At 64.5% G+C, this 230,686-nt stretch carries 198 protein-coding genes, 2 tRNA genes, 2 pseudogenes and 3 riboswitches (2 of these 205 only partly in view); of the genes and pseudogenes, 90 read left to right on the forward strand and 112 right to left on the reverse strand.

Features of this window, described 5'->3' with window-relative positions:
• The 5 genes in view from H3H39_RS16575 to H3H39_RS16595 are tightly spaced (at most 27 nt apart) and all read right to left on the reverse strand, a layout consistent with a single transcriptional unit that may run on beyond the window.
• Positions 1-1,047 carry the 5' portion of a tannase/feruloyl esterase family alpha/beta hydrolase gene (locus H3H39_RS16575; RefSeq protein ID WP_220461576.1) on the reverse strand. The gene continues 738 nt to the left of window position 1, outside the view, so the window shows 1,047 of its 1,785 coding nt (coding positions 1-1,047); it begins with the start codon at positions 1,045-1,047; the stop codon falls past the left edge of the window.
• 27 nt (positions 1,048-1,074) lie between these two features.
• Positions 1,075-2,136, reverse strand: a complete 1,062-nt coding sequence (locus H3H39_RS16580) for an alpha/beta hydrolase fold domain-containing protein (RefSeq protein ID WP_182154533.1) — start codon at positions 2,134-2,136, stop codon at positions 1,075-1,077.
• Positions 2,129-3,040 (reverse strand): GDSL-type esterase/lipase family protein, encoded by a 912-nt coding sequence (locus H3H39_RS16585; RefSeq protein ID WP_182154535.1) that lies wholly within the window; start codon positions 3,038-3,040, stop codon positions 2,129-2,131. The genes H3H39_RS16580 and H3H39_RS16585 overlap by 8 nt, the downstream gene beginning before the upstream one ends.
• A complete protein-coding gene (locus H3H39_RS16590; protein ID WP_182154537.1) occupies positions 3,009-4,124 on the reverse strand; it encodes an alpha/beta hydrolase-fold protein in 1,116 nt (371 codons plus the stop codon). Before H3H39_RS16590 ends, H3H39_RS16585 begins: the two co-directional genes overlap by 32 nt.
• Position 4,125: 1 nt before the next feature.
• A complete protein-coding gene (locus H3H39_RS16595; protein WP_182154539.1) occupies positions 4,126-6,474 on the reverse strand; it encodes a TonB-dependent receptor in 2,349 nt (782 codons plus the stop codon).
• Positions 6,475-6,796: 322 nt separating this feature from the next.
• Here H3H39_RS16595 and H3H39_RS16600 point away from each other — a divergent pair, with 322 nt between their 5' ends.
• Both H3H39_RS16600 and H3H39_RS16605 read left to right on the forward strand, forming a co-directional pair.
• The gene (locus tag H3H39_RS16600; RefSeq protein ID WP_229218102.1) at positions 6,797-7,873 is read left to right on the forward strand and encodes a LacI family DNA-binding transcriptional regulator; all 1,077 of its coding nucleotides are present in this window, start codon (positions 6,797-6,799) and stop codon (positions 7,871-7,873) included.
• A 63-nt stretch (positions 7,874-7,936) separates the two neighbouring features.
• Positions 7,937-8,038, forward strand: a pseudogene (locus H3H39_RS16605) (sigma 54-interacting transcriptional regulator); the annotation flags it as partial.
• Positions 8,039-8,093: 55 nt separating this feature from the next.
• Here H3H39_RS16605 and mmsB read toward each other — a convergent pair.
• From mmsB to H3H39_RS16630, 5 genes are read right to left on the reverse strand one after another with little or no spacing between them, the layout of a single operon-like run.
• Positions 8,094-8,987: a 3-hydroxyisobutyrate dehydrogenase gene (gene mmsB, locus H3H39_RS16610; RefSeq protein ID WP_182155028.1), complete on the reverse strand. Its 894-nt coding sequence runs from the start codon at positions 8,985-8,987 to the stop codon at positions 8,094-8,096.
• A gap of 23 nt (positions 8,988-9,010) precedes the next feature.
• Positions 9,011-10,165, reverse strand: a complete 1,155-nt coding sequence (locus H3H39_RS16615) for an enoyl-CoA hydratase/isomerase family protein (RefSeq protein ID WP_220461578.1) — start codon at positions 10,163-10,165, stop codon at positions 9,011-9,013.
• Complete coding sequence (locus H3H39_RS16620) at positions 10,165-10,947, reverse strand: enoyl-CoA hydratase (protein WP_182154541.1); 783 nt, start codon at positions 10,945-10,947, stop codon at positions 10,165-10,167. Before H3H39_RS16620 ends, H3H39_RS16615 begins: the two co-directional genes overlap by 1 nt.
• Positions 10,944-12,104 carry an acyl-CoA dehydrogenase family protein gene (locus H3H39_RS16625; protein WP_182154544.1) on the reverse strand — a complete coding sequence of 387 codons (1,161 nt, stop codon included), beginning with the start codon at positions 12,102-12,104 and terminating at the stop codon, positions 10,944-10,946. Before H3H39_RS16625 ends, H3H39_RS16620 begins: the two co-directional genes overlap by 4 nt.
• A gap of 17 nt (positions 12,105-12,121) precedes the next feature.
• Positions 12,122-13,627: a CoA-acylating methylmalonate-semialdehyde dehydrogenase gene (locus H3H39_RS16630; protein ID WP_182154546.1), complete on the reverse strand. Its 1,506-nt coding sequence runs from the start codon at positions 13,625-13,627 to the stop codon at positions 12,122-12,124.
• A 62-nt stretch (positions 13,628-13,689) separates the two neighbouring features.
• Here H3H39_RS16630 and H3H39_RS16635 point away from each other — a divergent pair, with 62 nt between their 5' ends.
• Positions 13,690-14,832: an AraC family transcriptional regulator gene (locus H3H39_RS16635; RefSeq protein WP_311196935.1), complete on the forward strand. Its 1,143-nt coding sequence runs from the start codon at positions 13,690-13,692 to the stop codon at positions 14,830-14,832.
• A 328-nt stretch (positions 14,833-15,160) separates the two neighbouring features.
• Positions 15,161-16,255 (forward strand): cell division protein FtsZ, encoded by a 1,095-nt coding sequence (ftsZ, locus tag H3H39_RS16640; RefSeq protein WP_182154548.1) that lies wholly within the window; start codon positions 15,161-15,163, stop codon positions 16,253-16,255.
• 36 nt (positions 16,256-16,291) lie between these two features.
• On the opposite strand, the gene H3H39_RS16645 is transcribed toward ftsZ, so the two are convergent.
• On the reverse strand, positions 16,292-18,244 hold the full coding sequence (locus H3H39_RS16645; protein ID WP_182154550.1) for a propionate--CoA ligase: 1,953 nt from the start codon (positions 18,242-18,244) through the stop codon (positions 16,292-16,294).
• Between the two features lie 288 nt (positions 18,245-18,532).
• Between H3H39_RS16645 and H3H39_RS16650 the strand changes: the two genes are divergently transcribed.
• Positions 18,533-19,156: an FmdE family protein gene (locus H3H39_RS16650; RefSeq protein ID WP_182154552.1), complete on the forward strand. Its 624-nt coding sequence runs from the start codon at positions 18,533-18,535 to the stop codon at positions 19,154-19,156.
• A 62-nt stretch (positions 19,157-19,218) separates the two neighbouring features.
• Here H3H39_RS16650 and H3H39_RS16655 read toward each other — a convergent pair whose 3' ends face one another.
• The 3 genes from H3H39_RS16655 to H3H39_RS16665 form a co-directional block, all read right to left on the reverse strand.
• A complete protein-coding gene (locus H3H39_RS16655) occupies positions 19,219-19,422 on the reverse strand; it encodes a hypothetical protein (RefSeq protein WP_182154554.1) in 204 nt (67 codons plus the stop codon).
• Positions 19,423-19,470: 48 nt separating this feature from the next.
• The gene (locus H3H39_RS16660) at positions 19,471-20,544 is read right to left on the reverse strand and encodes a GGDEF domain-containing protein (RefSeq protein WP_182154556.1); all 1,074 of its coding nucleotides are present in this window, start codon (positions 20,542-20,544) and stop codon (positions 19,471-19,473) included.
• 283 nt (positions 20,545-20,827) lie between these two features.
• Entirely contained in the window at positions 20,828-21,145 is a 318-nt protein-coding gene (locus tag H3H39_RS16665; RefSeq protein ID WP_182154558.1) for a hypothetical protein, read from the reverse strand.
• 491 nt (positions 21,146-21,636) lie between these two features.
• On the opposite strand from H3H39_RS16665, the gene H3H39_RS16670 reads away from it, so the two are divergent.
• Together H3H39_RS16670 and H3H39_RS16675 are read left to right on the forward strand one after the other, a co-directional pair.
• On the forward strand, positions 21,637-22,302 hold the full coding sequence (locus tag H3H39_RS16670) for a VOC family protein (protein WP_220461580.1): 666 nt from the start codon (positions 21,637-21,639) through the stop codon (positions 22,300-22,302).
• A 10-nt stretch (positions 22,303-22,312) separates the two neighbouring features.
• Positions 22,313-23,623 carry a HupE/UreJ family protein gene (locus H3H39_RS16675; RefSeq protein ID WP_182154560.1) on the forward strand — a complete coding sequence of 437 codons (1,311 nt, stop codon included), beginning with the start codon at positions 22,313-22,315 and terminating at the stop codon, positions 23,621-23,623.
• A gap of 136 nt (positions 23,624-23,759) precedes the next feature.
• Here H3H39_RS16675 and H3H39_RS16680 read toward each other — a convergent pair whose 3' ends face one another.
• The 9 genes and pseudogenes from H3H39_RS16680 to H3H39_RS16720 form a co-directional block, all read right to left on the reverse strand.
• Positions 23,760-25,757 carry a sigma-54-dependent Fis family transcriptional regulator gene (locus tag H3H39_RS16680; RefSeq protein ID WP_182154562.1) on the reverse strand — a complete coding sequence of 666 codons (1,998 nt, stop codon included), beginning with the start codon at positions 25,755-25,757 and terminating at the stop codon, positions 23,760-23,762.
• Between the two features lie 308 nt (positions 25,758-26,065).
• Positions 26,066-27,019 (reverse strand): annotated as a pseudogene (lipA, locus tag H3H39_RS16685) (lipoyl synthase); the annotation flags it as partial.
• Positions 27,020-27,125: 106 nt separating this feature from the next.
• Positions 27,126-28,703 (reverse strand): GMC family oxidoreductase, encoded by a 1,578-nt coding sequence (locus H3H39_RS16690; RefSeq protein WP_182154564.1) that lies wholly within the window; start codon positions 28,701-28,703, stop codon positions 27,126-27,128.
• Between the two features lie 39 nt (positions 28,704-28,742).
• A complete protein-coding gene (locus H3H39_RS16695; protein ID WP_220461583.1) occupies positions 28,743-29,321 on the reverse strand; it encodes a gluconate 2-dehydrogenase subunit 3 family protein in 579 nt (192 codons plus the stop codon).
• A gap of 23 nt (positions 29,322-29,344) precedes the next feature.
• On the reverse strand, positions 29,345-30,127 hold the full coding sequence (locus tag H3H39_RS16700) for a lipoate--protein ligase family protein (protein WP_182154566.1): 783 nt from the start codon (positions 30,125-30,127) through the stop codon (positions 29,345-29,347).
• On the reverse strand, positions 30,127-30,834 hold the full coding sequence (locus H3H39_RS16705) for a 2-oxo acid dehydrogenase subunit E2 (protein ID WP_182154568.1): 708 nt from the start codon (positions 30,832-30,834) through the stop codon (positions 30,127-30,129). The genes H3H39_RS16700 and H3H39_RS16705 overlap by 1 nt, the downstream gene beginning before the upstream one ends.
• Positions 30,835-30,840: 6 nt before the next feature.
• Positions 30,841-31,086 carry a lipoyl domain-containing protein gene (locus H3H39_RS16710; RefSeq protein ID WP_182154570.1) on the reverse strand — a complete coding sequence of 82 codons (246 nt, stop codon included), beginning with the start codon at positions 31,084-31,086 and terminating at the stop codon, positions 30,841-30,843.
• Positions 31,083-32,132 (reverse strand): alpha-ketoacid dehydrogenase subunit beta, encoded by a 1,050-nt coding sequence (locus H3H39_RS16715; RefSeq protein WP_182154572.1) that lies wholly within the window; start codon positions 32,130-32,132, stop codon positions 31,083-31,085. The genes H3H39_RS16710 and H3H39_RS16715 overlap by 4 nt, the downstream gene beginning before the upstream one ends.
• Positions 32,133-32,156: 24 nt before the next feature.
• Positions 32,157-33,167 (reverse strand): thiamine pyrophosphate-dependent dehydrogenase E1 component subunit alpha, encoded by a 1,011-nt coding sequence (locus H3H39_RS16720; protein ID WP_182154574.1) that lies wholly within the window; start codon positions 33,165-33,167, stop codon positions 32,157-32,159.
• A 497-nt stretch (positions 33,168-33,664) separates the two neighbouring features.
• Between H3H39_RS16720 and H3H39_RS16725 the strand changes: the two genes are divergently transcribed.
• The 4 genes from H3H39_RS16725 to H3H39_RS16740 all read left to right on the forward strand — a co-directional run bounded on the left by H3H39_RS16725 (position 33,665) and on the right by H3H39_RS16740 (position 38,060).
• Positions 33,665-34,885, forward strand: coding sequence for a porin family protein (locus tag H3H39_RS16725; protein WP_182154575.1), 1,221 nt, complete (start codon positions 33,665-33,667; stop codon positions 34,883-34,885).
• Between the two features lie 65 nt (positions 34,886-34,950).
• Positions 34,951-36,660 carry a pyrroloquinoline quinone-dependent dehydrogenase gene (locus H3H39_RS16730; protein ID WP_182154577.1) on the forward strand — a complete coding sequence of 570 codons (1,710 nt, stop codon included), beginning with the start codon at positions 34,951-34,953 and terminating at the stop codon, positions 36,658-36,660.
• Positions 36,661-36,741: 81 nt separating this feature from the next.
• The gene (locus tag H3H39_RS16735) at positions 36,742-37,116 is read left to right on the forward strand and encodes a c-type cytochrome (RefSeq protein WP_182154579.1); all 375 of its coding nucleotides are present in this window, start codon (positions 36,742-36,744) and stop codon (positions 37,114-37,116) included.
• Positions 37,113-38,060, forward strand: a complete 948-nt coding sequence (locus H3H39_RS16740; protein ID WP_182154581.1) for a substrate-binding periplasmic protein — start codon at positions 37,113-37,115, stop codon at positions 38,058-38,060. The genes H3H39_RS16735 and H3H39_RS16740 overlap by 4 nt, the downstream gene beginning before the upstream one ends.
• Here the strand turns inward: H3H39_RS16740 and H3H39_RS28525 are convergent.
• The 7 genes from H3H39_RS28525 to guaB form a co-directional block, all read right to left on the reverse strand.
• Positions 37,954-38,220 (reverse strand): ribonuclease HepT family protein, encoded by a 267-nt coding sequence (locus H3H39_RS28525; protein WP_375540440.1) that lies wholly within the window; start codon positions 38,218-38,220, stop codon positions 37,954-37,956. The two genes, H3H39_RS16740 and H3H39_RS28525, sit on opposite strands and share 107 nt — an antisense overlap.
• A 99-nt stretch (positions 38,221-38,319) precedes the next feature.
• Positions 38,320-38,610: a nucleotidyltransferase family protein gene (locus H3H39_RS16745; RefSeq protein ID WP_182154583.1), complete on the reverse strand. Its 291-nt coding sequence runs from the start codon at positions 38,608-38,610 to the stop codon at positions 38,320-38,322.
• Positions 38,611-38,816: 206 nt separating this feature from the next.
• Entirely contained in the window at positions 38,817-39,032 is a 216-nt protein-coding gene (locus tag H3H39_RS16750; RefSeq protein ID WP_182154585.1) for a hypothetical protein, read from the reverse strand.
• A gap of 497 nt (positions 39,033-39,529) precedes the next feature.
• Entirely contained in the window at positions 39,530-41,701 is a 2,172-nt protein-coding gene (locus H3H39_RS16755) for an AAA family ATPase (RefSeq protein WP_182154587.1), read from the reverse strand.
• A gap of 174 nt (positions 41,702-41,875) precedes the next feature.
• Entirely contained in the window at positions 41,876-42,268 is a 393-nt protein-coding gene (locus H3H39_RS16760) for a recombinase family protein (RefSeq protein WP_182154589.1), read from the reverse strand.
• Positions 42,269-42,467: 199 nt separating this feature from the next.
• Positions 42,468-44,078, reverse strand: a complete 1,611-nt coding sequence (gene guaA / locus H3H39_RS16765; protein ID WP_182154591.1) for a glutamine-hydrolyzing GMP synthase — start codon at positions 44,076-44,078, stop codon at positions 42,468-42,470.
• A gap of 111 nt (positions 44,079-44,189) precedes the next feature.
• The gene (gene guaB / locus H3H39_RS16770) at positions 44,190-45,653 is read right to left on the reverse strand and encodes an IMP dehydrogenase (protein WP_182154593.1); all 1,464 of its coding nucleotides are present in this window, start codon (positions 45,651-45,653) and stop codon (positions 44,190-44,192) included.
• A 167-nt stretch (positions 45,654-45,820) separates the two neighbouring features.
• Here guaB and H3H39_RS16775 point away from each other — a divergent pair, with 167 nt between their 5' ends.
• From H3H39_RS16775 to H3H39_RS16800, 6 genes are all read left to right on the forward strand, one after another.
• Positions 45,821-46,330 carry a DUF4124 domain-containing protein gene (locus H3H39_RS16775; RefSeq protein ID WP_182154595.1) on the forward strand — a complete coding sequence of 170 codons (510 nt, stop codon included), beginning with the start codon at positions 45,821-45,823 and terminating at the stop codon, positions 46,328-46,330.
• Positions 46,331-46,414: 84 nt separating this feature from the next.
• A complete protein-coding gene (gntR, locus tag H3H39_RS16780; protein WP_182154597.1) occupies positions 46,415-47,443 on the forward strand; it encodes an HTH-type transcriptional regulator GntR in 1,029 nt (342 codons plus the stop codon).
• Between the two features lie 302 nt (positions 47,444-47,745).
• The gene (locus tag H3H39_RS16785) at positions 47,746-48,267 is read left to right on the forward strand and encodes a gluconokinase (protein ID WP_229218104.1); all 522 of its coding nucleotides are present in this window, start codon (positions 47,746-47,748) and stop codon (positions 48,265-48,267) included.
• Between the two features lie 31 nt (positions 48,268-48,298).
• Complete coding sequence (locus tag H3H39_RS16790) at positions 48,299-49,627, forward strand: MFS transporter (RefSeq protein ID WP_182154599.1); 1,329 nt, start codon at positions 48,299-48,301, stop codon at positions 49,625-49,627.
• A 123-nt stretch (positions 49,628-49,750) separates the two neighbouring features.
• Positions 49,751-50,812 (forward strand): porin, encoded by a 1,062-nt coding sequence (locus tag H3H39_RS16795; protein ID WP_182154600.1) that lies wholly within the window; start codon positions 49,751-49,753, stop codon positions 50,810-50,812.
• Between the two features lie 105 nt (positions 50,813-50,917).
• On the forward strand, positions 50,918-53,245 hold the full coding sequence (locus H3H39_RS16800; RefSeq protein WP_182154602.1) for a beta-glucosidase: 2,328 nt from the start codon (positions 50,918-50,920) through the stop codon (positions 53,243-53,245).
• 9 nt (positions 53,246-53,254) lie between these two features.
• On the opposite strand, the gene H3H39_RS16805 is transcribed toward H3H39_RS16800, so the two are convergent.
• Positions 53,255-53,542 (reverse strand): RnfH family protein, encoded by a 288-nt coding sequence (locus tag H3H39_RS16805; RefSeq protein WP_182154604.1) that lies wholly within the window; start codon positions 53,540-53,542, stop codon positions 53,255-53,257.
• On the reverse strand, positions 53,535-53,966 hold the full coding sequence (locus tag H3H39_RS16810) for a type II toxin-antitoxin system RatA family toxin (protein WP_182154606.1): 432 nt from the start codon (positions 53,964-53,966) through the stop codon (positions 53,535-53,537). The genes H3H39_RS16805 and H3H39_RS16810 overlap by 8 nt, the downstream gene beginning before the upstream one ends.
• A gap of 95 nt (positions 53,967-54,061) precedes the next feature.
• Here H3H39_RS16810 and smpB point away from each other — a divergent pair, with 95 nt between their 5' ends.
• Positions 54,062-54,511: an SsrA-binding protein SmpB gene (gene smpB, locus H3H39_RS16815; RefSeq protein WP_182154608.1), complete on the forward strand. Its 450-nt coding sequence runs from the start codon at positions 54,062-54,064 to the stop codon at positions 54,509-54,511.
• A gap of 176 nt (positions 54,512-54,687) precedes the next feature.
• Positions 54,688-54,774: riboswitch (cyclic di-GMP riboswitch) on the forward strand.
• A gap of 76 nt (positions 54,775-54,850) precedes the next feature.
• Complete coding sequence (locus H3H39_RS16820; RefSeq protein WP_182154610.1) at positions 54,851-57,238, forward strand: S53 family peptidase; 2,388 nt, start codon at positions 54,851-54,853, stop codon at positions 57,236-57,238.
• Between the two features lie 71 nt (positions 57,239-57,309).
• On the opposite strand, the gene H3H39_RS16825 is transcribed toward H3H39_RS16820, so the two are convergent.
• On the reverse strand, positions 57,310-58,491 hold the full coding sequence (locus H3H39_RS16825) for an acyltransferase family protein (RefSeq protein ID WP_182154612.1): 1,182 nt from the start codon (positions 58,489-58,491) through the stop codon (positions 57,310-57,312).
• A 313-nt stretch (positions 58,492-58,804) separates the two neighbouring features.
• Between H3H39_RS16825 and H3H39_RS16830 the strand changes: the two genes are divergently transcribed.
• The 8 genes from H3H39_RS16830 (at position 58,805) to H3H39_RS16865 (ending at position 69,203) form a co-directional block, all read left to right on the forward strand.
• Entirely contained in the window at positions 58,805-59,509 is a 705-nt protein-coding gene (locus tag H3H39_RS16830; RefSeq protein ID WP_182154614.1) for a hypothetical protein, read from the forward strand.
• Positions 59,510-60,061, forward strand: coding sequence for a FlgO family outer membrane protein (locus H3H39_RS16835; RefSeq protein WP_182154616.1), 552 nt, complete (start codon positions 59,510-59,512; stop codon positions 60,059-60,061). It abuts the gene before it with no gap.
• A gap of 247 nt (positions 60,062-60,308) precedes the next feature.
• Positions 60,309-60,608, forward strand: a complete 300-nt coding sequence (locus H3H39_RS16840; protein WP_182154618.1) for a GPW/gp25 family protein — start codon at positions 60,309-60,311, stop codon at positions 60,606-60,608.
• A gap of 105 nt (positions 60,609-60,713) precedes the next feature.
• Positions 60,714-63,518: a type VI secretion system Vgr family protein gene (locus H3H39_RS16845; protein ID WP_182154620.1), complete on the forward strand. Its 2,805-nt coding sequence runs from the start codon at positions 60,714-60,716 to the stop codon at positions 63,516-63,518.
• A 36-nt stretch (positions 63,519-63,554) separates the two neighbouring features.
• Positions 63,555-65,801 carry a T6SS effector phospholipase Tle3 domain-containing protein gene (locus H3H39_RS16850; protein WP_182154622.1) on the forward strand — a complete coding sequence of 749 codons (2,247 nt, stop codon included), beginning with the start codon at positions 63,555-63,557 and terminating at the stop codon, positions 65,799-65,801.
• Positions 65,798-67,276 (forward strand): virulence factor, encoded by a 1,479-nt coding sequence (locus tag H3H39_RS16855; RefSeq protein ID WP_182154624.1) that lies wholly within the window; start codon positions 65,798-65,800, stop codon positions 67,274-67,276. Before H3H39_RS16850 ends, H3H39_RS16855 begins: the two co-directional genes overlap by 4 nt.
• Positions 67,277-67,430: 154 nt before the next feature.
• On the forward strand, positions 67,431-68,909 hold the full coding sequence (locus H3H39_RS16860) for a virulence factor (protein WP_182154626.1): 1,479 nt from the start codon (positions 67,431-67,433) through the stop codon (positions 68,907-68,909).
• 30 nt (positions 68,910-68,939) lie between these two features.
• Entirely contained in the window at positions 68,940-69,203 is a 264-nt protein-coding gene (locus H3H39_RS16865; RefSeq protein WP_182154628.1) for a PAAR domain-containing protein, read from the forward strand.
• Between the two features lie 100 nt (positions 69,204-69,303).
• Here the strand turns inward: H3H39_RS16865 and H3H39_RS16870 are convergent, their stop codons facing one another.
• From H3H39_RS16870 to ppsA, 6 genes are all read right to left on the reverse strand, one after another.
• On the reverse strand, positions 69,304-70,167 hold the full coding sequence (locus H3H39_RS16870; RefSeq protein ID WP_182154630.1) for an NAD-dependent protein deacetylase: 864 nt from the start codon (positions 70,165-70,167) through the stop codon (positions 69,304-69,306).
• Positions 70,168-70,211: 44 nt separating this feature from the next.
• The gene (locus tag H3H39_RS16875; protein WP_182154632.1) at positions 70,212-71,090 is read right to left on the reverse strand and encodes a DMT family transporter; all 879 of its coding nucleotides are present in this window, start codon (positions 71,088-71,090) and stop codon (positions 70,212-70,214) included.
• Positions 71,091-71,148: 58 nt separating this feature from the next.
• Entirely contained in the window at positions 71,149-71,559 is a 411-nt protein-coding gene (locus tag H3H39_RS16880) for a DUF4259 domain-containing protein (protein ID WP_182154634.1), read from the reverse strand.
• Positions 71,560-71,580: 21 nt separating this feature from the next.
• Positions 71,581-72,501, reverse strand: coding sequence for an SPFH domain-containing protein (locus tag H3H39_RS16885; protein WP_182154636.1), 921 nt, complete (start codon positions 72,499-72,501; stop codon positions 71,581-71,583).
• 37 nt (positions 72,502-72,538) lie between these two features.
• On the reverse strand, positions 72,539-72,964 hold the full coding sequence (locus tag H3H39_RS16890) for an NfeD family protein (RefSeq protein WP_182154638.1): 426 nt from the start codon (positions 72,962-72,964) through the stop codon (positions 72,539-72,541).
• A 190-nt stretch (positions 72,965-73,154) separates the two neighbouring features.
• Positions 73,155-75,593 (reverse strand): phosphoenolpyruvate synthase, encoded by a 2,439-nt coding sequence (gene ppsA, locus H3H39_RS16895; protein WP_182155040.1) that lies wholly within the window; start codon positions 75,591-75,593, stop codon positions 73,155-73,157.
• Between the two features lie 163 nt (positions 75,594-75,756).
• Here ppsA and ppsR point away from each other — a divergent pair, with 163 nt between their 5' ends.
• Positions 75,757-76,608 carry a posphoenolpyruvate synthetase regulatory kinase/phosphorylase PpsR gene (ppsR, locus tag H3H39_RS16900; protein ID WP_182154640.1) on the forward strand — a complete coding sequence of 284 codons (852 nt, stop codon included), beginning with the start codon at positions 75,757-75,759 and terminating at the stop codon, positions 76,606-76,608.
• 22 nt (positions 76,609-76,630) lie between these two features.
• On the opposite strand, the gene H3H39_RS16905 is transcribed toward ppsR, so the two are convergent.
• The 17 genes from H3H39_RS16905 to rpsB form a co-directional block, all read right to left on the reverse strand.
• Positions 76,631-77,830: an EAL domain-containing protein gene (locus H3H39_RS16905; RefSeq protein WP_182154642.1), complete on the reverse strand. Its 1,200-nt coding sequence runs from the start codon at positions 77,828-77,830 to the stop codon at positions 76,631-76,633.
• A gap of 21 nt (positions 77,831-77,851) precedes the next feature.
• Complete coding sequence (locus H3H39_RS16910) at positions 77,852-78,640, reverse strand: TrmH family RNA methyltransferase (protein ID WP_182154644.1); 789 nt, start codon at positions 78,638-78,640, stop codon at positions 77,852-77,854.
• A gap of 4 nt (positions 78,641-78,644) precedes the next feature.
• Positions 78,645-79,283 carry a ribonuclease HII gene (gene rnhB / locus H3H39_RS16915; protein ID WP_182154646.1) on the reverse strand — a complete coding sequence of 213 codons (639 nt, stop codon included), beginning with the start codon at positions 79,281-79,283 and terminating at the stop codon, positions 78,645-78,647.
• Between the two features lie 9 nt (positions 79,284-79,292).
• The gene (gene lpxB, locus H3H39_RS16920) at positions 79,293-80,420 is read right to left on the reverse strand and encodes a lipid-A-disaccharide synthase (protein WP_182155042.1); all 1,128 of its coding nucleotides are present in this window, start codon (positions 80,418-80,420) and stop codon (positions 79,293-79,295) included.
• A gap of 13 nt (positions 80,421-80,433) precedes the next feature.
• Entirely contained in the window at positions 80,434-81,222 is a 789-nt protein-coding gene (gene lpxA / locus H3H39_RS16925; RefSeq protein WP_182154648.1) for an acyl-ACP--UDP-N-acetylglucosamine O-acyltransferase, read from the reverse strand.
• A gap of 2 nt (positions 81,223-81,224) precedes the next feature.
• Positions 81,225-81,737, reverse strand: a complete 513-nt coding sequence (gene fabZ, locus H3H39_RS16930; RefSeq protein ID WP_182154650.1) for a 3-hydroxyacyl-ACP dehydratase FabZ — start codon at positions 81,735-81,737, stop codon at positions 81,225-81,227.
• Positions 81,734-82,789 carry a UDP-3-O-(3-hydroxymyristoyl)glucosamine N-acyltransferase gene (gene lpxD / locus H3H39_RS16935; protein ID WP_182154652.1) on the reverse strand — a complete coding sequence of 352 codons (1,056 nt, stop codon included), beginning with the start codon at positions 82,787-82,789 and terminating at the stop codon, positions 81,734-81,736. Before lpxD ends, fabZ begins: the two co-directional genes overlap by 4 nt.
• Positions 82,790-82,866: 77 nt before the next feature.
• The gene (locus H3H39_RS16940; RefSeq protein WP_182154654.1) at positions 82,867-83,415 is read right to left on the reverse strand and encodes an OmpH/Skp family outer membrane protein; all 549 of its coding nucleotides are present in this window, start codon (positions 83,413-83,415) and stop codon (positions 82,867-82,869) included.
• A 37-nt stretch (positions 83,416-83,452) separates the two neighbouring features.
• Positions 83,453-85,789 (reverse strand): outer membrane protein assembly factor BamA, encoded by a 2,337-nt coding sequence (bamA, locus tag H3H39_RS16945; protein ID WP_182154656.1) that lies wholly within the window; start codon positions 85,787-85,789, stop codon positions 83,453-83,455.
• 98 nt (positions 85,790-85,887) lie between these two features.
• On the reverse strand, positions 85,888-87,240 hold the full coding sequence (rseP, locus tag H3H39_RS16950) for an RIP metalloprotease RseP (protein ID WP_182154659.1): 1,353 nt from the start codon (positions 87,238-87,240) through the stop codon (positions 85,888-85,890).
• Positions 87,237-88,418, reverse strand: a complete 1,182-nt coding sequence (ispC, locus tag H3H39_RS16955; RefSeq protein WP_182154661.1) for a 1-deoxy-D-xylulose-5-phosphate reductoisomerase — start codon at positions 88,416-88,418, stop codon at positions 87,237-87,239. The genes rseP and ispC overlap by 4 nt, the downstream gene beginning before the upstream one ends.
• An 11-nt stretch (positions 88,419-88,429) precedes the next feature.
• Complete coding sequence (locus H3H39_RS16960) at positions 88,430-89,260, reverse strand: phosphatidate cytidylyltransferase (protein WP_182154663.1); 831 nt, start codon at positions 89,258-89,260, stop codon at positions 88,430-88,432.
• Positions 89,260-90,012, reverse strand: a complete 753-nt coding sequence (gene uppS / locus H3H39_RS16965; RefSeq protein ID WP_182154665.1) for a polyprenyl diphosphate synthase — start codon at positions 90,010-90,012, stop codon at positions 89,260-89,262. Before uppS ends, H3H39_RS16960 begins: the two co-directional genes overlap by 1 nt.
• Before the next feature lie 135 nt (positions 90,013-90,147).
• The gene (gene frr, locus H3H39_RS16970; protein WP_182154667.1) at positions 90,148-90,708 is read right to left on the reverse strand and encodes a ribosome recycling factor; all 561 of its coding nucleotides are present in this window, start codon (positions 90,706-90,708) and stop codon (positions 90,148-90,150) included.
• 54 nt (positions 90,709-90,762) lie between these two features.
• The gene (gene pyrH / locus H3H39_RS16975) at positions 90,763-91,479 is read right to left on the reverse strand and encodes a UMP kinase (RefSeq protein WP_182154669.1); all 717 of its coding nucleotides are present in this window, start codon (positions 91,477-91,479) and stop codon (positions 90,763-90,765) included.
• Positions 91,480-91,646: 167 nt separating this feature from the next.
• Positions 91,647-92,561: a translation elongation factor Ts gene (gene tsf / locus H3H39_RS16980; protein WP_182154670.1), complete on the reverse strand. Its 915-nt coding sequence runs from the start codon at positions 92,559-92,561 to the stop codon at positions 91,647-91,649.
• 134 nt (positions 92,562-92,695) lie between these two features.
• Entirely contained in the window at positions 92,696-93,448 is a 753-nt protein-coding gene (rpsB, locus tag H3H39_RS16985) for a 30S ribosomal protein S2 (RefSeq protein ID WP_182154672.1), read from the reverse strand.
• 397 nt (positions 93,449-93,845) lie between these two features.
• Here rpsB and H3H39_RS16990 point away from each other — a divergent pair, with 397 nt between their 5' ends.
• The 9 genes from H3H39_RS16990 to H3H39_RS17030 all read left to right on the forward strand — a co-directional run bounded on the left by H3H39_RS16990 (position 93,846) and on the right by H3H39_RS17030 (position 104,044).
• Positions 93,846-94,577, forward strand: coding sequence for an MHFG family PEP-CTERM protein (locus H3H39_RS16990; RefSeq protein ID WP_182154674.1), 732 nt, complete (start codon positions 93,846-93,848; stop codon positions 94,575-94,577).
• A 219-nt stretch (positions 94,578-94,796) separates the two neighbouring features.
• Positions 94,797-95,615, forward strand: a complete 819-nt coding sequence (gene map / locus H3H39_RS16995) for a type I methionyl aminopeptidase (RefSeq protein ID WP_182154676.1) — start codon at positions 94,797-94,799, stop codon at positions 95,613-95,615.
• Positions 95,616-95,635: 20 nt separating this feature from the next.
• Positions 95,636-98,203, forward strand: coding sequence for a [protein-PII] uridylyltransferase (locus H3H39_RS17000; protein ID WP_182154678.1), 2,568 nt, complete (start codon positions 95,636-95,638; stop codon positions 98,201-98,203).
• Between the two features lie 35 nt (positions 98,204-98,238).
• The gene (locus H3H39_RS17005) at positions 98,239-98,988 is read left to right on the forward strand and encodes a pseudouridine synthase (protein ID WP_182154680.1); all 750 of its coding nucleotides are present in this window, start codon (positions 98,239-98,241) and stop codon (positions 98,986-98,988) included.
• 245 nt (positions 98,989-99,233) lie between these two features.
• Positions 99,234-99,905 (forward strand): flagellar brake protein, encoded by a 672-nt coding sequence (locus H3H39_RS17010; protein ID WP_182155044.1) that lies wholly within the window; start codon positions 99,234-99,236, stop codon positions 99,903-99,905.
• A gap of 246 nt (positions 99,906-100,151) precedes the next feature.
• Positions 100,152-100,733, forward strand: a complete 582-nt coding sequence (locus H3H39_RS27965; protein ID WP_229218105.1) for a PEP-CTERM sorting domain-containing protein — start codon at positions 100,152-100,154, stop codon at positions 100,731-100,733.
• A 129-nt stretch (positions 100,734-100,862) separates the two neighbouring features.
• Complete coding sequence (locus H3H39_RS17020; RefSeq protein WP_182154682.1) at positions 100,863-101,291, forward strand: hypothetical protein; 429 nt, start codon at positions 100,863-100,865, stop codon at positions 101,289-101,291.
• Positions 101,292-101,403: 112 nt separating this feature from the next.
• Entirely contained in the window at positions 101,404-101,766 is a 363-nt protein-coding gene (locus H3H39_RS17025) for a phasin family protein (protein ID WP_182154684.1), read from the forward strand.
• A gap of 64 nt (positions 101,767-101,830) precedes the next feature.
• Positions 101,831-104,044, forward strand: coding sequence for a DUF3141 domain-containing protein (locus H3H39_RS17030; RefSeq protein ID WP_182154686.1), 2,214 nt, complete (start codon positions 101,831-101,833; stop codon positions 104,042-104,044).
• Positions 104,045-104,063: 19 nt separating this feature from the next.
• Here the strand turns inward: H3H39_RS17030 and H3H39_RS17035 are convergent, their stop codons facing one another.
• The 7 genes from H3H39_RS17035 to H3H39_RS17065 form a co-directional block, all read right to left on the reverse strand.
• Entirely contained in the window at positions 104,064-105,017 is a 954-nt protein-coding gene (locus H3H39_RS17035) for an ion channel (protein WP_182154688.1), read from the reverse strand.
• A gap of 10 nt (positions 105,018-105,027) precedes the next feature.
• A complete protein-coding gene (def, locus tag H3H39_RS17040) occupies positions 105,028-105,564 on the reverse strand; it encodes a peptide deformylase (RefSeq protein ID WP_182154690.1) in 537 nt (178 codons plus the stop codon).
• Positions 105,561-106,475 carry a UTP--glucose-1-phosphate uridylyltransferase GalU gene (gene galU / locus H3H39_RS17045; RefSeq protein ID WP_182154692.1) on the reverse strand — a complete coding sequence of 305 codons (915 nt, stop codon included), beginning with the start codon at positions 106,473-106,475 and terminating at the stop codon, positions 105,561-105,563. The genes def and galU overlap by 4 nt, the downstream gene beginning before the upstream one ends.
• Positions 106,472-108,856, reverse strand: coding sequence for an NAD-dependent DNA ligase LigA (gene ligA / locus H3H39_RS17050; protein WP_182154694.1), 2,385 nt, complete (start codon positions 108,854-108,856; stop codon positions 106,472-106,474). Before ligA ends, galU begins: the two co-directional genes overlap by 4 nt.
• Positions 108,857-108,866: 10 nt before the next feature.
• Positions 108,867-110,006 carry a cell division protein ZipA C-terminal FtsZ-binding domain-containing protein gene (locus tag H3H39_RS17055; protein WP_182154696.1) on the reverse strand — a complete coding sequence of 380 codons (1,140 nt, stop codon included), beginning with the start codon at positions 110,004-110,006 and terminating at the stop codon, positions 108,867-108,869.
• Entirely contained in the window at positions 110,003-113,530 is a 3,528-nt protein-coding gene (gene smc / locus H3H39_RS17060) for a chromosome segregation protein SMC (RefSeq protein WP_182154698.1), read from the reverse strand. Before smc ends, H3H39_RS17055 begins: the two co-directional genes overlap by 4 nt.
• 180 nt (positions 113,531-113,710) lie before the next feature.
• Positions 113,711-114,343 carry a phosphatase PAP2 family protein gene (locus H3H39_RS17065; protein ID WP_182154700.1) on the reverse strand — a complete coding sequence of 211 codons (633 nt, stop codon included), beginning with the start codon at positions 114,341-114,343 and terminating at the stop codon, positions 113,711-113,713.
• A gap of 189 nt (positions 114,344-114,532) precedes the next feature.
• Here H3H39_RS17065 and hmpA point away from each other — a divergent pair, with 189 nt between their 5' ends.
• Positions 114,533-115,714 (forward strand): NO-inducible flavohemoprotein, encoded by a 1,182-nt coding sequence (gene hmpA, locus H3H39_RS17070; RefSeq protein ID WP_182154702.1) that lies wholly within the window; start codon positions 114,533-114,535, stop codon positions 115,712-115,714.
• A gap of 94 nt (positions 115,715-115,808) precedes the next feature.
• On the opposite strand, the gene H3H39_RS17075 is transcribed toward hmpA, so the two are convergent.
• The 3 genes from H3H39_RS17075 to H3H39_RS17085 all read right to left on the reverse strand — a co-directional run bounded on the left by H3H39_RS17075 (position 115,809) and on the right by H3H39_RS17085 (position 119,066).
• Entirely contained in the window at positions 115,809-118,085 is a 2,277-nt protein-coding gene (locus tag H3H39_RS17075; protein ID WP_229218106.1) for a DUF1631 family protein, read from the reverse strand.
• Between the two features lie 59 nt (positions 118,086-118,144).
• Complete coding sequence (locus H3H39_RS17080) at positions 118,145-118,432, reverse strand: hypothetical protein (RefSeq protein WP_182154706.1); 288 nt, start codon at positions 118,430-118,432, stop codon at positions 118,145-118,147.
• Positions 118,433-118,505: 73 nt separating this feature from the next.
• Entirely contained in the window at positions 118,506-119,066 is a 561-nt protein-coding gene (locus H3H39_RS17085) for an ATP-dependent Clp protease proteolytic subunit (RefSeq protein WP_182154708.1), read from the reverse strand.
• Positions 119,067-119,218: 152 nt separating this feature from the next.
• A riboswitch (glycine riboswitch) is annotated at positions 119,219-119,305 on the forward strand.
• A 17-nt stretch (positions 119,306-119,322) separates the two neighbouring features.
• Positions 119,323-119,427, forward strand: a riboswitch (glycine riboswitch).
• Between the two features lie 78 nt (positions 119,428-119,505).
• Here H3H39_RS17085 and gcvT point away from each other — a divergent pair.
• The 3 genes from gcvT (at position 119,506) to gcvP (ending at position 124,072) form a co-directional block, all read left to right on the forward strand.
• The gene (gcvT, locus tag H3H39_RS17090) at positions 119,506-120,627 is read left to right on the forward strand and encodes a glycine cleavage system aminomethyltransferase GcvT (protein WP_182154710.1); all 1,122 of its coding nucleotides are present in this window, start codon (positions 119,506-119,508) and stop codon (positions 120,625-120,627) included.
• An 80-nt stretch (positions 120,628-120,707) separates the two neighbouring features.
• Positions 120,708-121,085: a glycine cleavage system protein GcvH gene (gcvH, locus tag H3H39_RS17095; protein ID WP_182154712.1), complete on the forward strand. Its 378-nt coding sequence runs from the start codon at positions 120,708-120,710 to the stop codon at positions 121,083-121,085.
• Between the two features lie 98 nt (positions 121,086-121,183).
• Entirely contained in the window at positions 121,184-124,072 is a 2,889-nt protein-coding gene (gene gcvP / locus H3H39_RS17100; protein ID WP_182154714.1) for an aminomethyl-transferring glycine dehydrogenase, read from the forward strand.
• Between the two features lie 44 nt (positions 124,073-124,116).
• Here gcvP and H3H39_RS17105 read toward each other — a convergent pair whose 3' ends face one another.
• Together H3H39_RS17105 and H3H39_RS17110 are read right to left on the reverse strand one after the other, a co-directional pair.
• The gene (locus H3H39_RS17105; RefSeq protein ID WP_182154716.1) at positions 124,117-125,766 is read right to left on the reverse strand and encodes a methyl-accepting chemotaxis protein; all 1,650 of its coding nucleotides are present in this window, start codon (positions 125,764-125,766) and stop codon (positions 124,117-124,119) included.
• A 54-nt stretch (positions 125,767-125,820) separates the two neighbouring features.
• Positions 125,821-126,258 carry a cache domain-containing protein gene (locus H3H39_RS17110; RefSeq protein WP_182154718.1) on the reverse strand — a complete coding sequence of 146 codons (438 nt, stop codon included), beginning with the start codon at positions 126,256-126,258 and terminating at the stop codon, positions 125,821-125,823.
• A gap of 195 nt (positions 126,259-126,453) precedes the next feature.
• Between H3H39_RS17110 and H3H39_RS17115 the strand changes: the two genes are divergently transcribed.
• The 4 genes from H3H39_RS17115 to H3H39_RS17130 all read left to right on the forward strand — a co-directional run bounded on the left by H3H39_RS17115 (position 126,454) and on the right by H3H39_RS17130 (position 131,490).
• The gene (locus H3H39_RS17115; RefSeq protein WP_182154720.1) at positions 126,454-126,792 is read left to right on the forward strand and encodes a hypothetical protein; all 339 of its coding nucleotides are present in this window, start codon (positions 126,454-126,456) and stop codon (positions 126,790-126,792) included.
• 186 nt (positions 126,793-126,978) lie between these two features.
• Positions 126,979-129,000: a TonB-dependent receptor plug domain-containing protein gene (locus H3H39_RS17120; RefSeq protein ID WP_182154722.1), complete on the forward strand. Its 2,022-nt coding sequence runs from the start codon at positions 126,979-126,981 to the stop codon at positions 128,998-129,000.
• A 4-nt stretch (positions 129,001-129,004) separates the two neighbouring features.
• Complete coding sequence (locus tag H3H39_RS17125) at positions 129,005-129,601, forward strand: YfiR family protein (RefSeq protein WP_182154724.1); 597 nt, start codon at positions 129,005-129,007, stop codon at positions 129,599-129,601.
• Positions 129,598-131,490, forward strand: a complete 1,893-nt coding sequence (locus H3H39_RS17130) for a putative bifunctional diguanylate cyclase/phosphodiesterase (protein ID WP_182154726.1) — start codon at positions 129,598-129,600, stop codon at positions 131,488-131,490. The genes H3H39_RS17125 and H3H39_RS17130 overlap by 4 nt, the downstream gene beginning before the upstream one ends.
• Before the next feature lie 73 nt (positions 131,491-131,563).
• On the opposite strand, the gene H3H39_RS17135 is transcribed toward H3H39_RS17130, so the two are convergent.
• The 9 genes from H3H39_RS17135 to H3H39_RS17175 all read right to left on the reverse strand — a co-directional run bounded on the left by H3H39_RS17135 (position 131,564) and on the right by H3H39_RS17175 (position 143,548).
• Positions 131,564-133,231, reverse strand: coding sequence for a peptide chain release factor 3 (locus H3H39_RS17135; protein ID WP_182154728.1), 1,668 nt, complete (start codon positions 133,229-133,231; stop codon positions 131,564-131,566).
• Positions 133,232-133,412: 181 nt separating this feature from the next.
• Positions 133,413-138,035: a PilC/PilY family type IV pilus protein gene (locus tag H3H39_RS17140; RefSeq protein WP_182154730.1), complete on the reverse strand. Its 4,623-nt coding sequence runs from the start codon at positions 138,033-138,035 to the stop codon at positions 133,413-133,415.
• Between the two features lie 26 nt (positions 138,036-138,061).
• Positions 138,062-138,655, reverse strand: a complete 594-nt coding sequence (locus tag H3H39_RS17145; RefSeq protein WP_229218107.1) for a pilus assembly PilX family protein — start codon at positions 138,653-138,655, stop codon at positions 138,062-138,064.
• Positions 138,652-139,839, reverse strand: coding sequence for a PilW family protein (locus H3H39_RS17150; RefSeq protein ID WP_182154734.1), 1,188 nt, complete (start codon positions 139,837-139,839; stop codon positions 138,652-138,654). The genes H3H39_RS17145 and H3H39_RS17150 overlap by 4 nt, the downstream gene beginning before the upstream one ends.
• 1 nt (position 139,840) lies before the next feature.
• Positions 139,841-140,263: a type IV pilus modification protein PilV gene (pilV, locus tag H3H39_RS17155; RefSeq protein ID WP_182154736.1), complete on the reverse strand. Its 423-nt coding sequence runs from the start codon at positions 140,261-140,263 to the stop codon at positions 139,841-139,843.
• A complete protein-coding gene (locus H3H39_RS17160; protein ID WP_182154738.1) occupies positions 140,260-140,880 on the reverse strand; it encodes a pilus assembly FimT family protein in 621 nt (206 codons plus the stop codon). Before H3H39_RS17160 ends, pilV begins: the two co-directional genes overlap by 4 nt.
• The gene (locus H3H39_RS17165; protein ID WP_182154740.1) at positions 140,868-141,293 is read right to left on the reverse strand and encodes a type IV pilin protein; all 426 of its coding nucleotides are present in this window, start codon (positions 141,291-141,293) and stop codon (positions 140,868-140,870) included. The genes H3H39_RS17160 and H3H39_RS17165 overlap by 13 nt, the downstream gene beginning before the upstream one ends.
• A gap of 202 nt (positions 141,294-141,495) precedes the next feature.
• Positions 141,496-142,875 carry a sensor histidine kinase gene (locus tag H3H39_RS17170; protein WP_182154742.1) on the reverse strand — a complete coding sequence of 460 codons (1,380 nt, stop codon included), beginning with the start codon at positions 142,873-142,875 and terminating at the stop codon, positions 141,496-141,498.
• Positions 142,868-143,548 carry a response regulator transcription factor gene (locus H3H39_RS17175; protein WP_182154744.1) on the reverse strand — a complete coding sequence of 227 codons (681 nt, stop codon included), beginning with the start codon at positions 143,546-143,548 and terminating at the stop codon, positions 142,868-142,870. Before H3H39_RS17175 ends, H3H39_RS17170 begins: the two co-directional genes overlap by 8 nt.
• A gap of 215 nt (positions 143,549-143,763) precedes the next feature.
• Here H3H39_RS17175 and H3H39_RS17180 point away from each other — a divergent pair, with 215 nt between their 5' ends.
• Both H3H39_RS17180 and H3H39_RS17185 read left to right on the forward strand, forming a co-directional pair.
• Positions 143,764-145,854, forward strand: a complete 2,091-nt coding sequence (locus H3H39_RS17180) for a methyl-accepting chemotaxis protein (protein WP_182154746.1) — start codon at positions 143,764-143,766, stop codon at positions 145,852-145,854.
• Positions 145,855-146,047: 193 nt separating this feature from the next.
• Positions 146,048-146,857 carry a Crp/Fnr family transcriptional regulator gene (locus H3H39_RS17185; RefSeq protein ID WP_182154748.1) on the forward strand — a complete coding sequence of 270 codons (810 nt, stop codon included), beginning with the start codon at positions 146,048-146,050 and terminating at the stop codon, positions 146,855-146,857.
• Here H3H39_RS17185 and H3H39_RS17190 read toward each other — a convergent pair.
• From H3H39_RS17190 to H3H39_RS17260, 15 genes are all read right to left on the reverse strand, one after another.
• Positions 146,754-148,481: a CHASE3 domain-containing protein gene (locus H3H39_RS17190; protein ID WP_182154750.1), complete on the reverse strand. Its 1,728-nt coding sequence runs from the start codon at positions 148,479-148,481 to the stop codon at positions 146,754-146,756. The two genes, H3H39_RS17185 and H3H39_RS17190, sit on opposite strands and share 104 nt — an antisense overlap.
• 123 nt (positions 148,482-148,604) lie before the next feature.
• A complete protein-coding gene (locus H3H39_RS17195; RefSeq protein WP_182154752.1) occupies positions 148,605-149,237 on the reverse strand; it encodes a response regulator in 633 nt (210 codons plus the stop codon).
• 209 nt (positions 149,238-149,446) lie between these two features.
• Positions 149,447-149,857 carry a MerR family transcriptional regulator gene (locus H3H39_RS17200; RefSeq protein WP_182154754.1) on the reverse strand — a complete coding sequence of 137 codons (411 nt, stop codon included), beginning with the start codon at positions 149,855-149,857 and terminating at the stop codon, positions 149,447-149,449.
• Between the two features lie 16 nt (positions 149,858-149,873).
• Positions 149,874-150,224, reverse strand: a complete 351-nt coding sequence (locus H3H39_RS17205; protein ID WP_182154756.1) for an integration host factor subunit alpha — start codon at positions 150,222-150,224, stop codon at positions 149,874-149,876.
• Positions 150,225-150,387: 163 nt separating this feature from the next.
• On the reverse strand, positions 150,388-152,814 hold the full coding sequence (pheT, locus tag H3H39_RS17210; protein WP_182154758.1) for a phenylalanine--tRNA ligase subunit beta: 2,427 nt from the start codon (positions 152,812-152,814) through the stop codon (positions 150,388-150,390).
• Between the two features lie 85 nt (positions 152,815-152,899).
• Positions 152,900-153,919 carry a phenylalanine--tRNA ligase subunit alpha gene (pheS, locus tag H3H39_RS17215; RefSeq protein ID WP_182154760.1) on the reverse strand — a complete coding sequence of 340 codons (1,020 nt, stop codon included), beginning with the start codon at positions 153,917-153,919 and terminating at the stop codon, positions 152,900-152,902.
• 97 nt (positions 153,920-154,016) lie between these two features.
• Positions 154,017-154,376: a 50S ribosomal protein L20 gene (gene rplT / locus H3H39_RS17220; protein WP_182154762.1), complete on the reverse strand. Its 360-nt coding sequence runs from the start codon at positions 154,374-154,376 to the stop codon at positions 154,017-154,019.
• Between the two features lie 25 nt (positions 154,377-154,401).
• Entirely contained in the window at positions 154,402-154,599 is a 198-nt protein-coding gene (gene rpmI / locus H3H39_RS17225) for a 50S ribosomal protein L35 (RefSeq protein ID WP_057262756.1), read from the reverse strand.
• A 210-nt stretch (positions 154,600-154,809) separates the two neighbouring features.
• On the reverse strand, positions 154,810-155,331 hold the full coding sequence (gene infC / locus H3H39_RS17230) for a translation initiation factor IF-3 (RefSeq protein ID WP_182155046.1): 522 nt from the start codon (positions 155,329-155,331) through the stop codon (positions 154,810-154,812).
• Between the two features lie 50 nt (positions 155,332-155,381).
• Complete coding sequence (gene thrS, locus H3H39_RS17235) at positions 155,382-157,289, reverse strand: threonine--tRNA ligase (RefSeq protein WP_182154764.1); 1,908 nt, start codon at positions 157,287-157,289, stop codon at positions 155,382-155,384.
• Positions 157,290-157,486: 197 nt separating this feature from the next.
• A tRNA-Val gene (locus H3H39_RS17240) sits at positions 157,487-157,563 on the reverse strand.
• Positions 157,564-157,620: 57 nt separating this feature from the next.
• Positions 157,621-157,697, reverse strand: a tRNA-Val gene (locus H3H39_RS17245).
• Between the two features lie 93 nt (positions 157,698-157,790).
• Positions 157,791-160,037, reverse strand: a complete 2,247-nt coding sequence (locus H3H39_RS17250) for a RelA/SpoT family protein (RefSeq protein ID WP_182154766.1) — start codon at positions 160,035-160,037, stop codon at positions 157,791-157,793.
• A gap of 7 nt (positions 160,038-160,044) precedes the next feature.
• Entirely contained in the window at positions 160,045-160,395 is a 351-nt protein-coding gene (locus H3H39_RS17255) for a RidA family protein (protein WP_182154767.1), read from the reverse strand.
• Between the two features lie 32 nt (positions 160,396-160,427).
• Positions 160,428-161,309, reverse strand: coding sequence for an alpha/beta fold hydrolase (locus H3H39_RS17260; RefSeq protein WP_182154769.1), 882 nt, complete (start codon positions 161,307-161,309; stop codon positions 160,428-160,430).
• 169 nt (positions 161,310-161,478) lie between these two features.
• On the opposite strand from H3H39_RS17260, the gene H3H39_RS17265 reads away from it, so the two are divergent.
• Together H3H39_RS17265 and H3H39_RS17270 are read left to right on the forward strand one after the other, a co-directional pair.
• On the forward strand, positions 161,479-162,273 hold the full coding sequence (locus H3H39_RS17265) for a 3-hydroxybutyrate dehydrogenase (RefSeq protein WP_220461586.1): 795 nt from the start codon (positions 161,479-161,481) through the stop codon (positions 162,271-162,273).
• Positions 162,274-162,649: 376 nt separating this feature from the next.
• The gene (locus H3H39_RS17270; RefSeq protein ID WP_182154771.1) at positions 162,650-163,957 is read left to right on the forward strand and encodes a dicarboxylate/amino acid:cation symporter; all 1,308 of its coding nucleotides are present in this window, start codon (positions 162,650-162,652) and stop codon (positions 163,955-163,957) included.
• Between the two features lie 345 nt (positions 163,958-164,302).
• Here H3H39_RS17270 and H3H39_RS17275 read toward each other — a convergent pair whose 3' ends face one another.
• Complete coding sequence (locus tag H3H39_RS17275; RefSeq protein WP_182154773.1) at positions 164,303-164,953, reverse strand: CoA transferase subunit B; 651 nt, start codon at positions 164,951-164,953, stop codon at positions 164,303-164,305.
• A 33-nt stretch (positions 164,954-164,986) separates the two neighbouring features.
• Positions 164,987-165,682: a CoA transferase subunit A gene (locus tag H3H39_RS17280; RefSeq protein ID WP_182154775.1), complete on the reverse strand. Its 696-nt coding sequence runs from the start codon at positions 165,680-165,682 to the stop codon at positions 164,987-164,989.
• 161 nt (positions 165,683-165,843) lie between these two features.
• On the opposite strand from H3H39_RS17280, the gene H3H39_RS17285 reads away from it, so the two are divergent.
• Positions 165,844-166,407, forward strand: coding sequence for a PAS and helix-turn-helix domain-containing protein (locus tag H3H39_RS17285; protein WP_182154777.1), 564 nt, complete (start codon positions 165,844-165,846; stop codon positions 166,405-166,407).
• A gap of 2 nt (positions 166,408-166,409) precedes the next feature.
• Here H3H39_RS17285 and H3H39_RS17290 read toward each other — a convergent pair whose 3' ends face one another.
• Positions 166,410-167,186, reverse strand: coding sequence for an SDR family oxidoreductase (locus H3H39_RS17290; RefSeq protein ID WP_182154779.1), 777 nt, complete (start codon positions 167,184-167,186; stop codon positions 166,410-166,412).
• Positions 167,187-167,418: 232 nt separating this feature from the next.
• On the opposite strand from H3H39_RS17290, the gene H3H39_RS17295 reads away from it, so the two are divergent.
• The 3 genes from H3H39_RS17295 (at position 167,419) to H3H39_RS17305 (ending at position 171,227) form a co-directional block, all read left to right on the forward strand.
• Positions 167,419-169,047: an electron transfer flavoprotein-ubiquinone oxidoreductase gene (locus H3H39_RS17295; RefSeq protein ID WP_375540442.1), complete on the forward strand. Its 1,629-nt coding sequence runs from the start codon at positions 167,419-167,421 to the stop codon at positions 169,045-169,047.
• Between the two features lie 252 nt (positions 169,048-169,299).
• Complete coding sequence (locus H3H39_RS17300) at positions 169,300-170,196, forward strand: flagellin N-terminal helical domain-containing protein (protein WP_182154783.1); 897 nt, start codon at positions 169,300-169,302, stop codon at positions 170,194-170,196.
• A 98-nt stretch (positions 170,197-170,294) separates the two neighbouring features.
• The gene (locus tag H3H39_RS17305; RefSeq protein WP_182154785.1) at positions 170,295-171,227 is read left to right on the forward strand and encodes a hypothetical protein; all 933 of its coding nucleotides are present in this window, start codon (positions 170,295-170,297) and stop codon (positions 171,225-171,227) included.
• Between the two features lie 100 nt (positions 171,228-171,327).
• On the opposite strand, the gene H3H39_RS17310 is transcribed toward H3H39_RS17305, so the two are convergent.
• Genes H3H39_RS17310 through H3H39_RS17340 form a run of 7 tightly spaced genes read right to left on the reverse strand, consistent with a single transcriptional unit; the run spans position 171,328 to position 177,633 of the window.
• On the reverse strand, positions 171,328-173,415 hold the full coding sequence (locus H3H39_RS17310) for a flagellar biosynthesis protein FlhA (protein ID WP_182154787.1): 2,088 nt from the start codon (positions 173,413-173,415) through the stop codon (positions 171,328-171,330).
• Positions 173,412-174,551, reverse strand: a complete 1,140-nt coding sequence (locus tag H3H39_RS17315; RefSeq protein ID WP_182154789.1) for an EscU/YscU/HrcU family type III secretion system export apparatus switch protein — start codon at positions 174,549-174,551, stop codon at positions 173,412-173,414. Before H3H39_RS17315 ends, H3H39_RS17310 begins: the two co-directional genes overlap by 4 nt.
• Positions 174,544-175,326 (reverse strand): flagellar biosynthetic protein FliR, encoded by a 783-nt coding sequence (locus H3H39_RS17320; protein ID WP_182154791.1) that lies wholly within the window; start codon positions 175,324-175,326, stop codon positions 174,544-174,546. Before H3H39_RS17320 ends, H3H39_RS17315 begins: the two co-directional genes overlap by 8 nt.
• A gap of 24 nt (positions 175,327-175,350) precedes the next feature.
• The gene (gene fliQ, locus H3H39_RS17325) at positions 175,351-175,623 is read right to left on the reverse strand and encodes a flagellar biosynthesis protein FliQ (RefSeq protein WP_182154793.1); all 273 of its coding nucleotides are present in this window, start codon (positions 175,621-175,623) and stop codon (positions 175,351-175,353) included.
• A 12-nt stretch (positions 175,624-175,635) separates the two neighbouring features.
• Positions 175,636-176,406: a flagellar type III secretion system pore protein FliP gene (fliP, locus tag H3H39_RS17330; RefSeq protein ID WP_182154795.1), complete on the reverse strand. Its 771-nt coding sequence runs from the start codon at positions 176,404-176,406 to the stop codon at positions 175,636-175,638.
• Positions 176,403-176,774 (reverse strand): FliM/FliN family flagellar motor switch protein, encoded by a 372-nt coding sequence (locus tag H3H39_RS17335; protein WP_220461596.1) that lies wholly within the window; start codon positions 176,772-176,774, stop codon positions 176,403-176,405. The genes fliP and H3H39_RS17335 overlap by 4 nt, the downstream gene beginning before the upstream one ends.
• Before the next feature lie 4 nt (positions 176,775-176,778).
• The gene (locus tag H3H39_RS17340; RefSeq protein ID WP_220461588.1) at positions 176,779-177,633 is read right to left on the reverse strand and encodes a FliM/FliN family flagellar motor switch protein; all 855 of its coding nucleotides are present in this window, start codon (positions 177,631-177,633) and stop codon (positions 176,779-176,781) included.
• A 602-nt stretch (positions 177,634-178,235) separates the two neighbouring features.
• Here H3H39_RS17340 and fliE point away from each other — a divergent pair.
• The 17 genes from fliE to H3H39_RS17425 all read left to right on the forward strand — a co-directional run bounded on the left by fliE (position 178,236) and on the right by H3H39_RS17425 (position 192,178).
• The gene (fliE, locus tag H3H39_RS17345; RefSeq protein WP_182154799.1) at positions 178,236-178,580 is read left to right on the forward strand and encodes a flagellar hook-basal body complex protein FliE; all 345 of its coding nucleotides are present in this window, start codon (positions 178,236-178,238) and stop codon (positions 178,578-178,580) included.
• An 18-nt stretch (positions 178,581-178,598) separates the two neighbouring features.
• The gene (fliF, locus tag H3H39_RS17350) at positions 178,599-180,350 is read left to right on the forward strand and encodes a flagellar basal-body MS-ring/collar protein FliF (protein WP_182154801.1); all 1,752 of its coding nucleotides are present in this window, start codon (positions 178,599-178,601) and stop codon (positions 180,348-180,350) included.
• Complete coding sequence (locus tag H3H39_RS17355; protein WP_182154803.1) at positions 180,334-181,368, forward strand: flagellar motor switch protein FliG; 1,035 nt, start codon at positions 180,334-180,336, stop codon at positions 181,366-181,368. The genes fliF and H3H39_RS17355 overlap by 17 nt, the downstream gene beginning before the upstream one ends.
• Entirely contained in the window at positions 181,365-182,060 is a 696-nt protein-coding gene (gene fliH, locus H3H39_RS17360) for a flagellar assembly protein FliH (protein ID WP_182154805.1), read from the forward strand. Before H3H39_RS17355 ends, fliH begins: the two co-directional genes overlap by 4 nt.
• Positions 182,057-183,367 carry a flagellar protein export ATPase FliI gene (gene fliI, locus H3H39_RS17365; RefSeq protein ID WP_182154808.1) on the forward strand — a complete coding sequence of 437 codons (1,311 nt, stop codon included), beginning with the start codon at positions 182,057-182,059 and terminating at the stop codon, positions 183,365-183,367. The genes fliH and fliI overlap by 4 nt, the downstream gene beginning before the upstream one ends.
• Positions 183,364-183,795, forward strand: a complete 432-nt coding sequence (fliJ, locus tag H3H39_RS17370; protein WP_182154810.1) for a flagellar export protein FliJ — start codon at positions 183,364-183,366, stop codon at positions 183,793-183,795. Before fliI ends, fliJ begins: the two co-directional genes overlap by 4 nt.
• 104 nt (positions 183,796-183,899) lie before the next feature.
• Positions 183,900-185,300, forward strand: a complete 1,401-nt coding sequence (gene fliD, locus H3H39_RS17375) for a flagellar filament capping protein FliD (protein ID WP_182154812.1) — start codon at positions 183,900-183,902, stop codon at positions 185,298-185,300.
• 52 nt (positions 185,301-185,352) lie between these two features.
• Complete coding sequence (gene fliS / locus H3H39_RS17380) at positions 185,353-185,742, forward strand: flagellar export chaperone FliS (protein WP_182154814.1); 390 nt, start codon at positions 185,353-185,355, stop codon at positions 185,740-185,742.
• Positions 185,735-186,052, forward strand: a complete 318-nt coding sequence (locus H3H39_RS17385; protein ID WP_182154816.1) for a hypothetical protein — start codon at positions 185,735-185,737, stop codon at positions 186,050-186,052. Before fliS ends, H3H39_RS17385 begins: the two co-directional genes overlap by 8 nt.
• Complete coding sequence (locus H3H39_RS17390; RefSeq protein ID WP_182154818.1) at positions 186,049-187,443, forward strand: flagellar hook-length control protein FliK; 1,395 nt, start codon at positions 186,049-186,051, stop codon at positions 187,441-187,443. Before H3H39_RS17385 ends, H3H39_RS17390 begins: the two co-directional genes overlap by 4 nt.
• A gap of 7 nt (positions 187,444-187,450) precedes the next feature.
• A complete protein-coding gene (locus H3H39_RS17395; RefSeq protein ID WP_182154820.1) occupies positions 187,451-187,915 on the forward strand; it encodes a flagellar basal body-associated FliL family protein in 465 nt (154 codons plus the stop codon).
• A gap of 27 nt (positions 187,916-187,942) precedes the next feature.
• Positions 187,943-188,671, forward strand: coding sequence for a FliA/WhiG family RNA polymerase sigma factor (locus H3H39_RS17400; protein ID WP_182155051.1), 729 nt, complete (start codon positions 187,943-187,945; stop codon positions 188,669-188,671).
• A gap of 53 nt (positions 188,672-188,724) precedes the next feature.
• Positions 188,725-189,642 carry a flagellar motor stator protein MotA gene (gene motA / locus H3H39_RS17405; RefSeq protein WP_182154822.1) on the forward strand — a complete coding sequence of 306 codons (918 nt, stop codon included), beginning with the start codon at positions 188,725-188,727 and terminating at the stop codon, positions 189,640-189,642.
• On the forward strand, positions 189,626-190,618 hold the full coding sequence (locus tag H3H39_RS17410) for a flagellar motor protein MotB (protein WP_182154824.1): 993 nt from the start codon (positions 189,626-189,628) through the stop codon (positions 190,616-190,618). The genes motA and H3H39_RS17410 overlap by 17 nt, the downstream gene beginning before the upstream one ends.
• An 84-nt stretch (positions 190,619-190,702) precedes the next feature.
• Entirely contained in the window at positions 190,703-190,981 is a 279-nt protein-coding gene (locus H3H39_RS17415) for a flagellar biosynthesis anti-sigma factor FlgM (RefSeq protein ID WP_182154826.1), read from the forward strand.
• Positions 190,978-191,406 (forward strand): flagellar export chaperone FlgN, encoded by a 429-nt coding sequence (flgN, locus tag H3H39_RS17420; protein WP_311196937.1) that lies wholly within the window; start codon positions 190,978-190,980, stop codon positions 191,404-191,406. The genes H3H39_RS17415 and flgN overlap by 4 nt, the downstream gene beginning before the upstream one ends.
• The gene (locus tag H3H39_RS17425) at positions 191,393-192,178 is read left to right on the forward strand and encodes a glycoside hydrolase family 73 protein (protein ID WP_182154827.1); all 786 of its coding nucleotides are present in this window, start codon (positions 191,393-191,395) and stop codon (positions 192,176-192,178) included. The genes flgN and H3H39_RS17425 overlap by 14 nt, the downstream gene beginning before the upstream one ends.
• On the opposite strand, the gene flgA is transcribed toward H3H39_RS17425, so the two are convergent.
• A complete protein-coding gene (flgA, locus tag H3H39_RS17430) occupies positions 192,163-192,807 on the reverse strand; it encodes a flagellar basal body P-ring formation chaperone FlgA (protein WP_229218108.1) in 645 nt (214 codons plus the stop codon). The genes H3H39_RS17425 and flgA overlap by 16 nt on opposite strands.
• A 218-nt stretch (positions 192,808-193,025) precedes the next feature.
• Here flgA and flgB point away from each other — a divergent pair, with 218 nt between their 5' ends.
• From flgB to H3H39_RS17490, 12 genes are all read left to right on the forward strand, one after another.
• Complete coding sequence (gene flgB / locus H3H39_RS17435) at positions 193,026-193,388, forward strand: flagellar basal body rod protein FlgB (protein ID WP_182154831.1); 363 nt, start codon at positions 193,026-193,028, stop codon at positions 193,386-193,388.
• Positions 193,389-193,447: 59 nt separating this feature from the next.
• The gene (gene flgC / locus H3H39_RS17440; RefSeq protein ID WP_182154833.1) at positions 193,448-193,870 is read left to right on the forward strand and encodes a flagellar basal body rod protein FlgC; all 423 of its coding nucleotides are present in this window, start codon (positions 193,448-193,450) and stop codon (positions 193,868-193,870) included.
• A 3-nt stretch (positions 193,871-193,873) separates the two neighbouring features.
• The gene (locus H3H39_RS17445; RefSeq protein ID WP_182154835.1) at positions 193,874-194,560 is read left to right on the forward strand and encodes a flagellar hook capping FlgD N-terminal domain-containing protein; all 687 of its coding nucleotides are present in this window, start codon (positions 193,874-193,876) and stop codon (positions 194,558-194,560) included.
• 14 nt (positions 194,561-194,574) lie between these two features.
• Positions 194,575-195,903 (forward strand): flagellar hook protein FlgE, encoded by a 1,329-nt coding sequence (locus H3H39_RS17450; RefSeq protein WP_182154837.1) that lies wholly within the window; start codon positions 194,575-194,577, stop codon positions 195,901-195,903.
• A 10-nt stretch (positions 195,904-195,913) separates the two neighbouring features.
• Positions 195,914-196,639 (forward strand): flagellar basal-body rod protein FlgF, encoded by a 726-nt coding sequence (gene flgF, locus H3H39_RS17455; RefSeq protein WP_182154839.1) that lies wholly within the window; start codon positions 195,914-195,916, stop codon positions 196,637-196,639.
• A gap of 38 nt (positions 196,640-196,677) precedes the next feature.
• The gene (flgG, locus tag H3H39_RS17460; RefSeq protein WP_182154841.1) at positions 196,678-197,469 is read left to right on the forward strand and encodes a flagellar basal-body rod protein FlgG; all 792 of its coding nucleotides are present in this window, start codon (positions 196,678-196,680) and stop codon (positions 197,467-197,469) included.
• On the forward strand, positions 197,469-198,152 hold the full coding sequence (flgH, locus tag H3H39_RS17465) for a flagellar basal body L-ring protein FlgH (RefSeq protein ID WP_182154843.1): 684 nt from the start codon (positions 197,469-197,471) through the stop codon (positions 198,150-198,152). The genes flgG and flgH overlap by 1 nt, the downstream gene beginning before the upstream one ends.
• A 52-nt stretch (positions 198,153-198,204) precedes the next feature.
• Positions 198,205-199,281, forward strand: a complete 1,077-nt coding sequence (locus tag H3H39_RS17470; RefSeq protein WP_311196939.1) for a flagellar basal body P-ring protein FlgI — start codon at positions 198,205-198,207, stop codon at positions 199,279-199,281.
• Between the two features lie 18 nt (positions 199,282-199,299).
• Positions 199,300-199,737: a hypothetical protein gene (locus tag H3H39_RS17475; protein WP_182154847.1), complete on the forward strand. Its 438-nt coding sequence runs from the start codon at positions 199,300-199,302 to the stop codon at positions 199,735-199,737.
• Positions 199,738-199,827: 90 nt separating this feature from the next.
• Entirely contained in the window at positions 199,828-201,198 is a 1,371-nt protein-coding gene (gene flgK / locus H3H39_RS17480; protein ID WP_182154849.1) for a flagellar hook-associated protein FlgK, read from the forward strand.
• 10 nt (positions 201,199-201,208) lie between these two features.
• Positions 201,209-202,120 (forward strand): flagellar hook-associated protein FlgL, encoded by a 912-nt coding sequence (gene flgL, locus H3H39_RS17485; protein ID WP_182154851.1) that lies wholly within the window; start codon positions 201,209-201,211, stop codon positions 202,118-202,120.
• A gap of 5 nt (positions 202,121-202,125) precedes the next feature.
• Positions 202,126-203,169 (forward strand): hypothetical protein, encoded by a 1,044-nt coding sequence (locus tag H3H39_RS17490; RefSeq protein ID WP_182154853.1) that lies wholly within the window; start codon positions 202,126-202,128, stop codon positions 203,167-203,169.
• On the opposite strand, the gene H3H39_RS17495 is transcribed toward H3H39_RS17490, so the two are convergent.
• Positions 203,170-205,389 carry a putative bifunctional diguanylate cyclase/phosphodiesterase gene (locus H3H39_RS17495; RefSeq protein WP_229218109.1) on the reverse strand — a complete coding sequence of 740 codons (2,220 nt, stop codon included), beginning with the start codon at positions 205,387-205,389 and terminating at the stop codon, positions 203,170-203,172.
• Between the two features lie 162 nt (positions 205,390-205,551).
• On the reverse strand, positions 205,552-205,971 hold the full coding sequence (locus H3H39_RS17500; RefSeq protein ID WP_182154855.1) for a hypothetical protein: 420 nt from the start codon (positions 205,969-205,971) through the stop codon (positions 205,552-205,554).
• Between the two features lie 108 nt (positions 205,972-206,079).
• Between H3H39_RS17500 and H3H39_RS17505 the strand changes: the two genes are divergently transcribed.
• Entirely contained in the window at positions 206,080-206,295 is a 216-nt protein-coding gene (locus H3H39_RS17505) for a DUF3460 family protein (protein ID WP_182154857.1), read from the forward strand.
• A gap of 19 nt (positions 206,296-206,314) precedes the next feature.
• On the opposite strand, the gene H3H39_RS17510 is transcribed toward H3H39_RS17505, so the two are convergent.
• Complete coding sequence (locus tag H3H39_RS17510; RefSeq protein ID WP_375540441.1) at positions 206,315-207,052, reverse strand: YcbK family protein; 738 nt, start codon at positions 207,050-207,052, stop codon at positions 206,315-206,317.
• A 198-nt stretch (positions 207,053-207,250) separates the two neighbouring features.
• Between H3H39_RS17510 and H3H39_RS17515 the strand changes: the two genes are divergently transcribed.
• Both H3H39_RS17515 and H3H39_RS17520 read left to right on the forward strand, forming a co-directional pair.
• Entirely contained in the window at positions 207,251-207,907 is a 657-nt protein-coding gene (locus H3H39_RS17515) for a response regulator (RefSeq protein WP_182154859.1), read from the forward strand.
• The gene (locus H3H39_RS17520) at positions 207,907-209,520 is read left to right on the forward strand and encodes a cache domain-containing sensor histidine kinase (RefSeq protein WP_182154861.1); all 1,614 of its coding nucleotides are present in this window, start codon (positions 207,907-207,909) and stop codon (positions 209,518-209,520) included. Before H3H39_RS17515 ends, H3H39_RS17520 begins: the two co-directional genes overlap by 1 nt.
• Before the next feature lie 37 nt (positions 209,521-209,557).
• Here the strand turns inward: H3H39_RS17520 and H3H39_RS17525 are convergent, their stop codons facing one another.
• Entirely contained in the window at positions 209,558-210,079 is a 522-nt protein-coding gene (locus H3H39_RS17525) for a GNAT family N-acetyltransferase (protein ID WP_182154863.1), read from the reverse strand.
• Positions 210,080-210,454: 375 nt separating this feature from the next.
• Here H3H39_RS17525 and H3H39_RS17530 point away from each other — a divergent pair, with 375 nt between their 5' ends.
• The gene (locus H3H39_RS17530; RefSeq protein WP_182154865.1) at positions 210,455-211,324 is read left to right on the forward strand and encodes a serine hydrolase; all 870 of its coding nucleotides are present in this window, start codon (positions 210,455-210,457) and stop codon (positions 211,322-211,324) included.
• 367 nt (positions 211,325-211,691) lie between these two features.
• On the opposite strand, the gene recD is transcribed toward H3H39_RS17530, so the two are convergent.
• The 4 genes from recD to H3H39_RS17550 all read right to left on the reverse strand — a co-directional run bounded on the left by recD (position 211,692) and on the right by H3H39_RS17550 (position 221,652).
• Entirely contained in the window at positions 211,692-213,659 is a 1,968-nt protein-coding gene (recD, locus tag H3H39_RS17535; RefSeq protein WP_229218110.1) for an exodeoxyribonuclease V subunit alpha, read from the reverse strand.
• Entirely contained in the window at positions 213,631-217,296 is a 3,666-nt protein-coding gene (recB, locus tag H3H39_RS17540; RefSeq protein ID WP_182154867.1) for an exodeoxyribonuclease V subunit beta, read from the reverse strand. The genes recD and recB overlap by 29 nt, the downstream gene beginning before the upstream one ends.
• On the reverse strand, positions 217,293-220,715 hold the full coding sequence (recC, locus tag H3H39_RS17545; RefSeq protein WP_182154868.1) for an exodeoxyribonuclease V subunit gamma: 3,423 nt from the start codon (positions 220,713-220,715) through the stop codon (positions 217,293-217,295). The genes recB and recC overlap by 4 nt, the downstream gene beginning before the upstream one ends.
• Before the next feature lie 292 nt (positions 220,716-221,007).
• The gene (locus H3H39_RS17550; protein ID WP_182155062.1) at positions 221,008-221,652 is read right to left on the reverse strand and encodes a dihydrofolate reductase family protein; all 645 of its coding nucleotides are present in this window, start codon (positions 221,650-221,652) and stop codon (positions 221,008-221,010) included.
• Between the two features lie 213 nt (positions 221,653-221,865).
• Between H3H39_RS17550 and H3H39_RS17555 the strand changes: the two genes are divergently transcribed.
• Positions 221,866-222,231, forward strand: coding sequence for a hypothetical protein (locus H3H39_RS17555; RefSeq protein WP_182154870.1), 366 nt, complete (start codon positions 221,866-221,868; stop codon positions 222,229-222,231).
• A 33-nt stretch (positions 222,232-222,264) separates the two neighbouring features.
• Here the strand turns inward: H3H39_RS17555 and H3H39_RS17565 are convergent, their stop codons facing one another.
• A complete protein-coding gene (locus H3H39_RS17565; protein WP_229218111.1) occupies positions 222,265-225,759 on the reverse strand; it encodes a CHASE domain-containing protein in 3,495 nt (1,164 codons plus the stop codon).
• Between the two features lie 633 nt (positions 225,760-226,392).
• Here H3H39_RS17565 and H3H39_RS17570 point away from each other — a divergent pair.
• The 3 genes from H3H39_RS17570 to H3H39_RS17580 all read left to right on the forward strand — a co-directional run.
• Positions 226,393-226,866 (forward strand): CehA/McbA family metallohydrolase domain-containing protein, encoded by a 474-nt coding sequence (locus H3H39_RS17570; RefSeq protein WP_182154872.1) that lies wholly within the window; start codon positions 226,393-226,395, stop codon positions 226,864-226,866.
• Positions 226,867-227,025: 159 nt separating this feature from the next.
• A complete protein-coding gene (locus H3H39_RS17575) occupies positions 227,026-228,909 on the forward strand; it encodes a two-component system response regulator (protein ID WP_182154874.1) in 1,884 nt (627 codons plus the stop codon).
• Positions 228,906-230,686 carry the 5' end (the start) of a HAMP domain-containing protein gene (locus H3H39_RS17580; RefSeq protein WP_182154876.1) on the forward strand. The gene runs 3,178 nt beyond the window's last position, so only the first 1,781 of its 4,959 coding nucleotides appear in the window; the start codon lies at positions 228,906-228,908; the stop codon falls past the right edge of the window. The genes H3H39_RS17575 and H3H39_RS17580 overlap by 4 nt, the downstream gene beginning before the upstream one ends.

The raw sequence follows: 230,686 nt of genomic DNA on the forward strand, positions 1-230,686 counted from the left end.
GCTCAGGCAATCGGGCGCCGCGCCGCCGGCCCGACAGCGCTTGTCCTGCAACCGCGCCAGCACCTCCTGGTCCGTGCAATGGGCAATATCGGCCACGATGCCATCACGCAGGCCATCCTTGGCGTCGCAGGCTGCCAGGATGGCCTCGCGCAATTGCGTCAGTTGCGTGCCGTTGAAGGCCGTATGCAGGCGCGCCACATCAAAGCCGGGGGCGCCGGGGGCCTGCACCAGGCGGCCGAAGGCGCGGGTATCCCACGCCTCGGCCAGCGCCGCCTTCGGCAGTGCGAAGCCTGGGGCGGTGGCAACGATGCCGTCGAACACTTCCGGATAGCGCTGGGCGAAAGCCATGCCCTCCTGCCCGCCCTTGGAACAGCCGACGAAATAGGTGTACCGGGGTTGACGCTTATAGTATTGGCGCAGCAGCCACAGTCCGGCATCCGCACTCTTTTTCAGCGAAGCGTGGCCATAGTCGCTGCGCGCATGGGGATCGAAACCAAACACCATGGCGCCGCCGCGCTGCGGATCGTTGTTGCGGACATTGTCATGCCCGGAATCCTGGCTCAACACCGCGTAGCGGCGCTCGATGGCGGTGTCGTCCGCGCCGTACAGCTTGCCGGTGGCATCGCCGATGTCACCATTGCTGCCGCCACCGCCCTGGAACACGAAGCGCTCGTTCCAGTCCGACGGCAGGCGCAGCCGGAAACGGATGGCGTAGCGCTGCCCGTTGGCCAGCCGCGCCGGCGTCTCGGCCTGCAACTCGCAGTGCGCCGGCAGCGTGGTGCGGCGTGTACTGCCGGGGGCCAGGTTGATTTCGTATGGCTCATCCGCTGCATGGTAAGTCGCTTGCAGCACCCGGAACGAGGTGGCGGGATGGATCCGTCCCTGCAGCGCGTGGCAGCGTTGTTCCGGGCTGGCGGCGGACGCAGGCGGCGCAGTATCGGCGGCATGTGCCGTAGCGGCGGCATGTGCCGTAGCGGCGGCATGTGCCGTGCCGCCACCAACGGCTGTGCACAGCAGCATGGCCGCGCAAAATAAGGTTTTGGTCATCACTCTGCTCTCATGGTCGGTAATAGGTCAGGCATCCGTGTGGCTCAGCAAGAAGCGCACGGTCTTGGCGATCGCCCGCTGCGCTTCCGGGCTTTGGTCCGCCATGGTCTGATGCACATGCGGCATCCCTTCGTAGGCGTCCAGTTGCACCCGGGCGCCGCCCGCATCCATGGCCTGGTACAGCCGCACCGCGTCCGACAGCAGCACTTCGCGCGACCCGCATTGGATCAGCGTGGGCGTAAAGTCGGCGCCATAACTGCCATACACCGGCGAGACGTAGGGATGGCGGCGGCAGGCTTCGGCCACGTAGGCATCGCGGCTCGGGCGCAGTGATTCCAGCGAAACGATGGGATCGGCGCCGGCCAAGGTCCGCATGGTGTCGCCCTGGAAATCGAGATCGGTCCAGGGCGACCACAGCGCAGCGGCGGCTGGCAGGCGGACACGGTGGTCGCGCATGCGCAGCAAGGCGCCGGCCAGCAGGCCGCCGCCGGCGGAGTCGCCAAAGCACGCCACCCTGCGCGGCTGGTAGCCGGCGCCGTATATCGCCACAAACACCTTCTCCACTTGCGCCGTGGTGTTGTCCCACTGCGACCTGGGCGCCGTGGTGTAGTCGATCGACACCACCCGACGGCCAGTGGCCAGCGCCATCTGCGCCGCCGGCAGCAGCGTGGACGCGGCCGAGCCCAGCGTGTAAGCGCCACCGTGGATGTACACCACCAGGCTGTCGCGGCGGCGCAGGCGCGGCGGCTCGACCCACAACACCGGTACGCCGCCCAGCGTGTCCGCGCGGACCTTGACGCCGGTGGCGGCCACGCGCTCCCGGTTCATGGCGGTGAACATGTCCAGCAAGCGCAGGCGCAACGCCTCCCAGCCGGCGATATCGTCCGGGGCGGGCAATACCGGCTTGGGGAAACTGGCCAGTTCCCCGAACAGCTTGGGCCAGCCAGCCGATATGGTAGGTGGCAGCGGCAGCGCCGGTGGCGCGCACGCTTCCAGCGCACGTGCCGGCAACGCCACGGCAGCGGCGGCCAGACCAGCCTGGCCAGCCAAAAAGGCGCGGCGCCGGGCGCCATGCGAAGTCTCAGTCATGCTCAGGTCCTCCTGCGGTCGGGATGTTGGTGGGAAGCTGGCCCAGCGCGGCGTCGAGCACGGCCCGCATGCGCAGGTAGCCATTGTTGTTGGGATGCACGCCATCGTTCGACAGGTCCGGACGGAAGGCGCCATCGGCAGTGCTGAGCGCCGCATGGTAATCGATATAGGTCAAGCCCTCGCGGCGGGCCAGCGCCCGCAGCCACTGGTTCAGCTGCCCGATACGTTCCGGTGTGGCCGGCGTTGGGCGCCAGGGCATGCTGGCCGCCGGCGGGATGCTGGCCAGCAGGACCTGGATGTGATGCTGCCGGGCGATGGCCACCATGGCGCTGATGTTGTCCATGTAGCGCTGCGCCGAAGTCGGGCCGGTATTGCCGGCGATGTCGTTGGTGCCCGCCATGATGTGGACAAAGCGCGGATGCAGCGCCACCACGTCGGCATAAAATCGCAGCAGGATCTGCGGCGTGGTCTGGCCGGCGATGCCGCGGTTGATCAGTTGATCACCGAATACCGTGGCGCCGGCCTCGGACCAGAGTTCGGTGATCGAGTCGCCCAGGAATACCCCGCGCACTGGCCTGGCTTGCGCCATGAGCGCCGCATTGGCGGTGGCGTAGCGGCACAGCCCGGGCCAGTCGCGCTGACGCTGCGATTGTTCCAGGCGGGCCCGTTCCACCATGGGCGCCGTCGCGAGCAGGCGCTGCACTTCGACCGGGTTGAATGCGCCCGGCTGCATGAACTGATCCACCAGCGCGCGTGGCGCGGCGGGCAACGCTGGCACACTGGCGCACGGCTGCTCGACCATGCCGATGGCCTCCGCCGCCTGCGCCAGGCAGGCGACCGGCGCCAGCGCGACCAGCGCGGCCGCCAGGCCCTTACGTAGCGGCCGTGCGAAATTGATTTGCATGATTATCCTCGATAAAAAGGGTAGTAACGAATTCGATGAAATTGCGCCGCCATACCGGCCACGTATGCCCGCCGTCCGTCACCTGGTAGGCATGCGGGACGCCCTGCTGCCGCAGCCAATCGATAAACCCGCCCAGGTCGTCCAGCAGGAAATCGTCGCGTCCGCAACGGATCCAGGTGGCGGGCGCCCCGTTGCAGCGCGGCGCCTGCCGCAGACAGGCCGGGTAATCCTGTTCCAGCATGAAGGTGGCGGGACTGAACGCCCCGATGTGGGCGAATAGCTGGGGCGAATTCAAGCCGATGTACAGTGCCTGCGCCCCACCCATCGACAGGCCTGCGACCGCCCTGCCCCCGCGTCCGGGATCGACAGCATACGCCTGTTCCACCATCGGCAATACCTCCTGCAGCAATGCGGCCCGCATCAGCGCCAGACTGCGCAGCGCCACGCCAGCGGCCGGGACGGGCCGGTCGCTGGCCACGTCCGGATGGCAATGCCCCGTGGGGCAGACCACCAGCATCGGGGCGCAGCGCTTGCTGTGGATCAGATGGTCCAGCATGACGGCGGCACGTCCCGCCCTGAACCAGCCACTGGCATCGTCGCCCAAACCGTGCAGCAGGTACAGCACCGGATAGACGCGCGTCGAACGCCGGTCGTATCCGGCCGGCGTGTAGACGTAGAAATCGCGGTCGTCGCCGATTTCTGCGGAACGATAGCTGTGCTGCACCACGTGCCCGCGCGGCAGCTCGCCACGCTGCCAGGGCAGCGCGCCGCCGCGCGGGTCGCCGCTCACCAGTACCAGGCTCTCGCCCAGTCCATCGTGGGCCGGCTTGATGTGCGGATTGCCGGCATCGAGCTGGCCGACGCCATCGACCACCACCCGATAGCAATACAGGTCGGGCGGCAGGATGGGGCTGCGGCCCGACCAGATGCCGTCGGCGCCGCGCGCCAGCTGGACGGGATGCGCGAGCGCATCCAGCTCCACCCGTACTTGCCGCGCCGACGGCGCCCGCACCCGGAACGTGAGTGAACCATCGCCGCCGATCTCAGGCGAACGCAGGGCCGGCTGAAAGACTTTCTCCAGCATGTCAGTAGAAGCTGTAGCCTGCACGCAGGCCGAAGGTGCGGCGCGGCATATAGGTGGCGATACTGAGGGCGGCGATCTGCGTGCTGGTGGCATAGACCTGACGGTCCTCCAGGTTGTAGACGTGGGCATTGACGGTCCAGCGCTTGTCGGCGCTTTGCCAATCAAGGTTCAGGTCGGTCTTGCTGTACGCCTTGCGATAGCCTAGCAGCGGATTGGGGTCGCTCAGGTTGTCGATCACGGCAAAGCTGCCGCTCTGCCAGAACGACTGTATCGATGGCGTCAGCTGGCCGCCCGCACCCAGCTGATAGGTATGGGCATAGCGGGCCCGCGCGCTGAACTTCGGCGCGTTGGGCAAGCGTCGGTCGCTGTTATCGAGCGGGCTGGCATTGATGGGTGTCGGCGCGTAGTTGTTGTACAGGGAGTCGATCGCATGGGCGTTGTCGATGCCCGGCGCGACCTTGCCGAACCGGGCGTCCAGATAGGTGAAAAATCCTTGCAGCTGGTCGCTGCGCGTGATGCGCCAGTCGACTTCGGTCTCGATACCACGCACGCGGGCGGTGGCGGCGTTGCCCGTCACGGCAGCGTTGTTGCCCGAGAGGTTTTTGCCGATGGTGCTGACTTGCAAATCCTTGTAATCCATGCTGAAGGCGGTGAGGTTGACACCGAGCGTGTCGCGCAGCAGGCGGCCGCGCCAGCCCGCCTCGAAGCTGGTCAGGGTTTCCGGCTTATAAGTCAGGTATTCGCTCGCCACGTTGGGCGTCACGCCGCCGCCACGGTAGCCGGTGGCGACCGTCGCATACAGCAAGGAGCTGCGGCCCAGGTCGAACTCGGAAGTGACCTTATAGCTGGTGTTGCGCGAGCTGGTGGCGCCGTAGGCGTTGACCGGCGCACCGAAGGGAACGCTGCACGGCAGATTGTTCGCCTGCGACAGCAGCGTGCCGTACAGGCAAGCCTGGGTGTCGGTGTTGGTCAGCGCGGTATCGCGGGTGCTGCGCAGGCCCAGCGTCATACGCATCGCCGCCGTCAGGCTGTAGGTGGCCTGGCCGAACACGGCCTTGGAGGTGTTGCGCAGTTCATTGTTGCGCACGGCGATATCGACATCGCCATAGCCGGACGGCAGATTGCCGGCGCCGGGGGCGTACGCCAGGCCGGCCGGCAATACGCTCGCCAGGGGCGCCGGCAAGGCGTTGCCGACCCGCACCGCGTACAGGCCGGATTGCTTGTCACGATAGGCGTACAGGCCGCCAACCAGCTTGAGCCGGTCGCCCTCGTAATTGAGGTTCAGCTCGTGGCTCTGGGTGCGGGTCTGGTTGTCGTGGTTGGTGTAACTGAAAATGCCGGAATTGAAATCGACGCCGTCGTTGACCAGCCTGGTCAGCCCGGCAAGATACGTCAGGGCCCAGTCGTCGTTGAGGTTCCAGACCAGCGAGGAACGCAGACCGGACTGGGTCAGCGCCTTGCGGATATCGGTGCCGGCACCGCCACTGCCGATACCGCCGACGTTGCGATCGACCGGCAGCGTGACGCGCGCACCGAGTGTGCCGGCCGCGATGTTCGCGTCCGGGTAATAATTGTAGGCCACGCTGTGGATGGCCGAAATCGTCCCCTGGTCTTCCAGTCGGCTCAGCGAGACGTTCCATTTCAGCTCATCGGTCAATTGCCAGGCCGCGGCAAGGCGCGCGCTCGACAGGTTGATCTTACCGTAGCGCGCAGACACGGCGCCGCCAGCCTCATCGCCGTCGCTGGTGCGGCGCAGCAGCGCGGCGCGCAACTGCAAGGTGTCGGACACGGGCACATTGAGCACGCCACGCACCGTCACGTCATTGTGCTCGCCGTACGCGGCATCGCCCGACAGTTCGTGGCGTGCGCTCGGACGCGCGGTGATCACGTTGACCACGCCAACCGTGGCATTGCGCCCGTAGACCGTGCCTTGCGGCCCGCGCAATGCCTCGATCCGGCTGACATCGTACTGGCCCAGGCTCATGATCTGATAGTTGGGCTCGTAGATGCCATCGACGTGAACCGCCACTGTCGAATAGCCACCGAAGCTGGCGTTGCTGCCGATGCCGCGCATGGAGAAGCCGTTGCTGGCGACGGCCATGTTGGGAATCGACGAGGCAATATCGACCAGCGCGGTGATGCCCTGGGCGTCCAGCGCTTTCTGGCTCACCACGCTGACCGAAAGCGGCGCCTTGGAGAGTACTTCCGAGCGCCGCTGGGCGGTAATGGTGACGGCCTCCAGCGTGCCCTGGTCGGCTTGCTTGTCAGCGGCGCTGTCCTGCGCGTGCAGGCTGCCCGCCTGGACCAGCGCGGCGCAGGCAAGGGCCAGCGGTTTCAATTTGCATTTCATGTGTTCTCCGTAGTTATTATCAGGTGCCGCCGCGGTAGACGCCCGGGCGCGATACCGATGGCGCAGGATGCTGCTCTTTTTACTTGTTGCACGCCGATTTGCGCAATCGATTGCTCACTGTGTCATTTTTTAAAGAAAAATGCAACTACTCATCGAGATTTTTTGCGGAATTTCTGTGACGGACAGAATTATTGAGCCGGGATAAACCGGCACTGCGCAATCGATTGAATTCGGTCGCATGCGCAAAATGCTGGCGTTGTCCAAGGCTGCGTGTAAGATGCAGCCTCACCTATCGTGACGCTGAATAATTATTGGAAGCAAAATGAGCAACAAGAAGGAAATGGAGCCCGCTTCGACGGTGCCTTTTGCCCGGCCATCGAGAACCCAAATGGAGGACATCGCGCGCATGGCAGGTGTTTCGCGCTCGACCGTATCGCGGGCATTGTCCGGCACCGGCCGCCTCAGCGAGGAAACCCGCAACCGCATCATCGAACTGGCCAAGACCAGCAATTACAGCGTCGACGCCAGCGCCAGGAATCTCCGCCTGAACCAGAATCGCACCGTTTCAGTCGTGGTCCCATACGACCCGGTCGAGCACTTGCCGTTATCCGAGCCCTTCTTCCTGACGCTGGTCGGCAGCATTGCCGATGCGCTCACCGCATGCGGAATGGACATGCTGTTATCGCGCGTGTCGGCCGACCGGCTCGACCTGGCGGCCGAACCGTACAAAGGTGGCCGCTGTCTCGGCTTCATCCTGATCGGTCAATGGGGGCACCATGACCAGTTGACGAAGATGGCGGTCCAGGGGTTGCCCTTTGTCGTGTGGGGCGCGCGCATGCCAGACCAGCTGTATGGCTCCGTGGGAGGCGATAACGTGCAAGGCGGTTTGCTCGCCACCGCTCACCTGCTGGACCAGGGCGCCAGACGCATTGCATTCCTCGGCGATCCGGCCATGCCGGAGATCGGCCAGCGTCACGCCGGCTACCTGCAGGCGCACCATATGCGTGGCTTGGTGCCCGCGGCCGACCTGACGCTGCCGGTGGGCGAATCGCGTCAGGCCGTGGATGCCGCGATCGCCGCCAGCATGGCGCGCGACGGCGGCTTTGATGCCGTGTTCGCTTCCAACGACCCGATGGCGATGAACGCGATCGGCGCGCTGGTGGCGTTGGGGAAAAAAGTGCCGGATGACGTGTTGGTGGTGGGCTATGACGACATCAGCACCGCATCACAGTTCCAGCCCCCGCTGAGCTCGGTACGCACGCCGATGATCGAAGCTGGCAAGGCGCTGGTCGCCAGCCTGCTGGCGCAATTATCCGGCACACCGCCGGCGCAGGTGCAACTGCCGGCGCAATTGATGCCGCGCCGGAGCAGCACCCGTGGCGAAGGCAGGCAAAGCTAGCTGTCATGCCAGCCTGCTCCGAATCGCTCCTGGGCGAGAGCACAAGTCGTTAAATGAACGGCCACCGGTACCGGCAAGGAGCTGATCGCACGCCACATCCACAATCAAAGCGAGCGGCACGGGCCGTTCGTGGCGGTCAACTGTGGTGCGCGCCGCACCAGCTTGGCCCTGCCCCAAAAATGAGCAACCTTTTGGTTGCCCATTTTTATTCCGGCAAAGATTATTTGCCCTTCTTTTTCAACCAATCGTAAATACTGGAAAAGTCCAGTGCGCCGGCACCGTTCAAACTATGCAAGGCGTACAGATTGCGGGCCAGTTCGCCCAGCGGAACGGCGGATTTCGCGTTGATCGCCGATTCCGCCGCCAGGCCCATATCCTTGAGCATCAGGTCCACGCCAAAACCGCCGCTGTAGCCACGCGAAGCCGGCACGTTATCCATGATGCCAGGTACCGGGTTGTACAATTCCAGGGCCCAGTTGCGCCCTGAGCTCTTGACCATGATGTCGGACAACACCTGCGGGTCGAGGCCATTGGCCACGCCCAGCGCCAACGCTTCAGCGGTGCCCGCCATCAATACCCCCAGCAGCATGTTGTTGCAAATTTTGGCGGTCTGTCCCGCACCAGGTCCGCCAGCGTGGAAAATATTGCGCCCCATGCCCAGCAATACCGGCCGGGCACGCTCCAGCGCCTCGGCCGGACCGCCCACCATGAACGTCAGGCTGCCGGCCTGGGCGCCGCCAGTGCCACCGGAGACGGGCGCGTCGATCATGTCCACCCCGGCCGCCTTGGCCGCTTGCGCCACCGCGATGGCTGACTGCGCGGAGATGGTGCTGCAATCGATGATCAGGGTCCCGGGGCGCAAGCCATTGATGATGCCCTCCTCGCCCAGGTACAGCCCTTCCACGTGACGGCTGGCCGGCAGCATCGATACCACGATGTCGGCGCCGTCCGCTGCGGCGCGCGCCGAGGCGGCGATCCGCGCACCGGCGTCGCCCAGCGTCTTCAGCGCGGCTTGGGACAGGTCGAATACGGCCAGCGCGTGGCCCGCCTTCAGCAGGTTCAGCGCCATCGGGCCGCCCATATTGCCCAATCCGATGAATGCGATCTTGTACACGTTCGTGCTCATGCAGTATCTCCTTAGTGAATATCGGCCAGCGGGTGCGGCGTGTTGGTCCAGGGATTGTCGAGGAAGGTGTCGGTGCTGCTGGCCGGCAGCCAACGCGGTGCCATGTCCTTATCGATCAGGAGCGCACGTATGCCTTCCGCAAAATCGCCCTGCGCCGCGCAATGCAGCGCCACACCGTATTCGAGGCGGAACACGTCCGCCAACGACATATCCTTGGCCGTTTCAAGCATGCGCCACGCCAGCCGCATGGCGCCCGGTGAGGCGTCCTTGGGTGCGCCGGCCGCCTTGGCCAGCCACGGGTGGTCGGTTACCAGGGCGGCCAGCGCGGCTAGCGCTTGCTCGACCGTATCGCCGCCACACAGCGCATCGATCAATTGCTGGTGCTGACGCAAAGGGCCGGTCTGCGGACAACCCGGCTCCCGGCCGCGTGCTTCCGTCCGGCGCAGCACATGGCCGACCAACGCGTGGTTGGCGTCGCTGTCGTCGCTCCACGGCTGCGTCAGCAGCGCGTCCAGCACATCGTGCCTGGCCCCATGGGGCAGCACATGATTGGCCAGTCCCACGTAGCGCGCGTCAGCCGCCTCGATCGCGATGCCGGTCAGCGCCAGGAAGCGGCCCGCGCGACCGGGCATGCGGTTCAGGAACCACGACCCGCCGACATCGGGGAACAGGCCGATCCGCACTTCCGGCATGGATAGCCGGGTGCGCTCCGTCGCTACCCGATGGCTGGCGCCCGCCATCAAGCCTATCCCGCCGCCCATGACGATGCCATGACCCCAGCATAGAACCGGCTTCTTATAGGTATGGATCTGGTAATCGAGCCGGTATTCGCGGCTGAAGAAATCATTGGCGTACGGGTTGCCGTCAACTGCCCCGGAGTGGGGGGTATCGCGCTGCGCCCGCATGGTACGGTACAGGTTGTGCAAATCCCCCCCGGCGCAAAACGCCTTATCGCCGGCGCCCTGCAAAACCACCATGGCGATCCGGTCGTCGTCGGCCCAGGCCGACAAATGTTGTGCCAGCAATTCGATCATCGGCAGCGATACCGCATTGAGCGTCTTTTCCGCGTTCAAGGTCAGCAGGCCGATCAGGCGGCCATTGGCAGCCAGCCGGGTTTCGGCCAGCACTGGCGCGGGCGCCACGCCATGCATCTGGGAACCGTCCATCAGCCATTCCTCCATTGCGCCGGACGCTTGGCCAGGAACGCCGCCACACCTTCCTTCTGGTCCTCCGTATCGAACAGGTCGACGAACAGTTCGCGCTCCACCGGCAGCCAGTTGGCCGGCGATTCATGGCGCGCGCCCTGGATCAGCTTCTTGCAAGCGGCCACGCTCGTCGGGCTCTGCTTTTCCACCAACTTCGCCAGCGCCAGTGCCGCCGTCAGCGCTTCGCCCTTGGCCACCACTTGCTCCACCAGTCCAATACGCTGCGCCGTCTCGGCATCGAGGCGCTCGCCGCACAGTATCATGCGTTTGGCCCAGCCCTCGCCCACCAGCCACGCCAGCGATTGCGTGCCGCCGCCGCATGGCAGCAGGCCGACCGTCGCTTCCGGCAAGGCCATTTGCGCATGGCTTTCCGCGATACGGATGTCGCAAGCGAGCGCGCACTCCAGTCCGCCGCCCATCGCATAGCCATTGATGGCGGCGATCGACACGCCGCGGAAGCGCGACAGGACCTCGAACGCTTCGCCGAAGCGGCGCGCCATGGTGCGCGCCATCGCCTTGTCACCGTCGGCGAACAGCTTCAGGTCGGCGCCGGCAGAGAAGAATTTGTCGCCCTGCCCCGTCACCACCAGGCTGTAAATTTCGCGGTTGGCGTTCAAGTCCGTTACCAGTGTGGCCAGCGAGGACAAGCTGTCCGCCGTCCACGTGTGGGCAGGCGGGTTGTTCAGGGTGACGATGGCGGTATGACCGCGCAATTCAAGCTGTAGATTGATGTAGTGGTTCATCGCAATTCCTCCGCGTTAGGTTGTTCAAGCAGGTGACGCGCCACGATGACGCGCATGATTTCATTGGTGCCTTCCAGGATCTGGTGGACCCGCACATCGCGCAGGTAGCGTTCGAGCGGATATTCCCGGATATAGCCGTTGCCGCCATGGATCTGCAGCGCCTGGTTGCAGACCTTGAAGCCGATATCGGTCGCCAGGCGCTTGGCCATGGCGCAATACACGCTGGCGTTGGGCGCCCCCGCATCGAGCTTGGCCGCCGCCAGCCGCACCATCTGCCGCGCCGCCACGAGTTCTGTCTGCATGTCGGCCAGCTCGAATTGCAGATGCTGGAATGACGCCAGGCGGCTGCCGAACTGGCGGCGTTCGGTCATATAGGTGCGCGCGGCGTCCAGCGCCGCCTGGGCCGCACCGACCGAACAGGTGGCGATGTTGATACGGCCGCCGTCCAGGCCTTTCATGGCGATGCGGAAGCCTTCTCCTTCCTGCCCCAGCAAGTGATTGGCCGGGATACGCACACCATCAAAGCTCACCACGCGCGTGGGCTGGCTGTTCCAGCCCATCTTGACTTCCTTGCGGCCGTAACTGATACCCGGGGTATCGGCTGGCACGGCGAAGGCGCTGATGCCTTTCGGTCCGGCGTCGCCGGTGCGGGCCATCACCACCAGCAAGTCGGTGGCGCCGGCGCCGGAAATAAAGGCCTTGTTGCCGTCGAGCTGGTAATAGCCATCTTTCAGCACCGCACGCATGGCCAGCGAACCGGCATCCGATCCCGCGCCCGGCTCGGTGAGGCAATACGAACCCAGTTGTTCGCCGCTGGCCAGGCGCGGCGCCCACCGCTCATGCACTTCCGGACCGCCCCAGGTGGCCACCATCCAGCTGACCATGTTGTGGATCGTGATATAGGCCGTGGTGGATGGGCAGGCCGCCGCCAGTTCTTCAAACACCAGCGCCGCATCGAGCCGGGACAGCCCCAGGCCGCCCAATTCCTGCGGCGTGTACATGCCGCAAAAGCCCAGCTGGCCCGCCCGGTGGATGGTCTCCAGCGGGAATTCGCAATCGGCGTCCCAGCGCGCGGCATGCGGAGCCATTTCGCCGGCGGCGAAATCACGGGCGCTTTGTTGGAACGCGCCCTGCACTTCGGACAGTTCAAATTCCATATTGCCTCCGATACGGCCTATTTCAGCGAAATGGTGGTGTTGACGCCGCCGGCCACGCTGCCGTCGTCAAACCAGCGCGCCGTGATGGTCTTGGTCTGGGTGTAGAACAGGATCACCTGCTTGCCATACGGGCCCAGGTCGCCCAGCTTGGAGGCGCCGGAACCGGTGAACGAGAACAGGGGAACGGGCACCGGGATTGGCACGTTGATGCCAACCTGGCCCGCGTCCACCTCCTCCTGGAATTTGCGGGCCGCCGCGCCGGACTGCGTGAAAATGGCGGTGCCATTGCCGTTCGGGTTGCTGTTGATAAACGCCAACGCCTCATCGAGATCGGCGGCGAACACCAGCGACAGCACCGGGCCAAAGATCTCCTCGTCGTAGATGGCCATGCCGGGCTTGACGCCGGAGAAGATGGTGGGGCCGACGAAGTTGCCGTTGGCGTAGCCCCGCACGTCAGGCTGGCGGCCGTCGAGTTCCAGGCGCGCGCCCTGCTCGATGCCCAGCCCGATCAAGCGTTCCACGCGGGACTTCGCCGCGCACGAAATCAGCGGCCCGATATCGGTGCCCTGCTCGGCGCCGCCACTCACCTTCATGGACCGGGCCTTTTCCACCAGTTCCGGAATCCAGCCATTGGCCTCTCCCACCAGCACCACCACCGGCAACGCCATGCAACGCTGGCCGGCCGCGCCGAAGGCCGCGCCCAGGATATTGTTGAGCGCCTGGTCCTTATTCGCATCGGGCAGCACGATAGCGTGGTTCTTCGCGCCCATCATGCACTGCACGCGCTTACCGGCCAGCGACGCGCGCTGGTACACATGGGTGCCGACCCTGGTGGAGCCGACAAACGACACCGCCTTGATGTCCGGATGGTCACAGATGGCGTTGACGGCCGTCTCGCCGCCATGCACCACGTTCAGCACGCCGGCTGGAATACCGGCGGCCAGCGCCAGTTCCACCAGGCGCATGGTCACCATCGGGTCCTGCTCGGACGGCTTGAGCACGAAGGTATTGCCGCAAGCAATGGCCATGGGAAACATCCACAGCGGGATCATGGCCGGGAAATTAAATGGCGTGATGCCGGCGCACACCCCTATCGGCTGCTGCAAGGTATAGGTGTCGACGCCGCTCGCCACGTTGTTGGCCATCTCGCCCATCTGCAGCGAGCCGATATTGGCCGCGTGTTCCACCACCTCCAGGCCGCGGAAGATGTCGCCTTCAGCATCGGCCAGCGTCTTGCCCTGCTCGGCCGTCAACAAGGCGGCCAGCTCCTTGATGTTCTCGCGGATCAGTTGCTGGTACTTGAGGAAGATGCGGGCGCGGGTGCCGATCGGCGTCTTGCGCCAGGTTGTATACGCGTTCTTCGCGGCGGCCACGGCGGCGGCGATTTCCGCCGTGGTGGCCAGCGGTACGCGCGCCAGCACTTCCTGCGTGGCCGGGTTGACGACGTCGCGCCATTCGGTGGTGCTCGATTCGACGAATTCGCCGTTGATCAGCAGCTTGACGGTTGGTACGGATACGCTCATGTTGGCTCCTCGACGTGGTGGTTGAATAGCCCCCAGAATACGCAGCCAACCCCGTTCCGCCCATGCCGAAAAAGCGCAATCTTGCTGCAAGAATTTGCCACTCGCGCGGCCAGCACGGATCCCGTGCAAATTGTTTATACTTGCAAAAATGGCCATTACAGCAGCCGGCTTTCCTCAATCGAAATTGGTTCCCACCCATGAACAAAGGCAGTGTCTCCGTCTATTTTGTGCAATCGGCCCTGGAGGCTTTGCGTGCGCGCGGTATCGCAGCCGATACCGTATTGTTGGATGCCGGCATCGCGCCGGCCGTGGTGCAAGCCCAGCACGGCCGAGTGACGCCCGAGAGTTTCAGCACCTTATGGCTAGGCGTCGCGGCGGCGCTGGACGATGAATTGTTCGGCCAGGACCGGCGGCGCATGAAGGTGGGCAGCTTCGCCATGATGACTTATGGACTGACAGCCTGTGCCAGGCTCGACGATGCGTTGAAGCGCATGGTTCGCAGTTTCAATTTGATCCTGGACGATTATCACTGCGAGCTGAAGACATGCGGCGATGAAGCCGCGCTGACGATACGTCCCGCCACGGCCGATGCCGAGACCAGTGTGTTTGGCTTCGAGACACTATTGATGCTGCAACACGGGCTGGCGTGCTGGCTGGTGGGGCGCCGCATTCCCGTACTGTCGGCCGCGTTCTGCTATGCGGAACCTCCGCGCAGCGCGGAATACCATCACATGTATTCGGAAAACCTGCGGTTTGGCCAGGAGGCGACGGCGCTGCATTTTTCACGCGCGCTGCTCGACCTGCCCGTGATCCGCGATGAACAGGACGCCCGTGTTTTCCTGCGCAAGGCACCCGGTAACATCGTCGTGAAGTACAAGAATGCGGACGGGCTGGCGGCCCGGATCCGGCGCCACCTGCGCGCCGCCGCCGATGCCTGGCCTGGCTTTGACGTGGTCGCCGCGCAACTGAATATGACCCCGGTCACGCTGCGTCGGCGTCTGGACGACGAGGGCCAGAGTTTCCAGCTGATCAAAGACCAATTACGGCGCGATATGGCCATTGAATTACTGTGCCATTCATCGCACAGCGTATCCAGTATCGCCACCAAACTGGGCTTTGCCGAAGCCAGCGCCTTCCACCGCGCGTTCAAGAAGTGGACCGGCACCAATCCGGGACAATACCGGATCCGCGCCAGCCAGGCCTAGGGCGTCACGTCAGCGCCAAGTGCGCCAGGTCGGACTGGCCTCGACGCTGCCGGCGATCGCGCAGGGCGACGAGTCCGGCTGCAGCCAGCCTTTCGCCGCAATTGCACGCAGTCTTACAAATGCTTTCCATTGAAACCATAAAAGACTGTATCGTGCGCGCCTCAGCAAGTAGGCTAAGCGACTCGGCATTGGCCAGTACTACTTACGGTCGCCAGGGGACCGTTGCATCCCCTGCAGTTCCGTGCCGTCCGCGCATGCCTATAGGCAACTTGGCGCATCGCCGGGCGGGCCCGCTGGCCGGGCGCAATTCCATCGAAAGGAGTCTTTCTTGCTAGACCTTAAGAACACCCAAACTGCGACTGTCATCAAAGTGATCGGCATTGGCGGCGCCGGCGGCAACGCTGTCAACCATATGGCCGCCTCCGGACTGTCGGCCTTCGAATTTATCTGCGCCAATACGGACGCACAGGCGCTGTCGCATACGCGCGTCGAAAAGCGCATCCAGCTCGGCGAGAGCGGCCTTGGCGCTGGCAGCGACCCGATTGTCGGGCGCGAAAAGGCCCTGCGCGAACGCACGATGATCGCCGACGCGATCAAGGGCGCGCATATGGTGTTTCTCACTGCCGGCATGGGCGGCGGCACCGGCACCGGCGCGGCGCCCGTGGTCGCCGAAGTGGCCCGCGAGATGGGCATCCTGACTGTTGGCGTCGTATCGAAGCCCTTCGACTTCGAAGGCCCGCGGCGCATGCGGGTCGCCGAAGAAGGCATCGCCTTGCTGGCGAAATGTGTCGACGCGCTCGTCATCGTCCTCAATAGCCGCCTCGAAGAAGTCTTGGGTGGCGACATCACACAAAAGCAGGCGTTCGCCGCCGCCGACGATGTGTTGAGCAAAGCCGTTGCCGGTATCGCGGAAATCATCACCGTGCCTGGCATGATCAACGTCGACTTCGAAGATGTCCGCACGGTCATGCGCCTGTCCGGCATAGCGATGATGGGTTCGGCCCAACACGCCGGTGACGACCGTGCCGTCAAGGCCGCCGAAGAGGCGATCTCCTGCCCGCTGCTCGATGGCTCCAACCTGCACGCCGCACGCGGCTTGCTGGTCAACATCACCGCCTCCGAAGAGACATTGAAGCTGCGCGAAACCAAGCAGGTGATGAATGTGATCTGCGCGCAAGTCAGCGACGACGCCATGATCAAATTCGGCGCGGTCTTCGACGATGCGCTGGGTGACGCCATGCGCGTGACGGTAGTCGCCACCGGATTGAACCGGCCCGGCGACCTGGCTGGCGGCGCCAGGCGATTATCGATGTCGCGGCTGACGCCGGGAGGTGGCTCAGGGCCGGGCTCGGCTAACCAGCTTCGCGGTGCCGGGCTGAGAGAGCCGCCATCACCGGCGGTCCTGCGCCAGACCGCCTCCTAGGCAGCCGCCCACTTGGCGGCGCCCTCCCCCGCGTGCTTATTCTCCAGTAGATAATGCAGCTTTGATCTGGGCCAGCGAGCTGGGATCTTCGATGGTGGTCAGGTCGCCCGGGTCGCGCCCTTCGCAGAGCGCCTGTATCGAACGGCGCAACAGCTTGCCGGAGCGGGTTTTGGGCAAGGCGTGGATGAACACCACGCGTGACGGCCGGGCGACGGCGCCGAGCTGCTGGTCGACCACGCCCATGATTTCCTTTTCCAGCGCCGCGCTGGCATCGGTCCCCGCGGCCGCGTCGGGATGCTTGAGCACCACAAAAGCCACCGCCACCTGGCCCTTGAGCTGATTTTCGACCCCGACCACCGCCACCTCGGACACATTGGGGTGGGACGAAATGCTCTCTTCGATCTCGCGCGTGCCCAGGCGGTGGCCGGCGACGTTGATCACGTCGTCGGTGCGCCCGAGAATGAAGTAATAACCTTGCGCATCGCGGATACCCCAGTCAAAGGTGGAGTAGACCTGCTTGCCGTTGATCTTGTTCCAGTAGGTGGACAGGAAGCGCTGGTCGTCGCCATACACGGTCTGCAGGCAGCCCGGCGGCAACGGCCCTTCGATGACGACCACACCTTTCTCGTTGGCGCCGCAGTCTTCGCCCGTGGCCTCGTTCTGGATCTTGACCTTGTAGCCGAACACGGGCAGACCGGGACTACCCAGCTTGGTCGGCTGGTCTTCAATGCCCTTGGCAATCGACAGGATGGGCCAGCCCGTTTCGGTCTGCCAGTAATTGTCGATAATCGGCACGCCCAGCGCGTTCGCGATCCAGTTCGAGGTGGTTTCGTCGAGTGGCTCGCCGGCCAGGTACAAGGCCTTGAGCGAGGACAGATCGTATTTCGTCATCATTTCCGCAGGCTGCTTCTTCAGCACGCGCACCGCAGTGGGGGCCGAGAACATGCGGGTGACCTGGTATTTCTCGACGATGCTCCACCAGATGCCGCCGTCGGGCGAAGTCGGCAAGCCCTCGTACATGATGGTGGCCATGCCCGCGATCAGGGGGCCATACACGATATAGGAATGCCCGACCACCCAGCCGATGTCGGAGGTGGAGAAGAAAGCTTCGCCCGGCTTGGCGCAGAAAATATGCTTCATCGACGCAGCCAATGCCACCGCATAACCGCCAACGTCGCGCTGTACCCCCTTCGGCTTGCCGGTCGTGCCGGAGGTGTACAGAATGTAGGACGGCTGGTTCGATTCGAGCCAGGTGACGGGCACGTCGGCGTCGAGATTGTGTTCGCGCCGGCTGGCGTAGTCCACGTCGCGTTCCGGCACCAGCGTCATCGGTACCAGGCCGCGGTCGACCAGCAGCACGTTGGACGGCTTGAAACTGGCCAGCGCGATGGCCGCATCGAGCAGGGGCTTGTATGGCACCGGCTTGCCGCCGCGCGAACCGGCGTCGGCGGAAATGACCAGTTTTGGCTGCGCGTCGTTGATCCGCGTGGCCAGGCTGTGGGAAGCAAAGCCGCCGAACACGACCGAATGGACCGCGCCGATGCGGGCACAGGCCAGCATCGCAAACGTCGCCTCGGCGATCATCGGCATGTAGATCAGCACGCGGTCGCCCTGCCCCACGCCCAGCCCGATCAGGATGGCCGCCATGCGGCACACTTCCGCGTGCAATTGCCTGAAGCTATACACTTTCTCCTGGTGGGTCTCGGTCGAAATGGCGATCAGCGCCGGTTGTTCGCCCTGTTTTTCCAGCCAGCGGTCGACTGCGTTGTGGCACAGATTGGTACGCCCATCGACAAACCACTGCGCGAACGGCGCCTTGCTGTAGTCGAGCACCTGCGTGTACGGCGTTTGCCAATCGATCGCTTGTGCTTCACGGCCCCAGAAGTTAGCCGGTTCATCGATCGATTCTTGGTAGAAGTCTGCGAAGGTCATGTCGTCTCCAGTTTTTGTCGTTGCCGTTTCATGCGGATAGCTGCGCCGTACTTTCATGGTCGCTATTGCAATCGCCGTGCCAAGCGATGCGCCGGGGCGGCGCAGACCAGCGGACTGGTAAAAGAATCCTTTGCTTTCAATTATTTGGCAATGGCACAGACGCAAAACATTGTCATTTTCAGCATCCTGACTGCGCATTTTTCTATGTTGAATTTGTTTCACACCATGTTGCACGCAATTGCAGCACAGCCAAGGCGAAACGAAATGAAACACCACTGAAACAAACAGACCATGCGACCAGCAAGGACAAGCCCCCGCCCCCCACTCCAGAAAGGCAGAGATACCATGCGCTTCCCTGATTTTTTCGACCAGGCCCCCACTATCACCGTGCATGACGGCCTGGCCGAGTTTCTTGGTGCTTGCACCGACGGCATGATCACCTACCGCTATATCGACGCCGTCAAGCTAGCCGGGCACTCGTGCCCGACGGTCGCCGGCGCCTACCTCATGACGCGGCGCGCCTTGAGCGCCTTGTACCCCGACGGCACGCCGGAACGGGGCGCGCTGCGGGTGCGGTTTGCGGCGGCGCAGGATGAAGGCGTGAGCGGCGTCATTGCCAGCGTCGTCGGCCTGATCACGGGCGCGGCAGGCAGCGGCGGCTTCAAGGGCATCGGCGGCAATTTCCAGCGCCAGCATCTGCTGCAGTTTGACGCCGGCGATGCTGGCGAGGTGGTGTTCGAACGTGCCGACAACGGTGCGGCTGTCCGGCTCAGCATGCAAATGCACCGGGTCGCGGCTGACCCAGGCATGAGCGTCCTGTTGAGAAAGATCCTCGACGGCCTCGCCACGCCGGACGACAAACGCGCATTCGCCACCTTGTGGCAGGGGCGCGTCAAGCGCATCCTGATCGATCATGCGGACGACCCTGATCTCTTCACCGTCACGCCCGTCGCGCCAGCGGCAACGTAGGTAAAAAAAAAAGAAGCCACTGCAAACGCAGCAGCCTCTTCAACAAAGCTGGCGTATGGGAATTACTGTGCGCCTTTGGTCTTGTTGTCGGTATTCGGATGCCCCGCTGCAAATGCAAGCGCATCGCGCAATTGGCCGTAGCGATAGCCAGCGTAGTGACAGTGGCCGCCGGCGCAGACGATGGCGTGCAATCGCATTGTATTTTCGTCTTCTTCAGTTGGGTGAAATTCAGCCCGCCAGTCAGGCCGGAATGCTTCATCGCGCATGAAGCCCGGCGTGGCGTGCTCCCCGATATCTGGTGTGGAGCCCTTGGCTCAATGCAAGCGGCTCCGCTTTTGCGCATACATTTGTTCGTCTGCCAGGAGCACGTAATGCGACAGCATCAGGTCCGCGCTGGCATCGACCGGCACGACGCCGGCACTGATCGAAACACGGTACGGCCGTTCCTGCATCAGGTTGAACGCGCGCAGATTGGTCTCCATCCGCGCCAGGATGACGTCTGGCTGCTCGTCGTCAAGGGTATAGGCGACAAATTCGTCGCCCCCCAGGCGTGCCACCACATCGGAATGGCGAAACGACTGGCGAAACACAAGCGCGGCGTCCTGGATCATGGCGTCTCCGGCTTCGTGACCCAATTCATCGTTCACGCGCTTCAGGCCGTCAATGTCGGCGAAGATAACGGCGCTTTTCGTGCGCTTGCGCTTCGCAAGCTTGTAGATCTGTTCGGCCTGCAGGAAAAAGCCGCGCCGGTTATACAAACCCGTCAGGACGTCGGTCAACGACAGCATCCGCATTTCGTTCACCGCCTCGTCCCGTAGCTTCAATTCTTCGCCATGGGATACTGACGTGTCCGCAGCTTCCTGGCGCTGTTCGCGCAAGAGCCGCTCCAGTGAATGATGTGACTCGATTTTACCCAGCGCTGCCGCCGCCAACTGCAGAATGTACGAGAGAGTGCGTTTGTAGCCATCCTGCGTCGCGCTATCCAAGTCATGGTTCCAGCTGACGGCGAGGACTGCCACTGCGGCTTGCGCCGGCACGGCCAGCACCAGCATACGTGCCCCGCCAAATTCGGGCTGCCGTTCGCCGTTGGGCTGCTCATCCGCAGCCACTCCCGCGTCGGCAATCAGGCGCGCTGCGGCACAGTACAGCGGATGGCCCGTGCCGGCCATATGCACGATACCGTGGCTGTCGAACTCGACGAGATCCATCTGATCGTTGCGCAGGAGCAGCAGGGCCGAATCGAGCCGGACCATTTCCACCAGGGCGCGGCCTACCAGTGCCAACGAGCCTTGCGCCTCGTCGGTCTGCAGCAAGTCGCGCGCCAGTGTCAACATGATGCGCAACTGAACGGGGCCGAGCTGCCGGGTCTGCACCCGATGCTTGCTCATGGTGTGCCGCCCTCCATTTTCAGTCCTCCCTCTGGACTGGCGTCAGCGGCGGGGAGGAAGGCGTGATTGCTTCCGAGACCAGCTGGTCGGTACTGGGTGGCCGGCGCAACAAAGGCTGGTCGAGGACGCGCGTAATCACACCCGAGGGAACGCGCCTGTATTCCATATACCCCTGCGCCAGCGTCCGGTTACGCACGGATTGGATGTTGACGCCGCGCGCCACCGCTTTCGCGGTACCGGTATCAGAACGTCTTTGGCGTTCGTTCATTTCTATCCCGATACGCTAAGTTCGCGGATGCTTCATGGCTTCGGACTCCCCGGCCGCGATGCGTTCTTCGCGCGTCGTAATCGGATCGCCGCCATCATGGACAAGGCCAGCCGCGCGCTCCGCGTCAGCCTGTACGCCCGGCGCTAAGGATCGGTCCTGAGCTACGTCTGCCATAGGGGGTGTCAACATGTCGCGCACCATGCTGCGCAACTCCGCCGCGTCAGCTGACAGGCCGCGCCTGAGCCGCTGGTGAATATAGTGCTGAAGTTCCGATTCCTGCTCGACGCTCAGTGGCAGCTCATGGAAAGAAACTTCCAGTCCGGCGTTATCCATGGTGCTTCTCCTGATTTGCAACTTACACCGAGTGTACGCCCATTCCCGCGCACGCGCCGGCCATCTGCGCTGGCTCGGACTGCCCATACCTTAGCTGCGACGCGGCCACGGCTGGCGCCGCCAAAACGTCGCCGCCGGCTGAGGGCTTGCTCACCCTTCCCGGCGGCGCGCATACCAATTCAATAGGGGGGCAACCGTGATGCCATGAGCAAGGATAGATGCGGTGACGATCCCCACGACAACATGCACAAGCTGCTGTGCGAATGTCCCGGTCACGCCATGATTCAAAGCGAATTCCAGGTAGTACACCGAAGCGATGCGACGGATGCCGAGCCAACCGAACAGCACCTTCTGCGGAAGAGTGCATTTCGCAAATACCTGCCTCCCCTGCTACGCATGCCTGTGACAACTGTCGCCGCGAATGCCGGCCTCCACACGTGGAATGCCGCGCACTCCCCGTGCAATTAAGCAGCCGCGGACCTGGAAGCCCGATGGCTCACATCTTGCTTTTAGGTGACATACCGGTCGCCCGGACCGGCGACTATTCCAACACCACAGGAGACAGCATGAGCCTTAAACACACCCTCGCCTGCGCGGTAGCCACCGTAACGCTTCCCATCAGCGCTTACGCCGGCATGCCCGGCATGCAAGGCGCGCAGCACCTGGGCATCACCGTGCCCAACATGGACGAGGCGGTGAGCTTCTTCGTCAATGTGATCGGCTGCGAGGCATCGATCAAACTCGGCGCCTTCAAGTTCGCCGACGACTGGATGAATGTGCACCTGAACGTCAATCCGCGGGCCGAAATCAAGCGGTTCCAGATGGTACGCTGCGGCTACGGCACCAACCTTGAAATCTTTGAGTACGGCGCGCCGGGACAAGCCAAAGCACCGCCCAGGAACAGCGACGTGGGCGGGCACCACCTGGCCTTTTATGTCGATGACATGGACAAGGCCGCCGCCTATCTGAAGGCCAAGGGCGTCAGGACACTGGGTGCACCGAGTACCTTTACAGACGGGCCAGCCGCCGGCTTGACCTGGATGTATTTCCTTTCACCCTGGGGCATGCAGCTGGAAATCGTCAGCACGCCCAAAGGCATGGCCTACGAAAAGGGCGCCAAGCGCGTACTGTGGGATCCCCGTTACCCTGCCAAATAAGCACCGCGCCATGAAGACCTTGATCGGCAACGTCGCCACGGCGCGCATGCGCCACAATCCTGCCGCACAGTGGCGTGCGCTGTTTGCCGCGCTGCTGCTGGCCTGGCTGTGGAGCGTGCCGACCGGTGTCCGGGCGCACGCCGACGGCCGGGCCAATATCCGGGTCGTCCATTTCACCTACGACACCGCCGGCATGACGGCCTATTTTCGCGTGTCGCTTCCCTTGCTGGCGCACGGGCCCGGCGACATGCCCGCCCCATACGTCATTACACGCAGCGAAAGTGGCCGCGTCTTCTATTACGTGAGCGGCACGGCACTGAATGCCGCCACGGCCATGGCATCGGCGACGCTGGCGTCGGGCCATGCCGTGACGGTGCAGGGCAATGCCGTTGCACCGCAAGTGCTGTCGGCGTCGATCCACGTGAAGGGTGCCGTGCCGCCGTTCTCCAGCGCCGACCAGGCGCGCCTGGCGACGCGCGCGTCATCGCCCCCATCCGGGCCGCTGCCGCAAGACGGGACGGCGATCGACATCGGCAACATGCTGCTCGACGCAGCCGTGTTCTACCCCGCCGTCAGGCCGGACGGGCCGTTCGCCTTCAGCAGCGCGCTGCAGGCCGGCTTGCTCAGTGATGCCCCCATCCATACGATCTTACTGTCCCATATCGCAGGCACGACGACGCAATACAGCCGCAGTGGTACGCTGGACGCGGCGATCACCGTCAATCCCCCTGTGATGCAGGCCTTCATGCAATTTGTTCGCGCCGGCGCCGCCCACATCCTTGAAGGATATGACCACCTGCTGCTGGTGGTCTGCCTGGTAGCGGGCGACCTGCGCCTGCGCGCGATCGCACTGAAGATCAGCGCGTTCAGCGCCGGCCATGCCCTGTCCATCGTGGCAGGTTTCTATGGCTTGCTGCCTCAGGCCAGCTGGAGCGAGCCTGTGATCGAACTGCTGATCGCGCTATCGGTGCTGGGAGCGGCCCTGCTGCTGGTACGGCAGCGCGTCGCCTCGCATCCCGCCCTGCTCACCGGCCTGGTGGGCGTGGTGCACGGCTGCGGCCTCGCCATCGGGCTGCGCGCCATCCTGTCCGATACCGGTCCGAACATCGTCACCTCACTGCTGTCGTTCAATGTCGGGGTCGAGCTGGGGCAGTTGACCGTCGGCGCCGGAGTCTGGTGCCTGTTGCGGCTGGCGCAGGCGGCTCCCAAGCCTGGCGCGGCGCGCATACGCCTCGGTGTGGCGCTGGGCGCGGCGGCCATTGCCGTGTACTGGGTCGGCGACCGCGCGCAGCCCGTGTGGAGTGCGCTGCACCCGGTCTGATCCCAGCGCGCTGGGTCGGCAACGGTACGCGCGCAATGCGCGGCAAGGTCCGGCAACGCGTGGCGCGGCGGCGCGCTGCCCAGGTCCGGTGCAGCGCCTGCCATCATGCCCCGTCTTTGTCCGGGCATGGCGCACCTTAACGCTGATTGGGCGGCACGATGCTGAATTTCTTCATGTAGCGATACAACGTCGCCCGGCAAAAGCCCAGTTCATCGGAGGTCTTCGTGACATTCCATTTATTGCGCATCAGCGAGGCCAGCAACTGCTCCATGTCGCATTCCTCGCCCCCTTTGCCTTCCACCGACACCTCGGCTGCTTCCTCCGCCACGTCTGCGCGACCGCCCTGGTGCGTGAACTGGTCGCCAAATTCCTGCGGCAGGTCCGACGGCATGATCATATTGCCGTCGGTGACTGCCAGCGCAAAGCGCAGCACGTTGCGCAACTGGCGGATATTCCCCGGCCAGCCGAAGCACAACATCTGCAACATGGCTTCTGACGAGATGCCAGCCTCGATATTGAGCAGTTCGGCCTCCTCGGCCAGCACCTTCTCGATCAGGTAGCGCTTGTCGGTACGGTCGCGCAGTGAAGGCAGGTGCAAGGTGGCGCCGCACAGGCGGTAATACAAGTCCTCGCGAAAACTGCCCGCGTTGATCAGGTTGCGCAAGTCGCGGTGGGAAGCGGCGACGACGGTCAGATCCAGCGCGACGGGCTTGTCCGCCCCCAGCGGCAATACCTCCTTTTCCGACAGCACGCGCAGCAGCCGCGTCTGCAGATGCAGGGGCATGTCGCCTATCTCGTCCAGGAACAGCGTGCCGCCGTCCGATTGCAGTATCAGGCCCTTCATGCCCTTGCTGCGTCCGCCGGTGAAGCTGCCGGCCGTGTAGCCGAACAGCTCGCTTTCGATCAACGATTCTGGAATCGCGCCGCAGTTAACGGCCACGAACGGCTTGCCAGCGCGTACACTCGATTCATGCAGCGCCTTCGCGATCACTTCCTTGCCCGTGCCCGTTTCGCCGTGGATCAGGATATTGAGCTTGCGGTTGAGCAGGCGCTTGGCCTGCTCGAGCAAGCGCCGCATCGCCTTGTCGTCGCCAGCCAGGCGGTCCAGTATGGGGTAGCTGGTGTGCTCCAGCAGCTGGCCGCCGTCGGCCGGAACTGCGTTCACCAGTGCCGCCGGCTTGCGCCGGCGCGGCATGGCGACGCTGGCATAGAACATCTTGTTCGATTCGCGGGTCACCACCGAGCGGTCGCCGGCGCCATTGGCACGCACCAGGCGCCACAAATCGTCGGCCGACAAGTTGAACAGTTCGCTCACCAGCCGCCCCACCGGCTCATTGCCGGCCAAGCCATCGCGCCGCCGGAACAGCTGGCGCCCGCCCGTATTGGCGCCCACCACGACGCCGTCGTCGTCAAAGGCCAGCATGATCTCGCCGCTCACTTCCACCAGTCCCCACGCCGTACCCAGGCGCAAAATCCAGCGGTCGTCAAAATGGCGCAGGAAATTGGCGTCCTCGATCATCTGGGCATACATCACCGTCAGATGCAGAGCCAGGTGCTGGCTCTCCTTGCTCATGGGTGAGGTGAGCGCCGACATGTCCAGCACCGCCAGGAATTTTCCTTCCGGATCGAACAGGGGGGCAGCGGAACAGGTCAGGGGAATATGGGTCGGGTCGAAGTGGTCGCCCTGGTGGCAGGTGAGTGCCGTCTGTTCCACCAGGCAGGTGCCGACCCCGCAAGTGCCGGCCGATTGCTCGCTCCATTCGGCGCCCAGGTACAGGCCTGCCTGCTTGAGTTCACGGGAGCGGGCCTCGTTACCGATATAGTCGACGGCGATGCCCTTGGAGTCGGTCAACAACAGCACATAATCGAGGCCCGACACGCGCTTGTACATCTGCTCCATGCCCACCCGCGCCACCAGCATGAACTCCTCGATCTGTTCCTGGTGCTCGCGCAATATGTCGGAGGTGACGATGTTCGGTGCCCGCAGATGGGACGGGTCCAGCCCATAGTCGTTGACACAGCGGGTCCATGACTTATGGATCAGGGTATTGTCGTCCGTGATATTGGCTGCCCCCATCTGGGTGGCGACCGACAGGACGTTCTTGATGTGTTGCGTTTGTGCTCGGTTTATCACTGGATGTCTCCTTCTCTCATGGTGCGCGCCGGCCCAACCGGACATCACCTGGTCCACTTTGATGTGGCTCTGCTTGTTGCCGCGAAAGTCAATGTTACGCTACTTCATCGGTCCTTTTTCGACCGGCGCAGTCCGCTGTTGCACGATCAGTAAATATCGTCGCCTTCCTCCCACACGCCCGGACCCGGCGGCGCCCGGAATGGCTGCGGTGCGCTCGCGCCCACCGTTGGCGAAACCGCCCCCGCGGCCCCGACCGGCGCCCGCTGACGGCGCCGTATTTCGCCGGCGTAGGCGTCGCCGCCACCCAGGCCCGCGGCCAGTGCCTGCCGATCGGCGTGGTAGCTCGACCGAACCAGGGGCCCGGCCGCCACGTGCAGAAAGCCCATGGCCAGGGCAAGTTGGCGGAACGCGTCGAACGTCGCGGGAGCGACATAACGGCGTACCGGCAGATGGCCGCCCGATGGCGCCAGGTATTGCCCTATAGTTATCATATCGACATGATTTGCGCGCAGGTCGCGCAGCACATCCAGCACCTCGTCGTCCGTTTCGCCCAGCCCGACCATGATGCCGGACTTGGTGCGCAGGTCCGGATAGCGGGCCTTGCAGCGGCGCAGCAGCGCCAGCGAGTGGGCATAACTGGCACCGGGGCGCACCGCCGGATATAGCCTGGGCACGGTTTCTATATTGTGATTCAACACATCCGGCGGCGCCACGGCCAGCGCGTCGAGCGCGTGCCCGAGGCGGCCGCGGAAGTCGGGCACCAGAATTTCGACCTGCGTGTGCGGCGCCAGCGCGCGCACATTGCCGATGCACTGGGCGAAGTGGGCGGCGCCGCCGTCGCGCAAGTCGTCCCGGTTGACCGAGGTGATGACCACGTGGCGCAGGCCCAGCGCAGCGATGGTGGCGGCGAGCCGGCCCGGTTCGGCCGCATCGAGCGCCTCGGGCCGGCCATGGGCGACGTCGCAGAACGGGCAGCGGCGCGTGCACAGGCTGCCCATGATCATGAAGGTCGCGCCGCCATTGCCGAAGCACTCGCCGATGTTGGGGCAACTGGCCTCCTCGCACACGGTCACCAGCCCGTTGGCGCGCAGGATGGATTCGATTTCCCGGAAGCGGGTCGAGGGCGATGCCGCCCGCACCCGTATCCAGTCCGGCTTGGCCAGGCGGTCGACCGGCACGATCTTGATGGGCAGGCGCGCGGTCTTGCCGGCGCCTTTCTGTCTGAGCCCGGGCGCCGTGCCGGCCTGCGTTGTAGTGTTCATGGTATCGCTCACGTTTTGGCGGGACGGCCGCCGCGGCCGTCTCTGGAATGGAAAAAAGGAGCAGGCTTGCGCCTGCCCCAAACACTGCACAGAGGAGACTGGCGTGTCAGATTGCCCGCTGCTGCAGCTGGCTGGCGATATGCTCGGCCTGCCGGATGGCCAGCGCGACGATGGTCAGGGTCGGATTGGCCGCCGAACTGGACGTGAACTGGCTACCGTCGGAAATGAACAGGTTCTTCACGTCGTGGGTCTGGCCCCATTTGTTGACCACGCCGTCACGGGGGTTGGCGCTCATGCGATTGGTCCCCAAATTATGGCTGGCGGGATAGGCTGGCATGTCGATCACGCGACTGGCGCCCACGGCCTCGGACAGCTTGCGGAACTGGACCAGGCCGTGACGGGCGATCGCCTCGTCGTTGCCGTGGTAGGTCTTGCTGACGATCGGTATCGGCAAGCCATACTGGTCCTTTTCCGTCGGATGCAGGCTGATGCCGTTCTGTTCGCGCGCCATGTCCTCGCCGCAGACCCAGACGGCCGTCATATGGTCGTACATCTCCAGCGCGGACGTCACGTCGCGGCCCCAGCCGCCCGGCTTCATGAAGGCGGCCGTGTAGGGCAACCCCAGGGCCAGGCCCTCCAGGTAGTAGCCGCCGTTGAAGCCGCGCCCCGTGTTGAGCGCCACTTCGTCCGCCACCACGGCGCCGATGTCGAAGCCCCGGTTCATGTAGACCGGCTTCTGGTGGATGGCCACGGCCGCCGCCGTGGCATGGTTCATGTAATTGCGGCCCACCTGGCCGGAAGAATTGGCCAGGCCGTCGCGGAACATATTGGACGCCGAATTGAGCAGCATGCGCGGCGATTCGATGGAATTGCCGGCCACGCAGACCACGCGGGCCTTTTGCAGCACGTGGCGGCCCTTGCGGTCCGCATACAGCACGCCGTTGACCTTGCCGCTCTTGTCATGCTGAATCTGCAGCACCATGCTCTCCGGCCGCAGCTCGACCCGGTTGGTGGCCAGCGCGCGCGGAATCTCGGTGTACAGCGTCGACCACTTGGCGCCGATCTTGCAGCCCTGCATGCAAAAGCCGATCTGCTGGCAGCCGGGGCGCCCATCGTAGGGCGCCGAGTTCGATGCCACCGGCCGGATGATCTTCTGGTAGCCGATCCTGCGGGCGCCGGCCGCCACCACCTTGTACTGGTTACTTTCGGGCATGGGCGGCAACCCGCTGGCGGCGGTGCCGGCCACCCCCATCTTCTTTTCCGCCAGCTCGTAGTATGGCGCCAGTTCGGCCAGCGTAATCGGCCAGTCCAGCACGTTGGCGCCTTCGACCTGGCCATAGATGCTGCGGGTGCGGAAATCGTGCTCCTGGAAGCGCAGCGCCACCCCGGACCAGTGTACGGTGGAGCCGCCGACGGCCTTGACGATCCAGGCCGGCAGGTTGGGATAGGTCTTGGTGTGATGCCAGCCGCCGGCCGAGATGCGCTTGTCCAGCCACGATATCTTGTTGAACATGGCCCACTCGTCGTTCTCGAAATCGGCTTGCGTGAAATGCTTGCCCGCTTCCAGGATGACGATCTTGTCCACGCCCTTCTGTGCCAGCTCGTTGGCCAGCGTCGCCCCGCCGGCACCGGAGCCGATGATGACGACCACGCCATCGTCATTGAGATTGAATTTCTTGCTCATGATGTCCTGTCTCCTTCAGTTATTGTTATGCCTTGCCGCTCACAGCCAGTCGATATCGTTGAAGCCGCGAGCCAGATAGCCGCCCTTCTCCCAGGATGAGCCTTCGTAGCCCAGCAGCGGCCACACGGCCTTGTTGTCGTACAGGCTGGTGACCATGTCACCCCGGATTTTCTGGAAGAAGGGCCCCTGCTCGATCGCCTTCAGCAGGCTGACCCGGTCGTCCTCCGCCGCCACCTCGGCGTACGGCTGGCCGAAGCGGCGCACGGCGGCCCGGTCCAGCTCCGCCACCCCATCCTGCAGCAGCGCCTTGAGCGCCGGATCCTTGCCGGCCGCCCGCTCGCAGGGGGCGATGGCATCGGCGTAATAGCGGTCGGCCAGGCGGTCGTGGGGGAACACGTCGCGCGCCATCCGCAGCAAGGTCTTGCCAGTGGCCGGCCCCAGCGTCTGGAACGCTCCAGCCAGGCCATCGGCGGCGGGCATGGCCAGCGCCGCCGGCGCCACCGCCGCCGCGCCGAGGGCCAGCCCGCCGCCGCGCAGAAAACCGCGACGCGACCAGGTCACGACCTTGGGCAAGATGCGCATGGTGCCGGCGTTCGAATCTGATTTTTGGTCTTTCATATTTCCTCCAGGGTGCGTCACTGTTAATGTTGAAATGAATTGCGCGCCTGCCGGCTGCCCTCGCGCGGCGCCAGGCCGTGGCGATGCAGGGCCGCGTCCGAGCCTGCCCCCAGCACGTCGGTGAGCATGTGATGCAGGCGTTCGGCCAGCACCTCGGCCATGACGGGGGCGCCCAGCTGTTCGGCGTAGGACGTGGTGCAGTCGCTGAGCAGGCCGGCGTCGCCGGGCTGGCCCAGCGCGTCGCACAGCAAGCTCCAGTCCGGCCGGGCGATCAGCGTGCCCGACGTGATCAGCACGCCGGTGCGCTTGCGCAGCTGGGCCAGGCCGACGATCTTGCGCAGGTTGACCACCACCTCCCACGGCGACAGCCCGCCATAGCAAGCCCACTTCAGGCGGGCGTCGGCCTGGTGCAGGCGCACCTCCTCTGGCGGGATGGCGTAGGCCCGGATACCGGCGTCGCGCAGCAGCCCCGCATGCAGCGCCCCCAGCCAGCGGTAGCTCGACACCGTGCCCTGGCCCACCAGCGGATGGTCGGGCGGCAGGATGATCGAGGCACTCACCATCCATGGCCCGGTCAGCACGGCGCCGCCGCCGGAACCGCGCTGCACCACGGACGCGGCCAGCGCGTGCCGGCTGTCCATGCGTGCCCGCAGGGCCGCCTGGGAACAGCCCAGCACCACGCCGGGCACCCGGTAGGTCCACAGCCGCAGCCGCGGTTCGGTGACCGGCCGGGCCAGCTGGGCCGCATTCCACAGCTGCTCCTGCGACTGGGTGACGGTATCGACGAACACGATTTTGGCGTCCATTACAAGCCCTCGGTGGTTTCCAGTCGGCGCTGCAGGTCGGTCAGGAACAGCGCCGCCGGGTACCCGTCCACTGCACGGTGGTCGAACACCAGATGCAGGCCCATCATGGGCGCGGCGACGATGGCCCCGTCCCGCACCACCGCCCGGACGGCGACCCGGGTCATGCCGAGGATGGCTACCTGCGGCGCGTTGATGATGGGCGTGAAACTGTCGATACCGGTCGTACCCAGGTTGGTCACGGTGAACGTACCGCGCTGGTAGGCGCCGGCCCCCAGCGTGCCCGCGCGGGCGCCGGCCGCCAGCGTGCGCGCCTCGGCGCCCAGTTCGGCCACGCTCTTGCCGTCGGCCTGGCGCAGCACCGGCACCATCAGGCCCTCGTCGAGACTGACGGCCAGGCCCAGGTTTATCTCCGGCATCAGCTCGATTTCCTTGTCCAGCATGCGCGCATTCAGGCGCGGATGGTCGCGCAAGGTCAGCGCCACGGCACGCAACACGTAGGCCGTCAGGCTGGGGCGCGGCTGGTCTTGCCCGGCGGGCCAGGCGGCGCGCAGCCGTTCCAGGGCTGAGACGTCGACGTCGATCGACTGGGCGACGCGGGGCACGCGCCAGCCGGCCTCCATGTTGCGGGCAATGGCGGCGCGCATGCCGCCGAGCGCGATGGTGTTGCGTACGGCGGGCACCGGCGCAGGTAGGGTAGCGTGGCTCATGGCGGGCTACTCCTCCAGCCGTGCCAGCACGGTGGCCGGGCCGATAGTGTCGCCTTCCGCGGCCAGCAGCGCAATCACGCGGCCGGCAGCGGGCGCCGTGATTTCATGGGTGGTCTTGACCAGCTCGGCGCACACCAGCACTTGGCCGGCCGCCACCAGGTCACCCTCCTTCACCTGCCAGTCCTGCAGCAGGGCTTCCGTGCCCGGTTCCACGTCGTCCCAGACGTCGCCTGTCATCAATACATCCATCATGCTGCTTCTCCCTGTTGGTTCAATGTGGCGTGCATCAGCGCACGGACCTGGTCGACGATGTTGCCGACCTGTGGAATGACGGCCTGCTCGAGCGGCCGGCTGAACGGAATGGGCACGTCCGGCACGGCCAGGCGGCGCACGGGCGCGCGCAGGCGCACCGTATCGAGGTGTTCAGCGATGGTGGCGGCAATCTCGCCGGACAGGCCGAAGCTCAGGTAGTCCTCGTCGGCGATCAGCACGCGGCCGGTCTTGGCCGCGGAGCGCAGTACGCTCTCGCGGTCCAGCGGCACGATGGTGCGCAGGTCGATCACTTCCACGGAAATGCCCTCCCCGGCCAGCTGCTCGGCCGCCAGCAGCGACTTCTGCACCATCTGGCTGAGCGTGACGATGGTCACGTCGTCGCCGGCGCGCGCCACGCGGGCCTGGCCGAACGGGATGGCGTAGGCTTCGCGCGGCACCTCGTTGGTGCTGCCCTCGAAATAGGACATCCACGACAGGCCCATGATGCCCTTGTGGTAGCAGAAGATGACCGGGTTGTTGTCGCGGATGGCCTGTATCATCAGCCCCTTGGCGTCGTAGGCGTTCGACGGCACCACCACCTTCATGCCCGGCATGTGGGCGAAGCTGGCGTACAGGCACTGCGAGTGCTGGGCCGCGTCGTTGTAGCCGCCGCCTATGCCGGTAGTCACCACGATGGGCAGCTTGAGGGCGCCGCCCGACATATAGCTGTTCTTGGCCATGTGGTTGTAGATCTGGTCGAAGCAGACGCCGAAGAAGTCGACGAACATCAGTTCGGCGATCGGCCGCAGCCCTTCGGCGGCGGCACCGAGCGCGGCGCCCATGAAGGCCGTTTCCGAGATCGGCGTTTCCATGATGCGCTCGGCACCGAAGCGCTCCAGCAAGCCGCTGGTGGCGCTGAAGATGCCGCCGTATTTGCCGATATCCTCGCCCATGACGAACACGGAAGCGTCGCGCTCCATCTCCTGGCCGATGGCTTCCGAAATTGCCTGCGCCATGGTGAGCGTGCGGTTGTTGCTGCTTTGCATATCAATCTCCTGTAGTGGATGCGGTTAGTCGGCAAATACGTGCAGCAATGCCTCTTCCGGTGCCGGATAGGGGCTGCTGCGGCCGAAGGCATAGGCCGCTTCGACGCGCGCGCTGACGCGCTGTTTCAGCGCCTGGTCGGCGCCGTCGTCCAGCAAGCCGGCGCCGCGCAGCTGGGCGCCCAGCCGGACAATGGGGTCGTCCTTGCGCAAGTTGCTCGCCTCGTCCTTGGCGCGGTAGGTTTCGGGGTCGCCCTGGAAGTGGCCAAAGTAGCGGTCGGTCTGCACCTCGATCAGGCTTGGGCCCTCGCCCCGGCGCGCGCGGGCAATGGCCGTACCCGCCGCCTCGTAGACGGCGACCGCATCGTTGCGCTCCACCAGCACGCCCGGCATGTCGTAGGCGGCCGCCCGCACCGCGTTCGACGCCACCGCGGTCGACACCGACTTCTCCACCGAGATGCCGTATTTGTTGTCCTCGCAGATGAACACCACGGGCAGCTTCCACACGGCGGCCAGATTGAGCGATTCATGGAAGGCGCCCTGGTTGGCCGCGCCCTCGCCGAAGAAGGCGATGGCGACCCAGTCCTTGCCCAGCTTGCGCGCGGCCAGGGCGGCGCCGCAGGCCTGGGGCGCGCTGGCGCCGACAATGCCGCTGCAGGAGAACTTGGTGGGCGGATGGAACAGGTGCATGTGGCCGCCCTTGCCCCGGCCCAGGCCCGTGGCCTTGCCGAACAGTTCAGCCGTCATGGCGTCCAGCGGCACCCCCTTGGCGATGGCGAAATGGTGGGAACGGTGGGCGCCCACCACGCTGTCGTCGTCGCTCAGGTGGGCGCACACGCCCACGGCGACCGGCTCCTGGCCGGCGGCCAGGTGCATTTCGCCGGGCACGGGGCCGGCGCCGATATCGAAGGCCAAGCCCTTCTGGATCTTGGGCGGCAATTTGCCTTCCAGATATACCTTGGACATCGTCTCTTCGTATTCACGAATCTCGATCATCTTTTCGTACATCCACAATAAATGCTGCGATGTCGGTTTCATAAGTGCAGGTCTCCTTCAAGAATTTTTGGTGGTACGGCGCGTCGCCAGCGTTGTGCATGCGGCTGACTCGGCTTACAGGCATTCAGCAAAATCAATGCCAAGCTGCCGACGCCCCGCGCGGCGGAGGCGGCCATGGGCGGCCAAGCCGCGCCGGCACTGGCGATACGGCGTGCACGGGCCCTCGGCCGCAGCCGCGGCGACATCCTGTCCCGCGCCGCCAGGGCCGGCCCGGGGCGACGAAACGGCGCCATCTGTCGCAAGGGGCCGGGGTGGCGTGCGACACCTGTCGCCGCTGGGCGCGCCCCTGCCACGCCCCTGCCCGGCGCCGCCCAGAGAGCCATGCCCATCCAGCACATCCCTTTTTGCTAGTGGCACCAATTTTGCTGAGAGCTTGCTGGCCGTCACCGCCGCAAGCGCTCGCCACGCGACCGCGCCGGCGGGCCGGCCCAGCTCCGCAGCCCATGCTCGGAACATCAAAAAAAACTCAAGGAGATGTCGTGAAAAAAGGAATCAGCAGCAGCACCGCAGTCAAGCAGAAGGCACTGACCGCGTTGGTCTGTGCCGCCATCGCGGGCCAGGCAAGCGCGACCGTGGAATTCGAAACACCGGCCGGCTGGAAGTTCGGCACGGACGGCTGGATCATCCTGCAGGCGCACAAGCAGAACGGCGACACGAAGGACACCACCGGCTTTCGCATCACCTCGGGCACCACGCCCAGCCTGATCGCATTCAACGTCGCCGCGCCCGCCGTCGACGGCGTGACCTTCAGCAGCCGCGTGGGCCTGTACATCAACGCCCAGTCGGGCCAGGGCAACTTCCGCAATGCCGGCAATGTCGGCAACACGGGCGCCCAGGCGCTGGACCCGCGCGAGATCTGGGGCAAGTCCTCGGCCAGCTGGGGCGAAGTCATCTTCGGCAAGGCCTACAGCATCTACCAGGGCGAGGCCGTGCTGGCCGACGCCTCGGTGCTGGCCGGCGGCCTGACCGGCTACGACAACGTCAACACCACCAACGCGCTGGCGGCCACCTTCAACGCCGGCTACCTGTACACCAACTTCAACGCCGGCGTGCGCTACAACTCGCCCCAAAGCGCGCCGCTGACCGTTTCCGTCGGCATCTACGATCCCAGCCAGATCCGCAACGTGTTCGTCGGCAGCGGCGCCGACCAGACCACCTCCCCGCGCGTCGAGGCCGGCGTCTACTTCAAGCCGCGCATGGGCGAAGCCAAGGTCAAGCTGTACGCGGACGCTACCTACCAGAGCGCCCAGGACTGCAAGACGGCCGCCGGCACGCCGTGCGCCAGCGACCGCGTGCAGACCTCCGGTGTGTCCGCCGGCACCACGATCGACATGGGCCCAGTCAACTTCCACCTGTCCGGCTTCAGCGCCAAAGGTCTGGGCTCGCTGCTGATGCAGGACCTGGACGCGCTCGATGCCGACGGCCGCGAGCGCAAGAGCCGCGGCCTGTTCACCCAGCTCGTGTACCACCCGACGGCCGCACTGTCGCTGCGCTACAGCTATGGCCGCACCACGATCGACGATACGGCCGTCACGCCCGGCCACGTGGCCCGCTCCAACATTGTCGGCGCCTACTACGCCGTCAACCAGTACCTGACCACGTACGGCGAACTGGCCAATTCCAGGTTCAGCCGCAATCCCGTGTTCAACACCAGGACCGACACCAACTACGCGACCGTGGGCGCGCGCTTCATGTGGTGACCGGCACCGGGCCCCAAGCACCAGACCAACAAGAGCAAGCATTCCCCCATTTCTGGAGAAGACAGATGAACCATCCCCTGCGCAAGTCCCTGCATCCCGCGACCCTGTGGCCTGTGGCCGCCGTCGCCATCATCGCCGCCGCCACCCTCAGCGCGCCGTCGCCGGCCGGCGCCGTGGCCCATGCGATCGCCGGCCCCGGCGACGCCGATCCGGACAACTGGACCCAATACCACCGCACCTCGAACGCCTGGCGCTACTCGCCGCTGGAACAGATCAACAAGGCCAACGTCAAGAAGCTCAGGACGGCATGGATACACCAGCCGGGCGACATCACGGCCGGCCTGATCTCGACGCCGCTGGTCAAGGATGGCGTGATGTACTACGTGGCGCCAAACAATAACGTGTTCGCCCTCAACGCCGCCACCGGCGAGCGGCTGTGGGCTTACCAGCCCAAGCTCGATCCCGTCTCGTCCCAGAGTTTTTACGCCACGCTGAGCCGCAGCCTGACCATGGGGCACGGCAATATCTACCTGGGCACCATGGACGGCCGCTTCGTCGCCATCAACGAAAAGACGGGCAAGGAAGTGTGGTCGACCCAGTTGACCGACCTCAAGAAGTGCTTCGGCTGCCTGTTCTCCTCGTCCCCCATCCTGGCCGGCGATGTGCTGATCGGCGGTTCCACCGGCGGCGACCAGCCGCAGCGGGGCAAGATCTACGCCGTCAACGCCATCACCGGCGAGAAGATGTGGACCTTCGACACCATCCGCAACGATCCGAAGAGCTGGCCGGGCGATACGGGCGAAGTGGCGGGCGGCGGCGCCTGGCTGCCGGGCACCTACGACGCGGCCTCCGACACCGTCTTCATCGGCACCAGCAACGCCGCGCCCGATTTCTACGGCGATGGCCGCAAGGGCGACAACCTGTACACGGCCACCCTGCTGGCCCTAGAGCCCAAGACCGGCAAGCTGAAATGGCATCGCCAGGAAATCCCCCATGACACGTTCGACTACGACTCGGCCTACGAGGCGCTGATCCTCAAGAAGGACGGCAAGGACGTCATCGTCCACCTCAACAAGAGCGGCTTCGTCTTCGTGATGGACAAGGCCGACGGCACACTCGAGAATGTGTGGCCGCTGAGCCAGACCTACAACTTCGTCAAGACCATCGATCCCAAGACGGGCGAACTGATCGGCCGCAAGGAGCTCCCGGCAGGCAAGGAGAGCGTGTTGTGTCCTTACTTGCTGGGCACCCGCAGCTGGAATCCGGGCGCCTACAATCCGAAGACGGGCCTGTGGTACACCAACGCGATGGAAGTATGCGAAGTCGTGGTGCCGGGCAAGCAGGAAACCAAGGGCATGGGCATCGCCTCGCTCTACCTCGGCGTGGACAAGCTGGAAGCGGTCGCCCCGCCCGGCCAACCGGCCGAAGGACGGCTGGACGCGCGCGATCCGCTGACCGGCAAGCTGAAATGGAGCGTCAAATATCCGATACCGGGCCTGGGCGGCGTGCTGACGACGGCCGGCGGCCTGGTCTTCAACGGCGATCCGGCCGGCTACGTCCATGCCTACGATGCCGACAGCGGCGCCGAACTGTGGAAGTTCCAGACCGGCTCAGGCATCCGCGCGGGCATCATCAGCTACGCCGTCAACGGCAAGCAGTATATCGCCGTGCCTAGCGGCTGGGGTTCCCTGGCGCCCGGCTTCATGGCCAGTGCCTTCCCCAAGATCAAGGACCTGACCGGCGGCGCCGCCATGGTCGTGTTTGCATTGGACTAAACCCCATGGCGGGCGGCGCCCTGCCCGCCCGCCATCTTCCCAATCGCCCAATCAACGATGACATTCAACAGGAGTTTCCTCATGCGCAGCATCCTTACCAGCCGTCATGGCAGCCTGATTCCGCTGTTGTTCGCCAGCACCATGGCGTGCGGCCCGGCCCTGGCCGACAACCCGTCGCGGCCGGACCTGGACAATCCCGCCACCATTGCGGCCGGCGCCAAACGTTTCAACCAGAATTGCGTCTACTGCCACGGCAACGCCGGCTCCGGCGGCAAAGGCGCCGCCCTGCAGGGCCGCCACGACCTGACGCCCGAATACCTGTTCCAGACCATCAGCAACGGCAAGCAGCGCGGCAGCCTGCTCATGCCGGCGTGGAGAGAAGCTTTTTCCGAGCAGGAGATATGGGAACTGGGCAGCTACATCCTGTCGCTGCGCGACGTCGGTCCGAAAAAATGAGCTCGCCGCGATCGCTGCGTGGGCACGCGCTGTCCGCCGTGATGGTCACACCTGAACGGCTGGGCCGCCTGTTGGTCCACGTGTGGCTGCTGGGCGCGTGCATTTTGTGCGCAAACACGGCCGCCGCCCGCCCGCTCGACGAGATGATGGCATCCCACCGCTTTTCCGTCTGCGCGGCCGACAACGCGTTGCCGTATTCGAGCAGGGACGGCGCCATGCCCGGCTTTTATCTCGACCTGGCGCACGCAATCGCGCAAGCGCTGGGGCTGGAACTGCACGTGGACTGGATCGCGTCCAGCGAGCAGATCAGGTTCACGTCGTGCGATGCCGTGATGGCGGTCCCCGCATCGGACGACGGCGTGGCCAGCGACAGCGGCGACATCAACAAGCTGAGGCCGCGGCTACTGACGATGCCGTACATGGCGGTGTCCACGCTGCTGGTATTGCCCGGCCAGCCGGCCGACGGCGTATCGCTGGCAGCCCTGCGACGCAGCCGCGTCGCCGTGCCCAGCGGATCGGTCGCGCACCAGGTGCTCAATGAGGCCGGCGTGCCGGTCTGGGTACGCTTTCGCAACGACGTGGAAATTCTCGATGCGGTGAAAAACGGCCAAGCCGATGCTGGCGTCGTCTCTCAAATCGGGTTCGGCTGGTACCGGAAAAACAATCCGGAGACGACGCTGGCGGGTATCGACAACGTCCTGGACGCGCCCGGGCTGCGCTTCAAAGTCGCCATCGCCCTGCGACGCACCAACCTGGCTACTGTCCACAGGATAGACACGATCATGCGTCAGTTGCGCCACGACGGCACCATTGCGACAATTTTGCAAAAGTATGGCATCACATTTTTGCCACGCGATGCCGCGCCGGATCAGGACGTGAGCGGCGGGTCCGAAGCGCGGCGTCCCACAAAAGTTGACGTTGCAGGAAGGCCACCACAGCCCTGAGTTCCATCCGGCGCGCGATGCGCTCGCTGGCCTGAATCATGTGGGCCTTGTCGTCGGCAAGACGCGCTGCCCCCGGATAGTGCTTTTGGATATAGTTGCTGGCTTCGCCCAGGATCTCCAGGTTGCGGATCGCCGCATCCTGAACCAGTTCATTTTGCAAAAAAGGCGACTTCGTCCAAATCTTCGGTGTAGCGCGTGATGCGTTCGATCGCCTGCAACATGTACGCCAGGTAATCGATCAGACGCTGCTTATCCTTGCTCATACCGACACAGCTGCTGCGAGAACCGTGGCCCTGAATTTCTCTGGCAAAGCTTTCGGGGTAACCACATCGACTGGCACGCCTAACAGCTCTAAAAGCTCGTGGCGGATGGCGCCTATATCGAACAGCGTGGTTTCCGGCGTCGAATCGATAAGCAAATCCAAGTCGCTATCTTCCGTATCGCATCCTCGGAGCACCGAGCCGAACACCCCGGGATTACAGGCGCGATGTCCCTCGACGATTCTGCGGATCGCTTTGCGGTGTGCTGCAAATGCGGTAGAAGGCTTCATTTGACCTCGAGCGGATGGTTCGGTAAGCATCCCGAAGATTGCACCATCGTGATGCAAGGCCCTCCTGGCTCAATAGGGTACCTGCCATTACGGACGAAGGATAGATCAGGACAGAATGTCCTTTTCCCTGATAGCGCGGGGCCGGCCCGGAAGGACTCCTGAGCGCCCGTGGTGGCAAACCGGCGGCATCTGCGCATCGCTGGAAATCAGTCAACGCGCACGGCGCATTTTGCGCATTTTACGAGTCCCGTGTGGCCAATCGTCCAACCGCACGCCCTCGCCACAACCGCCGCCCTCTTGGCCCACTCATCCATCGGATCATTGGCGACTTCTTCGAATTCAAAGAACGCGCGGCAGTCATGGGACTCGCACACGAGCATGAATTCACAGAACAGCATTTCTTCGAGCAGGTCATTCATCATTGCATGGTCTTCTAAACGTGGAACTACCCTGTCCGGGAGTTCGTGGTGAATCGCGCTGATGTCGAACAGCGTGGCCCTAGGTCATACCAGAAAAATAATGGCCCCGATTTCGAGGCCATTATTCAATTACAAACCGCAACGACAGTTAATATCCTGTCACTTCCACTCCATAACGACACCAGATTTTATTTATTTAAAATCAACAACTTACAGCCAACAATATAAATCGCGTGACTTCTGTGCAGATTGGTAAGCCATTCCATTTATGATGTGTGCAACGACATCAATAACTTATGCCAGCAAACTTACACAGTGCGCAACTGTAACAGCACTTCATTTCAGTTTCACAAACCAGCAAATAAAGTCCATCCCTGCCCTAATGCTCCCCTTGAATTTTTCGTTGCGCGTATTTTCAGCGCCGATCAAGTAGAAAACCTTTTGGCTATGCACCTGTTGAGTTGGATTTTCCATGCTTCCGGCAGCCCTAAACCATCTATTCACTTTCCCTTAGACATAGCTTTATAGTGCTCTGGGAATCCTGTTTCATCGAAAACGATTTTAAAAGCCTCCTTGAACTTGGCATAGTCAAACTCTTTGTGATCAAAAAGGTTTTGTCCGACAGAATGAGACTCACGGTTCATGAAGCGATAGAACGCCTGATGCTTAGCCTCCTTTAGTTTTGGTTGTTGGTAAACATTGGCTAATGGCATTTTTCTTACAAAGCTAAAGAAGTATTCAATGACATTTCTCATACAATTTGCGATCAAGGCTGGATGCTGGCCTTCGTCCATAATAACATTCCAGTAGGCCTGATAGTCATTTTGGACTTCCTCATACTTCATATCAACAATCTTACTACCCAACGAATTTTTCGTAATGCGCATCAGTTTTTGTCTCTCGTGCCGCCGTTCCTCTTTGATTTCCGTAAGCTCATAGAAGAAATAAAGGCTATGAGTAAGAATGATGACATGCTCGAATTTATCAGAGTTACTAAATTCTGCCTTAATTAGCTCACCTATGTTAAATATGTAAATATGGGATAGACTGGAGATAGGATCATCAATAACAACAATTTTTTTATCACCAATTTGCGTTGGAGATTTTTTCCCCTTACACAACTCCACAAAATACAGGAAGCTAATTACGGTTTTTTCACCTTCGCTCAATGAAAGAAAGTCTTCGCCAACGACACCATTTCTTGAAACTTTGTAGCGATTTTCTCCTGATTTAATAATTTTAAAAGAATCAATACCTAAATCAACCAACCGGCTATTAATGGTGTCGACAGCCTCATCAATATTTACAGTTTTTCTTTGCAATTCGGCAAGATCGGTTCTCATTTTCGTCTTGTCAGATTGGAACTTCGTCTTCTTTGTCTGCTCTTCCGTGCGCTCCTTCTTGCGCGCTTCTGCATGATTGTTATAAGTTTCAATGGCCGAGTTGTATTCCCAACGGCATATTTTCCAGAATTCGTCTTTAATGTCCGCTAGCGCCGTATCCTTGCTCTCAATCTTCGCATTGTGTACTTCTATAGATTTATTGACTGCATCTATTACCAGATTTAGCGCGGCAATAACATCTTTAGATAGCGTGAGTGTCACCGGCAATGAAGGGGCTTTAATCTTGCGCTCAATCGCTTCTACATTTGCCTTCCATATCGCCTTCAGTTGCCCATGCAGCGCGTCGATTTCCAGCTTCCGCTCAATATAAAAAGGGTTTTCCTGATGATTATCAAAGATTGCTTGGCTTTCGACAAAGGTGCGATACCTCGCCAACAATCCTTTCAGTGAAGTCATTGAAGACTCGAAGGTCGCGTCAAAATAATTTTTAATGGTAGCAGCGACAGCAGATGAAATCGTTTTAGCTTGACAGAAAGGGCAAGTTTCATCGCCTTCTGATTGTAAGGTATCAATGAATGGGATACCCTCACTAACCCAATCCGCACTGCCAAGTTTCTTGATTAGATTAGCAACGGGACTATCTTGATTCCCAATGATCGGTTGTCCAAGGATCGTATCACTCTCAGCGTCAACGCCAACCACCATCAATTTCGGTAATTTTGGATAGGACTTTGCTTGATCACCTTGCAAAGCCTCAACTTCCTTACGCAAAACCTCGATGGTTTTCGTCGGGGGCTCACTTGGAGCTGGCAGCGCCGCAACATGGTCAAAAAGCCCTCCTTTAGCTTTCATTAAACCCTTAAGGCAATACTCAAGAACTCTATCGCCACCTGAATATTTTGTCTTAATTTTCCAAGTTTCTTCCTCGGCCGTGCTCCGTTTTTCCAACAACTCTGCGTCTTTTTTTGATATAGCCGCATCAAGCGTCTTTTGCTCAGTGTCGAGTTCACTAAGAGCTTTTGTTTTTGTTTCTATTTCCTGTTCGATTTCCTTGTTCACCTTTGACAAAGTGAATATTCCGCTCAATTTGTCAATTTCGTAGAAATTATCTCGAACAAACTTGTTGTTATAAACATAGACATGAGCATCGGAAAATCCCTCATTGCTGCATGCATGAAATTTATTATCGGCAGGATCGTACAGGTAGTTCGATAGAGTGCTTTTCCCTGTGCCGTTAAGCCCATAGACTAAAGTCACTTTTTTGTCTGATTGCAAGATCGCTGGGGTCGAATAGCTTGCAACGCCGTTCATGGTAACTTTAAATGCCACAATGCCTCCACCTTAAGCCGTGTATGTAGGAATAGTCCTACCTGATCGTACACTTTTCCATCAGGAAAAATCTATCGAATAACCACGCCGGTGAAAAATTGCATGACTAAAGCCGAATTGGGGAGCGCCTGAAGGGTACTATCCGGCGGTATTGCAGTAGCGATGCACCGTAGCTCAGTCAATGTTGAACTGGCGTGCAAGCTCGCTGCGGTTCTCGTTTGCATTGAAACGGCGCCGTAGCTCTGCTTGCTGCTCGGCGGATAGTTTTGGTTTTCGCCCTTGGTACTTACCCTCGGTGCGCGCCCGTGCAATTCCCTTGATCTGGCGTTCTTTCCTGATGCTGTGCTCAAACTCAGCGAAAGCGGCAAACATCGTCAGCGCCAGCTTGCCCGCAGGCGTATCCGTATCGAAGCCCTGCTTGAGGATCACCAAGCGTATCCCGCGCTCCGTAAGCAAGTTGATTTGCGTCAGCAGATCAACAGTGCTGCGGCCAAGCCGATCAAGCGCATACACAACCAGAGTGTCGCCGTCGCCTCTTATGAATAAAGGCTTGATCGTAAATGGCAAGTTCGTTGTCCTTAAAAGTCTTCTTCTTGGTAGCCATATTGAACCCTGAAAATTAATGATGTGCAGTAGCTACGACTGTGCGTAACTTTTTGCGTAACATTAATTTCAGAGTTCAATAAAATCAAAGACATATAAGTGTGGCGTGAAACGTTTATGTAACTTTAATTTACTTTAAAATCAAACACTTAACAACGAATGTTTACTCCCATTCAATGGTCGCCGGCGGCTTGCCGCTGATGTCGTACACCACCCGGTTAATGCCCCGCACTTCATTGATGATGCGGTTCGACACCTTGCCCAGCAGTGCGTGCGGCAGGTGCGCCCAGTGCGCCGTCATGAAGTCCTGGGTTTGCACGGCGCGCAGCGCCACCACGTATTCGTAGGTGCGGCCGTCGCCCATCACGCCCACCGATTTCACGGGCAGGAACACGGCGAACGCCTGGCTGGTCGCTTCGTACCAGTTCTTCGGCAACTGCTCTTCGTCCACGGCCTGGCCGGTCACGAACTCGTACGGCGTGTTGCGCAGTTCTTCGATGAAGATGGCGTCGGCGCGGCGCAGCAGGTCGGCGTATTCCTTCTTCACTTCGCCGAGGATACGCACGCCCAGGCCCGGGCCTGGGAACGGATGACGGTACACCATGTCATGCGGCAGGCCCAGGGCCACGCCCAGCTTGCGCACTTCGTCCTTGAACAGTTCGCGCAGCGGTTCCAGCAACTGCAGCTTCATGGTGTCCGGCAGGCCGCCCACGTTGTGGTGGCTCTTGATGGTCTGGCCTTTCTTGCCCTTGCCGGCCGATTCGATCACGTCCGGATAGATGGTGCCTTGCGCCAGCCACTTGGCGCTGGTCAGCTTGCCCGATTCAACCTGGAACACTTCCACGAACTCGCGGCCGATGATCTTGCGCTTTTGCTCGGGATCGGTCACGCCGGCCAGGTGGCCCATGAACTGGGCTTCGGCGTCGATGCGGATCACTTTCACGCCCAGGTTCTTGGCGAACATATCCATCACCATCTTGCCTTCATCCAGGCGCAGCAGGCCGTGGTCGACGAACACGCAGGTCAGCTGGTCGCCGATGGCGCGGTGGATCAGCGCGGCGGCCACGGACGAATCGACGCCACCCGACAGGCCCAGGATCACTTCATCCTTGCCCACCTGGGCGCGGATTTTTTCAACCGCTTCGCTGATGTAGTCGGGCATGTTCCAGTCCGACTTGCAGCCGCAGATTTCGTGCACGAAGCGGCCCAGCATGGCCTTGCCCTGCACCGTGTGCGTCACTTCCGGGTGCCACTGCACGCCGTAGAAATGCTTTTCCTCATTGGCCATGGCGGCGATCGGGCAGCTTGGGGTGTTGCCCATCAGGACGAAGCCGGGCGGCATTTCCAGCACCTTGTCACCGTGGCTCATCCACACTTTCAGCATGCCGTGGCCTTCGTCGGTGACGAAGTCATTGATGCCGTCGAGCAGCTTGGTGTGGCTGCGGGCGCGCACTTCGGCGTAACCGAATTCACGCACCAGGCCGTTCTCGACCTTGCCGCCCAGTTGGGCCGCCATGGTCTGCATGCCGTAGCAGATGCCCAGCACTGGCACGCCCAGTTCGAACACGGCTTGCGGCGCGCGCGGGGCGTCGCCTTCCAGCGTGGAGCTGTGGCTGCCCGACAGGATCACGCCGGAAGCGCCGTAGTTGCGCACGAATTCGTCGCTGACGTCGAACGGATACACTTCCGAGAACACGCCGGAATCGCGCACGCGGCGCGCGATCAGCTGGGTAACCTGGGAGCCGAAATCGAGGATGAGGATTTTTGAATGCATGGAAGATAGGGGCTTCTAAATGATGAAATCGGTGCAGCTGGGCGGCCTCTGCACAACGGCGGGCCGTGTAATGAAAACGCCGGCGGCAACTAGCCGCCGGCGTCGCAAGGCTTAGTCGCCGGAACGGTAGTTCGGCGCTTCCTTGGTGATTTGCACGTCGTGTACGTGCGATTCGCGCATGCCGGCCGAGGTGATCTCGACGAATTCGGCTTTATTGCGCAGTTCTTCGATGGTGGAGCAACCGCAGTAGCCCATCGACTGGCGCACGCCGCCCACCAGCTGGAAGATGATGGCCAGTACGCTGCCCTTGTAGGCCACGCGGCCTTCGATGCCTTCTGGGACGAACTTGTCCTGCTTCATGGCCGCGTCCTGGAAGTAGCGGTCGGCCGAGCCGTCCGACATCGCGCCCAGCGAACCCATGCCGCGGTAGGACTTGTAGCTGCGGCCCTGGTACAGGATCACTTCGCCCGGCGCTTCTTCCGTACCGGCGAACATGGAACCCATCATCACGGTCGACGCGCCGGCCGCCAGGGCCTTGGAGATGTCGCCCGAGAAGCGGATGCCGCCGTCGGCGATGCAAGGCACGCCCGTGCCTTCCAGCGCTTCAGCCACGTTGGAGATGGCGGTGATCTGGGGCACGCCCACGCCAGCCACGATACGGGTGGTGCAGATCGAGCCAGGGCCGATGCCGACCTTGACGGCGTCCGCGCCGTATTCCACCAGCGCCTTGGCGGCGGCGGCGGTGGCGATGTTACCGCCAATCACGTCCACATGCGGGAAGCGGGTCTTGATCCATTTCACGCGGTCCAGGATGCCTTGCGAGTGGCCGTGGGCGGTGTCGACCACCAGCACGTCCACGCCGGCCGCGACCAGCAGCTCGATGCGCTCTTCATCCTTGGCGCCCACGCCAACGGCGGCGCCCACCAGCAGCTTGCCCTGGGAATCTTTCGATGCCAGCGGGTGCTCGGTCGACTTCTGGATGTCCTTGACGGTGATCAGGCCCTTCAGTTCGAAGGCGTCGTTCACCACCAGCACGCGCTCCAGGCGGTGCTTGTTCATCAGGCGCTTGGCTTCGGCCGTGTCGGCGTCTTCCTTGACGTAGACCAGCTTTTCGCGCGGCGTCATCTTGGCGCGCGCTTCGGCGTCCAGTTCCTGTTCAAAGCGCAGGTCGCGGTTGGTGATGATGCCCACCACTTCCTTGCCGGACACGACAGGAAAACCGGAAATGCCATACTGTTCGGTCAGCTTGATGACGTCGCGGATCTTCATCTCGGGCGGGATGGTGATCGGGTCGCGCAGCACGCCGGCTTCGAAACGCTTGACGCGCGCCACTTCGCGGGCCTGGTCCTTCGGCTTCAAATTCTTGTGGATGATACCGATGCCACCCTCTTGTGCCATGGCGATGGCCAGACGGGCTTCGGTCACGGTATCCATCGCAGCCGACAGCAGCGGGATGTTCAGGCTGATGTTGCGGGTCAGGCGGGTTTTGAGGGACGTATCGGCAGGCAGGACGTTCGAGTACGCTGGGACGAGCAGCACGTCATCGAATGTGAGTGCTTTTTGAAGTAGACGCATAGCATTTCCTATTGGCGCAAAAGCAGATTATACAGAATTTTGCCTACGCCGTCCTTGCGCCTCGGAAAAAAATCCGTCACACCTTTTGCCGTTCGATTGACAGTTGCCGTAAATCATGGCGAAATCTCCTCCAGCGGCGCCTTCGCCCTGCCCTGGAAAGCTTCACCATGAAACACCTGCCCTCCCCGTTGCGCGTGGCGCTGGCCGCCGCGCTGCTGGCCATCTCGACCCAGGCGCTGGCGCAATACCTGTGGATAGACGAAAAAGGCGTCAAACAATTGTCCGACCGGCCGCCGCCGCCCCACATCCCGGAAAAAAATATCCTGAAGGCCCCCGGCAAGCCGCTGTTCAACCCGAACGCGCCCGCGCCGGACGAGCAGGCGGCCGACGCGGGCGAACCCAAGGCCAAGGCGCCGCCCACGCTGAGCGAGCGCAACGCCGACTACAACAAGCGCAAGGCGGAGGCGGCCCAGGCGGCCCAAAAGAGCGCCGAGGAAGGCAAGCGCAAGGCGGCCGAGCAGTCCAATTGCGAGTCGGCCCGCAACAACCAGCGCGCGCTGGACGAGGGCATGCGCATGACCACTTACGACAAGGATGGCCAGCGCGTTGTCATGGGCGATGCGGAACGGGCCGAGCTGGCGAAAAAGACCCAGCAGGCGCTGGGCAACTGCCACTGAACGGCTGGCCGCATCGCCAAAACTTCCCCGTCCCGGTCCCGCCTGCCGTAAGATAGCGCGATCAATATTGACCGATAGACACGGATGAGCAAGACAGTTTCCCCCAAAAGCCGCGCCAGCGGCCGCGTCACGCTGGCGGCCGTGGCCGAACGGGCCGGCGTGGCCAGCATGACGGCCTCGCGCGCCATCAGCCAGCCGGACATGGTGTCGGCGGCGCTGCGCGAGCGGGTCCAGCAAGCCGTGGAGGAACTCGGTTATGTGCCCAACCGCGCCGCGCGGGCGCTGGCCTCGGCGCACTCCAAGGTGATCGTGGTGCTGGTGCCGTCGCTGTCGAACGCCGTGTTCACGGCCGTGCTGGCCGGCATCCAGGATGCGCTGGACGCGGACGATTACCAGATCCTGATCGGTAACACCCGCTATTCCGACGCCGAGGAGGAAAAGCTGCTCGGCATCTACCTGCAATCGAACCCGGACGGCATCCTGCTGTCCGGCCTCAGCCACAGCCCACGGGTGGAGCGCATGCTGGCCGCCTCGCGCGTGCCCATCGTGTCGATGATGGACTTGTCCGACGACCCCGCCCAATTGACGGTGGGCTTTTCCCAGTTCCAGGCCGGCCACGCAATGACGCGCTACCTGATCGACAAGGGCCACAAACGGATAGGCTTCATCGGCGCGCAATTGGACGAGCGCACGCTGAAGCGGGCCGACGGCTATCGCCAGGCCATGCGCGAGGCGGAACTGGCCGATCCGAAGCTGGAACTGATGGTGCCCGATCCGTCCACCATCGCGCTGGGCGCGGAGCTGCTGGGCCGCATGCTGGCGCAATCGCCCGACTGCGACGCCATCTTCTGCTGCAACGACGACCTGGCCCACGGCGCCATCTACCAATGCCAGCGGCGCGGTATCGCCGTGCCCCGGCAACTGGCCATCTGCGGCTTCAACGATTTACCCGCGTCGGCCTGGATGAATCCTTCCGTGACCACGGTCGGCACGCCCCGCTACCGCATCGGCCACGAGGCGGCGACCTTGCTGCGCAGCGTGATCCGGGGCGAAGCGCCCGCCACGCCCCACCTCGACCTGGGCTTCACGCTGATGGCGCGCGAAAGCGCTTGAGCCAACGCGGCACCGTTCAAACGGCCTACAACTCACACACCGCACCGCTCAAACACACCGCTGTTCAAACGCCCCACCGTTGTCCAGACGCCACAACCGGCGTCTAGCCCATTTCGACCCGGTTTCACTCTTGCGCCGCCTGCGGCGTGAACACGGTCAGCCACCCGGTCAGCCCCGCTTGCTGCGCCGCAGCATCGATTCAGCTTTACAAATCAGCGCCATAGGCTAGACTTCCATTCCAATGTTAGCGCTAACATTTTATTGAAACAAAACCCCAAGAACCAAGCAAGCACACCAACCATATGAGCCATACCAACCTACCAGTATGCTGGGTCGTCATGGGCGTCAGCGGCTGCGGCAAGAGCGAGATCGGGCAACGGCTGGCGACGGCGCTGGACCTGCCCTTCCTCGAAGGCGACAGCTTCCACTCCGCCGCCAACGTCGCCAAGATGGCGGCCGGCATTCCACTGACCGACGACGACCGCGCCGGCTGGCTGCACACGCTGCAGGAGCGGATCCGGCAAGCGACCGCACAAGGCCGCGGCCTGGTGCTGTCGTGCTCCGCGCTCAAGCGGCGCTACCGCGACCTGCTCCGCGCCGGCAATCCCGCGCTGCGCTTCGCCCACCTGTCCGGGCCGCGCGGCGTGATCGCCGCACGCATGGCGGCGCGCGTGGACCACTACATGCCGCCCTCCCTGCTCGACAGCCAGCTGCGCGACCTGGAGCCGCTGCAGCCGGACGAAGCGGGCGTGCAGCTGGACCTGAACCAGCCGCCCCAACAACTGGTCGACACCATCCTGGAAAACCAGGGCGCACGCGCATAACGGCGCGCCCACCATCACAACCGGAGACAATATGAACGCCACTTACCAACCCCACCAGAAAATACCCAAGCGCCGCTGGGGTATCGGCGCCCTGCTCGGCATGGGCGTGCTGATCAACTACATCGACCGCATCGGCCTGTCCGTCGCCGCGCCCCAGATCAAGGACATGTTCAACCTGTCGGCCGTCGAACTGGGCCTGCTGTTCAGCGCCTTCGCCTGGTCCTACTCGCTGCTGCAGATCCCGGTCGGCATGGTGCTGGACCGCTTCGGCCCCACCCGCGTGGGCCGCTGGGGCGCTTTCCTGTGGGGCGTGGCGTCCACCATCACCGCGTTTTCCAGCGGCTTCGCCGGCATCTTCGCGGCCCGCATCCTGCTCGGCATCGCCGAAGCGCCAGCCTTCCCGGTCAGCTCCAAGGCCACCGGCTACTGGTTCCCCCGCAATGAACGGGGCATGGCCACCGCCATCTTCGACGCCGCCGCCAAGTTCTCCAACGTGATCGGCGTGCCGCTGATCGCCGTCACCGTCGTCACCTTCGGCTGGCGCTGGGGCTTCGGCTTGACGGCCGTGCTCAGCTTCAGCTACTTCATCGCCTTCTATATGCTGTACCGCGATCCCAGCGCCGACAGCAAGCTGTCCAAACAGGAACTGCAGTACATCCAGAACGGCGGCGCCGCACCGGAAGGTCCGTCCAACGCGGGCGCGCTCAACATGCTGGGCTACCTGCTGGGCAAATCGAAAGTATGGGGCCTGACCATCGGCTTCGCCGCCTACGGCTACTCGTTCTACCTGTTCCTCACCTGGCTGCCCGGCTACCTGGTGCAGACCATGCACATGAGCATATTGAAATCGGCCGGTTTCGCCGCCATCCCCTGGGCCGTGGCCACCGCCACCGACCTGTTCGTGGGCGGCTGGCTGATCGACCACCTGATCTCGCGCGGCAAGGATGAATCGCTGGTACGCAAGGGTGTGCTGATCGTCGGCATGCTGCTCGGCCTGGCCGTGTTCGGCGCCACCCAGACCACCGACCCCGTGTGGGCCATCGTGTGGATTTCGATCGCGCTGGGCGGCCTGGCTTCGGCCGCGCCGGTGGGCTGGTCGCTGCCATCGCTGATCGCCCCAAAAGGCGGCGCCGGCACCATCGGCGGCATCATGAACTTCGCCAATAACCTGATGGGCGCGGCCGCTCCTATCGTCACCGGCATCATCGTCGGCGCCACCAACTCGTTCGCCAACGCGTTCATGGTGGCCGGTGTGATCCTGGTGGTGGGGATTGTGTCCTTCGTGTTCGTGCTCGGGAAGATCGAGCCGATTCCCGATCCGGAACCGGCCGCCGCGCCAGCGGCCGTACCGGTCCACTGACACCGGCAAGGAAGCCCACTTCCACGCCATGTAAGCGCCTGCCCCGCGTGGGGCAGGCAAGCCACCCGCCCGCCCGCGCACCAGATGCGCGCGCGGCATCCATAACAACTCTGGAGACACCATATGAACATTCGCATTCCCGCGCTGACCGCGCTCGCCCTCACCTTGTCCGGCACCGCGCTGGCCGACAGCAACGTCACCTTCTACGGCGTGATGGACCTGGGCATATCGCAAGACCGGGGCGGCATCGCCGGTACGTCCACCCGCGTCACCAGCGGCATGGCCACCCAAAGCCGCTGGGGCTTTCGCGGCAATGAAGACCTGGGCGGCGGGCTGTCGGCCTTCTTCGTGATCGAAGGCGGCATTCACGCCGACACGGGCAGCTCCACCCAGAACAACACCCTGTTCGGCCGCAACACGGCAGTGGGCTTGCGCGGCAACTTCGGCGCCATCTCGGCCGGCCTGCAGGACACGCCGCTGTTCACCACCCTCAACACCATCGTCGACCCGCTGCGCAACGGGATCGCGCGCTCCAACAACCTGATGGCGTCGACCGGCTTCCGCGCCAATAACTCGGTGCTGTACCGCAGCCCGGCCCTGAACGGCTTCAGCGGCGACGCCATGTATGCGGCCGGCGAAGTGGCCGGCGATAACGCGGCCGGGCGCGCGCTGGGCGGCTCCTTCGGCTACAGCGACGGCCCGCTCAACGTGCGCCTGGCCTACCATCACCGCGACAACAACACCGCGCTGGTGAAGAACCTGGACGCGGCCCGCAACACCCTGCTGGGCGCCAATTACGACTTCGGCCCGGCCAAGGTCTATTTCGGCTACGGCGTGGACAAGGGCTTGAACAGCGCCTCGCTCAACAATGCGGCCGCCACCTTCGGCGGCGCGGCGCCCACCGCCTCCACCGACAGCCGCGACCTGCTGCTGGGCGTGTCGGCGCCGTTCGGCGTGAGCACGGTGGTGGCGACCTACATCCGCAAGGATGACCGCACGGCGTTCAACCAGGACGCGCAGCAGTATGCGCTGGCCTATATGTACGCGCTGTCCAAGCGTACCGACATGTACACCTCGTACGCACTGATCCGCAACCACAACGGCGCGGCCTACACCGAAGGCAATAGCGAGGAGCCAGGCATGGGCAACAAGCAGTTCACGGTGGGCTTGCGGCACCGCTTCTGATGGACCACGGCCGATATTTCTTTACAAATCCACACAAGTGGTTAAACTGATCCTGCAAAGATAGCGCTACCAATCCAGCGTAAGAAACAGGACCGGGAGCCACCCATGAAGCGATATCGGTTTTGGTCGTGCGCACTGCCGCTCGCGCTGCAGTGCGCGCTGTCGCATCAACCGGCCCGCGCGGCCGGCGATCACCCCCAGCCCCAGCCTTGGCGGGACGCCAGCCAACCCGCCACGCTGCGGGCGACGCAGCTGGTGCAAGCCATGACCCTGGACGAAAAAATCCAGACCGTGTTCGGCTACTTTTCCACCGATCTCCAATCCCGGCAATATCGCCGGCCACCGCGGGGCCGGCCCTATTCGGCCGGCTATGTGCCGGGCATCGCCCGTCTGGGCCTGCCGCCGCAGTGGCAGAGCGACGCCGGCATCGGCGTGGCCACCCAGTCCGGCGCCCGGCAGCCTTATGCGCGCACGGCGCTGCCCTCCGGCCTGGCCACGGCGGCCACCTGGAATCCGGCGCTGGCCTACGCGGGCGGCGCCATGATCGGGCGCGAGGCGCGCCTGTCCGGCTTCAACGTGCTGCTGGCGGGCGGCGTGAACCTGCTGCGCGACCCGCGCAACGGCCGCAATTTCGAATACGCGGGCGAGGACCCGCTGCTGGCCGGCGTGATGGTGGGCGAACTGGTACGAGGCGTGCAATCGAGCCATGTGATCTCGACGGTCAAGCATTTTGCGTTCAACGATCAGGAGACGGACCGCGCCACCATCAACGTGCGCATCGCCGACGCGGCGGCCCGCATGTCGGACCTGCTGGCGCTGCAACTGGCCATCGAACGGGGCAATCCGGGCGCCGTCATGTGTTCCTACAACCGTGTCAACGGCGATTACGCCTGCGAGAGCGACTACCTGTTGAACCAGGTACTCAAGGGCGACTGGGCCTACCCCGGCTACGTCATGTCGGACTGGGGCGCCACCCATTCCACCATCCCCGCCGCCCGCAATGGGCTGGACCAGCAATCGGGCCACCCGTTCGACGTGGCGCCCTACTTCAACGCGGGCCTCAAGGAAGCCATCGTCAACGGCCATGTGCCCGCCGCACGGCTGGACGACATGGCCGAACGGGTCGTGGGTGCCATGTTCGCGCACGGTGTGGTGGACCATCCGGTGCGGGTGGAGCCGGAGCGTGCCATCGACTTGCACGCCAACGGCGCCGTGAGCCGGGCCGACGCCGAGGAAGCCATCGTGCTGCTCAAGAACCGCGGCGGACTGCTGCCGCTGTCGCCACGGCTGCGTACCATCGCCGTCATCGGCGGCCACGCGGATGCGGGCGTGCTGTCGGGCGGCGGCTCATCGCAGGTATATCCGCCCGGCGGATCGGCCGTACCCAATGAGGGGCCGGCCGGTTTTCCAGGGCCGATGGTCTATCACCGTTCCTCGCCGTTGCGGGAACTGGCCAGGCTGACCAAGACCAGGCTGCGCTACCTCGATGGCAAGGACGCCAAGGCCGCCGCCAGCCTTGCCGCGCGCAGCGACGCCGTGATCGTCTTCGCCACCCAGTGGACGGCCGAAAGCCTGGACCGGCCGTCCCTGAACCTGCCCGGAGAACAGGATGCGCTGATCGCCGCGCTGGCCCGCGCCAACCGGCGCACCGTGGTAGTGCTGGAGACGGGCGGACCGGTCCTGATGCCCTGGCTGGCCGACGTCGACGCCGTGCTGGAAGCCTGGTATCCCGGCACACGGGGCGGCGAGGCCATCGCGCGCGTGCTGAGCGGCGCGGTCAATCCGTCCGGCCACTTGCCCGCCACCTTTCCCGCCGCCGAGACGCAATTGCCGCGCATCGCCATCGACGCTGATCCCATGCGCCAGGGCGCGCGGGTGGACACCGACTACAACATCGAGGGTGCGGCGGTCGGCTACAAATGGTTCGAGCTGAAAGGGCAGGCGCCGTTATTCGCCTTTGGCCACGGCCTGTCCTACACCAGCTTTGAATTCAGCCAACTGGCGGCGGAGGCGCGGGACGGGACCATCGTGGTGAGCGTCAATGTGCGCAATACTGGGCAACGGGCCGGCAAGGCCGTGGCCCAGGTCTATGTGTCGCCCACCGCCGGCGGCTGGGAAGCGCCGCGCCGGCTGGGCGGCTGGGACAAACTGGCGCTGGAACCGGGTGCCGGCGGCATGGCCCGCATCCACATCGATCCCCGCCTGCTGGCCATGTTTGACAGCGCCAGCAAGACCTGGCGCATCGCGGAAGGCCTATATGAGATCAGCGTCGGTGACTCGTCGGCCGCACCGGCGCTCCGCACCAGCATCCACCTGGCGGCAGCACCGGCGGCGGGGTCAGTTCCGGCCTCGCGCCAAGCACCTCAACGAGGTCTATCTACGCACGGCGGATTCCCCGATTTGGCAGGTTGCCGGGACGGATCCTGCCATTGACCGCCCGATTCAGGCTTCCGGTTTGGGTTTGCGGCGGCGCCGCGCGTGCTTGGGATCGGCGATCAGCGGGCGGTAGAGTTCCACCCGGTCGTGCTCGCGCAGCACCGTGTCCAGCGTTTTCTTCTTGCTGTAGATGCCGACCTGCAGGGCGGCGAGGTCGATATCGGGCATGGCCTGTCGCAGGCCGCTGAGCGCGATCGCCTGCTCCACGGTGGTGCCGGCGTCCACAGTCAGCTCGCGCAGGAACTGCTGCTCCGGCAAGGCGTAGCACACCTGGATGCGTATCTGGTCAGCCATACACCGTCTCCGCCCGCTTGCAGAAACTGTCGACCATGCTGTTGGCGATCACCCCGAACACGGGGCCGATCAACTGCTCCAGGATGGCGCTGGAAAATTCGTAGTGCAGGTCCAATTCCACCTTGCAGGCATCGTCGCGCAGCGGCTTGAAATTCCACACCCCGTCCAGGGCCTTGAAAGGTCCGTCCACCAGCCGCATCTTGATCGTACTGGGCGGCGTGTTGACGTTCGAGGTGGTGAAGCTTTGACGCACGCCGCGATAATGGATAGCCAGGCTGGCCACCACCGTTTCCTCGCTGCGCTCCTTGATTTCAACAGCCCCGCACCACGGCAGAAACTTGGGATAATCCTCGATCGCCGCCACCAGGTCGAACATCTGTTGGGCGCTGTAGCCGAGGAAAACTGTCTTATGAACTACTGCCATTGCGTTACCGTTTGCTATGATGTTGAATTATTCGCGTTTTTGGCGCGTAACCGTAGTTTAACCGACCCGCGCCCGTTTTTAGTAATTACCACGCCATGACCATAGCCGATAACAGAAAAGCCTTTCACGACTACTTCATCGAGGACCGCTACGAAGCGGGCATCGTGCTGGAAGGCTGGGAAGTGAAAGCGATCCGCGACGCGCGGGTGCAGATCAAGGAAGCCTACGTCACCATCAAGGGCGACGAGCTGTTCCTGTTCGGCGCCCACATCAGCGCCCTGCCCACCGCCTCCACCCACATCCACCCGGAAGCCGTACGCACCCGCAAGCTGCTGCTGCACCGCCAGGAGATGGATAAGTTGATCGGCAAGGTGGAACGGGCCGGCTACACGCTGGTGCCGCTCAACCTGCACTACAAGGGCGGCCGCGTGAAATGCGAGATCGGCCTGGCCAAGGGTAAGAAGATGCACGACAAGCGCGCCGCCGAGAAGGACCGCGACGGCAAGCGCGAAGTGGCGTCGGCCATGAAGCAGCACCGCCGCTGACCCTGCCCGTCCCCACGCTGCCACGCCAGACCCGGCCCCGCGCCGGGTTTGTTGTTTCCGGCAGCATGATCAGCTTCATGCCATAGAGAAATTTAATGACCAGCCGCAACTTCTCGGTGGTTCTTGCTGGTACAATCGAGACGCAATCACCGGTTCCCGGACCGGTATCGTTCAATTTTCGCCGAAGGCAAACCCATTGAAAGGTGGGGACGCAAAACCACCGGCCTACAGCGCGCCAGCGCCAAGGTAGCGGGGTTGCCAACGTCAAGCCGCCCATGCCGTGCATGGTTGCCAACGTTGTCATAGCGTGGTCTTCGCACACAGGGAAGCGCCACCGCCATGAAGCCTCGCCATCCGCATTTCGCCCACGCCGCGCCGGCGGCCCGTTCGAGCCTGCTGCTGCCGGCCGCCCTCGCGGCGCTGCTGAGCGCATGTGGCGGCACCACGCCGGACCAGGCCAGCGCGCCGGCCGGCCCGCAAGTGGCGGCCCTGGTGGCCACCTCCACCACCACCCTGGCGCTCGACAATCCCACGCTGCCGGAAGCGGCGGCCAACCTGATGGTGCAACCGGCCTACCACATCGCGCCCGTGCTGCTCGACGCGCCGGACGATACCGACACCGACGGCTATGCCGCCTCCGCCCGCCGCCACCCGCGCTCCATGCTGCTGCCGCCGTCCGCGCGCCGCCTGTCCACGCGCCGGCTGTCGCTGGGCCAACTGGAATATGCGCCCAGCCAGGCGCAGGACAGCACGCTGGCGCCCATGGCCACCAGCGGCAGCGTGACCACCTACACGCCAGCCCAGATCCGGGCCGCGTACGGCTTGCCCGTCCTGCCGCCCTCGGGCACCGCCCTGACGGCGGCGCTGGCGGCCCAACTGGGCGCCGGCCAGACCATCTACATCGTGGACGCCATGCACAATCCGAACACGGCCACCGAACTGGCTGCGTTCAACACCAAATTCGGCCTGCCGGCCTGCCCCCAGAAGAGCATCGCCACCAGCGCCGTCCTGCCGCTGGCGGCCGCATCGGCCAACAGCTGCGAGCTGTCCATCGTCTACAGCACCACCACCGGCGCCATGACGGCCGCCCAGCCCGCCTACGATGCCGGCTGGGCCACCGAGATCTCGCTTGACGTCCAGTGGGCGCACGCCACGGCGCCGCTGGCCCGCATCGTCCTGATCGAAGCGGCCAGCGCCTCGGTCGACAACCTGCAAGGCGCCGTCAGGCTGGCCAACGCCATGGGTCCGGGCGTGGTGTCGATGAGCTTCGGCACGCCGGAAGGCAGTTGGACCGCTTCGGCCAACGCCGCCTTCACGGCCGCCAACATGACCTACCTGGCCGCCACCGGCGACTCGGGCGCCAGCGTGCAATGGCCCGCCGTGTCGCCCAACGTGGTGGCGGTGGGCGGCACCTCGCTCACCTACACCGGTAGCGGCAATCGCAGCGAAGTGGGCTGGACCCAGACCGGCGGCGGCATCAGCGCCTACACGGCCACCCCCAGCTACCAGACCAGCGCCGTACCGGGCCTGGGCACGCTGGCCCATCGCGGCGTGGCCGACGTTTCGTTCAACGCCGATCCGAAAACGGGCCAATACGTGGCCGTCATCGCATCCGGCGCCAGCACGCCAAGCTGGATCAGCGCCGGCGGCACCAGCCTGTCCACGCCGCAGTGGGCCGGCCTGATCGCGGTGGCCAATGCCACCCGCGCGCTGAGCGCCAAGCCGGCGCTGGGCGCGCCGCACGCCGTCCTGTACGGCCAGATCGCCAGCGTGCCGGGCACCTATGCCAGCGCCTTCGCCGATGTCCTGGCCGGCAGCGACGGCAGCTGCGCCACCTGCAGCGCCAAGGGCGGCTACGACCAGTTGAGCGGCCTGGGCACGCCCAACGCGGCCAGCCTGCTAAGCGCCTTGTCCGGCGCGCCGGCCGCCGCCATCACCCCCACCGTCGTTTCCGCCGCCATCAGCGGCAAAGTGGGCACGGCGCTGTCGTTCACCGTCTCCGCCACGGGCGCCAACCCGCTCACCTATACGCTGGGCGGCGCGCCATCGGGCATGACCATCAGCGCCACCGGCGTCGTCAGCTGGGCCACGCCGGTGGCCGGCACCTATGCCGTCACCGTCACGGCCATCGACAGCAAGACCGGCCTCAAAGGATTGGGCACCTACACCGTGACCATCGCCGCCGCCAGCGCGCCCGTCGTCACGGGCGCCAGCATCAGCGGCAAGGTGGGCACGGCGCTGTCGTTCACGGTCGCCGTCAACAACGCCAATCCAGTCACCTATACGTTGAGCGGTGCACCGGCCGGTATGGCCATCAGCGGCAGCGGCGTGGTGAGCTGGGCCGCTCCCGTGGCCGGCAGCTACAGCGTGACCGTGACGGCCAAGGACAGCAAGACGGGCCTGAGCGGGCAAGGCGTGTTCAAGATCACCATCGGCACCAGCACGACCACCACAGGCAGCAGCCTGACCATCAATGCGCCGGCCCTGTCGGGCGTGGCGGGCATGCCGTTGGCGGGCACCATCACCGTCACGGCGCCGGGCAGCAATTACGTATCGATCTCGATTTCCAACGCGCCACTGGGGATCATGTTCACCCCGAATGGTCTCAACATCGGCGTCAACTGGGCCAGCCCCGTGACGGGCAGCTATACCTTGAAGATCACGGTCAGCGATTCGACCGGCCATAGCGTGCAGGCCAGCATGCCGATCACCATCAACGCCAAATAAGCCTGCGGGGCGCGACCGGCTGTACCGCGCCGCGCCGCGCTCCCGCCTTCCCCGCCCCTGCCTGCCCCGTCTCAGGCCACCCGCTGCTGGCCTGCCTGGTCCTGCCTGACGTTCGCGCCACTACCCGCCGCGACAGGGAACCAGCGTGCGCGGGCACGCATGAACGGCGTCTCCACCACCCGGTACAGCAGCCAGCCCACCAGCACGGCGGCCGCCATCACCAGCGCGATGCCCACCGGCCCATCCGTATCGACCTGCCAGCGGCCCAGCGGTTCCAGCACCAGTTTGAAGATGGGTTTGTGCGCCAGGTAAAGCGCGTACGACCACAAGGCCAGTTGTTCCGCACCAGGGATGCGCACCCGGTGCAGCAGGCTGTTGGGACTGAGCGCGGCCAGCGTCAGTACGGCGAAACTGGCCGCCAGCAGCGGGTAGCCGAAGGTCATCATGGAGAAGGTGAAGCCGTAATCGTCGATCTGGTAGTAATTGAGGAACAGGTAGACCATGATGGCCAGCGCCGCCAGGCCGCCCAGCAGCAAGGCGTTGCCTCGACGCAGAATGGCGTCGTACAGGCCACCATGGAAGTTCTTGAGCATGGCGATGGCCACGCCGGGCAGCAGTTCATCAAAGCGCGCAAAGCTCGAATAGTAGACGTGAACGGCGAAATCGACGTTGCTGATGGCGTTCTGCCCATGCGCCATCCAGGCCCAGCCCCGCACCACCATGCCGGCCGCGATGGCGCCGGCGAGCGCCAGCCAGCCCCACCGCAGCGCGTGACGGCGGGACGCCAGCAACACGGCCGCCAGCGGCAGGATCACGTAGAACTGCTCCTCGACGCACAGCGACCAGGAGTGGGAAAACGTCTCGCCGAAATGCAGGCCGATATTCTGGGTGAAGGTCAGGAAGCGCCACAGGGGCGCCGTCTGCGATCCGCCCAATTGGGACGGCAGCAGCAGATACAGCGCCAGCACCACCAGGTAGTTGGGCACCGTGCGCAGCAGGCGGCGAGCGAAGAAGGTCGGGAGCGAGAACGACGCGCCGCGCGCCAGCGGCGCCAGGATCTGGTTGCCGATCAAATAGCCGCTCAACACAAAGAACAGGTCCACGCCCATCCAGCCCATCTCGGTCAGGAAGCCAAAGGTGGCCTTGTGGCTCACCACCACCGAGTAATGGGACATCAGGACCAGCACGATGGCGCAGGCGCGCAGCGTGTCCAGTCCATCGATACGGGGCGCTGCGGGATGCCGGTTCATCATACTGTTTCCATGGTTTGGGGAGCGCGCATGCTGTCACAATCTTGCAAAATATTCAAGCTGTTTCGCGGGGCCGTACGCGCGGCTCCTGTGGCGCGCGCCCCACAACGGCGCGCGCCGTGTTCGCATCGACACAAAGCCCGCAAAGCCGCGTAAAGTAGCGCAAGCCGCACCACGCACCAGTGATCGCGGGCGGCATTTTGTGTCTCCATGAGTTTCTAAGCAGCAACAGCCATGCTACACTGCTGCAGGACAGTTCCGCCCGGCGTGCGCCGCACCGGAACGCATACACAATCTAGATGATGACGAGGCCAACATGGTGCTGAAAACCGCAGCGGCGATAGGAGCCGGCCTGATCTTGGCGGGCGGCGTGGCGGGGTGCGCGGCGCGCTACACGCCTGCTCCACTGGCCACCAATTTTCCCGTATCGAAGCAGCCCAAGCTGCAGGCAGCCGAGCACTGGGCCGTGATCGCCGGCCATATTGAAAAGCAGTTGAAGGAGGCGCTGGCCAAGCAGCCGCCCCGTCCACTGTACATCGCCGACACGCCGCAAGCGACGCCATTCCAGCGCGCCCTGACCGGCCAGTTGATCACGGCGCTGGTCAACGATGGCTACACCGTGTCGCGCACGGCCCCCGGTTCACTCAAGGTGGATCTGGACATGCAGGCCGTGACCTTCAGCGCCAACCGGCCCCAGTACCGCTACCACGGCGAACATGCGGCGCTGGCCTCGGGCGTGTGGGTGCTGAGCGAGATCGACCTGCCGCCGCTGGCCATGGTGGCCGCCGGCGTGGGTGCCTACGATACCTACAACTGGTTCAACGACCAGTTCGCGCCGGGCGCCACGCCGCGCACGGAAATCATCCTGACCGTCTCCGTCACCGATCAGTTCCGCTATGTGGCCCGCAACAGCTCGGCCTATTATGTGTCCGACAGCGACCGGCCGCTATACGGCATCGTGGACGTGGAACTGGAAGCGCCCAAACTGACCCGCATGTTCAAGGTGCGGGGGGATATGTAAATGTTCAAACGCCTTGCCACCACTTCCCTGCTCGTCGCGCCGCTGCTGTTGGCGGGCTGCTCGTCCGCACCGATCAAGGATGAAGCCAACTACGCCACCGTCTCGTCCAACCAGTTCATCGAATCGAACTACAAGGCGGCCGACGCCCTGATGCATCAGCTGAGCGGCAAGCTGGCCGCCGACAAGCCGCTCATCATGGCCACCATCGTCAACATCGACGCGCTCGACCAGACCACCACGCTGGGCAGGCTGGTGTCGGAACAGGTCTCCACCCGCCTGGCGCAGGGCGGCCTGTCCATGCTGGAGATGAAGCTGCGCAATTCCGTCTACCTCAAGCGCAACCAGGGTGAATTGATGCTCACGCGCGAGATCGGTGAAGTGGCGCAAAGCCACAACGCGCAAGCGATCGTGGTCGGCTCCTACGCGGAAACCAGCGACATGGTGTTCATCAACCTCAAGGTGATCCAGCCCAACACCAACTTTGTGCTCGCCGGCCAGGACTACGTGCTGGCCAAGGAAGGCATCGTACGCTCCATGCTGATGCGGAACTAGGCCAGCTTTTCTCCCCCTTTCGCGCAGAGCGCCAAGCCCGCCCCCCGGGCTTGCTCCTGTTGCCACCTCTGTCGCTGCGGCCCGCAGGCCATGGGCGAAGTGGCACCGTCATTCGTCTCCATGTGCTCGTCGCTCCACCGGTAGATAGCATTGCTCAATATCAATGCGACCATGGTTGCGCGATCCAATAATGGCAATCGGGCTCAAGCATGCAGCCCTGATGTGACCAGGACCGGAGCGCACCGACATGACCGGATTTTCCTCCAGCATATGGGTTAGGCTGACCGAACCGCCGCATACAAGCACCGGCCGTCATCATGCCATGCGCCCACGGGCCATCGCCCGCGACCTCGAATCGCTGCTCAATACCCGAGCCACCCCGCCCGACAAACAACTGGCCACCCTGCCCCTGTGCAGGGGCTCCATCCTCAACTTCGGCTTGACGGATTTCGCCCAGCTCCGCCCGTCCGACAGCGCCGACCGAAAGAAACGTTGCGACTCCCTCAAGACCATTCCGCATCAAAACTGGGGCGCGGCTATGTCCTGAGCAGCAAGCCGCAGACAGCCGAGCTGGATCAGACGACCTACAGCATCCAGTTCTGACGGGGCGGCCGCACCGCCACGACAAGCGACACTCTCCGAGGAGGCAAGCATGGACGACAACTACTTTGACGACGAAGAACAGCTACAGCACCTGCTCACGGCCAGCAACCGCCCCCTGCGCCTGCGCCTGGGCCACCCGGAAGGCGTCTCCGACGAACTGCTGCTGCCGCAGCGCATTGAGGGCGTCGAAGCCATCTGCGACGGCATCGAGTTGCGCATCTACTGCGTCGCACTGCAAGCGGACCTGCCGCTCAAGACCTTGATCGGCCTGCCGGCGGAAATCCAGATCGTCACCGACCAGGGCGACTTGCGCAGCCTCTGCGGCATCGTCACCGAAGCGAGCCAGGGCGAGAGCGACGGCGGCCTGGCCAGCTACCAACTGGTGCTGCGCGACGCCCTCGCCATCCTCGACCTGAACGTCGATACCCGCGTCTTTTTCAAGCAAAGCGAGCTGGACGTCGTACAAGCCGTACTGCGGGCCGCGCGCCGCAACATCCCCGCCCTGGCCGCCACCTTCGATTTCGAAATCGACGCGGCGCTCGGTCAGCGCCAGGATCCGGTGCGCCGCCAGATCATCCAATGCAACGAGGGCACGGGCGCCTTCGTGCGCCGCCTGCTGAAGCGGCGCGGCATCAGCTGGTTCTTCCGCGCCGGCAGTCCCAAGGCCGCCGGCGCGCAAGACGCACGCGACGCCTCGGCCACGCCCGCCCACACCATGGTGCTGTTCCACGACGGCAGGCGGCTCAAGCAAAGCCCCGCCGGCACGGTGCGCTTCCACCGCGACAGCGCCACCGAGGAGCGCGACACAATCGCGGCCTGGAGCGGCGTGCGCACGCTGCGCCCGGGCCGGGCCACGCACTTCAGCTGGGATTACGGCAATCCGCGCGGCACCAGTTTCATGACCTCCAGCGCCACGTCCGAAGCCAACCAGGGCGCCACGGGCAACAAGCTGGCCGCCGGACTGGAGCGCTACCTGGTGGAAGCGCCCCACGTGCGCGACAACTTCGACGACCTCAGCACACTGACGCAGCAAAGCATGGCGCGCTCGGACTTCGAAGCCAAGTGCTACTACGCCGAGGGGGGCGTGCGCGACTGCGGCGCCGGCGAGTACATCGGCCTGGAAGGGCATCCCGACCTGGAACAGCATCCGGCCGAGGAACGCAACTTCATCATCGTCTCACGCCACATCATGGCGCAGAACAACCTGCCCAAGGGCTACGACGCCAGGATAGAACGGCTGTTCGCGCGCAACCGCTGGCACGTGGACGGCGCCGACCTGGCGCCGGCCGGGCGCAACTGGTTCGATTCAGGCGAAATGCGCTTCCTGACGCGCCTGACCTGCGTGCGGCGTGACGTGTGCTTCATGCCAGCCTACGACCCGCGCATCGACCTGCCCCATCCGCACATGCTGAGCGCCATCGTCGCCGGCCCGGAAGGCGAGGAAGTCCATTGCGATGCGCAAGGCCGCGTCAAGGTGCGGCTGGGCGGCATGCGCGAACAGGACGACTCCGACGGCGATGCCGGCGCCGGGGGCGCGGGCCGCTACGCCTGGGTGCGCGTGGCCAGCAACTGGGCCGGCACGGCCACCGGCAGTGGCGTGCACTTCGGCGCGCTGTTGCTGCCGCGGCCGGGCACGGAAGTGTTGATCGCCTTCCTGGGCGGCGACCCCGACAAGCCCATCATCATCGGCCAGCTATACAACAACGTCGCCCGCCCACCCTACCTGGGCGCCGGTGACCTGCCCGGCAACCGCTACCTGTCCGGCCTGAAAAGCCGCGAGATACGCGGCAAGCGCGCCAACCAGTTGCGCCTCGACGATACAACGGGACAAATCAGCGCCCAACTGGCGAGCGACCATGGCCGAAGCGAACTGAACCTGGGCTGGCTGAGCGAGCCACGCAACCAGGGCGCCGGCAAGGCGCGCGGCGAAGGCGCGGAGCTGAGCACGGACGCGCAACTGGCGCTGCGTGCCGGCAAGGGCATGCTGCTGTCGGCCTGGCGGCGTCTCAGCGGCGGCGGCAAGCAACTCGACCGTGCCGACTATCTGACATTGATGCAGGATTGTGTCGATCTGTTCCGCTCACTGGGCCAGTACGCGGCCGAGCACCAGGGCTTGTCCCTCGACGACAAGCCGCAAGGCGAACTGCAATCGGCGCTCAAGCAATGGGAGCAAGGCAGCAATACCGCGCCGCAGGGCGCCGGTGGCGGCGCCGCCGCGATCGGCATGACGGCGCCGGACGGCATCAGTTTCGCCACCTCCAAGGCCATCGTCAGCTACGCCGCCACCAACATCGACACGGTGGCCCAGCAGAACCTGCAGTTCACCTCGGGCCAGCACTGCAACGTCAACGCGGGTAAAGGCCTGTCGCTGTTCGCGCAGCAGGAGGGGCTGGTGGCCATCGCGAACTACGGCAAGGTACTGATGCAGAGCCAGCATGACAGCACGCAAATCGATGCCACCAAGGACGTCAAGGTCGCCGCCAGGGGCCGCGTGACCATCATGGCCGAAGAGATCGTTCTGGTGGCCGCCGGCGGTGCCTACCTCAGCCTCAAGGGAGGCACGCCCGAAATCGGCGGGCCGGGCGCGATCACCATCAAGACGGCTGGCCACCACTGGAACGGCCCGGCCAGCCAGAGCGCGGAGTTGCCGACGTTTGGAGAGGGAGACTTCCGCCGTGAGCCGCATCTGGCGCGCGCCAGCGACGGCCAGCCCGTGAAGGACATGGCGCTGCACCTGGTGCGCGATGGCGACTGTCCGCTGTCCGGCACCAGCGACGCCGCCGGCACCGCATGCAAGGTCGACACCAACCGCGTGCAGGAACTGGGCGCGTTCTTTCACAAGCCGCGCACCTGACCCAAAAACGACCAAAGTCCAAATGGAGGCCAGACGATGAGCGATCCTGAGCAAGACCAAACCAGCACCGGTGCCGGCACAGATCCGGCCTCCCCGCGCGATCCGCGCGACGATCCGACCAGAATCATCATCGGGCAAAAGTGGGGGCCAACCCTGCTCAACGGAGGAAAGCTCACGGCACTTCAGAAACTGCCGCTGCCGGGTGTGGTGATCTTCGTCCATGGCGTGAACTCGGATGGCGAGTGGTACGAGGAGGCGGAGAAAGGCCTGTGCGAGGGCCTCAATGAACGCCTCAAACGCTGCGACGAGCACATGTGCTACCCATCGGCGGAAGGCGGCCAACTGACTCCGGCCACCTACATGGGAGAGCTGACAGCCGATGGGTATATCCATCCTGATTTGAACTTCGATACGTTCATCACGGATAACGAACACTTTACTCCGGTGATCCATTTCCGCTGGGGTTACAAGGCAAGTTTAGACGAACTCCAGAAGTACGGTGACGGAATTTACCTGAACGAAAAGAATTACTGGGGCGGCGGCCCATTCGCCAACGGTTGCACGGCACTGCCAGACCTGTGGGGCGCCGGCCTGTCGGAATATCTGCTCCTGTTCATGCACATCCAGCACTTCAATCCCGTCAACGGCCGCAGCGTGTTTTCCTGCCCGCCCAAGCCGTATTACGTGCTGGCCGCACTGCGCCTGGCCAAGCTGGTCGAGTCCATCCGCAAGAAGCAGGCCGACGTTCCCATCACCATCGTCTGTCACAGCCAGGGCAACATGGTCGGCATGGCCGCCGCGTTTTTCGGCGACGCCATGGCGCCGGTGCAGGATGCGGTCGGCGTCGAAGGCCGCTGCGTGGCCGACACCTATGTGCTGTGCAATCCACCCTATAGCCTGACCACGTCGAACTCAACCGAGGACTGGAGCCAAAGCGAGATGACGGACAAGCATGGCGGCCGGGGGCGGCAGAGCGGCGCGGCCCGCATCGCCACCCTGCGAGCTTTCTTCGACATCATCCGCCAGCCCGCGTCCCGGCGACAGAAGACCGAGGACATCAACCAGGCCTTTGAGAACATCAACCATCCCTTCTGCGCCACCACCGACTGCAAGTCATACTCCAACGCCAGCGCACCCCACGGCCGCGTCACCTTGTATTGCAATCCGCACGACCAGGTGATCTCATCGCTGGCCGTGCAGGGCATCGGCTGGCGCGGCATGAGCGATGCCGAGATCAAGGACGCCAACGGCGCCGGCATCTTCAGCCAACGCGTGTTCGCGCAAGGGTTCCAGGTCGGCGTCCAGGGAACGTATCACTATTGGGACAACCACTATAAGCACCCCAAGCCCGGCACTCAGGGATTCTGGGTGCCGGAGTCGCCGAGGATCGAGTACTCCATTTCCAAGGGGCTCGACGCCACCCGGGGGAATGCGCTGGCCACCGTCTTGACAGTGGCCATGTCGCCCTTCGCCGTCATCGCGTGCAAGCTGAGCGGCATGCGGGTAAACGCGCTGCCCGACGAGAAGTGGGTCATCCGACTGGAGGCGCCCAATCTGCCCGAGCCGTTCGAGCCGCAGGCGATGCGCTTCGGCCAACCGGATCAGCAATTCGACCAGGCTTACGAGGCGCCCGGCCAGTCGCGCGACCAGCACCGCGCGCGCCCGCCCGGCGAGCCCTACACGGGCGACCGGGCGATCCCCCGCAAGGAAGGCGAGCCCGAACGCGAGCCCACGGACGCTCCCATGGGTAATGAGAAGACCGAGGCCGCCATGCGCTACGAGGACCACGCCCGGCTACGCATGCAGGCGCGACGCGAGGGGCTGGTCAAGAAGACCGACGAGCACGTGGTCAGCGAGGACGATGTGACCAAGGCCAGCGCCGAATACACGGCGTGGCGGGAGAAGAAGATCAAGACCTACCTGGCCGATAACATCGACGAGCATGCCACCGACCACTCGACCATTATGACCAACTCTGAGCATGGGCGAAAGGCGCTGGCCTATGACGTTGAGATCGGCCTGTGCCACATCCGGGATGAGGATTTGCACACGTTCAGGATCGCGGCCGACTGGCGGTTTCTGGAGGGGCTAGGCGATGGTGATCCGAACAAGGAATTCAAAGAGTATTTTGCTTCGGGATTATTCCGCGAAGTTTCGCCCGACGCTTGGGTGCGTCCATCTGATAGCGAAGGCCATATGCCGGCGAGGATCGTCGACCAGCGCGAGCATCAGCCGCTGCCGCCACGCTTGCAGGAGCGCCTGAACCGGGGAGGTCACCCATGACTGCCCTGATCGCGACCCGCCCACGCCGGATCGGCTGGGCACTGCTTGCTTTCCTGCTCGCATCCGGCGCCATGATCGTGCTCACATGGCTGAACGACGCCGGGTCCACGTATCCACTGACCGAAGGAGAAATGATGCGCCGCTTCCTTGCCCTGCCAGCACTTGCAGCTATCTCCATCTTGATGATGCTGAGCGCATGCGCCCATCCGCCGGTGCTAGCCGGTGCCGCCACGCCGGCCGCCATACCAGCCGCACCTCCGCCGCCCTTCATGGCCCAGGTTGTCGGCGTGCAGTGGCTCAACCCCCTGCAGCGGCGCGACTATCCGACGGAATGGCAATTGCTGTGGACGTTGGGACTGGTCAAACCCAACAAGGACGACGACATGGTGAGAACCCAGCCGAAAAGATTTTCCACGCTTCAGGCGATTGCCCCGCTCGCGGCAGGAAATAATGGAGAAGAGACATTCAAAGGTTATCACCACAAATATATCGAAAAACTGATGGACCCGTTCTACGACATCTACTTTTCCAGCTCACGTTACTTCTATAACGCCCACTCGCTTGAGGACAAGACGACCCGGCGCGAACTGGCAGGCATTCACATCGAATATGCACTGCCGGAGGGAAAACTCGATCCGGTTGAAGCGACGACATTTGCTCGTGGTTATATTAATCGTACTTTTCAGATCGGCAATGTCCACTTCCCCAACGCATGGACCCGCAACACCCCGCCCGACGTGCGCGTGACGATGGGCGGACCGAACGCCGGTTTCACCTCCCTGACGGCAGCCTTGGACCACCTGCGGGCGCATCCGGATGAAACGGTATGGGTCATGAACTGGGATGCCCCCAGCTTCCCGCCCAAGGACAAGCAGATCAACGAGAACATGGTACTGCTCGTGCTGGCCGGCCCGAACTACAAGACCGAGCGCGACGCGCTGGCCTGGATCGGCTATCCGGCCAGCGCCGCCAGGGCCGACTTCCCGCTTCAGCAGGGCCAGCCATCGCGCCTCATGCAGGCCTGGCATGTGGCCCTGGACGCCGCGACACGCAACGCCGATAAGAAACCGATCGATATCGGCTACGCGATCTACGACGCCAACACCACCCATGCCGACTCGCCGCATCGCATCGGCCACCTCGCACAGCTTCTGACGCTGGAAGTGCCCGAACTCGACTTCATGAAGCAAGCCTTCAACACCCCGGCCCTGCTTGGCGAGATGGGCGCCGGCACGGCGTTGACCAACGTCGCGCTGGGCATCGCCTATGCCAACCACTTCGGCAAGAACGTGCTGGTGGCCGGAACCACCGACCCAGAACGTCCCACAGCCGTGCTGGTGGCACCGCCTGCCAAGGTACGCCCGATCGACGCGAACGAACCCTGGTTCCGCGCGCGCGGCGAAAACAACGCCTATCTGATGTGGTGGGGTATCCGCCACGACGCGCCCGCTCATTCCCAGGGCTATTCCAAATAACCGCACCACAACCTCAACAGGAAAGCGAATATGCGCGGCGTTATTTGACTAATCAGGGCAGTGAACGCCTCATGCCGGACAAGATCGTCGACCAGCGCGAGCATCAGCCGCTGCCGCCACGCTTACAGGAGCGCCTGAACCGGGGAGGTCACCCATGACTGCCCTGATCGCGCCCCGTCCACGCCGGATCGGCTGGGCACTGCTTGCTTTCCTGCTCGCCTCTGGCGCCATGATCGTGCTCACATGGCTGACCGGCGCCGAGTCCACATATCCACTGACCGAAGGAGAAATGATGCGCCGCTTCCTTGCCCTCCCCGCGCTTGCCGCTATCTCCATCTTGATGTTGCTGAGCGCCTGCGCCCATCCGCCAGCGCCAGCCAGTGCCGCCACGCCGGCAGCCATACCGGCCGCACCTCCGCAGCCCTTTATGGCCCAGGTTGTGGGCGTGCAGTGGCTCAATCCCCTGCAACGGCGCGACTATCCGACGGAATGGCAATTGCTGTGGACGTTGGGACTGGTCAAACCAAACCAGGATGACGACATGGTGAGGACACAGCCGAAACGATTTTCCACGCTACAGGCGGTGGCGCCAATCGCGGCGGGAAATAACGGAAAGGAGACGTTCGAAGGCTATCATGAAAAATATGTCACCAAGCTGATCTCGATGCTCCATGACATTTACTTCTCCAGCTCGCACTACTTCTACAATGCCCACTCGCTTGAGGACAAGGCGACCTGGCGCGAACTGGCCGGCATTCACGTCGAGTATGCGCTGCCGGAGGGCAGGCTCAATCCTGCCGGCGCGGTGAAATTTGCTCGCGAGTTTATCATTGAATGCTTCGACATCGGCAACGTCAACTTCCCCACCGCCTGGACTCGCAACACCCCGCCCGATGTACGAGTGACGATGGGCGGACCGAACGCCGGGTTCACCTCCCTGGCGGCGGCATTGGACCATCTGCGGGCCCATCCGAATGAAACAGTCTGGGTCATGAACTGGGACGCCCCCAGCTTCCCGCCCAAGGACGAGCAGATCAACGAAAACATGGTACTGCTCGTGCTAGCCGGCCCGCACTACAAGACCGAGCGCGACGCGCTGGCCTGGATCGGCTATCCCGCCAGCGCCGCCAGCGCCGACTTCCCGCTTCAGCAGGGCCAGCCATCGCGCCTCATGCAGGCCTGGCATGTGGCCCTGGACGCCGCGACACGCAACGCCGATAAGAAACCGATCGATATCGGCTACGCGATCTACGACGCCAACACCACCCATGCCGACTCGCCGCATCGCATCGGCCACCTGGCGCAGCTTCTGACGCTGGAAGTGCCCGAGTTCGACTTCATGAAGCAAGCCTTCAACACCCCGGCCCTGCTTGGCGAGATGGGTGCCAGCACGGCGTTGACCAACGTCGCGCTGGGCATCGCCTATGCCAACCACTTCGGCAAGAACGTGCTGGTGGCCGGAACCACCGACCCAGAACGTCCCACGGCCGTCCTGGTGGCGCCGCCTGCCAAGGAACGCCCGATCGACGCGAACGAACCCTGGTTCCGCGCGCGCGGCGAAAACAACGCCTATCTGATGTGGTGGGGCATCCGCCACGACGCGCCCCCACATTCCCAAGGCTATTCCAAATAACCGCTCCACAACCTCAAGAGGAGAACGAATATGCGCGGCGTTATACGATTGAACGATCCCACCAGCCATGGTGGAAAGGTGACCTCGGCGGCGTCAAATAGCACAGTAATGGGCGTAACCGTGGCCCGCAAGGGCGATCGATGCACCTGCCCGCTGCCCGGTCATGGCATGTGCGAGATCGCCGAGGGTGATCCCAATGTGCTGATCAATGGCGTCCCGGTGGCCTTCAACGGCCACAAGACCAGCTGCGGCGCGACATTGATCTCAACCGTACCAAACAGCGGCAGCGACTAGCGCCCACTCACCGTCACAGGAGCGCCAGTACGAAGCCACGCCCGCTTCCGCCGAACCATCCCATGCGGCGCGTTCCGGAAACCGGAAATCACCCGCACCGCTAGCTTAGCAGTTCCACGAGGCGCGGCAGCATATGCTGCGCGCCCGCCTCCACCTTGAAGGCCAGCAGGTCATCGGCCCGCGTCTTGCCGATGTTGAGCGCCACCACCGGCTTGCCCGATTCCGCCGCCAGCCGGCAGAAACGGTAGCCGGAAAATACCATCAGCGACGACCCCACCACCAGCAAGGCATCGGCTTCGTGCATCAGCTGCAGCGCATCGGCGCTGCGCTGGGGCGGGATGTTATCGCCAAAGAAAACCACATCCGGCTGCAGCACACCGCCGCACTGCGCGCAGTCGGGCACGCGGAAGTGTTCCAGCGCCGCCGGTTCCAGCTCGGCGTCACCGTCAGGCAGCGCACGGGCGCTGGCGCCGGCCAGCCCGGGATTATCGCGCACCAGGCGCTGCTGGATGCCCGCCCGCGCATGGCGCGCGCCGCAGTCCAGGCACACCACATCATGGATATTCCCGTGCAGTTCGATCAGCCGGCGGCTGCCGGCCCGCTGGTGCAAGCCATCCACGTTCTGCGTGACCAGCGCGCCCAGGTAGCCGCCCTGCTCCAGCTGCGCCAGCGCCATGTGGCCGGCGTTGGGCGCGGCCTGCTCCAGCGTGGGCCAGCCCACCAGGCTGCGTGCCCAGTAACGGCGCCGCACCGCGTCGGAGCGCCGGAATTCCGGCCCCTGCACGGGCTGGCGTCCACGCCGCACGCCGTCCTCGTCGCGGTAGCCGGGGATGCCGGAGGCCGTGCTCATGCCCGCCCCCGTCAGCGCCAGCACGCTGGCGTGCGCGCGCAGAAAGGCGGCCAGCCGTTCCAGCTGGTCCCGCTCATCGGGCTGCTCATCGTCCTGTTGGCGCTCCCCGTTCATGCGGCTTCAACTCCTGCATCGGTCATGACCTGAGCTTATTGTAATTACCTTTGCGCCGTCGTGCCTATTCGTTTTTTCAGGATGACGAGGGCGATACCGCCCAGGATGGCGACCGACGCCGCCACCAGCCGCACCGTGAGCGCCTCGCCCAGGAAGGCCACGCCACCCAGCGCCGCGATCACGGGTACGCTCAGTTGCACCGTGGCCGCACTGGTGGCACGCAATCCCGGCAAAGCCGCATACCAGATGGCGTAACCGATACCGGAAGTGAGCGCGCCCGATGCCACCGCGTACAGCAGCCCGGCGCCATCCACCGCCAAGCCATTCGCGCGCACCAGGGCGATGGCCGCGCTCATGGCCACGGCGATCGGCGCCGCGCGTACGAAATTGCCGGCCGTGACACTGGTGGCGTCGCCCGCCCCTTTGCCGCGCAAGGAGTAGACACCCCACGCCACACCGGCGCCCATCATCAGCAGCGCGCCTGCGAGCGGGGGTGCCGTCAAGCCGGGCAGCAGCATGCCCACCAGCCCGGCCAGCGCCAACAGCAGCCCTGCCCACTGGCGTGGCGCCAGCCGTTCACCGGCGGCGATGCCACGCCCTATCATGGTGGCCTGCACAGCACCGAACAGCAGCAGCGCACCACTGGCGGCGGCCAGGTTCACGTAAGCGAAGGAAAATCCCGCGGCGTAGGCATACAGGGCCAGCGCGGACAGCCAGTTGCCGCGCCCCGCCGCGCTTGGCAACCTTGGCGAGCGCAGACGCACGATCAGCCACAGCGCCAGCGCGCCGGACACCAGGCGCACGGTGGTGAAACTGGCCGGGTCGATGGCCGTATGTTTGAGCGCCACGCGGCACAGCAGGGAATTGCTGGCGAAGGCGATCATGGCGATGGCGGTCAACAGGACGATGCGGGCAGCGGGCATGGGCGGATTTCGTTAGATTGGATGGACAGTGCCCGCGCAGCCTGTCACAAGCAGCTTGCTACAGGCTGACACGCCCCTTGAGTTCCTCGACGGCGGCGCGCCAGTCGTCGTAATGTTCGGTTTCGGCCCACAACTGGCGCAATTCCGACTGCTCCGACAGGATCCGGGCGATGACGCGGTGCGCCTTCTCGGCCAAATCCGTCCGCGCCCGTTGCGGATGCTCGGCGATCCACAGGTCGAGTATCTCGGTGTCGTCGTCGCGCAGTCCCCAGTGCCCCTGCAGGCGTGCGATGACCTCGATCGCCACCAGCGCCTCGGCCGCGTAAGGCGCTTCCAGCATCTCAGCACCGTTGTCGAGCGCCGTATCGAGCGTGTTCTCGACGGCGTCCATATTGCGCGTTTCCTGCAAGTCCTCCGCCCAATCCTGCGCGTAGTCGTTGCCGAAGGCGTGCGTCGCCCATGTTCCCATCTTGTTCTCCAGTTGATTGCGCTATTTCTGCGACTTCACCACCTGCATGGCGGTGGCGATCAAGCCGCTCATGTCGCCCAGGTTGGCGGGGATGATGACGGAATTGTTGGTCTTGGCCAGTTGCCCGAAGGCGCCCACGTACTGCTCGGCCACTTTCAAATTCACGGCGTCCGCGCCACCCGGCGCCTGGATCGCCGCGCCCACTTCGCGCAGCGCGCTGGCGGTGGCGTCGGCCAGCGCCACGATAGCGGCCGCCTGGCCCTGGGCGCGGTTGATGGCGGCCTGCTTCTCGCCTTCCGAGCGGGCGATGGCCGCTTCCCGTTCACCGCTGGCGATGTTGATCTGCTCCTGCTTGCGCCCTTCCGAGGCGGCGATCAGGGCGCGCTTCTCGCGCTCGGCCGTGATCTGGGCCTGCATGGCGTGCAGGATTTCCTTGGGCGGGGTGAGGTCCTTGATCTCGTAGCGCAGCACCTTGACGCCCCAGTTGGCGGCCGATTCGTCGATCGCATTGACGATGGCGGTGTTGATGTGGTCACGCTCCTCGAAGGTCTTGTCCAGCTCCATGCGGCCGATCACGGAACGCAGCGTGGTCTGCGCCAGCTGGGTGATGGCGGCGATGTAGTTGGACGAGCCGTAGGAGGCACGCATGGCATCCGTGATCTGGAAGTACAGGATGCCGTCCACCTGCAGCTGCGTGTTGTCCTTGGTGATGCAGACCTGGGGCGGCACATCGAGCGGGATCTCCTTGAGCGAATGCTTGTAGGCGATGCGGTCGACAAACGGGATCACGATGTTCAAGCCCGGCCCCAGCGTGGCATGGAATTTACCGAGCCGTTCCACTACCCAGGCGTGCTGCTGGGGGACCACGTTGATGGTCTTGAACACAAAGACCAGCGCCAGGATGAACAAAATGAGGCTGACATTGCCGATGCCGAATTCCATAAAATCTCTCCGGTTATTATTGGATGAATCGCGCCGTTCAAGGCGCGACAATGAGGCGGCTGCCCCGCACTTCGCGTATCGTGTACTGCCCTGGCGCAGTCAGCGCATGCGCGCCTGGCGCCAGCTCCACATCCCACTGCGCGCCGCGGTACATCACGCGCGCCATGCCGTCCTGCCACTGCGGCACGTTGACGGTCTGGCCGATGTCGAGATTGACGTTGGGGTCGCGCGCCGTGTCGCTGCGCGTGGGCCGTCCGAACTTGCTGCGCCGGAGGACGGCCGTGGCCACCAGCCCCACCAGCGCGGCCACCAGGGTTTGCGCTGGCGTGCCAACGCCGGCCAGCGCCGCCAGCGCGCCTGTGGCCAGGCCGATGGCGATCATCAGCAGATAAAAGGTGCCGGTAAACAGTTCCAGTATCGCCGTGGCGCCGGCCGCCACCAGCCAGAAACTCCAGTCAGCCATGATGCGTTCTCCGTTCAAAAATGCAAAAACCCCCGCCGCCCGGCTGGGCCACGAGGGTTCTTGCTGCGATGTGGTCGGTATTAATGATGTTTGGTCATGCGTTTCAATGCATTCAGTCTAACGCAATTGAAGCCCGCGTCAACTTGTTTATTGTCCCGCTTACACCATTAATACCCTGACAAAGCGCTTGTTACAGGCGGGTAGCCAGTTGCTGCCACGTTTCCACCACCGAGTCCGGATTGAGCGACATCGACTCGATGCCTTCGCTCATCAGCCACATGGCGAAGTCCGGATGGTCGGAAGGACCCTGGCCGCAGATGCCGATGTACTTGCCTTGCGCACGGCAAGCCTTGATCGCCATCGACAGCAGCGCCTTGACGGCCGGATCGCGCTCGTCGAAGTCGGCCGCCAGCAGGGCCATGCCGGAATCGCGGTCCAGGCCCAGGGTCAGCTGGGTCAGGTCGTTGGAACCGATCGAGAAGCCGTCGAAGTACTGCAGGAACTGGTCGGCCAGGATGGCGTTCGAAGGCACTTCGCACATCATGATCAGGCGCAGGCCGTTTTCGCCGCGCTTGAGGCCATTCTTGCCCAGCAGGTCCACCACTTTCTCAGCCTGGCCCAGGGTACGCACGAACGGCACCATGATCTCGACGTTGGTCAGGCCCATGTCGTTACGCACGCGCTTCATGGCCGCGCATTCCATCTCGAACGACTCGGCGAAGTCCGGCGACAGGTAGCGTGCGGCGCCGCGGAAGCCCAGCATCGGGTTTTCCTCGTCCGGCTCGTAGCGCGAACCGCCGATCAGCTTCTTGTACTCGTTGGACTTGAAGTCCGACAGACGCACGATGACGGGCTTGGGCCAGAACGCGGCGGCGATGGTGGCGATACCTTCGGCCAGCTTGTCGATGTAGAAGGCCTTGGGCGAGGCGTGGCCACGGGCCACCGATTCCACGGCTTTCTTCAGGTCGGCGTCGATGTTCGGGTATTCCAGGATCGCTTTCGGGTGCACGCCGATGTTGTTGTTGATGATGAACTCCAGGCGGGCCAGGCCCACACCGCCGTTCGGCACCGACTGGAAGTCGAAGGCCAGTTGCGGATTACCCACGTTCAGCATGATCTTGGTCGGCAGCTTGGGCAGTTCGCCGCGCTGCACTTCCGTCACTTCCGTTTCCAGCAGGCCGTCGTAGATCTTGCCCTCGTCGCCTTCGGCGCAGGACACGGTCACGAAGGTGCCGTCCTTCAGCACTTCGGTCGCGTCGCCGCAACCCACAACAGCCGGCACGCCCAGTTCACGGGCGATGATGGCCGCGTGACAGGTACGGCCGCCGCGGTTGGTGACGATGGCCGAAGCACGCTTCATCACCGGTTCCCAGTTCGGGTCGGTCATGTCGGCCACCAGCACGTCGCCCGGCTGCACACGTTCCATTTCCGATGGATCGGTGATCACGCGCACGGGACCGGCGCCGATCTTCTGGCCGATGGCGCGGCCCGAAGTCAGCACGGTGCCGCTCGATTTCAGCTTGAAGCGTTGCTGCGCGTCGGTCGTCTTCTGCTGCGATTTGACCGTTTCAGGACGGGCCTGCAGGATGTACAGTTTGCCGTCGCGGCCGTCCTTGCCCCACTCGATGTCCATCGGACGACCGTAGTGGCTCTCGATGATGACGGCGTACTTGGCCAGTTCCACCACTTCGCTGTCGTTCAGCGAATAGCGGTTGCGCTGTTCCACCGGCACGTCCACCGTGCGCACGGAGCGGCCAGCCTTGGCTTCTTCCGTGAATTCCATCTTGATCAGCTTGGAGCCGATATTGCGGCGGATGACAGGCGATTTGCCCTTTTCCAGCATTGGCTTGTGGACGTAGAACTCGTCCGGATTGACCGCGCCCTGCACCACCGTCTCGCCCAGGCCATAGCTGGAGGTGACGAACACCACATCCTTGAAGCCCGATTCGGTGTCGATGGTGAACATCACGCCGGCCGCGCCCAGGTCGGAACGTACCATGCGCTGCACGCCGGCCGACAAGGCCACTTCAGCGTGGGTGAAGCCCTTGTGCACGCGATACGAGATGGCGCGGTCGTTGTACAGCGACGCGAACACGTGTTTCATCGCGTCCAGCACGTTTTCGATACCGACCACGTTCAGGAACGTCTCCTGCTGGCCCGCGAACGAGGCGTCCGGCAAGTCTTCGGCGGTGGCCGAGGAACGCACGGCGAACGACATTTCGGTCGACGAATCGGCCACCAGGCGGTGGTAGAACTCCTCGATTTCCTTGGCCAGGCGTGGCTGGAACGGCGTTTCGATGATCCATTGACGGATCTCGGCGCCGGCCTGGGCCAGCGCGCGCACGTCGTCGATGTTCAGGTGTTCGAGACGGTCGGCGATACGGTCGGCCAGCGACTTGCCGCCGTCCACACTGTACGACAGGAAGTCACGGAAAGCCTGGGCCGTGGTGGCGAAACCGCCCGGCACCCGCACGCCGGCTTCCGCCAGCTGGCTGATCATCTCGCCCAAAGAGGCGTTCTTGCCGCCGACGGATTCCACATCCGTCATGCGCAAGTGGTCGAACGACGCGACATACACCGCCTCCCCCGGATTTCCCTGCTGTTGCTCCTTCAATGCTGCGTTGGACATACTGGTCATAATGACACCCTTACTTGAGATAGAAATCTTCACGCGAGGCGCCGACATTCAATCTTGTTATTCTTAGCGTCGTGCAGCACAATCTTACCGTTGCCAGACATTTTACAGCCTGCGGCGCAAATTGACGATTCACATTCCCCTAAAGCTCACTCCAATGACTCAAGAACAACGCCCGCCACTGCCAAATGCGGCTAGAACTGTATTTTTTGTATCGGATGGCACCGGCATCACCGCTGAAACTTTCGGTCACTCCGTCCTGACCCAGTTCGACCTGCGCTTCCGCCAGGTGCGCCTGCCCTTCATCGACACGGTGGACAAGGCGCACGACGCGGCCCGCAAGATCAACGAAGCCTTCGTCACGGACGGCCAGCGCCCCATTATCTTTTCGACACTAGTGAAGACGGATCTGTCGAAAGTGATCCGCCAGTGCAAAGGCATGCACATGGACTTGATCCAGACCTTCGTAGCGCCGCTGGAGCAGGAACTGGGCGTGAAATCGACCCACACCATCGGCCGTTCGCACAACATCGTCGATTCGGAGGAATACAAGAACCGCATCGAGGCCATCAACTTCTCGCTGGCGCACGACGATGGGCAGTCGCACAAGAACCTGGCCTCGGCCGACGTGATCCTGGTTGGCGTGTCCCGCTCGGGCAAGACGCCCACCAGCCTGTACCTGGCCATGCAGTACGGGATCAAGGCCGCCAACTATCCGCTGATTCCGGACGATTTCGAGCGCGGCAAGCTGCCTACTTCACTGTACGCCTACAAGAACAAGATCTTTGGCCTCAGCATCACCCCGGAACGGCTGGCCGAGATCCGCAACGAGCGCCGCGCCGGCAGCAAATACGCCTCCATCGAGAACTGCCGTTATGAGGTCAACGAGGCGGAGAACATGATGAAGCGCGAAGGCATACGCTGGCTGTCATCGACCACCAAGTCGATCGAGGAGATCTCCACCACCATCCTGCAGGAGATCAAGCCCAATCACCGCGGGCAGTACTGATCTGGCTTAGAAGGCGTTTCAATCAGAAGAAGTGGCGCCAGTCGTCCAGCCATGCCGGGAACTCCTCCACCGGCATCGGCTTGGCGATGTAATAGCCCTGGGCGTAGGTACAGCCCAGGCCTTGCAGGAAGTCCCAATCCTGCTTGGTTTCCACGCCCACCGCCACCGAGCGGCGATCCAGGTTACGCGCCAGTCCCAGACAGGAACGCAGCACCACGCCGATGGCGGGCCGCTTGGAGGCGCCGTCCACGAAGCTGCGGTCTATCTTCAGTTCCGAGAATGGAATCCGGGCCAGCAGTTGTAAATTGGAGCGCCCGGTGCCGTAATCGTCGATGGCCAGGCCAAAGCCCAGCATGCGCAGGCGCAGCAGGCGTTCCAGGAAGTGCGGCTCGGTGGTCAGCACCGCCGATTCCGTCATTTCGAAAGTGATGTAATCAGGCAGGATGCGATGCCGCTCCAGGCAGGCCGTTATCTGCGCCATGAACTGCGGGTGGGCCAGCGTGCTCTGGTCCACGTTGATGGAAAATGAAATCGGTATGCCCTGGTCGTGCAGCGTGCGGCAGGCCGCCACCGATTTCTCGATCATGCTCCAGTCCAGGAAATCGACACGGTGGTTGTCTTCCAGCGCCCGGATGAACGCTTCCGGCCCCAGCACGCCATATTCGGGGTGGCGCCAGCGCGCGAACATCTCCAGGCCCTTGACCTGCCCCGTCTCCAATTCGATCTTGGGCTGGAAATACGGGTCGAACTGGCGCGCCTGCAAACCGCGCCCCACTTCCGCAAAGGTGAAGGTGCGCCCCGCCACGCCTTCGGGCGGCGCCGACGGCACGACGCTGTAGTTTTCGATCAGCTCCGTCAGGCGCGCTGGCGACACGGGTTTGGCGATGGTGCCCAGCAGGTTGATGCCATAGGCCAGCGCCATGGTTTCGACGGAGAACAGCACGGCATTGCTTTGCGCGCCAATGATGACGATGCCGGCGCGGCAGCGCGCCTCGGCCAGGCGGCGTATCAGTTCCAGGCCGTCCATGCCGGGCAGCGCCAGGTCGATGATGCCCACATCCACCGGCGGATTGATGCCGTCGTCGAAGTGGCGCAGCGCCGTGTGGCCATCGGGCACCTGCGTGATGCGGCCCGCGCCCAGGTGAACCAGGATATCGGCCAGCGCCTGGCGCTGCGCCATCTCGCCTTCGGCCACCAGGAAGTGCAACTGCCGGTTCTCCATGCCCACTCCGTTCAAATCCGTTTATTTGCCCTGATTCTGCCTGACCTGCTCAAAAAAGCAAACCGCCGCGCAAGCCGCCACATTGAGCGACTCCACCTGGCCCAGGTGCGGAATGACCACCTGCTGGCTGGCCAGGGACAGCAAATCGTCCGCCACGCCCTGCCCTTCATGGCCGAACAACCAGCCCACAGGCTGGCGCAGGTCCACGTCATACAGGCGCTGGGTGGCGTAGCCGCTGGTGGCCAGCGTGGCGATGGTGGAGCGGGACACCAGCGGCGCCAGGTCCACATTCTCGTAAATATCGAGCACGAAATGGGCGCCCATGGCCGCGCGCAGCACCTTGGGCGACCAGCAGAACGCCGTGCCGCTGCTGCAATAGACTTCCTTGATACCGGCCGCCGCCGCGCTGCGCAGGATGGAGCCCACGTTGCCGGGGTCCTGCACGTTATCGAGCAGCACGGCCGATACGGACAGCGGCGCCGTCACCACGCGCTCGGGGGTATCGACCAGGAACATCACGCCCACGCCATGTTCGACCTGGCTGACGGCGTTGTAGAGCGCATCGGGCAAGCCCGTCACGTGCGCGTGCTGCGCTTCCAGCTGGCCCACGATGTCGGCCACTTCCGGATTATGCAGCGCCGATTCGCTGACGATGCACTGCACCGGCTGGCCGCGCAATTGCAGATAGGTCTGGCACAGGTGCACCCCGTCCAGCAGCGTGCGGCCGGCCTTGCGGCGCGCTTGCGAGCTGCCCGCCAGGTGCTTGAGTTCCTTGTATTGCGCGTTGTCGCGCGAAGTAATGGTTTTCATGTTGTTATTCTTCGATGGATGGTTGCGGGCCGGCGGTGAGCGCCGCGCGCACGGGCGCGAACGAGCGCCGGTGCACGGGCGAGGCGCCGAACTGGCGCAGGCGCTCCAGGTGCAGCGCCGTGCCGTAGCCCTTGTGCTGGTCGAAACAGTATTGGGGATAGGCCGCGTGCAGCGTCACCAGCGCCGCGTCGCGCGCCGTCTTGGCCAGGATGGAGGCGGCCGAAATGGCGTCCACCTTGTCGTCGCCGCCCACCACGGCGATAGCCTGGATCTTCATCACGGGGCAGCGGTTGCCGTCGATCAGGGCCAGCGTGGGCTGGACCTGGAGCGCTTCCACGGCACGCCGCATGGCCAGCAGGGAGGCGTGCAGGATGTTGAGCTTGTCGATCTCCTCTTCCGACGCTTCGGCGATGGCCCAGGCCAGCGCATGGGCCTTGATCAGCGGCGCCAGCAGGTCGCGCTTCGCTTCCGTCAGTTTCTTGGAGTCGCGCAGGCCATCGATGGGCCGCATTGGATCGAGGATCACGGCCGCCGCGAACACGGGGCCGGCCAGCGGGCCGCGGCCCGCCTCATCCACGCCGCAAATGATTTCATCGGGCGACGTGGGCAAATCGTCGAACAGGCCGGGCTGATTGGAGTTCACGGTGGGACTTTATTGGGCGTTGATTACTTTGAGCACGGCGGCCGCGCTCTCCTGCGCGCTGTTGCGCAGCAGGCTGTGATGCATGTCGGTGAAACGCTGGGCCAGGCGCAGGCGGTGCGGCGCGTCGCTCAGTTGCTGCCACAAGGCGTCGGCCAGCGCTTCCGGGCTGGCCGCGTTCTGCAGCAGCTCCGGCACCAGGAATTCACGCGCCAGGATATTGGGCAGGCCGATCCACGGCTGGTAGCCGAAGTGGCGCAGGATCTGCCATTCGGCCGCCATCATCTTGTAGGCGATCACCATCGGCTTCTTGAACAGCGCCACCTCCAGCGAGGCCGTGCCGGACGCCACCAGCACCGCGTCGGCGGCGCAGATGGCCGTGTGCGACTGGCCGTCAAGCAGCTGGATTTCCACGTCCTGCAGGCCGGCCTGGGCCACCAGTTCCAGGAAATACTGGCGCTGGCGTTCGCCCGCCATGGGCGCCACGAAGCGCAGCGAGCGGTCGCGCTGGTGCAGCAAGCGCGCCGCGCCCACGAAGGCGGCCGTGTTGTATTTGATCTCGGACATGCGGCTGCCGGGCATGATGGTGACCACGTTGGCGTCTTCCGGCAATCCCAATTCACGGCGCGCGGCCGCTTCATCGGGCTGCACGGGAATCAGCTCGGCCAGCGGATGGCCCACGTAGCTCACCGGAACGCCGGCCTGGCGGTAAATCTCCTCCTCGAACGGGAAGATCACCAGCATGTGCGACACGGCCTTGATGATTTTCTTGATCCGGCCACCACGCCAGGCCCAGATCTGCGGCCCGATGTAATGCACGGTGGGGATGCCGGCCGCCTTGAGCTGCATTTCCAGCCCCAGGTTAAAGCCGGGATAGTCGGCGCCGATGAAGGCCGCCGGCCGTTCCGCCAGCAACTGGTCGCGCAGCGCGTTCTGGATGCCCTTGATCTCGCGATAGCGCGGAATCACGGCCAGCAGGCCGCGCACGGTCAGCTTGTCCATCGGCCAGTGCGATTCGAAGCCTTGCGCCATCATCTGCTCGCCGCCGATGCCGTGGAAACGGGCGTGCGGCAGCTGCGGGCGCAGCCCGGACAGCAGCCGCGCCGCCAGCACGTCGCCGGACGGTTCGCCGGCGACCATGGCGATCTTCAGTTCAGCGGACGATGCCACGGGTCGCCATGCCGAGGAATTCGCGCATGGCGCGGATCTGGTCGGCCGCCGCCGGCGTGGCCTGCTCTTCGGCCGCCAGCGCGGCCTTGGCCTCTTCCAGCGTCAGACCGGAACGGTAGATCAGCTTGTAGGCGGTGCGGATGCCGTTGATCTGCTCGCGCGTGAAGCCGCGCCGTTTCAGCCCTTCGATGTTGACGCCGTGGGCCTGGGCCGGATTACCGTTCAACAGCACGAACGGCGGCACGTCCTGGGTCAGGCTGGTGCTCATGCCGACGAAGGCGTGGGCGCCGATCTTGCAGAACTGGTGCACGTTGGCGAAGCCGCTCATGATGACCCAGTCGCCGATCTCCACGTGGCCCGCGATCTGGGCGTTATTGGAGAAGATGGTGTTGCTGCCCACCTGGCAATCGTGCGCCAGGTGCACATAGGCCGAGATCCAGTTGTCGTTACCGAGACTGGTCACGCCCTTGTCCTGCACGGTGCCCGTGTTGAAGGTGCAAAATTCGCGGATCGTGTTGCGGTCGCCGATGGTCAACCGGGTCGGCTCACCGTTCCACTTCTTGTCCTGAGGCGCGGCGCCGATGGACGAGAACTGGAAGAACTTGTTGTCGCTGCCGATGGTGGTGTGGCCTTCGATCACCACGTGCGGGCCGACCACGGTGCCGGCGCCGATGGAGACGTTGGGGCCGATGACGGAGTATGGCCCCACTTCCACCGAGCTGTCGAGCTGCGCGCGAGGATCGACGATGGCCGTCGCGTGTATCTTCGACATGATTACTTCCCTGCTGGCTGGCTGGCGTCGGCCGCGCTGCGAATGGTGCACATCAGTTCAGCTTCCACGGCCGTCTGGCCGTCCACGCTGGCCACGGCCTTGTATTTCCAGATGCCGCGCGACACGCGCACGATCTCGACGTTCATCACCAGCTGGTCGCCCGGTTCCACGGGACGCTTGAAGCGCGCATTGTCGATGCCCACGAAGTAGACCACCGAATTCTCGTCCGGCTTCACGTCCATGGTCAGGAACGACAGGATGGCGGCCGTTTGCGCCATCGCCTCGATCATCAGCACGCCCGGCATCACTGGCTTGTGCGGGAAGTGGCCGTTGAAGAATTCCTCGTTGGCCGTCACGTTCTTGATGGCGGTGATGGTCTTGCCAGCTTCCCAGTCCAGCACGCGGTCCACCAGCAGCATCGGATAGCGGTGCGGCAGGTATTGCTTGATGGTGTGGATGTCCAGGCACTTCTTGGTGCAGGTGGATTCGGAAGTTACGGTAGCGGTAGTAGTCATGATTCGTCTTGGTTTGTCAGTGTTTTAATTGTTTTTTCCAGGGCGCGGATCTTGTCGCGCATGGTGGCCAGGTTGCGTACGATGGCGGCCGATTTTTCCCATTCGGCGTTCTTGGCCAGCGGGTAAAAACCGGTGTACTGGCCAGCTTCGAGGATCGAGCGCGATACCATGCTGGCCGAGGAAATGTGGACCCGGTCGGCGATGGTCAGATGCCCCAGCACCATGGCCGCGCCACCGAAGGTGCAGTACTTGCCGATGATGGCGCTGCCGGCCACGCCCACGCAGCCGGCCATGGCCGTGTGCGCGCCGATGCGGCAGTTGTGGCCGATCTGGATCTGGTTATCGAGCTTGACGCCATCCTCGATCACGGTATCGGCCAGCGCGCCGCGGTCGATGGTGGTGTTGGCGCCGATGTCGACGTCGTCGCCTATCATCACCCGCCCCGTTTGCGGAATCTTGATGTAGACCCCGCCCTCGTTGGCGAAGCCGAAACCGTCGGTGCCGATCACGGCGCCCGAGTGGATGATGCCGCGCGCGCCGATCTGGCAGCGCGCATGGAAAGTCACGTTGGCGAACAAATGGGTGTCTGCGCCGATCACGGCGTCGCGGCCGATGTAGCAGCCGGCATCGATCACCACATGCTCACCGATCACGGCGCCCGCCTCCACCGTCACCTGGGCGCCGATGTGGGCGCTGGCGGCCACCTGCGCGGACGGGTCCACGCTGGCCGAGGGGTGGATGCCGGCGGCCGGCACGATCTCGTCGAGCGCGGCGAAATACTGCGCGGCGCGGGCGAAATACACGTAGGGATTGTTGGTGACGATGCGCGCGCCGGGGTAGCTGGCGGCGATGAAGGCGTCGTCGGCGGCCGAGACGATCAGGGCCGCCGCCTGGCTGTGCGCGGCCTGCGCGCGCAGCTTGCTATTGCTCAAAAAGCTGATGTGCGAAACGCCGGCGCCCGTCAGCGGCGCGATCCCGGACACTTCCAGGTTGGGATCGCCCACCAGCTGGCCGCCCAAGCGTTCGACCAATGCTCCTAGTCGAGTGCCCATCGGGGGTATTCCTATCCTGGTTATGGTACTAATTGGTACTAAGGGTGCTAATGAAAGCGCGATACTGCCTGGCTGCCTTACTTGTCTTTGTCGAGGGCGGCCAGCACTTTGTCGGTGATGTCGATGCGCGGGCTGGCCCACACGGCGTCCTGCAGCACGATGTCGAAGCCCTCCACCTGCGCCAGCTGCTTGATGATGCGGGTCGCCTTCTCCGAAATGGCGGCCCGTTCCTCGTTGGTGCGCTGGTTCAGGTCTTCGCGGAATTCACGGTTGCGGCGCTGGTATTCCTTATCCAGCTCGAACACTTCGCGCTGGCGCTTGGAGCGTTCCGGTTCGGCCAGCGTGGTCAACTCCTTGTCCAGTTTTTCCGACGCCGCTTTCAACCGCATTCCCATTTCCTGCACGGCCTTGTCGCGCGATTTGAATTCCTCGGCCAGCTTTTCACCGGCCAGCTTGGCCAGCTTGGACTCGTTATAGATGCGTTCCGGGCTGAGCCAGGCGATGCGCGACATCTGGATCGCGGATGGGGCCTGCGCCTGCGCCTGGGCCTGCGCTCCGGCCACGGCACACCAGCCGAGCGCCAGCGTGGCGAAATACTTGGTCAAGGTGGCGGATGCAGTCTTCAACTTAATTCTCCGTGGCAATTATTGATCCGGTACAGCGTCAGAAACCGGTACCCATCTGGAACTGGAAGCGTTCCAGGCGGTCGCCCGGCTTGGCGTTCAGGGGCTTAGCATAACTCAACTTGAGCGGGCCGACCGGCGAAATCCAGCTGATCCCCAGGCCGGTAGAATAGCGCAATTCCGACGCGCGCATCTTCTGGCCTTCCTGGTACACCTGACCCGTATCGAGGAAACCGAACCAGCGCAGGCTGCGGTCGGTGCCCGAACCGGGGAACGGCATCTGCAGTTCCGCATTGCCGATCAAGCGCTCGGCGCCGCCCAGCGCGTCGAAGTTGACCGGATCGACGGCGCCCAGCGAAGAACTCAGATAGCCGCGCACGGAACCGATACCGCCCGCGTAGAAGGTCTTGAACACCGGGTAAGGATTGTGGCCGATGCCGTGGCCGAAGTCGATCTCGCCCTTGAGCGCCAGCGTGACCTTGGGGTGCAGCGGCTTGTACCATTGCTGCTCGTACACGGCGCGGTAGTATTTCTGCTGGCCGGCCACGTCCAGTTCCAGGTTGGCGCGCTGGAAGCGGCCGATGGTCGGCGTGATGGCGCTGTCGCGGCTATCGCGGGCCCAGGCCGCCGTCAGCGGCAAGGCGTTGGTGACGGCGCTGCCCACACCGTCGGCGGCGCCGGTCAGGCTGGTGACGTAATTCTTGAACCGGATCGGGCTGGTGCTGTCGGTGTCGATGCGCGAGCGCTCGGCGCCGATACCGAAGAACACGGTGTCCGTTTCCGAGAACGGCACGCCGTAGTTGATGCTGCCGCCCTGCTGCTTGATCGTGTAGCTGCCCACGTTCAGCGCCGGCGGCTGCTGGGTGCGCAGGTAGACCGAGAACGAGCGCGACACGCCGTCGTCCGTGTAGTACGGGTCGGTCTGCGAGAACGACACGGTGCGGCTGTATTTGCTGGTGTTCAGCTCCAGGCCCACGGTGGTGCCGCTGCCGGCGAAGTTGGCCTGCTGGATGGCGGCCTGGAAGGTGAACTTCTCGGCCTGCGAGAACGCGCCACCGATCTGGAAGTTACCGGTCGGCTTTTCCGTCACCGTCAGGTTGACGTCCACCTGGTCGGACGTGCCTTGCGCTTCCGGCGTGTCGATGGTCACTTCCTTGAAGTAGCCCAGGCGGTCCACCCGGTCGCGCGACAGCTTGATCTTGTTGGCGTCGTACCAGGACGATTCGAACTGGCGGAACTCGCGCCGGATCACTTCGTCGCGGGTGGTGGTGTTGCCGGCGATGTTCATGTGGCGCACGTAGGCGCGCTTGCCCGGATCGACGAAGAAGGTGAATGCCACCTCGCGCTTGGCGCGGTCGATCTCGGGGTTGGCGTTGACGTTGGCGAAAGCGTAGCCGAAGGTGCCCAGGCGGTCCGAGATCAGCTTGTTGGTGGCCGTCAGGCGCTCGCCCGAATAGATCTCGCCCTTCTTGAGCAGCACCAGCGAGCGCAACTCCTCCTCGCGGCCGAAGGTCTCGCCGTCGAACTTGATGTCCGACACCTTGTACTGCTCGCCCTCGGTGATGTTGATGGTGATGTAGATGTCCTTCTTGTCCGGCGTGATCGACACCTGGGTCGATTCGACCTGCATCTCGATGTAGCCGCGGTTCAGGTAGAAGGACTTGAGCGATTCAATATCGCCCGTCAGCTTGGTCTTCGAATACTGGTTGGACTTGGTGTACCAGCTGAACCAGCCGCCCGTGTTCAAGGCCAGGTTTTCCTTGATCTCGCTGTCGGAGAACACCTTGTTGCCGACGATGTTGATCTGCTTGATCTTGGCGATTTCGCCTTCATCGACGGCGAAGGTGACGTTGACGCGGTTACGCTCGATCGGCGTGACGGTGGTGGTGATCTTGACGCCATACAGGCCGTGCGACAGGTACTGGCGCTTGAGTTCCTGCTCGGCGCGGTCGACCGACGCCTTGTCGAAGATCTTCGCTTCGCCCACGCCGATGTCCTTCAAGGCCTTGACCAGCGTGTCCTTCTCGAATTCCTTGGTGCCGGTGAATTCCACCTTGGCGATGGCGGGCCGTTCCTCGACCAGCACCACCAGCACATTGCCATCGGCCTCCAGCCGCACGTCCTTGAAGAAACCGGTGGCATACAGCGCCTTGATGGCGGCCACGCTCTTCTCGTCGTTGAACGTCTCGCCCACCCGCACCGGCAGGTAGCTGAACACCGTACCGGCTTCCGTACGCTGTATGCCTTCGACGCGGATATCCTTGACGGTGAAGGGTTCGATGGCGAGCGCGCTGCCGGCACACAGGGCCAGGACGGCGGCGCCGATCAGACTGCGGCGAAAGGAAGACGAGGCGATACGGTCAGTTTGTAATTTCATTGGCTAAATCGATGGCTATTCATTGAACTACTCATGGGACTACTGGCAGGCCCGCGCAAGCCGCGCCATCGGCGGCACGCTCGCGCATCGCGAGCCTCCTACAACAGGCGCGCCACGTCGTTGAACACCGCGAGCATCATCAGGCCAACCAGCAGGCCGATGCCCAGGCGTTGCGCAATCTCGCCAAAACGCTCCGGCACGGGGCGCCCGGTCAAAACTTCCAGCGAATAATACAGCAAAAGCCCCCCATCTAGAACGGGTATAGGGAGCAAATTCATCACGCCCAGACTGATGCTGATGAAGGCGACGAAGCTCAGGTAGCTGGCCGCGCCTATCCTCGCGGTCTGGCCGGCGTAATCGGCGATCGTGATGGGACCGGTCACGTTCTTCCACGACACCTCGCCCACGATCATCTTGCCGATCATCTTGAGCGTCATGGTGCTGGTGTCCCACACCTTGTCGAGCGCCTTGCCCAGCGCCGCCACGGGTCCAGCCCGCACGACGATCATATCCGGCATCTGCGCCACCATCGCGCCGATCTTACCGACTGTTACAGATCCTTTGCCTTCCTTTTCAGCGGCTGGCGTGACCGCCAGTTCCAGCGCCTGGCCGTCACGGCGCAAGCCGATGCGCACGCTCTTGCCGGCGGCCGGACGGATATGGTCGATGAAAGCGGGGCCGTCGGCCACGGCCACGCCGTCCACGCTCACCACCAGGTCGCCCGCCCGCATGCCCGCTTGCGCGGCCGCGCCGCCGGCCAGCACCTGCTCGATCACGGGCGCGGGCCGCGACAGCGTCAGGCCCAGGTGGCCCAGCACGTCGCCTTCCAGGTCCAGCGCGGCCAGCGCCGACGCGGGGATTTCCAGCGCGTAGCGGCCCATGCCGGGGCGTTCCACATCCAGCCGCGCCGCTTGCTTGTCGATGGCGGCCTGGATCACCTGCCAGCGCAGCTCGGACCAGCCAGCGACGGCGCGGCCGTTGATGGCCACCACCAGGTCGCCGCGGCGCAGGCCCGCCGTGTCGGCCGCGCTGGCGGCCACCGGCGCGCCCAGCTTGCTCGATGGTTCGGCCACGCCGGCCATGTACAGGCCCGCGAACAGGATAATGGCGATCAGGAAGTTGGCCAGCGGGCCGGCAGCCACGATGGCGATCCGGCGCCACACACTCTGGTGCGTGAATTCGCGGCGCAGGTCCTGCGGCGCCAGCGCGCCCAGGTCCTGCTCGCGCGCGTCGAGCATCTTGACGTAGCCGCCCAGCGGCAGCGCGGAGATAGCCCATTCCGTCTGGTCGGCGCCAAAGCGGCGCGACCACACCACCTTGCCCATGCCGATCGAGAAGCGCAGCACCTTGACCCCGCACCAGCGCGCCACCAGGTAGTGGCCCAGCTCATGGAACAGGATCAGCGAACCCAGCGCGACGATGAATGCCAGCAGGGTCTGGAGCGCGCTCATTTTGCGTGGCTACCGATGTAGGTTTCGGCCGCCGCGCGGGCCGTGGCATCCTGCGCCATGACGGCGGCGATACTGCTGGCCGCGCCGTGCGGCACACTGTCCATCACCTGCGCGATCACGCGGTCGATCTGGCGGAAGCCGATGCGCTGGTCGAGGAACGCTTGCACCGCCACCTCGTTGGCCGCATTCAGCAGGGCCGGCGCCGTGCCGCCCGCGCGCAGCGCGTCGAACGCCAGCGCCAGGCAGGGGAAACGCACGAAATCGGGACGCTCGAACTGCAGCCCGCCCATTTGGGTCAGGTCCAGCTGGGCCACGCCGGAGGCGATCCGCTCCGGCCAGGCCAGCGCGTGCGCGATCGGGGTGCGCATGTCGGGGTTGCCCAACTGGGCCAGCACGGAGCCGTCCACGTAGGACACCATCGAGTGAATCACGCTCTGCGGGTGGATCACCACTTCGATCAGGTCGGCCGGGGCGCCGAACAGCCAATGGGCCTCGATCACTTCCAGGCCCTTGTTCATCATGGTGGCCGAGTCAACGGAAATCTTGCGGCCCATGACCCAGTTGGGGTGCTTGCACGCTTGTTCGGGCGTGACGGCGTCCAGCGTGTCGACGGCGCGCGTCAGGAACGGGCCGCCGGAAGCGGTCAGCAGCACCTTGGCCACGCCGGCCGCCTCGGGCGCGCGGCCATAGCCGTGCGGCAGGCATTGGAAGATGGCGTTATGTTCGCTGTCGATCGGCAGCAGCACGGCGCCGCTGTCGCGCACCGCGTCCATGAACAGCTGGCCGGACATGACCAGCGCTTCCTTGTTCGCCAGCAGCACCTTCTTGCCGGCGCGGGCGGCGGCCAGCGTGGGTGCCAGGCCGGCGGCGCCGACGATGGCCGCCATCACGGCATCCACTTCGGCCGCGCTGGCGACGGCGCACAGGGCTTGCTCGCCGTATTCCACTTCCGTGCGCAAGCCCTTGGCCTGCAGCAGCGCGCTCAGTCGGGCGGCGGCGGCGGCGCTGCCGACCACGGCGCGCGCGGGACGGAATCGTTCACACTGGGCCGCCAGCTCGTCGACCCGGCTGTGGGCCGACAGCGCATACACGCTGTAGCGTTCGGGATGGCGGGCCAGCACGTCCAGCGTGGACACGCCGATGGAACCGGTGGCGCCAAGTATCGTGATGCGTTGCATAGCTACTTCCTTTACAGCCAGGAGCCGATCAGCGCGGCCATGGGCAGCACCGGGATCAGGGCGTCAATACGGTCCAGCACCCCGCCATGGCCAGGCAGCAGGTTGCTGCTGTCCTTCATGCCGGCGCGGCGCTTGAGCTGGGATTCGAACAGGTCGCCGGCGATGCTGGCCGCGACCATCAACAGCAGGATGGCCAGCGTGGCCAGCCAGCCCATGGCAGCCTGCAGCCGCACGGCGAAGGTATCCTGCAGCCACGGTGCCACGGGCGCGGCCACGATGGTGACGATGGCGATCAGCAATACGATGGCGGCGCCGCCCAGGGCGCCCTCCCACGACTTGCCGGGCGAGATGGTGGGCGCCAGCTTGCGCTTGCCGAAGGCCTTGCCGCAGAAATAGGCGCCGATGTCGGCCACCCACACCAGCGCCATGGCCGACAGCAGGAAGGCCGGCGAATGCTGGAACAGCGCCACGATGGCGTAGAAACAGCCGAACAAGGCGAACGCGAAGGTCAAGCCCAAGGTCCAGTTGGCCGCACCCTGCAGCGGCGGCAGCCCCATGCCCAGCGATGGCGCGAAACGGATCGCCCACAGCAGCGCGCACACGGCGAACAGCGAACTGACGGCGCCCGGCTTGGCGTGCCCCATGCCGTACACGAAGGCGGCCGCGCACACGGCCGCGAAAACGGGCGCCAGCTTCAGGCCGAACAGGCGCGCCGCCTCCCACATGGCGGCGCCGAAGAACAGCGTGGCCACCACCACGAAAGCGGGGAAATATTGGAAGAACAGGACCGGCAGCAACACCGCCAGCAGGACCAGGGCGGTCAGTATCCGAGTTTTGAGCATCAGCTTGTCTTTTCTGCCAATTGAGCGCCGGTGCGGCCGAAGCGCCGCTCCCGGTTCTGGTAGGACGCGATGGCCGCGTCCAGGTGGTCGATGGAAAAATCGGGCCAGTAGGCGTCCGTGAAGAACAGTTCCGTGTAGGCCAGTTGCCACAACAGGAAGTTGGAAATGCGCTGTTCGCCGCCGGTGCGGATGAACAGGTCCGGCTCGGGCGCATAAGCCATGGCCAGGTGTGGCGCCAGTTGCTCTTCCGTGAAATCGGTGGCGCCGGGATGGGTGGCCACCATCTTGCCCACCGCCTGCATGATGTCCCAGCGGCCGCCGTAGTTGGCGCACACGGTCACCGTCATGCGGGTGTTGGCGGCCGTCTTGCGTTCGGCGCTGGCGATCATGCCTTGCAGCTTGGCGTCGAAGCGGCTCAAATCGCCCACCACCTTGAGGCGGATATTATTGGCGTGCAGCTTGGACACTTCGCGTTCCAGCGCCGTGACGAATAATCGCATCAACAGCGACACTTCCTCCTCGGGCCGGCGCCAGTTCTCGGAACTGAAGGCGAACACGGTCAGGTATTCCACGCCGCGGCGGGCGCACGCTTCCACCACGGTGCGCACGGCTTCCACGCCCTTGACGTGGCCAGCCACGCGCGGCAAAAAGCGCTTGGTGGCCCAGCGGCCATTGCCATCCATGATGATGGCCACATGGCGCGGCACGGCGGGCGCATCCGGTACGGCGGTGGTCGAGCTCGAATATTTCATGAAAAAACTAATGCCAAAGTATAAAGTATTACAGCTGTACCGCTAAAACACAACAGGGGCCAGACCCGCGCTGGCGAAACCGGACAGGCCGGCCTTGCCAGGCGGGGTCTGACCCCGGAACGCCAGCCCGGCCGCTTACACCGTCAGCACTTCCTTTTCCTTCTCGGCCACCATCTTGTCGATGTCGGCGATGAATTTGTCGGTCAGCTTCTGCACTTCCTCGGACGAACGGCGCTCGTCGTCTTCCGAGCAAGCCTTGTCCTTGACCAGCTTCTTCAGCGATTCGTTGGCGTCGCGGCGGATGTTGCGCACGGCGATCTTGGCGTCCTCGCCCTCGCCCTTGCACAGCTTGACCATTTCCTTGCGGCGCTCTTCCGTCAGCGGCGGGGTCGGCACGCGGATCACGTCGCCCTGCGACGATGGGTTCAGGCCCAGGTCGGCGTCACGGATGGCTTTCTCGATGGTGGCCGCCATTTTCTTCTCGTACGGCTGCACGCCGATGGTGCGGGCGTCGATCAGGTTGACGTTGGCCACCTGGGCCAGGGCCGTTGGGCTGCCGTAGTATTCAACCATCACGTGGTCCAGGATGCCGGTGTGGGCACGGCCCGTGCGCACCTTGGCCAGGTCCGCGCGCAGGGTTTCCAGGGACTTGACCATGCGGTCTTGGGCGTTCTTTTTAACGTCAGCTAAGGACATTGCTGCTCTCCTGTATCTTGGGTAGGACTATCTGTAGATGATGTAGATGAAAATTTAAACGTGCACCAGTGTACCTTCATCCTCGCCCATCACGACGCGCATCAGCGCGCCGGGCTTGGTGATGGAGAACACCTTGATCGGCAGCTTCTGGTCGCGGCACAGCGCGAAGGCGGTGGCGTCCATCACTTGCAGGTGCTTGGCGATGGCTTCATCGAAGGTGATCGTCTGGAACAGGGTGGCGTGCGGATCTTTTTTCGGATCGGCCGTGTAGACGCCGTCGACCTTAGTGGCCTTGAGCACGATCTCCGCGCTCATTTCCGAACCGCGCAGGGCGGCGGCCGTGTCGGTGGTGAAGAACGGGTTGCCGGTGCCGGCGGCGAACACCACCACCTTGCCTTCTTCCAGGTACTGCAGCGCCTTGGGGCGCACATACGGTTCCACCACTTGCTCGATGCCGATGGCCGACATGACGCGCGCCGTGATGCCCACGTGGCGCATGGCGTCGGCCAGGGCCAGCGCGTTCATCACGGTGGCCAGCATGCCCATGTAGTCGGCCGTGGCGCGGTCCATGCCCTGGGCGCCGGGCGCGACGCCGCGGAAGATGTTGCCGCCGCCAATGACGATCGCCAGTTCCACACCCATCTTCGCCACCTCGGCCACATCGGCCACCATCCGCTCGATCGTGCCGCGGTTGATGCCGTACGGGTCATCACCCATCAGGGCCTCGCCGGACAATTTGAGGAGGACGCGCTTGTAGGCTGGTTTTGACATGAGCTGGGGCTCCTTAGTTAATTTATTCGGGTGTGACTGCCGGCGGACGGTTCCAGTACGCGATGATACCGCGACCGCGTCGCTGCGCGCCGGGGTGCTACCACCCGCCATGCCCGGGGTGGCCGGGAGGGCGGGTTAAAAAAACGGGCCTCGCGGCCCGTTTCACATTACGCTCCTTTGGAAGCGGCCATTTGCGCGGCCACTTCAGCAGCGAAGTCGTCTTGCTTCTTCTCGATCCCCTCGCCCACCACATACATGGTGAAGGCTTTCACGGTGGTCGCTTTTTCTTTCAGCATCTGCTCGATCGACTGCTTGTCGTTCTTCACGAAGGCCTGGTTCAGCAGGGACACTTCTTTCAGGAACTTCTGCACGGAACCTTCCAGGCGCTTGGCCAGGATTTCCGGCGACTGGGCAGGCTTGCCTTCAGCGGCGGCCTTGGCGGCGTCTTCTTCCGCTTTCAGCTTGGCCACCGAGCGCTCTTTTTCGATCAGTTCAGCAGGCACCTGGTCCGACGACAGCGACACTGGCTTCATGGCGGCGATGTGCATCGCCACGTCCTTGCCCACTTGCTCGTCGGCGCCGTCGAACTCGACCATCACGCCGATACGCGAACCGTGCAGGTACGACGCCAGCTTGGCCGAAGTGGCGAAACGCTGGAAGCGGCGGATCGACATGTTCTCGCCGATCTTGCCGATCAGGGCCGAGCGCACTTCGTCCAGGGTCTTGCCATCGCCCGCAGGCAGGGCCAGCAGGGCGGCCACGTCGGCCGGGTTGTGTTCAGCCACCAGTTTGGCGGCGGTGTTGGCCAGGTTCATGAAGTCATCGTTCTTGGCCACGAAGTCCGTTTCCGAGTTCACTTCCACCAGGGCGCCCACGCCGTTGGCGATGAAGGTCACCACCACGCCTTCAGCCGTGATACGGGCCGATGCCTTGGATGCTTTGCCGCCCAGCTTGACGCGCAGGATCTCTTCCGCGCGAGCCATGTCGCCATCGGCTTCCGTCAGGGCTTTTTTGCATTCCATCATTGGTGCGTCGGTCTTGCCGCGCAGTTCGCCTACCATCGCTGCAGTAATCGCTGCCATGTGTTTCTCCTGTATTCTGTGGGGGTTGTGGTGTGGGGCGGCGCACGGTACGGCGCACAGCGCCCGGTCCACGACATTAAAAAAAAGGGGGAGCTGCTGCCACCCCTTTTTCCTTGCTACTGACGAACCGACAATTAAGCCTGTTCGTTCACTTCGACGAACTCGTCGCCAGCAGCAGCCTTGATCATTTCAACGACTTCGTTACCAGCAGCGGCACGGCCTTCCAGGATGGCGTCAGCCACACCGCGGGCGTACAGCATGATGGCTTTCGAGGAGTCATCGTTACCTGGGATCACATAGCTCACGCCTTCTGGCGAGTGGTTGGTATCGACCACGCCGATGACAGGGATGCCCAGTTTTGCCGCTTCGGTGATCGCACCTTTGTGGTAGCCGACGTCAACGACGAAGATCGCGTCAGGAACGCCACCCATCTCCTTGATGCCGCCGATCGACTTCTGCAGCTTGACCATTTCGCGTTGGAACATCAGCGCTTCTTTTTTCGACAGCTTCTCGACGGAACCGTCTTCGATCGACGCTTCCATGTCTTTCAGGCGCTTGATCGAGGTCTTGATCGTTTTGAAGTTGGTCAGCATGCCGCCCAGCCAACGCTGGTCGACGAAAGGAACGCCTGCGCGCTGAGCTTCAGCGGCGATGATGTCGCGGGCTTGACGCTTGGTGCCGACCATCAGGATGGTGCCACGGTTCGAAGCAACCTGTTTCACGTGCTTCATCGCTTCTTGATACATACCCATCGTCTTTTCCAAGTTGATGATATGGATCTTGTTGCGGTGACCGAAGATGAACGGTGCCATCTTTGGGTTCCAGAAACGGGTTTGGTGGCCGAAGTGGACACCGGCTTCCAGCATTTCGCGCATAGTTACGGACATAATAAACTCCAGGGTTGGGTCTGGAATCCGATCAGTCACCTTGACGGCACCCTTGTCGACCGGATTCGCTTGTGTAGTTAAAAATCAAACGTTTTTACAACATTGCTCGAAAGCGAATTCAAGCAACCCGAGATTCTACTCCAAAACAACACCCCTGATCAAGTCCAACGTGGCGCGCGGCCAGCATAGTAGCAAGTTCACACCTGAACCTTTCGACAACATTACCCGTGTCAAGAAATATCGATGTCATCTTGCTGAAATATTTTTAATGTTTGTGGCTTAAACAGCAGCAATAAGTTGTTGAATCGTATTATCATTAGGAAAACTATAGTTCTGTAATGGCAATACCTGCTTGCAGGACACTATAAACCAGCAAAACAATGGGAAGACCAACATCATGTCCATCGCTCTCGCTGTCACACTCGCCGCCCTGTCCACCGTGCAGCCCAGCTGTTCCTGGGACCGCCCCGGCGTGAATCCCTACTCGGGCAATGCGAATGCGGCCATTGACCGCTACACCGATCTGCCGCCATCCGTGCGCGCGGAACTGAAGAAGAAAATCGCCAGCAAGCAGCCCGACGACATGGTCAATATCACCCGCGACGCTATTACCAGCGACAGCAGCGGCGCCTATGACCCCGCCATCCGCGACATGCACTTTGGCGCCGCCTCCGTGTGCCACAGCGTGACCCGCAACAAGTGGGCCAAGACGCGGGTCGAACCGGCGGCCGTCTATTGCGCGGAAAACCACTGTATCCTGGTGCCCAAGATCTGCGGCAATGTCAGCCGCATCAACCGTCCCGCCGCGCCCGTGGCCCACAACGCGGAAGACGGCGCCGGTGGCCGCGCACCTATCCTGGTAGCGGCCGCCGCCCCTGTGGTCGTGGTGCCGGCCGAAGCGCCGATGATGGTGCAAGCGCCGCGCGAAGTCCAGTTCGCGCCGCCGGTGCCGATCGTCGCGCCACCCGTGTTCGTCAACGCCGCGCCCCCGTTCGAAGTCCAGGTGGGCGCGCCACACTTGCCGCCGACCCCGCCGGTGCCGCCACCCGTGCCGGAACCGGACACCTGGGCCATGCTGCTGGCCGGTGTTGGCTTGCTGGGCTGGCTGGCCAAGCGCCGCGCCGCCTGATTCCCCCTCCCCTGCGGGCGCGCGGCACAGCCAGCGCGCCCGCGGCGCTTTTGCCGGGGCCGCTTTTGCCGGGGCCGCTTTTGCCGACATTCCCGGTCAGCACGACGCGTCCCGCCTCGTTTATAATTTCACGCTACTGCACGCCGCGAGCACGGACCTGAGGTTCGACCTGCTCGCCGCCTGCGTTTTCCCCGTTTACTTTGCAGATTGCGATCCACTATGTCGATTACCATCAACACCGCCGAAGACATCGCCGGCATGCGCGTCGCCGGCCGCCTGGGCTCCGAGGTGCTGGACTACATCACCCCCTTCATCAAGGCCGGGGTCACCACCGGGGAACTGGATCGCCTGTGCCACGAATACATGGTCAACGTGCAGGGCACCATCCCGGCCCCGCTCAACTACTGCCCGCCCGGCTACACGCCGTTCCCGAAAGCCATCTGCACCTCCGTCAACGACGTGATCTGCCACGGCATCCCCGGCGACAAGGTGCTCAAGAACGGCGACGTGGTCAACCTCGACATCACCGTCATCAAAGATGGCTACCATGGCGACAACAGCCGCATGTTCTTCATTGGCGAACCGTCCATCCTGGCCAAGCGCCTGTCGGACATCACTTATGAATGCATGTGGCTGGGTATCGCCAAGGTCAAGCCGGGCGCCTTCCTGGGCGACATTGGCCACGCCATCCAGCAGCACGCGGAAAAGGCCGGCTACAGCGTGGTGCGCGAATTCTGCGGCCACGGCATCGGCAAGGTGTTCCACACCGAACCGCAAGTGCTGCATTACGGCCGCCCCGGCACGCTGGAGGAACTCAAGCCCGGCATGATCTTCACCATTGAACCGATGATCAACGCCGGCAAGCGCGAGATCCGCGAAATGGGCGACGGCTGGACCATCAAGACCAAGGACCGCAGCCTGTCGGCCCAGTGGGAACACACCATCCTGGTCACGGAGACGGGCTACGAGGTGCTGACCCTGTCGGCCGGCAGCCCGCCGCCGCCAGCCTTCATCGGCAACGCCACCGCGGCCGCGTAAGCACCATGCCGGCCGCCGCGATGAAGAAGGATCTCAGGGAACAGCTCAAGCGCCAGCTCAAGGCCGACCGCCAGCTCGTCATCGCCGCCTTCCAGGCCGACGGCATGCCGGAAAAGCTGCTGCGCAACCTGCGCCAGAGCGTGGACGCGGTGCTGACGGAAGCCTGGCACGCGGCCGCGCTGCCGGACGACACGGCCCTGATCGGCGTGGGCGGCTACGGCCGGGGCGAACTGTTCCCCCACTCCGACGTCGACCTGCTGATCCTGCTGGCGCGCGCGCCCGACGATACCACCCGCGGCAAGCTGGAGGAACTGGTGCAACTGCTGTGGGACCTGGGGCTGGAGATCGGCCACAGCATCCGTACCGTGGACGAGTGCATGACGGAGTCGCAGGCCGACATCACGGTGCAGACCAGCCTGCTCGAAGCGCGCCTGATCTGCGGCGACCAGCCCCTGTACGAGGAGCTGCAGCGGCGCTACCAGGGCGCCATGGACCCGCAAGCGTTCTATCACGCGAAAATGCTGGAGATGCGCCAGCGCCACGCCAAGTACGAGGACACGGCCTTCAGCCTGGAGCCGAACTGCAAGGAGAGCCCGGGCGGCCTGCGCGACCTGCAAGTGATCCTGTGGATGGTCAAGGCCGCCGGCCTGGCCAATTCGTGGCGCACGCTGGCCACTTCGGGGCTGATCACCCAGACCGAGGCCAAGCAGCTGATGGAAAAAGAGCGCGCCTTCAAGGACATCCGCGTGCGCCTGCACCTGCACGCGGGCCGGCGCGAGGACCGCCTGGTGTTCGACGTACAGACGGCCATCGCCGAGACGCTGGGTTTCCAGGCCACCGGCAGCGGCATCAACATGCGCCGCGCCAGCGAATACCTGATGCAGCGCTACTACTGGGCCGCCAAGACCGTCACCCAGCTCAACACCATCCTGCTGCAGAATATCGAGGAACGGTTGTTCCCGAAATCGGGCGTGGCCGTGCCCATCAACGCGCGCTTCAATGAGCTCAACGGCTTCATCGACATGAACGATGACGACACGTTCGAGCGCACCCCGTCGGCCGTGCTGGAAATCTTCCTGCTCATGACGCAGAACCCCTCGCTCAAGGGCATGACTTCGCGCACCATGCGCGCGCTGTGGCACGAGCGCTTCAAGATCGATGCCGGCTTCCGCCAGGACCCCGTCAACCGCGCCCTGTTCCTGCGCATCCTGCAGGCGCCGGTGGGCATCATCCACACGCTGCGGCGCATGAACGACCTGTCCGTGCTGGGCCGCTACCTGCCCAACTTCCGCAAGATCGTGGGCCAGATGCAGCACGACCTGTTCCACGTGTACACGGTGGACCAGCACATCCTGATGGTGGTGCGTAACATGCGCCGCTTCACGATGACGGAACACGCGCACGAATATCCGTTCTGCAGCCAGTTGATGGCCAACTTCGCGCAACCGTGGGTGCTGTACGTGGGCGCCCTGTTCCACGACATCGCCAAGGGCCGCGGCGGCGACCACTCCAAGCTGGGCACGGTGGACGCGGCCCAGTTCTGCCACGACCACGGCATGAGCGAGGAAGACACGGAACTGGTGGTATTCCTGGTCGAGAACCACCTGACCATGTCGCACGTAGCGCAGAAGCAGGACCTGTCGGACCCGGACGTGATCGCATCGTTCGCCAGGGTGGTGCGCGACGAGCGCCACCTGACGGCGCTGTACCTGCTGACGGTGGCCGACATCCGCGGCACCAGTCCCAAGGTGTGGAACGCGTGGAAAGGCAAGCTGCTGGAAGACCTGTACCGCATCACGCTGCGGGTGCTGGGCGGCGAGCACCATTCGGCCGACAGCGAACTGAAAAACCGCCAGCACGAGGCGCTGGCCACGCTGCGCCTGTACGGCCTGCCGCCGGATGCCCACGAAGCGCTGTGGAAGCAGCTCGACGTGGCCTACTTCCTGCGCCATGACGCCTCGGACATCGCGTGGGAAACGCGCGCGCTGTACAACCGCATGGACAGCGCCCAGCCGGTCGTCAAATGCCGCCTGGCGCCGATCGGTGAAGGCTTGCAGATCGCCGTCTACGTGCGCGACCAGGCCGACCTGTTCGCCCGCATCTGCAGCTATTTCGACCGCAAGAATTTCAGCATCCTGGACGCCAAGATCCACACCACGCGCCACGGCTACGCGCTCGACACCTTCCTGGTGACGGAGCAGAACTTCGCCAAGAGCTACCGCGACATCATCAGCCTGATCGAGCACGAATTGTGCGAACTGCTGACCACCCAGACGGCCTTGCCGGCGCCCGGCAAGGGCCGGCTGTCGCGCCTGTCGCGCAGCTTCCCGATCCAGCCCACGGTCGATCTGCGGCCCGACGAGCGGGGCCAGTATTACCTGCTGTCAGTGGCCGCCAACGACCGCACCGGCCTGCTGTACGCGATCGCCAACGTGCTCACCAAGTACAAGATCAACCTGCACACGGCCAAGGTGATGACGCTGGGCGAGCGGGTGGAGGACGTGTTCCTGGTCGATGGCGCCGCCCTCAGCAATGCCCGTCTGCAATTGCAGCTGGAAACCGATTTACTGGACGCGCTCAAGGTGTGAGCCGCGCGTCCGCCCTACTGAAGAAATAACGCAACATGAGTGAAGAACTTTTACGCCTGTCCAAACGGATGTCCGAACTGGGCCTGTGCTCGCGCCGCGAGGCCGATGAATGGATCGCCCGCGGCTGGGTGCGGGTGGATGGCAAGGTGGTGTCTGAACTGGGCAGCAAGGTCTATCCCAGCCAGCGCGTGACGGTGGAACGCCAGGCCGCGGCCGAGCAATCGAAGCGCGTCACGGTGCTGATCAATAAACCGATGGGCTATGTGAGCGGCCAGGCCGAGGATGGCTACCAGCCGGCCGTGGCCCTGATCAAACCGGAGAACCGCTGGCCCGACGACCCGGCCACGGAACAGTTCCATCCGACCCAGCTGCGCAGCCTGGTGCCTGCCGGCCGGCTCGACATCGATTCCGTCGGCCTGCTGGTGCTGACCCAGGATGGCCGCGTGGCCAAGCAGCTGATCGGCCACGATACGGACATTGACAAGGAATACCTGGTGCGGGTGGAATACACGCGCCCCGGCAAGCTGCCCGACGCGGACTTGAAGAAGCTCAACCATGGCCTGTGGATGGACGGCAAGCCGCTGCTGCCGGCCAAGGTGCGCTGGCAAAACGACGACCAGCTCAGCTTCACGCTGCGCGAAGGCAAGAAACGCCAGATCCGCCGCATGTGCGAGATGGTGGGATTGAAGGTGGTGGGTTTGAAACGGGTGCGGATCGGCAAGGTCAAGCTGGGTGACTTGCCGGTTGGACAATGGCGCTACCTGCGGCCGGACGAGCGCTTCTGATTTGCGCTGTCCTGCACAGACACGCAGTGTGGCGTGCTGTCACCATTAGATGAAAGATTCTTGCTATTCTGCAAGCCAATGCGGGCAATAGTGAGTAAACTGTTCTTGCAATACATCTTTTTCCCCCGAAAATCGCAAAGAGATATGCCGTCGTGAATAATCCACCACCCAGCCAATTTCGTCGTGGTCCGCCCAGCCTCAAAGATGCCCAGGAACCCATCGCGGCCGGCAGCAAGCCCCATGAAATGAATGGTGAGCAAGACATCGGCGACGCCCTGGCCATGCTGGCCGAGACGGGCGATCCCGTATCGATCTATCCCCACAGCAGCACCAACGTGGTGCTGGCACGCATCCGCTCCGTCGACCCCGACCATCCCCAGTTCGTGCTGGAACTGAACGAAGGCGAATACCTGCCGCCCGGCGAAGCCGTGTTCGTGGCCTGGCTGCGCAGCGCCAAGATGCAGTTCAAGCTCAGCTCGCCCGACTGGACGCCGCTGGCCGAGCATCCCACCTTGATCCCGGCCACCTTCCCGGAAAAATGCCTGATCCTCAACCGGCGCGCGGCGCAGCGGCTGGAAACGCCGCTGGGCGTGTATTTCCTCGCCTCGTTCGTGCTCAACGGCAAACCCTATGAATTGCAGCTGTACGATTTTTCCGCTGGTGGGGTCGGCATGCGCGCCGCCCCGCGCGACGCCGTGGGCCTGCACGTGGGCCGCAAGTTGCAGCGGGTGCGGCTGGAACTGGGGCCGGACGCCGTCATGATCGCCGACCTGGAGATCCGCTTGTCGCGCACCTTCCGTTCGTTCCTGCTGGGCGAGCAAGTGCAGATCGGCTGCCAGTTCATCAACCTGTCGCCGATGATGCGCGACGAGCTCAACCATCTGCTGCAAAAATTGAGCGCCGAAAAGAACCGCTGATCCGGGCTGGTGCCGCCCAGTGGGCCCGCAACATTTCCGGCTCCATAATTTTGTTGCTCCCAAGTCCATTAAATGAGCATGAATGCAACGAAAGGCGCAAATATTTTTATTTGCAGATAGCAAATTCCGTGAGCCTTATGATAACCTGACTTCACTGCTTCAAATTCACACCACTGGCAGTTGTGAAGCGCAGACAGAATAGCGAGCGATGCCAGTCATTATCACTCTACAAACACGGGATATAATATGAGCAACATAAAGACCAAAGCAATCCGGCTGTCGTTGGCCGCTGCCGGCCTGGTACTCGCCACCTCCGCGCATGCCAGCTACGTCGATGTGACGAGCCTGGTAACGAGCAGCATCGTCAACAACGTGGCAACCTTCACGCTGGAGGCCGGCCACACTGTCTCCTTCACGGATTTCACCGCTTCTCCGGTGCATGTGGCATTCAACAGCACCCCCCCGGCAAACCAGAACGCCACCACGGTCATGAACGCGATCAACGCCAGTGGCCTGAGCGGCTGGGGCCTGCCCGCCAGCCTCAGCTACGTTGGCGGCGCCAATGCCACAGCAGTCTTGAACAGCAACTTGAAGACGCTGTCCATCTCCCAGCCGCCAAACTACAACTACCTGGCGGTGCACTTCGGTGACGGCGAAATGCTGTTCCACTGGACCCAGGGGACTGCCAATCCCTTCGTCATCACCAGCGACAAGCTGAGCAACTATCGCGCCTACGCGTCGGCCGTCCCCGAGCCTGAAACCTACGGCATGCTGCTGGCCGGCCTGGGCCTGGTGGGCTTCCTGGCCCGCCGCCGCAAGGCAGCCTGATCGGCGTACGCCGCCAGAGTGCAATTGACGCCCCGCCAGGGGCGTTTTTTTTTGGCCGTCTGTGTTGCCCGTGTTTTTGGCGATCCAGCGCGGTAGAATCAAAGCTCGCCCGTTCACATCCGTGCCGCCATGCTGCAAGCATTGCCTTATCCAATACGCCAACAGTGTCCGCCCGGCGCCTGCTCGTGCGGGCGCGACGAGCTGCTGGACGCGCTGGCGGCCGCACCGGAAACGGACGCACGCATCCTGCGCCTGACGCGGGAAGAGGAAAAGCGCCTGATCGCCCGTATCGAAGCGATCGCCAGCTACGAGGAACTGGAACACATGACGCTGCGCATGGAGCAGCTGCTGGGCATGGCCGTGCGCATCACGCCCAGCGTGCGGGGCGTGCGCACGGTGCGCGGCCTGGCCATCGAACTGGCCGAACGCCGCGGCCTGTGCCGCAAGACGCGCCAGGCGATCCCGGCCGCCATCCGGCGCTGCCTGGACCGCCATCCCGACATCGTGTACGCGCTGCTGAACGCGCGCGACCTGCTGGGCGCCGCATCGTCATCGTAGGACTTGGCTTGATGCCACAAAGCGCGTGCCGCTTGCCGCCGCCCGCGCCGCATGCCACAATGGCCTCGCTTCATTTCCGACAGACTGTCAGCAAACCACCCAGGAGGCATCCATGGTTTCAGCATCAGAACAGTTCACCGCACAGTTCCCCACGCAGTTACCTGCCGCCAGCCGGGCGCAGGTGGAAGCGCAACTCGATTTCGTCACGTCACTGGCCCAAAGCGGGGTCGACAGCGTGGCCAAACTCACCGCCCTCAACATCGGCGCCATCCGCACCGTGCTGGACGAGTATCCGAAAGCCATGCACCAGCGCCTGGCCGCCGCCACACCGCAGGAATGGCTGGCCACGGCCAGCGCCCAGATGGCGCCCACGCTGGAACGGGCCGTCGATTACGGCCGCCAGTTGGCCGAGCTGACGCTGGAAACGCAAACGGCCATCAGCCGCGCGGCCCAGCAGGCCGGCAGCGGCAAATAGTATCCTGAGAGTAGCCTGAGCGGCCGGGAAACCGGCCACCGATTTCGCCCCCCGGGAGTGTTCCATGTCCCTGTCCGACCCGCCAGCCGGTATCCCGGCCCTGCCTCCGCTTGCCTCATCGGTCTTCGATTACTGGGTCGATGCGTGGCAGCGGGCCATCCTCACTTTCGACGTGCTGCGCGAGCGCGGCAACATCTACGCCGAGCATGAACAGTCGGGCAAGCCGCCCGTGCTGGTGTTCGACTACGACATCATCGTCGACGGCCGCAAGCTGGAACGGCCGGCCAACTACGCGCTGGCCGCCATCAAGCCGCCGCCCGGCTGCCCGGCCACCGACCGGCACAAGCGCCCCTTCGTCGTGATCGACCCGCGCGCCGGCCACGGCCCCGGCATCGGCGGCTCCAAGATCGACAGCGAGATCGGCATCGCGCTGCGCCAGGGCCACCCGTGCTACTTCGTGATGTTCTTCCCCCAACCCGTGCCCGGCCAGACGATCGAATGCGTGACGGCGGCCGAGCGCGTGTTCCTGGCCAAGGTCAACGAACTGCACGCGGGCGACGCCGGCAAGCCTTTCGTGATCGGCAACTGCCAGGGCGGCTGGGCCTTGATGATGCTGGCCGCGCTGGAGCCGGAACTGGTGGGCCCCATCCTGCTGGCCGGCTCACCCATCTCCTATTGGTCCGGCTTGCACGGCAAATACCCGATGCGCTACACGGGCGGCCTGCTGGGCGGCACCTGGGCCGCCTCGCTGGCCGGCGACCTGGGCAACGGCAAGTTCGACGGCGCCCACCTGGTCAACAACTTCGAACAGCTGGATCCGGCCAACACTTACTGGCACAAGCCCTATGGCCTGTATGCCAAGGTCGACACGGAACGCCAGCGCTTCCTGGAATTCGAACGCTGGTGGGGCGGCCACTTCCTGCTCAACAAGGAGGAGATGGAGTGGATCACGCAGAATCTGTTCGTCGGCAACCGCCTGAGCGCGGGCGAGATCTTCCACGATGAGGGCCGCAGCCAGATCAACCTGCGCCACATCCGCTCGCCCATCATCGTATTCGCCTCGTGGGGCGACAACATCACCCCGCCCCAGCAGGCGCTGAACTGGATCCCGGACCTGTACGCCAACGCCGGCGAGATCCGCGACAACGAGCAGACCATCGTCTACTTCCTGCACGAGCATGTGGGCCACCTGGGCATCTTCGTCTCGGCCGGCGTGGCCAACCGCGAACATTCGGAGCTGGCCAATGCGCTCGACCTGATCGACGTGCTGCCGCCCGGCCTGTACGAGGCCATCATCACCGACACCCACCCCGACATGCCGGGCCTGGAGTTCGCCAGCGGGCGCTACGTGATCCGTTTCGAGCCGCGCGAAGTGAGCGACATCCTGGCGCTGGGCGAAGGGCGCGACGACGAGCGCGCGTTCGAAGTGGTGCGCCGCGTGGCCCAGGTCAACCAGGCCATGTACGACCGCTTCGTGTCGCCCGCCGTGCGCGCCGTCACCAACGAAACCACGGCCGCCCTGCACCGCAACCTTAATTCGGCCCGGCTGGAGCGGCACCTGATCTCGGACAGCAATCCCTTCGTCAAGGCCGTGGCGCCGCTGGCCGAAGCCGTGCGCGCCCAGCGCCGCCCCGTGGCGCCCGACAACCCGCTGCTACTGGCGGAACAGCAGGCCAGCGCCATGATCGGACAAATGTGGGACAGCTACCGCGACCTGCGCGACAGCGCCTGCGAGAACCTGTTCAAGGCCGTCTACGAATCGCCGCTGACGGCGGCGCTGGTGGGCCTGTCGCCGTCGGCGCCGCACTTGAACCGCCCGCGCGGGCGCAGCCGCGAGCAGGACGAATTGCTGCGCCTGAAGCGCGCCGAACACGCCACGTGGTTCGAACGGGGCAGCCCGGAAGCGGGCTTTTTGCGGCTGGTGATCTACGTGGCCAGCGGCGTGGGCGTGGTGGACAAGCGGCCATACGACGGCATCCGCCAGCTGATGCGCGAACGGGGGCTGGACAAGACCATCACGCTGAACCAGTTGAAGCACGCCGTCAACCTGCAAACCTACCTGGTGCGGCTGGACGAGGACCGCGCGCTGCAAGGCTTGCGCAAGCTGCTGCCCACGCTGGACCAGCGGCGCGAGGCGCTGCACCTGGCGCGTGGGCTGCTGGCGCGCAGCGGGCCGATCAAGGAGGAAAAACGGCTACGGCTCCAGCACGTGGCGGCCATCCTCCAAGTGGATGAGACGGCCGAGTCCAGCATCAGTGAGCCGGGGCCGGAAATGTGATTTCCAGAGCCCCGGTCTCTTAGCCCGGGTGGGCTACTGCAGCGCCTGGCATGATCCCGCCTTCGCTGCCATCCGGGTGGATGTCGTGGAACTTGCTGAAGTCGAGGATGCGCACATCCCCTTCCAGCTTATCGGACAGGATGTCGGCGAAGTGGTGGTTGAAGAAGATGTGTTCAGCCGAATAGCTTTGCCGCGCATGGACGAAATCGTTGAGCGTATCATCCGTGCCGGACACCCCCACCGTCAGCGTGGTGCCTTCGTTGATCAAGTCCTGCTGCGTCTTGCCCCACAGCGGGCTGTGCTCGTCGATGCGGTGCATGATGGTCCAGGTGAGCGCGAACACCGTGGTCTGGTCGCGTTCCAGCTTGAGATCGTAGAAGCGGGTGAACAGCTGCCCTTCCTGGGTGGTTTCGCGCCGTACCAGCGAGGCCCGTACCGACGCTTCCAGGATCAGGTTGGCACGCTCGTTGCCGGTGCGCAGCATCAGCGTGGGCACGCCGTTGAAGGGCGTGATGACGGCCACGTCGGAGAACATGATGCGCGACGTCGGGCGCGAAAAACGGGCGAACAGCAGGCCCGTGACCACCGCCACTTCCACCATGCCCAGCATGATTTCGATCGAGGCCACCACGTGGCCGTAGGTGCTGCCCGGATTCATGTAGCCATAGCCCACGGTGGCCAGCGTTTCGATCGAGAAAAACACCATGTCCATGAACTCACCGGGGCGGGCGTTGGACACCGAGCCCGGCACCACGAAGAAGGCGCCGGCGAACAGCAAATTGGTCAGCACGTACAGGGTGGCGAACAGCATGAAGAAACGGGGCCACGTCAGCGTCAGCATCCAGTGATAGATGTCGGCCCAGTACCAGCGGCGCAAGCCGACGCGCTTGATGCGCGAATTGCCCATGCGGAAGGTGCCACGCTCGGCCCCCACCTTGGGCCGCAGCGGCCCCTTGAGTGGCGATGCGTTCATCCTGCCGCGCTCATTCGTCGGCGCCCGGATCGAGGTCGGGGAACATCACCTCGGTAAAGCCGAATCGGGAAAAGTCCGTGATGCGCATCGGGTACAGGATGCCGTGCAGGTGGTCCACCTCGTGCTGCACCACGCGCGCGTGGAAGCCATCCACCTCGCGCTCTATCGGCTGGTTGAACTGGTCCACGCCCACGTAGCGCAGCCGGGTCCAGCGTGGCACGCTGCCGCGCAAGCCAGGCACGGACAAACAGCCTTCGAAACCCTCTTCCTTCTCGTCCGACAGCGGCGTCAGCACGGGGTTGATCAGCACCGTCTCCGGCACCTGCGGCGCGTCCGGATAGCGCGTGTTCAGCTTGAAGCCGTAGATCACCAGTTGCAGGTTGACGCCGATCTGCGGCGCGGCCAGGCCGGCGCCGTTGGCGGCGTGCATGGTGTCGAACATGTCGGCGATCAGCCGTTCCATCTCCGGCGTACCGAACTCGCGCACCGGCTCGGCCACGCGCAACAGGCGCGGGTCGCCCATCTTGAGTATCTCGCGCACCGTCATGGCTGGCCTCCGGCCGCTTCACCTTTGATCTGGCATTGGATTTCGCGCAGGAAGGCGCAATAGGCGTCGCCCGTTTCAGCGTGCTTCAAGCCCATGGCGGTGGTGGCCTTCAGGTAGCCCAGCTTGGAGCCGCAGTCGTAACGCTGGCCCTGATAGCGGTAGGCCAGCACGCGTTCATCCTTCATCAGGGCGGCGATGCCGTCCGTGAGCTGGATCTCGCCGCCGGTGCCGGCGCCGATGTGCTCCAGGTAGCCGAAGATGCGGCTCGACAGCACGTAACGCCCCACCACGGCCAGCGTGGAAGGCGCGTCGTCCGGCAGCGGTTTTTCCACAATGCCGTGCACCAGTTCCAGATTGGGCTGGTAGGCCGAGGCGCTGACGATGCCGTACTGTTTGGTTTCCGCACGCGCCACGTTCTGCACCGCCAGCACGCTGCAGCGCTCGTAGGCGTACAAGTCCGTCATCTGGGCCAGTACCGGCTTGATACCGTCGGGCGTGTCCATGAAGTCGTCGGCCAGCAGCACGGCGAACGGGTCGTCGCCCACCACGGGGCGCGCGCACAGCACGGCGTGGCCCAGGCCCAGCGGGGCCGACTGGCGGATGTAGATGCAATTGACGTGCTTGGGAATCACGTTCTGGACGAATTCCAGCAGCCGGGTCTTGCCAGCCGCCTCCAGTTCCGATTCCAGCTCATAGGCCGTGTCGAAGTGGTCCTCGATAGCACGCTTGTTGCGGCCCGTGATGAAGATCAGCTCCGTGATGCCGGCCGCCACCGCCTCTTCCACCGCATACTGGATCAGCGGTTTGTCCACGATGGGCAGCATTTCCTTGGGCTGCGCCTTGGTCGCGGGCAGGAATCGGCTGCCCAGTCCCGCCACCGGGAACACTGCCTTGGTAATTTTCTTCGTCATGCCACACTTCCGTTATCTATTGCGGCAGCCGCCGCGGGCTGCCCATGTAATGCCAATAATGCCAGCAAGCCAGCTTCGTCGAGGATAGCCAGATCAAGTTCCTGCGCCTTGGCCAGCTTGCTGCCGGCGTCCGAGCCGGCCACCACGTAGCCGGTCTTCTTGGACACGGAACCGGCCACCCGGCCGCCAGCCGCCTCGATCAATGCCGCCGCCTGGTCGCGGCTCAGGTTGGGCAAGGTGCCCGTCAACACAAAGGTCTTGCCGCTCAAGGCGCTGTCCGCCACGGCGGCCGCTTCCGGCAACTGGGCCAGCAAGTCCGCGCGCAAGGCGTCCAGCGCCAGCAATTGTTCACGATGACCGGGCTGTTCCATCCAGTCGCGCAGCGCTTCCGCCACGGCGGCGGGCAGGCCGAACACGTCGAATATCTTCAGGTAAGCCAGCGCTTCCAGCGTGACGCCCTGCTCCACCAGCTGCTTGCTGCGCGGCTCCGTCAACTTGGGGATGGCCAGCGCAGCCAGCAGCTTGACAGGGTCGAGCCGTTCGCGCAGCTTGGCGCTGGGCGCATGTTCGCCTTGCGGCTGCACGCCTTCGGCCAACAGCGCGTCGATGGCCTGCTGGTTTTTCGGTTCGGCGAAAAAGTCCGCGATCGATTCGGCTACAGTGCCGCCGATATCGGGAAGCACCCGCAACAGCGCCACCGGCGCACGCCGCACCCGTTCGAAGGAACCCAGCCATTCAGCCAGGGTCTTGGCCGTCGATTCGCCCACGTGGCGGATACCGAGCGCGAACAGCAAGCGTTCCAGCGGCGGGCGCTTGGCGGCCGCGATCGCTTCCAGCAGGTTGTCGGCCCACTTGGTGGCCACCTTGCCTTGCAGGACAGTCTCGGGCGTGGTGCCGTCGCGTTCATCGGCCAGGCGCTTCATCTTGAGCAGGTCGTCCAGCGTGAGCCGGTACAGGTCCGACACGCCATGCACCAGGCCCGCCTCCACCAGGTTGTCGATGTAACGGTCGCCCAGGCCTTCGATATCCATCATGCGGCGGCCGGCGAAGTGGCGGATCGCCTCCTTGCGCTGGGCCGAGCAGAACAAACCGCCCGAACATCGGGCGATGGCCTCATCCTCCTCGCGCACCACATGCGAGCCGCACACGGGGCAGCTTTTAGGCAGGCTGAATGGAGGGGGTTCTGGAGTCAACCGTCTGTCCAACACGACAGATAGCACTTCCGGAATGACATCACCGGCGCGCCGAACTATGACCGTATCCCCAACTCGAACATCTTTACGACGAACTTCGTCCTCATTATGAAGCGTCGCATTTGTCACATTAACGCCGCCGACATACACGGAAGCGAGTCGAGCCACGGGCGTAAGTGCCCCTGTGCGCCCGACCTGAACTTCGATCGCCTGGACAATCGTAAGTGCTTCCTCTGCCGGGAATTTATGAGCAACTGCAAATCGAGGTGCGCGAGATACGAACCCTAACCTCCGCTGATCACTTAATCGATTTGTCTTGTACACCACACCATCAATTTCATATGGCATAGCGGCTCGCTCTTGACCGATGCGTCTGTAGAATTCCAACAATCCATCGAGTCCATGAACTACCGCTCGCTCCTTCGCAACAGGAATTCTCAGGCTGCGATACCAATCAAGTAGGGCCGAATGCGACTCAGGCATTTCCCCACCCTCTAATGTACCAATTCCATATGCGAAAAATCGCAGTTTGCGCTGCGCAGTAATTTTTGAATCAAGCTGCCTCAAACTTCCAGCCGCAGCATTGCGAGGATTCGCAAATTCCTTTTGCCCCAGAGCACGTTGGCGCTCGTTTAATCTTGAAAAGTCACTCTTATACATCAAGACTTCGCCACGCACATCCAATAGGGTCGGAACCTTCTCCCCCTTTAGCCGCAACGGTATTGTCTTGATTGTACGAATATTCATTGTCACATCTTCGCCAGTGTAGCCGTCCCCACGTGTTGCCGCTTGTACAAGCAGCCCGTGCCGATATCGAAGATTAATGGCCAAACCGTCAAATTTCACTTCGGTCGAATACTCAACTAATGGTGAGTCCAACCCCTCACGAACACGTCGATCGAAATTCGCAATATCGTCGTCAACGAATCCATTATTCAGTGACAACATCGGAACGATGTGCGCTACCTGCGTAAATTGAGGCAATGGCGACGCACCAACCCGGTGAGTAGGTGAGTCGGGCGCCACTAATTCAGGATGCTTCTGCTCCAAATCCTGCAACTCTGCAAACAACTTGTCATATTCGGAGTCTGGAATGGTTGGTGCATCCAGCACATAGTATTCATAGATGTGCCGATTCAATTCAGCAATCAACCAGGAGATACGCTGTTGGAAATCCAGTTCGCTCATTACCTTGCCTTCAGCTGAACAGGCGCAGCGCGCGCGAGGAACCGGCCGGTATGTCGGACGCTTCCATCTCGGCGTAGAAATCCTGCACCTGGCCTTTGATTTCTTCCAATGCCGCATCGCTCAGCGGTGTGTTGTAATCGTCGACGATGGTCGCGTCCAGCCGGGCCACCAGCGACTTGGCGCACGCGACCATGGCGCCGAAACCGTCGCGGGCCGGCGCCACGCAGGGCACATCCAACAGCAGCGTCAGGCGCGAGGTGGTTTCCTCGGCCAGCGTGACGTTGGTCGACAGCGAGAACAGATAGCCGCCCTCGCCGTCCGGCATCACGTAACGGCCGTCGGGACGCACATCGAAACCTTTCTTCTCCAGCGCACCCAGCAGCGTGGCGATGGCCCACGGCGCACCATTGCTTTGCAGGTTCACGCCCAGTTGCGCATCGTGGCCGGCCACGAAACGGTGCAGGTTGCGGGCTTCGGCCATCACCTCGATCATGTCCGGAATTTCCGGCTCGGCGCCGATCTCGTCGGCCATGGCGCGCAAGCGCATGACCAGTTCCGAATACTCCAATTCGTTCAGCGCAGTGGTGCGGCTGGCCAACTGCACGCCACCCTGCAATTTGGTATAGACCCCGCCGTGGACGATAGGTTCCCACTCGCCGCTGACGGCCAGACCGATGAAGTGCACCGGTTTGTTGCCCACCAGGCGCAGCGTTTGCAGCACGGGCAGGATTTTGTCGCCCCGCACCGGGCCTTCCAGCGCCAGCGGCAGCAGGCAATCGATCAGCGGATCGACCAGGTTGGTGGCTTGCTCGGCCAGGCTGGCCGCCCCGTCGGCCGCCGGCGCGACGGCGCCGGTGCCAGGCGGCTGGCCATCGCCATGGTGGATGGCCGCGGCCACGGCGCCGAGCGCGGCTGCGGCGGCCGTCGCTTCGCCACCGGCCACGCCGGGGGCCGCGCCATCGAGCGAGAAGCTCGGTTCATGGCGGGCCACGGGGCCGTCGCCGGCGCGCATCAGCACGTCGTCATGGTCGGACGCGAAGGCCCGCTCCACGCTTTTCTTGGCCTTGTATTCCTGCCACTTGTTGTAGCTGAACACGCCGACGATGAACACGCCGCCGGCACCGATTAAACTCAATTGAAGATCTGTCATGCTGCTTGTGCCTCGGAAGCAAAATTGGCGGCGGCTTCCATGTCCACCGCCACGATGCGCGATACGCCCTGCTCTTGCATCGTCACACCGATCAGTTGATTGGCCATCTCCATCGCGATCTTGTTGTGCGAAATGAAGAGGAATTGGGTCTGGTCCGACATGCGCTTGACCATGCGGCAGAAACGTTCCGTGTTGGCGTCGTCCAGCGGCGCGTCGACCTCGTCGAGCAGGCAGAACGGCGCCGGGTTGAGGCGGAACATGGAGAACACCAGGGCCGTCGCCGTAAGCGCTTTTTCACCACCCGACAACAGGTGAATGGTGGCGTTCTTCTTGCCCGGCGGCTGCGCCATCACTTGCACGCCGGAGTCGAGGATTTCGTCGCCCGTCATGATCAGCTTGGCCTGGCCGCCGCCGAACAGAATGGGGAACAGTTCGGAGAAGTGGCCGTTGACGCGGTCGAAAGTGTCTTGCAGCAATTCGCGCGTTTCCTTGTCGATCTTTTGGATCGCATCTTCCAGCGTGTTGATGGCTTCGGTCAGGTCGGCGTTCTGGGCGTCCAGGAATTGCTTGCGTTCGGACGCCTGGGCCAGCTCGTCGAGCGCGGCCAGGTTGACGGCGCCCAGGCCGGCGATGGCGTTGCTCAGCCTTGTCACCTCGCCTTGCAGGTAGGACGGCTTCATGTCCGGGTGCAGCTTTTCCGACAGGGCCGCCTCGTCCGCGTTCACTTCGGCCAACTGGGCCGCGTACTGCTCCTGGTTCAGGCGCGCGGCCTGTTCCTTGAGCTGCATTTCCATGATCTTGTCGCGCTGCGGTTGCAGGCTGCGTTCGGCCTGCATGCGCTGTTCCTCGGACGAGCGCAACTGCTGGGTGATCTGATCGAGCTCGTGGCGCGCGTCGGACAGGGCTTTCTCCTGCTCGGTACGGCGTTGCAGCAAGTCCTGCAAGCCGTCGTTGGCCGCGCCCGCTTCCAGGCTGGCCAGTTCCTGCTGGCCAGCCAGCAGGCTGGACGCCACCTGCGCCGCCTGGGTGGTGGCGGTAGCGATATTGCGGCGCAATTCCTCGATCTTGCTGCGCTGGGATTTCTCGGCGAACTGGGCTTCCTGCGCCGCCCGTTCCAGCTCGCGCAACTGCTCGCGCGCGTCGGCCAGGCGCTGCTCCTGCTGCAGGAAAGCGGTCTGACCATCCTCGTGCTCGCCTTGCAGATTGCCCAGCGCCATGTCCAGCTGTTCGAATTTCTCCTCCGACTCCAGCTTGACCTGCATCTGCTCCGCTTCCTGCGCCCCGATCTCGGCCAGGTCCGTTTCGATCTGGTTGCTGCGCTGGTTGAAGCGCGCTTCGATCTCGGACAGCTTGACCACTTCCAGTTGCAGCGTGTGCACGGACTGGGTCAGGCTCTGGCTGCGGGCACGGTATTCGGTGAGCTGGCGCGCATGGTTGGCCACGGCCGCCTCGGCCCGCACGGCGCGCGCGCGTGCTTCGTCGGCCAGCATCTGCTGGGCCCGCAACTGCTTGGTGATGTTGTCGATTTCCTGCTGGCGGCCCAGCATGCCGTCCTGCTCGGCGTCGGCTGCGTAAAAGCGCACGCTGCCTTGGGTGATCACGTGGCCCTGGCGCGTGACGAAGCAGCCGCCGGCCGGCAGCTTGCCCCGCTCGGCGAAGGCGCTGGCCGTATCCTCGGCCGAATAGACGTTGTGCAACCAGTCCTGCAGCACGGCGCGCAAGCCGGGATCGTTGAGCTTGAGCAGGTTCAGGAACGGCGTCAGGCCGGCCACCTCCAGCGGCGCCGGCGGCACGGCCGTCGAGGGCGCATACAAGGCCAGCTTGGCCGGTGGCGCATCGCTGAAAAAGGCCTTGGCCCAGTCGATATTCGACATCTGCAGCGCCGAAGTGCGTTCGCGCAGCACGGATTCGAGCGCCGTTTCCCAGCCCGCTTCGATGTTCAATTTTTGCCACAGGCGCGGCAACGCGTCGAGCTCGTGCTTTTGCAGCCACGGTTGGACCTTGCCCTGGGTTTGCACCCGTTCCTGCATCTGGCGCAGCGCGTTCAGGCGCGCTTCGAGCTGGGCGTTGGCGGCCGTTTCCGCGTTGACCTGGGCTTGCGCGGCCTGGCGCTCGTCCTCCAGCTTGGGTTGCTGCTCCAGCGCCTCTTCCAGGTGATAGCCCAGTTCTTCCTGCGCCTGCTGCTTTTCCTCCAGCTGCAGCTTCAGGTTGGCCAGGTGGCTGCTGTCGGGCAGGCTCAGGCCGTTCTTTTCCTGCTGCAAACGCTCACGGCGCGTGGCCAAGCCGGACAAAATGTTGGACGCGTTGCGCTGGTGGGCCGATTCCAGTTCCAGCTGCTGCTGGGCCTGCATGATGCGGGCCCGCGATTCCGTACTCTTGACCTGGGCTTCGCGCCAGGCCTGGTCCAGCGCCGGCAAGGCTTCGGCCTTCTGCTCGGCCATCATCTGCGATTGCTCGACCTTGGCCGACAACTCTTCCAGATTGAATTCCGCTTCCTCGATCTGCTCCGTGTATTCCTGGGCCTGGCTTTGCCACTGGTCGCGCTGGGCCGTCAAGGTAGCCAGTTGGGCCTGCAAACGGGTGCGCGATTCGAGCACGAACTTGATCTGCGCTTCCAGGCTGCCGATCTCGGCGTTGGTCTGGTACAGATGGCCCTGGGCCGTGTGCAGCCGGTCGCCGACCGAGAAGTGGGCCTGGCGCATCTGCTCCAGCGACAATTCCACGTGGCGCAGCTTGGCCGTCTGCTCTTCCAGGTCGGTCTGTGCTTGCTCCATGTCGCGGAAGTATTTCTTCTGCTCGTTTTCCGCTTCCAACTTGCGCAGCAGCCACAGCAGCTTCTGCTTTTCTTCCTGATCCGCCTGCAGCGCGTGGAATTTGGTGGCCACGGCGGCCTGGGCTTCCAGCTTTTCCAGGTTGGCGTTCAGCTCGCGCAGGATGTCTTCCACCCGCAGCAGGTTCTCGCGCGTGTCGTGCAGCCGGTTTTCCGTCTCGCGCCGCCGTTCCTTGTACTTGGACACGCCAGCCGCCTCTTCCAGGAACACCCGCAGCTCTTCCGGGCGCGACTCGATGATGCGGGAAATCATGCCCTGGCCGATGATGGCGTAGGCGCGCGGGCCCAGGCCGGTGCCGAGGAAAATGTCCTGGATGTCGCGCCGCCGCACAGGCTGGCCGTTGATGTAGTAGGTCGAGGTGCCGTCGCGCGTGAGAGTGCGCTTGACGGCGATTTCCGCGTACTGGCCCCACTGGCCGGAGGCCTTGCCGTCATTGTTGTCGAACACCAGTTCCACCGAGGCGCGCCCGGCGGGCTTGCGGTGGGTGGAGCCGTTGAAAATCACGTCCTGCATGGACTCGCCGCGCAATTCCGACGCCTTCGATTCGCCCAGCACCCAGCGCACGGCGTCGATGATGTTCGACTTGCCGCAACCGTTGGGGCCGACCACACCCACCAGCTGACCTGGGACCTGGAAATTGGTGGGATCGACGAAAGACTTAAACCCCGACAATTTGATGGAAGATAGACGCACGTTGTGAACTGTTCCAAGCCGCAAGCGGCATTAATCAAGCAAACGATCGACGGTTGGTTGGGCGCTTGCGGCCGCCCTCGTCGCCGGCGTGCATTACCCAAATGAAAAGTGGCCTATCATACCATTTCGTCCATCTATTCTGGCCAAAAACACGCATCCAGCGCCTATACGGCAACCATTTCAGCGCAACACGCTACGTGGACCAGGCCGGTGCCACAGGCTGCGGGTGTAAGGGCGCTCGTGGCCGGACAGGAACAGTGCCAGTTGCGTCATCCATTCCTCGGTCGGCATAGGCTCCACCCGGGGCGCCACCAGCAACACGGGGATGCACAAGGCCATCAATACCCGGCTCAAGGCCAGGTGGTTTTCCGTGCTGGCGTGCCAGATGAAGGCGGCCGCCACCACCAGCCCCAGCAAACAGCCCGTGACGGCCTCGGACACGGAATGGGCCATCACATAGACCCGCGCCACCGCGATCAGCACCGCCACCAGGATGCCGGCCGTCAGCGCCAGCTGGCGGTGCGGCCCGTCCCAGCGCCGGAACGCGAGGTAGAACGCGACCGGAAACACGGCCGCGGCCCGCATCGCATGGCCGCTGAAGCCGGCGAATTCCACGGCCGGCACGCCCACTCCCCAACCGATGAAGGCCACCTTGGTCAGCACCACCAGCGCCATGCCGGCGCCAAACAGCAAGCACCACGACAACGTGAGCCGCCACGACTTGCCGGCCAGCAGCCACACGGCGATGGCGACGCCGATCGGGCCGGTAACGGCCAGACTGCCCAACACGCTCAAGCTTTGCCACCAGATCATGCACACCACCCAAAGTACGTTGCGCGCACATTGCAGCGCAACATCATTTAACCACATCGCCGGGATCGCGAGGGGCATTTCCGTGCGTCAATATTGCATAAACATAGAGGTAAATCAAATACCGTTTCTCTTGACATAGATCAATATAAAGCGGCATACTACATGCATGTTTAACCCCCAGGAGTCGTCATGCTGTCCCAGTCTCACCGCGCCATCGTCACCGCCACCGTCCCCATTCTCGAACAAGGCGGCGAAGCGCTGACCCGTCATTTCTACCGCACCCTGTTCCAGGACTATCCGGAAGTACTGCCCTTCTTCAACCAGGCCCACCAGCACAGCGGCGACCAGCAGCGCGCGCTGGCCACCAGCATCCTCATGTATGCCAAGCACATCGAAAAACTGGAAGCGCTGGGACCACTGGTCAACACCATCGTCAGCAAGCACGTGGCGCTGCGCATCCTGCCCGAGCACTATCCCATGGTGGGCGCCAGCCTGCTGAAGGCGATCCGCGAAGTGCTGGGCGCCGAGACGGCCACCGACGCCGTGCTGGAAGCCTGGGGCGCCGCCTACGGCCAACTGGCTGAGCTGCTGATCGGCATCGAAGGCCAAACCTACCAGACCCAGGCCGCGGCCGCGGGTGGCTGGGAAGGCGCACGCGCCTTCGTGGTGGCGCAAAAACGTGTGGAAAGCGCGGAAATCACCACCTTCGTGCTGCGCCCTGCCGACGGCCAGCCGGTGATGGAATTCCAGCCGGGCCAGTACATCGGCATTCGCGCCGTGGTGGATGGGGTCGAACAGCGCCGCCAGTATTCGCTGTCGGCCGAAAGCAATGGCCGCGATTACCAGATCAGCGTCAAGCGCGAGCCGGGCGGCAAGATGTCGGGCTATCTGCACGAGCAAGTGCGGGAAGGCGATACGGTGGAATTGTTCCCGCCATCGGGCAACTTTACGCTGGCCGACAGCGCCCGTCCTATCGTGCTGATCAGCGGCGGCGTGGGCATCACCCCCACCCTGGCCATGCTGGGCAAGGCGCTCAAGTCGGGCCGCCCCATCCACTTCATCCACGCCGCCCGCAACGGCGCCGTGCACGCCTTCCGCGACCAGGTGGATCAACTGGCCGAGCGCCACGCCAACCTGCGCCGCCACTACATCTACGCCGAGTCGCACGACGCCCATCCGGCGCCGGACGCCGTGGGCCTGATCGACCGCGCCCAGCTGGCCGAGTGGCTGCCCGCAACGCGCGATGTGGACGCCTACTTCCTCGGCCCCACGCCGTTCATGAAGACCGTCAAGCATGCGCTGCGTGAACTGGGCGTGCCGGAAGCACAGACGCACTATGAGTTCTTCGGTCCGGCCTCGGCACTGAACTGATAGCCCGGCGCTGAAGCGACGATGGCCGGCGGCGCCCATGGGCGCCGCCGGCCATCACTCATTGAGCCGAATGTATCGCCAGGATGCGAAATGACTAGGCGACCGCCGTCTCCGATGGATCCATGACCTCGTCGTTGACGGCGCCCTGCTCCAGCACCTGCGACAGCGCCACGGACACCACGCCATCAGCCCGGATCAGTTGCGCCGTATGGTCGCGGAACTGCTTGGCCAACTGTTCGCCCGACATGGAAAACGCTTCCTGCCGCGCCGCCGTGGAGAAAATGTACAAGGTCCGCAGTGGACTGATCCACGCCAGCTTGACCTTGCGCTGACTGCCATCCTCCAGCGTGAAACCCAGCCACATGCCGCGCGCCAGGCTATCCACTTCGATGGTGGCATCGTCGTCCGGCGGTGGCGGCGGCGGTTCGGCGGCGGCCTTGGCCTGCAGCTCCAGCCGGCGCTCCGTGGCGCGTTGGGCCGCTTCCATGGCGATCTCCACCTGCCGTTCCGGGCTGATTTCCAGCGGCGCCCGCACGATGGACGCATGGCATTCCGCCAGTTCGGCGAAGAACTGCAAACGGTCCGCATCCTGCCACTTGATCACGTCCAGCCACTTGTTGAGCGTGGACAGCAGGCCGGGCAGCTTGGCGATCAATTGCTTGCGGTCGTCCGCGTTGAGCTTGGGCTTGACGCTCCAGATCAGGTCGTCCATGGTGCGCGTGGCGTTGTCCACCGCGCCCGGCTTGTCCTGCTCCACGCTGTAGGCGATGGTCAGCACGGACACCCATTTGTTTTCCAGGAACGCTTCCACCACGGCGATCACTTCGCCAGTGCCGATGCGTAGTTCCACGGCACTCTTGGCCGACTTGCTGGCCTCGGCCATGCGCTCCTGCTTGAGGGCGGCGGCGATCGGTTCGGCGATGGCGGTGGCGGCGGCGGCCTCCTCGGCCTTGATCGACGCTTCCAGTTCATTGACCGCTTCTGCGAACACGGACAGTTCATGGTCGTAATCGCGCCCCACCCGGTCCACACTGCGCTGCATGGCCTGGAACAGGGGGTCGTCCGGCCCCTTGCGTTGCTCCCAACCCATGCGCGACAGCAGGTCGATCAGGCGCCGTGCGGGGTGCGCTTCCTGGAAGAAGAAATTCTTGTCCACCAGCGCCGCCTTCAGGACGGGGATCTGGAGGAAACGGATCAGGTCGCGGATTTCCTGCGAGATGTTTTGATCGCGAAATACCGTGTCGAAAATGGCCGACAGCAGGTCGATCGTGCTTTCGTCGGTGCGCGACAAACTGCCCTGCGGCAGGTTCTGCTTGATGGTGGGCAGGTGGAACACATTGCCGGCGCCCGCTTCGCCATAGCCGTGCAGCATACCGGCCAGTGCGGCCGCGCCGTCTTCGGCGCTGGCGCCGCCCGGCAAGGAGGCGCCGATGCCATGCCCATGCCCCCCGCCCGCCAGTCCGGCCGGCACGGTTTTCTGGATCTGGGCCAGATAGCTGAGCAAAGGCCGCTTGGCCGCCACGCGCGACAGGCGCTGGACGCTTTCATTGTGCATGGCCCCATGGAAACCTTGCGCGGCGCCCTGCACCCAGGCGCTGTCGGGCGCCATCGGCACGTTGGGCAGGTCGGGGATGGTCAGGTCGATGTCTTCCTGTGGCTCGGCGGCGCCGAAAAACTGGCGCAACTGCTGGGCCAGCACAGCCTGGTTGGCGCGCACCCGCGGCGGCGCGGCAGGCGATGCGCGGTCAGCCTTGCGGCTCTTGTAGCCATCCACGGAACCGGGCAGCACGCCCTTGCGCTGCAAGGTCAGGTTGAGCGCTTCCAGCATCGGGCCCAGTTCGATGAACATGCCCGGCTTGAGCAGCGGCTGCAACAGGCCGGCCGATTCCGGCGAAGGATCGAAATCGAGCCACGCTTGCTGCAAGGCGGACAGGAACACTTCCGGCCGGAAGGGATTCTGGTTGCCGCGCAGGATGTCGCGGTCCAGCAGGAAAGCGAGGCGCACGTTGAGCGTCTGCAAGGCGTCCGCGTACAGGGTCTCGAATGGCTTGCTGACGCTGCCCAGCGCCACCTTGGTGTCCATTTCCTCGTAAGGCACCAGGCTGAGCGCCTCCACTTCCTTGCGGGGCTTGGCCTTGACGGCCGGCGACAGCAGCGCGATTTCCTTGCGCAGCGACTTTTCCAGCGTGGCCGTGGCCAGGTGCTGGAACGCGGCATTGCCGTTGTGCAGCAGGTTGCCCGCCTTGATGCGCTGCTGCATCTGGGAAGCGTCGCCCTGGGTGGCGTCGATCAGGGCACCGGCCAGGCGGTTGGCAAAGTCAAGAAACTGGTCGCCCGCCTGCTTGACGGCGATGCCGATCAGCTCTTCCAACAAGGCATGCCGCGGCGAGACCGTCTTTTTCGGTGCCACAGTAGTTGTTGAAGTTGCCATTATTTGCTCGCCTGCTGACGCGTTGACTGGTGCGGTGCATCCGGCCGAATCGCCAGCCACACCAGAGATTTTGCCGCTTTACCACATTCTGGCACAGTATTGCCGCATGGCAATAGCCAAAAAGAAATAATCGGAGATATTTCCCACATTTTCATGCCTTCCACCAACTCCGCCCCCATTTTGCCCTGGCTATTTTTTAACCGTATCAAAACAGCCACGGCCCGCGACGGATCCGGACCATCGCCATCCTGGCACGCCAGGGTCTTGATGGCCTTGCGAAACCGCAACACATGATTATGGACGACAAGAGTAATAACGGCCGGGGCGGCCGAAAGTTGACGGTGACAGGCGGGACCGGGGTCAGATATTGGTCACACGCTGCCCCTTGGGCGGCGCGAAGTCCTGCACCAGGTCGACCAGGCCCACCGCGAGCGCCTCGCTGGCCGTCAGGTGCAGGTCGGAATAGGCGTGGATCCGCCAGTGCTCGTCCGTCAGCCGCACATGGTCGCGGATCAGCTGCTCGGTGCGCGCATCGTCGGCCTGCAACCCTTCGACGATGATGCGCAGCGCGTCGGGACGGGCGCCGTGGGGCGCGCTGGCGTGCGATTTATGCACCATGAAACGGGCCGTCTCGCTGGCATGGCGCCGCTCGCCGGCCAGGAATACGATGACGGCGATCGAAGCGACAGCACCGGCGTTATAGGTGAAGAAGCGGATCGGCAGATTGCTCAGGTAGTTGTACAGGCAAATACCATCGCTGACGTAACCGCCGTTCGATTGCATCAGGATATGGGCAGTGCCCACCCGGTCTTCCGTCATGTCGGCGGCCGCGTCGAACACGCGCCGCACCATATCGCTGTTGACGTCGCCGGACAAGGTGAACCAGGCATGCCCTTCGAATTGATCGCGCTCTTCGTTCATGGCCGCACCCGCAGGTTGTTTAGGCAATTTTAGCAAAGTGGCGGCGTTTCAGCCCGCCAGCGCGCGCCATTCGTGCGCGCCCGGCAAGGCCACGGCCGTCGCCCCCGGCCGCTGGTTTGATTGACAGCAAGGCACTTCTGGCATATATTGCCCAGTCTTGATCGGGAGAGGGCTGACCTGCGCAGCCGCCGAAGGGGCACTACCCAAAAACTCTCAGGCAAAAGGACCGATCAGGGGACCAGCGCGCGCAAGCGCCTGGCTCAACTCTGGAGAGCGGCCGCGGCACACGCCGGCGGCCCACCGAAGGGGCGCACGGGATCATTCCCGTAATCTCTCAGGTACCAAGGACAGAGGGGTCTGCGATCACACGTGGAGAAGCTGCGTTGGCTCTTCCTTGTCTGTTCCGTTTACCCCCTAACTCTTTTGGACCGAGGAATACATGACGCTCAAAGCCACCCCGCTCAATCAAGCCCACCGCGACGCGGGCGCCCGCATGGTCGATTTCGGCGGCTGGGACATGCCCGTCAACTACGGTTCGCAGATCGAGGAACACCATGCCGTGCGCACCGACGTCGGCATGTTCGACGTGGCCCACATGTGCGTGGTCGACATCAAGGGCGACAAGGTGCGCGGTTTCCTGCGCGGCCTGCTGGCCAACAACGTCGACAAATTGCAGGTGTCGGGCAAGGCCCTGTACTCGTGCATGCTCAATCCCCAGGGTTTCGTGATCGACGACCTGATCGTCTACTTCATCAACGAAAGCTGGTTCCGCCTGGTGGTCAACGCCGGCACGGCCGAGAAGGACGTGGCCTGGATGCAGGCCCAGAACGACGCCACCAACAGCGGCCTGACCATCACCCAGCGCCGCGATGGCGCCAACGCCATGGCGCTGATCGCCGTGCAAGGCCCGAACGCGCGCGCCAAGGTGTGGCAAGTGATCCCTGAAGCGCAAGCGGCGACGGCCGACATGAAGCCGTTCAACGTGGCCTTCGCCCAAAGCGCCGTGTTCGGCGAAGCGATGGTGGCGCGCACCGGCTATACGGGCGAAGATGGCTTCGAAATCGGCGTGGCCGCCGAGCAGGCCGTGGCCCTGTGGAACGCGCTGGCCGCCGCCGGCGTGAAACCGGCCGGCCTGGGCGCGCGCGACACGCTGCGGCTGGAAGCGGGCATGAATCTGTACGGCCAGGACATGGACGAAACCGTCAACCCGCTGGACGCGGGCCTGGCCTGGACCATCGACCTGGTGTCGCCGCGCGACTTCATCGGCAAGGCCGCGCTGGAAAAAATGGGCCAGAACGCCCAGTTCGTGGGCCTGGTGCTGCGCGAAAAAGGCGGCGTGCTGCGCGCCCACCAGAAAGTCATCGTGGCCGGCAGCGACGCCACCGGCGAGATCACCAGCGGCACCTTCAGCCCCACCATGCAGCAGGCCATCGCGCTGGCGCGCGTGCCGATGGGCGTGGCCGTGGGCGACACCGTGCAGGTGGAAATCCGCGACAAGAAGCTGGCCGCCTCGGTCGTCAAGCTGCCGTTCGTGCGTAACGGTAAAATCCTGGTTGCCTGACCCTTACGCGAACCGTACCAGCTGCATACGCGAACACTACGATTTATATAATTTATAACCATTCATCATTGGAGCCCTACATGAACATCCCTGCAGACCTGAAGTACACCGAATCCCACGAGTGGGTACGCCTGGAAGCTGACGGCACCGTCACCGTCGGCATCACCGAGTACGCACAGGACGCGCTGGGCGACATCGTCTTCGTGGAACTGCCGAAAGTGGGCACCACCTACGGCGCCGGCGACGACGCGGCCGTGGTGGAATCGGTCAAGGCGGCCAGCGACATCTACGCCCCCGTGGCCGGTGAAGTGGTAGCCATCAACGAAGACGTGGTGAACGCGCCCGAGTCGATCAACGCCGACGCCTACGGCGCCTGGATGTTCAAGATCAAGCCGGCCGACGCCAACGCCATCAACGGCCTGCTGGACGCGGCCGCCTACGGCAAGGCTACCGCCTAAGACCGGAACCGGGCCAGCCTTCGCGCTGGCTTTTTTCCTGTCCGGCCGCCGCCCTCCCCGGCGCCCCCCCCCTCTCCTCTTTTTCGCCCTGACACATCATGACCCGCACCAGCCTGACCCAACTTGAAGCCCGCGACGCCTTCCTGGCCCGCCACATCGGCCCCGACGCCGCCGACCAGCAAGCCATGCTGTCGGTGCTCGGCTACGCCTCGCGCGCCGCGCTGATCGACGCCCTCGTTCCCGCCAACATCCGCAACCAGGGCGCGCTGCCGCTGGGTCAGTACAGCGCCCCCATGCCCGAGCAGGAAGCGCTGGGCAAGCTCAAGGCCATCGCATCCAGGAACCAGGTGCTCAAGTCGCTGATCGGCCAGGGCTACTACAACACCCATACGCCAGGCGTCATCCTGCGCAATATCTTCGAGAACCCGGCCTGGTACACGGCTTACACGCCTTATCAGCCCGAGATCTCGCAAGGCCGCCTGGAAGCGATCCTGAACTTCCAGCAAGTGATCACCGACCTGACCGGCATGGGCATCGCCAACGCCTCCATGCTGGACGAAGGCACGGCCGCCGCCGAAGCCATGACGCTGATCCAGCGCGTGGGCAAATCGAAATCGCAAGTGTTCTACGTGGCCGACGACGTGCTGCCGCAAACCCGCGAAGTGGTGGAAACGCGCGCCCAGCCGCTGGGCATCGAAGTGCGCGGCTTCGCGCCGGCTGAACTGGCCGGCCTGCCGGACTGCTTCGGCGTGCTGCTGCAATACCCCGGCGTGAACGGCGTGGTGCGCGACTACAAAGAAGCCGTGGCCGCCGTCAAGGCGCGTGGCGCGATGGTGGTGGTGGCGGCCGACCTGCTGGCTTTGACCATGCTGACGCCACCGGGCGAATGGGGCGCCGACGTGGTCGTCGGTAACAGCCAGCGCTTCGGCGTGCCGCTCGGTTTCGGCGGCCCGCACGCCGGCTACCTGTCGACCCGCGACGAATTCAAGCGCAGCATGTCGGGCCGTCTGGTGGGCGTGACCATCGACTCGCAGGGCAACAAGGCCTACCGCCTGGCGCTGCAGACGCGCGAGCAGCACATCCGCCGCGAAAAAGCCACCTCCAACATCTGCACCGCGCAAGTGCTGCTGGCCGTGATCGCGTCCATGTACGCCGTCTACCACGGCCCGGCCGGCCTGCGCCAGATCGCGCAGCGCGTGCACCGCTACACGGGCGTGCTGGCCGCCGGCCTGAAGGCGCTGGGCTACACCCTGGCCAACGACAGCTACTTCGACACGCTGACCGTGCAGACGGCGCGCGCCGAACAGCTGCACGCCGTGGCCGTGGCCAACGGCGTCAACCTGCGCAAGGTGGACGCGGGCCACATCGGCCTGTCGCTGGACGAAACCACCACCCGTGACGATATCGAACTGCTGTGGACCATCTTCGCCGACGGCGCCAACGGCGCCAAGCCGGCGTTCGACGCCATCGAAGCATCGGTGGCGGACGCCTTCCCGGCCGCCCTGAACCGCGCCAGCACCTATCTGGACCACCCCGTATTCAACCGCTACCACTCGGAACACGAGATGCTGCGCTACCTGCGTTCGCTGGCCGACAAGGACCTGGCGCTGGACCGCACCATGATCCCATTGGGCTCGTGCACCATGAAGCTGAACGCCACCAGCGAAATGGTGCCCGTGACCTGGCCCGAATTCTCCAACATCCACCCGTTCGCGCCGGACGCGCAAACCGTGGGCTACCGCGAGATGATCGGCCAACTGGAAGAGATGCTGTGCGCGCTGACCGGCTACGCGGCCGTGTCGCTGCAGCCTAACGCCGGCTCGCAAGGCGAATACGCCGGCCTGCTGGTGATCAAGGCGTACCACGAGTCGCGCGGCGAAGGCCATCGCAACATCTGCCTGATCCCGTCGTCGGCGCACGGCACCAACCCGGCATCGGCCAACATGGTCGGCATGCAGGTGGTGGTCACCGCCTGCGACGCCAGCGGCAACGTCGACCTGGCCGACCTGAAGGCGAAAGCCGAACTGCACTCGAAGAACCTGGCCTGCGTGATGGTGACCTACCCATCCACCCACGGCGTGTTCGAGGAAGGCATCCAGGAACTGTGCCAGATCATCCACAGCCACGGCGGCCAGGTCTACATCGACGGCGCCAACATGAACGCGCTGGTGGGCGTGGCCGCGCCGGGCAGCTTCGGCGGCGACGTGTCGCACCTGAACCTGCACAAGACCTTCTGCATCCCGCACGGCGGCGGCGGCCCCGGCGTGGGCCCGATCGGCGTGGGCGCGCACCTGGCCAAGTTCCTGCCTAACCAGCGTTCGTCCGGCTACCAGCGCGACGTTGCCGGCATCGGCGCCGTCAGCGCGGCGCCCTACGGTTCGGCCAGCATCCTGCCCATCTCCTGGATGTACATCGCCATGATGGGCGCGGAAGGCTTGACGGCCGCCACCGAGACGGCCATCCTGGCGGCCAACTACATCGCGCGCCGCCTGGCGCCGCACTTCCCGGTGCTGTACTCGGGCCACGACGGCCTGGTGGCGCACGAATGCATCCTGGACCTGCGTCCACTGCAGGACGCCACCGGCATCAGCAACGAAGACGTGGCCAAGCGTTTGATGGACTTCGGCTTCCACGCCCCGACCATGAGCTTCCCGGTACCGGGCACGCTGATGATCGAGCCGACCGAGAGCGAATCGAAGGCCGAGATGGACCGTTTCATCGACGCCATGATCGCCATCCGCATGGAGATCGCGAAAGTGGAATCGGGCGAATTCGACCGCACCGACAACCCGCTCAAGGGCGCGCCGCACACGGCCGAGATGCTGACGGCCGATACGTGGGAACACAAGTACAGCCGCGAAGTGGCGGCCTATCCTGTGCCATCGCTGCGCAAGCAGAAGTACTGGCCGCCGGTCGGCCGCGCCGACAACGTGTACGGCGACCGTAACCTGTTCTGCGGCTGCGCGCCGATGAGCGACTACGAGTAAAGCGACAGGATCGGCTTCAGCACCGCGCGGTCGACGCCGCGCGGTCAGCGCCGATTCGACGCCAGACGCAGGCGGGCCACCTGGCTCGTTCCTGCGTTTTTTTTCGTCCCGACGGCCACAGCCAGCTCGGGCCGGGCGGGCGGGTCGTCCAGCTTGAACAGGGTGACCGCTTGCGACAGGCTCACGGCTTGCTGCTGCAGGCTGCAAGCGGCGGCGGCCGCCTGTTCCACCAGCGCCATGTTCTGCTGGGTGACCTGGTCCATCTGGACCATGGCGTGGTTGACGTCCTGCAGCCCGGCCGCCTGCTCGGCGCTGGCCTGGCTGATCTGGCTGATGATGTCGCCCACCTGGCGCACCGAGGTGACGATATCGGCCATGCTGGCACCGGCTTCCTCCACCGACCGGCTGCCCCCTTCGATCTCGGCCACGGATTGCGCGATCAGCGCCTTGATCTCGCGCGCCGCCGTGGCCGAGCGCTGGGCCAGCGTGCGCACTTCGCTGGCCACCACGCCGAAGCCGCGCCCATGCTCGCCGGCGCGGGCCGCCTCCACGGCCGCGTTCAGCGCCAGCAGGTTGGTCTGGAACGCGATGCCGTCGATCACGCCGACGATCTCCACCACCTTGCGCGAGCTGCCCCGGATCGAGGCCATCGTCACTTCCAGCCGCTGCACCACGCTGCCGCCGCGCACGGCGAAACCGGTGGCGCTGCGGGCCAGTTCATTGGCCAGTTGCGCGTTGCTGGCCGTCTCGCTGACGGTGGCCGTCAATTCCTGCATCGAGCTGGCCGTCTCCTCCAGCGAACTGGCTTGCGCTTCCGTGCGCTCCGACAGGTCGGCGTTGCCGGCCGCGATCTCGCGCGAGGCGCTGTCAATGGTCTGGGCCGAGGCCAGGATGGTGCGCAGCGTGGTGTTCAGGTTGCGGATGCTGGTGTCGAGCGCGCGCGAGGTTTCCGCGATCTCGTCCTTGCCGTAGCTGCGCTGCTTGACGGTCAGGTTGCCTTCGGCCAGGTCGACGGCGGCTTCGCCGATCTCGCGCACCTCCTTCAGCAGCGCGTTGCGCACGGCCATCGTCACCAGCAGCGACAGCGCGATCGACAGCGCCACCACCACCGGCAACAGGGTCGACAGGGTGCGGAACTGCGCCTGCGCGTCCTGGTAGGCCTGTTCGCCCAGGCTTTGCTCCAGCCGCGACAGCTGTTCCAGGCGCTGGGCCAGCGCATCGAACGCGCGCTCGGCCTTGGACATGGCGTTGGTGGCCATGGAGGAGTCGACCGAGCTCATTTCCACCACGTCGCCGATGGCCTTCACGTACAGCGCGTGGGCCGCGTGCGATTCGGCCACCAGCGCGTGCTCGCCGGCGCTGGCGCCGGTGGCCTGTTCCAGCTTGCCGTACTGGCCGTCGAGCGCCGCGTGGCGCGCGTGGATCTCGCGCACCAGCGCGTCCACGCGGGGCGCGGAGAAGCTGGCGTTGATCCAGGTCAGCAACTGGTACGCCTGCGTGTGGGCGCGGTTGGCGCCGGCCACCAGGTCGGCCGCCGCCTTGCTGCGCGCGGCGCGCTGCTGCACCAGGTTTTCCAGCAAGCCGTTCTGGCGCACCAGCCCGTAGTAAGCGCCGGCCGACAGCACCACCAGCAGCAACAGCACCACGCCGGGCGCCAGCAGCAGCTTGGGACCTATCCGTAGTTTGCTCAGCATAGTGTTCCAGACCCGAAAAGGAAGCATGGCGCGGGCCGCCGCGCCGGCGCGCCGTCAATGCTTGTAGATGCCTGCCTCCAGCGCCACGTCGCCCACCCGCAGCACATAGGTGGACTTGGCTTCCACCTTGCCCGTCTCCGGATTGCGGAACTTGTAGTCCACCCAGCCATGGCCCTTGCCCTTGGCCAGCGCCAGCAACTCCTGGCGGAACGGCTTGCCGTCGGCGTCAGGCACGTCCAGCAGGTTTTTGCCGATCAGGGCCTTGGTGGGATGGGCGACGGTGATGCCGTCCAGGTCGCGCATGGCCAGGTACAGCGCGCCCTGGTTGAATTCCGGATCCTTGTTGTTGATCTTGGCGATCATGTCGGCCTTGCCGTGCTGCTTGACGAACTGGGCGCCCCGCTCGGCCAGCGCCACCGCATCCTTCTCGCCGGGCGCCGCCAGCGCAAGTTGACAACACAACAACAATGCCACATACAGCAGCTTGTTCATGGTGGTTCCTCTTGTGGATGTCCCGCATCCCGGCCGCGCCGCCGGACGGGTATGATAGGCGGCGAGGCGTTACCCCGGCCGGCCCCAGACTCGTTCTTGCCTGAGCGCATGTCGTAATCTACGCCGTCCCGTCCGCCGCAATCTTGCGCTGGCTCAATCCATCGGCTGCCACGCGCGGCCAACAACTGGAGTCGCATGAAACCATCCATTAAAGCGGCACTGTGGTCGGCGCTGGCATTTCCCGGCCTGGGCCACCTGCTGGTATTGCGCCGCCCCCTGCGCGGCTGCGCCTTCCTGCTGCCGACGGCGCTGGCCTGGGCCTACCTGCTGGGCCACCTGCTGCCGCTGCTGAACACGTTGAGCGAACAACTGGCCAATGGCAGCCTGGCGCCCGATCCCGAGCAGATCGCGCAGCGGGTGACCGAGGCCGGGATGGGTGGTGCCGGGCCCGGCGTGGCGCTGGCCGTGTGCACCGTCTGTTGGATAGGCAGCGTGGCGGACTCGTTCCTGGCCAGCCCACGCCCGCAGCCATGAGGACGACCCCAGGTCATCAAACAAGCCACATAGTGATTACTGCCAAGATAATTATGTTGCGCTGCTCCCATGGCCAGACTGTACTTTCTCCCCGGGAACTGTCACCATACCGGAGTAGATTATTGACCATCAGTCGCAACACCTTGAAGGTTCCGGCCTGCCTGTTTCCTTCCCTGGAACCCATGCATGACTAACACATTCCGGCCCGCACGGGCCGCCGCGATCCGGGCCGGCCAGGCGGCCGCCCTGCTGCTGTTGCTGGGCGTGCGCGCGCCAGCCGCCGGCGCCATCACGCCCGGCGGCGACCAGGACTTGACGACGCTGCCGCTGGAGCAGTTGTTGGCGCTCGACGTCTACAGCGCCTCGCGCTACAGCCAGCAGACCAGCGAAGCACCGTCCAATGTGACCGTGATCAGCGCTGGCGACATCCGTGCCTACGGCTGGCGGACCCTGGCCGACGTGCTGCGCAGCGTGCGCGGCCTGTACGTGAGCTACGACCGCAACTACAGCTACCTGGGCGCGCGCGGCTTCCTGCGCCCGGGCGACTACAACACCCGCTTCCTGGTCCAGATCGACGGCAACCGCATCAACGACGCCGTCTACGACCAGGCCCCGCTGGGCGAGGAATTCCCGCTCGACCTGGAACTGGTGGAGCGGATCGAATACGTGTCCGGCCCCGGCTCGTCCGTGTACGGCGCCAACGCCTTCTTCGGCGTGATCAACGTGATCACGCGCCGGCCCCAGGAACTGGAAGGGGTGCGCGCCACCGTGGACGGCGGCCAGGCCGGCAGCCGGCGCGGCACCGGCAGCTACGGCTGGCGCGACGGCCACGGCAACGAGCTGCTGTTGGCCGCCAGCCGCTACAAGAGCGACGGCCGCGACCAGTACTACGCCGTCTACGATACGCCGCAGCAGAACAACGGCGTGGCCCACGGCCTCGATTACGAAACCTCGCAGCGGCTGTACGCCAAGGCCATCAGCGGCCCATTCACGCTGTCGCTGCTGCACGGCGACCGGCCCAAGGGCGTGCCCACCGCCTCGTTCAGCCAGGCTTTCAACGACCCGCGCTCGCACACCGTCGACACCCAGAACTACGTCAGCCTCGATTACCGCGACACGGTGGCGCCGGCCACGGAACTGAGCGCGCGCCTGTACTGGGGCAGCTACGATTCGCTGGGCGACTACGTCACCGACAACGCCGAGCGCACCCTCAACCGCGACTTGAGCAACGGCCGCTGGTGGGGCGCCGAGGCGCGCATGTTGTCAACCGCCGTGGCCGGCCACAAGCTGATGGTGGGCGCCGAATACCAGCACGACTACCGGCTGCGGCTGCTCAACTATGATCTGGCGCCTTACCAGTCCTACCTGAACGAAAACCACGCCGGCCAGCGCTATGGTCTGTTCCTGGCCGACGAGCTGCGGCTGGCCGCGCCGCTGCTGCTGAACGCCGGCCTGCGCTACGACCACCACACCAGCACCGGCGGCGTATTCAATCCGCGCGTGGCGCTGATCGACCAACTGGCGCCCGACACCACCCTCAAGGCCATCTACGGCAGCGCCTACCGCACGCCCAACATCTACGAGCGCTACTACGCCTTCATCGGTGACGGCGGCCAGTTGGCCAACCCGGCGCTGGCGCGCGAGCGCATCCGCAGTACGGAACTGGTGCTGACTCGCCAGTGGCAAGCCAGCCGCCGCCTGACCGTCAGCATGTTCCATAACGACGTGTCGGGCCTGATCTCGCAAGTGACGGATGCGGCCAGCGGCCTGCCCATCTTCCTCAACACCGGCACGCCCTCGGCGCGCGGACTGGAGGCCGAATATGAGCACAACTGGAGCCCCGAGGCCCGGCTGCGCGCCAGCTACAGTTGGCAGCGCGTGCACCGGGACGGCGCCGACACCGTCGATTCGCCCGTCCACCTGGCCAAGCTCAATCTCACCCTGCCCCTGGACGGACCATGGCGCGCCGGGCTGGAAACCCAATACATGGGGCCGCGCGACACGGTGCGCGGCGGGCGCACGGGTGGCTTCCTGCTGGCCAACCTGAACCTGTTCAGCGTGCGCCTGACCCGCCACACGGACCTCGCGTTCAGCGTGCGCAACCTGGGCGACCGGCGCTACGCCGACCCGGTGGCCGATTCGCAAGTGCTCGATACCGTGACCCAGGATGGCCGGCGGCTGAGCGCCCGCCTCACCGTCGACTACTGACGCCATGACCAGCCGCCCCGCCCCGTTCCCCCACGCCGACCGGCCGCCGCGCGCGCCGCGGCGACTGGGGCTGCGCGCGCTGGCGCGACTGGGGCTGCGCGGCCTGCTGCTGGCGGCCTGCTGCGGCTGCGGACTGGCGTCGGCCCAGGTGACGGAATACGACGTCAAGGCCGCCTTCGTGTTCAACTTCGCCGTGTTCACGGAATGGCCGGCCGAGGCCCTGCCGGGCGGCGCGCCATTGCAGCTGTGCGCCTTTCCCGGTAACGCCTTGCATGGCGCCCTGGCCGCACTGGGCGACAAGCAGATTAACGGCCACCGGGTACAGTTACGCCAGCCCGGCAACGGCGCCAGTGCGCGCGCCTGCAACGTGCTGTTCCTCGATGGCCAGGACCGCGACCGGTGGCACACGCTGCGCCCGGAACTGGCCGGCGCCAGCGTGCTGACGGTGGCCGACGATCGCGTGATCGGCGCCGCCGGCGCCGTGCTGGCGCTGACCGTGGACCACGCCCGCATCGTGTTCGACGCCGACCTGGCGGCCGCCCGCCTGGCCCGATTGACCATCAGCTCCAAGCTGCTGCGCCTGGCCAGGAGCGTGCAATGATCGCCCGCGCCAGGATCTCCACCCGCGCACTGGGCCGGCGCGTGGCGCACTTGAACATGCTGGCCGCCGGTGCCGCGCTGGCACTGGCCGGGGTGCTGCTGATCGTGGTCCAGTTCATCGCCCTGCGCGGCGCCCTGGTGGACGACTTGCAGGTGCAGGCCCGCATCGTGGGCAGCAACAGCAGCGCCGCCCTGATGTTCCAGGACCGCCGCGCCGGCGCCGAAACGCTGGCCGGCCTGGCCGCTTCGCCCCACGTGCAGAGCGCCGCCATCTACGGGCCGGCCGGCGCGCTGCTGGCCAGCTACCAGCGCCTGCCCACCAGCGCCCTGCCCCTCGCCGGCCCGCCACTGCCGCCCGCACATCATGCGTTCAGCGCGCGCCACGTGGAAGTGACGGAACCTGTGAGCGCCAACGGCGCGCGCATCGGCACGGTGCTGATCCGCGCCACGATGACGCCGCTGTTTGAACGCCTGGCCAGCTTCGCCGGCTTCACGCTGGTGGTGGCGGCCGGCTCCTACGCGCTGGCCTGGCTGCTGGTGGCGCGCATGCGGCGCGCCGTGCAGCGGGCCGAGGACCACTTGCATTACCTGGCCCACGTCGACCCCATCACCGCCCTGCCCAACCGCAACGCCTTCAACGACAGGCTGGCCACGGCGCTGGAGCACGCGGAGCGGCAGGAAACCAGCGTGGTGCTGCTGCTGCTCGACCTGGACAACTTCAAGGTGGTCAACGACACGCTGGGCCACAACAGCGGCGACGCCCTGTTGCAGTTGGTGGCGCAGCGCCTGACAGATACCTTGCGCAGCACTGATGTCATTTGCCGCATCGGCGGTGACGAATTCGTCGTCATCGTCGAGCCGCACGAGGACGAGACGGAGCCGGACGCCGTGGCGCGCAAGATCCTGCACGCGCTGGCCACCCCGTTCCAGCTGGAGCACCACCTGCTGTACGTGAGCGCCAGCATCGGCGTGAACGTCTATCCCCAGCACGCGCGCGACGAGCAGGCGCTCATGCGCGGCGCCGACACGGCCATGTACTACGCCAAGAACCGGGGCAAGAACGATTACGAAACGTTCAAGCCGGAGATGGAGCAGTTGGCCCGCAAGCGGCTCCAGCTGGAAGCGAACCTGCGCCGCGCGCTGGAGAACGATGAACTGAGCCTGCACTACCAACCCCAGGTCGACGTGCGCAGCGGCCGCATGACGGGGCTGGAAGTGCTCACCCGCTGGACCTGCCCGGAACTGGGCTCGGTCAGCCCGGCCGAATTCATCCCCGTGGCGGAAGAAAGCGGCGTGATCGTGCCGCTGGGGCGCTGGGTGCTGCAGACAGCCTGCCGCCAGGCGGCCGCCTGGCACGCGGCCGGCCTGCTCGACGAGATCAGCCACGTGGCCGTCAACCTGTCCGCCTGCCAGACGCGCGACAGCGATTTGATGGCCGACATCCGCGCCATCCTGGACGAGACGGGGCTGCCGCCTGCATTGCTGGAACTGGAGATCACGGAAGGGGTGCTGATGGAGAACGTGCATGCCAACCTGGCCCTGATGCAGCAGATCCAGACGGCCGGCATTCATTTGTCGATCGACGACTTCGGCACGGGCTACTCATCAATGTCCTACCTGAAGCGCTTCCCCATCGACCAGTTGAAAATCGACCGCAGCTTCGTCAACGACGTGCCCGGCGACGGCGCCGCCATCGCCACGGCCATCATCGCCATGGCGCACAGCTTGAATTTAAAGGTGGTGGCGGAAGGGGTCGAGACGGCACAGCAGGTATCCTTCCTGCGCGAGGCCGGCTGCGACGTCATGCAAGGCTACTACTTCGCCAAGCCGATGGCGCCGGAAATGCTGGAGCGTCTGCTGTCCGAACGACGCCAGTTCCTCGCTGCCTGAACAGAACAAAAGAGGCAAAAAAAAATCGGGGACGAACCCCGATTTTTTCTGCCCCGAATATGTCGGCCCTGGATCAGGCCAGCTTGGCCGAGTGCTCGCGGGTGGCGTGGAACTTCAGCTTGGGCCAGCGCTCTTCCGTCAGGCGCAGGTTGACGGAAGACGTGGCCAGGTAAGCCATGTTGCCGGCCGCATCGTACGCCACGTTGTGACCCAGCGCCGATTCGAAATCGGACAACGCCTTCTTGTCGTCGCTCGACACCCAGCGTGCGCTGCTGATGCTGGTGCCTTCGAACACGGCGTCCACGCCATATTCGTTCATCAAACGGCTGGCCACCACTTCGAACTGCAGCACGCCGACGGCGCCCAGCACCAGCTCTCCGCCCTGCACCGGCTTGAACACCTGCACCGCGCCCTCCTCGCCCAGCTGCTGCAAGCCTTTGTGCAGCTGCTTGATCTTGAGCGGGTTGCGGATGCGTACCGAACGGAAGAAGTCCGGCGCGAAGTACGGGATGCCGGTGAAGGTCAGCATCTCGCCTTCCGAGAAGCTGTCGCCGATCTGCATGTTGCCGTGGTTGGGCAAGCCGATGATGTCGCCAGCGTAGGCCTCTTCCACCTGTTCGCGCGAGGACGCCATGAACGTCACCACGGACGACACCTTGATCTCGCGCCCCAGGCGCAAATGCTTGACCTTCATGCCGCGCTCGAAACGTCCCGAGCACACGCGCAGGAAGGCGATGCGGTCGCGGTGGGCCGGGTCCATATTGGCCTGGATCTTGAACACGAAGCCGGTGAACGGCTGCTCGACCGGATCGACCACGCGCACGGTGGCGTCGCGCTCACGGGGCGCGGGCGCCCAGTCCACCAGCGCCGACAGGATTTCACGCACGCCGAAGTTGTTGATGGCCGAGCCGAAGAACACGGGGGTCTGCACGCCGGACAGGAACTGCTCCAGGTTGAATGGATGCGAGGCGCCGTGCACCAGCTCCACTTCCATGCGCAGCTGGTCCATCTCCAGCGGGAACATCTCCTGCAGGCGGGGATTGGCTATGCCCTTGATGATCTCGAACGCGCCGTCGGCCTTTTCCTCGCCGGCCTTGAACAGCATGATCTCGTCCTTGAGCAGGTGGTACACGCCGCGGAAGTTCTTGCCCATGCCGATAGGCCAGGTGACGGGCGCGCACTGGATCTTGAGCACCGACTCCAGCTCGTCCAGCAGTTCCAGCGGATCGCGCGTCTCGCGGTCCATCTTGTTCATGAAGGTGACGATGGGCGTATTGCGCATGCGGCACACGTCGAGCAGCTTGATGGTCTGCGCTTCCACACCCTTGGCCGCGTCGATCACCATCAGCGCCGAATCCACCGCCGTCAGCACGCGATAGGTATCTTCCGAGAAGTCCTGGTGGCCGGGGGTGTCGAGCAGGTTGATGACGTGGTCGCGGAATTCGAACTGCATCACCGAGGAGGCCACGGAAATGCCGCGCTGCTTCTCGATCTCCATCCAGTCCGACGTGGCGTGGCGGCCGCTCTTGCGGGCCTTGACGGTGCCGGCCATCTGGATCGCGCCCGAGAACAGCAGCAGTTTTTCCGTCAGCGTGGTCTTACCGGCATCGGGGTGGGAAATGATGCCGAAGGTGCGGCGGCGCTGCACTTCGCGCGCGATCAGGGCGGGGGTTTTGGCGCTGGCCTCGGGGGCTGCGTCGGCGATCTGGTCTGGTGTTGTGTTTTCGGTATCGTTTGCCATATTGGTGACCATAATATGGCCCCGCAAAAAACCCTCGATTTTACCGGCAGTTGGCTCTTTCGTGTGAACTGTTTGCGGGCGCGCGCCCCTCACGAAGCGCTCACGGGGCGCGCAACGAACCAGTCCGCGCGCCCTGTGACCTGGCGCCATCCTTTGGCGCCTTACTTTGCCTTACTTTGCCTTACTCGCCCTTGACCCGGCGCCAGCCCACCCGGTGCGCCTCGGCCGACTTCAGTTCCTGCAGCGAGGTGGTCTTGGTTTCCCCGGTGGCCATGGTGGAGATCATTTTCAGGCCGCCCGCCGGCAGGCGGATGATGATGAAGCCCACCGCCGCCGAGGTGTTCGACAGCGTGGCGCCGGCCGGGTTGCCGGGAATGGCGTTGCCGGTGCAGACGTCGACCTGGTAGGCGTTGCTGGAACCACCCACCTGGCACGAGGACGAGGAGGACGGGATATTGGTCACCACGTTGGCCACCCCGCTGACGATCTGCGGATCGAGGTTCATGCGTTCGCCGGGATTCAGGCTCCAGTCGAAGAACCAGCCATCCTTCTGACTCAAGTCGACCGGGTTGCTGGTAATGGCGTAGGTATTGCTGTTGCTGCTAGATCCGGCCAGGCTCAGGGTCTGCTGCACCATGGTGGCGCCACGGATGTTGGCGATGGTGCTGCCGCTGTCCTTGAGCAGGTACAGGCTCTGGGTGTCCGTATTGGAGATGTCGGGCAGGTCCAGCAGCCGCCCGGTGCCGAACAACACCACACGCTGGGCACTGGTGGTGGTGGTGGTCACGCCGCCGGTGGTGGTGGTGGTCTGCACTTCGCACAGGGTCACGTCGGGCCGGGTGGTGATGGGCTTGGTGGCGCTGGCGTCGCCCATTTTCAGCACCGTCACGGCACCGGTGACGTTGGTCAGGTCAAAGCGCCACATCTGGCCCTGGTTGTCGCCGCCGTAGATGTAGGTGGTGTTGGGGTCGATATTGGGATCGGTGCTGATCGAGGTGATCTTGGCCAGGCCCGATGGCGTGGTGGTGTCGCCCGAACCGGTGGAGATCTTCTTCAGGATGGCGCCGGTCTTGACGTCGACGATGAACAGGTAGCCCAGGCCGCTGCCGCCGGCCACGCCGTCGGCGCCCGGCACGTTGTTGTAGCCGGACGTGAGGAACACCACCCACTTGCCGCCCCACACGCCGAATTGCGGGTTGCCGAAGGTCAGGCCAATATCGGCATCGCTGTGGGCGCACACGGCCGAATCGGCGCACAGTTCCCACAGCGCCTGCGGATTGGCGGGGTCGGTCACATCGAGCGCGTAGTAGCCGCGCCCGCCCCCGTTCAGGCCCGCCACCAGCACCGAGGCCCAATTGGCGCCCAGCTTGACGTCGGCCAGTTCGGGCGAGCCGTCCGTGGTGAACTGGTGGTTGGTGCCGTAGGTCGTGCCGGCCAGCGCGTACAGCTTGCGCTGGGTGATGCGCGGCACATAGGCCCACAGCTCATCGCCGGTGGCGGCGCTGAACGCGTGCAGCATGCCATCGTTGGCGGCCGTGAACACGGTGCCGGCACGCCCCGCTTTGTCGGTCTTGAACTGGGCATAGCTGGCGTCCGGATAGTTCTTGCGCGGGTCACGCAGGTAGGCCGGCTTGGACGAGGCGATATCGCCCAGCACGATGGGCACCGGGCCGGTGGCGCCGGCCGGCGTGTTGGAGGTCATCGTGTAGGCGCGGAAGCGGTTGTTGTCGGCGTACTGCTGCTGCCCGCGCAGCCAGCCGATCAGGTTGTCGCCGGTGTTGACGATGCCCTTGTCGGCCGCCGACAGCAGCGTGCACTGGGACAGGGCCGCGCACTTGTTATCGAACCACGTCTTCTGCAGGTCGGACATGTTGCTGTAGTAAAAATCGGTGAGGGCCGTGTTGGACTGGTCCAGCATCAATATCTTGCGGGTGTCCGTGCTGGCGGCCACCTTCTTGCCCACCGTGTCGGAGCTGATCCAGGTGTAGGCCGTGCTCACGTCGCCGGTGGTGGGGTCGATCTTCTTGTCCGACAGTTCGCCGTACCACTTCACGGTGGTGAAGGTGTCCGAGAAGATGTCGTTATCCTGCAGCGAGATGTTGGGCGTGGAGGTGGCCGCCGCTGCCGCCGCGCCCAGGCGGATCTGCATGTTGGCCAGCGCCGCGCTCAAGCCCTGCACCACTTCCTTGGGCTGCGAGGCGCTGAAGTACTTGCCGTGGCCGTTGATGGCCGCGTGCCACAAGTCATCCACCCGTTCCTGCACCGTGCTGGCGGTGTTGGTCACATCCGGATCGGGCCAGACGTAGGCGCCGCCGCCGTTCCATGGGCAGCCGGAGGTGGCGCGCGTGATCAGGTTGTAGAAGTCGCCGCCCGCCTTAGGCGCCGTGTCGTAGTTGGGTTCATACGACATCACCCCGTCCACGCCCAGGCCCAGCGTGTAGGTGTTCATGTGCAGGTGGGTGTTCTCGCCCGCTCCGGCCGGCACCGAGCCGGGCTTGCTCATGTCCGGCTCCAGCGGCGGGCGCAGCGATATGGTACCGGTGTCCGAACCGCCGTTATACCAGTGCAGCGAGACGTCGGAAATGGATGGCTGGGTCTGGGCGCGGGTGTCCACGCAGCCGCGCGCGTAGGTGCAGAAGCGGCTCGCATTCTCCACGTTGTCGTTGTTGACCACGTTGTTGGTGGAGCTGCCGTTCCAGTAGCCATCCGTCGTGAGGATCATGAAATTCTGCTGGCATGGGTACTGCACCACTTCCGAGCCGGCCGCATAGTTGTACGGCGTCAGGTTGGCGAACATACGGCCCACGTTGTCCATCGCCCCGCGGATCGGCGTCGAGCCGGAGGTGGTGGTGTTGTACAGCGTGGTGTACCAGGTGGAACGGGCCGAGCCCGTGAAGTCAGCCGGCACCATGTCGATGGCCGCGCCCGCGCCCGCGTTGGACAGCTTGACGTAGCCCACCTTGTAGTTGGAAGTGATGGCCGAGAAGGCGATGCCGACCGAGGTCTTCATCATTTGCAGACGGGTCTTGTAGTACACATACCAGTTGGCGAAGTTGGTCATCTCCTCCGTGTAGGTGCAGACCCCGGCCGAGGCCACGCAATCGACCCGGTCGACTCCCTTGGGATAGGTCTGGCCCGTCACCAGGTTGACGCGCGCAAACGTGCTGGGCGCGCCCGAGCCGGACGACAACGCCGCCGTCGTGGTGGGGATGGCATCGGGCGAGCTGGTGGCGGCCGTGCCGGTGAAGGTCACATTGCTCAGGCCGGTGCCCGTTGGCGCGGCGCCGTTGGTGGCGGCGGCCGTGTCGATCAGGCACAGATAGTCGGGCGTGGCGGCCGCGCAGATGGCGGTGACGGCATTGCCGCCCGCATAGGCGCGGATGGTGCCGGTGGCGCCAATCGCCGTCACCAGCTTGGAAATGGTGTTGACGGCCGTGACGTTCTTGCCGATGGCCACGTTGCTGGCCACCGTCGTCGAGCCCAGCTTGATGTTGGTGACCGTGGGGCTGCCGCTGTTGGGGGTGGTGCCGGCGGCCTGCAACAGCGCCGTGGGCGGCACGCCGGTGGTGGCCGGCGTGGGCGTGACGGTGGGCGCCGTGACGGTGATGCCCCAGCCGGTGCGCGAATTGTCCGTCACCGTCACGCAGTTAGCGAGCGATTTGGTGCCGCTGCAAATGACGGGCACCACGGCCACCACGTTGTCGGCCGTCAGGTTGATGCCGAACGCGCTGGAACAGGTGGGCACGGAAGGCTGGCCGCTGTTGGCCGTCTTGACGCAGGCGTAGTACTGATTGGTCAGGCCGGTCTTGGCGATGATGCTGGCGGCCAGGGCGGCGGCCATGTTCTGCTGCTTGATGGCGGTGTTGGTACCGGTGCTGGCTGTCACGGTGCCGTTGGTGATGGTGCGCGCCGTGCTGGGGTCGGGAATGGTCACCGAGGTGATGGTGAGCGAGGACGAGGAAGCCGAGGCGCCGATGGCGATGGTGCCATAAGAGGCGTTGGCGCCGGAGGCGGTCGAATAATTGGGGTAGATGTAGGCGCCCACCCGCTTGGCCTGGCAATTGGTAAGCAAAGTATTGTTACACCAGCGCACCTTGACCGGTATCGGATAACCGGACGGCGCCGCCGCTCCCACCGAGGTCGACACGCAGCTCGTCATGGTGGTATCGGTGCAGTACTGGGCCACGCCGATGGTGTAGTAATACGGCCCGGTGCTGATGGCGGTGGCGCTGGTGAAGGTGTTGTCGGGATAGGTGTAGCCGGCCGTGTTGGTGTGGCACGACGAGCTATTGCTGGGGTCGCACCACTTCAAGTCGGGGAAGCCGCTGATCAGGTTGATGGCGGTCGAACTGCTGCCGTATAAGTCCGTCTTGTGGGCGTTGAAGCCGTCGCCGCTGACCACGGTCCAGGCGCTGGTGTTGGCCGAGGTCTGCTCCGGATAATAGGTGCCATCGGACTTGATGGGCGGCTGGTAACGGATGGCCGGATTGTAGTACTGCTTGTTGAAGTCCGGGCTCATGAACGGCGGATGGCCCACGTTGCAGGCCATCACCCCCTGGGCCAGGGTGGAACTGGAGCGGCACAGGTTGTCGTTCACATAGTCCGGCGTGTAGGACTGGTCCATCGAGCCGGAATTGTCGAACAACAGCATCAGATTGGGTTTGACGGTGCCCGTGCCCGTGATGTTGAGCAAGGGCACCTGGGCGATCTGGGTCTGGCCAGCCCAGGCCATGAGCGGGGATGCCAGCAACAGCGGCAGGCAGGCGCGCAGCGCGGCGCGTACGTAAGTCGGCAAGGTTTTCATGTTGATTCCTATCTGAAAAAGCAGCCTTACGGCCCCATCATCACAACAGCCTGGGTGACCACATTGCCGCCCCGTGGGCCGGAGATGCGCGCCGTGACCACGTAATGCAGTTGCGGCTGGCCCTGGTAACTGGGCGCGTTCGACGCCAGGCTGGAGCCCACCGGGGTGGGCGCGGCCACGTCGGACTTGGCGGCGCTGAGCATGCAGTTGTTCTTGGGCGGACCGACGTCGTTGTACAGACCAGCGAAATCGCACATGCGGTGAATCACGTACTGGACCTGGTTGCCGGCCGTGTCGGCGATGGTGACGGAACCGGCCCAGAACTGGGGCGAACTGACGGTCCAGGCCCCGTTCAGGGTGGCCACATAGCCCTGGGCGGGCACGTTGTTGTTGAGCACCGCCTTGCTGGGCAAGCCCTTGAGCCAGGCGAAGGCCGTGTGCACGCCCAGGTCGGCCGCCTTGCTGAGCGAGGAATCATAGGCCAGGTTGGCCGTCGTGAGGGTGGTCGAGGTGCTCGACTTGAGCAGGTAGATGCTGCTGACCAGCATCACGGTCAGCATGATCAGCATCACCGGCAAGGCGACGCCAGCCTGGCGGCGGGAGCGTGGCAGCGACATCATGGCCTCCATTCCGCGTTACGCAACGATACGATGGTTTCGAACACCCGGTAGCGGTAGCACTTCCAGCTGATGGGGTCGCCCGCCACGGCCACATTGACGGCGATCGGCACAGCCGCCACGCCGGCCGGCGCCGCGCTGGTAAACACTTGCGGCTGCACCGTGGTGGCCGTGCACTGGCCGTTGCTGCCCGGCTTTTCCGCGCTCTTGCTGCGCGCCACCACGGCGATGCGCACCGCCGCGATGCGCTGGAAGTCGCCGGCACCGCCATTGTCGGCGTCGTTGTCGGCGTTGATCATGATGCTGCTCCACTGTCCCACCTGGATGCCGTTCTTGTCGGGCGCCGGATCGTAGCTGGCCAACACGCGCGTGTCGAAGCCGTACTGGGCCTTGATGGACACCACGTTGTCGATCACCGACACGGCCTGCTGCGAGGCGCCGGCCAGGTCGGTGGCGCGCAGCAACAGGATGCCGTTGTTGACCGACCAGGTGTGGAAGGCCAGCCGGCTGCCCTGCCCCAGGTTGTAGATGCGGGCCTGGCCGGGCCCGAAATTGGCGCCCAGGCCCGCGGCCGTGTTGTAACGGTAAGCGGCGCTTGGCGAAAAGTCGATGGTGTCGTCATTGGGCGCGGCCAGGATGGAGGCCACCTGGGCCAGCGCGCACTTGCCGGCGCCGGCCGGTTCCGGCGCCACCAGCAGCACGTCGCCCGGGGTGAAGTTGTAGGGCGGGCGCGAGGTGGTGCGGATGCTGCTGCCGCCGGCGTAGGCGGCCGTGTTCTTCACCGAGCCCACGGCGGCCGCCGAATTGCCGGTGTAGAAGCTGATGCGATCCGGATTGGCGCCGCCATTCTCGATGATCACGGCCGACATGGGCGTGATGTTGGCGCCGTTGCGGGGCACCGGCGCCAGCGTGTAGCCGTTGGCGTCGGTAAACACGGTATCGCAGCCGGCCACCAGGGTGTCGTTCAAGCCCCAGCCGGCCTGGGAGGCGTCGTTTTGCATGGAAAACAGCGCCAACATGCCGTTCTGCATGGCGTCCGAACCGCCCAGCGAGGCGTTGCGGTTGATCTCGGCGTTGGTAATCAGGCGCGTGGCGAACAGCAGCGCCAGCATGCCCACCACCACGCTGACCATCAGTTCAACCAGCGAGAAGCCGCCGCGCCGGTATAAGGAGAGAGAGTTCGTCATATCAGAAACCGATGTAGGAAGTGACGCGGTGTACATTTTCGTCGGCGCCATTCTTGCGTTTCCAGCGAATGGCGATGTCGACCTGGTAGCGCCGGTTCTGGCCCACCACGGCCACCGTGATCTTGGCGCCCGGAATAAAGGTCTGGGTTTCCGCCACCCACGGCGCCAGCGCCGTGCTGGGCGCGGCCACGCCATCGAACACATAGCTGCCGGCGGCCACGTTGGGCAAGTCCGCGTTCATCACGCCCAGCAGTTTTTCCGTGGCCATGGTGGCCTCGGCCCGCATGCTGGCGTCGGACAGGGCCGAATAGGCGCGCGCCTGCAAGCCTATGGTGCCCAGCAAGCCTATGCCCAGCAACAGTACGGCCAGCATCACTTCCAGCAGGGCCACGCCGGCCTGGCGGCGCAAGGGGATGGTCTTCATGGTGGGCACCCCCGCGAATCGCCGGCCGCCACAGTGGGGTCGCACTTGCTGGCCATGCCGGCCAGCGTGACGACCACCGCCACGGTGGGGACGGCCTTGACATACACCGGGTCGGGGTCGAGCCGGATGCGCGTCAGGTTCAGCGCGTAGCTGGTGTCGACCCAGCCCAGCGCCGTGTAATAGACTTTCGAGGCGCCGTCGGGCGCATAGCTCGGCGTCAGCACGTCGGTGGACGGCAGGCTGTCGGCCGCGCGGAACACGGATTTGTAGCCGTTGGCCCCTTCCGGATCGTTGGCGGCCGGGGCCGCCGTAGTGGACCAGCCACCGGCGCCGTCATTGCAAGGCAGGCCGGGCTGGGGGAAGCAGATGTCCACCTGCCAGTCCATCTGGCCGCTGTTGGCGTTGGCGGTCAGCACGATGCGGCTGGCCGCGTTGTGGCTCACGGCCTGGCGCCGCGCCATGCTGAAGCCTTCCAGGTAAAACTCGTTGGCCGAGCGCACCTTGCTGGTGAGCACCCAGGTGCTCATGGCCGGGATGCCGACCGCCAGCATCACGGCGAACACCGTGAGCGTGATCAGCACCTCGAGCAGCGTGAAGCCCTTGTTTAATTGGAACATGATCCACCCTTGTGATCGACCCAGCAGGTGCCGTTGGTGCCCCAGCCGGCCGGGCTGGCTGTGGTGGCGCGGGTGCCGTTCTGGTCTATGGTGTAGACGAAGCCGGCCATCTTGCCGATGCCGGTCGCCGTCAAGGTGTAGGCCGAGGCGGAAGCGCCGCTCAGCGCATAGGTGAAGTTGGCGGTGGCGGCCGGAAAATTGACGACCGTGTCGAAGCCCACGTAGGTGCGGCCGTTGGACCAGAACTGTTCGGCTGCCGGCTGCGCCGCGCCCAGGGCCGAGAACGCTTCCGTCAAGCGGCCGCGGATCACGTAGTCGTTATAGGCAGGCATGGCGACCGCCATCAAAATACCGACGATCACCACCGTGACGAGGACTTCGATCAGGGTAAAACCGTTCTTGATGCGTTTCATGTGCCGCGCTCCCGAGGATAGTGCTGGCCGGCCCATTGCCGGCAAACCACTGTGCTTGCGAGTATGGTAGCGCGCCAAGCTTGCATTTCCCTGAGGAAATGCTGACAAATTCCTGACAGCGGCGTCCGCGGTGAAATTGTTGCCGTTTGGCGCAGGCAGGCTGACCACCCGCGCCAGGCGCGCGCGGGGAAGCGATACCGGATCAGGCGGGGAAACGCACCTCGAAGCGGGCGCCCCTGCCCTGGGCGCCGGCATCGAGCGTGATGCTGGCGCCGTGGGCCAGCGCGATGTCGCGCACGATGGCCAGGCCCAGGCCGCTGCCATGGGTCTTGTCGTCCAGCCGCACGTAGCGGCTGAATACCTGGTCGCGCTTGGCCGGCGCGATGCCGGGGCCGGAATCCTCCACCGCCAGCATGCCGCCGCCATCGAGCGGCCGGCAACTGACGGTGACCGTGCCTTGCGCAGGCGTGTAGCGGACCGCGTTGTCGATCAGATTATCGATCAGGTCGCGCAACAGGAAACGGTCGCCCTGCACGGTGGTAGGCGCCAGGTCGAAGCCCAGGTCGATGTGCTTGAGCGCCGCCTGCTCGACGAAGTGCTGGATCGCGTCTTCCACCAGGCTGGCCAGCGCCACCGGCTCCAGCCGGGTCTTCTCGAAGTGGCTCGGTTCGGCGCGCGCCAGCGCCAGCAACTGGTTGGTCTGCCGTATCATGCGTTCGGTCGAGGACAGCATCAGCCGCACCGACTGGGCCGTGTCCGGCGCGCTGTGGCGCTGGGCCAGCCATTCCAGCTGGGTCTTGAGGCCGGCCAGCGGGGTGCGCAGCTGGTGCGCCACATTGGCCAGGAAATCGTGCTGGGCCCGCGCGCCGTCGCTGACCCGGTCCAGCAAGCCATTGAAGGCCAGCACCACCGGCCCCAGTTCGAACGGCACCCGTTCGGCGACAATGGGCGACAGGTCATCGCCGGCGCGCGCGTTGAGGTCGGCCCGCATGCGGTTCAGCGGCGCCAGGCCATTGGTGACGGAAAACCAGATCAGGCCCACCGAGGCCAGCGTGAACGCGGCCTCCAGCAACAGCAGCACGCGCACGATGGCGGCCCGGACCTGGCCGCGCTTGCGCAGCGTCTTGGCGACCGTGATCACGGGGCCGCCGGAAGCTGGCCGCAGGGCCACGGCCCGCACGGCTTCACCGCGCATCAACGTATCGTACGCGGGCAACGCGCCTTTGCCGCCGCCGCCCACATGCGCGGCCGGCGGCGCGGGGAAATCGGCATCGCCGGCCAATAGTGCGGCGGCGCCGGCGTTCGTGCCGCTGCCCACGCCATCGCGCACGGCGAAAAACACGGCGTCCGTCTGGTCGTTGCGCAGCACCTGTTCGGCCTGGCGCGGCAAGTCGATTTGCCAATGGCCGTCGCGTTCAGCCAGGCGCGCGCCCAAGGCGCCGGCCGCGTCCGACAACGCCTGGTCGAAAGCGATCTGGGCCGGCATCCACGCCAGCAGATAGGTGAGCGCGCCGCCGGCCAGGTTGAGCAGCAGGATAGGCCCGATCAGCCAGCGCAGCAGGCGCAGGCGGATGCTAGGCATGGTTGGGCGCCGTCGCTTCCAGCATGTAGCCAAAGCCGCGGATGGTGCGGATGGAGATGCCGGCGTCGGCGATCTTCAGGCGCAGGCGCGAGATATAGACTTCCACCGCGTTCAAGGTCAGGTCGTCGCCCCAGGGCAGGATGGCGTCAATGATCTGCTGCTTGGACACCACCCGCGCGCCATGTTGCAGCAGGTACTCCAGGACAGCCCATTCGCGCACCGACAACTCGATTACCCGTTCGCCGATGCGGGCCCGCTTGGCCGTGGTGTCGAGCGTGAGGTCGCCCAGCGCCAGCACGGTGGGCTTGGGCGCGTTGCGCCGCGCCAGCGCCCGCACCCGTGCCACCAGTTCGGCGGTGGCGAACGGTTTGACCAGGTAATCGTCGGCGCCCAGTTCCAGGCCCTGGACCCGGTCCTCGATGGCGTCGCGCGCCGTCAGCAGCAGCACAGGCATGGTGCCGCCGCGCAGGCGCAGCCGGCGCACCACTTCGAATCCATCGATACCGGGCAGGCCGATGTCGAGCACCACCACGTCGGCCGCGTCGGCGCGCTGCAACAGCGTATCGGCCTGGTCGCCGTGGCGCACCACGTCCACCGCCATGCCGTGCCCGGCCAGCGCACGCGCCAGCCCATCGGCCAGCACGGCATCGTCTTCCACCACTAGTACGTGCATGCGTTCGCCAGGAATAAGAATAAGGTCAACAGGATGCGTTCGGCCGGCTGGGTTCGGCCAGGGCCAGCGTCCCTTGTTCGCATTATGCGGCATTTGTTGCACAGACCCAAATCAAAACCCCTTGACGCGGTGCCGCATGAGGCAAATTCATCATGCTGTCATATTTGCCGTGCATTATTGCATTACAGAAACACCAATTCTATTATGGAAAATACATGATCGCCCTTCTCCAGCCTGCCATCGCCCTGATGCAGCGCCTGCGCCTGCTGCCCAAATTCACCCTGATCTGCCTCGTGTTCCTGTTGCCGCTGCTGCTGGTGACGGCCATGCTGATGCAGGAACTGCACAAATCCATCGCCCGCACGGAACAGGAACAGCGCGGCGTGGCTTACATCGTGCAATTGCAGGAAATCACCCGGCTGACCCAGCAACTGCGGGCCCAGCAACACTTGCGCCACGCCAGTCCGGCCAACGCGGCGCCGGCGCCCCAGCGCGAGGCTATCGTCCAGCGCATGCGCCAGCTCGACACCTTCCAGGCCGACGCCGGCGCCGTGGCCGCCCTGCCGGAGTGGCAGGCGCTGAAAAAACGCTGGGAGGAACTGCTGCAACGCCAGGCCACGCTGGACGCGAAAGACAGCTTCGCCCTGCACAGCGCACTGGTGGCCGAGATGGCGCACCTGACCACGCTGGTGGCCGACCGCGCCAACCTGAGCCTGGACCCGGAAGTGCAGACCTATTACCTGATCGCTTCCTTCCTCAAGACCTTCCCCGACATCGCCGAAGGCTTGTCCGTGATCGCCGGCCGCGGCGCCGCCTTCATCGACAGCGGCCTGCTGGAAGGCAACGAGGATCAGTTGCTCAACGCCACCGCCATGATCGCCCACCACGACCTGGAACGGGTGCCGGCCCAGTTCGACGCCGTGTTCCGCAACAATCCCCAGCTCAAGCCCGCACTGCAAGCGCAACTGGGCGCCGTGCCCGCCGCGCTGGCCTTCCTGGAGCGCGCTAAAAACGAGGTGACGAATTCCTACAACCAGACGTCGGGCAAGGAATTCAACGCGGCCGGCAACCAGGCCATCGACGGCCTGTACGGCTTCTCGGCCGCCTCGGCCAAGGTGCTGGACCAGTTGCTGGCCGAGCGCATCGGGCGCGACCGGCTGCGCCGCAACCTGATGCTGGGCGCCGTGCTGGCCGTGGCCGCGCTGGCCGCATGGCTGTTCGCCGGCTTCTATATCTCCTTCTCGCGCGACATCGTGCACCTGCGCGGCGCCGTGCAAAGGGCGGCGGCCGGCGACTTGACCGAGCGCATCAGCTCGCGCGGCACGGATGAAATCGGCGGCCTGGTCAACGCGTTTGGCGGCATGACGGGCGCGCTGGCCACGCTGGTGACGGAAATCCGCAGCGGCGCCGGCACCATCGCCGGTGCCACCGACGCGCTGGCCGAAGGCAACGCCAGCCTGTCGCACCACACCAGCAGCCAGAGCGAGGCGCTGGCCGACACGGTGGCCTCGATGCGCCAGCTGACCAGCACCGTGCAGCGCGGCGCGGCCCACGCCCAGCGCGGCCACGAACTGATCGTGTCGGCTTCCGAGCTGGCCCAGCGGGGCGGCCAGACCGTGGGCGCCGTGGTCGACACCATGGCCTCCATCCGCGGCAGCTCGAACCGGATCGTCGACATTATCGGCGTCATCAACGGCATCGCGTTCCAGACCAATATCCTGGCCTTGAACGCGGCCGTGGAAGCGGCCCGCGCCGGCGAACAGGGCCGCGGTTTCGCCGTGGTGGCCGGCGAGGTGCGCAACCTGGCCCAGCGGTCGGCGGCGGCGGCGCTGGAAATCAAGCAGCTGATCGGCGACTCGGTGGCCCAGGTGGAAGCGGGCAGCGAACTGGTCAACGTGGCCGGCAGCACCATGGAGCAGGTGGTGCAGGCCGTGCGCGAGGCGGCCGCCGTGATCGAACAGATCAGCGCCGCCGAGGCCGGCCAGAGCGCCGATATCGCGCAAGTGGGCGCAGCGCTGACCCGCATCGACCAGATGACGGGCCAGAACGCGGCCCTGGTGCGGCAAGCCAGCGACGGCTCGGATCGCCTGCACGCGGAAACGGCCCAACTGGCGCAAGCCGTCAGCCGCTTCCGGCTGGAGCGGGCCGAGGATGCCCCCGCCATGGCAAGCCAGGCGGCCATGGCGGCCACCGCGCCCGCGCCCGCCAGCGCCAGCGCGCTGCCCGCCGTGGCAGCGGCAGGCGCCTGGTCGGCCAACAAGCCGCGCCTGGCCCCGCGCCAAGGTGAGCGCCAGCGCCGCGCCTGAGGTCCATGGCAGGGCCGGGTCTGGCTCTACAGTAGGAATAGGCTGACAAAGCTGCATGTTGCAAGCCTACAGGGGGGCGGATAGTCCTCTTATGTTCGTTATCTAACTTAACGCTTACAGTGGGTCAATTACGCAAGGCACCGTATTCCGGGCCTTGCCCGCCACCTGGTTTTTAAGTCTGCGAGGAAGAAAAATGAACAACACCCTACTTGTTGCCACCGACGAGGCGCCGCGCGCTCGTGGCGCCGCCGCCCGGTCACGAGAGCTCAAGCTGATGCCACGGCCAGTTGTCAGCCATAGCGGCGCCCAGCAGAACGAATTGCTGGCCGCCCTCCCCCGCGAAGTGCTGGAATCGCTGTTCGAACACCTGGAACTGGTCCAACTGCCGTTCGGCAAGGAGCTCTTCACCTACGGAGCCACGCTCGACAATGTGTACTTCCCCACCACGGCCATCGTCTCGCTGCTGTACGTGATGGAAGATGGCGCCACCACGGAAATCGCCGTGGTCGGCCATGAAGGCGTGGCCGGCGTGTCGCTGTTTGCGGGCGAACGGGCCATGTGCAGCGCCGTGGTGCAAAGCGCCGGCTATGGCTACCGCCTCAAGGCCCAGCAACTGCGCGACGCCTTCAACCAGGGCGGCGCCCTGCCCCAACTGCTGATGCGCTACAACACGGCCCTGTTCGCGCAGATGGCGCAAAACGCGGTGGGCGGCCTGCACAGCTCGATCGAACAGAAACTGTGCCGCTGGCTGCTGGACCGCCTCGATCGTTCGCCATCGAACGAATTGAAGGTGACGCAGGAAATGATTTCCATCATGCTCGGCGTGCGGCGTGAAAGCATCACGGCCGCCGCCGGCAAGTTGCAGGACGAAGGCATGATCACCTATCGCCGCGGCAACATCACTGTGCTCGATCGTCCAGGTCTGGAACAGTACGCGGGTGAGTGCTACAAGGTGGCGAAGACGGAATATGACCGTCTGCTGATGGATGTGGCGCGCTGCTGATATGCGCCGCAGCGGGCGCAGGCACGCCGGCGCCGGCGCCTGAGGCCGCATTCGCCGCGACATTGGTAGCGACCGTGGCGGGAGCAGCGTTGGTAGCGGCAGCGGCGGGAGTCGCGTTAGTAGCATTAGCCGCGCTAGTAGCGATAGCAGCGGCGATATTCGCAGCATAAGTCGCAGCATTGGCCGCATTGGCCTGCATGGCCGCCAGTTCCGGCGGTTGCCCCACCCCGGCCGCAGGCTTGCGGCGCAGCGGGATATGCACTTCAATACAGGTTCCCGCATCATTGCGGCCACGCCGTATGGTCAGCGTGCCCCCCAATAACAAGGCCCGTTCCCGCATCCCCAGGATACCGTGCGACATGGGCTTGGCCAGCGTATTGGCCGCGATGCCCACACCATCGTCGATCACGCGCAGCACCAGCCCATCGACGGTACGGCGCAGCATGACCGACACCCGGCTCGCCTTGGCATATTTGCGGATATTGGTCAGCGATTCCTGCACGATGCGGAACAGCGCGATCGACAAATCGCCCGAGCGGCCCGCATCCTTTTCCAGCTCGGCCGAAATATCGACGTCGCAGCGCACCTTGGCCAGTCGGCTGAACTCGTCGCAATAACTTTCGATGGCGGCGCACAGGCCGAGATTATCGAGCAGGCTGGGGCGCAGGTTCTCGACGATACGGCGCTTCATTTCCACCGTTTCCACCAGCGTGGCGCGGGCCCGGCGCAACTGGGTGGCCAGTTCCGGCGCCGTCTTCTGCAATTGCTGGGTGACGGCCGCGATATCCATGCCGATCGACGTCAGGTTGGCGCCCAGTTCGTCGTGCAGCTCGCGCGACAAACGCATCTTCTCCTCCTCGCTGATACTGATCAGGTGGCGCGACAGCACCGACAACTGCTCGGTGCGCTGGGCCACGGTGGATTCCAGGTTTTCGTTGGCCTTCTGCAAGGCATGCTCGACGGCGGCCCGGTTCTGGAAGCTGCGCCGCACCAGCTGGTAGAACATGATCAGCACGATGATGGCCATGGCGTTGATGCCCATGCCCAGCAGCACCGCCTTCTGGTACTCGTGGTAGAACATCGCGCTGCGGGCGGCCAGCGTCTCATTCTGTTCCTGCTCCATGATGACCACCTGCAGCCGGATCTCGTCCATGCTGGAGCGGCCGTCGCTGACCTTGGCGATCTTGACGATCTCGTCCAGTCCACCTTCGCGGTAGACGTCGATCGACTGGTTCAGCAGCGCCAGCTTGCGGCGCACCAGGGTGCGCAGCTGGGCCAGGTTCTTGAGCTGGGACGGGCTGTCGGCCAGCAGTTTTTCCAGTTCCTTGAATTCCGTTTCCGATTCCGTCACGGCAGTGCGGGCCGGGCCCAGGTAAGCTTCGCGCCCGGAAATGAAATAGCCGCGCATGCTGCTTTCCGCATCCAGCACCAGCACATTCACGTATTGCAGGCGATCGGCCACGCGCGAGCTCTGGCTCTGCAGGAAGTTGGCGCCCTTGAGCGACTGCAAATTGTGGAACAGGCTGAATCCATTGGCGATCAGGATCAGCACGCAAGCGACGCACAATATGGTCTTGTACAGCGGCAGACGGTGCAGGGGTGCCGCGGTGGCGGTGAAATACATCCTGATAAACATCCTTCCAGAGGTCAGCCGGCACAGTTGCGACTAGCCACCCCATTATAATCTGGGCGACCGCCCGCCGCAGTGCGGAAACCCTACCGTGCGCGCCCTGTCGATCAACTGGTTTCAGTCGAGCAAGTTATTTTTCATCGCATAATAGGTCAGGTCACTATTGGACTGCATGCCCATTTTTTCCATGATGCGGGTGCGGTAGGTACTCACCGTCTTGATGCTCAGCGACAGGGCCACCCCGATATCGCTCACGGTGGCGCCCCGGGCCAGCCGCAAAAATACCTGGAACTCGCGGTCCGACAGCTCCGTGTGGGGCGCCGTGTTGGGATCGCGGTCAAAAGTCTGGGCCAGCAGTTCGCCTACGGTGGCGCTCACGTAGCGCCGCCCCTGGTACACGGTGCGCACGGCCGTGATCAGTTCATCCGCCTCGCATTCCTTGTTCAGGTAGCCGTTGGCGCCCATCTTGAACAGGTTGAGCGCGTATTGCTGGGCCGGATAGCCGGACAGGATCAGCACCGGCAAGTCCGGCTGGCCCTGGCGGATGGTGCGCAGCGTGTCGATGCCGCTCTGGTCCGGCATGGCGATGTCGAGCAGCAGCACGTCGCAGATTTCGCGCCGCGCGATGTCGAGCGCCTCCCGGCCGCTGCCGGCCTCCGCCACCACCTCGAAGTCGTCGGCCGAAGAAAAGATTTGCTTGAAGCCCGCGCGGACTATCTGATGGTCGTCACAAATGGCAACGCGTATCATTGTTTCCCCTCGTGGCGCGGGAAACGGAACCGGCGGTTCCATCGTTCACGCCACCTTTGCCAGCATGCTTGCATGCTGGCAAATAAATTAACATTAATAGTATAGCACTAAAGATTTAACAATGCGATTTAACAATCCCGCCTGATGGGTAACGGCGGGGACGAAAAAAAAGACGCCTCGTGCGCGCCTTTTCTTTCCGCTGCGCCCGCTCACTGGAGCAGGGTCAGTATCGCCAGCAGTTCGTTGCGTATCAATTCCCGGTCCAGGGCCGGGACGGCGGCTGGCGGCGCGCTGCCGTCCAAGCCGGAGGCACCATCATACTCCCCTTGCACAGGATCGGTCGCGCGGCTGTCCAGTTTATTGCGCGCCCCGCTGATGGTGAAGCCTTGTTCATACAGCAGTTCACGGATGCGCCGTATCAGCAGCACTTCGTGGTGCTGGTAGTAGCGCCGGTTGCCGCGCCGCTTGACGGGCTTAAGCTGGGTGAATTCCTGCTCCCAGTAGCGCAACACATGGGGTTTGACGCCGCACAGCTCGCTCACCTCGCCGATCGTGAAATAGCGCTTGGCCGGGATCGGCGGCAATACGGCAAGTTCGGTCTTGGCCAGGCGGTCATTCATAGCGGATCAATTCCTGTCAGGCGGCGCGCGCCATGGTCGGATTGCTTTCCTCGACCATGCCCTTGAGCTTCTGGCTGGCGTGGAAAGTCACCACGCGGCGTGCCGTGATGGGAATCTCCTCGCCCGTTTTCGGGTTGCGGCCCGGCCGCTGCGGCTTGTCGCGCAGCTGGAAGTTGCCAAAGCCGGACAACTTGACGGCCTCGCCCCGCTCCAGCGCGTTGCGGATCTCGTCGAAGAAAGTCTCGACCATGTCCTTCGCTTCACGCTTGTTGAGGCCGACTTGCTCGAACAGCAATTCAGCCAACTCCGCCTTGGTGAGCGTCGGCAAATCTTTTTCCGCTTCCTGGCGTACCTTGGCGACCTGCATGGCCCGATGCAAATCGGCCGCCAGTGCGGATTGAAGGACGGCGGAATCCACGTCGTTGGTAGTAATTTTACAGCCCTGCCTTATAAAAAATGGGGTGTCCGGACGGCGCCGGCAACCCGCTGACTGCTTCATCGGGCGGCCCGGGTGGGACCGCCCGGCGCGCTCAGGCACGCAAGCGTGCGCCCTGCTTTTGCTTGACCGCATCGGCCAACGCGGCCATCACGGCATCGACCGCATCGTCCTGCAGGGTGTTTTGAGTATCTTGCAAGCTAAAGCGGAAAGCAAGCGATTTTTCGTCCGCCTCCAATCCCTTGCCGCGATATTCATCAAACAAAACAATGGCTTGCACAATCTTGCCCTGTGGATTTTCTTGCACTACGGCATTAAACGCATCGAGCAGATCCTGTGCCGGTACGCTCTGGGCCACCACCACGGCCAAGTCGCGGGTGGCGCCGGGGAACTTGGAGATTTCCGCGTAGGCAGGCACTTCGCGTTGCTCAAGAGCAACAGCGTCCACTTCGAACACCACCGGCGCTTGCGGCAGATCATACTTCTGCATCCAGCGCGGGTGCAGCTCGCCCAGGTAGCCGACGGTCTTGCCGTCCAGCTCGATGCGGGCCGAACGGCCGGGGTGCAGTGCGGGGTGCTCGGCCTTGACGAAACGGGCCACGGCCGGCGCGAACAACTGCTCCAGGTCGGCCTTGACGTCGAAGAAATCGATGTTGCGGCTGGACTGGCCCCACTGCTCGTCCACCACCGGGCCGTAGGCCATGGCGGCCACGCGCTTGGGCTGGTGGTAGCCGGCCACGGTCAGCGGGCCGTCGGCCACGCTGGCGTCGCGCAGGTAGACGGCGCCCGTCTCGAACACGCGCACCCGGTTGGCCTTGCGGTTCAGGTTGTAGCGTACATTGGCCACCAGGCTGCCGATCAGCGAGGTACGCATCACGCTCAGCTGGCTGGCAATGGGGTTTTGCAGCTTGACCGGTTGCGCGTTGGCGCAGAAGTCCTGCTCCCAGGCCGCCTCCACGAAGCTCATGTTGATCACTTCCTGGTAACCGAGGTCGGCCAATTGGTGGCGCACGGCGAACAGCGAGCGGGTATTTTCCGGCGCGATGATCATGGTGTTGGCGGCCACGGGCGCCACGGTCGGGATGTTCTCGAAACCGTAGACGCGCGCCACTTCCTCGATCAAGTCTTCCTCGATCTCGATGTCGAAGCGGTAGGTCGGCGCGGTCACGCTGAACACGCCGTCGGTCAGCGTGAACGGCAGGGCCAGGCGGGTGAAGATGTCGGCGATGGCGGCGTCGTCCAGCGCCACGCCGATCACCTTGCGGGCGCGCGCGGCGCGCATGGACACGGGCTGGCGTTGCGGCAGGTTGACCACATGGTCATCGATCGGGCCCACCAGCGTTTGCTGGGTGCCGCAAATTTCCAGGATCAGCGACGTGATGCGTTCGATATGCTCGACCGTGGTGGCGTAGTCCACACCGCGTTCGAAACGGTGCGCGGCGTCGGTGGAGAAATTGTAGCGGCGGGCGCGGCCCTGGATGGCGTTCGGATGCCAGAACGCCGCTTCCAGGTAGATGCTGTCCGTCTCCAGCGACACAGCCGTGGCGTCGCCGCCCATGATGCCGGCCAGCGATTCCAGTTCCTTGTCGTCGGCGATCACGCCCACCCACTCGTCCACGCTGATGGTGTTACCGTTCAGCAGCTTGATGGTTTCGCCAGCCTTGCCCCAGCGTACATCCAGCCCGCCATGGATCTTGGCCAGGTCGAACACGTGCGACGGACGGCCCAGTTCCAGCATCACATAATTGGAAATATCGACCAGGGCCGACACGGGACGCTGGCCGCTGCGTTCCAGGCGCTGCTTCATCCAGTCCGGGGTGCTGGCCTTGGCGTTCAGGTGGCGGATCACGCGGCCCGAGAAGCGGCCACACAGGTCAGGCGCGGAGACCTTGACCGGCAGCACTTCGTCGCTGTTGACGGCGACCGGACGGCACTGGGGCGCGTGCAGGGCCACGCCCGTCAGGGCCGCCACTTCGCGCGCCACGCCCAGCACGGACAGGCAGTCGGCCTTGTTCGGGGTCAGCTTGATGGTGAACTTGAGGTCGTTGAGCGCGTAGTAATCGCGGAAATTCTTACCGACCGGCGCGTCGTCGGGCAGTTCCAGCAAGCCCGAGCCCTCTTCCGACAGTTTCAGTTCCTTGGCCGAGCACAGCATGCCTTGCGACTCCACGCCGCGCAGCTGGCCCACCTTGATTTCGAACGGCTTGCCGTCCGCGCCCGGCGGCAGCAAGGCGCCGGCCATGGCGCACACCACTTTCAGGCCGGGGCGCACATTGGGCGCGCCGCACACGATGTTGAGCAGGGTGCCGGTGCCCACGTCCACCTGGCACACGTTCAGGCGGTCGGCGTTGGGGTGCTTCATCATCTCGCGCACGTGGCCCACGACCACGTTCGAGAACGGCGGCGCCACCGCTTCCACTTCTTCTACTTCCAGGCCGGACATCGTCAGCAGATGGGCCAGTTCGTCCGAAGTCATCTTCGGATCGACCATGGTACGGAGCCAGTTTTCGGAAAATTGCATATTCGAGCTTTCAGCCGCAAAGATTGTTCAGAAAGCGGGAGCGCACGGGCGCTCGACCGCTAAAGGATATAAACCGTTTACACGATTAGTTGAACTGCTTGAGGAACCGCAGGTCGCCTTCGTAGAACAGGCGCAGGTCGTTGATCCCGTAGCGCAGCATGGTCAGGCGCTCGAGGCCGGAGCCGAACGCGAAGCCGATGTACTTTTCCGGGTCCAGCCCGAAATTGCGCACCACGGTCGGATGCACCTGACCGGAACCGGACACTTCCAGCCAGCGGCCTTTCAGGGGGCCGGAGCCGAACGCGATGTCGATCTCGGCCGACGGTTCCGTGAACGGGAAATACGATGGGCGGAAGCGCACCTGCAGGTCGTCCGTCTCGAAGAAGGCTTTGACGAAGTTCAGGTACACGCCTTTCAAATCGGCGAAGCTGATGTTCTCGGCGATCCACAAGCCTTCCACCTGGTGGAACATGGGCGAGTGGGTGGCGTCGCTGTCGACGCGGTAGGTGCGGCCGGGCGCGATCACCTTGATCGGCGGCGTGTGGCTGCGCGCGTAACGCACCTGCATCGGGCTGGTGTGGGTGCGCAGCAGCAGCGGCTTGCCTTCGCTGTCGTTGCCTTCGATATAGAAGGTGTCCTGCATGGAACGGGCAGGATGGTTTTCCGGGCTGTTGAGGGCGGTGAAGTTGGTCCAGTCGTTCTCAATCTCGGGGCCGTCGGCCACGTCGAAACCGATCGAGCGGAAGATCGCTTCCACCCGTTCCCAGGTGCGCATCACGGGATGGATGCCGCCGCCGGCGCGGCCGCGGCCAGGCAGCGAGACGTCGATCGCCTCGGCATTCAAACGGGTTTGCATCTGGGCGTCGGCCAGCGCGTCGCGCCGGGCCGTCAGGGCCGCTTCGATCTGGCCTTTGGCGGCGTTGATCAGGGCGCCTTGCGCCTTGCGCTGCTCGGGGTCCAGCTTGCCCAGGCCCTTCATCAATTCGGTGATCTGGCCGGTCTTGCCCAGGTATTTGGCTTTGGCGTTTTCCAGTGCGGCCGCGTCATCTTGCGCGGCCATGAAATCCTGCACCGCGGAGGCGACGAGTTGTTCCAGGGAGTCCATGCTTTTCGTTTTCCTCAATCAAAAACGGGGCACAGGTATACACCTCTGCCCCGTTCTTTTGTCGCCACCCCTGGGGTGGCGCAGACAAAATCAATGCTTACGCAGCGATTTTTGCTTTCACAACGTTGACAATCGCAGCGAAGGCTGGCTTGTCCATCACAGCCATGTCGGCCAGGACTTTACGGTCCAGTTCGATCGAAGCTTTCTTCAGACCGTTCATGAACACGCTGTACGTCACGCCATGCTCACGGGAAGCGGCGTTGATACGAGCGATCCACAGGCGGCGGAAGACGCGCTTCTTGTTACGACGGTCGCGGTAGGCGTACTGGCCAGCGCGCATCACTGCTTGCTTGGCAATACGGTATACCTTGCTGCGACGACCGCGGTAACCCTTGGCCAGATTCAGTACTTTTTTATGACGGGCACGCGCAGTAACCCCACGTTTTACTCGAGGCATATTAGCTCCTTAAATGAGTGTGAGATTAAGCGGATGGCATCATACGCAGTACGGACGTCACGTCCGAAGCGTTGATGTTACGGGTGCCGCGCAGCTGACGCTTGTTTTTGGTGGTCTTCTTGGTCAGGATGTGACGCTTGAACGCCATACCCGATTTAACAGTACCACCTGGACGCACGCGAAAACGTTTTTTCGCGGAGCTTTTGGTCTTCATTTTTGGCATAGCAATCTGTCCTCTTACGGACAGCTCCATATCAACAGGATTGCAGGTGGCAACACTACGCTGCGCTTAGATGCCTGCTTTCACTTGTTAGTGCAGCGGATGCGAGTCCACTACATTACAACAGCCGGCCATTATAGACCAACTGCCGCAATCGTGCACGCAAATTGCAACCGGCGCCCGATGGGGCGCCGGCTGGCAAGCTACGGCGTGTTATTTCTTCTTCTTGGGAGACAGCACCATGATCATCTGACGGCCTTCCATCTTCGGGAACTGCTCGACCTGGCCGAACGGTTCCAGGTCCGCCTTCAGACGTTCCAGCATGCGGAAGCCAATATCCTGGTGCGCCATTTCACGGCCGCGGAAACGCAGCGTGATCTTGGTCTTGTCGCCTTCCTCGAGGAATTTGACGAGGTTGCGCAGCTTGATATTGTAATCGCCGTCATCGGTGCCGGGACGGAATTTGACTTCCTTCACCGAGATGACTTTCTGCTTCAATTTCGCTTCGTGAGCCTTCTTCTGCTCCGAATACTTGAATTTGCCGTAGTCCATCAAACGGCATACTGGCGGTTGCGCCGTCGGCGCGATTTCCACCAGGTCGACGTTTGCCTCTTCCGCCAGGCGGAAGGCTTCGGCCAAAGTCACGATACCGAGAGGCTCGTTATCGACCCCGCTTAAACGCATTTCAGGGGCAGTGATTTCGCCATTGATGCGATGCGACTTGTCAGTAGCTATGGTGTTTCCTTTTAATGTCTGATAGTTCGGCCGCGCTGCGAGTTACCTCGTCAGGCTTTGTTTGCGACATCTTGCTGGAGTCGTTCCACCAGGGCATCGACGGACATGACACCCAGGTCGACGTTGCCCCGTGCCCGCACGGCCACGGTATGGGCATCCCGCTCTTTATCGCCGACTACAAGGATGTAGGGCAGTTTTTGGACGGAATGTTCGCGTATTTTATACGTTATCTTCTCGTTCCGCAAATCGGTCTGCACCCGGAACCCGCACCGGCGCAGCTTTTCAGCCACTTCCTGCACATATTCCGCTTGCGAATCGGAGATGTTCAACACCGACACTTGCACCGGCGCCAGCCACATCGGCAAGGCACCCGCGTAGTTCTCGATCAGGATGCCGATGAAGCGCTCCATCGAGCCGACGATGGCCCGGTGCAGCATCACGGGCACCTGGCGGCTGTTGTCGGCGGCCACGTATTCAGCCCCCAGGCGCTCGGGCATGAAGAAGTCGACCTGCATGGTGCCGACCTGCCATGGACGGCCCAGCGAATCCTTCAGGTGGTATTCGATTTTCGGGCCGTAGAAGGCGCCCTCGCCCGGCAGCTCGGTCCAGGTCACGCCGCAGGCGCGCAGACCGGAGCGCAGCGCGTCTTCCGCCTCGTTCCACACTTCGTCGGTGCCGATGCGGTTGTCGGGACGCAGCGCCAGTTTCACTTCGATGTTCTCGAAGTGGAAGTCCTTGTAGACTTCCATCGCCTGCGTGTGGAAAGCCACCACTTCCGGCTCGATCTGCTCTTCCGTGCAGAAGATGTGGCCATCATCCTGGGTAAAGCCGCGCACGCGCATGATGCCGTGCAGCGCGCCGGACGGCTCGTTGCGGTGGCACTGGCCGAACTCGCCGTAACGCAGCGGCAGGTCGCGGTAACTGCGCATATTGCTGTTGAAGATCTGCACGTGGCCAGGGCAGTTCATCGGCTTCAGCGCATACGAGCGGTTTTCCGATTCCGTCACGAACATGTTTTCGCGGTAGTTATCCCAGTGGCCGGTCTTGCCCCACAGGCTGGAATCGAGAATCTGCGGCGCCTTCACTTCCTGATAGCCGTTGACCTGGTATTTGTTGCGCATGTATTGCTCGACCTGCTGCCAGATGGTCCAGCCTTTCGGATGCCAGAACACCAGGCCCGGCGCCTCATCCTGGAAGTGGAAGAAGTCCAGCTGCTTGCCCAGTTTGCGGTGGTCGCGTTTTTCCGCCTCTTCCAGCGCGAACAGGTACTGCTCCTGGTCTTCCTTCTTGGTCCAGGCCGTGCCGTACACGCGCTGCAGCATTTCATTCTTGGAGTCGCCGCGCCAGTAGGCACCGGCCAGCTTCATCAGCTTGAACACTTTCAGCTTGCCCGTCGATGGCACGTGCGGGCCGCGGCACAAGTCGGTGAACTTGCCTTCCGTGTACAGCGACACTTCCTGGTCGGCAGGAATGGCCGCGATCAGCTCGGCCTTGTACGCTTCGCCGATGGACTTGAAATAGGCGATGGCTTCGTCGCGCGGCAGCACCTTGCGGGTTACGGGCTCATCCTTCTTGGCCAGCTCGGCCATTTTCTTTTCGATCGCCACCAGGTCGTCCGGCGTGAACGGGCGCTTGTACGAGAAATCGTAGTAGAAGCCGTTGTCGATCACAGGACCGATGGTCACTTGCGCGTCCGGGAACAGCTCCTTGACAGCGTAAGCCAGCAAGTGGGCGGTCGAGTGGCGGATCACTTCCAGGCCATCCGCATCCTTGTCCGTGACGATGGCCAGGTCGGCGTCTTTTTCAATCAGGAAGGACGTATCGACCAGCTTGCCGTCCACCTTGCCGGCCAGCGCGGCCTTGGCCAGGCCAGTACCGATGCTGGCCGCCACTTGGGCTACGGTGACAGGGCCGTCGAATTGACGGGCCGAACCATCTGGGAGGCGGACTGAAAGCATATTGATCTCCAAAGCGGCTTGCGCCGAAAAATACTGCAAAAATAATAACTGTAAAAACACGGACGAAAAAAAACGCGGACTAGCCGCGTTTTTTCTTTTTTCGAGCAAAAGAATCCCGTTCGACTAGCGTCACTCCCAATACTTGGTCGTAGTTCGCGGTGTCATAACCGGATTGCCTTTCTCGCTCTTACATGTTCTGGTGGGCGGTGCAGAATTCGAATCTGCGACCCCTTGGATGTCGACCAAGTATTCTAACCAGCTGAACTAACCGCCCGTTGTACTGCAATCTTACCTACTGCGCTTACCTCTTTACTGCCTGCTACAAGTGTTCTGGTGGGCGGTGCAGAATTCGAATCTGCGACCCCTTGGATGTCGACCAAGTATTCTAACCAGCTGAACTAACCGCCCGAAGACCAGCATTATAGAGAGCCATCGGCAGAATGACAAGGGCTTTCAATTGGAAATATTTATTGAAAGCACTATCCCGCACGATGGCCCATTTTACGCCCGGCGCGCCTCCAGCACCCCGCTCACTTCCGTGATCGACAACAGCGCCTTCTGCAATTGCGCCGTGGAGCCGATTTCGGCCGTGAAGGTCATGCGGGCCTGGCCCTTGGCGGACTGGGTGTTGACGCCGATCACGTTGATCTTCTCGCGCGAGAAAATCTCGGAAATGTCGCGCAGCAGGCCCTGGCGGTCGCCGGCCAGGATGAAGACATCGACCGGGTACACCGTATCCCGCTCAGCCCGCCCCCATTCCGTAAAGATCACCCGCTCCGGCGCCTTGGCGCGCATCTCGGCGAAATTCTTGCAAGTGGCGCGGTGGATCGATACGCCCTTGCCGCGCGTAACGAAGCCAACGATGCCATCCGGCGGCGCCGGCTTGCAGCACTTGGCCAGTTGCGTCATCAAGCCTTCCGTGCCCACCACCAGCACGCCCGACTTGGCGCCCTGCTCCACGCTCGACGCACGGCTCTTGCCCAGTACCACGGCGTCTTCCGGCGCGGCCGGCTCGACCTGGTCGTGCAACGCCGCTTCCACGTGACGCAGGCTGAACAAGTCCTTGCCGACCGAGAGGAACAGGTCGTCCACCTTGGCGAAGCCCAGCTTCTGCGCCAGCGCCTCCAGGTTGACGGCCGTCTTGCCTTCCCGCTGCAAGGACTTCTCCACCAGCGCGCGGCCGTTGGACAGGGTTTCCTGGATATCGATGGCGTGGAACCAGGCCCGGATCTTGGAGCGCGTGCGGCTGCTGACCGTGTAATCCACGTTGAGCCAGTCGCGCGACGGACCGGCCGTGCCGGGCGCACCCTTGGCCGTGATGATCTCGCACGTCTGCCCGTTCCTGAGCGGCGTATTGAGCGGCACCATCACGCCATCCACGCGGGCGCCGCGGCAACGGTGGCCCACATCGCTGTGCAAATGGTAGGCGAAGTCGATCGGGGTGGCGCCCACCGGCAGCTCCAGCACCCGCGCCTGCGGCGTAAGCACGAAGATGCGGTCGTCCAGCGCCGCCGCCTTGAGTTTTTCCACCCATTCGCGCTGGGTTTCCTCCTGGCCAACGACGGCGTCGGCCACGTCGGTCTTCCACGCCAGCAGTTGGCGCAGCCAGGCGATCTTCTCGTCGTACTTCTGGCCGGCGAAGTTGGAACCGCCCTCCTCCTTGTAGCGCCAGTGGGCCGCCACGCCGTATTCGGCGAAGTTATGCATTTCCTGGGTCCGGATCTGCACTTCCAGCGGCCGGCCATCCTCGGCCGTCACCACCGTGTGCAGCGACTGGTAGCCGTTGGGCTTGGGACGGGAAATGTAGTCGTCGAACTCTTTCGGAATCGGGGTCCAGATGTTGTGCACCACGCCCAGCACCGTGTAGCACGTCTTGACGTCGGCCACGATCACGCGGAACGCGCGCACGTCGTACAGGTCGCTGAAATCGAGCTCCTTGCCGCGCATCTTGTTCCAGATACTATAGATGTGCTTGGGCCGGCCGAACACTTCAGCCTGGATGCCGGCGGCCGCCATTTCCGACTGCAAACGGGCGATGGCCGAGGTGACGAAGCCTTCGCGCATCATGCGCTTTTCTTCCAGCATTTTGGCGATGCGCTTGTACATTTCCGGCTCGATGAAGCGGAACGACAAGTCCTCCAGCTCCCACTTGAGCTGCCAGATACCGAGCCGGTTGGCCAGCGGCGCGTACAGGTCCAGCGTCTCGCGGCCGTAGGCGCGGGTGACGTCGTTGAACAGCTTGATATCGGCGAAGTAGCGCAAGGTGGTCACGCACGAGGCCAGGCGCACCAGCACCACGCGCATGTCGCTGGCCATGGCCAGCAGCATCTTGCGCAGCGTTTCCACCTGGGCCACGGCCTGCTGGGCCGCGTTCTTGCCCCGGCCGCCCGTGTCCTTCTGGCCGCGCGTCAATTCGCGCAGGCGGATCAGCTGGCGCACGCCCGACACCAGGTCGCACACTTCCTTGCCGAAGCGCGGTTCGATGGTGGGCGCCTGAGCGGGGTCGAGCAAGGTCAGCTCGAACATCAGGCCGGCGATGCGGGTTTCCGCATCCGTGCGCAGGAACGCCAGGGTGCCGGCCACGCCGACGGAGAATTCAAAGGCCGGCTGGCCACTGCTGCACAGCCGGTCGCCATAGGCCGCGCTGGCCATGTCGAGGGCGGCCAGCACGCGCGCGCCATCCTCGGCCGACAGGCCTTGCACCACCTGTTCCGACGTTGCGCTATTGAGCGCCGCGATAGAAACCATGGGCGGCCTAACGCACAGCAGCGACGACGACCACTTCCACCAGCCAGGCCGGGTCGGCCAGCTGCGCCTGCACGGTGGCGCGCGGCGGCGTGTGGCCATGGGGCACCCAGGCGTCCCACTCCTCGTTCATGCCGGCGAAATTGGCCAGGTCGGACAGGTAGATCTGGCAGCTCAGGATGCAGCTCTTGTCGCTGCCCGCCTCGCCCAGCAGGCGGTCAACGTGGCCCAGCACTTCGCGCATCTGGCCGTTGATGTCCTGCGTCTTGTCTTCCGCGATCTGGCCAGCCAGGTAGACGGTGTTGTTGTGGATCGCCACTTCGGACAGGCGCTTGCCCACATGCAGTCGTTTGATTTCCATACTCGTGTTCTCGTTCGTGTTGCTGTTGCAGTTTATGTGTTCAGTAAGAATTGCTTGACGATGGCGATCTGGTCGTCGTGCACGAAAGTGGGCGCATGGCCCACGCCGGGCACTTCCACCAGCGTGGCGCGGGGACCGCGCTGCGTCATGGTGTCGGCCGTGGCACGCGACAGCAGGTCGGACTCGCCGCCGCGGATCAGCAGCGTGGGACAGGTGATGGCGTCGTAGGACCGCCACAGCGCAGCCTGGTCGGCCGCCACGGATTCGGGCGTGGCGGCGCGGAACGGCTGGGCCAGGCCCATATCGTAATGGCGCACCCACATGCCGTCCTTATCCTGGCGCAATACGTCGGCCGCCAGTTTATGCCACTCGGCATCCGTATGCGGGCCGAAGGTGAGCGACACGTCGCGGATGAAACGGGCGCCTTCCTCGAAGGTCGGAAAGCGCAAGTCCTGGCCGATATAGTCGCCGATGCGCTGCAAGGCCGGCGCTTCCAGCGACGGGCCGATGTCGTTCAGGATCAGGCGGCCGATGGGGTTGCCCGGCAGCGAAGCCAGGCCCAGGCCGATCAGGCCGCCCATCGAGGTGCCGAACCAGTCCACGCGCTGCTGCTCATGATTGGCCAGCACGCGCGCCAGCAGCGTGACCATGTCGCTCACGTACTGGGGAATCACGTACAGATTGGGATTGCGCAGGCGGCCCGAACGGCCGCGACCCACCACGTCGGGGCAGATCACGCGATAGTCGGCGGCCAGCGCGCGCGCCATGACGTCGAAATCGTCGGCCACCCGGGTCACGCCATGCACGCACACCAGCACGTTCGGATTGTCCGCCGCGCCCCATTCCTTGTACGCCATATGATGCAGGCCGGCCATGGACAGGCACTGGACAGACCGTATTTTTGCTTCGAACATGCCACTTCCTTGTCAAACGCGGATTCGTTTCCAAATACCGCAGGTGGATTTTTATGTAATGATGACGGGTGATCACATTTTACCGGGCGTTGCGCGAAAAATCTTACCGCAGTGTAGCGCAGCATGCTCCAGACCACCAACCCGCGCACTTTTTATCACAGAGGACATCATGGCAAGCACTATTCTGGCAGGCAAAACCGCACTGGTCACCGGCTCCACCTCCGGCATCGGCCTGGGCATGGCGCGCGCGCTGGCCGCTGAAGGCGCCAACATCGTATTCAACGGCTTCGGCGACGCCGCCGAGATCGACAAACTGCAGGCCGACGTGGCCCGCGAATTCCAGGTCAAGACGGCCTATCACAACGCCGACATGTCCAAGCCGGCCGAAATCGAAGCCATGATGAAGTTCGCGGCCGACAAGTTCGGCGCCGTGGATGTGCTGGTTAACAACGCCGGCATCCAGTACGTGGCCAGCGTGGAGGAGTTCCCGGTCGAGAAATGGGACGCCATCATCGCCATCAACCTGACCTCGGCCTTCCACACCACCCGCCTGGCGCTGCCCGGCATGCGGGCCAAAAACTGGGGCCGCATCATCAACCTGGCTTCGGTGCACGGCCTGGTCGGGTCGGAACAGAAATCGGCCTATGTGGCGGCCAAGCACGGCCTGCTGGGCCTGACCAAGGTGACGGCGCTGGAAACGGCCACCACGGGCGTGACGGCCAACGCTATCTGCCCCGGCTGGGTGTTGACGCCGCTGGTGCAAAAGCAGGTCGACGCGCGCGCCGCCAAGGATGGCCTGAGCAACGACGACGCCAAACGCGCGCTGCTGGCCGACAAGCAGCCGTCCGGTGAATTCGTCACCCCCGAGGAACTGGGCGCGATGGCCGTGTTCCTGTGCAGCGACGCGGCGCGCCAGGTGCGGGGCGCGACCTGGAATATGGACGGCGGCTGGGTGGCCCAGTAAGGAGACTGCTTCAAAAAGGCCGCAGCTTCGTTGCGGCTCCTCGCCGTGCAGGCGCACTGTCTTCGTCACCGCGCCTCGCTGCGCCCATTTTGAAACAGTCTCAGGCCAAAAAGGCCGCAGCTTCGTTGTGGCTCCTCGCCGTGCAGGCGCACTGTCTTCGTCACCGCGCCTCGCCGCGCCCATTTTGAAACAGTCTTAACCCCAAAAAGGCCGCAGCTTCGTTGCGGCTCCTCGCGCGGCGGGCGGCCGTGGCGGATTCGCCACAGCCCGCCCCGCCCCAGTTATCACTGGGATGATTTGCGGTTAACCACAATAGTGATAACTGTGCCTTTCATCCATTATGGGACCCTCAAATTACCCGCCACGAGGAGTCACCGTGAAAAAGCCGTTTTATAAAATACTATACGTGCAGGTGTTGTTTGCGATCGCCTGCGGCGTGTTGCTGGGTTATTTCCTGCCCGCCAACGCGGTCGCCATGAAGCCGCTGGGAGATGGCTTCATCAAGCTGATCAAAATGATCATCGCCCCGGTGATCTTCTGCACCGTCGTGTCCGGGATCGCCGGCATGCAAGACATCAAGAAAGTGGGCCGCGTGGGCGGCAAGGCGCTGCTGTACTTTGAAGTGGTGTCCACCTTCGCGCTGGTGATCGGCCTGTTCGTGGCCAACATCCTGCGCCCCGGCGCCGGCTTTAACGCCGACCCCGCCACGCTCGACACCAAGGCCATCGCGGAATTCACCACCAAGGCCAAGTCGCAGTCGACCATCGACTTCATCATGAACATCATCCCCAACACGCTGGTGGACGCGTTCGCCAAGGGCGAGATCCTGCAAGTGCTGCTGGTGGCCATCCTGTTCGGTTTCGCGCTGTCCATCATGGGCGAAAAAGGCAAGCCGGTGACCCGTTTGATCGATGAAATCGCCACCGCCATCTTCGGCATGGTCAACATCATCATGAAAGTCGCACCGATCGGCGCGTTCGGCGCCATGGCCTTCACCATCGGCAAATACGGCATCGCCTCGCTGCTGCCGCTGGCCAAACTGATGGGTTCGTTCTACCTGACCTGCGGCCTGTTCGTGTTCATCGTGCTGGGCACGGTGGCCAAGCTGACCGGCTTCTCCATTGGCCGCTTCATCCTCTACATCAAGGAAGAACTGCTGATCGTGCTGGGCACCAGCTCGTCGGAAAGCGCCCTGCCCTCGCTGATGAGCAAGCTGGAAAAACTAGGTTGCTCCAAGTCCGTGGTCGGCCTGGTAGTCCCCACCGGCTACTCGTTCAACCTGGATGGCACCAACATCTACATGACGATGGCGGCCCTGTTCGTGGCCCAGGCCACCAACACCGATTTAACCCTGGGCCAGGAACTGACCATCCTGGGCGTAGCCATGCTGACCTCGAAAGGCGCGTCCGGCATCACCGGCGCCGGCTTCATCACGCTGGCCGCCACGCTGGCCGTGGTGCCCACCATCCCCGTGGCCGGCATGGCCCTGATCCTGGGCATCGACCGCTTCATGAGCGAATGCCGCGCCCTGACCAACTTCGTGGGCAATGGCGTGGCCGCCGTGGTGGTATCGAACTGGGAAAAAGAACTGGACCATGACCGCCTGAAAGCGGAGCTGGCCCACCCGGGCTCGGCCTCCTACCCCGCCTACGGCGAGGATAGCGTGAAAGCCGCCCAGCACTAAATCCGCCGCCCCGCTTCAACACGGCCCCGCACTAAGCAGTCCGGGGCCGTTGCTTTATGCAAAATTCGGTGTCAGGTCTGTCATTCGGACACGAAGACGACACCTTTGCGTTCAATCAATCGGTGTCGATTCAGTCGTGGTAAGCGGCCGCCCATTGAGCCTGCTTAGACAATCGAAAGATTAGAAGCTCACACCATGAGATGGATCAAAGATGTGCGCCGACTGTCCGAATGACAGACCTGACACCGACTCTTGACGCCGACTCGCCAGAGGTCCGCCGCGAGCGACCAAAAACAAAACGGCGCGCCCGCAGGCACGCCGTTCCATCTATTACGACCGGACCGTTTACACGGCCGACATATCCAGTTCCACGCCGGTGGCGGCTTGCACCTGTTCCTTGGTGACGCCAGGCGCCAGTTCGGTCAGCTTCAAGCCCTTGCCGGTCACTTCCATCACGCCCAGGTCGGTGATGATCAAGTCCACCACGCCCACGCCCGTCAACGGCAAGTCACACTGCTTGAGCAGCTTGTGCGAGGTGCTGCCATCCTTGGCTGTGGCCACATGTTCCATCAGCACGACGACCCGCTTGACGCCAGCCACCAGGTCCATCGCGCCGCCCATGCCCTTGACCATTTTGCCTGGAATCATCCAGTTGGCCAGGTCGCCATGCTCGGACACTTGCATCGCGCCCAGGATGGCCAGGTTGATCTTGCCGCCGCGGATCATGCCGAACGAGTCGGCCGAGCTGAAGTAGGCGGCGCCGGGCAAGGCCGTCACGGTCTGCTTGCCGGCGTTGATCAGGTCGGCGTCCACGTCCGCGTCGGTCGGGAACGGGCCGATGCCCAGCAAGCCGTTTTCCGACTGCAGGAATACTTCGATATCGCTGGGCACATAGTTAGCGACCAAGGTCGGCAAGCCGATGCCCAGGTTCACATAAAATCCATCCTGCAATTCCTTCGCCGCGCGCGCGGCCATTTCGTCACGAGTCCATGCCATAGTAATCTCCGTCTTGTTGTGGTGGCGCGCGCCTCAGGCGCGCACGGTGCGCTGTTCGATGCGCTTTTCCGGCGTCGCGTTGACGACGATGCGGTGCACGAAGATGCTGGGCAGATGCACCTGGTCCGGGTCGATCTCGCCCGTCTCCACCAGTTGTTCCACTTCCACCACGGTGATCTTGCCGGCCATGGCCACGTTGGGGTTGAAGTTGCGGGCCGTCTTGCGGAAGATCAGGTTGCCGGCCTTGTCAGCCTTCCACGCCTTGACCAGCGACACGTCGGCCACCAGGCTGCGTTCCATCACATAGGCTTCGCCGTCGAATTCACGGATTTCCTTGCCTTCGGCCACGATCGTGCCCACGCCCGTCTTGGTGAAAAAGGCCGGGATGCCGGCGCCGCCGGCGCGCAGCTTTTCAGCCAGCGTGCCCTGGGGCGTGAATTCCAGTTCCAGTTCGCCGGCCAGGTACTGGCGCGCGAATTCCTTGTTCTCGCCCACGTAGGACGAAATCATCTTGCGGATCTGGCGCGTCTCCAGCAACTGGCCCAGGCCGAAGCCATCCACGCCGGCGTTGTTGGAAATGGCCGTCAAGCCTTTCACGCCGGAATCGCGCAGCGCGCCGATCAGGGCTTCGGGTATGCCGCACAGGCCGAAGCCGCCGACGGCGATGGTTTGACCATCCTGGACGATACCGGCCAGGGCGGCGGCCGCATCGGGATAAACTTTATTCATACGTGTCCCTTTTCTTTTGATAAGCTGTGTCGCTCGCTGTAGTGTGCGAAGAGCGTATGGAGCATAGAATACGCCCTGCAAAAGCACAATACCGTAGAACTACCGGCGCGCCGTGTTCCTTTTTACGCTGTTTGGATGTCACCCGAGTTGATCCGCCCCACATGAACGTACCGCCCGCCATCGATTACGAAACGATCTTCCTGCATGCGCCGGTTGGCATGTGTATTTCCGAAAACCGCGTGATCCAGGCTTGCAACGAAGCGCTGGCCGCCATGTTCGGCTATCCGCGCGCGGCGCTGCAGGGTTTGTCGTTCCGCGCCCTGTATCCGACCATGGATGAATTCCTGCGCACGGGCGACCGCATCATCCCCATCATGAACGCCAAGGGGCGCTATTCGGACGAGCGCATCATGCGCCGCGCCAACGATGAATTGTTCTGGTGCCACGTCACGGGCCATGCGCTCAAGGCCAACGAGCCGCTGGGGCCGGGCATCTGGACATTCGAGGATGTCAGTGAGAAGCGGCCCGTGACGGCCGAGCTGACGGCGCGCGAGCGGGAAATCGCAGCCCTGCTGGTCGAAGGCAAGACCAGCAAGGTGATCGCGCGCCAGGTGGACCTCAGCCCGCGCACGGTGGAAATGCACCGCGCCAAGCTGATGCGCAAGTTCGGCGCCGCCACCTCGTCCGAACTGGTGCACAAGCTGGTGGGCCTGCGCCAAAGCTGACTTTACATGGCCAGCATGCCGTCGTCGGCCGAGATGATGGCGCCGTTGATGAAGTGCGATTCCTCGCCGGCCAGCAGCAGCATCAGGCCATCGAGGTCTTCCGGCTTGCCGGGGCGCTTGCGGGGCAGCATGTTGATCAGCTTCTGGCCCTGTTCGCTGGCGAAATAATCCTCGTTGATTTCAGTGGAAATATAACCGGGGCAGATGGCGTTGGTGTTGATGCCATACTTGCCCCATTCCACGGCCATGGCCTTGGTCATCTGCACCACGCCAGCCTTGCTCATGCAATACACACCGATCTGCGGCAGCACCCGCAGGCCCGCCACCGAGGCCACGTTGATGATGCGGTGTTGTTTTTTGGGATCACCTTTGGCGCGCGCGATCATGCGTTTGGCCGTCTGCTGGGCCACGAAAAACGCGCCGCGCAAGTTGGTATCCATGATGAAAGCGTAATCCTCCGGCGTCACATCCACCAGCCGTTGCGTGGTCGACACACCCGAATTATTGACCAGGATATCGATCGGTCCCGCTTCCGTCTCGGCGTGGGCGATGGCCGATTTGATGCTGGCGAAATCGGTCACATCCAGGCTCACCACGTGGGCCGCGCCGCCGTCGGCCTCGATTTCGGCCCGCAATTCCTTCAAACGCTCGGTACGGCGCGAGGCCAGCACGACCTGGGCGCCGGCCTGGGCCAGTACCTTGGCGAAGCGGGCCCCCAGACCACTGGAGGCGCCGGTGATCAGCGCGATTTTTCCCTCAAAATTGACTTCTATACCCACGAGCTACTCCCTGTGTTTGGTGATGATGCACCCGATACGATGCTGGCGTAATGATTACACAAATTGCCAGTATTAGATTGCAGCATCTAATAATGTGCCTCAAAATGTCGCCGGCGTTGCATTCGGCAGCAAAAAGAAGCACACTCGTGCTAAAATTTTTTTCTCCTCCTGATAAGAACTCACCATGACCCAGCCCCAAACCCTAGTTGAACAGTACGGCCCACGCGATGCGATGGAGTATGACGTCGTGATCGTCGGCGGCGGCCCTGCCGGCTTGTCGGCCGCCATCAAGATCAAGCAGATGGCTGCGGAAAAAGGCCAGGAAGTGTCCGTCGTCGTGCTGGAAAAAGGCGGCGAACTGGGCGCGCACATCCTGTCGGGCGCCGTGATGGACCCGAAGGCACTGACCGAGCTGATCCCCAACTGGAAGGAACTGGGCGCCCCCCTCAACACCGAGGTGACGGAAGACCGCGTGCTGTTCCTGACCGAAAAGAAAGCGTTCAAGACGCCTAACTTCGCGCTGCCAGCCTGCTTCGAGAACCACGGCAACTACGTGATCTCGCTCGGTAACGTGGTGCGCTGGCTGGGCCAGCAGGCCGAGTCGCTGGGCGTGGAAATCTTCCCCGGCTTCGCCGCCGCGGAAATCCTGTACAACGACGACGGTTCCGTCAAAGGCGTGGCCACCGGCAACATGGGCGTCAAGCGCGACGGCGAAGCCGGTCCGGACTTCCAGCTGGGTATGGAACTGCACGGCAAGTACACGCTGTTCGCCGAAGGCGCGCGCGGCCACCTGGGCAAGCAGCTGATGGCCAAATACGACTTGAACAAGGGCAAGGATCCGCAATCGTACGGCATCGGCATCAAGGAACTGTGGGAAATCGACCCGGCCAAGCACCAGCCCGGCCTGGTGATCCACACCACCGGCTGGCCGCTCGACACCAAAACCTATGGCGGCTCGTTCCTGTACCACCTGGAAAACAACCAGGTCATGGTCGGCTACGTGGTCGGCCTGAACTATGAGAACCCTTACCTGTCGCCGTACGAGGAATTCCAGCGCTACAAGACCCACCCGGCCATCCGCGGCTTCTTCGAAGGCGGCAAGCGCATTTCCTACGGCGCCCGCGCGATCACGGCCGGTGGCCTGCAATCGCTGCCCAAGCTGGTGTTCCCAGGCGGCGCCCTGATCGGTTGCGACGCCGGCTTCCTCAACATGAGCCGCATCAAGGGTTCGCACGCGGCCATCAAGTCCGGCATGCTGGCCGCCGAATCCGTGTTCGCCGCGCTGGGCGAGAGCCGCCAGCACGACGAACTGGCCAGCTACCCGGCCGCGTTCGAGCAATCGTGGCTGCACGAGGAGCTGCACGTGGCGCGCAACGTCAAGCCTTACCTGAACAAGGGCCTGTACGTGGGCGCGCTGATGACGGGCATCGACCAGATCGTGTTCCGCGGCAAGGCGCCATGGACCCTGCACCACAGCCACGCCGACCACGAGTGCCTGAAGCCGGCCACCGACTTCGCGCCGATCAACTATCCCAAGCCGGACGGCAAGCTGACCTTCGACCGCCTGTCGTCGGTGTTTATTTCCAACACCAACCATGCGGAAGATCAACCTATCCACCTGACGCTGAAGAATGCCAGCGTGCCGGTGGACGTCAACCTGGCCAAGTACGCTGGGCCGGAAGCGCGCTACTGCCCGGCCGGCGTGTATGAATTCATCAAGACCGACGAAGGCCAGGACCGCCTGCAGATCAATGCGCAAAATTGCGTGCACTGCAAGACCTGCGACATCAAGGATCCGACCCAGAACATCATCTGGGTCACGCCGGAAGGCGGCGGCGGCCCCAACTACCCGAACATGTAAGCGGGATAGTTATCAAAAAGACAGCGCGGCGTGCTTGCACCCCGCGCTGTTTTTTTTGCCGCGCCCGCCTGAAACGGGCCATAATCGTGGGGTGGAACGGCGGCGTCAGGGGTACTGCCGGCGGGCGTTACAAATATTTTTAAAAAATTTCCACATGGAATTTAATGTCCTAGCCGAAATGGTCGTCTTGTACTTGGGAGAGCACAAAGAGTCCGATGCTCCGAACTGAATCCACCTACCAGGAGTTATTTCATGCTGAGCCTTCACACCAACGCTGCGGCCCTTTCCGCACAGAACTCGATCACCCGCACCCAGGGCAGCCTGTCGACTTCGCAGACCCGCCTGAGCACCGGCTTCCGCATCAACTCGGCAATGGATGACGCCGCCGGCCTGCAGATCGCCACCCGTTTGAAAGCCCAGACCAGCGGTATGGCAGTGGCCATGCGCAACACCCAGAATTCGATCTCCATGCTGCAAACGGGCGAAGGCGCCCTGGATGAAACCACCAACATCCTGATGCGCATGAAAGACCTGGCCACCCAGGCAGCCGACGGTTCGTCGACCGCCAACGACCAGACCGCAATGCAGAAGGAATTCGACTCGCTGACCAGCGAGCTGAGCAACATCATGACCAACACCAAGTTCGGCGGCACCGCCCTGCTGACCAGCGGCACCGGCAAACTGGCCACCGCCGTCGACTTCCAGATCGGCGCCGGCTCGACCGAAAAAATGAGCGGTGACGTGAGCACCGAACTGACGCAGGTGCACACCGACCTGGCTGCTGCCTCGTTGCTGTATGACGGCGCCACCGGCGTCGCCTCGGCCGGCGGCACGGAAATCAGCGGCGCGACTGCCGCCGCCGGCGCCACCGCCGCCAATGCCACCATCGACAAGCTGGCCACCGCCATCGACACCGTGGGCGCGCTGCGTTCGAAACTGGGTGCGATCTCGAACCGCCTGGACCACGTCTACAACAACTTGTCGAACATCTCGACCAACACCAAGGCTGCAACCGGCCGTATCATGGACACCGACTTCGCGGCCGAATCGTCGAACATGACCTCGAGCCAGATGCTGCTGCAAGCCGGTACCGCGATGCTGAAACAAAGCAACAGCACCTCGTCGCTGGTTATGTCCCTGCTGCAATAATTGTAGCGCCGCCCTGCCCGCCGCGCGGGCAGGTGCACCAGGAGCCAACCGGAGATTCGGTTGGCTTTTTTTTGGCCTGTTAGAGGCGAGTTAGCACCATGGCATTTGACCGCATCGGACCCACCACCGCGCCGCTGAGCGTGCCGGACCGCCCCACCCCGCTGCCGCAGCCGCAGACCGGGCCGGCCACGGGCGGCGACAGCGGCGAGTTTCCGCTGGCCCCGGCCACGCCGGGCGCGGCCGGGCTGCTGCTGGAGGGTCCGGAAGGCTTGCCGCTGCCCCATGCCGGACTCGACACCCTGGCCGCCCAGCTGGCGGCCGACACGCCCAGCGCGGCCGATCCGGCCGCCATGCATCCCAATCAGGTATTCCTGTCGCGCCAACTGGTCTGGGCTCCGCCCGACGCGGCCAACATGGCCAGTTCCTGGCTGGTCATGGTGCACACTTACGCCCAGCAGCGCGCCGCGCTGCAGGAGCAAGCCAACGGCCAGCACGTCCCGTCCAGCCTGTTCATGGCCGACCATACGCCAGCCGTGCTGCGCGAAGGCCGCGGCGCGCCGCCGCTGGTGACGGAACTGGAGCCGTGGCGGTTCGCCGTCTATGCCTGGGGCGCCGAGCAACTGGTGTTGCGGGTGGTGAACCGGGACCAGGAGGGCGACGACGAGCACCCGCGCCGGCGCGGCCCCCGTATCGCATTACGATTGGAACTGATGCTGCCCGGCGTAGGACGGGTGGTGATACAAATGGAACCGGTGGGCGGCGGCGTGGTGCTGGAAGTGGGCGCGCAGCAAAATTCGGCCATGCGCCACATGCGCGACATGCTGCCGCAACTGGCCGCCACCATCAGCCGGACCGGCCTGACCATCATCCGCTGCCGTCTGACGCGCGACATCCCGCTGGCGCCTGAGCACCACCCGGAACGGGCCCAGATGGCCGCCCTGACCCCGGCCGTGTTCAAGGCCATGGCCGAAGTGGCCGTGCTGCTGTCGCATCCCCTGCCGCCGGACGACCTGTACTCCGAATCGGCCTGAACCAGGCAAGCAAAGCAGACGGGACGTGACGCCATGGTCGACGCCTGGCGGGACGTCCCGTCGGTTGATGGCTGGCCTGGCTGGACTGGCCGGGCTGGCTTTACCCGACCGTGCCGATGATGCTCACTTCCCGGTTCTCGGGGATCTCGTTATACGACAACACGTGCAGGCCGGGCGCGAACAGGCGGGCGTAACGGGCCAGCAGCGGCCGGATCTGCGGCAACACCAGCAACAGCGGCGGCGTCGCTTGCTGCTTCATCTGCTCGCGCGCCACCGGCATGTTCACCTGCAACTGGGCCAGCAAATGGGGGTCGATCGGGTAGTTGTCCAGCACCACCTTGCCGCCCTGGCGGGCCTGGTTCAAGGAGCCCAGCAGCATATTCTCCAGCTCGCCACCAAGGTTGAACGCCTGCATCTCCGCCTTCTGGCCGCACAGTCCCGTGACGATCTGGCGCCGCAGCGCGCAGCGCACTTCGGCCGCCAGCAGGATCGGGTCCTTGGTGGTTTCCGAACTGTCGACCAGGGTGGTGGCGATCGGCACGATATCTTTCAACGACACATTCTCGGCCAGCAGCACGCGGAACACGCGCAGGATCTGGGTGTGGGTCAGCGACTTGTCGAGCGCGGACGCCAGCTTGGGCGACAAGGCGGTCAGCCGGTCCATCATGGCCGGCACATCCTCGTGGCGGAACAGTTCCGGCAAATATTCGCGGATCAGCTTGGACAAATGGGTGGCGATGGCGCTGGGCGCCTCCACCACCTGGTAACCGAGCCCCAGCGCATTGGCCTTCTCGCCCTGCTCGATCCACGTGACGGGCATGCCATAGGCCGGCTCGACACCGGGAATACCGTCGATCTGGCCATACACATTGGGCGACGGGATCGCCATCAGCCGGTCCGGAAACACTTCCGCCTGGGCCACCACGCTGCCCGACAGCACCACTGCGTATTGCGACGGTTTCAAGCCCAGGTCGTCGCGCACGGTGATGGGCGGCAGCAGCAGGCCCATCGCTTCGGACAAACTCTGGCGCACGCCCTTGACCCGCTTGGCCAGCGGCTCGCCGTGGGCCTTGTCGATCAGGCTCACCAGCTTGTAACCGAGCGTCACTTGCAGCGGCTGCACAGCAGGCAGACTCTGCCAGTCCAGCTCGGCCACTTTCTCTTCGCGCAGGGCGGCCTCGATGGCGGCCAGCGCATCCGTCTCGGGCTGCTTGACGCGCTGTCCGAGCCGGTAGCCGACATAGGCCAGCACGGCGGCGAAGGTGAGGAACATGGCCCACGGCATGCCCGGCACCAGGGCCAGCACGAACATCATGCCGGCCGCCGACAGGATCACCGGTGGCGAGGCCAGCAGCTGGCTGCCCACTTGCTGTTCGAAGTCGCCCGCGTCGCTGATGCGGGTCACCAGGATGGCGGCCGCGGCCGAGAGCAGCAGGGCCGGAATCTGGGCCACCAGGCCGTCACCGATGGTCAGCAGCGCGTACTGGCGGAACGCGTCGCCGAAGCTGAGGTCGTGCATCAGGGCGCCTATGGCCACCCCGCCCACCATGTTGATGATCAGGATCAGGATACTGGCCACGGCATCGCCGCGCACAAACTTGGAGGCGCCGTCCATGGCGCCGTAGAAGTCGGCCTCGGCCGCCACTTCCAGCCGGCGCGCCTGGGCTTTTTCCTGGTTGATCAGGCCGGCGTTCAAGTCGGCGTCGATCGCCATCTGCTTGCCCGGCAAGGCGTCCAGCGTGAAGCGGGCCGACACTTCCGAAATCCGCTCCGCACCCTTGGTGACGACGACGAAGTTAATGATCATCAAGATCACGAACACCACCATACCGACCACGAAGTTGCCACCGATAACGACTTTACCGAACGCTTCGATCACCAGGCCGGCCGCCGACGTGCCTTCATGGCCGTGCAGCAGCACCACCCGGGTCGACGCCACGTTCAGTGTCAACCTGAGCATGGTGGTGGCCAGGATCACGGTCGGGAACACGGAGAAGTCCAGCGGCCTCCTGGCCGTCACGCTGACCAGGATCACGATCAGGGCCAGCACGATGTTGAAGGTGAACATGATGTCCAGCACCGTGGGCGGCAGTGGCAGCATGATCATGGCCAGCACGACCATCAGGAAGGCCGGGGTGGCGAACTTGTGGCGCCGCGCTTCGGCGACCAGGCGGTTCAGGAAATTCATGACGGTACGACCTCGCTCATTGCAGGTGGAACGACCACCTCGTTAGGGAATGCTGGCTGGACGGCGCGCCGTCCAGTACGGAATGCTTGCAGCTGCAGCACGTAGTTCAACACTTGCGACACGGCCTGATACAGCTGCACCGGGATCTGCTGGTTGACCTGGCTGGTGTTGTAGATGGCCCGCGCCAGCGGCGGCAGCGGCATCACTTCGATCTTGAATTCGACCGCCAGCTGGCGGATATAGAGCGCCATCTCGTCCACGCCCTTGGCCACCACATAGGGCGCCTCGGCCTTGTTCAAGTCATACTTCAGGGCCACCGCGTAGTGCTCCGGGTTGACGATCACCACGTCGGCCGTGGGCACCGTCTTGCGCGCGCTGCGCCGGGCCAGCTGGCGCTGCAACTGGCGGATGCGGTTCTTCACCTCGGGCCGGCCTTCGTTGCTCTTGTGCTCTTCCTTCATGTCCTGCTTGCTCATGCGCTGGTTCTTGGCGAAGAAATACGCCTGGGCCGGCACGTCGATCACGGCGAAGATGATAAACACGGACACCAGCGACATCAAGCCGTCCAGCATCAGGCTGGAGCCGGCCAGCATGGCCTGGCCCATGGCCATGTGTTCGAGCTGGGTGTAATCCTTGACGGTGGAGCGGGCCACGTGCACCAGCACCCAGATCAGCACACTGGCCTTGCCGATCGACACCAGCAGCTCGAAACCATGCTTGGACGAGAACAGCCGGCCCAGGTTGGCCGCCGGACTCAAACGCTCCATCTTGGGTTCCCAGTGGCTCATGCTGACCACCCAGCCACCGGGCACCATGGCGCCCAGCACGATGAACAGCGGCACCACGAACAGCGGCAACACCATCTGCACCAGCAGCCACATGGCTTCGCTGAACACGATCGAGAGCGCATTGTCGATCGCCCCGGCGCTGCCCAGCGGCGCGAAACCCAGTTCAAAAATGGACTGGAAATGGCGGAAATACGCAGGCAGCAGGTACACGAACAGCTTCAGGCTGACCAGGATGCCGATCGCCGTCGACAGGTCGCGCGAGCGCACCACCTGCCCTTCCTGGCGCGACTTCTTCAGCTTTTGCTGTGACGCCTTTTCTGTTTTATCGCCGGTGCTCGAATCAGCCATGGCCCGCCGCCTGCATCTGTTGCCGGATCAATTCCAGGATCTGGCCTGTCATGCGCACATAGTGCTCGGGGATGAAACGCACCACCTGGCCCAGCATCAGCAGGCCGAACAGGGTGATCACGGAAAAGCCCAGCGAGAACAGGTTCAGGGTGGGCGCCACCCGGTTCAGGAAACCAAAGCCCAGTTGTACTACCAGCGTCGAGAACACGATGGGCATGGCCAGCAGCATGGCGGCCGAGAAGATCCAGGCCACGTTATAGGCCACGCTTTGCAGCAGCAGCGGGCCGTAGCCGTGGCCCAGCGGCCAGGCCTTGAAGCTCTGGCCGATCACGCCCGCCACCACCAGGTGGCCGTCGATGGAAAAGAACACGATGATGGCCAGCACCGACAACAGGGCCGACACCACGTCCGACGATTGACCGTTCATGGGATCGTTCATGACGGCCATGGAAAAGCCCACCTGGGACGACACCAGGTAACCGAGCACACCAATCACGGACATGGCGAAGTGAAACGCCAGCCCCAGCACGCCGCCGATCACGGCCTGCTCCAGCGTGGCCAGTACGCCCTGCAAGGACAAGGGGTCGATCACGGCCGCACCCTGGGTCAGGGGCAGCATCAGGATCGCCAGCACCAGCGCCACCAGCACCCGCACCGTGACGGGCGTGACCGCCTCGCCCAGCACGGGGACCGCCGTCAGCATGGCCAGCACCCGGCAGAACGGCCACCACAGCGCGTTCAGCATGGGCAGCAACTGGTCCAGGAGGTGTTCCATCGGGCGGGGCGTGGTGGCGCTGCGCTAGCCGACCAGAGTGGCGGCGCGCTGGAAGATGGAGACGCAGAAATCCATCAGGTAGCCCGACATCCAGCGCCCCATGAGGATGATGGCCAGCAGCGTCACCAGCAGGCGCGGCAGGAAACTGAGGGTTTGCTCATTGATCTGGGTGGCGGCCTGCACCAGCGCCACCAGCAAGCCCGTCACCAGGCCCGGCACCACCAGCAGCACCACCAGCAGCATCACGATGTGCAACGCTTCCACCACCAGGTCGACGGCAACTTCAGGAGTCAGCATAAGGTCCGCCTGTCAGTAAGCCTGGATGCTCGTCACGAGCGTGTTGACGGTCAGGGTCCAGCCGTCCACCAGCACGAACAGCAGCAGCTTGAACGGCAGCGAAATCACCAGCGGCGACAGCATCATCATGCCCATCGCCATCAGCACCGACGACACCACCAGGTCGATCACGAGAAACGGGATGAACAGCATGCAGCCGATCTGGAACGCCGTCTTCAGTTCCGACAGCACGAAGGCGGCCAGCTTGACGGTGAAGGCGTGCTCGGCCGCCACGGTCACCTGGTCCTCGCCGGCCAGGTGGGCGATCTGGGCCAGCGCGGCCTTGCTGGTCTGGGCCAGCATGAAGCGCGAGACGGGCTTTTCCGCGATCTTGAGCGCTTCCTCCAGGCCGATCTTGTCCTTGTCGTAGGGCACGAACGCGTCGGTCCACACCTGGTCGCCGATGGGGCGCATCACCAGCAGCGTGAGGATCAGGGCCACGCCCGTGATGATCCGGTTGGGCAAACCTTGCTGCAGGCCCAGCGCCTGGCGCAGCAGCGACAGCACGATGACGAAGCGGGTAAAGCTGGTCATCATCATCACCATCACGGGCAGCAAGCCCAGCAAGGTCATGATGATCAGGATCTGGGTCTTGACCGTCAGTTCGGTCTTGGCCCCCGGCACCACATTGGCCAGCAGGTCAACGGCCTGGGCCGGCCCCCACCAGCACAGCAACAACAAGCAGCCGGCCGCCAGCGCCGGCCACCGGCGCCGGCGCGCCGGCCATGTCAAGCACCACGTCATGGCGCCATCATGTCGAGATTGAGTCCATCCAGGTCGATCACTTTGAGCCCGTAATTCTCGCCTGCCACCACCACTTCGGCGCGGCCGATGGCCGTGCCGTTGACCTTGATGACCAGCGGCTCGCCGGCCAGCACATCGAGTTCGACCACGCTGTCGGGGCCGATGGCCATCAATTCCTGCAGCGAGATGCGGGCCGAACCCACTTCCAGCGTCAGCGTCACGGGGATCTTGCGCATCATCTGCGGCAAGTCGCGGCGCGGCTTGGCTTCGGGCACGTCGTGCAGCTCGCCACCCACCTGGTCGATGATCATTTCATCGGACAAGTCTTCCAGCAAGGCGTCGCTCGAGGAGTTTGCATTCATATTCATCATGTTAATCGACGTCTTCAAAAGAGGTTAAGCAGAGTTTGCCCTTGTGCTCCGTTACGGCCGCCGTGAACAGGCGTGAATCGTCGAGCAGGACATCGGCTCGGTGCAGGCTGACGGGGATGATGTCGCCCACCTGCAAGTCGAACAGGCTGCCCAGCGCCACTTCCTTGCTGACCAGCCGGCCTTGCAGCCCCACTTGCAGGCGCTGGGCCAGCGGCCCGGCGCCCTTGTTCTTCTTGGCCTGCTCCCGTTCCGGCAACAGGCCGCGCAGCACGCTGGCCATCAGGCTCTTGTCGAGCGCGAACCAGAAGCGGCCGCCGCCGCCGCCTTCGCCCTCGGTCACGGTGACGGTGATGATCCAGGTACCCTTGGGCGGATGGTTGCCGGTGGCGGGCTTGAATTCGTCGCTGGACGCCAGCGCCGCCTTGTCCGACACGGGCAGGTTCAGCTCGATGCGCCCGGCCAGGGTGCCGGCCAATTGTTGTCCCAGCACCACAGCGAGGCGTTCCTCGGTGGCCGTGACCCGTACGGCGCTCTCGTCGATGGGGGCGGACGCCTCGCTCTTGTTGCGGCCATAGCGGAAGTTGAGCACGCTCAGCAGCACCTTGCGCTCCAGCGAGAACGCGATGTTGCCGGCCGGGGCCGCGAAGCTGAGCCAGCGGGTGCGCGCCTCATGGCCTTCGAGCCGGCTGAACGCCACGTCCTCGACCTGGAACGCGCCCCAGTAACGGCGGTTCATATTGAGCCGCATGGCCTGGGCCAGGTCGTCGCGCAACTGGGCCGCGAAGATGTGCAGCAAATGCACAGGCCGGCCCAACAGGCAGGGGTCGAGCACTTGATACGGCGCAGTCTGTTTCATGGTAGTCATCTAATAGTCTGGTCCGAATACCGTTGCCGGCCACCGGGTCGGCGCGCCCAGCCTCCCCCCTCGGGAAATCCGGCTGTCAGGTATATCGTACTTTAAGTAGGACGATCTCGGTAGCATAGGATACATGATATTTCACAGTATTTCCATGAATCAATACTTTAATCCTTCTGGGGGCTTTACAGGAAAGTTGCTGACAGGTAAGCTTGGCGCAGCTTGAAAAAGCGATCGTTTTTTTCTCACCCAATGTCACGCAGGTCGCCGCTTGATGGATGATTTTTAACGATATTTGCTATGCAAGAATAGTTTCTGCTCAAGAGAAATGGAATGGCGGGTCGCCGCCCCTCGGCGCCGCCCTTCCCTGCATGAAATCAAGACGACGATCATGGCGGCCACGACCCGGTTGCGGCCACCATGTCAGACTTTAACCGACGCGACCTTGCCAGCTGTCCGACACCCGCGTGAGACGGACGCCGGACGCGCAGCACACCGGAGCTGAGCCCGCCCACAGGCGGCGCACTTGGTGCTTGCTGCCGGCCGGCATTCTGGCTATGGTAACGAAGCGTGACTAACGTTGCACGAATGGAGGAGACTAGATGAGTAACTCGATCTCGACCCTGATCCAGGCCGACCTGGCGTCACTCACCAACGCAGCCGACAACCTGGCCCACGCCACGATCGCGCCGGCGGCCCAGTTTGCCGGCGGCCACGGCCAGCCTGCCTTCTCCTTCGCCCAGACCATGCACGACGCCGTCGGCAAGGTCAACGACGACGACCGCCTGGCGGCCCAGCGCATGGCCGACGTGGACGCCGGCAAGAGCGACGACCTGGTGGGCGCCATGCTGTCGAGCCAGGAAGCGAGCCTGTCGTTCTCCATGTTGATGCAAGTGCGCAACAAGGTGATGGGCGCCGTCGACGAACTGATGAAACTCCCCCTGTAAGCCTGCGGAAGCCCCAACGTGATCGACACCCTCAAGTCCGCCTTCGGGCGCTGGCGCGCGAGCCCTGTGCCCGCCGTGCCCCCCACCCTGCTCAAAAACCTGTATCCGATGCTGCTGCTGGCGATCGGCATCACGGCCATGGTGCTGATGTACCTGTGGAGCGACCAGTCGTCCTACAAGCCGGTGTTCGGCGCCCACGAAAAAGTGGCCGCCTCGGACATGATGAGCGTGCTCGACACGGACCACATCCCCTACCGCCTGCATCCCGACAGCGGCCAGGTGCTGGTGCCTGGCGGCATGCTGGGCAAGGTGCGCATGCTGCTGGCGGCCAAGGGCGTCACGGCCCAGTTGCCGGCCGGCCTGGAACTGATGGACAAGAGCGATCCGCTGGGCGTGTCGCAATTCGTGCAGGACGTGCGCTTCCGCCGCGGCCTGGAGGGCGAGCTGGCGCAGTCGATCATGACGCTGGACGCCATCGCCCACGCCCGGGTCCACCTGTCGATCGCCAAGTCGACCTCGTTCGTGTCATCGGACGGTGAAAAATCGTCGGCCTCCGTGGTGGTGGCCGTCAAGCCGGGCCACACCATGTCGCCCGAAGCCATCGCGGCCGTCGTCAACATGGTGGCCGGCAGCGTGGCCAGCCTGAACCCGCAGCGGGTCAGCCTGGTGGACCAGAGCGGCAACCTGCTGTCGTCGCACGTGGACTTGAGCGAAGGCTACGACGCCACCAACCTGGGCGGCGAGAACGGCAAGCGCTACCAGGACGACGTCAAGGCCAATGTCAAGAACCTGCTCGGTCCCATCATCGGCGAGGATAACTTCCGGCTGTCCGTGGCGGCCGCCGTCGACAACGACAAGGTCGAGGAAACGGTGGAGAAATACGGCGCCGATCCCAAGGTCACGAGCGAAGCCATGCGCGAGGAACAGGACCGCAACCGGCTCGTGATGGGTGTGCCGGGCACGCTGTCGAACCGGCCGCCGGCCGCCGCCGCCGACCCGGCCGCCGCCGCCAAGCCGGGCGACGCCACCCCGCCCAACGATGGCACGGCCCGCAAGAACGCCACCACCCGCCAGTACGCCTATGACCGCAGCATCATCCAGACCAAGCGCAGCCGTGGCCGCCTGCAAAAGCTGAGCGTGGCCGTGGTGCTGGCGCAAGCGGCCGCGCCGTTCCCTAAGACGGGCTGGACGCCGGCCGAGATCGCCAACATCGACAAGATCCTGCGCAACGGCCTGGGCATCGACACGGAACGGGGCGACCAGCTGGTGGTGTCGGCCATGAACTTCCCGGCCAAGGCGCCGCTGACGCCATGGTGGCAGGAACGCGACAACGTGGTCGATTTCAGCGCCTGGATCATCTACGCCGTGGGCGCGCTGCTGGGCTACCTGTTGCTGCTGCGCCCACTGATGCGCTTGCTGACGGTGCGTTTGACGCCGAGCCCGGCCGTGGCGGTGCGCATCGCCGCCGAACGCCGCATGGCCGAGGCCGCCGCCGCGCAGGCGGCCGGCGCCGCGCCTGCCCTGGCCACGCCCGGGGTGGCTGGCGCGCCCGGCTTGCCCGGCGTGGCCGCGGCCGGCGCGCTGCCCGGTGTCGAGGGCGCCCCCCCTGGCATGCCGGTGGTGCCGCTGCTGGAAAACTACGATTTGCCGCCGGCCGGTTCGCCGGTGGACGTGATGGTCGATCACTTGAAGGTGCTGGCGGAGAAAGAACCCGAACGCGTCGCCGAAGTCGTCAAACAATGGATGCAGAAAAATGGCCGAACTCAATAGCATACAAGAGTCCCTGGAACCGCAGCCGGTCTACCTGACCCCGGTCGAGCAGGCCGCCATCGTGCTGCTGAGCATAGGCGAGGAGCCGGCCGCGGCCGTGCTGCGCTGCCTGTCGCGCGAGGAATTGCTGGAAGTGACCCAGGTCATGTCGCGCATGAGCGGCATCAAGGTCGAGTCCGTCAAGCACGCGATGCAAACCTTCTTTGACGATTACCGCCAGCAGTCCGGCGTGCATGGCGCCTCGCGCAGCTACCTGAAGCGCTCGCTGGACCTGGCGCTGGGCGGCGACATCGCCAATACCGTGCTCAACAGCATTTACGGCGACGAACTGCGGCCCAAGATGGCGCGCCTGCAGTGGGCCTCGCCCAAGTGGCTGGCCGAGTACATCTCCAACGAGCACGTGCGCATGCAAGCCGTGTTCCTGGCGTTCCTGCCGCCCACGCTGGCCGGCCAGATCATCGACGCCCTGCCCGTCGAGGGCCGCGACCTGGTGCTGCTCAACCTGGCGCGCCTGGACGAGATCGACCGCGACCTGCTGCTGGAACTGGACCAGCTGGTGATGCGCTGCCTGGGCACGTTCGACATGCAAAGCACCAGCGTGGAAGGGATACGGCAAGCGGCCGAGATTCTCAACCGCCTGCCCAGCAACCGGGCCCAGATGGTGGAACTGCTGCGCGCCCACGACCCGGAAGTGGTGGCCCAGATCGAACTGTCGATGTACGACTTCTTCATCCTGTCGACCCAGTCCGAAGTGGCGATCACCCGCATCATCGAGGAAGTGCCGCTGGAGCAATGGGCCATCGCGCTCAAGGGCGCGGAAGTGTCGATCCGCGACGCCGTGCTCAAAACCATGCCCAAGCGCCAGGCCCAGGCGTTCGAGGACATGATGCGGCGCGCCGGCCCGATCCCCATGTCGCGCATCGAACAGACGCGCCAGGAAATCATGGCCACCGTCAAGGCGCTGGCCGACGCCGGCGAGATCGAGATCCAGCTGTTCGCCGAGGCGGTGGTCGAATGAAGCAATTCCGCCCCTACCGTTTCCCGCCCCTGTCGCAAGTGATGGCCGCCAGCGTGCGGCCGCACGGCAGTGCGGGCGACGGCGCCGCCTGGCAAGCCTCGGTCAGCCAGGGCTTCGAGCAGGGCCAGCGGGACGGTTACGAGATCGGCTTGACGCGCGGCCAGGAAGATGGTTTCGAGGCCGGCCGCGCGTCCGGCCAGGAGCAGGGCCGGGCCGAAGGCCGGCGCGAGACGCTGGTGGCCTACGACGAGCTGGCCCGTCCTGTGGACGCCATGCTCAAGAGTTTGAAAAAGCTGCGCGCCGACTACCGCGCCGCCCAGCGCAAGGAAGTGGTGGACCTGGTGGCCAAGGTGGCGCGCCAGGTGATCCGGGCCGAACTGGCGCTGCAGCCGGTGCAGATCATGGCCCTGGTGGACGAGACGCTGGCCTCCATGCCGCCCACCCGCGAGGAGATCGACGTCTATCTCAACCCCGAGGAATTGAAGCGCATCAGCGAGCTCGACCCCAAACGGGCCAAGCGCTGGAACCTGATCGGCGACGCCCGCCTGGACGCCGGCGAATGCCGCATCAAGGCTGGCGATAATGAAGTCGATGCCGGATGTCATCAACGGCTTGCCGCCGTCATGGAACAGGTCGATAATCAATTACAGGCCGCCGATGGCGGCGACGACGACACCGAGAGCGAAGAATGATCGCTGACGCGCTGCGCAATCTGGAACTGGACGCCGTGCCCGTCGCCACCCCGACCGGGCGGCTGGTGGGCGCGTCCGGCCTGTTGCTGGAGGCCGCCGGTTGCCGGCTGCACACGGGGCAGCGCTGCCAGATCGAAACCGTGGGCGGCCCCTGGCTGGACGCCCAGGTGGTCGGTTTCCGCGACAAGCTGTCGTTCCTGATGCCATTCAAGAAAGCCACCGGCCTGACCACGGGCGCGCGCGTGCTGCCCTCGCCCGACAAGGTCAGCCTGCAGATCGGCCCCGGCTGGCTGGGGCGCATGGTCAATGGCCTGGGCGAACCGATCGACGGCCTGGGCAAGCTGGGCGGCGAATTTCCGCTCGACAGCCAGCCGCCGCGCATCCATCCGCTGAAGAAAAAACCCGTCACTGACGCGCTCGACGTGGGGGTGCGCGCCATCAACGGCATGCTGACCCTGGGCAAGGGCCAGCGCGTGGGCTTGATGGCCGGCTCCGGGGTCGGCAAATCCGTGCTGCTGGGCCTGATCACGCGCCAGACCGTGGCCGACGTGGTGGTGGTGGGCCTGATCGGCGAACGCTCGCGCGAAGTGCGCGAATTCGTCGACATGTCACTCGGCAAGGAAGGCTTGGCCAAGGCCGTGCTGGTGATCGCGCCGGCCGACGAAAGCCCGTTGATGCGCATCATGGCCACCGAACTGTGCCATTCGATCGCGGCCCATTACCGCGACCAGGGCAAGAACGTGCTGCTGCTGGTCGATTCGCTGACCCGCTATGCGATGGCGCTGCGCGAGGTGGCGCTGGCCTTGGGCGAGCCGCCGGCCACCAAGGGGTATCCGCCGTCCGTGTTTTCCAGCCTGCCGCAACTGGTGGAATCGGCCGGCAACGGCGAAAACCCGGCCGGCAGCATGAGCGCCATCTACACCGTACTGGCCGAGGGCGACGACCAGCAAGACCCGGTGGTCGACACCGCGCGCGCCATCCTGGACGGCCACATCGTGATGACGCGCGAACTGGCCGAACGGGGCCACTACCCGGCGATCGACATCGGCGCCTCCATCAGCCGCTGCATGACCCAGATCATCAGCAAGGAACATATGCTGGCCGCGCGCGCCATGAAGGCGGCCATGGCCCGCCACGACCGCGTGCGCGACCTGATCCCGCTGGGCGCCTACGTGCCCGGCGCCGACCCCGTCACCGACCACGCCGTCAAGCTGCATCCCCACATCGAAGAATTCCTGTGCCAGGGCACCAAGGAAGCGGCCCCCTTCCCCGACTGCGTCGCGCAACTTGAAAGGTTGATGACATGAGCCAACACATGATACGCAATCTGAGCACCCTGGTCGCGCTGCGCAACACGGAAGTGGAGCGCCTGCAGACGGAAATGGCAGAAAAGACCAGCTTGCGCGAACGCTATCAGAAAAACCTGGAACGCTTGACGGGCTTGTACACCAATAGCGGCGCCAGCGGCAACCTGCCCCTGGCGCTGGCCGGCAACTGCGGCGATTACAAGCAAGCCGTGATGCAGATGGCCGACAACCACCGGCTCGACCTGCATATGCACGAGGCCGACATGGCCGTGTCGCAACGGGCCCTGAACGCGGCCTGGGTCAAGCGCGAAGTGCTGGACAAGGTGCTCGACAAGAAACAAAAAGCGGCGCAACAACAGCACAACGCCAAGGAACGCAAGCAGCATGACGAACTGGCGACGCAATTGTGGTTCCGCGGCCAGAAGTGAGTTTCAGCCATGCCAGGTTTTTTTTCGGATTATTTTCATATGGAAACGATTTAGGTCGCCTTAGAACAAGGTACACTCCCTAATACTTTCCCTGGAGCACGAACATGTCCGCCATCAGCAGCCCCAATTACGATCCGGTCACCACCGCCACCAACCTGGCCACCTCGTATATCGCCGGTAACAAGGCTATCCTGGATGACCAGACCAGCACCGCCAACGCCACCGCCAGCGCGCTCAGTTCGCTGAGCACGGCCATGGGCGCGTTCCAGACCGCCATCAGTGGCCTGGCCTCCGTGACCACCTCGGTGATGGCCAACAGCGCCACCTTCAGCAGCGCCGTGGGCACGGCCAGCGCCAACGCCAGCGCCGTGGCCGGCACCTATTCGTTTTATGTGCAGCAACTGGCCACGGCCGGTCAAGTCTCCTATGGCAACGTGGCCGACAGCACGGCCGCCGGCGCCGGCGCGCTGAACGTGACCCTGGCCGACGGCACCTCGTTCCAGATCGACCTGGCCAACGCCGACACCAACCACGACAACATCCTGTCGGCCAAGGAAGTGGCGGCCGCCATCAACATCGCGGCCGGCAACAATTCGCGCGTGACAGCCTCCACCCTGAACGTGAACGGCCAGCCGACCCTGGTCCTGAGCGCGAACCAGACGGGTGCGGCCAACGCCGTCTCGCTGGACGTGTCGGGCGTCAACGACCCCGGCCTCAAGGCCGCACTGGGGGCCGGCAACCAGAAGACCATCACGGCCGCCCAGGACGCCATCGTGTGGATCGGCGCCCAAGGCACGGGCACCAAGGTGCAGCAAACGTCGAACACGTACAACCTGATCGACAACGTGTCGATGACCTTCACCAAGGCGCAGGCGGTGGGCGAGACGCCCGTCACGCTCACGGTGGGTAACGACCCGGCCGCCACCAAGGCCAATGTGCAAAGTTTCGTCGACGCGTACAACAAGCTCAACACGGTACTGAACTCGCTGACCCAGGCCGCCGACAAAGGCAAGGGCGTGGCCTCCGGCCCGTTCGCGGCCGACGCTGGCGTGGCCGCGCTGCGCAGCCGCATGGTGGCGGCCGTGCGTACGCTGGGGGCCAATGGCCAGTCGCTGGTGGCCTATGGCATCACGGCCCAGCGCGACGGCAGCCTGGCGCTCGACAGCAGCCGCCTGAGCAAGGCCATCGCGGCCACCCCGACCGGACTCGACAGCCTGTTCGGCCGGGTCAGCGGCGCCGCCGGCAGCGGCGCGCTGGGCGCGCTCAACAAGGTGATGGACCAATGGACTAACTCGGCCACCGGACAGATCGGCTCGCGCAAGACCTCCGTCACCAAGCTGCAGGCGGCGCTGACGGACCGCCAGGCCACGCTGCAGACCCAGTACGACAGCGCCTACAAACGCTACCTCGGCCAATTCACGGCGCTGCAGCAGTTGCAGTCGCAAATGACGAACAATTCCAACCTGTTTACCGCCCTGTTCTCGTCGAACAGCAGTAACAGTTGACGCGCCGGGGGCGCGTCCCCCGTCGCACGCCTTACTTTAATTGGTGGACTACATGATGAATCAAGAAGCGTACGGTTCCTACCACGCCGTCAACCTGGAAGCCCAGACGGCCCGCGCCACGCCCGTCGAACTGGTGCTGGTGCTGACCGATGGCTTGCTGGAGGAACTGGCCCGCGCCCGCGGCCACATCGTCGGCAAGCGCTACGAGCTCAAGGCCAACAGCCTGAACAAGTGCACGGAAATCATCAACGGCCTGTCGAGCTCGCTGGACTTCGAGCATGGCGGCGAGGTGGTGGCCAACCTGGGCCAGCTGTACGACTATTGCGCGGCGCGCCTGTACAAGGCCGGCGTCAGCATGGACCCGGAGATCATCGACGAGGTGACCAAGTTGCTCACCACCATCAAGCAAGGCTGGCTGGGAGTACAGGCCAAGAATGGATAGGCAACGCGCCTTGTCGCGCCTTGCCAGCAAGCTGCGCGCCGCCCTCGCCGCCGATGACTGGCAGGCGCTGGCGGCGATTAATATTTCCATGGCCACGGCCTTGCCCGCCATGGCCGGCCAGGCGCCCTGGAGCCCGGCCGAACAGGCGGCGCTGCAGGCGCTGCACCAGTTACACCAACAAGCCTGCGGCCGCTGCGAGGCGGCCGTGGCCGAGATGAGCAAACGATTACACGATATGCAAAGCAATAAAGAAGGCTGGATCGCCTACGCTTTGACCGACGACAGTGCCGACCCGGGAACCCCAGCATGACCTTAATGACCAGCACCGCCCCCGCCGCCAGCGCCACCTCCGCCGTCCCGGCCCCGCTCGCCGCCGCGGCTGATGGCGCCGCACCGGCCACCTCCACCACGTCCGCGGCGCCGGCGGCCGGCGCCGTGGCCAGCGCGCTGCCCCTGTTCGCCCAGTTGCTGAACCTGACGGACGCCGCCCCGGCGCCGGCCGCCAACGAGGATGGCACGCCTGCGCCCACCACCACCGACGACACCAAGACCTGCCCCCCTGGCGCCGATCCCACGGCCGCGATGGCGTCGATGGCCGCCACCATGCTGGCCGTGGCCCTGCCGCCGCCAGCCCAAGCGAACCTGGCCGCTGGCGGGGCCGGCACCGCCGCGCCGCGCATCGACGCGCTCAACACCAGCGCCGCCCTGAACGGGGCCGGCGCCCGCCTGGACCTGAGCGCGGTGGGCGTGGCCGTCAATGCCGCTCCCGCTCCCGCCGCCGCCATCGCGCCCCCGGCGCCGGCCGCAGCGCCGGCCGCCGCCATCCCATCCACCACGGCCACCCCGGCCGCCGCGGCCCCCGTCAGCGCCACCACCACGGGCGACGCCGCGCCAGCGGCCGCCCAGACGGTCGTGGCCGGCCAACGCAGGACGACCGTGGGCAGCGAGCGCCCGGCCGCGGCCGCACAGGCCGCCGTCGCGCCGGCCAGCCAGCCGCCGGCCGCCGCCCCCGTCATCCCGGCCGCCGCCCAGGCGGTGCCGGCGTTCGCGTCGCAGCCAGCGCCCGTCCCCGGGGTGCGCGCCGGCGAACGCGCTACCAGAACGGTCTCCGCCGCCAGCGCCGCCGCCACCGAGCCCGCACCCGCCATGCCGCTGGCCGCCAGCGCCAAGGACGACGGCGCGCCGGCCGTGACCCGCGCCGAACCGGCCTCGGCCCCGGTCAACGGCAGTTATGCCCAGAGCGCCCCGGCCACGGTCAGCGGCGACAGCGTCAAGCTGGCCGGCACCCCGGAACAGTGGCAGCAGCCGCTGCGCGAGGCGCTGGGCGAGCGGCTGCAAGTCCAACTGCAACGCAATGACGAACATGCCGTGATCCGGCTGGAGCCGCCGAATATGGGCCGGGTCGAGATCTCGATCCGCCACTCCGGTGGCGCGCTGCAAGTGAACCTGTCGGCCAACAACAGCGAAGTATTGCGTCAGCTCAACAGCATCGGCGACAGCGTGCGCCAGGACCTGTCGCAGCGCCAGTTCGCCGAAGTGGCCGTGACCGTGTCGGCCGCGCCGCGCGGCATGCTGGCCGGCGGCGATGGCAACGGCCGTGGCCAGCAAGGCCAGCAGGAAGAACCACGCACGCCCGGCCGCGCCCTGTCCGACGACAGCGACGCCGCCACCTCTTTTGCCATGTCGACCGAACGGGAGTAATTAGTAGATGAAGAATATGAAAATGATCATCGCGTTCGTGGTGGTGGCCGTGATCGGCGCCGGCGTCGCTGGCGGCGCCGTCTGGTATCTGTCCAAGGGCGCGTCCGCCGGCACCACCGAAGCGAAGAAGGCCGAGCGCCACGACGATGGCAAGCCGCCCAAATACTTGACGGTGGAAAAAGTGATCATCATGCTCAAGCGCAGCCCCGGCGACACGGCCACCCACTACATTTCCGCCGACCTGGTGGTCACCACCAGCGAGGAAAAGGAAAAAGTGGCCAAGGAACAATTGCCGATGTTGCGCAGCGTGGCCGTGCGCACCTTGTCGGCGTTGCCGCTGGCGACGGCGCAAACCATGACCATCGACCAGTATGCGGCCGAACTGAACAAGGCGTTCGATGAAACCTACGCCCACGACAAGCGCGACAAACCATTTTCCGAAGTCATGATCGGCAAGCTGATCCTGGAATAGGCGGACATGAACACACTCGGGGCGGGCATGGCCTATATGCAAGCGGACGCCTACGGCGCCTTGCCCGGCGACGGGGCGGCGCCGGTGACGCTGAGCGCGGCCGACGAGCAGAAACATTTGCTGTCCTACGCGCCGCTGGTCAAGCGCATCGTGCGCCAGCTCAATTCGCAAGTGGCCGGCGCCATCGACCGCGACGATATGGAACAGATCGGCCTGATGGGGCTGCTGGAAGCCTTGCGCCGCTACGGCGAGCCGGACGCCGCCTTCGGCAGCTATGCCAGCCTGCGCATCCGTGGCGCCATCCTCGACGAGCTGCGGCGCCAGGACTGGCGCCCGCGCGCCGTGCGCCAGCACAGCCACAAGCTGCGCGACGCCGTACGCGAACTGACCCGCAAGCTGGGCCGCGAGCCGAGCGAGCAAGACATCATCAGCGGCCTGGGCCTGACGGCGGAAGCCTACCAGGCTTACCAGCTCGACGAGAGCGCCGAATCGATTGCCAGCTTCGACGATATGCTGCAGGACAGCATCGGCCACGACAGCGCGCCCAGTCCGGAGGAGCAACTGATGGTACGGCGCAGCCTGGAGCAGGCGCTGCGCGGCCTGGACGAACGCGAGCAGCGGGTGGTGCAGATGTATTACGAGTTTGAACTCAGTTACAAGGAAATCGCCGCCGTGCTGGACTTGACCGATGCCCGGGTCTGCCAGCTGAACAAGGCGGCCCTGGGCAAGATGAAAGCGGTGCTGAAAAGCACCTGACACGCCAGCGGGCACCACAAGGATTAGAACATGAAGCAGAAAGGCGCATCATCATGCAACAAATAATCGGCATCTTCATCGTATTGGGCAGCGTGTTCGGCGGCTTTTTCATGATGGGCGGCTCGTTCCATCAGATCTGGCAACCGATCGAGCTGATCGTCATCGCCGGTTCCGGCCTGGGCGCCATCGTGCTGGGTAACCCGCGCCACGTGCTGGCCGAGATGGTGACCCAGATCAAGAAGATCGTGTTCCGCAAAAAATACGATTCGGAATTCCAGCGCCAGTTGCTGCTGCTGATGTACGAACTGCTGCAACTGGCCGCCGGCGGCCTGAAGGCGCTCGACGCCCACGTCGAGGCGCCCAAGGACAGCCCCCTGTTCCAGCGCTACCCGCGCGTGCTGGAGGAACCCAAGCTGCTGGCCTTCATCGTCGATAACTTCCGCCTGATGGCGATGGGCAAGATCAACGCGCACGAACTCGAAGGCGTGCTGGACCAGGAACTGGAAGCCATCCACGAGGAACTGAACCAGCCGGCCAAGTCGCTCAACAAGATCGGCGAAGCCATGCCCGGCTTCGGTATTCTGGCCGCCGTGCTCGGTATCGTGATCACCATGAACACCGTCAGCGAAGGCGCCAGCTCGGGCGACATCGCCGAGCACGTGGGCGCGGCCATGGTCGGTACCTTCATCGGTATCTTCTTCTGCTACGGCATCCTGGACCCGATTTCCAACATGATGAAGCAGCTGGTGGGCCAGGAAGCGTCCAACAAGGAATGCGTCAAGGTGGTGCTGGTGACCCACGTGGCCGGCAAGCCGCCGCTGCTGGCGATCGACGCCGGGCGCCGCCTGGTGCCGCTCAACATCAAGCCGAGTTTCGCCCAGCTGGAACGGTGGATCAACGACCTGGAAGGCCGCGACAGCGAGCCGGAAGCCACGTCGCGTCGCGGAGGTGGCCGTGCTAAAGCCGCATGACAAGGGCCATGACCAGACCATCGTCAAGCGCGGCGGCGGCAAGCACGCGCACGACGAGCACGGCGGCGCCTGGAAAGTGGCGTTCGCCGACTTTTGCCTGGCGCTCAGCTGTTTGTTCCTCGTGCTGTGGCTGATGGCCTCGCGCAACACGGAAAGCTTGCAGCAAATCCTGACGGAAGCGGACGGCGCCAAGACCGACCAGGGCAAGGGCGTGATGCCGGAACAGGTGGGCGGCCCCCGTGGCAGCCTGATCGAGCGCTTCCCCATGCCACGCACGGGCAACTCGGACGCGCCGGGCGCCCAGCTGGCCAGCGGCGAAGCGTCGCCGGTGGTGACGCCGGCCAAGGTCACCTACGACAGTCCGCAGGACCTGCAAGCGTTGTCCAAGGCGCTGACCCAGATGAGCGCCGAGTTCGGCCTGACCAGCAACCTGGAAAACGTGGTCACGCCCTACGGCTTGCGCGTGATGTTGCACGACACGGACCACCAGGGCATGTTTGTGCGCGGCAGCGCCGTGCCCACCGACAAGTTCCGCGCCCTGCTGCGCAAGATGGGGCCGCTGTTCGCGCGCATGGAAAACCAGATGCTGATCGTCGGCCATACGGATTCGCTGCAGTACGCCGACACCAGCTATTCGGCTTTTTCCAACTGGACCTTGTCGAGCAACCGCGCCATGTCGGCCCGGGCCCAACTGCTGGCCGGCAGCATGAATCCCGAATCCGTGCTGCAGGTGGTGGGCATGGCCGACCGCGCCCCGCTGGACGCCAAGCGCGCCGACGCCGGCGTGAACCGGCGCATCGAACTGCTGATCCTGACCACCGGCCAGGCCAAGACCATCGCCGCCATGTTCGGCGTGCCCAATAACAAAGCCGCCCTGACTGAAGAGATCGACACGGCCCTGCCCGACAACAGCGTGCTGCAAAAGCTGCGCGAACGCTTGCTGCCGCACGCTGACAAGCAAGTCCACCCGAGGTAATCCGCATGAGCAAGACCATCACCGCACGCCCCTGCCGGCGACAGGCAGGCTGACATGGACACCAAGCCCACACGAGGTGGCCGTATGAGAATCTCCACCGCGACCCCGGACGGCCTGGCCGTCCAGCGCGTGGCCGACAGCGCGCCGGCCGAAGCGGCCGCGCCGGCGGCCGCCGCGCCAGCCCCCGCGCCGCTGCAATCGGCCGTACTGCAACCGGCGCTGGCCGCGCTGCGCGCCATGGCCGACGATATCGACCACGACAAGGTGGCCCAGCTGCGCGACGCGCTGGCCAAGGGTGAGCTGCCGTTCGACCCGGACAAGCTGGCCGGCCTGATCCAGCGCTTCCACGGGAGCGATTCGTGAGCCAGGGCACGCGCCAGGAAGCCATGCGGGCCCTGCTGCAAGGGATCGCGGCCGACCAGCAGGCCTATGCCGAGCTGCAAGCGTTATTGGAACAGCAATTCGACGGCGCCGTGCGCCACCAGAGCGCGCGGCTGGCGGAGCTGGCCGGCGCCATCACGGCCCTGGTCGACACCATGGAAGCGCGGCGCGCCGAGCGCGTGGCGCTGGTACAACGCTTATTGGGGCCGCACGGCACCATGGCGCAGGCATTTGCCTTGCTGAAAAATCCGGCACGGGAGAGAATGGAAGCCGATTGGCGCACCCTGGAACACAGCGTGCGCGAGTGCAAACGCCTGGGCAAGCGCAATAGCGACTTGCTGGTTGAGCAATACACCATCATGCAGCGCGTGCTGCATGGCGAGGAGCAGATTTATGCGCCAACTTGACGGCATGCAGGCCACGCCCCCGACTGCAGCCACCGTCTCGAACATGCAGACCAGCCGTCCCGCCGCCGCCCTGCCGGCCGCGTTTGGCGGCTGGAACGCGTCCAGCGGCGGCGCCGGCTTCGGCGCCACCTTCCGCCAGGTGCAAACCGAGGTGGCCGATTTCCTGGCCCACGGCAGCGGCGCCACGCCGTCGGCCCCGGCCCTGACGGCGGCCGGCCTGGCCTTGCGCCAGCAAGCCCAAGGCGGCGCCATCGATGGCGCCACCGGCGGCGCCGGCTCGGAAGTGCAGCAACAGTTCCTCGCCTCGATCCAGCCCTGGGCCGAGGAAACCGGCGCCAAACTGGGCGTCTCGCCCCACATCGTGGCGGCCCATGCGGCGCTGGAATCGGGCTGGGGCCAGCATCCGCTGCGCGCCGGCGGCGCCGACAGCAACAACCTGTTCGGCCTGAAGGCCGGCGCCAGCTGGCGCGGCGCCGTGGCCGACGCCACCACCACGGAATACGTGCATGGCGCGGCCCTGAAGAAAGTCGAACGCTTCCGCAGCTATCCGGATACGGCCAGCGCGTTTCGCGACTATGCGGATATGCTCACCGGCAATCCCCGCTTCCAGGGCGCGCTGCAGGCCGGCGGCGACGCGCACGCGTTCGCTCAGGGCCTGGCCCGCGGCGGCTACGCCACCGACCCGGCCTATGCCGACAAGCTGGGCAAACTGGCCGCGCGCCTGCAGCGCGCCGCGGCCGTCTCCGCCACCGTCGTTCAGTCGGGGGACTGAGACGTGGCGGGCAAGTCAGCCGGTTCCACCGTCCCCGCGCCCGTGACCCGGGCCCGCAGCACGGTGCCGTTGGCATTGCGCACCCGCACCAGCGCGCCGCGCGCGCCGCTGTCGAGCGCCTCGCCGGCCATGCTGACCTCGATCTGGTCGCGCCGTGCCACGATGGTCACGGCGTCGCCCCGCTTGACGACGGTGGGCGCGGCCAGCAGCGCCATGCGCAGCACCTCGCCGGCGCGCAGCGTGCGCTTGCCACTCATGCCCAGCACCGCCCGTGGCGTGGCCACCACATCGGTCAGCGAACTGAGCTCATGGCGCTCCAGCAACACATCCTCGTCCGTCAGCACCTTGCCGGCCGGTACCTCCGTGGCGCTCACCACCACCGGCGCCGACACCTGCGCCCGCACCACGAACTCATACCGCCAGCCATCCGCGCCAGGGCACACGGCGGCGAAGCGCATGCGCGCCGGCATGCGCGCATCGACCGCCTCCACCGTCACGGCGCGCCCGCAGGCAGCCAGCGGCCGGCTGCCGCGCAACACCGTCACTTCCGCCTGCGGCTCGGCCAGGCCGGCGCTGGCCGCCTGCGCCAGCACGTGGCTGCGCGCCGCTTGTTGCACATGGAGCAACATTTGTTCTGGTCCGACGGGGGCCGCTGCGGCCACCATCAAAATTCCGTTGAGCAACATGGGGGCGAATCGGGTTACAATAGTTTTGTTGCGCATGAGAAATACCTCTACTATGATGCGGGAAGCGGCCAAGGTGCATGCCATCGGCCGCCATTTTACATGGGGTTGCGGCAACACCATACCCGCACGCCGTATCCATGCTATGACCGAAGGGAATGAAAATGGGCATTAATTTCAAGGACGCCGTGGGCTTGCACCCGGAAGCGTTGCAATTGCGGGCCGAACGCACCCGCATCCTGGCGTCCAACATCGCCAATGAAAGCACGCCCGGTTTCCAGGCCCAGGACATGGATTTCAGCGCCATGATGGCCAGCAACCAGGAAGCGTCGGACGGCGTGCCCGCCTTCGACAGCGACGGCAACGCCCTGTACCGCGTGCCCTACCACCCCAGCCGCGACGGCAACACGGTGGAGATCGGCGTGGAACAGGCGGCCTTCGCCCAGAACGCCAACGATTTCCAGACCAGCCTGACCTTCATCAACATGACGCTCAAGGGCCTGGCCAAGGCCATCAACGGACAATAAGCGGCCCCCCGCATCGCAACACAGCATAACAAGCGCGCCCCGCGCGCCAGGAGACGCCCATGTCATTTAAAAGCATTTCTGAAATTGCCGGTTCGGCCATGGCGGCCCAGACCGTGCGTCTGAACACCATCGCCAGCAACCTGGCCAACGCCGATTCCGTGGCCGGCAACGAGGCCGACACCTATCGGGCCCGCAAGCCCGTGTTCGCGGCCGTGATGACCGATAGCGTCGATGCGCTCGACGCGGCCAGCGGCAAGGTGCAGGTGCTGGACGTGGTCGAGTCCAGCGAACCGCTGCGCAAGGTGTACGAGCCGGGCCACCCGATGGCCAACGGCGACGGCATGGTGTTCTACCCCAACGTCAACCAGGTGGCCGAGATGACCGACATGATGTCGGCCTCGCGCGCCTTCGAGACCAATGTCGAAGTGCTGGGGCGCATCCGCACCATGCAGCAATCCCTCCTTAAACTCGGTGAAGGTTAAGCCATGCAAACGAGCCTCCTCAACAATCCCGCCGCCAGCAACGCCAGCGCCGGCACCGGCACCAATGTCACCGGCAACACGGCCGACCAGACCAGGGACATGTTCACCAAGCTGCTGGTGGCCCAGATCAAGAACCAGGATCCGCTGTCGCCGTCCGACCCCAGCCAGTTCGTCAACCAATTGACCCAGCTGTCGCAGACGGAGTCGCTGCAAAAGCTGTCGACCCTCACCAGCGCCAACGCCAGCGTCTTGCAAAGCATGCAAGTGCTGGCCCTGGGGGCGCAGGTCGGCTCGGACGTGATGGCCACCAGCAATACCGTGAACCTGGACGGCGCCACCGTGCACGGCCAGATGACCCTGTCGAGCACCAGCACCAGCACCACCCTGGTGCTGACCGACTCGGCCGGTACCAAGCACAATGTGAACCTGGGTGTGCAGGCGGCCGGCACGGTGCCGTTCGCGATCGACCCCACGGCGTTGGGCTTGCCAGCGGGCACCTACACCATGTCGGTCGAGACCAGCACCAAGGAAGTGCCCCCGATCGACCTGGCCGGGCGCCTGAACAGCGTACGCCTGTCGCCCACCGGCAGCATCGTCATCAGCGTCGCCCATGTGGGTGACGTGGCGCCCACCGCCATCACCGCCTTCAACGGTAAATCCGCCGCCTCCGCCACTCAATCCAGTCTCTAAGAAAGGACTCCATCATGAGTTTTGATATCGCATTGTCTGGCATCCAGGCCATCAACGAGCAGCTCGACACCACCAGCCACAACATCGCCAACGCCGGCACCTTCGGCTTTAAGTCCGGCCGCGCCAACTTCTCGGCGCTGGTGGCGGGCAGCCAGCCCACCGGCGTCGAGGTCGGTTCGGTGACGCAGAGCATCGGCCTGTCCGGCGGCGTACTCAACACGGGCCGCTCGCTGGACGCGTCCATCAACGGCCGCGGTTTCTTCGTCACCAAGACGCCCCAGGGCGAGACCCAGTACACCCGGGTCGGCATCTTCGACACGTCCAAGACGGTGGAAAAGACTGACGCGGCCGGCAACAAGACCCAGGTCAGCTACCTGGTCGACGCCAGCGGCCGCAATGTGCAAGGCTTCCCGCAAACTCCGCCCAGCACGGTGCTGGGCGCGCTGGGCGATATCACCATCCCGACCGGCCAGATCCCGGCCGTCGCCTCGGGCAAGATGGGCTATGTGGGTAATCTGTCGGCCGACTGGGTACCGCCCGCCAACGCCTGGACCGCGCCCGACCCGACCGCTGCGCCGCCCGTGACGGCCGACCCGCTGTCGTTCAACCTGACCAAGGCCACCATCGTGTACGACACGCTGGGCACCCAGCACACCGTGACCCAGTACTTCGTCAAGACGGCGCCTGGGGTGGACGTGCACTATGTGCTCGACGGCATGGACACCGGCGCCACCCTGTCGATGACCTTCGACCCGGCCAACGGCCAGATGACCAACCCCAATCCGGCCTCGGTGGCCGCCGGCGGCACGGCCGGCGTGTTCGATCTGGTGCTGCCCGCGCCCGGCGCGCCGGGCGCGCCCGCCAGCGGCGCCACGTTGGGCGCCACCGTCGCCGGCGTGGCAAACACCATCGAGATCAACTACACCGGCACCACCATGTTCGCCGGCGAAGCGACCACCTCCAGCAACTACGCCGACGGCTACGCCTCGGGCGTGTTCGCCGGTATCGACCTGGCCCAGGATGGCTCGGTGGTGGCCAAGTACAGCAACGGCCAGAAACAATCGGTGGGCAAGATCGCCGTGGCCGCCTTCCCGGACGAGGGCGCCCTGACCAACGTCAGCGATACCAGCTGGGTCGCCTCCAGCGCCTCGGGCACGGCGCTGGTGGGCACGCCGGGCGACGGCATGGCCGGCTCGCTCAACACCAGCTCGCTGGAACAGTCGAACGTCGACGTCACCTCGGAACTGGTGGGGCTGATGACCTCGCAGCGCAACTACCAGGCCAACTCCAAGGTGATCCAGACCGAAAGCACCATGATGCAGTCGCTGATGCAAGCGATCTAAGGGCTATGCCATGGATGCCCTGATCTATACCGCCATGAGCGGGGCCGAACGGGCCCTGCGGGGCCAGCAGGTCCACGCCAACAACCTGGCCAACATGGACACCGGCGGCTTTCGTGCCAACATGGAGCTGTCCACCGCCCAGCCCTTGTCCGGCTACGGCTACGACGACCGCCACATGGCGCAACTGCAGGCCAACGCCGTCTCGGTGCGCCCCGGCACCATCAAGGCCACCGGGCGCGAGCTGGACGTGGCCATCAGCGGCGACGGCTTCTTCGCCGTCCAGGGCCCCACCGGCGAAGGCTACTCGCGGGCCGGCGCCATCACGCTCGACGCCGACGGCACGCTCAAGGTGAACGGCAACCCCATCCTTGGCGAAGGGGGGCCGATCTCGGTGCCCGAATACACCAAGATCGCCATCGGCCAGGACGGCACCGTGTCGATCCAGAGCCCCGGCACGGCCATCATGCAAACCATCGACAAGCTCAAGCTGGTCAAGGCGGAAGGCTCGGAACTGACCAAGAACGAAGCGGGCCTGCTGGTGGCGCGCAACGGCCAGCCGCTGCCCACCGACCCCACCGTGCTGGTGCGCTCCGGCCACCTGGAAGGCAGCAACGTGTCGGCGGTGGAAGAGATGGTGGCCACCATGAGCTTGAACCGCACCTTTGAACTGCAGATGAAATTGCTGACGGCGGCCGACACCAACGTCCAGTCCGGCAACAAGCTGATGGGCGCCTGAGCGCCCGCCCAACCGACACCGCAACACAGGGGAATACCATGAATCCAGCAATGTGGATCAGCAAGACCGGGGTCCAGGCCCAGGATGAAAAACTGCAAGCCATCGCCAACAACCTGGCCAACGCCAACACGGTCGGCTTCAAGAAAGACCGCGTGATGTTCGAGGATTTGTTCTACTCGATCGAACAGCAGCCGGGCACCCAGCGCGCCGACAACAACACGCTGGCGCCGTCCGGCGTGCAGTTGGGCAACGGCACGCATATGGTCGGCACGCAAAAAGTGTTCACCACCGGCAGCTTGCAAACCACCGGCAACGCGCTCGACGTGGCGATTACCGGCAACGGTTTCCTGGCCGTGCGCCGCCCCAATGGCGACACCGCCTACACCCGCGCCGGCCAGTTGCAAGTGGACGCCAACGGCATCCTGGTCAACGCCCACGGCTTGCCGCTGATCCCGCAGATCACCGTGCCATCGAACGCCACCGCCATCACCATCGGCGAGAATGGCATGGTCACGGCCACCATTCCCGGCACCACGGCCGGCAGCGAACTGGGCCAGCTGACCCTGACCAGCTTCATCAACCCCACCGGCCTGCAGGCACTGGGCGAGAACCTGTTCCAGGAAACGGCGGCCAGCGGCACCCCCACCGAAGGCAAGCCCGGCGACGCCCAATTGGGCAAGCTCAAGCAGGGTGCGCTGGAAGGCTCCAACGTCCAGGTGGTGGAGGAGATGGTGGACATGATCGCGGCCCAGCGCACCTACGAGATGAACACCAAGGTGCTGTCGGCGGCCGACAACATGCTGCAATACCTGTCGCAGGCGGCACGCTGATGAACGCCCTGCTGTGCGCGCTGGTACGGCGCGCGGCGCCCCTCTCGGTGCTGGCCCTGGCCGGCTGCGCCGCGCTGGCGCCGCCGCCCGTGCGGCCCGGCCCCATGGACGAACCGCCGGCCGTGTCGCGCGCCGTCGGCCCCAAAGGCAGCTCGGGCGGGGTGTTCAGCCCCGACCTGGCGCTGTCGCTGACGTCCGATTCGCGCGCGTTCCGGGTCGGCGACGTGGTCACCGTCAACCTGCTGGAAACCACCCAGGCCAGCAAGAAGGCCGGCACCAGCTTCTCCAAGGATAGCGCGGCCAGTGTCGCCGCGCCCAGCGTGCTGGGCAAGACGCTGCCCAAGCTGGGCCTGGACACCTCGGCCACGCGCTCGTTCACCGGCGACGCCACCAGCACCCAGCAGAACGCGCTGACCGGCGCCATCACCGTGATCGTGCAGGAAGTGCTGCCCAATGGTCTGCTGCGGGTGGCCGGCGAGAAAAGCCTGACCCTGAACCAGGGCGAGGAATTCGTGCGCCTGCGCGGCTACCTGCGCGCGGCCGACATCGACGCCGACAACCAGGTCTCATCACAACGCATCGCCAACGCCCGCATCGCCTATTCCGCCCAGGGGACGCTGGCCGACAGCCAGACCCCGGGCTGGCTGACGCGCTTCTTCACCGGTCCCCTGATGCCTTTCTGAGGCCGCCGCCATGATTTCGCCCCGTTCCATTTTCTGTTTCCTGCTGTGCGCCATGCTGGGCGCCAGCGTCCCGGCCCACGCGGCCCAGACGGCCCAGGTGCTGCGCAACCTGGTCAGCATCGAAGGCATGCGCGACAACCCGCTGGTGGGCTATGGCCTGGTGGTGGGCTTGAACGGCAGCGGCGACTCGACCCAGGTCAAGTTCGCCAGCCAGTCCGTGATCAACATGCTCAAGCAGTTCGGTGTCAAGGTGCCCGACGGCACCGACGCGAAAAGCAAGAACGTCGCCACCGTGATGGTGAGCGCCGTGTTCCCGCCCGGTTACCGGCGCGGCCAGAATATCGATGTCACCGTGTCCTCGATGGGCGACGCCAAGAGCTTGCGCGGCGGCGCCCTGCTGCTCACGCCGCTGCGCGCGGCCGACAATGAAGTATATGCGCTGGCCCAGGGCAACCTGGTGGTGGGCGGCTTGAACGCCACCGGCAAGAGCGGCTCCTCGGTCACCGTCAACACCCCCACCTCGGGCCGCATCCCCAGCGGCGCCACCATCGAACGCGAGATCGGCACCGACTTCGCCACCAAGCCCACGGTGCGCCTGTCGCTGCGCCACCCGCAGTTCCAGACCGCCATCAACATCGTCGACACCATCAACAAGCGCTTCGGCGACATCGCCACCACCAGCGACGCCACCTCGATCGACGTGGTGGCGCCGGCCAATCCGACCCAGCGCGTGGCCTTCATGGCCAAGCTGGAAGCGCTGTCGATCGACGTCGGCGACGACGTGCCCAAGGTGGTGTTCAATTCCCGCACCGGCACGGTGGTGATCGCCGACGGCCTGCGGGTGCGCGCCGCCGCCGTCACCCACGGCTCGCTCAAGGTGGTGATCTCGGAAAGCTCCAAGGTCAGCCAGCCGAACGCCTTCAGCCAGGGCACCACCACCACCACCCCGCAGTCGCAGGTGTCGGTGGACCAGGGCTCGGGCCAGATGTTCAAGTGGCCGGCCGGCGCCAAACTGCAAGCCATCATCGATGTCATCAACAGCCTGGGCGCGTCGCCGGACGACATCATGGCCATCCTGCAGGCGCTGGACCAGGCCGGCGCCATCGAAGGCGAACTGGTCGTCATCTGACGTCATCCAAGGCACACCATGCAAACACCATTCGATCCCAGCCAGCTACGCCTGGGCACCGCCGACCAACTGGGTGACACGCCGGTGGCGCCCGCCGCCGGCGAAAGCGCGGCCGAGACGTCCTACCGCGCCAAGGCCACCGCGGCCGCCATCAAGTTCGAAAGCTTCTTCATCGGCCACATGCTGCACCAGATGCGGGAAGGCACGCGCGCCATGGCCGGCGAGGAAGGCGCGCACAAGGATTCCATCAACGGCGACATGCTGGACATGGCCGACAACCTGGTGGCCGACAAAATGGCCGGCCAACGGGCGTTCGGCATCGCCGACGCCATCCTGCGCCAGCTGCTGCCGCCGGCCCCCACCGTCACCGCCGCGGCCACGGCCAACGCGCCCGGGGCGGCCCAGGTGGCGTACGATGCACAAAATTCCCCCATTTCTCTTAATCGGCGGCAATAATTGGTCGCCCTGTAGCGTTAACGGACCCGGCACACCGGCCACGGCCAGTGGCCGGGATGCCCGGCCTCAACCAGGAAAGACCCTTGCCATATGAGCATCTCGTATAACGCACTGACCGGCGCGCTGGCGGCCCAATCGGCCCTCAACACGTCGAGCCAGAACATCGCCAACCTGCAGACCAAGGGCTACACGCGCCAAGGCGTGCTGTTGGCGGCCGTGCAGCCGGACGCGGGCAGCAAACTGCCCGGCAACGGCGTGCAAGTGTCGTCGCTGCTGCGTTTCAGCGATTCCTACAAGACCCAGCAGATGTGGCGCGCCAATTCCGACCTGGGCGCGCGCACCCAGGTCCAGCCCTACCTGACCCAGATGGAACGGGTGATGAACGATAAGCTGTCGAGCATCAGCGCCGGCGTTGACCAGTTCTTCAAGGCCCTCAACGCGGCCGGCGTCGATCCCACCTCCACCCCGCTGCGCCAGCAGGTGGTGACGGCGGCCGGCGCCATGTCGCAGCACTTCAACAGTATTTACAACGTGACGGCCAACCAGCTGATCTCGATCCAGCAGCAGCGCGACGCCATCCTGCCCCAGATTAACTCGACGCTGCAAGGCATCGCCGCGCTGAACAACCAGATCACGGCCGTCGGTGTACTGGGCACCAACACCTCGGCCCTGATCGACAAGCGCGACCAGCTGATCGACGGCCTGGCCAACCAGGTGGCGCTGGAAGTGAACGAAAACCCGGACGGCAGCCGCAGCGTGTCGCTCAAGAGCGGTCAGCCGCTGGTGGTGGGCAACATCGCCGGCAGCATGACGTTCGACACCAGCGCCGGTACGCCGGTGCTGACGCTGAACTTCGCCAACACCCCGTTCACGCTCGACGACACCAAGGTGGGTGGCCAGTTGGGCGGGCTGGGCGACTACATGACCAATACCCTCAAGCCCCTGCAGAAATCGATCGCCGATATGGCCAACCAGCTGTCGACCAAGGTCAACGCCCAGCTGGCCGGCGGCTTCGACGCCAACGGCAATCCGGGCGCCCCGCTGCTGGTGTACAACCCGGCCAGCGCCACCGGCCTGCTGGAGACCACGCCCGGCATCCAGGCCGCCGACCTGGCCTTCTCGAGCGACGGCATGCCCGGCGACAGCGGCAATTTGCAGCAACTGATCGACATCAAGAACCAGAGCGTCAACCTGACCTCGATCGGCACCGTGCTGCTGGGCGACGCCGATACCCAGCTGGTCGGCAAGCTGGGCATCGACAGCGCGCAGAACAAATCACTGCTCAACACCGCCACCACCATCCGCCAGCAGGCCGAGGACGACTGGAAGTCGACCAGCGGCGTCAATTCCGACGAGGAAGCGATCAACCTGGTGGAATACCAGAATATGTATCAGGCCAACATGAAGGTGATTTCCGTCGCCAACACGCTGTTCGACGCCACCTTGCACATGTTCGGTTAAGGAGCACACCATGCGCATCGCCACCAGCCAGTTCCAGGCCACCATGAACCGCGGCCTGCAATTCAACCAGGACAAATTGGCCCAGCTGACCGACCAGATGGCGTCGGGCGACAAGATCCAGCTGCCTTCGGACGACCCGGTCACCAATGTGCGGCTGTCGCGCCTGACGCGCGAGGAAGCCATCGTTGGCCAGTACCGCGACAACATCGGCGCCATCAAGATCCGGCTCGAGAAGAACGAGACCTACCTGAGCTCCATGACGGCCGACATCAACCAGGCCCAGGACTTGCTCGTCTGGGCCTCCGACGGCGGCAACGCGGCGGCCGACCTGGGCTCCATGGTCAATCCGCTGACCTCGCTGCGCGACAGCCTGTTCTACAACGCCAACACCAAGGACCAGGAAGGGCGCTACATCTTCTCGGGTACGTTGACCAACACCCAGGCCATCACCTACGATCCGGCCGCGGCCATCGGCTCGCGCTACACCTACACGGGCAACACCAACCAGCAGCAGGTGGTGGTGGGCAACGGCATCACCCAGGTGGCCAACGAGAACGTGTCCGGCCTGGAAGCGTTGCTCAACCAGCTAGACACTTCCATCGCCGAGCTGTCGGCGCCCGGCGTGACGCCGTCGACGCCCTCGCTCCGGGCGGCCCTGACCGCCAACCTGGATGGCACCAGCACCACGCTGGACCTGGTTTCCGGCAAGATCGCCGACCTGGGCGGCGCCCAGAACATCCTGAGCACGCTCGAGAACAACCATGCCAACGTCAGCCTGTCGAACCAGACCGCCATGACCACGCTGGGCCAGCTCGACTACGGCCAAGCCGCCACCGAACTCAATGGCTATAACCTGGCGCTGCAATCGTCCTACAAGGCTTACTCCAAAGTCAGCAACCTGTCGCTGTTCAACGTACTGTAACTCGTATGCAAATCGCTCAATCCTCCCCGCCCACCGCCATGCCCCCCGGCACTACCGGCGGCGCCGGTCCGGCCGATGGCACCGCGCTGGGGCTGGATGGCGAACGCGCGGCCACCGCCACCCCGGTCACGCCCACGCCCACCACGGCGCCGCCCTTGCGGCAAGGCATCAGCAACTGGAGCCAGCCGCTGCAGGGCGACATTTCCGGCGCCCAGCAGGCGCTGGAATTCCTGGAACAGAGCGCGGCCCAGCTGCGCGGCCTGAAATCGGAGCTGTCGGCCAAGCTGGCCGCCCACCAGGTGCGCGACGGCAGCATCGACGCGCGTGTACGCCAGTTCAGCAGCACCTGGCGCACCCGCCAGAGCGCCTCCGGCGGCACCCTCGACGCGCGCCTGGCCTATGGCCGCAAGCCCTTGCAACATTTTTCCGTCCGGGGCATGAGCTTGTCCCACTTGCGTAATGGCGGCAAGGAAGTGCTGGCCATCGCCGTCGGCGCCGGCACCCAGAGCCTGCGTTCGGTGAGCCTGGATGCGGGCTTGAGCGACGACGAGATCGCCCAGCGCTTCGACGACGCGCTGGCGCCGGCCGGGGTGCGGGTGGCCGTGGGCGACGATGGCAACCTGGACTTTTCCACCCCGGAGTCGGACTGGGCTGGCGTGCGCGACAATTTGTCGGTGCAAGGGGGCGGCATGCGCTTCCCCGGCGGCCAGCTCAACCGGATCAAGGCGGAACCGGAAACGCCCGCCATCGATCCCGATACGTGGCATACCTCGGACGCGGACGCGCTGCGCCAGACCCTGCAGCAAGTGGTGCAGGCGCTGGCCCAGGTGGAAGCGGCGATCGCCTCCGTCAACGGCGCGCTGACCCAGGCCGACGGCCAGGCGCAAGTGGCCGTGCCGGCCGGCGCGGACACGGCCGGCATGGGCCAGGTGGCGCAGAATTTCGTCTCCACCGCCAGCCAGCCCGGCTATCAGTCGCTGCTGTCGATCACCTCGGCCTTGGCCGGCATCAGCCGCGAGCGCGTCGTCTCGCTGCTGGGCCTGCGCTGATCAGGCCGGCGCCGCGGGCGGCAAGCCCCGTTCGGCCAGCGCCGTGAACTGCGGCGCCGGCAGCGCTTCCGCATACACATAACCTTGCGCGAAATCGCACTGGGCCTGCGCCAGCAGGTCACGCTGCACCAGCGTTTCCACCCCTTCCGCCACCACCCGCAAGCCCAGCTTGTGGGCCATCGCGATCACCGCCTCGCACAACGCCAGGTCGCCCGTATCGGCCGCCAGTTCACGCACGAAACTGTGGTCGAGCTTGAGGTAATCGATGTCGAAATGCTTGAGGTGGGCCAGCGAGGAATACCCGGTGCCGAAATCGTCCAGAGCCACCTGCAAGCCCATCTCGCGCAAGGCCCGCAGCCGCGCCACCACCTGGCTGGCACTGTCGAGCAGCACGCCCTCGCCGATTTCCAGCACGATGCTACGGGGCGGCAATGCCAGCGCCCGCACATAGTCTTGCCAGCCCTGGTACAAGGCCGCGTCGCCGCGCAACTGGCCTGGCGACAGGTTGACGCTGATCTGGAAGCCAGCCCCGAAGCGGGCCTGCCACTGGCGCGCCTGCGCGGCGGCCTGGCGAAACACCCAGTCACCGATATCGAGGATCAGGCCGTTCGATTCGGCCTGCGCCAGGAACTCGGCCGGGCCCAGCAGGCCGCGCTGGGGATGTTGCCAGCGTAGCAGCGCCTCGGCCCGCTCGATGGCGCCCGTGCGCAGGTTGACGATGGGCTGGTAGTGCAGCGCGAACTGGCCCTGCGCCTGGGCCAGCCGCAAGTCCTGGCCCAGACGCAGCCGGGCCTGGGCCGCCACTTGCAAATCCGGCGTGAAATAGCTGTAGCGGTTGCGCCCACCATGCTTGGCCGCGTACATGGCCTGGTCGGCGTGGCGCAACAAATCGTCCGGCTCGGCCGCGTCCGACGGGTACAGCGCGATGCCGACGCTGGCCGACACCCGGCCCTGCTGCTCGCCCAGCTGGAACGGCTGGTTCAAATTGGCCAGGATATTCTGGGCGATGCGCTCCACGCTCGACACGTGGTCCAACCCGGACAGGATGATGGTGAATTCGTCGCCGCCCAGCCGGGCCAGCGTGTCGGACGCGCGCACGCAGGTGCCGATGCGGCGCGCCGCCTCCACCAGCAGCGCGTCGCCCTGGGCGTGGCCCAGCGTGTCGTTGACTTGCTTGAAGCCATCGAGGTCGATGAACAGCAGGGCCAGGAACAAGCCTTCACGGCTGGCCTTCTTCATTTCCTGGCGCAGCCGGTCCTGGAACATATGGCGGTTGGGCAAGGCCGTCAAGGCGTCGAAATTGGCCTGGTGCCAGATCAGCTCGGACGTTTCGCGGCGCGCCGTGATATCGGTCACCAGCGCCAGCGCGCCCAGGTACTGGCCCTGCGGATCGAAGATGGGATTGGTGGCCAGCGTGGCCCACAGCTCGCTGCCATCCTTGCGCAGGAACTTGAATTCGTGGCGTTCGGCCACGCCGTCGCGGCGGCGCGCGATATTGCGTTCGAGGATGAGGCGGCCCTCCTCATCCATGAAATTCACCAGCGGCTGCTCGAGCATCTCCTCGATGGTGTAGCCGAGCATGGCAGCCATCTTGGGATTGACGAAACTGGTGCGGGCCTGGTCGTCGATCTCCCAGATCCCTTCCTCGGCCGTGTGGACGATGCGCCGGAAGCGTTCCTCGCTGCGTTCCAGCGCGGCCAGCTTGCCTTCGGCCAGCTCCAGCACCACCCGCAACGCCTGGCCGCCCAGGTCGGCGCTGGCGCGCAGCGTGGCGGGAAAGCCGTGCTGTTCGTGGGCGCGCAGCAATTGCAGGTCGCAGCGCTGGGGCTCGCTGCTGTTGACGGCCGCCTGCACGAAGCGGTCGAAATCGGCCACGAAACGGGGGCTGATAAAGTTGCGGAACTGCACACGGTCGGGATTCTGGCGCGGCACGCCGAGCAAGTCCGCGCCCACCAGGTTCATCTGCAGGATGGTGGTGTCCAGCCCCAATACGAAATAGCCGACCGGCGCCAGCAGATAGATATCGTTGAAATAAGCATGTTCCTGCTCCAGCCGCAACCGTGTCGGCGTCAAGCCCTCCTCGGCGCGGATCGACAGCGGTACGCTGGCGCCCTCGCCCAGTGGCACGCTCATGCCGGCCAGCGGCGCCAGCGCGGCGGCCGCCGTGTAGGGGCCGGGTGCCTGGGGCCAGCCGTTCGCCGCCTGCGATTTGTCGTCCATGATCCCCTTCCGCGCAGCGCGGGCGCAATGGCTAAGTCATGCAATTAGGACAATAAATTCCAGAAATTCAAGACTAACATCGAAGCCCGGCGATGTCGAGCATCCCGCGCAAGGTGCTAGTCATGGGCGCGACAGCGGCCCCGGTGGCGGCGGGCGAACGGATCAGTAGCCTTGGCCGTAATGGCGGCGGCGGCCGAACGGATGGCCCACCACCAGCCTGGAACTGGCGATCAGGCTGCTCAAGCCTATCATCAGCTGGATCAACTTATCGTCCGGCAGCACCCACAGTGCGCCGGCGGGCGCCTCGACCCGCGCCGCGGCCATGATCAACGGCGCCACCCAGGCCGCTTCCGGCGTCACATCCAGGATCACGGCGCCGTCCGGGCTGGTCTGCATATAGATCTCGCCCCCTTCGGCCAGCGTGAAGCACACGCCATAGCCGGTTTCGTGGCGGCCGATATGGTCCTGCATGCTGCGGTTGTGTTCCTCTATCCACAGCTCGACTTCGGCCGCGTTCTCCAGCGCCATCCACGGCACTGGTTTGAAGCGCGGCGGCGCGCCCTTGTCATTCTCATCCTGCATGGTATTCCTGTGTTCGGTTCATTGCCGCCAGTCTAACCGATGCCGAACGGCGGACGGGGCGAAAAAGGACTACGATGGTAGGCAGCGGACAGCTTAACGGAGGACGCTATGAAACACCGCCCCAGCTGGTACGGTCCCGGCGGCGCCGTCTACCAATCCGAATTCACCCGCTTCATCGACGGTTACCTGCACGACCATCCCGACGTGGTGCGCGACCAGCAACTGGGTTGGCGCGTCTGGTGGGAACGGCCCGTCAAACTGGATGAACTGGAAAAGGCCCAGCACGACAGCGTGCCGCTGCCGGCCTATTACTACACCACCTGAGGCGCGCCAAGGGGCCGGTTCAGCCCTTCCAAGTACGCTTGAGGCCGGTGTCCGCGTGGATCCAGCCACCGCGCGGGCCGGCGCGATAGTAGAAGCCCACCCCGCCCTGGCGGAAGCTGCGCACCAGGCCACCGAGCACTTCCGCGTTCAGGTTGGCGATGCGGATGTCGGCCGCCCGCCCTTCGATGTGCAGCGACTGGCGCGCGGCCGGCACGCCCGATTCGATCAGCTTGCGGTTGGAAGTCGCGGTACGGTAGCCGGACAGGATTTCCAGCGGTTGCTCGATGCCGTAGCGGGCCACGAACGCCTGCGTGCCCCACAGCGTTTCGAACAGCTTGGGATCGATGGGTGCCGTCTCCTTGCCATTCACATCGCGCATCAAATGGCACAGTTCCTGATAGGCCGAATCGATGATGTCGCCGTCCTTCCAGTACAGGATTTTGGCCCGTTCGCCGCTGGCTGGCCGCGTCACCTCGATCACGCGCGGCTTGAGCCAGAATTCCAGGTCCAGTGCCTGGGCATCGAAGATATCGGGCGGTGGGTCCAGTTCCGCCCGCGGGGCCGGCCCGCCGTCGAGCTGGGCTTGCTGCGTCGCTGGTCTGGCCGGTTTGGCGGCCGCCGCATGGGCGACCGGTTTCGCGCCAGCGGTGGCGGTATGCGTGGCGCTGCGTGCCGCACACCCGATCAGCGGCGTACCCAGGAAAGCGGTGGCCGTAAGACCCAATCCCTGCTGAAGAAAAGTTCTGCGCGTTACCATATTGCTGCCTATTAAAACAATGCGCTTACTATAACGTAGCGGGGGGAAATGGAAAACCTCCACACCACGCCATCGGCCAACTTTTTTGCCACGCCACGCTGTTGTCCGGCCCGCTGACAGTCGATATCAAAGTTGCAGTCAGGCAGCGCCATCAGCTACCATGCACTTATTGAGGACGCTTCACCGCCGCGGGACACGATGCAGACGACTATCGCCATCATTGAAGACAACCGGGATTTCCTGCGCCGCTACGCCGCCATGGTCGACGCCGCGCCCGATATGCGTCTGGTGGGCACGGCCGCCAACGGCCGCGACGGCTTGGCCATGCTGGAACGCGGCCGCGCCGACGTCTACCTGATCGACCTGGGCCTGCCCGACATCAGCGGGGTGGACGTGATCCGCCAGGCCGTGCGCCGCCATCCGGATTGCGACGCCGTGGTGATTTCCGTATTCGGCGACGACGCCCACATCCTGTCCAGCATCGAGGCGGGCGCCACCGGCTACCTGCTGAAGGACAGCACCGCAGCCGACATGCTCGACGGCATCCGCACCCTGCGCGACGGCGGCGCCCCCGTCAGTCCCGTGATCGCGCGCAAGATCCTGCAGCGCATGCAAGGCCGCGCGCCCGGCGCCAGCCGCACCCGCACCGACCCGCAAGCCCAGGGTTTGCTGACCGAGCGCGAAGAGGAAGTGCTGCGGGCGCTGGCCAAAGGGCTGACCTTCATCGAAATCGGCGAATTGCACGGAATCTCCCCCCATACCGTGGCGCGCCACGTCAAGAACATCTACAAGAAACTGGCCGTGCACTCGCGCGGCGAGGCCGTGTACGAAGCGACCGCGCTGGGCTTGCTGTAATGCCCCCCGCCAAACCGTCACGTCCGGCCCTGGTGCGCCAGGTGGTCGGCGTGGTGATCGCACTCAACCTGCTGATAGGCGCCATCCTGCTGCTGTTCCTGCAGCAAAGCTTTCGCCAGCAGCATGAGCATGCGGCGACCACGGCCCATAACCTGTCCTCCGTATTGAAGGAAAATATTTCTGCCACGATCAGGGAAATCGACGTGGCGCTCAATGGGGTGGCGCTCGATATCGCCCAGTTGCCCGATGCCGACGCGGCCGGCCCGCTGGCCGCCCTGTTACAGCGCCAGCTAGACCGCCAGCCGGCGCTGCGCCCTGTGCGCGTGTACGACGCGGTCGGTCGCCAGCGCTACGGCCCGCCGCTGGAAGCGGGCGCACGCGTCAGCGTGGCCGACCAGGATTATTTCCTCGCGCTGCGTGACAGCACCACGCCGGGCCTGGCGCTGAGCCGCCCGCTGCGCGATCCCGCCCTGCAACAGTGGTACGTGCTGTTCGCGCGCGCCCTGCGCAAGGCCGACGGCAGCTTCAACGGTATCGTCAGCACGGAAGCGCCGTTGCACCGCCTGGGCAACGCCTTCTCGCTGACCCAGGTGGGTCCGCGCGGCGCCATGACGCTGATGTCGTCGGACCAACTGGTCTATGCCCGCTACGCCAGGCTCAATGAAGACGACGCCATGATCGGCAAGGTGTTCCCCTCCCCCAAGTTGCGCGAATACGTGCGCACCGGGCATCGGCCCGACAGCTACCTGTTCTCCTCCCCTTACGATGGCATCGAACGGCTGATCTCACTGCAACGTGTGTTCGACCAGCCGCTGCTGCTACTGCCGCGCAATCTGTATTTCAGCGTGGGACTGGCGGCCGACGACTACCTGCAGAAGTGGCACGAGGAAGTGCTGCTGGCCACCCTATTGATGTTGATGTGCCTGCTCACCAGCAGTGGCGGGGCCTGGGCCTTGCTGCGCTTCTGGCAAGAGCGTGTCGCCAACCAGGAACAACTGCGCACATTCGAACGCGAACACGCTGCCAACGAAGAACGGCTGCGGATCATGCAGGACTTGCACGACGGCGTGGGCTCGACGCTGGTATCGACCTTGGTGCTGGTTCAAAACGGCACCGCCGATACGGCCCAGACGGTGGCCATGCTGCAGGAATGCCTGGACGACATGCGACTGGCGATCGACACGCTGTCGCCGGACGAACCCGATCTGCTGCCCGTGCTGGGCAACTTCCGCTTCCGCATGGAAGCGCGATTCAAGGGAGTGGGATTGCCGCTGCGCTGGACCAATCACAACCTGCCTGAGCAGCTGCATATCGCGCCGCACGATGGCCTGCAAGTGCTGCGCATCCTGCAGGAAGCCCTGGCCAATGCCCTGCGCCATGCCCGCGCGCGCCAGGTCACGGTTGACCTGCACTTTACGCCGGCCCAGTTTTCGGCCCGGATACGCGATGATGGCTGTGGATTCGACCCGGAAGCGGCCAGCCATGGACATGGTCTGGGCAATATGCGGCTGCGCGCGCAGCGCATCGGCGCCACGCTGGCCGTCTATACGCTGCGGCCCGGTACGGCCGTGGACCTGACGGTTCCGTTGCCGCCGCCGCCCACCAGCGATTAGCGACTGGCGACTGGCGACTGGCGACTGGCGCACAATACTAGTTATTATTGCAATTACAGAAGCGCTTGCGTCCAGCGTTCGGCGCGCCCTCACCCAGCTGCTTCCAGAAAAAGATGGTTTCCACACCATACGGTGAACGCACCTTTCCCGAGTGGATATAGCCCTGGCTGGCAAAAAAGCCTTCCCCCGTGGCGGTGCTGTGCAATTGCAAGGCCTTGACGCCCCAACTGCAGGCCTGTTGCTCCACGCGAGCCAGCAAAGCCTTGCCGGCGCCCTTGCTGCGCGCCTCCGGTAACAGATAGCACAGCGCCAGCTTGCCCGCCGCCGTCAGCAGGGCCACGCCGATCACGACACCATCTTCCACCGCCACCAGCGAAAAATTGGTGGGCGAGCTGAACCAGCTCGCCACCATTTGCGGGGTCTTGTTGCCCAGCCAGGCATCCAGTATGGCTGGATCGTTCTGATGATCCAGGACACAACATTCAGCGATGGAACGTCGCAGGACATTGCATGCTGCAAATGCATCTGTCGAAGCAGCAATACGAATTTCAAGACTCATGTACGCTCACAAAATATTTCAATAGCAAAGTGAAGAGTGCCAGTGGCGCTTCGCTGTGCATGCAGCGACTATACACCAAGCGTGGAAAGCCGTTGCGGCAGCCCCCCGCCGGCCTGGACGGCCGGGTCCGAGCCGGGCGGAATTCTACACCAGCGCTCACTTTTCCATCCGGCCAAGGCCGTGGCGTGCATGCGTGCGGCACAACAATCGCACAAACTATCCGCAACTACCGGGCCGGATGGCCCAAGTCCGATAGACGAGAAACCACTTTGATGTTATTGTTTATCCTCAGGAAAATATTGCCGCATTGCCAGAAATATTGTGCGACGCACCGCAGCCCGCGGTCCGATAGACCCCCTTTCCTCCTAAAACCACATGCTCAAGAAAATAGTTGCTGTAGTACTGAGTTCGTTTGCTGTCGCTGCATGCGCAGTACCGCTCGGTTCGCAGTCCGTGCTGGTGGTCGAAAACGACACCGGTAAAGTACTGCTCGAAAAGAACGCCAACGTTCAAGTCCCCATCGCCTCGCTCACCAAATTGATGACGGCGATGGTGGTGCTGGACTCCAAACCTGACATGGACGCCATGATCAGCATCGACAAGACGGACGTCGACACCCTCAAGCACAGCACTTCGCGCGTGCCGGTGGGCGCCGAGATCGCCCGCCGCGACGTACTGCAATTGGCGCTGATGTCGTCCGACAACCGCGCCGCCGCCTCGCTGGCCCGCACCTACCCTGGTGGCCCGACCGCGTTTGCCGCCGCCGTCAAGAACAAGATCCGCGCGCTGGGCCTGACCCAGACCGTGATCGAGGAACCGACCGGCCTGTCGCCCAACAACCGCTCCACCGCCGCCGACCTGGTCAAGATGGCCTCGGCCGCCGCCAACTACCCGGAAATCCGCCGCATCACCACCGACGCCAAGGATGTCATCAACATCAAGGGCCGCAACGTGGAATACCACAACACCAACCGCCTGGTGGGTGCCAAGGGCTGGGATATCGGCATGTCCAAGACCGGCTACACGGAGGAAGCGGGCCGCTGCCTGATCATGCGCATCAAGTCGGCCGGCAAGAACGCCACCGTGGTGCTGTTGAACGCCAAGGCCAGTTCCGCCCGCTTGATGGACGCCCTCAACATCCGCCGCTTCATCGCCGGTCCGGAAGAAGAAGCCAAAGTGATGGCCGCTTCCAGCACCCGCCACAAGAAACACGGCCATACCAGTGGCCACCGCCGCCGCGCCTGACCGGCCCGCACGCACCAGCAGCACCCCGAAACCGGGCCCATGTGGCCCGGTTTTTTATTGCCCGAGAATTGGGGACGACACCTATTTCGCAGAACGGAGGTAACACATTCGCCTAATGTGTTACCTCCCCAATTCCTTGGGAAGTTTCTCCGCGCACAACTCCAAACACCGCCACGCTCGCTGCGGCACCGCTGTCCGGATACGCCCCACATGCCCGATTCATGCCAGAAATTGATCTTTACACGCCAATAATTGGCATAACATGGCCGTATTCGCCCGGGAAAGCGAAAAAAATCCCGCGTCACCATCGGCGTACGCGGGATGAGCACCGCCGCGCGTGGCGGCAGGCATGGCCGGGTCTGGCGGCCTAGTTGTCTAGAAGACCGCGCAGTCCCGAGGCCCGCTGGGTACGCTGGCTGATCGCTTCCTGCAGCAACTGGGGACTGGGCGACACCAGCGTGAAGTAACTGCGGGCGCGGGTGATACCGGTGTAGACCAGTTCACGCGCGAGTGCGCCGCCACCGTCGCGTGGCAAGGCCAGCACCGTGTGGTTGAATTCAGAACCTTGTGATTTATGCACCGTCATGGCGAACGCCGTTTCCACGTTGCGCAAGCGGGTGGCCAGCACGCTGCGCACCTTCTCGCCTTCCAGGAAATACACGCGCAAGGCGCCGGGGCGGGCCGGGTCGGCCAGCGTCAGCCCGATGTCGCCGTTGAACACGCCGGTGCCGTAATCGTTGCGCGTGACCATGACGGGACGGCCCACATACCATTCGCCACGGCGCCGTATCAGCCCGGCCGCTTCCAGCTTGTGTTCGATCACTTCATTCAATCCCGCAACGCCCCACTCGCCTTCGCGCACGGCGCACAGGATGCGGAACGCTTCGAATTCCTTGAGCACGGATGCCACCCAGTCGTCATGCGCGGCCCCGTCCGGCGCGCCGGCCCGGATCAGCCTGAGGTAGCCCTGATAGCCACCGCCCACGCCGGGCCGTCCCGCCAGGGCCAGTTGCACCACGTCCGATTGCTGGGCCGGTTCCACCCACGCCACCGTGCCATCGGTGGTGCCGCGCAACACTTCCTGGGCTTGCAGGCTGTCGCCGGCGTTGACGGCCAGCGCCAGCGCGCCGATGGGGCCACCGAAGCGCCGGCTTTGGCGCAACATCACGGTTTGTTGTGCGATCGGGCCACCGTGACCGCGGAAGTGGGCAGGAATGTCCTGCCCGGTCGCGGCCGCCACGTAGGCCAGCGTGGCATCGTCGTAACCACCCGTCTCGGCCCGGTGGCACAGGTCGCCCAGCACCGCGCCTGCCTCCACGGAGGCCAGCTGGTCCTTGTCGCCCAGCAGGATCAGACGCGCGTGCGGCGGCAAGGCGGCCAGCAGCGAGGCCATCATTTCCAGGTGGATCATGGATGCTTCGTCCACGATCAGCACATCAACTTCCAGCGGATTGCCCGCATGATGCTGGAACGCGCGCGTGTCGGGCCGCGCGCCGAGCAGGCTGTGCAGGGTGCGCGCCGCGCCCATGCGGGCCGCCAGGTCGCGCAGCGGCAGCGCCGGCCCCACCTTGGCGGCCAGCACGTCCAACGCCTGGTCGATCGATTGCTTGAGGCGGGCTGCCGCCTTGCCCGTGGGCGCGGCCATGGCGATGCGCATGCCAGCCTGGCGCTGGCCCTCGGTGGCGAACAGCAGCGCCAGCAGCCGGGCCACCGTGTAAGTCTTGCCGGTGCCGGGGCCGCCCGTGATGATGCCGAGCTGCCCCCGCAGCGCGACGGCGCAGGCGATCTTTTGCCAATCGGCCCCGCCTTCGCGCGGCGCATGGTCGAACAGCACGTCCAGCCAGCGCCGCACATCCGCCACGTCGGGCGCCCGCGCAGTCAGCGCGCGGCTGCGCACGGCATGCGCGACCTGGGTTTCGTCGCGCCAGTAACGGCGCAGGTAGAGCCGCTCGCCGTCCAGCACCAGCGGCTGTTGGCGATCCGTGTCGCCCACCGACCACACCTGACCGGACCCGGCCAGTACCGCGCGCCAGGCGGTGGCGCTTTGCGGCCACTCGCCCACGGCATCGCGCAGCGGTTGCCACTGTTCCTCTGTCCACCCCATCAGGACGGCCGGTGTGGCGGCCAGGTCGGCCAGCAGCAAACAGCTATGGCCGCTTCCTTCGAGCTCCGACAACAGGGCACAGGCCGCCATCAATTGCGGCGAACTGCTGCCAACGGAGCCGATAAAGCGCGCAAATGCACCGCTCAGGCGCCGCAACTGGCCCGTTTCCGTGAGCCCGTCCAGCACGGCGAACAGGGCCGGTTCATGCATCATGGTCATATTCGAGCTCATTCGTTTCGTTCAGCAAGTGATCCAGTCCATCCAGCAGGGCCGGCTCCGGCGCCAGCAGGTAACAGCCGTGGGTTTGCGGATGCGCAATGCCACGCAGGAACAGGAAGATGGCGCCGCCCAGATGCTGGGCCGGGTCATACGCCTCGCCCAGGCGGCTTTGCAACAGCCGATGCAACGCCAGCATATAAATAGCGCCCTGGATGTCGTAACGGTGTTCGGCCATGCCGGCCGCCAGCGCCTGGCGATGGTAGGCGGCGTCCCCCGCGCCCAAGGCATTGGACTTGTAATCCATGACCCAGTACCGATTTTCATGTTCGAATACCAAATCGGTAAAACCTTTCAACATGCCGTGCAGTTGCCGCTCCGGCAAGGCCGGGCGCGGCATGCCGTCCAGCAAATGCGTGCGGCACAGACGGTCCAGCGCGCCGGAGCTGAGGCGCTCGCTGGGGAACCAGAATTCCATTTCGGGCAAGGCGGTGGCGATGCGGCACAGCGGTGCGCCCAGTTGCGGCAAGGCCGTGCCGGCGATGGTGCGCAACCATGCCACCGTATCGTCCAGCCGGTGACTCCAGCCGGCCCGCTCCACCCGCCGCGCCAGCGCCGTCTCGAAATAGTCGCGCTCGACGATGTCAAATCCTTCCTGCCCCATCCATTCCAACTGTTCGTGCAGGAAATTGCCGGGCACGGAACCGCGCGGGAAGCGGTGCCACGGCGCATCCTCGGTACGGACAATGGCGGGACTGTCTTCCGACTCCAGCAATTTTTCCTGCAAGGCATGACGCGGCACCGGCGCACCGGCCGGGCTCGTGCGCCGCGCCAGCGAACTGAAACTGCCCACCGACCAGTCGCGCTCGAAACGGCCCGTGTAGGGCGCCGTCTCCAGCAACGGCGGACGCTGTTCCACCCGGTTCAAGGCCGTGAATTGCCGGTCCGCTTCCAGCGCGCGCACGACGATGGCGGCGCAGTCGCCGCGCAGGTGCTGCCACCGTTCCAGCAGCAGATCGGCCGGCAAGCGCTCACCGCCCGTCAGCAGATAACCGAGCGCCGATTCGTGCAAAGTATTCTCGCCCGCCTTGCGCGCGGCCAGCGCGGCCACGCCCAGCCACAGCGTGTGCCGGGCGCGGGTCAGCGCCACATACAGCAGCCGCAAATCCTCCTCGATGCGGGCGCGCTCCACCGCTTCCAGCGCATCATCCGTCAAGGCCAGGTCGATCTGGCGCTGGCCGGCGGCGTCCGTGAATTCAAAGAAGCTGCGGTTGCGCCGCTCCACCCTGCGCGCCGTGACGGCAAACGGCAGGTACACCAGCGGATATTCCAGCCCCTTCGATTTGTGGACGGTGACCACCTTGACCAGTTCCGCATCGCTTTCCAGCCGCAGCACCCGTTCGTCGCCGCCGTCCGTGCCGCCGTCGATCTGTTCGGCCAGCCAGCGGATCAGCGCCTGCTCGCCATCCAGTTGGCGGCTGGCCGATTGCAGCAACTCGGCCAGATGCAGCAGATTGGTCAAGCGCCGCTCGCCACCGGCCTGCGCCAGCAACGCGGCCGGCAACCCCAGTTCGTGGATGAAGCGGCGCAGCATGGCCAGCACGCCCTGGCGCTGCCACACGATGTGCAGCGCCTTGAGCTGTTCCACCCGCTCCTCCCACGCCAGTTCGTCCGATGTGAGCCGGGCCAGTTCCGCCAGTGGCAGCCCGGCCGTGCGGGTGGCGAAGGCGGCGCGGGCCAGCGCACCGTCGAGCGGATTGGCCAGCGCCGACAGCCAGCGCAGCACGTCGGCCGCCTCGTCGCTGTCGATCACGGAATCCTTGTCGGACAGGTAGACGCTGGCCACGTTACGCCGTTGCAGCGCGCGCCGGATGGCCGCCGCCTCCTTGCGGTCGCGCACCAGCACGGCGATGTCGGCCGGCTGCAGGCGCTGGAATCCCTGCGGTCCATCAAAGCCGGCCCCCTCGTCGTTCAACTGGGCCACGATATGTTCGGCGCAGTGATGGGCGAAGAAGTCCAGATAGCCTTCCTTGCGCATGTCCGGCATGGCCGTGCAGCACACGGCCATGGCCGGCACTTCGCCTTCCATGTTGACCAGCCGTTCCGCGCGCCCGCGCGCGCCCACGGCCTCGAACGGCAGCGGATTGACGCCATCTTTGCGGAAGCGGAACGCGCCGCGCGGAAAGCCCGTGCCCACGCCATTGCCTTCCGCGTGCAGGAACAATCGGTTGACGGCATCGACCACGCCGGCCGTGGAGCGGAAGTTGGTGCCCAACTGGTAGTGGCGGCCCGTGGTGGCCAGCCGCGCAGACAGGTAGCTGTGGATGTCGGCGCCCCGGAAGCCGTAGATCGACTGTTTGGGATCGCCGATCAGGAACAGGCCGAGACGGCGGTCATTGTCGGCCACACGGTACAGCAGGTTGAAGATTTCATATTGGTTGGGCGCCGTGTCCTGGAACTCGTCCACCATCGCCACCGGGTACTGTTCCGTGATGCGCCGGCGCAGCGCCTCCGCGTTCTCGCCTTGCAGCGCCGCGTTCAAGCGGTCCAGCATGTCGGCGAAACCGAACTGGCGGTTGCGCCGCTTCAGTTCCGCCATGCGCCGCGCCACGCTGGCCGCCGCGTGCAAATACAACGCGTGCGACAGCGGCGCGATGGCGGCCAGCGCCTGCTGCAACGGCGCCGTGGCGTCGAAATCATCAGGAATGTCGGCCACATAGTCCTTGGAGAAGGCGTCCGCGATGCCATCAGGCGTGAGGCGCTTCCAGCCCGCGTCCGAAAGGTCGGGCATATGCTGCTGAGGCGCCGCGGCCCACGCGCGCAGGCCGTCGAACCAGGCCACCAGCGAATTGGCCCGCATCTTGTTCCCATTGAAGCACTTGGGACTGGCCTCGCGCTGGGCCACGATCCACTGTTCCATGCGGTTGGCGCGCGCGTGCCAATCCTGCTTGAGCGCCGCCAGCGTGGCCTGCTGCTCGCGCAGCTTGCGCGCGATCAGCGCGGCCAGCGCTTCCCTGCCCTCATCGCCAGCGATGTCGGCCCGCTTGACCAGCTCGCGCACGGACTTCTTGAGCGTTTCCACATCGCCCCAGCAGCCCAGCAGCGCTTCCAGGCCATGCGCGTCGAGCGGATAGACTTGCTGGCGCCAGTAGTCGTGGGCCGCGTCGTCGAACAGGGTCTGCTCGTCGCTCACCAGTTCCTCGTCGAACAGGCTGCCGCTGTCGAAGGCGTGCTCGCGCAGCATGCGCTGGCACCAGGCGTCGATAGTGAAGATGGCCGCTTCGTCCATCGTTTCCGCCGCCAGCATCAGGCGGTGCGCAGCCTGCTGGCGCGCTGTGTGGTCGGGATACGAGTCGAGCAGCGCGTCGAGATAGTCATCGCGCTGGCCCGACTGGCCACGGAAGTAGGCGGCCGCCTCCACCAGCCGTTCGCGCACCCGGTTCGACAGCTCGCGCGTGGCCGCGCGCGTGAAGGTCATCACGAGGATATCGGCCGGCAGCAGCGGACGGACAAAGCCATCCTCGCCGCCGTGGCCCAGCACCAGCCGCAGATACAGGGCGGCGATGGTCCACGTCTTGCCGGTGCCGGCGCTGGCCTCGATCAGGCGCGAGCCGTGCAGGGGAAAAGTCAAAGGTGCCAGCAATTGCGTCATGCGTGTTCCCCGTCGTCCGTGATCGGTTCGACCGTGATGTGATCCTTGAGCCAGTCGGCCAGCGGGCCATACAGGGCCTGGGCGCAGTCGGCCCACAATTCCTCCGCCGACAGCGCGGCGAAGTCCGGCCACAGGCGCGCCAGGCACAGGTCCGCATTCTCGCCGTCGACGTCGAAGCCGCCGTCATACACGGCACGCGGATCGCCACCCTGGGCCAGCGCCAGCGCCGTCTTGCAGGCCGTGGGCAGCGGACGGTGCATGCCATCGCGCCAGATGCTGACCAGATCGTGCAGAGTCCGCAGCGCCGCGCCCTGCTCCAGCGGCGCCATGATAACGATGGCATCGCGCGCCACCAGGTAGCCGCTGACGGGCATGCCGGCCGCCGCCGCCGCCAACTGGCGCAGCCACATGGGGATCAACTTGTCGCCGCGCGGCTGGCGCGCCTTGTCCGTCACCTTGGACGACATCTGCGTGAGCCACACGGTATCGCTGCCATTGCTGCGCAAGTGATCCAGCCAATCATCCAGCGGCACGCCGGACAGTTCCAGGCTCACCGCCAGCTTGGGCGCGGCTTGCGGATAATGCTGGCGCAGCGTGAGCCAGGCGCAGCGCACCGGCACCAGCGCATCCACCAGCTGGCGCTGCCACTGCTGGCCGATCAGGCCGATCGGCAGCACGCCCTCGCGCGCCAGCCGTTCGGCGCGCACGGTCAGATGCTCGCACACTTGCTCCAACTGTTCGGCGTCGGCGCCGTCATCATCCAGCATCACGTCTTCGAGCAGATAGCGTTCCAGCGCGTTGAGCGAGAATGGTTCCTCGTCCTCGCCCACCAGCGCCGCATCGCCGAAGATCACGCCCAGGCGCTGGCGGAAGAAGTAGCGCACCGGCTGGCGCATGAAGCTGGCCAGCGCCGACAACTTGAGCCGGTATTTGTCGTCGATCTCGAACGGCGGCAGCTCGGCCACCTCCTGTTGCGCGGTGCTGTCGGCGTGGGCGGCGCGCCATTCGCCGGCGTAGGTGAGCAAGCCGCCAGCCTCGAAATAGCGGCGGCTGAACGGCTGCAGCGCGTGCTCCGTGGTGCGCGCGTGCAGGTCCAGGCCCCAGCCGTTGACCAGGTAGTCGCGCAGTTGCGACACCAGCACCGACGGCGGCTGCTCGCTGTTGTCGCGCACATTGCGCCCGACCCAGCTCACATACAGCTTGTCGCGCGCGGCCAGCAAGGCTTCCAGCATCAGATAGCGGTCGTCGTCGCGGCGCGAACGGTCGCCAGGACGGGCCATGCCCGGCTGCGCCAGCAAGTCGAAATCGGCCTTGGGCGCGCGGCGCGGGAAGTCGCCATCGTTCATGCCCAACAGGCAGACCACGCGGAACGGCACGGCGCGCATCGGCATCAGCGTGCAGAAGGTTACGCCGCCGGACACGAACTGGTGGTCCAAAGTCGGCTCGTCCAGCGCGCCCAGCCACGCTTCGCGCAGCACGGCCAGCGGCACGGCTTCATTGAAACCGGCCGCCTCGCAGGTGGTGAGCCAGTGATTGAGCGTGTCGCTGAGCTGAGCCAGTGTGAGGCGGTCGTTCTCCTCGGCGCCGTCGAAGAAAGTGGCCAGCAAGGCGCGCGCCTGCACGCCCCAATCGGACGGGGAGCGGGACTGGGCCAGCAGCGCGCGCCAGTGCAGCAGCGCCTCCACCAACTGGGCCAGCGAGCCGGCCAGCGCGGCATCGAGGCCGCCCACTTCCGCATACGGTTCAATGCCGGCGAAACTGGCGCCGTCGCCGCTCGCATAACCAAGCAGCATGCGCCGCACGCCAAAGATCCAGGCATTCTGTTCACCGGCCGAACCCAGGCCCAGGCCATCGCGGTGGGTCTGGTCCAGGCCCCAGCGCACACCGGCCCCTTCGATCCACAGGCCCAGCGTGGGCAAATCTTCCGCGCTCAGGCCGAAGCGCTGGGCCAGTGCCGGCACGTCCAGCAGGTCGCGCACTTCGCTCTGGCGGCAGCGCTGCTGGGGCAAGCGCAGCAGCCACTCCAGCGCCACCAGCAGCGGATTGACGCTGCGGTCCTTGACGTCGGCGATTTCGAACGGAATGTAGCGCGGGTCGCTGCGCTTGTGCTGGGCGAACACGGCGTGGATGGCGGCCGAACAGGTATCGATATCGGGCACCATCACCACCACGTCGCGTGGGCGCAGGGGCGTGTCGCCACCGGCAGCGAACATGGACAACAGCTGATCGTGCAGCACTTCCACTTCGCGCTGGACGCTGTGGGCGATGTGGAATTCGATTGAGCGGTCCGTGTCCGGCGGCGCGCGGTGCGGATGCTCGGACAGCGGCAGCAAGTCGCGCACGGCAGCCTGCACCTGGCCCAGCAAAGTAGCGGCCTCGCCATCGCTGAACAGGTCGACCCGCAGCGGCGCGCTGCCATCCTCGCCCTGCGCCTCGGCGGCGGCCGCCGCTTCCGCGTCGAATTCATCCAGCATGCGGATGAAATCGCGGCCCTGGCGCCCCCAACTGGCCAGCAGCGGATGGCTGTGCGCGTGCAGCTCCTCCAGCGGGATCTGCCCCAGGTCCTGGCCATTGCGCAGTTGCTGGCGGCGGTGCGCGGCGCGCAGCAGGTCGCGCCCGTCGATGATATCGCCCCAATAGAACTGGCACGGATTGGGCACGGCCAGCAGCACCTGCGTGTGGCGCGCCAGCGAAGCCAGTGCCTGCAAGCTCTGGTACGGCAGCGCCGACACGCCGAACAGCACGATGCGGCGCGGCAGGCGGCCGGCCGGCGCCACGCCAGCGGCGATGGTGCGCACGAATTCCGTATGCACGGTGGCGCGGCCCAGGCCCCGCTCCTCCGGTGCCACGTCCGCCATCACGGCCCGCCACAACTGGCCTTGCCAGCACTGGTCGGGCGGCAGCGGCACCGTTTCACCGCGCGCGCTGCGCAACTGATCCCGTCCGGCGGCCCAGTCCTCCAGCCAGTCGGCGCGGTACACCTGATATTGGTCGAACAGGTCGGCCAGCCGTTCGGCCAATTGCAGCCGGCGCTCGGCCTCGCCGTCGGCCAGGAAATGGCGCAGCGGCGTGAAGACGGCTTGGTTCAGCAGCGTGGGCAGCAAGCGCATCAAGCGCCAGGTGAGCGGGCCTTTATCGAAGGCCGACAGGGCCGGCACCCGTTCGCGCCCCAGCATGCCGCGGTAGGTGTCCCACAGGAAGCGGGCCGGCAGCGCCACGCGGGTGGCCGCGCACACGCCCAACTCCTCGGCCAGCGCGATCTTGAGCCACTCGGCCACACCGTTCGACTGCACCAGGAAAATGTCCTGCTCCAGCGGCCCCAGCGGATGGTTGCGCAGCCACTGGAACACGGCCGCGCGCAGCTGTTCCATCTGGTTGCCGTGCAGGATCAGCAGGCCGGGGGTGATGCTCGAATGCATGGGGCTCCGTTTGGTGGCGCGCCGGAATGGCGCCATGCGCATTATCGCCGCTGGCGCGCTGGTGCGCAGCCCCCTGGGCGATAGATTGACGTCAATTTTTCGATTCGGTGTCAGGTCTGTCATTCGGACACCAAGACAATACCCTTGCGATCTATCAAACGACCTCGAAATCGCATGTGGTAAAAAGCCGAAGCTACTTTAGATCATCGAAAAAACGTCCCAGGATGAGAAAAATCAAAGATAGGCGGCGACTGTCCGATTGACAGACCTGACACTGAATTGCTGACTTGTATCACCGGCGCCGCAGCACCACATGGGTCGCCTTCTCCGTTCCAACGAACTCGACGCATTCGTAACCTAGCGCCCGCAAGTCCGCCCCTTCGAACAGGCGCTCGCCCCGGCCCAGCAGGACCGGCGAGATCGCGATATGCAATTCGTCTATGAGCCCTTCTTGCAGATACTGCCGAATTACACTGGCCCCGCCGCCGATGCGCACGTCCATGCCGTTCGCGGCGGCGCGGGCCAGGTCCAGCGCTGCCCGGATGCCACCCGTGACGAAGTGAAAAGTCGTGCCGCCCTCCATCTCGATCGACGGTCGCGCATGATGGGTCAGGACGAACACGGGCACGTGGTACGGCGGGTTGTCGCCCCACCAGCCCTTCCAGTTCAGGTCGGGCCATGGTCCCCGCACCGGTCCGAACATATTTCGCCCCAGTATCCAGGCGCCCACGTTCCGGAATCCCCGCGCGGCGAAGTCCTCGTCGACCCCGGTCGTGCCTTCGCCCCCGCCGTGGGCGCGCTGGAATGTGCGTGTCGGGATGAACCATTGGTGCAAGTCCGTCCCGCCCTCGCCCAATGGGTTGTTGAGGTCCTGATTCGGACCGGCTCCATAGCCATCGATGGAGATGGTGAAACTTTCAACTCGAACGCGTGTCATGCTGATGTCCCCACATTCTCTTGCGATTTCAACAAAATACACCTGTTTGCGCACGTCTGCACCGTTTCCGCTATGTCAGCATAGCCATCAAAATGATGCAATATTTGGAGAGAATTCCGTACGGCAACATATAGTAAGATTTACGCAATCATGTCCCTGGAGTGCCGCATGTCGTTTCGTCCCGCAGGATTTTGCTTTATTTTCGCACTGGGAATGGCAGCGGCCGCCGTCCAGGCCCGGGGCGTCGAGGAGGTGCCGCCGCCGCACTTTTCGATCTCCATCCAGGGCACCGGCATCGCCGGCAAAACGCTGGAGCTGGATGCCCCGCCCTACAGCAAGACGGTGGTGGGGTCACTGGGCGACTTGACGGTGGAACTGACGCCACGCCAGGATACCGACCCGAACAGCCGCGCTATCGTGCGCCTGCTGCGCAATTACGAGGGGGCTCGCGTGCTGTTGCACACGGCCAAGGTCGCGGGAAACAATCCGGGGAAATGGCAGTTGGCTTACTTGATTTGTAACGATGCGGTGACCTTCATGTCGCCGGCGCCGCAAAATCTGCCCGGCTGCCGCCCATAATCACCCTCGCCTCGCCGCACGCGCCAGACGGGCTCAGCCCGGCGCCAGCGCCACCAGTTCCTGCGCCACCAATTCATTGAGCTGGGCCAGCATAACGTGCATCTGCGCCACCAACTGACGGGCGCGTGCCGCGTCGGGCTCCTTGCGCATCTGTTCCAGCGCCAGGCACAGGTTGCCAAAGCGCATCGCACCCACGGCTCGCGCCGAGGATTTGATGCGGTGTCCCAGTTCCGACAATTGCCTCAGGTCGTCCTGGGCCAGGGCTGCATCCACTTCCACCATGCCGGCCCGGGCCGAATCGAGGAACAGCATCGCGTACTTGCGCATTTTGTCCGGCTTGTTGCCAAAGGTCTGGCCCAGCGCGGCCATGTCGAACATCTCGGCCTCGCCGGTTTCCGGCACGGACGCGGCCGGATTGCTTGCTGCCCCCGTCGGCGCACTGAACGTTGCCTCCAATAGCGGGGCGGGCGTGGTGATGGGGGGCGCGCTGATCGCGACCGGGGCCGGCGCCAGGGCGTTGGCGGCGGCCGGGGGAATCACCAGGGCGGGCGAACTGGCGCCCGGCGTCGCCGTGGGAAGTGGCACGGCGGGCACGGCCCCTACCCCAGCCGCAAGCCCGTCGGCGGCCGGCGGCGGTGTCAACGATGCCTTGGTCGGGGCGCCGGCTGCGGCGGCCGTGGTAGCTGCGGTGGGTGTGTTGGCTGTGTTGGCTGTGCTGGCCGCAGCGGCTGCGGCGCCAGCGGACGTGGCAGCGGTGACGGTCGTAGCCGTCGTAGCGGTATTGGCGGTCGTCGCCGTCGTTGCGGAAGAGGCGACGGCGGCAGTCGCGGCGCTGCCCCCCCCTGCGACCGGCACCGGCACGACCACATCCGGCACCAGCACGGTCGGCGGAGCGTCGACCGGCGCCAACGGGCCGGCCGCGCGCGCCCGCTGGCTCATCCATTTCGACAGCACATTGAACAGCAGCTGCGGCGCGATCGGCTTGGTTACGAATTCGTCCATACCCGCTTCGATACAGCGGCGCTGGTCTTCGCGACCGGCGTTGGCCGTCATGGCAATCACCAACGTCGCTTGCAATCGGGAATCAGAGCGGATCAAGCGAGTAGCCTCGAAACCATCCATCACCGGCATCTGCACGTCCATCAGCACGCAGTCATAGTGCTGACGCAGCAGCATGTCGATCGCTTCCTTGCCGTTGTTGGCCACGGCCACGATGGCGCCGGCATCCTCCAGCAACTCCTGACCCACTTGCTGGCTGAATACGTTGTCCTCCACCAGCAGGATGGAGGCGCCGCGGATGCTGTCGAGCACGTCCGGCTGCACGGCCGCGTCGTTGGGCTCCAGGAAGCTGGTGCCCTTGGCCAGCCGCGCCGTGAACCAGAACGTGCTGCCCTCGCCCAGCCGGCTTTCCACCCCCACCGTGCCGCCCATCAACTCGGCCAGTTGCTTGCTGATCACCAGACCGAGCCCGGTGCCGCCATATTTGCGGGTGGTCGAGGTGTCAGCCTGGTGGAACGATTGGAACAGGTTGCTCATCTGGCTCAGCGTCATACCTATGCCTTCATCCTGCACCTCGAAGCGCACCAGGGTGGTGTTGTCGCGGTCTTCCACCGGACGGGCACGGATGTAGATCCTGCCATTTTCGGAGAACTTGATGGCATTATTAGTGAAGTTAAGCAGCACTTGTTCCAGCCGCAACGGGTCGCCGCGCAACTGGTGCGACAAGCCGGGCCATATTTCATACACCAGTTCCAGGCCCTTGCGTGCAGCACTCTCGCCAAGCTGGCTGGAAATATTGCTCAGCAGCGAGTCGAGCGCGAAATCGGCCACTTCCAGCTCCATCTTGCCGGCCTCGATCTTGGAGAAGTCCAGGATGTCGTTGATGATGCCCAGCAAATGCTGGCTGGAATGGAAAATCTTGCTCAGATAGTCGCGCTGCTTGGGATCGCTGACGGCTTTCAGCGCCAGGTGCGCCATGCCGATGATGCTGTTCATCGGGGTGCGGATCTCGTGGCTCATATTGGACAGGAAGTCGCTCTTGGCCTGGTTGGCGGCATCGGCCTGTTCCTTGAGATTGTGCAACTCCGTCACGTCGGTCGACAGCGCGATCACGGCCGTCTCGGCGCGGTCGATTTCCACCGGCACCTTCACGGTCCACAAATGGTGCACGGCCCCTTGGTTGTCCGTATACACTTCCTCGCCGGCCCGCTTGACGTTGTCGGCGATCACGGAACGGTCGTCGGCCCAGGCCGCGTCGGCGGCGGCGGCCGGCATCAGGTCGCGGTCCAGTTTGCCGATGATGTCTTGCACCGGCAACGCCATCACTTGCGCCACCTTGGCGTTGGCATAGATGTAGCGCCGGTCCTGGCTCTTCATGTAGACCCGCGCGTCCACGTTGTTGAGCACGGTATCGAGCAACAGCCGCTGCTTGATGGCGCTGCGGCGCGACGAATATAACATGAAGAAGTAACCGTAGATCAGCATCGTGCCGGCGAAGCCCGTGGCCAGCGCGATGATGGGGAAATAGGTGTCGAACATGGTCAGCAGGTCGGCCTTGCGCACCACGAAATGGGCTTTCCACAGGCTGCCGTTGAAATCAATGGGCAACACCGACTGGAAGAATTCTGCCTCGTGCCCCACTGGCAGCAGGCTGGGCTGCATGGAACCATTGTCGTTGAACAGCAGCCGGTCGGTCTTCTCGATCACCAGCCGGCGCTGCTCGACGTCGGCGCTACCGTCGGCATACAAGGTCAGGTGCACCTGGCGCACGGCCATCTCGTCGATGGCGCCCTGCACCAGCTTGGGCACGCTGAATCCGATGCCCACCGTGCCCAGATAGGCGGCGCGCCGGCTCACCACGTCCGTCAGTTCCATGCCGCGCCGGTACACGGGCAGGCGCATGCCCAGCCCGATGTGGGGTGTCGGTTGCTTGACGACGATGGGCTGACCCGACGCGCCCACCTGGCCGCTGTCGCGCGACAATTCCATGGCGCGGTCGATGGCGGGATTGGCGGCGATATCCACGCCCATCTTTTCCTGCGCCAGCGCGGTCGGTTCCAGATAGGTCAGCACGGCGTAGTGGGCACGCCGGCCGGGCGGTTTGATGTCGAAACGGGGATAGCCTTGCGGCACCAGGCTGTTGTCGGCGCGCACGGCGGCCACGAAGGCGTCACGCTGGGCGTCCGACACCAGTGGCGCCCAGGTCAGCGCCTCGATGGCGGCGAAGTGTTGCGGCAAGTCCAGGCTGGCCACATATTGGTGAAATTGCAGGCGGCTCAGGTTGTCCGTGGTCTGGAACAGCGCCACCAAACCGCGCACCAGGTCGGAATACGATTTGACGCGGGCCGAAATACTGTATTGGGTGCTGCGGGTCAGGTTCTGGAAGCGCTGTTCGGCGTCATCCTCCACCGTCTTCAGGGCGGCCGCGTACAGCGTCAAACCGACCGCCAGCGCCAGCGACAAGCCCACGCCCCAGATCAGCATGCGCGAGCTCGCCACTCCCTTGCCCAGCTTAACCAATGTGCGCATCGTCCGTCACTTTATGTCTGAATAAAAACAGGCCATGACTGCCTGACCAGGACGCCTGATCGAAAGAAATTTGCATCACAGCAGCATACTATTAATGACGCCGAGTAACCACGTTTACCTGTTAAAGCCCGGCGTTGGTTTACGCGCTACGACACGCGTTATGACATAAATCAACAGTCACGCTGCATATTTTCCGCCTGGCGCGGAACTGGCGGCGGCGCCTTGCGCTCTAACTCTTCAGTTGCAAGGAGAAAGTCGTGGACGCAGCCGCCATGCGGGGGGGGGCAGCCGCTATATTAACGGGAAGCGCGCCATCGCGCAGCAGCGCATATGTAAGTAACGGGTAAGTAACGGTGCGCGCTGGCGCGCTGTGATGATTCTATCGGGCGTGATGAAGTGGGCCGGCGCGCACACAACCCGATCATCGCGAATTCGACGCAGCGCTCGACGTCCCCTACCACGCCGGCCCCGGCATGGCCAACGCACCCAATACGACACCCGTGCCCACCGGCGCCGCCATCGCACCGTACCCGGTGTACTACGGCAATCTCCACAGCCAGACCATCCACTGCGACGGCGGCGGCGACCAGGCCCATTGCAGCGGCGCGCAAGCCCCGCAAAGCGCCGCGCCATGTGGCCTTCAGCTCCGGCCAAGACAACCATTGCGCCAACTGGGGCGCCTCATACAGCAACCGCAGCGCCATCCTGTTGCCCAGCGAAACACCGTTCGACCACGCCGGCGTGCTGGCGGCCCTGCGCGCGCGCCGCGTGTTCGCCACCATGGACAAGCAAAGCCGATTCATGCTCACCGCCAACGGCCACCTGATGGGCGAACGCTTCGCCAGCTGTGGCCCCCTCACGCTGTCCGTGCGCTACGCCGGCGCGCCCGGCCGCGCACCGGCGGAACTGACTGTCATCGAAGGAGTTCCCGGGCGCAACGGCACCGTCACCGAACTGGCGCGCACGGCCGACACCACCCTGCTGCCCGCCCCCGGCGAGCACTTCCATTACGCCCGCTTGACCCAGGACGACGGCAAGCTGCTGTGGTCGGCGCCGGTATGGATCAGCCAGCGGTCCGCCCCACTATCGTGCGCTGTGCCCCCTTAATTTCCGCTAAACTTTTTCATTCAGGAAATTCGTGGGCATCCGTTGCTTTGCAGACAGTTTGTGGGCGCCGCATTTCGCTTGACTACCAAGCGCACTGGCGTATCTTTCAAGTCAAAGAACAAGCGCCGACCTCACTCCATCGCAGCCACGCCGTCTCCTATGCCGAAAGTTCTTCTCGTCAACGACGACCCGGCCAGCCTGTTCACACTGGAGCAACTGTTGGCGGACTCGGCCCGTCAACACGGCTATCAGTTGTTGTCGGCCTGCTCGGGCAAGGAAGCGCTGCGCCAGGTACTGCGCCATGACTTCGCCGTCATCCTGCTCGACGTCAGCATGCCGGACATGGATGGCTTCGAGACGGCCGAAGCGATCCACTCCCATCCGCGCTCGGCCGGCGTGCCCATCATCTTCATCACGGCCCATTACGCCGACGAGATGAACCGCCTGAAGGCGTACCAGAAAGGCGCCGTCGATTATTTGTTCACGCCCGTGATCCCGCAGATCCTGCAGACCAAGGTGGAAGTGTTCGTCGAGATGACCAAGCAGACCATCCAGCTGCGCAAAAAATCAGAGCAGCTGGCGCGCCTGAACGAGGATATGCGGGTGCAGCGCTTGCAGGAGCTGGAACGCATCAACCAGGAACTGGAAGCGGAGATCAAGGAACGCAAACACGCCGAGCAGCGCGCGCATGAACTGTCCACGCGCGACGCGCTCACCAATCTCGTCAACCGCCGCTCGCTGATCCAGCAACTGGAACATGCCGTGGCCTCGGCCGACCGCAACCGCACCCAGTTCGCGCTGCTGTTCCTGGACCTGGACAAATTCAAGGAAGTCAACGACCACTATGGCCACGAAGTGGGCGACGAGCTGCTGCGCCAGGTGGCGGCCCGGCTGACGGCGGCCGTGCGCGTGTCGGACGTGGTGGCGCGGCTGGGCGGCGACGAATTCGTGGTGCTGATCGAAGGCCCGGGAGCCGCCACCAACGCCGCCCGCGTGGCGCGCAAGATCGAGCAGGCCGGCGCCCGGCCCTATGTGATCGGCAGCCACCACATCCACAGCGCGCCCAGCGTGGGCATCGCGCTCTATCCGCAGGACGGCGACAGCGCCCGCACCCTGATGCGCAACGCGGACCTGGCCATGTACCAGGCCAAGCAGGATAACGGCGGCAGCATCAAATTCTTCCACGAGGAACTCAACGCGCGCGAACGGGAACGGGAGCGGTGGACGTGCGAACTGCAGCAGGCGCTCGACGCGGACCAGCTGGAGTTGCGCTACCAGCCGCAGGTGGCGCTGGCGTCGGGCCAGGTGCACCGTGCGGAAGCGCTGCTGTACTGGCGCCACCCCCGCCTGGGCTTGATCCCGGCGCCGCAGTTCCTGCCCTGCGTGCACGACCGCGCCCTGCTCGACCGGCTCGACGCCTGGGTCATCGCCGGCGCCTGTGCCCAGGTGGCCCAGTGGCAGCAGGCGTCATCCTCCGCGCAACTGGGTGTGACCTTCAACCTGGCCGCGCCCCAGTTGCGCCCGGAACTGGGGCAGCAGCTGTTGCCAGCCCTGCGGCGGCATCGGCTGCGCGCCGGCAGCGTCACGCTGGAACTGAACGAGACGCTGCTGCCGGACAGCGGCGACTGCGCCCTGGCGCTGCTGCGCCAGTTGCGGGACGCTGGCGTGCGCCTGGCGCTCGACCATTTCGGCAGCGCCCACTCCTCGCTGACCACCTGCAAGCAGCTGCGATTCGACGCGCTCAAGATCGACCACGCTTTCGTGCACGCCATCGGCCGCGAACACGGCGGCAGCGACATCGTGGCCGCCCTGATCCACCTGGCGCGCGCGCTGGCCATGCAGGTGGTGGCGCTGGGCGTGAACCATGAACAGCAGCTGGAACACCTGCGGACCCAGGGCTGCGACTACTACCAGGGCGAACTGTATTGCCAGCCCATGCCGCCGGCCGACCTGATCACCCACCTTCACCACACGGGCGCCGCCGGCCAGGCGCACGCGCCGTGTCCCACCCAACCTCCCAAACCAAGAGGAAAGCGTCCATGAACGATATGACCGACATGCGCGAGGAACTCGACGTCAAGCTGCTGCTGTCCACCCTGATGGCGCTCAAGAAGGGCGACTTCTCAGCCCGCATGCCGTCCGACTGGACCGGCATCTCCGGCAAGATCGCCGATACCCTCAACGACCTGATCGAAACCAAGGAAAAAATGGTCAAGGCGGTGGTGGAAGTGAGCCGGGTGGTGGGCCGCGAAGGCCGCTTGACCCAGCGCGCCGCCGTGCCCAACGTGGCGGGCGGCTGGGCCACCATCATCAGCTCCGTCAATACCTTGATCGACGACCTGGTGCGGCCCACCACGGAAATGGCGCGCGTGATCGGCGCCGTCGCGAAAGGCGACCTGTCGCAAACGATGGCGCTGGAAGTGGATGGCCACCCGCTCAAGGGCCAGTACCTGCGCGCCGCCACCACGGCCAACACCATGGTCGAACAGTTGTCCTCGTTCTCATCCGAAGTCACGCGCGTGGCGCGCGAGGTGGGCACCGAAGGCAAGCTCGGTGGCCAGGCCCAGGTGAAAGGCGTGGCCGGCACCTGGAAGGACTTGACCGACTCGGTGAACTCGATGGCCGGCAACCTCACCTCGCAGGTGCGCAACATCGCGGAAGTGACGACGGCCGTGGCCAACGGCGACCTGTCGAAAAAAATCACGGTGGACGTACGCGGCGAGATCCTGCAGCTCAAGGACACCATCAACGTGATGGTGGACCAGCTGCGCTCCTTCGCCTCGGAGGTGACGCGGGTGGCGCGCGAGGTGGGCACCGAGGGCAAGCTCGGTGGCCAGGCTTACGTTCCCGGCGTGGGCGGCACCTGGAAGGACTTGACCGACAACGTCAACTTCATGGCCTCCAACCTCACGGGCCAGGTACGCAACATCGCCGCCGTGACCACGGCCGTGGCCAATGGCGACCTGTCGAAGAAAATCACAGTGGACGTGAAAGGCGAAATCCTGGAACTGAAGAACACCATCAACGTGATGGTGGACCAGCTGTCCTCGTTCGCATCGGAAGTGACGCGGGTGGCGCGCGAGGTAGGCACCGAGGGCAAGCTCGGTGGCCAGGCCCAGGTGAAAGGCGTGGCCGGCACCTGGAAGGACTTGACCGACTCGGTGAACTCCATGGCCGGCAACCTGACGGGCCAGGTGCGCAACATCGCCGACGTGACCACGGCTGTGGCCAACGGCGACCTGTCGAAAAAGATCACGGTGGACGTGAAAGGCGAAATTCTGGAACTGAAGAACACCATCAACGTGATGGTGGACCAGTTGAATTCCTTCGCCTCCGAAGTCACGCGGGTGGCGCGCGAAGTGGGCACGGAGGGCAAGCTCGGTGGCCAGGCCAACGTGCCCGGCGTGGCCGGCACCTGGAAGGACTTGACGGACGGCGTGAACTCCATGGCCGGTAACCTGACGGGCCAGGTGCGCAACATCGCCGACGTGACGACAGCCGTGGCCAACGGCGACCTGTCGAAAAAGATCACGGTGGACGTCAAGGGCGAAATCCTGGAACTGAAGAACACTATCAACGTGATGGTGGACCAGCTGTCCTCGTTCGCATCGGAAGTGACGCGGGTGGCGCGCGAGGTGGGCACCGAGGGCAAGCTCGGTGGCCAGGCTTACGTGCCCGGCGTGGGCGGCACCTGGAAGGACTTGACCGACAACGTCAACTTCATGGCTTCCAACCTGACGGGCCAGGTGCGCAACATCGCCGCCGTGACCACGGCCGTGGCGCGCGGCGACCTGTCGAAAAAGATCACGGTGGACGTGAA

The organism is Rugamonas apoptosis, assembly GCF_014042355.1.
Classification (GTDB): Bacteria; Pseudomonadota; Gammaproteobacteria; order Burkholderiales; family Burkholderiaceae_D; genus Rugamonas; species Rugamonas apoptosis.

Excerpts from the sequence above, each read along its gene's own strand:
- H3H39_RS17475 (WP_182154847.1), top strand. The coding sequence starts at position 199,300 with ATGCAAACACCATTCGATCCCAGCCAGCTACGCCTGGGCACCGCCGAC.
- H3H39_RS16720 (WP_182154574.1), bottom strand. The coding sequence starts at position 33,167 with ATGAAACCGACATCGCAGCATTTATTGTGGATGTACGAAAAGATGATC.
- H3H39_RS16705 (WP_182154568.1), bottom strand. The coding sequence starts at position 30,834 with ATGAGCCACGCTACCCTACCTGCGCCGGTGCCCGCCGTACGCAACACC.
- H3H39_RS17275 (WP_182154773.1), bottom strand. The coding sequence starts at position 164,953 with ATGGCATGGACTCGTGACGAAATGGCCGCGCGCGCGGCGAAGGAATTG.
- H3H39_RS17490 (WP_182154853.1), top strand. The coding sequence starts at position 202,126 with ATGCAAATCGCTCAATCCTCCCCGCCCACCGCCATGCCCCCCGGCACT.
- H3H39_RS17320 (WP_182154791.1), bottom strand. The coding sequence starts at position 175,326 with ATGGAACACCTCCTGGACCAGTTGCTGCCCATGCTGAACGCGCTGTGG.
- fliE (WP_182154799.1), top strand. The coding sequence starts at position 178,236 with ATGAGTAACTCGATCTCGACCCTGATCCAGGCCGACCTGGCGTCACTC.
- ppsA (WP_182155040.1), bottom strand. The coding sequence starts at position 75,593 with ATGTCCAACGCAGCATTGAAGGAGCAACAGCAGGGAAATCCGGGGGAG.
- map (WP_182154676.1), top strand. The coding sequence starts at position 94,797 with ATGTCGATTACCATCAACACCGCCGAAGACATCGCCGGCATGCGCGTC.
- fliD (WP_182154812.1), top strand. The coding sequence starts at position 183,900 with ATGTCCGCCATCAGCAGCCCCAATTACGATCCGGTCACCACCGCCACC.
- H3H39_RS16660 (WP_182154556.1), bottom strand. The coding sequence starts at position 20,544 with ATGAGCAAGCATCGGGTGCAGACCCGGCAGCTCGGCCCCGTTCAGTTG.
- H3H39_RS16790 (WP_182154599.1), top strand. The coding sequence starts at position 48,299 with ATGAACGCCACTTACCAACCCCACCAGAAAATACCCAAGCGCCGCTGG.
- H3H39_RS17005 (WP_182154680.1), top strand. The coding sequence starts at position 98,239 with ATGAGTGAAGAACTTTTACGCCTGTCCAAACGGATGTCCGAACTGGGC.
- H3H39_RS16990 (WP_182154674.1), top strand. The coding sequence starts at position 93,846 with ATGTCCATCGCTCTCGCTGTCACACTCGCCGCCCTGTCCACCGTGCAG.
- H3H39_RS17200 (WP_182154754.1), bottom strand. The coding sequence starts at position 149,857 with ATGAATGACCGCCTGGCCAAGACCGAACTTGCCGTATTGCCGCCGATC.
- flgG (WP_182154841.1), top strand. The coding sequence starts at position 196,678 with ATGAATCCAGCAATGTGGATCAGCAAGACCGGGGTCCAGGCCCAGGAT.
- recC (WP_182154868.1), bottom strand. The coding sequence starts at position 220,715 with ATGCATTCGAGCATCACCCCCGGCCTGCTGATCCTGCACGGCAACCAG.
- recB (WP_182154867.1), bottom strand. The coding sequence starts at position 217,296 with ATGACGCAATTGCTGGCACCTTTGACTTTTCCCCTGCACGGCTCGCGC.
- H3H39_RS17105 (WP_182154716.1), bottom strand. The coding sequence starts at position 125,766 with ATGCTGAGCAAACTACGGATAGGTCCCAAGCTGCTGCTGGCGCCCGGC.
- H3H39_RS17110 (WP_182154718.1), bottom strand. The coding sequence starts at position 126,258 with ATGAACAAGCTGCTGTATGTGGCATTGTTGTTGTGTTGTCAACTTGCG.
- H3H39_RS16865 (WP_182154628.1), top strand. The coding sequence starts at position 68,940 with ATGCGCGGCGTTATACGATTGAACGATCCCACCAGCCATGGTGGAAAG.
- H3H39_RS17550 (WP_182155062.1), bottom strand. The coding sequence starts at position 221,652 with ATGACACGCGTTCGAGTTGAAAGTTTCACCATCTCCATCGATGGCTAT.
- gcvT (WP_182154710.1), top strand. The coding sequence starts at position 119,506 with ATGACGCTCAAAGCCACCCCGCTCAATCAAGCCCACCGCGACGCGGGC.
- H3H39_RS17205 (WP_182154756.1), bottom strand. The coding sequence starts at position 150,224 with ATGCAGGTCGCCAAGGTACGCCAGGAAGCGGAAAAAGATTTGCCGACG.
- H3H39_RS17565 (WP_229218111.1), bottom strand. The coding sequence starts at position 225,759 with ATGCGCACATTGGTTAAGCTGGGCAAGGGAGTGGCGAGCTCGCGCATG.
- thrS (WP_182154764.1), bottom strand. The coding sequence starts at position 157,289 with ATGCTTTCAGTCCGCCTCCCAGATGGTTCGGCCCGTCAATTCGACGGC.
- H3H39_RS17340 (WP_220461588.1), bottom strand. The coding sequence starts at position 177,633 with ATGAAACAGACTGCGCCGTATCAAGTGCTCGACCCCTGCCTGTTGGGC.
- fliH (WP_182154805.1), top strand. The coding sequence starts at position 181,365 with ATGAAGCAATTCCGCCCCTACCGTTTCCCGCCCCTGTCGCAAGTGATG.
- H3H39_RS27965 (WP_229218105.1), top strand. The coding sequence starts at position 100,152 with ATGAGCAACATAAAGACCAAAGCAATCCGGCTGTCGTTGGCCGCTGCC.
- H3H39_RS16580 (WP_182154533.1), bottom strand. The coding sequence starts at position 2,136 with ATGACTGAGACTTCGCATGGCGCCCGGCGCCGCGCCTTTTTGGCTGGC.
- H3H39_RS17010 (WP_182155044.1), top strand. The coding sequence starts at position 99,234 with ATGAATGGTGAGCAAGACATCGGCGACGCCCTGGCCATGCTGGCCGAG.
- H3H39_RS16750 (WP_182154585.1), bottom strand. The coding sequence starts at position 39,032 with ATGATGAATGACCTGCTCGAAGAAATGCTGTTCTGTGAATTCATGCTC.
- H3H39_RS17530 (WP_182154865.1), top strand. The coding sequence starts at position 210,455 with ATGCTCAAGAAAATAGTTGCTGTAGTACTGAGTTCGTTTGCTGTCGCT.
- H3H39_RS16885 (WP_182154636.1), bottom strand. The coding sequence starts at position 72,501 with ATGGAATTCGGCATCGGCAATGTCAGCCTCATTTTGTTCATCCTGGCG.
- H3H39_RS17310 (WP_182154787.1), bottom strand. The coding sequence starts at position 173,415 with ATGAATTTCCTGAACCGCCTGGTCGCCGAAGCGCGGCGCCACAAGTTC.
- rplT (WP_182154762.1), bottom strand. The coding sequence starts at position 154,376 with ATGCCTCGAGTAAAACGTGGGGTTACTGCGCGTGCCCGTCATAAAAAA.
- H3H39_RS17185 (WP_182154748.1), top strand. The coding sequence starts at position 146,048 with ATGAACAACACCCTACTTGTTGCCACCGACGAGGCGCCGCGCGCTCGT.
- H3H39_RS17035 (WP_182154688.1), bottom strand. The coding sequence starts at position 105,017 with ATGAACGCATCGCCACTCAAGGGGCCGCTGCGGCCCAAGGTGGGGGCC.
- H3H39_RS16880 (WP_182154634.1), bottom strand. The coding sequence starts at position 71,559 with ATGGGAACATGGGCGACGCACGCCTTCGGCAACGACTACGCGCAGGAT.
- guaA (WP_182154591.1), bottom strand. The coding sequence starts at position 44,078 with ATGCATTCAAAAATCCTCATCCTCGATTTCGGCTCCCAGGTTACCCAG.
- H3H39_RS16740 (WP_182154581.1), top strand. The coding sequence starts at position 37,113 with ATGAGCTCGCCGCGATCGCTGCGTGGGCACGCGCTGTCCGCCGTGATG.
- H3H39_RS17115 (WP_182154720.1), top strand. The coding sequence starts at position 126,454 with ATGAAACCATCCATTAAAGCGGCACTGTGGTCGGCGCTGGCATTTCCC.
- pyrH (WP_182154669.1), bottom strand. The coding sequence starts at position 91,479 with ATGTCAAAACCAGCCTACAAGCGCGTCCTCCTCAAATTGTCCGGCGAG.
- rpmI (WP_057262756.1), bottom strand. The coding sequence starts at position 154,599 with ATGCCAAAAATGAAGACCAAAAGCTCCGCGAAAAAACGTTTTCGCGTG.
- H3H39_RS16665 (WP_182154558.1), bottom strand. The coding sequence starts at position 21,145 with ATGGATAACGCCGGACTGGAAGTTTCTTTCCATGAGCTGCCACTGAGC.
- H3H39_RS17120 (WP_182154722.1), top strand. The coding sequence starts at position 126,979 with ATGACTAACACATTCCGGCCCGCACGGGCCGCCGCGATCCGGGCCGGC.
- flgH (WP_182154843.1), top strand. The coding sequence starts at position 197,469 with ATGAACGCCCTGCTGTGCGCGCTGGTACGGCGCGCGGCGCCCCTCTCG.
- motA (WP_182154822.1), top strand. The coding sequence starts at position 188,725 with ATGCAACAAATAATCGGCATCTTCATCGTATTGGGCAGCGTGTTCGGC.
- H3H39_RS17065 (WP_182154700.1), bottom strand. The coding sequence starts at position 114,343 with ATGATCTGGTGGCAAAGCTTGAGCGTGTTGGGCAGTCTGGCCGTTACC.
- rseP (WP_182154659.1), bottom strand. The coding sequence starts at position 87,240 with ATGAGCGCGCTCCAGACCCTGCTGGCATTCATCGTCGCGCTGGGTTCG.
- H3H39_RS17500 (WP_182154855.1), bottom strand. The coding sequence starts at position 205,971 with ATGCAGGATGAGAATGACAAGGGCGCGCCGCCGCGCTTCAAACCAGTG.
- H3H39_RS16820 (WP_182154610.1), top strand. The coding sequence starts at position 54,851 with ATGAAGCCTCGCCATCCGCATTTCGCCCACGCCGCGCCGGCGGCCCGT.
- lpxB (WP_182155042.1), bottom strand. The coding sequence starts at position 80,420 with ATGGTCGCCGGCGAACCGTCCGGCGACGTGCTGGCGGCGCGGCTGCTG.
- H3H39_RS17450 (WP_182154837.1), top strand. The coding sequence starts at position 194,575 with ATGAGTTTTGATATCGCATTGTCTGGCATCCAGGCCATCAACGAGCAG.
- fliI (WP_182154808.1), top strand. The coding sequence starts at position 182,057 with ATGATCGCTGACGCGCTGCGCAATCTGGAACTGGACGCCGTGCCCGTC.
- H3H39_RS17555 (WP_182154870.1), top strand. The coding sequence starts at position 221,866 with ATGGCAGCGGCCGCCGTCCAGGCCCGGGGCGTCGAGGAGGTGCCGCCG.
- H3H39_RS17520 (WP_182154861.1), top strand. The coding sequence starts at position 207,907 with ATGCCCCCCGCCAAACCGTCACGTCCGGCCCTGGTGCGCCAGGTGGTC.
- H3H39_RS17260 (WP_182154769.1), bottom strand. The coding sequence starts at position 161,309 with ATGTTCGAAGCAAAAATACGGTCTGTCCAGTGCCTGTCCATGGCCGGC.
- H3H39_RS17505 (WP_182154857.1), top strand. The coding sequence starts at position 206,080 with ATGAAACACCGCCCCAGCTGGTACGGTCCCGGCGGCGCCGTCTACCAA.
- H3H39_RS16600 (WP_229218102.1), top strand. The coding sequence starts at position 6,797 with ATGAGCAACAAGAAGGAAATGGAGCCCGCTTCGACGGTGCCTTTTGCC.
- H3H39_RS16730 (WP_182154577.1), top strand. The coding sequence starts at position 34,951 with ATGAACCATCCCCTGCGCAAGTCCCTGCATCCCGCGACCCTGTGGCCT.
- H3H39_RS16710 (WP_182154570.1), bottom strand. The coding sequence starts at position 31,086 with ATGATGGATGTATTGATGACAGGCGACGTCTGGGACGACGTGGAACCG.
- H3H39_RS16590 (WP_182154537.1), bottom strand. The coding sequence starts at position 4,124 with ATGCTGGAGAAAGTCTTTCAGCCGGCCCTGCGTTCGCCTGAGATCGGC.
- H3H39_RS16805 (WP_182154604.1), bottom strand. The coding sequence starts at position 53,542 with ATGGCTGACCAGATACGCATCCAGGTGTGCTACGCCTTGCCGGAGCAG.
- H3H39_RS17250 (WP_182154766.1), bottom strand. The coding sequence starts at position 160,037 with ATGGTTTCTATCGCGGCGCTCAATAGCGCAACGTCGGAACAGGTGGTG.
- H3H39_RS16910 (WP_182154644.1), bottom strand. The coding sequence starts at position 78,640 with ATGAAAACCATTACTTCGCGCGACAACGCGCAATACAAGGAACTCAAG.
- flgA (WP_229218108.1), bottom strand. The coding sequence starts at position 192,807 with ATGTTGCTCCATGTGCAACAAGCGGCGCGCAGCCACGTGCTGGCGCAG.
- H3H39_RS17355 (WP_182154803.1), top strand. The coding sequence starts at position 180,334 with ATGGCCGAACTCAATAGCATACAAGAGTCCCTGGAACCGCAGCCGGTC.
- H3H39_RS17025 (WP_182154684.1), top strand. The coding sequence starts at position 101,404 with ATGGTTTCAGCATCAGAACAGTTCACCGCACAGTTCCCCACGCAGTTA.
- H3H39_RS17510 (WP_375540441.1), bottom strand. The coding sequence starts at position 207,052 with ATGGTAACGCGCAGAACTTTTCTTCAGCAGGGATTGGGTCTTACGGCC.
- ispC (WP_182154661.1), bottom strand. The coding sequence starts at position 88,418 with ATGCAACGCATCACGATACTTGGCGCCACCGGTTCCATCGGCGTGTCC.
- H3H39_RS16715 (WP_182154572.1), bottom strand. The coding sequence starts at position 32,132 with ATGCAAAGCAGCAACAACCGCACGCTCACCATGGCGCAGGCAATTTCG.
- flgK (WP_182154849.1), top strand. The coding sequence starts at position 199,828 with ATGAGCATCTCGTATAACGCACTGACCGGCGCGCTGGCGGCCCAATCG.
- bamA (WP_182154656.1), bottom strand. The coding sequence starts at position 85,789 with ATGAAATTACAAACTGACCGTATCGCCTCGTCTTCCTTTCGCCGCAGT.
- H3H39_RS16800 (WP_182154602.1), top strand. The coding sequence starts at position 50,918 with ATGAAGCGATATCGGTTTTGGTCGTGCGCACTGCCGCTCGCGCTGCAG.
- H3H39_RS17195 (WP_182154752.1), bottom strand. The coding sequence starts at position 149,237 with ATGATACGCGTTGCCATTTGTGACGACCATCAGATAGTCCGCGCGGGC.
- H3H39_RS16675 (WP_182154560.1), top strand. The coding sequence starts at position 22,313 with ATGAAGACCTTGATCGGCAACGTCGCCACGGCGCGCATGCGCCACAAT.
- fliQ (WP_182154793.1), bottom strand. The coding sequence starts at position 175,623 with ATGCTGACTCCTGAAGTTGCCGTCGACCTGGTGGTGGAAGCGTTGCAC.
- H3H39_RS17525 (WP_182154863.1), bottom strand. The coding sequence starts at position 210,079 with ATGAGTCTTGAAATTCGTATTGCTGCTTCGACAGATGCATTTGCAGCA.
- gcvH (WP_182154712.1), top strand. The coding sequence starts at position 120,708 with ATGAACATCCCTGCAGACCTGAAGTACACCGAATCCCACGAGTGGGTA.
- pheT (WP_182154758.1), bottom strand. The coding sequence starts at position 152,814 with ATGCAATTTTCCGAAAACTGGCTCCGTACCATGGTCGATCCGAAGATG.
- H3H39_RS16650 (WP_182154552.1), top strand. The coding sequence starts at position 18,533 with ATGCGCTTCCCTGATTTTTTCGACCAGGCCCCCACTATCACCGTGCAT.
- H3H39_RS16860 (WP_182154626.1), top strand. The coding sequence starts at position 67,431 with ATGACTGCCCTGATCGCGCCCCGTCCACGCCGGATCGGCTGGGCACTG.
- H3H39_RS16905 (WP_182154642.1), bottom strand. The coding sequence starts at position 77,830 with ATGGAGAACCGGCAGTTGCACTTCCTGGTGGCCGAAGGCGAGATGGCG.
- H3H39_RS17190 (WP_182154750.1), bottom strand. The coding sequence starts at position 148,481 with ATGTATTTCACCGCCACCGCGGCACCCCTGCACCGTCTGCCGCTGTAC.
- H3H39_RS16645 (WP_182154550.1), bottom strand. The coding sequence starts at position 18,244 with ATGAAAGTACGGCGCAGCTATCCGCATGAAACGGCAACGACAAAAACT.
- H3H39_RS16870 (WP_182154630.1), bottom strand. The coding sequence starts at position 70,167 with ATGAACGGGGAGCGCCAACAGGACGATGAGCAGCCCGATGAGCGGGAC.
- H3H39_RS16810 (WP_182154606.1), bottom strand. The coding sequence starts at position 53,966 with ATGGCAGTAGTTCATAAGACAGTTTTCCTCGGCTACAGCGCCCAACAG.
- H3H39_RS17335 (WP_220461596.1), bottom strand. The coding sequence starts at position 176,774 with ATGAATATGAATGCAAACTCCTCGAGCGACGCCTTGCTGGAAGACTTG.
- H3H39_RS16635 (WP_311196935.1), top strand. The coding sequence starts at position 13,690 with ATGCCGAAAAAGCGCAATCTTGCTGCAAGAATTTGCCACTCGCGCGGC.
- pheS (WP_182154760.1), bottom strand. The coding sequence starts at position 153,919 with ATGGACTCCCTGGAACAACTCGTCGCCTCCGCGGTGCAGGATTTCATG.
- H3H39_RS16655 (WP_182154554.1), bottom strand. The coding sequence starts at position 19,422 with ATGCGCGATGAAGCATTCCGGCCTGACTGGCGGGCTGAATTTCACCCA.
- H3H39_RS16840 (WP_182154618.1), top strand. The coding sequence starts at position 60,309 with ATGACCGGATTTTCCTCCAGCATATGGGTTAGGCTGACCGAACCGCCG.
- fliS (WP_182154814.1), top strand. The coding sequence starts at position 185,353 with ATGATGAATCAAGAAGCGTACGGTTCCTACCACGCCGTCAACCTGGAA.
- H3H39_RS17150 (WP_182154734.1), bottom strand. The coding sequence starts at position 139,839 with ATGACGAACTCTCTCTCCTTATACCGGCGCGGCGGCTTCTCGCTGGTT.
- hmpA (WP_182154702.1), top strand. The coding sequence starts at position 114,533 with ATGCTGTCCCAGTCTCACCGCGCCATCGTCACCGCCACCGTCCCCATT.
- H3H39_RS16875 (WP_182154632.1), bottom strand. The coding sequence starts at position 71,090 with ATGCCCGCTGCCCGCATCGTCCTGTTGACCGCCATCGCCATGATCGCC.
- lpxA (WP_182154648.1), bottom strand. The coding sequence starts at position 81,222 with ATGTCGAAGATACACGCGACGGCCATCGTCGATCCTCGCGCGCAGCTC.
- gcvP (WP_182154714.1), top strand. The coding sequence starts at position 121,184 with ATGACCCGCACCAGCCTGACCCAACTTGAAGCCCGCGACGCCTTCCTG.
- H3H39_RS16700 (WP_182154566.1), bottom strand. The coding sequence starts at position 30,127 with ATGGACGCCAAAATCGTGTTCGTCGATACCGTCACCCAGTCGCAGGAG.
- pilV (WP_182154736.1), bottom strand. The coding sequence starts at position 140,263 with ATGAAGACCATCCCCTTGCGCCGCCAGGCCGGCGTGGCCCTGCTGGAA.
- H3H39_RS16855 (WP_182154624.1), top strand. The coding sequence starts at position 65,798 with ATGACTGCCCTGATCGCGACCCGCCCACGCCGGATCGGCTGGGCACTG.
- H3H39_RS17385 (WP_182154816.1), top strand. The coding sequence starts at position 185,735 with ATGGATAGGCAACGCGCCTTGTCGCGCCTTGCCAGCAAGCTGCGCGCC.
- H3H39_RS17000 (WP_182154678.1), top strand. The coding sequence starts at position 95,636 with ATGAAGAAGGATCTCAGGGAACAGCTCAAGCGCCAGCTCAAGGCCGAC.
- H3H39_RS17175 (WP_182154744.1), bottom strand. The coding sequence starts at position 143,548 with ATGCACGTACTAGTGGTGGAAGACGATGCCGTGCTGGCCGATGGGCTG.
- H3H39_RS16960 (WP_182154663.1), bottom strand. The coding sequence starts at position 89,260 with ATGCTCAAAACTCGGATACTGACCGCCCTGGTCCTGCTGGCGGTGTTG.
- H3H39_RS17300 (WP_182154783.1), top strand. The coding sequence starts at position 169,300 with ATGCTGAGCCTTCACACCAACGCTGCGGCCCTTTCCGCACAGAACTCG.
- H3H39_RS16835 (WP_182154616.1), top strand. The coding sequence starts at position 59,510 with ATGTTCAAACGCCTTGCCACCACTTCCCTGCTCGTCGCGCCGCTGCTG.
- H3H39_RS17400 (WP_182155051.1), top strand. The coding sequence starts at position 187,943 with ATGGCCTATATGCAAGCGGACGCCTACGGCGCCTTGCCCGGCGACGGG.
- H3H39_RS17265 (WP_220461586.1), top strand. The coding sequence starts at position 161,479 with ATGGCAAGCACTATTCTGGCAGGCAAAACCGCACTGGTCACCGGCTCC.
- H3H39_RS16845 (WP_182154620.1), top strand. The coding sequence starts at position 60,714 with ATGGACGACAACTACTTTGACGACGAAGAACAGCTACAGCACCTGCTC.
- H3H39_RS17055 (WP_182154696.1), bottom strand. The coding sequence starts at position 110,006 with ATGACAGATCTTCAATTGAGTTTAATCGGTGCCGGCGGCGTGTTCATC.
- H3H39_RS17315 (WP_182154789.1), bottom strand. The coding sequence starts at position 174,551 with ATGGCTGATTCGAGCACCGGCGATAAAACAGAAAAGGCGTCACAGCAA.
- H3H39_RS17125 (WP_182154724.1), top strand. The coding sequence starts at position 129,005 with ATGACCAGCCGCCCCGCCCCGTTCCCCCACGCCGACCGGCCGCCGCGC.
- H3H39_RS17170 (WP_182154742.1), bottom strand. The coding sequence starts at position 142,875 with ATGCCTAGCATCCGCCTGCGCCTGCTGCGCTGGCTGATCGGGCCTATC.
- flgL (WP_182154851.1), top strand. The coding sequence starts at position 201,209 with ATGCGCATCGCCACCAGCCAGTTCCAGGCCACCATGAACCGCGGCCTG.
- H3H39_RS17395 (WP_182154820.1), top strand. The coding sequence starts at position 187,451 with ATGAAGAATATGAAAATGATCATCGCGTTCGTGGTGGTGGCCGTGATC.
- recD (WP_229218110.1), bottom strand. The coding sequence starts at position 213,659 with ATGAGCTCGAATATGACCATGATGCATGAACCGGCCCTGTTCGCCGTG.
- H3H39_RS17180 (WP_182154746.1), top strand. The coding sequence starts at position 143,764 with ATGATCGCCCTTCTCCAGCCTGCCATCGCCCTGATGCAGCGCCTGCGC.
- H3H39_RS16585 (WP_182154535.1), bottom strand. The coding sequence starts at position 3,040 with ATGCAAATCAATTTCGCACGGCCGCTACGTAAGGGCCTGGCGGCCGCG.
- H3H39_RS16775 (WP_182154595.1), top strand. The coding sequence starts at position 45,821 with ATGAAACACCTGCCCTCCCCGTTGCGCGTGGCGCTGGCCGCCGCGCTG.
- lpxD (WP_182154652.1), bottom strand. The coding sequence starts at position 82,789 with ATGGGCACTCGACTAGGAGCATTGGTCGAACGCTTGGGCGGCCAGCTG.
- H3H39_RS17575 (WP_182154874.1), top strand. The coding sequence starts at position 227,026 with ATGCCGAAAGTTCTTCTCGTCAACGACGACCCGGCCAGCCTGTTCACA.
- ligA (WP_182154694.1), bottom strand. The coding sequence starts at position 108,856 with ATGAGCGAACTGGATTTCCAACAGCGTATCTCCTGGTTGATTGCTGAA.
- smpB (WP_182154608.1), top strand. The coding sequence starts at position 54,062 with ATGACCATAGCCGATAACAGAAAAGCCTTTCACGACTACTTCATCGAG.
- H3H39_RS17030 (WP_182154686.1), top strand. The coding sequence starts at position 101,831 with ATGTCCCTGTCCGACCCGCCAGCCGGTATCCCGGCCCTGCCTCCGCTT.
- H3H39_RS17130 (WP_182154726.1), top strand. The coding sequence starts at position 129,598 with ATGATCGCCCGCGCCAGGATCTCCACCCGCGCACTGGGCCGGCGCGTG.
- H3H39_RS17415 (WP_182154826.1), top strand. The coding sequence starts at position 190,703 with ATGAGAATCTCCACCGCGACCCCGGACGGCCTGGCCGTCCAGCGCGTG.
- H3H39_RS17020 (WP_182154682.1), top strand. The coding sequence starts at position 100,863 with ATGCTGCAAGCATTGCCTTATCCAATACGCCAACAGTGTCCGCCCGGC.
- H3H39_RS16850 (WP_182154622.1), top strand. The coding sequence starts at position 63,555 with ATGAGCGATCCTGAGCAAGACCAAACCAGCACCGGTGCCGGCACAGAT.
- H3H39_RS16625 (WP_182154544.1), bottom strand. The coding sequence starts at position 12,104 with ATGGAATTTGAACTGTCCGAAGTGCAGGGCGCGTTCCAACAAAGCGCC.
- H3H39_RS17305 (WP_182154785.1), top strand. The coding sequence starts at position 170,295 with ATGGCATTTGACCGCATCGGACCCACCACCGCGCCGCTGAGCGTGCCG.
- H3H39_RS16595 (WP_182154539.1), bottom strand. The coding sequence starts at position 6,474 with ATGAAATGCAAATTGAAACCGCTGGCCCTTGCCTGCGCCGCGCTGGTC.
- rpsB (WP_182154672.1), bottom strand. The coding sequence starts at position 93,448 with ATGTCCGTAACTATGCGCGAAATGCTGGAAGCCGGTGTCCACTTCGGC.
- H3H39_RS16795 (WP_182154600.1), top strand. The coding sequence starts at position 49,751 with ATGAACATTCGCATTCCCGCGCTGACCGCGCTCGCCCTCACCTTGTCC.
- frr (WP_182154667.1), bottom strand. The coding sequence starts at position 90,708 with ATGTCCTTAGCTGACGTTAAAAAGAACGCCCAAGACCGCATGGTCAAG.
- fliP (WP_182154795.1), bottom strand. The coding sequence starts at position 176,406 with ATGACGTGGTGCTTGACATGGCCGGCGCGCCGGCGCCGGTGGCCGGCG.
- H3H39_RS16670 (WP_220461580.1), top strand. The coding sequence starts at position 21,637 with ATGGCTCACATCTTGCTTTTAGGTGACATACCGGTCGCCCGGACCGGC.
- H3H39_RS17515 (WP_182154859.1), top strand. The coding sequence starts at position 207,251 with ATGCAGACGACTATCGCCATCATTGAAGACAACCGGGATTTCCTGCGC.
- def (WP_182154690.1), bottom strand. The coding sequence starts at position 105,564 with ATGACGGTGCGCGAGATACTCAAGATGGGCGACCCGCGCCTGTTGCGC.
- H3H39_RS16745 (WP_182154583.1), bottom strand. The coding sequence starts at position 38,610 with ATGAAGCCTTCTACCGCATTTGCAGCACACCGCAAAGCGATCCGCAGA.
- fabZ (WP_182154650.1), bottom strand. The coding sequence starts at position 81,737 with ATGACTACTACCGCTACCGTAACTTCCGAATCCACCTGCACCAAGAAG.
- H3H39_RS17495 (WP_229218109.1), bottom strand. The coding sequence starts at position 205,389 with ATGGACGACAAATCGCAGGCGGCGAACGGCTGGCCCCAGGCACCCGGC.
- guaB (WP_182154593.1), bottom strand. The coding sequence starts at position 45,653 with ATGCGTCTACTTCAAAAAGCACTCACATTCGATGACGTGCTGCTCGTC.
- H3H39_RS17165 (WP_182154740.1), bottom strand. The coding sequence starts at position 141,293 with ATGAAACGCATCAAGAACGGTTTTACCCTGATCGAAGTCCTCGTCACG.
- H3H39_RS16825 (WP_182154612.1), bottom strand. The coding sequence starts at position 58,491 with ATGATGAACCGGCATCCCGCAGCGCCCCGTATCGATGGACTGGACACG.
- H3H39_RS17135 (WP_182154728.1), bottom strand. The coding sequence starts at position 133,231 with ATGGCAAACGATACCGAAAACACAACACCAGACCAGATCGCCGACGCA.
- H3H39_RS16620 (WP_182154541.1), bottom strand. The coding sequence starts at position 10,947 with ATGAACCACTACATCAATCTACAGCTTGAATTGCGCGGTCATACCGCC.
- uppS (WP_182154665.1), bottom strand. The coding sequence starts at position 90,012 with ATGAAATATTCGAGCTCGACCACCGCCGTACCGGATGCGCCCGCCGTG.
- H3H39_RS17470 (WP_311196939.1), top strand. The coding sequence starts at position 198,205 with ATGCTGGGCGCCAGCGTCCCGGCCCACGCGGCCCAGACGGCCCAGGTG.
- H3H39_RS17445 (WP_182154835.1), top strand. The coding sequence starts at position 193,874 with ATGCAAACGAGCCTCCTCAACAATCCCGCCGCCAGCAACGCCAGCGCC.
- fliJ (WP_182154810.1), top strand. The coding sequence starts at position 183,364 with ATGAGCCAACACATGATACGCAATCTGAGCACCCTGGTCGCGCTGCGC.
- flgB (WP_182154831.1), top strand. The coding sequence starts at position 193,026 with ATGGGCATTAATTTCAAGGACGCCGTGGGCTTGCACCCGGAAGCGTTG.
- H3H39_RS17160 (WP_182154738.1), bottom strand. The coding sequence starts at position 140,880 with ATGTTCCAATTAAACAAGGGCTTCACGCTGCTCGAGGTGCTGATCACG.
- H3H39_RS17295 (WP_375540442.1), top strand. The coding sequence starts at position 167,419 with ATGGAGTATGACGTCGTGATCGTCGGCGGCGGCCCTGCCGGCTTGTCG.
- H3H39_RS16695 (WP_220461583.1), bottom strand. The coding sequence starts at position 29,321 with ATGAAAGACCAAAAATCAGATTCGAACGCCGGCACCATGCGCATCTTG.
- H3H39_RS16785 (WP_229218104.1), top strand. The coding sequence starts at position 47,746 with ATGAGCCATACCAACCTACCAGTATGCTGGGTCGTCATGGGCGTCAGC.
- flgC (WP_182154833.1), top strand. The coding sequence starts at position 193,448 with ATGTCATTTAAAAGCATTTCTGAAATTGCCGGTTCGGCCATGGCGGCC.
- gntR (WP_182154597.1), top strand. The coding sequence starts at position 46,415 with ATGAGCAAGACAGTTTCCCCCAAAAGCCGCGCCAGCGGCCGCGTCACG.
- galU (WP_182154692.1), bottom strand. The coding sequence starts at position 106,475 with ATGACGAAGAAAATTACCAAGGCAGTGTTCCCGGTGGCGGGACTGGGC.
- H3H39_RS17390 (WP_182154818.1), top strand. The coding sequence starts at position 186,049 with ATGACCTTAATGACCAGCACCGCCCCCGCCGCCAGCGCCACCTCCGCC.
- H3H39_RS16890 (WP_182154638.1), bottom strand. The coding sequence starts at position 72,964 with ATGGCTGACTGGAGTTTCTGGCTGGTGGCGGCCGGCGCCACGGCGATA.
- H3H39_RS17425 (WP_182154827.1), top strand. The coding sequence starts at position 191,393 with ATGCGCCAACTTGACGGCATGCAGGCCACGCCCCCGACTGCAGCCACC.
- ppsR (WP_182154640.1), top strand. The coding sequence starts at position 75,757 with ATGACTCAAGAACAACGCCCGCCACTGCCAAATGCGGCTAGAACTGTA.
- H3H39_RS17085 (WP_182154708.1), bottom strand. The coding sequence starts at position 119,066 with ATGAACGAAGAGCGCGATCAATTCGAAGGGCATGCCTGGTTCACCTTG.
- H3H39_RS17280 (WP_182154775.1), bottom strand. The coding sequence starts at position 165,682 with ATGAATAAAGTTTATCCCGATGCGGCCGCCGCCCTGGCCGGTATCGTC.
- H3H39_RS16735 (WP_182154579.1), top strand. The coding sequence starts at position 36,742 with ATGCGCAGCATCCTTACCAGCCGTCATGGCAGCCTGATTCCGCTGTTG.
- tsf (WP_182154670.1), bottom strand. The coding sequence starts at position 92,561 with ATGGCAGCGATTACTGCAGCGATGGTAGGCGAACTGCGCGGCAAGACC.
- H3H39_RS17140 (WP_182154730.1), bottom strand. The coding sequence starts at position 138,035 with ATGAAAACCTTGCCGACTTACGTACGCGCCGCGCTGCGCGCCTGCCTG.
- H3H39_RS16630 (WP_182154546.1), bottom strand. The coding sequence starts at position 13,627 with ATGAGCGTATCCGTACCAACCGTCAAGCTGCTGATCAACGGCGAATTC.
- flgF (WP_182154839.1), top strand. The coding sequence starts at position 195,914 with ATGGATGCCCTGATCTATACCGCCATGAGCGGGGCCGAACGGGCCCTG.
- H3H39_RS16690 (WP_182154564.1), bottom strand. The coding sequence starts at position 28,703 with ATGAGCAAGAAATTCAATCTCAATGACGATGGCGTGGTCGTCATCATC.
- H3H39_RS17255 (WP_182154767.1), bottom strand. The coding sequence starts at position 160,395 with ATGGAAATCAAACGACTGCATGTGGGCAAGCGCCTGTCCGAAGTGGCG.
- H3H39_RS17285 (WP_182154777.1), top strand. The coding sequence starts at position 165,844 with ATGAACGTACCGCCCGCCATCGATTACGAAACGATCTTCCTGCATGCG.
- H3H39_RS16615 (WP_220461578.1), bottom strand. The coding sequence starts at position 10,165 with ATGGACGGTTCCCAGATGCATGGCGTGGCGCCCGCGCCAGTGCTGGCC.
- H3H39_RS17145 (WP_229218107.1), bottom strand. The coding sequence starts at position 138,655 with ATGATGTCGCTGCCACGCTCCCGCCGCCAGGCTGGCGTCGCCTTGCCG.
- H3H39_RS16830 (WP_182154614.1), top strand. The coding sequence starts at position 58,805 with ATGGTGCTGAAAACCGCAGCGGCGATAGGAGCCGGCCTGATCTTGGCG.